The organism is Spelaeicoccus albus (assembly GCF_013409065.1).
In the GTDB taxonomy this organism is placed as follows: Bacteria; Actinomycetota; Actinomycetes; order Actinomycetales; family Brevibacteriaceae; genus Spelaeicoccus; species Spelaeicoccus albus.
The window spans coordinates 1,436,487-1,666,251 of sequence record NZ_JACBZP010000001.1 but is presented as its reverse complement, the minus strand read 5'-3'; the positions used below and the strand labels follow the sequence as shown (position 1 = coordinate 1,666,251).

Here is a 229,765-nt window from a genome sequence, read left to right as displayed (position 1 = left end):
CGCGGCCGACGATGAGCTCTTGTCGTTCGACAACGTCACGCTGGCGCCGCACTCGCTCAACTGGACCGACGATTTCACCCGTGCCGTGTCGTCATCGGCGCTCGGGGCCATTATCGAGGTGGCGCACGGACGTCGTCCCGAGACGACGTTGAATCCGGAAGTCTTCGACACCGAGGCTTTTCGGGCCAAACAACGGCGCCGGCTCGACTGAGCGGCACCAGCCTGCGTGAGCGCGGGTTGCCGATTACCCCTCGTTTTGCCTGATCTCGGCGAGTTCGTCGGCGGCGCGATCGGCCACGTTCGTCAAATGCGTGCGCATGGCCTCCGCGGTCTCGTCGGGCGAGCCGCCGCGCATGGCCTCGAAGATTCCTTGATGTTCGGCGACCGCCTGTTCGGCGTCGATGACGCCTTGTCCGGCAAAGAGTCGGAACCGTTGCACCTGGCCGCCCAGTGCCGTATACGCGGTGCCGAGGAATTGGTTGCCGGATTGCTCGGCGATGGCGGCGTGGAAAGCTTCGTCCGAGCGGAGGAAATCCTGATAGTTTTCAAAGCTCGGCCCGCGCCCGGCGTGATCCTGGGATTCCATCAAGCGCTCCAGTTCGGCAATGAACTCGGGAGTCGACCGCTCGCAGGCGCGCGCGGCCAGTACCGGCTCGAGAACCAGTCGGGCCTCCATCAGGTCGCGCAACTCGCTCTCCGTCAAGAGCGGCGCCACCCGGTAGCCCTTGAGCGCCGTCCGGCGGACAAGTCCGGGCGCCTCCAGCCGGGCCAGCGCCTCCCGCACCGGTGTCGGGGACACCCCGAGTTCGCGCGCCAGTCCGTCAATGCTCAAGGAATCGTCGGGTTCGAGTTGCCTGTCCATGAGCATGGCCAGGACGGCGTCGTACACGCTGTCGGAGAGGCTACGCCGGGCCAACGGCGGTCGGCCGCCCGCCGGCGCTTTCGTCTTACTGACCATGTCCGTCTCCCGCCTCATCGACAATCCTTCTCACCGCGCCCGGATCGTGAGCGAATCTGCCCAGGAACAGGCCATCCGCTTCGCCGGCCAACTGGGACAGTAGACCCACACGCGCACTTCCACCGTAGATTATCGTGCCGCGAATTCCGGTCAATTCGGCAATGAAGGCCTTCAGACCGCTGCACACGGCTCGAATATGGTCCGCGCCGGCCGGCGCGGGGGCGCCAATGGCCCACACCGGTTCGTAGGCCACGACCAGGCGCTTGTCGCCACTCGTTCGATCCTGATCGCCGAGCGCATCGGCAATCTGCCCCTTGCAGATGTCGGCCGCCTTGCCCGGGTCACCTTTCTCGGTCTCGCCGACGCACAGGATCGGCGTCAGACCGGCCCGGTACGCCGTCGCGGTTTTGGCCCGCACCACATCGAGAGTCTCGCCGAACAACGAACGTCGCTCGGCATGCCCGATCTCCACATACGTGCAACCGAGTTCGGCAAGCATCCGACCGCTCACCTCGCCCGTAAAAGCGCCCGAATCGGCAAACGCCAGGTTTTGCGCGCCGTAGGTCACGGGCGTTCCGCGCAATGCGGACGCCGCGCCTTCCAACGCCGGGAAGCCCGGCAGGACGGCAAGCTCGACCCCGCCGGCTTGCACCGCCGGGCTCTCGCGGGCGATTTCGGCCACACTTCGCACCCAGTCGAGCGTTTGCCGGTACCCGAAATACATCTTCAGGCTTGTCGCAATGAGCACGGCGCCCCCTTTGTCAGTCGAACGGTTCGCTGTCCGGGCAGCCCGGCGTGCCGGGCGCGCGGGGTCACCGGAACTGCAGACCGCCGTTGACGTCGTACGTTTGTCCCGTGATGAACGAGGTCTCCTCTTTCACCAGGTAATTGATCATGGACGCGATATCGGCTTGCGTGCCGACGCGTCCCACCAGCAGGCCGGCGGCCAGCTCCACCTTACGTTCGTCGCTGAGAGTCCCGCCCATGATGTCGGTGTCGATCGGGCCCGGCGCGACGGCGTTGACGGTGATTCCCATCGGGCTGAGTTCGCGTGCCGTGGCACGGGTGAGGCCCTCGATGCCGGCCTTTGCCGTGGAGTACGCAGTCTTTGAATAAGTGCCTCCGCCCATCGGTGCCGAGCATGAGGAGATGTTGACGATACGCCCGACGCCGTTCTTCACCATCGACCGCGCCGACCGCTGGGTCACAAAGTGCGGCCCGCGCAGGTTCACGGCCATGACGAGGTCCCATTCGGCAGGCGTGATGTCGAGATAGGGCGTCGGATTCGAAATTCCCGCGATGTTCACTGCTGCGACAAGTTGGGGCAGGTTGGCCTCGATGTCGTCGATGCCGGCGTTCACTTGGTCGACATCGGCCACGTTCATGCCGACCCCGAAGGTCTTGACGCCGTACGTGTCGCTGATCTCGGCCGCCACTTCCTTGGAGGCGGAGCCGTCCAGATCCGCAATCGCGACGGCCCAACCGTCGCCGGCCAGTCGTTCGGCGGTCACGCGGCCGATACCGCGTGCGGACGCCGCCCCGGTGACCAAAGCGGTCCGCTCGGCCGGGAACGCTGCTGCTGTGCTCATGATGTGTCCTTACGTCGTGGAATGGATTACTTCGTCGCCGTGGGCGGCGGACCGAGCTCGGCGAGAAGTTCGGAAAGCTTGGCGTAGGCCTTGTTCCGGTAGGCGATCAACTCGTCCGTCTGGTCGCCGTCCAGCTCAGTAAACCCACCACCGCTCTTCGTGCCGAGCTTTCCGGAGGCCACCAGATCGGTGAGCATCTTCGGCGGGGCGAACTTGTCGCCGAAATGCGGCTCGAGCTCGTCGAAGCAGAACTTGTACACGTCGAGCCCGGCCATGTCGGCAATGACGAACGGGCCGAAGAACGGCGTGCGGAATCCAAAGGTCGTCGACACGATCATGTCCACGTCCTCGGCCGAAGCGATCCCCTCGTCGACGATCTCGATGGCTTCCTTGAACAAGACGTATTGCAGTCTGTTGAGCACGAAACCGGGGTTGTCCTTGATACGCGCGCCTTGTTTGCCGACCCGGGTGACGAGCTCGGCCACGCTATCGACGACGTCCGGCGCGGTTCCGGGATGCGCAATGATCTCAACGCCCGGAATGAAGGGCGCCGGATTGGAAAAGTGCACACCCAGGAACGTCGAGGCGTCCGCGAACGATCCCGTCATCGATTCGATTTGAATTGTCGAAGTATTCGACCCGACTATCGCATCGGAACGTTTGGCAGCGTCGATGCGGGTGTGCACGTCGGCCTTGATCGATGAGACTTCCGGGACGGCTTCGGCGATGTAGTCGACGTCGGCCACTGCTTCTTCGATCGATGCGGCGGCCGAGAGGTTTGCGGCGATGGTCTCGGCGCTGCCCGGCTGAAACAGCCCGGCGTCCTCGAATTTCCCCGCTTCGGCTTTCAGCCGCTCGAGGTTCGTCACCGACAGTTCCGGCGACGCATCGGCAAGGGCGACCGGAATTCCGGCCTTGGCAAGTACTTGGGCGATGCCGCCGCCCATGTACCCGCTGCCTACTACTGCAGCTGTCGTGATGGGCATCAGTCACACTCCGTTCCAACCGATTCCGGCAGAGAGCTGTCGGCCTGGTCGTAGTTGTCGATGGCCGCGACTTTCTCGGCGGACGCCGATGAGGTGTCGAAGCGGTAAGTGAGCCATTCGGCGGCGAGCTTGCGTGCCAGCTCCAGGCCGACGACGCGCTGGCCCATGCAGAGCACTTGCGCGTTGTTGGACTTGATGGCGCGCTCGACCGAGTATCCGTCGTGGGCCGTCACGGCGCGGATGCCCTTGACCTTGTTGGCCGAGATCGCTACGCCGAGCCCGGTGCCGCAAATCAGCAATGCCCGGTCGGCCTCGCCGGCGGCCACTGTGCGCGCGGCCGCGACTGCGACGTGCGGATACGCGGTGTGGGACTGCGCGTCGACGCCCACGTCGGTCACCGATTCGACGAGGTCACTGGCTTCGAGATCCGCTTTCAATGCCTCTTTGTAGTCGAAGCCGGCGTCGTCGGAGCCGACAACGATTGTCAGCTTGTCACTCATGCGTTTTCTCCTTGCTGCGAGTCGTTCCGTGCGTCGTTCAAGACGGCGGCCACCGCGCCGACGATGCGTGCCAGCGACACGGCTCCGGCGTCCGGGGTGCCGATGCTCTTGTCGGCGAGCGGGCGGGCGCGGCCGATCTTGGGCGTCAAGTCGGCCGTGGCTGCGGCGGCGGCGTCGGCAACTGCTGCGCCGGCCGTCCAGGCTTCGGCGGCAGTGTTGCCGGCGCCGATCCGGTCGGTCACGGCCTGCGAAAACGGCACGAGCACGTCAACCATTGTCTTGTCGCCGAGTTCGGCCTTGCCGAGTCTCATGACGGCGTCCGTGCCTGCCTCGAGAGCGGTTGCCGCGTCGCGTCGATGGACGGCCTCGGTATCGCCGAAGGTCTGGGCCACGGCTCCGAGCAGGACGCCCCATAATGCGCCGGACGTGCCGCCTGCCTTATCGGCCCACGCATCGGCCGCCCATTGCAGTACCGTTCCGGCGCCCGCGCCGGCGCTGGCTGCCGATTCGGCGGCATCGACGCCGGCACGGGCGCCGCGTTCCATGCCGATTCCGTGGTCGCCGTCGCCCGCCACCGCGTCGATACGGCCGAATTCCTGCGAGCCGTCGATGGTGACTTGCCGGATGGCGCGCAGCACATCGAGCAGCAGCGGCACGACACGTCGAGACTCCTCCGAGGCTGCGGGGATCTCAGCGGACGCGGACACCGCGGTTCCCCGTGCATCATCCATCTGCGCGTCGCCCATACTGCCTTTGCGGAATGCCGGCGCGTCCGCCGGCGCCGTCCAGAGTCGTTCGAGTTCGTCGTCGAGCCAGCACAAGGTCAGCGAGGCGCCGGCCATGTCGAGACTCGTGCACAGCTCGCCGACCTCGGGCTCGACAATTGTCAGACCGGCGTCGGCCAACCGTTTGCTCACGCGGCGATAGACGACGAAGAGCTCTTCGTATTTCACCGTGCCCAATCCGTTCAGGACGGCGGCAACCCGCGCGTCGGCGCCGTCGGGACGTTCGGCCAACAGCTTGTCGACAAAGAGGTCGGCAAGCCCGTCGGCGGTGGGAATGTCTGCCTCGGAAATGCCGGGCTCGCCGTGAATTCCCAGTCCGAGAGACATTCTGCCCTCCGGCACCGTGAAGAGCGGTTCGTCCGCACCGGGAAGCGTGCATCCCGCAAAGGCGACGCCGAACGAGCGGGTACGGTCGTTGGCCTGCCGTGCCACACGCACGACCTCGTCGAAGTCGTATCCGGCGTCGGCGGCCGCGCCGGCCACCTTGAAGACCGTCAGATCGCCGGCGATGCCGCGCCGTTTGGCGATTTCATCCGGAGGCGCGCTTGCCACGTCATCGGTGACGGTCACGATTTCGGTGCGGATGCCCTCGGCGTTCAGGCGTTCGGCCGCCTGGCCGAAATGCAGTACGTCGCCGGCGTAATTGCCGAAACTGAGAATGACGCCGCCGCCATGCTCGGCCGCCCTTGCCACATCGTAGACCTGGTGGGCCGAGGGCGAGGCAAAGATATTTCCCATTGCCGCGCCGTGCGCCATGCCGCGTCCGACGAGTCCGGCAAAGGCCGGATAGTGCCCGGATCCCCCGCCGACCACCACCGCGACACTGCCGCCCGCGGTCTTCGTGGCACGAACCACACCGCCGGGCACCTTCCGCACGTATGCCGGGTTCGCGGCGACGAATCCTTCGGCGAGTTCGTCAGAGAACGCGCTCGGTTCATTGAACAGCCGTGTCATTGCGCTCCGATCTCGGCCATTTTTCATTGTCCCAATTTCCTATAGGATTACCCGGCACGATGCTGAAAGTCAAACGAACCGCCTCGTGCCCCGGCCGACGGGCGCTTTGCTGCTCGAAACCCCGCGCATTCACCGTCTTGCCGGTCACCGCCGGCGGTACATCACAAAGCGGTCTCGAGGTATTGACGTATCCCCGGATACCACCCATACTCATTAAAACCCTATTGGATACAGGATTGGCAATGTCGACAGCTCCCGATTCCGCACCCACTCGCGACCCCTACACGCTCACGGCCGACGGGGTGAAAGAACCGCCCGTCGGTTGGAAGGCCAGTCTGAGATATCTCGGGCCCGGCATGATCTTGAGCGCCTCCATCGTCGGATCGGGCGAGCTCATCGCCACGACCGCACTGGGCGCCAAGGTCGGCTTCGCCATCTTGTGGATGGTCATCTTCAGCACGCTCGTCAAAGTCGCGGTGCAGGTCGAACTCGCACGGTGGACAATCGTGACGGGCAATCCGGCCCTGACCGGCTACAACAAGGTGCCGCCGAAGATCGGCCGCGTCAGCTGGATCAACATCCTCTGGATCGTGCTGGCGTTGTCCAAATTCCTGCAGTTCGGCGGGATCGTCGGCGGCGTCTCCGTGGCTGCCAGCATTCTCATTCCGCTGGGCGGCCCGCCGCTTGGAACGACGTCGGTGACCATTTGGACGATCTTCATGGTGATCCTCAGCATCGTGTTGTTGTACAAGAACAGTTACCGGCTGATCGAACGCGGCGCGTTCGCACTCGTCGTGATCTTCGTGTTCGCCACAGTCGTGATCGCCCTCGGCTTGCCCATGACCCCGTTCGGCTACGGCGCCGACGACCTCCTCGGCGGCCTGACCTTCACGATCCCGGCGGGAGCTGTCGGCGCGGCAATCGCCATGTTCGGCATCACCGGCGTCGGCGCCGATGAGATCACCTACTACACGTACTGGTGCGTGGAAAAGGGATATGCCCGCTGGGTCGGCCCCAATGACGGCACCAAGGACTGGGAGCGCCGCGCCAAGGGTTGGATCCGCGTCATGTACAAGGACGCCATCATCTCGTGGGTGATCTACACCTTCGGCACCGTCGCGTTCTTCATCATGGGCGCCGCAGTGTTGCACCCGCAGGGCCTCGCGCCCGAGGGCAACAAGATGATCACCACCTTGTCGCGTATGTACACGGACACGCTCGGTCAGTGGGCAAGCATCGGCTTCCTCATCGGCGCCATCGCCGTACTGGGATCGACCATGTGGGCGGCCATTCCGAGCTGGGCGCGCATGTACACGAACATTCTTGCCACGTTCGGCGCCTTCGACTGGCACCGGAGTCCCGTCGTGCGACTGCGGTGGATCCGCTTCTTCACGGTCATCATGCCGATCATTTGGGGCGTGGCGTTCTTGGTTCTGCGCGTACCGGTGCTGATGGTGCAGATCGGCGGCGTCGTCACGGGCGTCTTCCTGGTCGCAGTGGTGGTGGCAGTGTGGTACCTGCGCAAACAGGAAGTCGACAAGCGTCTGCACGGCGGCAATTGGTTCAACGCGGCCCTCGTGATCAGTAGCGTCGCGATCGGGCTGCTCGGGATCTATACGCTATTGAACGTCTTCGGCTTCTCGATCGGAAGCTCGTGACGCACGGCGTCGGCGGGCCTGCCGCCGGCGCCGGCCGGTAGGGCGGCCCGTCAGCTGCGGACGCCGGCCCGGCCGCCGCTCCATTCGGACGGGAAATGGACCACCGACCTGTCGATCTGGTCGACCGACGTCTTGCCGAGCAAGATCATCGTCTCGCGCAATTCGGACCGGTAGATGTCGATGACGCGTTCGACGCCGCGCTCCCCCGCAGCGGCGGCTCCCCAGACCCAGCTACGGCCGAGGGCTGCAGCGTCCGCACCGATGGCCTTGGCCTTGAGTACGTCGCCGCCGCTGCGGACGCCGCCGTCGAAGATGATACTGAGGCGGTCGCCGAAGGAATCGACCATGCGCGGCAACACGCTGATCGAGCTCGGCAAACTGTCGAGTTGCCGTCCGCCGTGGTTGCTGACGAAGATGCCGTCGGCCCCGACGCGCGCAGCTTGTTCGGCGTCGTCCAGGCTCATCACGCCCTTGACGAAGAGCGGCCCGTCCCATTCGCGGCGCAACCACGCAATGTCGTCCCAGGTGGCGGAGAGATTGACGAGCTCGGTGTTGATGTATTCCTGATGGGACATGGCACTTGACCCCTCGGCGATTCCCTGGAGGTTACGGAATCCGATGGCGGGGCCGCGCAACAGGCTGGCCAGCCAGGCGGGGTGGCGAATGGCTCCTGCCGCGTTGCGGAGCGTGACCTGCGGCGGAATCGACATGCCGTTGCGCTGATCGCGGGCGCGCTTACCGTTGACCGGAACGTCGATTGTGACGACGAGCGCCGTGCACCCGACGTCGGCCGCGCGTTTCACCAGGTTCCGAACGATGTCCGGGCTGCGCCACATGTAGAGCTGGAACCAGAGCGGTCCCGTTGCTTCGGCGGCGATTTCTTCAATCGACCAGCTGGACGCCGTGCTGATCGTGTAGGTCAGTCCGGCCTTGCCTGCGGCCCGCACTGCCGAAAGTTCGCCGTCGCCGCCGAAAATCCGCACGGAGCCCGCGGGCCCGAGCAGTAGCGGCATCGGCATCCGTTCGCCGGTCACTGTCGTCGACAGGTCGCCGGTCGACACGTCGACCAGCGAGCGCGGGTCGAACGTCACCTTTGCCAAGTCGGCCACATTGGCGCGCAACGTGTTCTCGGCGTCGGCTCCCCCGTCGACGAAGTCGAAGGCCATCCGAGGCAGTCGCCGCCGCGCCAGCAGCCGAATGTCGGCAATTGTCGGGGCGGCCGCGAGCGAATCGACGGACACTCCTCCGGCAATGAGCATCTTGACCAGTTCGGTGGCGGCATTCCCGCGAGGCGCGCTACGCATCGTGTTCCTTTCGACGGTCTACGGATCATCTCTTGGAACAATATCCTATAGGCGACGCCGGAGACAGTCCTCCCGGACGGCCGGCCTCCGGGGTGGTTTGTCCCTCGTGGTGCTGTAATTGCAGCCCCACGGGGGACAAACTACCCCGCACGCGTCGAGCAAACGCACTCAAACGGTCTGCGCCATCAGGCCAGCCGCAGCTCGCGGCAGTCCGAGGCGCATCCTTCGCCGGGCGGATCGACTTGCGGCGCGCGGCCGGGCCGATGCAGGACCGCCCGGCTCGGGGCCACGACTATCGCTCCGCCGTCGCCGACCGCTGCAACGCCGTCCGCGATCAACGAATACTCGTCGACGGCCCGCGGCGGCCACACGAACGACACGTCGGGACGCGCCGCCAGATTGCGCAAGCTCCGAGACCCGACGTCGTCGACCTGGAGGTGCCCGTCGGCAAGCCGCGGGGTGACCGCCACCGCGTGCGGCCGGCCGTCGTCGCCGACAGTCAAGAGGTACGCGAACCCGTAATCGACAACCGCATCTTGCAGACTGTCGACCCGCTGCACATCATCCATGTCTCGATAGTAGGCACGAAATCGTTTAGAGGAATCGCTGAGCGCCGGCAAATTCGTTCGAGGTGTCCCACTGCCGCCAATCGACGATCTGCACCCGGGTCGACGCATTCGGGGCGTGGATCATCCGGCCGCCGCCGATGTACATGCCGACGTGGTGCACCGCCCCGGTGCCGCCGGGCTGGGCGAAGAAGAGCAGATCGCCGGGCTTCAGGTGGTTTTTGTCGACGGGCCTGCCGTTCGCCGCCTCGGCCTGGGCGCCGGCATCGCGCGGAATGGCGATTCCGTGCGCGCGATAGATCGACGACGTGAAGCCCGAGCAGTCGAACCCCCATGCGGAGACTCCGGCCCAGAGATATCGCAAGCCGAGAAACTTCTTGCCGGTGCGCACGAGATCGGCGCCCGTGGGCGCGGGCGGCTGTTGACCGGGCGCGTAGACCGCGACGGAGTCGGAGTCCACCCACGCTTTCTTCCCGTCGGGCGTGGCCACGCGGACGGCACTGCTTTCCCGGTCGAGCACCGGCAGCTTCGTGTTGAAGCCGATCCGCACCATGCGGTGCTCGCCGGACGCCTTCTTCGTCAGCCAGGTCTTCTTGGCCGTCACGACGGCGCGATCGCTCGTCTTGACCCGTTCGGAAAATGCGTCGTTCTTCACCAGCTGGCGGACCGGCACCCAGCCGGGGTAGCCGCGGTCGTTCCGCGGCGTTTTTTGGCCGGCCACGGCAACGTGGGCCCACGAGCCGTCGATTCCCAGTACCGTGACCTTTGCGCCGTACGACGCCTGGGTTTCGAGTTTTCCGGTCAACCAACGGCGGGTTTGCGTATCCTCCATGGACCGGTTCCACGCGTCCAGGTCGACCGGATTGGTCGTCGACGGTTTGTCGATCGACCGGGTCATGCGCGGCCCCACCCACAGAGTCGCCACCGACACGTCGACGAATGCAGTGTCGCCGGCTTCGATTCCGCCGTGTGCTCCGGCGGTCTTCGGCGATTGGGCGGCCGCGGTCGTAGCCCCAACCGGCAGAAGCAGCGCGGTGACCAATGCGGCGCCGATCACGGTGCGGGAGCGAAAGCGTGACTTCATTGTTCTTTCCTTTCGGTGCGGGAGTGGGGCCGGGGTGTTTGGTGTCCGTTGTCGGCGTTGCGGGCGGGGTCGATGCCGAGACCGGGGCCGCCGCAGAGGTGCAGAACCCCGTCGACGGTGACGCTTCCGCCGGTGCCGGAGTCGGCAAACCAGTCGGCCGAGTCGAGGTCGATCACGGTGATGTTGGGATGTGCCGCCGCGACGTGGGCGGCGGCAGTGATGGCGATCCGAGGTTCCATCATGGCGCCGACCATGCATTCGATTCCGGCGGCTTCGGCGATATCCGCGATCTGCAGTGCCTGCCGGATGCCGCCGCACTTGGCGAGCTTGATGTTGAACAAGTCCGCAGCGCCGCGACGGGCCAGTTCGAACGCATCGTGCGGGCTCGCAAGGGACTCATCCGCCATGATGGGCAGCCCGGCGGCGCGCGTGACCGCCGCGAGCCCGTCGAGATCCCATTTGGGCACGGGCTGCTCGACCAAGTCGACGGGTAGGTCGGCGTCCTCGATTCGGCGGATCACTCTCACCGCGTCCTTTGCGTTCCATCCCTGGTTTGCGTCCAAGCGCAGCCGGGCGTGCGGCGCCGCGTCGCACACCGCTCGCAGCCGGTCGAGGTCACGGGCGGTGTCGTTGCCGAGCTTGACCTTGATGCAGGTGAATCCGGACTCCGCGGCGTCGGCCGCGTGCCGGGCCATCACGTCGGGCTCGTCGAGGCTGACGGTCATGTCGCCCGCCATTGCGGCGCGGACGTCGCCACCCAGCAACGTGGTGAGCGGGACGCCGAGCGCGCGGGCGTGCGCGTCGTGAATGGCCATGTCGACAGCCGCCTTGGCTGAGGCGTTACCGACCGCCGATGCCCCGACGGCGCGCGCCAGGTCCGCCAGCGACGCCGGCGACCCCGTGACGGCGTCCGCGATTTGCCCCGTGACGAGCGCCGTGATGGAGTCCACCGTCTCGCCCGTGACCGCCGGGTTCTCCGAAGCGGCGCCGATCCCCACCGTGCCGTCGGCGAGTTCGACCTCGACCACGACGGTTGCCACGGTATCGACCCGGCGCCTGGATGTGATGAACGGTCGGGTGAGCGCAGCCGCTTCGACATGGGTGCGGATGCGTGCCACGGGCATCAGATCACCGCCAGGATCTGGGCGATCAACAGGCCGACGATTGTGCCCATGAACGCGCCGATGAGGGCGAACAGGACGCCGACCGGCACGAGCTGGCGGTTGAACGCGCCGGCCACGACGGGCGCCGAGGCGACGCCGCCGACGTGTGCCGTGCTGGCCACGGCCAGGCTGAACAGTTCGGTCTTCGTCAATTTCGCGTAGATCGTCATGAGCCCTGCGTGAACGACAAGCACGAGGGCTCCGATCAACAGGTATGCCGGGGCATCGGCGATCGAGGTGAAATCGGACCCGGAGGCGATGATCCCGATGATCATGTAGAGCATGATTTGCGCGACGTCCGCCGAACCGGCGGTCTTGCCGATCGGAGTCGTGGCCAGGACGAGACCGAGCACGCTGACTATTAAGATCGTCCAGGTGGTCGAATTGATGACGATGCCGATATCGGGCAGCATCGTGCCGATCCAGGTCGCGGCGGCCGAGATCATAATCGAGAAGCCGATCAGCGAGAGCAGCGACGCCAGATCCATCGGCTTGTCCGCCTCGCCGGCCTCCGACCCGGTGTGAGCGTTCAGATAGGTGACGTCCGCCTTGGTCCAGCGGTTGAACTTGTCGGACCACGCCACCGAGCCGAACATGATCAGCAGCCAAATCGAGTACATCAGCGTGTCGACGATGAGGACGTAACCGAAAATGTCCTGCGGCGCGTGCAGGATGCCCTGGACGGCGACCATATTGGCCGAGCCGCCCGTCCACGAGGCCGAAAGCGCGCCCACGCCCTTCCAGGCTTCGTCGCCGACGAGTCCTTGGAAGACGAAGAAGACCGCGGTGAACGCCACGATCATACTGACGGTGGTCATGAAGAAGGTGATGAGCAGCTTGGGGCCGAGCTTCACGATTTTGCGCAAGTCGCATTTGAACAAGAACAACAAAATCATGGCCGGCAGCAGCAGGTCCCGGATGCTGCCGCCGACGTTCTCGATCTCTTTCGAGTCGCCGAAGGCGCCAAACGTGTTGAGCAGTGCTGCGCCGATGTACAGCAGCACGAATCCCGGAACGTATTTGAATAACTTCCAGGCCTTGCGTTTTTCAAACCAGACGATGAGGGCGGCCAGGCCCAGTAATACGCCGACGAAGGCGTACCCGGAGGTGATCATGAATGTCTCCCTTGAGATTCAGGTGCCGATCACGCGCCAAACAAGAAAAAAGCCGGAAACAGGCAGGGGCGTCGTGCCCCGAGGTCTGTTTCCGACTGGGTCTCGTCCGGTGAGGGACCAGGCAATCAGATGATGTCGGCTACTGATGCGCGCACGGCCGCTATTCCGGTGCTTCGGCGATGCCGCGGTACTTGGCGACGGCGCCGTGCAGCGCCGCGGCAAGTGCACGCTGCGACGAACCGTGGTACCGGGACGCGACGCGTTCTTGCAGTCGACCTTCCTCCGTGATGCGCTCTCCCACGAACAAGCTCTTGACGAACCGGTTCGTCAAAGCCAACGTCGCCGAGCATTCGGCATCCTGGATCAGGTGCGTGTCCGTGTCGATGACGAAAGCCACGTAGAACAACCCGAACTTATTGGTGATCGGATTGTTGGCCGGTGCTTTCGCTTCGCCCGTGACGAGTACCGACGTGGACACAGAAAGCAGACTATCAGCCCGCTATGAGCGGTCAAGAGTCCGAGCGGACGGCGCCGACCGGCCCGAGCTGCGTGTGAAAGGAAGTACGATTGGCGACAACCGTTGGCCGCAAGTCCGGCACCGCCCGGCTCAACCGACGGCTTTCCGGTGGAGGAGCCCATGACTGAATTCGGCATCGCAGTCCCGCAAGACGTCGGCGAGCTGGAGTCGATGACGCTGCGCGAATACCTCGAGACCGCCGAGTCGCTCGGATTCGATGGCCTGTGGGTGTCCGAAAGCAGCGGTGTGAGCGCCGTCGATCCGCTGGCCACGCTGAGTTTCGCGGCCGCCGTCACCACGCGGGCGCGGCTCGGCACCGCGGTCCTGATCACGAATCGGCGTACGCCGATGCAGCTGGCGGGCGATCTGGCGTCGATCGACCGGCTGAGCGCGGGCAGACTGATCGCGGGCGTCGGCATCGGCAACGGCACTGCCGAGTACCCAAGTTACGGATTGGACCCGGCGCACCGCGCAGCCCGGTTCGAAGACGGCATCGCGTTGGTGAAACGGCTGTGGACCGAGGACCGGGTCACGTTCGCCAATCGCTGGTGGACGCTGGACGACGTCCGCGTCCCGGTCCGTCCGGTGCGGGTGCCGCATCCGCCGATCTGGTTCGGCGCGCGGGCGCGGCCGGCATTGGACCGTGCCGCGCGCCTTGGCAACGGATGGATCGGGGCCGGCTCGGCCTCCCCCGAATCGTTCGAGGAGTCGTTGCACACACTGCTGCCGCTACTTGACGCTCACGGGCGCACGGCTGATGATTTCACGATTGCCAAACGCGTGTATCTGCATGTGGGCGACGAGACGCCGGACGTCGCCGAGCGGGTCCGCGAATTTTTCGGCAGCCACTACGGCAATGCCGATCTCGCCGCGACGATCCCGGTCGTCGGCAGCGCCGCACGGATCGGCGAGCACGTCGAATGGCTCGAATCGCTAGGCGTCACCCACATCATCGTCCACCCGATGGTGGAGCCGGCCGAGCAAATGGAGAGGGTGGCGCGCGACGTCGTCCGGAACTGACTGCGGACGCAGGCAAAACGGCTTAACGGTCGTGCCGGGCGACCGGGTGCTTCGGCGATTCGTCGACGGTGAGGGTAAAGACGTCGGGACGGGCGTAGTGGCCGGCGGCATCGAAGTCGAACTTCGACCTGTCCAGATCGTCGAGATCGAGTTCGGCCGTGAGCACTGTTTCCCCGCCGCGTTCGGGCCCGGCCAGCACCTCTCCCAGCGGTGAGATGATCACGGAGCCGCCGCTGATCAGCACCGTGCCGGGTTCGTCGCCCTGCACCGGATGCACGTCGTCCGGCATGCCGTCCCTGGTGAGGAACTGGCACGCAGCGATCACGAAGCATCGGCCTTCGAGGGCGATGTGGCGCATTGTGGACTGCCATTGCTCGCGTTCGTCGACAGTTGGAGCGCACCAGATCTCGACGCCTTTGGAGTACATGGTCTGCCGAAGCAACGGCATGTAGTTCTCCCAGCAGATGGCCGCTCCCAACACGCCGGCGTCGCAGGGCACGGCCGGCAGCGTGGACCCGTCGCCTTGCCCCCAGAGATAACGTTCGGCGGCGGTCGGCATGAGTTTGCGGTGCTTTGCGACAAGTCCGCGACCCGGAGCGATGAAGACGGCGGTGCAATACAACGTGCCGCCGTCGCGCTCGATCACGCCGCCCACGATCATGACACCCAATTCGGTGCTGAGTTCGGCGAGATGGTCGGTTTCCGGTCCGGGGAGCCGGACGGCCGACTGAGCGTACCGCCGGAACACGTCTCGGCCCTCCGGCGCTCGCCCGCCGACCGTGATACCGAAGTCCAGCCCCTTCGGATAGCCGCCGAGAAAGGCTTCGGGGAGGACGACGAGCGTGGCGCCGGTTGCAGCGGCCTCGCGGATCAGCCGCTCCGCCTTGAGGAGTGTGGCCGGGGTGTCGAAGAGGACCGATCCGGCTTGAACCGCTGCAACCGTCACACGAGTCATAGAACTCATTGTGTCAGGCGGCCGGGTTGATGACCCTGCCCCACGTGCTCTTATTGCCCCAGATGTTCTGGCGCAGGCCCTCGAGTTGCAGGATCTGACTGTGGTCGACGAAGAGGTTGACCTCGTTGCCGTAGTTCTTGATGTACCACTCGAAGACGGGACCGTCGGCGGCTTCGAACATCACGTTTTCCAGGCCGACGCCGTTGATGATCGAGGCGGCGGCTCCGGTGTTCCACTCGGTGACGTTCTCGGTGATGCCCTCGGACTCGATCATCACGATCGAGGCGCCGGCGTCCAGGCATTTCTGTGCCCGATCGACGAGGTCGCCGATGTCCTTCTTGCTTTCGGCCGCGAGCTCGGCCTCGCCGGAATCGCCGCCGGAGCCGATTTGGATGCCCAGCTCGGGCTTGGCCTTCAAACCGGCCTTCGTGACCTTCTCGACGAGCCGGACCAGGCCCGACGTCGGCAGCATGATGAACCCGGTCGAGATCTCGATGACGTCGAATCCGGATTCCTTGGCCTCCTTCAGGTAGTGGTCGACCGCGTCGTCGCCGTAGCGCAGGATCGTTTCGATCCAGCCGCCGGACGAGACATAGGCGTCGTTCTTGTGGGCGATATCGCTGAACGCGCGAACCTGTTCGCTCGGCAACAGGGCGAACGAGCCGCCCGCCCACTTGATGCCGTCGACCCACTGGCCGGCGACGTCGAAGACGTCCTCGAGGTGCCGGGTACCGAAGGTGCTGTAATACGGCGCGCGGATTTCGGTGATGCCGCGGGTGCGCGGTTTGGCAGGGCGGTGTGCCCGCGGAATGAAGTTGAACGAAACGTCATACGGAATTTCGTTGGACATGATCTGTCTCCTTTTTCTTGTGCGATGGCCGGCGGCCATCACTGGGGGCGATGGCGGGTGGCCATCAAGCGTTGCGTGTCCGGCTGACCCTGGCGAGCGCTGCAGTGAGCGCCGTGACGGGTTCCCGGTCGAGTCGATGGATGATGTCGGCGATCTCATCGCGCAATTGCTCTGACGCGAACGGCGCCGTGACAGCATCGAACTTGGCGCGGGCGCCCTCCCAATCGAGCGGCTGCGAGTGAAAGCCGTCATAGGCGGCGCGTTCGGCGTGAAAGCGGGTGCCGTCGCGCAGGACGATCTCGAGCTCGGCGGGCATCTCGTTCGGGAAGCGAGCCGAATATGCGTCGTCCGGCGCGATTGTCACGCGCGTCATGAGCTGTTGGACATCGGCTGCGACGACGCGCTCGTGCGCGTATTGTTCGGGACCGAGCCGCCCGTCGAGCAGCGTGACGGCGAGCATCCACGGCAGCGAGTGGTCGGCTTCTTCCTTCGTGCGGACGGTGCGTTTGTCGCCTTCTTCGCCGCCGCCGATGATGGAGTAGGCCACATCGAAGGTCGTGAGCTTGATCGATTCGATCTCGGCCGCGTCGAATCCGTCTTGCGCCCGGATGTCGAGTGCTGCGTCGAGCGCCGATTGCGAGTGGATCTCGGCGTTGTGTTTTTTGATGATGGTGCGCAGGACGCTTTCCAGGTTCTCGGCGGACCAGTCGATGTCGAAGTCGCCGGCAACGGAGTCCTTGAAGCCCTTGTTTCCCTCGAAGACCTCTTCCGGCCCGGTGATTCCGCGGGATGCCAGCATTGCGGCAAAGGTGCCCTCCTTGGACACGTGCGGGTAGGCCAGGCCCTTCCAATGAGAAAGATTGCCGGTGCGCGTCACTCGTAGTGCGACGTTGGCCGTGCCGGCCATCGCGATGGCGTTCGCGGTCTGTTCCGCAGACAGGCCGAAGGCCTTGGCCGCCGATGCGGCTGCAGCGAAAGCGCCCTGCGTGGTGTGGTCGAATCCTTTGGCGCGAACCGGAGCGACATCCGACAGCCGCGTTTGCACCTGATAGGCCACGGCGAGCGCAGTGAGGAATTCCGCGCCGGATGCGTTGGCGGTCTCGGCAGCGGCGAGCACGGCACCGAGGTTGTCGGACGGATGTCCCGTCTCCCCTGCCGCCAGGTACGCGTCCATGAAATCGAGATATCTGCTGAGAGCGCTGTTGAAGAATGCTGCGCGTTCGGGAGTGGTGCGTCCGCCGCCGATCAGTGTGGCCATCTCGGTGCCGCCCAGATCGTCCATGAGGCCGCGGATCGCCGTCATCGGCTCGGCGTCCAGCGCGCCGATCGCCACTCCAATGGTGTCGAGCACCCGGATCTTCAGCTGTTCGAGCGCTTCGGGGCTGATGGATTCGAATTGTGCCTCGTCTACGAAAGCAGCCAACTCGTGTACTTCGGTCATGTCGTTCCCCTTTCGGAGCAAAGTCCGCCTGCAGCATCACCTCTTAGGTATGCCTTACCTCTAGTATCCCACAATTTATCTTGATATCAAGATACTTTTTGAAAGTCTTTCTCCCCGCAAAACGCGGCACCCCGTATAGCCCGCGCCGTCATGACTTCGCGTTCTCGACGCCGCGCCGCGTTTTGCGGCCGATGCGAGAGCGAGACGCGATGCGCCGGCCGAGCCGAGCAAAAAATTAAGGTATTGACGGACGGCGGCAAATTCGCCATCATATAGGAAATATTACGTGGTCTCTCCCGTGCACTTCAGGATCGAGGAGAAGTGCGGACTGGGCACTTCATCACGAAAGGCACGATGCATCATGGCGGAAACCGCCCGACCACGCCGGATCATTGATCTGACGTTGCTCCTTGCCGAAGAGTTGCCTGCTGCCTGGGCCAAGCACATGCCGTATCAGCAGAAGACGTTCAATTACTTCGCAAACGTCGACAGTCAGGCCTCGCCGTTGAAAAGCGCGACCGGCCCCTATCAAACGCGCTGGCTGCTCATCGACGAGCACACCGGAACTCACGTGGATGCTCCGGCACATTTCATCCCGGAGCCGGATACCGGATTGCCGCACGCGGCCGACGTCGGCTCAGTCACTGTTGAGCAGATCCCCCTCGACCAACTCATGGGTCCTGCCGTCGTCGTCGACATCCCGGAGGATCTTCCGGGGGCCGGCCCAGGTATCTCGCCGATGATCACCGCGGACTTCCTGACGGCATGGGAGACCGAGAACGGAGCGATCGAGCCGAATGACGTCGTCCTATTTCGGACAAATTGGGACAAGCACTATGTCGCCGGCCCCAATGGCTTCGCCTATTGCCACGACCCGCTCGTCACGCGGAAGGGGCCGGGATGGCCGGCCCCGGACGAAGAAGCGATCCGCTTGTTGATGGATCGCGGCGTCCGATGTGTTGGGACGGACGGCGCCAGCATGGGTTCGTCCCATGACGGCGCCGGCGTGCACCATCTGGGTCTCGCGGCCAGGGTGGCCTATATCGAGGCATTGGGAAATTTGAAAGAACTTCCCGTCCGCGGAGCCATGTTCTGCTTCGCTCCGCTGAAAGTTGCACGCGGTACCGGTGCGCCGGGCCGCGCATTCGCCTGGCTCTGACCGGGCAGGTAATCGACGGCGCCGCGATGCAGCGGCGACGAAAGAATTAACTGAAAGGCCGCTATGTCCGACCGCTCGCTCGCTACGCAAGAGGAAAAAGACCGCCGCTACACGATCTACCTGGTGATCATCGCCGTACTCGGATGGTCGCTCGCCTCATACGATTCCAACCTGTTGACGCTGACGATGCCGGCCATCGCCGACGACTTCAACCTGTCTTCCGGCATCTTGGGCGTCCTGGGATTCATCGTCTTCGGGGCTGAATTCGTCATCGCATTATTCGTCGGCTGGGGCATGGATCGCAAAGGCCGCAAATGGATGTGGATGTTCTGCCTCATCATGGCCGCCCTTTTCACCGGGTTGACGTACTTCGTTCAGGAGTTCTGGCAGCTTGCACTCGTCCGCGCATTGGCCTCCGGGTTCGCTCAAGCCGAGCTCGCCGTCTCGATCACTCTGGTCAATGAGCAGGTTCCGTCGAAGCATCGCGGGTTCTTGTATTCCATTGTCCAAGGCGGATGGCCGATCGGTGTCTTCATGGCATCCGGCCTGTACCTCCTCGTCGGCGGGCTTGGCTGGCGGACCGTCTATCTCTTCGGAGTCATTCCGCTCGTCCTGGTGGCAATCGGCCGATACAAGGTCCGCGAATCGGAGCGCTACCTCCACCTGAAAGCCATGCGGAAGGCGGTGGCGGCAAACGATCAGCCGGAAGTCGCGCGCTTGAGCGCGGAGCGTCCCATGAACGCCGACGATCTGAAGAAGGGGTCCGTCCGGCAGCTCTTTGCCACGCCCGGCCCCGTCCGCTCGGTTCTCACCAGGCTCACGGTCACCTGGCTTTTTTATGCGACGTCGTACGTCGCCACAAACCTCTACATCGCGTACTGGCTGACGGCGGAAAAGGGCTGGACGTCGGACCAAGCCGCAGTCCTGCTGCTCTTTTGCGGCGGCATCGGTTTCTTCTTCTATCTGCTTGGCGGGGTACTCGGCGAGAAATTCGGACGCCGCAATGTGCTTGTCATCTCAGGAGTACTCGTCGGCCCGCTGAACCTCGCTCTGTTACTGATCATGAACTACGTCTGGGTGGCCATCGTCTTCTTCCTCATCTACCAAGCGACGAACGGAACCTGGTCGGGTGCCGGCTACGCCTATCAAGGAGAAAGCTTCCCCACCCGGGTGCGGGCCATCGCCATCGGATGGATGGGCGCCATGTTCGTGGGTGGACTGATGCTCGGCAGCCTGTTCTGGACGGTGCTGTCGTCAACGACGAACCTGACGGTCACCTGGATCGTGATCGGAGTGGTCTTGGGATGCGGGCAGGGCATTGCGACGTTCTGGCTTCCGAACATCAAGCCCGGGCAGGAGCTGGAAGAGATCGCTACCTGACGTCGTCCGGCCTACGGCGTCGTTCCGATGCGGCGATCCGCGCGCCTGTCCGCACGCCTGTCCGCACGTCGATCGCGTCGAGATCGCGAACCGCATAGCGATGGTGCTCCCACTCCTCCTCGAGGATCGTGTGCAGGCACGACAGCACCGTTTCCTCATGTTCCGGCGCGTGCGGGTTCTTTCGAGGAGCAGCCAGCTCGTCGGCAGTGGCGGCGGCGAGGAAGTCGCGCATCATTGCGACTCGACCCGCCCGCACATCGAGCACATCGGAGTATGTCGGACGCTCCGTTTGAAAGGGTGACCGACCGTCGTCCTCGTAGCTGGAATCCGGCTGACCGATCGGGTGGTACGGCTGGTCTTTTTCGAGAATGGCCCGTCCCAGCCACGTATCGGTCGCCATGATCAGATGCCGCAGAGTTTGCGCAAATGACCACTCGCCGTCGATCGAAATATCGACAGTGCCCGTCGGCATCGTTTGAACCCGCTCAAGGGTGGCCGACCAGGTGCGTTCGAGCGCGGACCACGCCGAACGCAAGCCTGCCGGGTCGTCGGCATGCCGTTCCACGCGACCGGGAAAGCGCCGGTTCAGCTCGGCGTCAACCAATGGAACGACGTCCACGCCATTGACGAGCAGGTAGTTCTCGGCCTCGAACAGCCACGGGGCATCGATCTCGGAATCGCGGACGTCGACGGCGCGCATCCGCACCTTGCACAAGTCCGCTTCGCGTATCACGGCTTCGGACAGATCGACTCCGGTGAACCGGGCACCGCGAAGGCTCGTGTGGACGAACTCGGCAGCGCGAAGATCGTCGGCCCCGGCGAACTTTGTCATGACTTCTCCTCGATGAGCAGGTTGTGCCGTAGTCTAGCCGCGCGGCAGGACATCACGCCGATGCCATGTCCAAGGCGGTCCAGGCCAAGGCTGTTGCCCCATCGAGCAACGCTTTCTCGGCAACGAGGCCGATGCAGTGGTCGGCGAACTCTTTTTGGTGGTTCAACACCGGGAATGAGTCGACGCCAATGTAGGGATGAATGGCCGGCACGATCTGCGAGACGTTTCCCATGTCGGTCGAGGCAGTGGCCATCTGCGTGGCGGGGCCCTCACTTTCCAGCTTCCGACCCAGGGTCTCGGCGTTCGCACGGTAGAAGTCCAGAGCCGCCCGGTCCGTCCGGAATTCCGCATACGGCTTGCTTTCCGGGGTGATGGTCAGTTCGCACCCGGTAGCAAGCGCTCCGGCATGGAAGCATTTCTCGACGCGCTCTTGCACGTCGTCCAGCTCTGCCAGGCTTGCAGCCCGCACGTACCAACGACCCTCGGTTCTTTCCGGAATGGCGTTCGGCGCCTCACCGGCATTCGTCATCACTCCGTGCACGCGCACGGTGGGCGGCAGCTGTTGCCGCAGCAAGGCGATTGACGTTTGCGCGATGGTGAAAGCATCGGCCGCGTTAATCCCCAGAGTTGGGAACGCCGCGGCGTGAGCAGCCTTTCCCACGTACTCGATATGCGAATGCGCGACGGCGAATGGCCGCGCTTCGGCCACGTCGACCGGCGCGGGATGTGCCATCATGGCCAAATCCAACCCCGCAAACGCCCCGCGCTCGAGCATCTCGATCTTTCCCCCGCCGCCTTCTTCGGCCGGCGTCCCGTAGACCTCGACCGTCAGGCCTGCGGCATCGGCGACCTGCGCCAACGCGTAGGCCGCACCCACCGACATCGCCGTAATCAGATTGTGTCCGCATGCGTGTCCCAGCCCCGGCAAAGCATCGTATTCGGCCATCAGTCCGATGCGAAACGGCCCGGCTCCGTAGGTGGCGCGTAGTGCCGTGGGCAATCCCAGATACCCGCGTTCGATGCCAAACCCCATGCCCGCGAGGACTTCGGCAACGTCTCGGCTCGAGTCGAACTCGTGCCAACCGATCTCGGGGCTGTCGTGCAGACGCTGGGATAACTCGATCAGGGCTCGGGCTCGCGAGTCAATTGATTCGCGAGCCGCCTCCTTGAAGTCACTCATGGGTTCACTCGTCACCGGGCACGCCGTAGGACGGCGCGAGCTCGGGGTGGATGCCGCGCGTGACGTAGTCATCTCGTTGCGGCATCCAGACGTCGAGCAACTCACCGAGCGCCTCGATCGGTTTCGGGTGCCAGTCGATACGCAGGTCTGTCACCCGCCATCCGGCTTCACGGACGACGGACAGGCCACAGGAGGCTATGTCGCCTTCTTCGCCGCCCGCCTTTTCGCCTGCCGCGAGCGCGGCCAGGAGGCGGTATTCCAAATCGCCCGCAGTCGATTCATACGCCTCGAGCATGCGGCTGGGTACCGAGTCGTTCGACAGCAGGTTGCCCGCGGCCACAACGCCGTCCGACGTCACTACGCGATTTCGGCCGAGCGTGTGCTCGCCGGAGTGGGCCGCCGTTCGGCCCGCCGCATCGACGACCGTGATCTGTCGGTAGGCGACGGTTGAATCATGTGAGAGCAGTTTCTCCAATGCCTGTGTCGCATCGTCCCCGGACGCAAGGGAATCAAGGATGATGTCGCCAAACCGCGGGTCGGTGATGTTTTGCGATGCGACGCCGCCGACGTCGGAGCGTAAGTGGATGCACCGGGCGCCGACGCAGGGCGACGACGAGGTGACGACCATGCCGATGGCGCCGGATTCGTCGCGGGCCACAAGTGAGAACGTCATGCTCTAGGACTCCTTTGAACTGATCACTGCGGTGGCATCGATCTCCACTACCCATTCCGGCCGGGCCAGGCCATCGACGATGATGCCCGTCGAGACCGGATAGACGCCCTTCAGCCATTTGCCCATGACGCGATAGACGGTCTCGCGATAGCGGATATCGGTCACGTAGACGGTGACTTTCACGATGTCGGCCAGTGAACTTCCCGCTTCGTCGAGCAGCATCTTGATATTCGCCATCGCCTTGTCGGCCTGTGCTTCCGCATCGCCGACGCCCACGCTTTCTCTGGTTTCGAGATCCTGGCCGATTTGTCCGCGCAAGTAGACGGTGTTGCCGGCCACGACCGCCTGGCAGAGGTCGTTGTCGAGATCCTGCTCGGGATAGGTATCACGTGTGTTGAACGGACGGATGCGCGTGTGATTGGTCATTGGGCCACTCCAGTAGATTTGCCCGCGAGCACCTCACAGGTGTCGCGGTGGACTTCGTCGGGCATATTCGCATTCTCGGTCGGCAACGCATTCTCGGGCCGATAGGTTTGGTATCCCCGCTGGATGACTATATGGTCGGCCAAATATTTGGCGTCGTGCCACACTCCCCAAATGAAGCTGGAACCACGGCGTGACAACCACGGCAATCCCAAGAAGTAGACACCGGGTTCGGACGACACGCCGCGTTGATGCCGCGGCTTGCCGTCGTCATCGAATGCGTCGACGTCCAGCCAGTTGTAGTCAACGCCGAAGCCGGTCGCCCAGACGATCGAAGTTATGCCGGCGTCCTCCAAGTCGACCTCAAGCACGGGGTTCATCATGCATTCCGGGTCAGCCAAAAAATCGCGGGCTTCCGGTTCCTCCGGCAGATCAAGCCCGTTGCGTTCAATGTACTCATCGGCCTCGTCGAGCAATGAGAGGTAGTTGGCGTCACCTTGGGCAATGCGTTCCCCGACGTTTGGCGCGAAGCGCATAATGCCGGCATCGAAGTCGGCCGTCCTGCCGACTAGTTCGATGCCGTTCGATGCCAGATCGCGAAAGTCGACGGTGTGTCCGCCGTTCGCGCCGCTGACAGCGATCGTGACATGTTCTGCGCCGACGGGAGGAGCCGAGGCCTCCCATTTGCCGAGGACGCCGAGCCACCAGACGAAGTCGCGTCCACGATATCGCCGCGGGGGGCGATCGTGGGCACCGACGGACAGATAGACCTGTCGGCCGGATTTTTGGAGCTCATCGGCGATTTGGACACCCGATGAGCCGGCGCCGACTACAAGGACGTTTCCCTCCGGGAGGCGCGACGGATTGCGATACGAACTGGAGTGAATCTGTTCCCGCACCGCCGCATCGGGAACGATGTTCGGTACGAGCGGCCGCTGAAACGGCCCAGTCGCAGCCACGACGTAGCGTGCGTCGATAACGCCCTCCGACGTTTCCACTCGGAAACCTGTGCGGCCGACGTTCTTACGCACGTTTGTCACCTCGACGCCGCAACGAATGGGCGCCTTGAACTTCTCGGCATACGCCGTCAAGTACTCAGCGATCTGATCCTTCGTCGCAAAGCCGTCTTGCGCGACGTCTGCGAATTCCATGTTCGGGAACCGGTCGTGCCAAGCCGGGCCGTTAGCGACCAGCGAGTCCCATCGCTCCGAGCGCCACCGCTCGGCGATCCGCGCACGTTCCAGAACGAGATGCGGTATGCCGCGAGCGCTCAGGTGTTCACTCATCGCGACCCCGGCCTGGCCGGCGCCGACAATCAAAACCTCGATCTCTTGATTCGACATCCAGTCTCCAATCGGCATGCTGCGCACGGCCTGTGCGCCAGCGGGTTCCTAATGAGGCTCACGCTACGTCCCTCAAAGACACCTGTAAATCAGAATAAAATGTTAAATAGCATCGCTTTTTTAGATACCTCATCAAGACGAGTTGCTCGACGGTATGTATCAGTTTAACCGATAGCTGAAGTCAGAAATATCTGTTTTACGAAAGATGACGTGACACAGCACACTTAATGCATGAAACGACGGGACATGCTGACAAGCGACAACAGTCGGATGAGCGGACGGACGAAAACTCTTCTTCGGTCAGCCGAAGAGAAGACGCACGCGAGCAATTTGAAGAACAGCTTGTCGAACCGTCACGTGACGATGATTGCTCTTGGCGGCATCATTGGCGCCGGGCTCTTCGTTGGCTCCGGCCCGGCAATCAACGAGGCCGGCCCGGCCGTCATTCTCAGCTACCTACTTTCCGGTGTTCTGATCATCCTGGTTATTCGCGCGATCGGAGAAATGGCAGTCGCGCGCCCGGCGGCCGGCTCCGTTGCCGAATATCCCCGATTGGCCTTGGGTAATTGGGCAGGATTCAGCGTCGGCTGGCTTTATTGGTATTTCTGGGTAGTCATTGCCGCAGTCGAAGCCGTCGGTGGTGCGGGAATCCTCTCCAACCACTTGCCATCGGTGCCGAGTTGGGCGATCTGCCTGGGGTTGATGCTCATTATGACCGGCGTCAACCTGTTTTCCGTCAAGATGTATGGCGAAACCGAATTCTGGTTCGCGTCCATCAAGATCGTCGCGATAGTCGCCTTCCTGGCGATTTGTGTCCTTTACTTGCTCGGACTCTGGGACGTCTCACCCGGCACGGCGAATATTCTGCACCATGGCGGCTTCTTCCCGAATGGCGGGCTTGCCGTTGTCGTCGCCGGCGTCAGCATCATGTTTTCGATGGGTGGCGCGGAAATCGCCACCATCGCCGCGGCCGAGTCGAAGGAGCCGGCGAAGTCCGCCGGGCGAGCAACCCGTCAGGTGATGACCCGCGTCATGATCTTCTACGTGGCCTCGGTCTCCTTGATCGTCCTGGTCATTCCGTGGAACGGCACGAACTTCACCGGCGAAGGCATCCAGAGCCCTTTCACCGTCGCACTGAAGCAAATGGGTATCCCGTTTGCTTCGGTCGCCATGGAGATCGTCGTCATCACTGCCGTGTTGAGTTCACTGAACTCGTGCCTGTACATCACCTCCCGGACGCTCTTTGCGCTCGGCCGCTTCCATGACGCCCCGAAAAAGTGGACGACCGTTAACAAGCGCGGCGTGCCGACTTGGGCAATTCTTGCAGGAACGATGGGCGGGTATGTGGCAGTCATCTTCAACTACTTCTTCCCGGATCAAGTATTCGCGTTCCTGCTGAGTTCGTCGGGCGCCTTGATGCTGATCTACTACATCATCCTGGTGGCAGCCGAGATCCGGTTCCGGCGGCGTCTCGAAAAGACGGACCCCGGCAGTCTCAAACTGAAGATGTGGGCCTTTCCCTACCTGTCGTACATCGCGATTGGCTGGATGGTGGCCGTGCTGATTCTGATGATCTGGTTACCGTCGACGCGCGCCCAGGTGCTACTGAGCGTGGCAAGCTTGATCGTCGTGCTGATCGCCTACGTCGTGCGGCGAAAATTCGGCCACACCGTGCCCGGCGAACGCGTCTGACCCTAAGCGTGACAATTACGCATTATCATCGGACGTCAACACCGGCGAGCACGCAACCTGTCGCGTTTTCGGCGTTGGCGACAATCAAGTTGTACGCCTCATCGGCACCGAGCGGCGTGCCACCGAGAATATGAAGGCCATAGGCGTCCTCGAGCGCCACGAGGTTGCGCGCGATCGTCAGACTGGACGCGCGTAGAGTAAACAGCCCCTGCTCCGCGCCCGATTCGAGGATCGGCAGGTACAACGAGACTTCTCGCTCGAACAGATTCGCCATCAGACGCGCATGAAACGGGTCGCGAAATGCTTGCACGTGCATTTCGTTGAGCACTTGATAGTCCACGTCGTCGGCGGCATGGGGAATTCCGCTGCGGATAGTGCAGCACAGCTTGACGCGCGGATCATCGGCGAACTCGGCGTCACGCAGCCGCGACCAGTAGAACCTGTCGAGTTCCTGACTATGGACGTCGCGGATGAGGCCGGCCAAATCGGGATAGTAATACGAGACAGCCCCGGCCGACAGCTGGCTTTGAGCCGCCACATCTTTCGTCCGCAGCCCGGTCAGCCCGTGGATCGCAATTGCCCTTTTGGCGGCCCCGATCAATTGCTGGCGCCGTGCTCCTTGATTCTTTGGTCTGGCCATTAATTAATTATCTATGCAACCAATCGAAAAATGCCATAGGTCAGCGTCCATTTTTCCCTTTCCATGGACGCTGTTGCGTGCAATTCTATGAGCTACGCCACAAAGAACTCTCGTTGAGGAGGTGGGACTGGTGAGCGACGGTGATTCAACAGCCCTGGCAAATGAACAAACCAAGAATCTGAAAAAGACGCTCGGCCGTTTCGACATCGTTTTTCTCGTCATGTCGGCGGTCCTCGGTATTGAAACACTTGCCGAGACAGCATCGTTCGGCAGCGAGACGTTCACATGGACCCTCGTCCTGGCCGTCGTGTTCTTGGTCCCGTACGGCTTCATCTTCGCCGAGACCGGCAGCACGTTCATCGGCGAAGGCGGCGCATACTTGTGGGTCCGGCAGGCATTTGGCCGGCCGGCCGGCGCTCTGGCTTCGATCCTCAGTTGGATCACGCAGCCCGTCTGGGTCGGCGGATCCATGGCATTTCTGGCTTCGGCCACGTGGGATCAGTTCATCTCTCCCCTGCCGGCCGGCTCGGTCGCCGACTACGTGTTCAAGATCGTGTTCATCTGGGTCACCGTCATTGCCGCGATACTCTCGCTGAGCCGCGCCAAATGGATCCCGAGCCTCGGGGCGATCTTGAAGATCGTTTTCCTGGCATTCTTTCTCTTCACGACGGTGCTCTATGCCGTCAAGCACGGCGTTGCCCAACTCAGCCTGGGAAGTTTCAGCCCGACCATGACGGGGTTCCTCGGGCTCACGCCACTCCTGCTTTTCGCGTACCTCGGTTTTGAGTCGACAAACAGCGCATCCGGGGAGATGAAGGATCCCAAGAAGGACATCCCAGTGTCCATCCTCCGATCCGGCGTCACGGCGGCAGCCTGCTATTTACTGCCGATCCTCGCCATGTTGTTAGTGCTGCCGAAGACCAAAATCACCGGCATCGGCGGACTCATGGACGCCGTCCGCACCGTATTCGGCGTGTATGGCCCGGCCGCGAACGCCATGGTGTTCATCGCTGCCGTCATATTCGTGGTCGCACTGGCATCGCAGGGAGCAGCCTGGATGATCATCAGCGACAGGATGCAGGCACTGGCCGCCGCCGACGGTTCATTCTTTGGCGGGTTCTTCGGAAAGTTCCACCGCACGCTGGGTACACCCATCCACGTCAATTTGCTGTCAGGCGCCGTCGCCACCGGGTTCATGCTCGTTGCCATCCAACTGACCGGCACGTCGGCAGCGGTCTTCGGCGTCGTTTTGTCCATCTCGATCTCAACGTTCCTGCTCAGCTACCTGCTGATAATCCCGGCGGCAATCAAACTCCGGACGGCGTATCCGGACGTCGAGCGGCCGTTCCGGGCACCGGTGAACGACACGGGATTCCGCATCCTCGGCATCATTTGCTTCGCTTGGGTAGTGCTCGGCTCCTGGGTAACGGTCTTCCCGGGGACCCTGGAACCGCTATTCGGCCTGTCTTATGACTTCAAGGACAATTGGGGCGTCGGCCGGCTGCCCTTCGAGATTCTGACACTCGGTACCCTCGCGTTCCTCATCATTCTGGGACTCGTCGGATACGTCCGCGGCAAGCATATACGCGCCCACAAGCCCAACCCCGAAGCGTCCGAGCTCTTGGACGATAACGAACCATACGAAGGAGCATCATGAACACCGCCCCAGTGACCTCGACAACCATCCGGCATCCACTGGCCCGGCTGACGTCAGCCGAAATCGAGGCCAACCGGGAAATCCTCACACGATCCGGATACGTCACCGACCACACCCGGTTTACTCTGGTCAGTCTCGTCGAGCCTGCCAAACATCTTATCCTCGCACACGCGGCCAATATCGATCGGCAAGTGAAAACGCTCTTGCTCGAGCGCGGCACCGGCCAAGTCACTGAGCTCGTCGTGTCACTCACCGGCGAAGCCGTCGTGTCGGCCAGAACGGTCGACGTCGTCGGCGAAGGGCAGCCGCCCATCATCGCCGAGGAATTCGAGCTGGCCGAGGAAATGATCCGTCAGGACGCCGGTTGGCGTGCCGCAATCGAGCGTCGCGGAATCACCGACTTCTCGCTGGTGCGGATTTGCGCGCTGAGCGCCGGCTGCTTCGACATTCCTGGCGAATCGGGACGCCGTCTCATTCGAGGCTCGTCGTTCCTTCAGCTGGATGAGAACGACAATGCCTGGGCGCACCCGATCGAAGGTTTGGTGGCGTACCTGGACCTGAACACCGGCAAAGTCGTGCACCTTGTCGAGACCGATGCCGCGCCGATTCCCGGGCAAACGTTCAACTTCCACCTGGACGAGGGGCTTCCGGCACCGCGCACCACCCAAAAGCCGATCGAGATTACCCAGCCCGACGGCGCGAGCTTCACGCTTGACGGCGACGTGCTCACGTGGGAGAAGTGGCAGGTCCGGCTCGGTTTCGACCCCGTCGAGGGTCTCGTGCTGCATCAGCTCGGGTTCGATGACGGCGGGAGGCTCCGACCGATCATTTACCGGGCCTCGATCGCCGAAATGGTCGTGCCGTACGGCGATCCCAGTCCAGTCCGCTTCTGGCAGAACTATTTCGACGCCGGCGAGTACTCCCTCGGCAAGAGTGCCAATTCACTCGAGCTTGGCTGCGATTGCCTCGGCGAGATCCACTACGCCGATGCGGTACTTTCCGACGACGACGGCCATGCTCGGACGATCACCAATGCAATCTGCATGCACGAGGAGGACGCTGGCATCCTGTGGAAGCACACGGACGACTACACGAGGTCTGTCGACGTGCGCCGGCAGCGCCGCATGGTGATCTCGTTCTTCGTCACAGTCGGCAATTACGACTACGGGTTTTACTGGTACCTCTATCTGGACGGCACCATTGAACTCGAATGCAAGGCGACGGGCGTCGTATACACCGCCGCCTACGGCGACGCGGGCACTGACAACCCATGGGCCACGATGCTCGGGGACGAAGGTCTTGGCGCGCCGTACCACCAGCACCTATTTTCGGCACGACTCGACATGAACGTCGACGGGCCAACGAACGCCGTCGATGAGGTGAATGTCGAGCGTGTGTCGACCGGTCCGGGGAACCCGTACGGAAATGCGTTCACCAAGTCGGTGACGAGACTGGCCCGGGAATCGGACGGCGTCCGGCTCGCCGACAACGCGCACGGTCGGGTGTGGCAGATCGTCAACCCGGGGAAACTCAATGCTCACCACAAACCGGTGGCCTACGAATTGCGTCCGGAAGGAAAGCCGACCCTGATGGCCGACCAGGGCTCGTCGATCTCGAAGCGAGCAGCTTTCGCGACCAAGCATCTGTGGGTCACACAGTGTGACGAGACCGAACGGTTCCCCTCCGGCACGTATGTCAATCAGAACCCCGGCAACGGCACCATCGTCGACTGGGTCGGAGCCGATCGCGACATCGACAACGCGGACATCGTTGTGTGGCACTCGTTTGGCATGACGCATTTCCCGCGGCCGGAGGATTGGCCGATCATGCCGGTCGATACGTGTGGGTTCACGCTCACACCGTCCGGCTTCTTCGACCAGAACCCAACGCTGGACGTGCCACGGCCGGTCTCGGCGCACTGCTGCACGGGCGATTCCGAATACCAAGACGTGAAAGACGAGCAACCAAACAGCAAAGGATGTGAGTGCTGATCATGGCACCCGGCAACACGGACTCGTGGCACGATCTCGCCGCTGCCCTGGCGATCGATGGTCGCGCCGTCATCGACGGGGAACGCACGAACGCCACCAACGGACGGACCGTCGCCGACGTCAACCCGGCCACCGGCAACACGATCACCGAGGTGGCGTCGGTGAACGCCGACGACATCGATCGCGCCGTCCGCGCCGCACGGGCAGCGTTCGACGGTGGCCGATGGAGCCGGATCGCCGCCGGTGAGCGAAAGGCCGTTCTACTCCGCCTTGCCGATCTGATGGAGGAGAACGCCGACGAGCTCGCTCTCTTGGACAGCCTCGACATGGGCAAACCGGTCGCGGAGGCGCGCAATGCGGACGTGCCCGGGGCCGCCGACACGTTCCGATGGTACGCCGAGGCGATCGACAAGCTCACTGACGAGATCCCGTCGACGGATCCGGGTTCAACCGCGCTTGTCACGCGCGAGGCTCTCGGCGTAGTCGGGGCCATCACACCGTGGAACTATCCGCTCGAGATCGCCAGCTGGAAGCTCGCGCCAGCGCTCGTGATGGGCAACTCCGTCGTCCACAAGCCGGCGACAGGATCGCCGCTGTCGGTGCTCCGGCTGGCCGATCTGGCTCGGCAGGCCGGCCTGCCGGCCGGCGTCCTCAATGTGGTGCCCGGTCCAGGCGGCGAGGCCGGTGAAGCGATGGGCATGCATCCGGATATCGATGTGCTCACCTTCACGGGCTCGACCGAGGTTGCGAAAACGCTGCTCGGATATTCGGGCAAGTCGAATATGAAGCGCCTCAGTCTGGAGGCCGGCGGCAAGAGCGCGAACGTCGTCTTCGCCGATACCGACGATTTGAAGGTAGCCGCAGACATGGCAGCGGCCGGCGCGTTCTACAACCAGGGCGAGGTGTGCTCGGCCAATTGCCGAGTGCTCGTCGAACGGGCCGTCCATGACGAGTTCGTCCGGCTGGTTGCCGAAGCGAGCGTCGCATATCTTCCCGGCGACCCCTTGGACGAAACCAGCGGTACCGGCTCGCTCGTCAGCAAGTCCCATGCGGACGATGTGTGGAGCGCCATTGAGAAGGCGAAGGCAGACGGCGAACTGTTCCACGGCGGTGAGCGCCGGACGATCAACGGATCCGACGCCTTCATTACCCCGACGATCATCGGCAACCTGCCCAGCGATCACGCGGTACTGCGTGACGAAATCTTCGGGCCACTGCTCACCGTCGAAGCATTCGACAGCGAAGAGGAGGCAGTGCGAATTGCCAACGGCACCCCCTACGGACTCGCCGCATCTCTCTGGACCGGATCGCTGGCCCGCGCACACCGAGTGGCCGGAGCGCTTGTGGCAGGCACAGTGTCGGTGAACACTGTCGACGCGCTCGGAGTAACGACTCCGTTCGGCGGATTCAAACAATCCGGATTCGGTCGCGACTTGTCGCTGCACGCCATCGACACGTACTCGGCGCTCAAAACCACGTGGATCCAATTCGGATGACCACATACTTGTGACGGGGACCGGCTGGTGAACAGTCGGCACGATTGTGCGGTAAAATCTTTCAAACCCAAAGAAGCGTTTGGAGAAATCGATGGCCCGCGTGACACTGCGACAGCTCGAGTATTTTGTCGCTGCCGCCGAGACGGGAAGCGTGACGGCCGCTGCGGGCCGAGTGTATTTGTCGCAATCCGCGATCTCGACGGCGCTGGCCGAGCTCGAGGAAACGCTGGGCGTGCAGCTATTCATTCGCCATGCCCGCGGGCTGACGGTGACGACGGTCGGGAGGCAGATACTCCTCGAGGCGCGGCAACTGCTAGGACAGGTCGACGAATTACACAGCAACGCGCAGGATCTGAGCGGATCGTTCTCCGGCAAATTGTCGATCGGGTGCTACAGCACACTGGCCCCGCTTTTGTTGCCGCCGATCATTGATGCCTTCCTGACCGAGCATCCCGGCGTCGATTTGGATTTCACCGTCGGTTCGCATGCCGACTTGTGCGACAAGCTGCGCGATGGCACCTGCGATGTGGCATTGTTGTACGACTACGATTTCGCCACCGATCTCTTCCCGGCCGACTTGACCAAGCTGAGATTGCAAAGCATCCCGCCGCACGTCGTCCTGCATCCCGACCACAAACTGGCGAAATTGAAGAGTGTCCCGCTGGAAAAACTTGTCGACGAGCCGATGATCTTGTTCGACCTACCACCCGGCGGCGATTACTTCAAATCGTTGTTCGAGCGTCGCGGCATGTCCCCGACGATCCGATTCCGCACAACCGAGTTCGAACTCGTCCGCTCGCTCGTTGCACGCGGGCTCGGATACTCGATCCTCACTCAGCACACCGAAACCGGCGTCAGCTACGAAAACCGGCCGTTCGTGACCAGGCCGGTTAAAGACGCGTCCATTGGGCTCGCCGTCGTCGCCGCCCATTTGGCCGGCGCCCGGCTGACGCGCCGAGCTTCGGCGTTCATCGAGGAGTGCGATAGGACGCTCGGCGAGCGACGGCAGCAATCAGCGTTGAATTAGGGTAGGCTCACCTTAATTATTCTCAAGTGATCGGCTGATGCATGACGATGCTCCGCAAGGCGCTGCGTGAGACGGCGCGTAGTCATTCGATGAGCCATTACGACGTCGCCTTCGAGTCCGCCCGGCTCGTGACCACAAACTTCATGCGCGTTCGGCTCACAAGTGACAATTTCGATCAGCAACGCCCGATCGCCCCCGCCGATGCGTTCAAGCTGGGGCTCATCCCTCGTCACGAATCCAACGTGATCACTCGAGTCTTTCGAATGCGTGCACTCACCGTCCGCAGATTCAACGCCTCGGCCGCAACCCTAGACTTCGACGTCGTCCTGCATCCCGGCCTCATCAAGGAGTGGCTCGGTCGTACTGAGCGAGGCGACGTCGTTACGCTATATGGCTTTCGGCACGAGTGGGCGCAGGACAACTGTCTGTCTCACGCCGTCTTCATTGGCGATTCGTCGTCAATGCCGGCGATCGCCGCCATCGTCGAATCGCTGCCTGATGAGTGGACGGCGACGGTTCTCGCGGCCGTGCCACCGGGCGATCGGTCGCTACTGTCTCTGCGCGACGGGGTCGACGTGCACTGGACCGAAAGCGACGCCGAACTTTTACCGCTGATGCGCGAGCTTCCGGTACCGGCGGTCCGCTGCAATGTCTGGATCGCCGCTGAGGCAGGAGTGACCCGCGAGCTCCGACACCATGCGACGTCAGCCTGGGGCGTTGCGCGCGACGACCTTCACGCCGCCGCATACTGGAAACGGTGAGGGCGGGCTTCGACAAGCTCAACCAGCGGAATGCGCCGCCCACTCGATCTCACGACAAAACGCGCCGCGGCGTAGGGAACGCGCAGTCATGACTGCGCGTTCCCTACGCCGCGGGGCGTTTTGCGGAAGGAAGGGAGGGGGAAGGTGAGGTCAGCCCGCGAGGACGGTGCTGAGGAACACCTTCACGACCGCATCCACGTCGGCGCCGAGGATGACGTCGGCCGTCGGCCACGGCCCGGCAAGTCCGTGCACGACGTCCTCACCGGCATGATCACGCCGATCGACGATTGTCTGCCCGCGAGCATATCCGGCCGCCGTCTCCACTTGAAGGGCGTGCGTCTGGCAATTCATGAATTCACGTGCAACGAGCGAGCAGACGGCGCCGGCATCGCCGATCCGGCTGAACGCGTTGTCGGGTCCGCCGTCGACGCCTTCCATCCTGAATCCGAGCAACGCGCCGAGCGTGGAGGCGATCGGATCGTCCGAGGCCGTGAGCCGCGCGACGTCGTCGGGCTCGACGATGACCGAGTTGAACACATCGAGCCCGTACATGGTCAGCGGCACGCCGGAATTCACCACGATGCTCGCCGCTTCCGGATCGTGCCAGATGTTGAACTCGGCGACTGCCGTCGCGTTGCCAACCGATGCCGACCCGCCCATGAACAGGATCCGCTCGATCTTGTCGGCGCATTCGGGATACATGCGCAGCAGCAGCGCGACGTTCGTCAGCGGCGCGAGCGCCACGATTGTCAGCTTCTCCGCCGATTCGACGAGCATCCGGCGCATCATCTCCACCGAGTGTTCCGGCACTACCGCCCGGCTGCTCACCGGCAGGCTCGAGTTGCCCAGCCCGTCGGCACCGTGCACGTACGAGGCATCCCGCGGCTCTTCGATCAACGGTCGTGTCGCACCGGCCGCGACCGGGATGTCCGGGGCGTCCACGACGTCCAAAATCTTCAGCGTATTGGCCACCACATTGTCCAGCCCGGTATTGCCGGACACGCAGCTGATTGCTCGCACGTCCACGTCCGGATGTTTGACGGCGAACATGATCGCCATGGCGTCGTCGATTCCCGTGTCGACGTCCAAAATGATCGAATGATTCATTGTGTCTCTTTCTTGTTGCTCAGTCGTGGATGATTACGGAACCAGCGCTGCGACGTCGCCGAGTCGCAAGGCCGTGTCGCTGAGCCCAAGATCGCGCGCCAGCTGCGACACTTCCGGGCGCTTCAGCTTGGCCTCGCGCATCACCGAGTCGTCGGCGAACACGTCATGGACATCGCCGTCCGCGATTACCGTGCGGTGTGCCATGGCGACCACCCGGTCGAACGTGTCGGCAACGAACCGCATGTCGTGGGTGATGGTGATGACCCCGATGCCGTCCGCGCCCAGCTGGTCGATCATCCTGTTCAACAGCTTCAGCCCGCGCCCGTCGAGACCGGCAGTCGGTTCGTCCAGGATCACGTAGCGGCATTCGCCAACGAGAATCGCGCCGATTGCCACGAACTTCTTGATGGCGAACGGCAGATCGTTCGGGTTCAGCTGCATGAAATGGCCGATGCCCGTCATCATGGCGGCCCGCTTCACGCGCTCGGTCCTCTTGACGGCGTCCCACCGGTAATACTTCGGCATGTACTCGAGCTCGCCTTGCACGTCGCTGCCGAAGATCTGGTCGTCCGGGTTTTGAAAAACGTAGCCGACGGACTTGGCGATATCGGCCGCCGAACGGTCCGCCGTCAATTCGCCGTCGACGCTGACTGTTCCGGACGTCGGCCGCAGCAGTCCGTTCATCATCTTCACGGTCGTCGTCTTGCCGGCACCGTTCTGCCCGACTATCGCGACCCGTTCACCGTCGCCGATGGTCAGGTTCACGTTCTCGACGGCTGGAGTGCCGTTGGGATACGTAAACGACGCATCACTGAGTTGAATCGGCATTTCACGCCTCCTGCATGCGCGCCGCGACAAGCTCCCTGGCTTCGGCGCGGGTGATCGGAATGGATGACAACGGTTTACCGGCGCGCTCCAGGGCCAGTCCCAGTTCGGTGACCTCGGGGCGCGGGATCTCCGCGACAGCGAGTTCTTCGGACACCAACACGTCACGGGCCGGCCCGTGTGCGAGCACCTCGCCGCGCTTCATCACAATGAGCTCGTCCGCGTATTCGGCCAGCAGGTCGATCTTGTGCTCAACCAGCACAATGGTCTTGCCGCCCGCCTTCAACGACTCGATGATGCCGAAGACCGCCTCGGATGCTTCCGGGTCGAGCTGCGACGTCGGCTCGTCGATGACGATGAAGTCAGCGTCCATGGCGATGATCGATGCAAACGCGACGAGCTGGCGTTGCCCTCCTGAGAGCTGGTTCGGGTCCTTGTCGACGAGCTTGTCGATTCCGACCTGGTCGATGACGGCACGCACCCGGTCGATCAACTCTTCACGTTCGACTCCGAGATTTTCCAGGCCGAGCGCGATCTCTTCGAAGACCGTGTCCTTGATGCCGCTGATCTGCGTGAACGGATTCTGAAACACGTACCCGATCCGGTTGGACAACTCCGCCGGATCCCAGTCCACGGTGTCGCGTCCGTAAATCAGCACGTCGCCGGATAATTCTCCCGGGTGAAAATGCGGAATAGTGCCGCGGATGACGCTGCACAGCGTGCTTTTTCCGCTCCCGTTGGGCCCGATGACGCCGTACAGCTTGCCGGGTTCGATATCGAGAGTGATCCCGCGCAATGCCGGCTTCTCGGCGTAGGCATACGAAAAGCCCACGTTTTTCAACGAGATCAGTTCCATAACGTGTACACCCCTACTATCGAAAAGACGGCAACCGCGGCAAGCACCGCCGTGATGATGGCTTCACCAGCCGATACCGGTTTCAGCTTGGCCAAATGCGTGTGCCGCTGCCGCGAGTTGAACGCGCGGGCGTCCAGCGCCAGGGCGCGTTCCTCGGTCTGGTTCATAGCGGCCAGAAAGACCGGAGCCAGGATCGGCGCGAACGCTTTGAGCCGGATGCGCAGCGATCCTTCCGTTTCGACCCCGCGCGACCGTTGCGCGTCCATCACCGTGCGAGAGTTCTTTCCCAGGTCGATGATCGCTTGGAACGACGCAAGGATGACGTAGGTCGCGCGCGGCGTCACGCCCCGGGTTTCCAACGCAAGCATCAGGTTCTTCATCGGCGTCATGGCAAAGAACAAGGTCAACGCTCCGCACAGCGCCATCACGAGCAGGCTGAACCGCAGCGCCTGCATGAGGCCGCCGGTGCTGATCACGAACGGGCCGAACGTCAGCAGCTGGTGGCCGATGTCCAAGAAGATGGCGCGCAATACGAAAAGGATCACGCCGACGATTGCGTACAGCTTGCCGAAGGTCGACGAGAACTGCCGCCCGACCCCGGCTGCGAACGCAATGACGACGTAGGCCACGCTGACCGCGATGGCCGGGACGATGCCGGGCAGCGCCAACGACATCACGGCCAGACTCGCCAGCATGATAATGATGTTGATCGGGTTGAAATCGCGGATCACGTTGCCGCTGGACACCGGGCGCCGAAACCGCTCGATAAATTCTTCGGTCGTTGTCGCGGTGTGCACTGAATTCGTCATTGTCACAGCTCCAACGCCAGCTCGTCGTCCGGAATGTCGATGACGTCCCGCTTCGTCCGGCCGATGTAAGCCCGGCCGAGCGGGACTTTCACGAACAACCTGGTCGGGATGCGACTCAAGATCAAGAACACGATGAGCACCGTGACGATCTTGTCGACGAAGTCGGCGGGCAAGCCGGACACGAAGACCGCCGTGTTCAAATCCATGCCCAGGGCGTGCAGGGCGCCCGTGATGATGGCCACGCCGTTGCCGCCGAGTCCGCCAAACACCCATATGGTGATTAGCCCGCCGAGGCCTCCCCCGATCAGGGCGAACGGCACTGCCGAGACGATCGTCTTCCACAGGCTGCGGAACACGCCCATGCGCGAGAGCAGGCCGGCGAGCAGACCCAAGAAGATGCTGACCAGTGCAAACGGCATCAGCGTCGGCGTTGTGATCGAGTTGATGAAGTTCGAGATGAACCCGACGAGCGCGCCCGGCAGGCCTCCGCACAGCGCGCCGACCAAGATGGTGCCGATGCTGTCGAGGTACATGGGCAGCTTCAGCAGGCTGGCGATCTGCCCGCCGATGAAGTTGGTCGCGATGCCGATCGGGATCAGGAAGATCGTCAACCGACCGTAGCCGCGCAGGAAGCGGGCGAATCGGCTTTGATTTCGCACTGTGTCACCTAGTTTCTTTCCGTGAATGATGTGCCCCGCATGACTGGCGAAGCCGCAGCGTATATGTGCAGGTTCTGTGCACGGCCGTGCCGCTCGGTTGTGTGAGCAGGTCGAACGCCGATTTGGCGGTCTCTTCGAGCGGCTGGACGACTGTCGAAAGCGCGGGATTGGCGAATTCGGAGTCGTCGGTGCCGTCAATGGTGATGACGGCCAGGTCGTCGGGTATGCGGATACCGCGCACCGCCGCGGCGTGGACCAGTCCGAGCGCTTGCTGTTCATTTGAGGCAAACAGAGCGTCGGGCCGGTGGCCCCGCTCGAAGATGGCGGACGCCGCGCTCTCGCCTCCGCGGCGCGAAAACGGGGCTTCGTATCGCCACGCCCGGTCGATGGGCAGACCGGCGGATTCCATCGCCTGCCGCCAGCCCGTCGTCCGGTCGTCGGCCGTGGACAATTGGGGTGGGCCGGCGATGATCCCGATACGCGTGTGCCCGTGCCCGATGAGGTGCTCGGTGGCGGCACGCGCGGCAGCAACGTTGTCGATGGCGATCGACGAGACCGGCTTGGCCCGGTCCACGCGGTCAAGCATGACGACCGGGACGGAGGCGTCCAGTGCGATTTGCACGCACGGGTCGTCGTCGACGCCGATATAGAGGATTCCGTCGATATTGCGCTGCACGAATTGCCGGACCAGTTCGTTTTCCCGGTCCTTGCTTTCAGCCGAATCGCCGAGCAGCAGTACGGTGCCGAGCGCGGCAACGGCGTCCTCGAGCTTGTGCGCCATTGCCGCGAAGAACGCATTCGAGATGTCCGGCACTATCAATCCGTAGGCGCCGCTGACGCCGGATGCCAGTGCTCGGGCGATGGAGTTGGGGCTGTAGCCGACGGCCTCGATGGCGTCGAGCACGCGTCGGCGGGTCGCCATTGCCACGGGGCGCGGGCCGTCATTGACGACGTAGCTGACGACGGCGACCGACGTGCCGGCCTCGCGGGCGACATCGGCGCGGGTCGCCGGACGCTTCTTGGTGATCATCCGCGCGGCTTGGTCGGTCCGGCTCCGGCGGAGCCGGCAGACCGCAGCTCGGCAAGCGCCTCGCGATCCGGATAAGAGTCGGTGGTGCCCTTTTTCGTGACGGCGGCCGATCCGGCGGCTGCCGCCCACCGGACTGCGTCCTTCAAGTCCGTGCCGCCGGAAAGCAGTGCGACGAGCGCGCCGACGAACGCGTCGCCGGCGCCGGTGGTGTCGACGACGCCGGCCGGGGCAGGCGATGGCTCGTGCCACGCGTCGACCGCGTCCCCGGGTTCCGCACCGTCCGCGCGGCGGGCCACTACCGCGCCGTCCGCTCCCAGCGTGATGACGATGGATTCCGCGAGACCGTCGGCAAGCATGCGGCGCGCGGCGGTCAACGCGTCGTCCGTCGTTTCGACGGCGATCGGGCCGGAGCCCAGACGGCCGTGCACGGCGCGCGCTTCGCCTTCATTGACGATGAGCGGGTCGGCCAGGGCGATAGTTGCCCTGTCGAGTTCGATGGCCGGTGCCAGGTTGACAACGAAACGCACGCCGGCCGTACGGCACCGGCGGGCGAACGCGGCGGTCATGCGCGCCGGCGTTTCGCCTTGCGCCAGCCCGACGACGTCGGCGGCGCCGCTGGGCAGCCGCCCGATCACGCCGTCGACGGCCCGGGTGAGGGACTCGATATCGACATCGGCGTTTGCCCCCGACACGACTGCCACGGTGTTCTCGCCGGACGATTCGACGGTGATGTACGCGGCGCCGCTCGAGTTATCGGCCGAGACGGCCAGCTCCCCCGCGTCGATACCAAAATGTTCCAGCCGCGAGCGGATGAAACCAGCCGCTTCATCGTCGCCGACGCGGCCGAGCAGATGGACTGTGGCACCGAGCAGGGACGCGGCAGCCGATTGATTCGCGCCCTTGCCGCCCAGGCCCTTGGCGCCGGCTCGGGCCAGGATCGTTTCGCCGGGTTCGGGGAAGGCATCCACATAAATGGAGTGGTCGACATTGATCGATCCCAGAACAATGACGTCCCCGGTGCGAGGTGCGTCGGTCATGGACTGCTCCACCAAGTCTCCCCTTCGAGATGCTGTGTCGGCATGGCATCTATCTACGCGCGTAGATGCGTGATGGCAATCACTGTAGGCCGCGGAAGCGGACGAGTCAAAACCGGGCCGAGTCACTACCCGACAATGCCTCGGCCCCGCGGTTTCACTGCGGCAGTTGCAGTTCGGCCAAGTTCGGCTCGATTGTCTTGACGACGCATTAACTTCGCAGGACTATTTAATTAACTCGATTGCGAATTGGAGGCTGATCAAGGAGTAGTTCCCGAGCAGCGAGGAGGCAAAGCCACGAGACGAACGAGCAGCGTCACGGCTAATCCTTCGCTATCGACCGCTTCGACTGGCAGTCGGATCGCGTCGCGATATGACCCATGACGAAACGGACCCGATTGCCGCATCCGGCGTGCGGCGACAATCGCAGGTAGAGATCGAATTCCGGAACGCCACCAAGCGCTACCCCGGCCAAGAAGCACCGGCGATCAGCAACTTGTCGTTCACTATCCCGGCCGGCGTGATCTGCTGCTTGGTCGGCCCGTCCGGCGGCGGCAAGACCACGACTATGATGCTCGTCAACCGGCTCATCGACTTGACCGACGGAGACATCCTGATCGGCGGGGCGAGCGTCCGCTCGGCAAATACCACCGAACTGCGCCGCGCGATCGGCTATGTGATCCAACAAATCGGCCTGTTCCCGCATATGACCATTGCCGGCAATATCGCAGTCGTGCCAAAGTTGCTCGGGTGGCCACGGGCCCGGATCCGCGAACGCGTGCTGGAGCTCCTGAACCTGGTACAGCTCGACCGGAGTTACGCCGGCCGTTATCCGGCTCAGCTGTCGGGCGGTCAACAGCAACGCATCGGGCTAGCCCGCGCACTGGCCGTCGACCCGCCACTGATGCTGATGGACGAGCCGTTCGGCGCGCTCGATCCGATCACCCGTTCCGCACTCCAGGACGAGTTCTTGAAACTCCAGGAACGGATCAATAAGACAGTCATCTTCGTCACCCACGACATCGACGAAGCCATCAAGATGGGCGACCGAATCGCGGTGCTGCGCGAAGGCGGCATACTTGCCCAGTTCGGCACGGCCGACGATCTGCTGGCCCACCCGGTGGACGACTATGTGGCGGACTTCGTCGGCGCCGACCGCGGCTTGAAACGGTTGTCGTTGCGCCGAATGCGCGACATCGTGCACCCCGACCCGTCGCTCGAGGCCAAGCCGAATGTTCCGACCATCAGCGCGGACGCCTCGCTGCGCGTCGGGCTGTCGAGACTCTTCACCACCGACGCCAGCGCGGTGCGCGTCACCGAGAACGACGGGACGACGCTCGGCGCGGTCACACTCGACGAGTTGCGCGAGGCGGTTGCCGCCCATCGCCGGACGGACGGCGCGCCGTGACCTCCGCGGCAGCGTCCATCGTTCTGCCGGCTTGGCAGGCGGGCCCTGTCATCCCGTCGTTCGGATCGTCGAGCTGTACGTCCAGCCAGACATTTTGCTGGAGTTGGGTCCGCACCAATTGGGCCGGCGTGTTGGAGCCGGCCTTGGTGCAGCACATCTACATCACCGTGATCGCCGTGGTCTGCGGCTTGATCATCTCGTTGGCCGCGGCGCTGCTGGCCTACCGCGTGGGCTGGTTCGAACGCGGCTTCACCGCGTTTTCGACATTGTTGTACACGATCCCGTCGCTGGCATTCTTCCTGCTCTTCGTGCCGGTGACGGGGTTGGGCCTGATGACCATCGAGATCGGTCTGACCGGGTACACGTTCTTGTTGATGTTCCGCAATGCGCTCACCGGTCTGCGATCGGTGCCGGCCGATGCCATCAAGGTGGCCACCGGAATGGGCATGACCCCGCGACAGGTGCTATTGCGCGTCAATCTGCCGTTGGCGATCCCGTCGATCATGGCCGGCGTGCGGATCTCGGCGGTGACGGTGATTTCGCTGGCTACCATCGCCGCCGACGTCACGCCGCTGGGTCTTGGCAATCCGATCTTCTTTGCACTGCACACCACGTTCACCACCGAGCTGATCGCCGCGGGCGTCCTTGCCATTTTGTTGGCGTTCGCCGCCGACCTGGTGTTGGTGATCGTGCAGCGCTCAATCACCCCGTGGATACGGGCCCGGGCGAAGGGGTGAGCCGACGTGCACGTCATAGCGGCCGGTCTTGTAGTGGACATCGGCACGTTCTTCACCCAGCAGGGTCGGATGCTGGTAGCCGAGGGAGTGAAACAGATCGAGCTATCGGCGCTGGCCGTGGCGATCGCGATAGTCATCGGACTGCCGATCGGCGCCATGGTCGGACATATCCACAAACTGTCGTTCATCGCCGTGAACGGCGGCAACGTGTTGCGTGCCTTGCCGACCCTGTCGATCATCGCCATCGGCATTGGCATCTACGGCTTCGGTCTGGTGAACATCACCGTGGCGCTGGTGATTTTGGCATTGCCGCTGATCCTGACGAACGCCTTCGTCGCGGTTGACGGCGTGGACCCGGGAACCGTGAAAGCGGCACAGGGCATGGGGATGACCGGCCGACAAATCCTGCTGAGAGTGGAGCTGCCCAGCTGTGTGCCGCTCGTGATGGCGGGCGTGCGCACCGCATGGGTGTATGTGGTGGCCACCGCGTACCTGGCGGCGTTCTCCGGCTACTCGGGCACGCTCGGCGACGTCATCGTCGATATCGGCAGCTTCGGCTTGGGCGGCGTGCTTGCCGCGACGGCCGTGGCCGTCGTCATTGCCTTGGTCGGCGAACTCGTGCTGGCCGGCGCCGAACGACTGCTCACGCCGCGCGGACTGAAACTGGCCGCGAACGCAAATCCCGGATGACGCTCCGGACTCTTGAACCCGTACTCCTCTCGCGTATCTCGCTGAAAGTTGAAAGGAAGCGAGTAACTAATGTTGACCATGTTCAACAGAACGGGCGGGGCCGGGTCGCGTCCGTGGCGGGGCGCAATTGCCACAGCGACCCTCGTCGCATTGTCACTGGGGGCCGCCGGATGCAGCGGCAACTCCAAATCCAACGCCGCATCGACGAGTAGCTCATCATCGTCGTCGAAGTCATCGAATGCGTCGTCGAATTCATCAAAGAGCAGTGGCAGCGGGTTGTCGCCGGTCACCGCGCACAACGTTTCTCTGCCCAACGGAACACCGGGACAGGGCAAGCCGTCGGTCACGATCGGCGACAAGAATTTCCCGGAAGAGTTTCTACTCGGCGACCTTTACCAAATCGCGTTGAAGGCAAAGGGGTACACGGTCACGGTGAAGCCGAATATCGGCGGATCGGAGATCATCGACACCAGCTTCAAGTCCGGGCAGATCGATCTGTACCCGGAATATTTGGGAGAGATCGTCAGCAGCGTGGCCAAGAAGAGCCCGCAAAAGAGCGACGTCGCAACATACAACGCGGCAAAGAAGTTCGAACAGTCGCACCGCAATGCCACATTGCTCAAGCAGACACCGTTCCAAGATGTTGACGTCTTGTTTGTGAAGACCGCGTTTGCCAAGGCGAACAATTTGAAGTCGGTCGGCGATCTGACGAACGTCGGCGCAAAGGGGCAAGGAGTCACTTACGTGGCCCAGCCGCCGAGCCGCACCCGGTTCGCCGGTTTGAAGGGGCTGCAAAAGGCGTACGGACTGACCAAGGTCAACTTCGTCGGAGCTCCTCCGGGCCAGCAGTACAAGGCCATCAACAAAGGCCAGGGCAACGTGGGTGACGCGTTCAGCACCGATCCGGCCTTTGCCAGCGGGGTGAACGCCGGTAAATACCTGGCGTTGAACGACACCAAGCACATCATGGGATTCCAGCATGTGGCGCCCGTCGTGAAGCAGTCGGTGGTCAAGGCGGAAGGGCCGCAATTCACGAAGACGTTGAACTGGGTGTCGTCGCTGCTGACCTTGAAAGCCGTTCAAACAATGGACATCGCCGTGCAAACGCACCACAAGGACGCGTCCACAGTCGCCCAAAAATTCCTGGAGGCCAATGGGCTCAACTCCTGATCACTTCTCGCGCCAGGCGCGCTCGAACGGCAGCCGCCAGGCATACGGAGCAATGAGTTGGTGAATGGCGTTGGGCCCCCAGGAGCCCGGCGCATACGGCCGCACCGGCGGCGGATCGGCGAGAAGCGGCGCCGACTTCTCCCACAGGCTTTCTATTCCTTCCGCGGAATTGAACAGCGTGTGGTCGCCGCGCATGGCGTCGAGAAGCAAGCGCTCGTACGCTTCGAGGACGTCGCCGGCCCGGTCTGTTTCTTCGGTAGAGAACTGCATGCTGAGCTTGTCGAGCTTCATGCCGGGCCCCGGCCGTTTGCCGTAGAACGACAATGACACCTTCGACTCGTCTGCCAGGTCGAAAGTCAGGTGGTCCGGGCCCATCGACTCGACGCCGGATCCCGGCGGGAACATGCTCTTTGGCGCTTCTTTGTACGCAATGGAAATGATCCGCTGTCCCTCGGCCAGCTGCTTGCCGGTGCGCAAATAAAACGGCACGCCCGCCCAGCGCCAGTTGTCCACAAAACATTTGAGGGCGATGAAGGTCTCGGTGTCGGAATCCCGGGCGACTGCCGCGTCGTCCCGATATCCGGAGAACTGGCCGCGCACGACATGGTTCGGGTCGATCGGCAACAGCGAACGGAACACCTTGTTCTTTTCCTCGCTGATTGATTGCGGCTCGAGCGCCGTGGGCGGCTCCATGGCCACGAACGCCAATACCTGGAACAGGTGGGTGACCACCATGTCCTTGTAGGCGCCAGTCGCTTCGTAGAACCCTGCCCGGTTTTCCAACCCTAGCGTTTCGGGCACGTCGATCTGCACGTGATCGATGAAGTTGCGGTTCCAGATCGGCTCGAAGAGCCCGTTGGCGAAGCGGAACGCCAGGATGTTCTGTGCGGCTTCCTTCCCCAGGAAGTGGTCGATGCGGAAGAGCTGCTTCTCGTCGAACGTCCGATGCACGAAGGCGTTCAAGTCGCGCGCGCTGGCCAAGTCGGTGCCGAACGGCTTCTCCATCACGACTCGCGAGCGCTCGACCAGTCCGGCGTCATTGAGCATCGTGATCACGTCGAGGGCAGCCGAGGGCGGCACGCTGAGGTAATGCAACAGCTGCGCGTCGCCATCGAGGTGATGCTCGGCGGCGCGGACCGCGGCAGCCAGCGCATCGGCACCGGCAGTTTGCGGCACGTAACTGAGTTTGGTCGCGAACGCGTTCCACGCTTCGTCGGTCATGGCATGATGGCCGAATTCAGCGACCGCCCGCCGGGCAAGATCGTGGAATTGCTCGTCATTGATGTCGTCAAGTCCGCTGCCGATGATCCGGACGTCGGGTGCGAGCCCGGAAAGCTCCAGATGAGCCAGCCCGGGAAGCAGTTTGCGCCTCGCCAAATCGCCGGTGGCGCCGAACAGCACTATCACGAACGGCGGCAGCGATTCTTCCGTGTGCCCGTACGGGCGCGCTCCGGTAGCGGGATGGGCGATGGGAAATTCGGCATATTCGGGCATATCGGCATAGTTCCACGACTGCTCGTCTCCGACAACCGTCAGGTCCGCTTGCCGGCCCCGGTCATCGGCCGCGTAGAGCACCTCGAGCGCGGCATCGAGCGGCGGCCCCTGGCCGCTACGTAGCCAGCAAATAGTCCGCCGGAATAATTCTCTCCCCATCTTGTTACCTTGAGTGAAAGACGCTCAAGAAACTTATTGGAGGCTACATGCCCACGTTCTTCGGTCCGGCCGATCAGGGCGGAAACTTCGAAGACTTCCTTGCCCGGTTCCTGCAGGGCCGGCAAGCCGATGCGCCGGGCGGCCCGGTCGACATCACCAAGCTCCTCACCCGCAGCACTCACGAATTGCTCGGAGACGCCGCGCAGTACGCTATCGCTCACGGCCACGCCGATGTCGACGTCCTGCACGTGCTGTACGCCATGACCCAGCACGAGGCCATCGCCGGCCACATTCGCACGGCCGGCGGCTCGCCCGAAGCCGTCGCCCTGGCCGCCGAAAAGCGCCTCCCGGAAACCTCCGAAGGCCCGGCATCGGGCAATCCGTCGCTCACACCGGCCATGCAACGATCGTTGTTCGACGCCTACCGGGTTGCCCGCGGCTATGGATCCACGTATATCGAACCGGAGCACTTGTTCTTGGCATTCCTGTTCGGTCAGGAGTCCTCGGCCGGTCGGGTCCTCGCGGCCGAAGGGGTGACGCCGCAAAACCTCGCTGCCGGACAGCAGCAAGAAGCGACCGGTGAACGGCCAGGCGCCGGCAACGACTCGAACACGCCCACTCTCGACCAGTTCGGCGTGGATCTGACGGCCTTGGCCGAGAGCGACCAACTCGATCCCGTCATCGGCCGCGCCGATGAGATCGACCAGGCCGTCGAGGTGCTGGCACGTCGTACCAAGAACAATCCGGTGCTGATCGGCGAAGCCGGTGTCGGCAAGACCGCAATCGTGGAAGGGCTCGCCCAGTTGATTGCCGCCGGCGATGTACCGGCCCAATTACAGGACAAGCGCGTCATCTCCCTCGATCTGCCGGCCATGCTGGCGGGCACCAAGTACCGCGGCGACTTCGAAGAACGACTGACGAAGGCCATTGACGAAATCACGGCAGGCAAGGGCAAATACATCGTCTTCATTGACGAGGTTCACTCGGTGCTGGGCGCCGGGGCCGGCGGTGACGGCGGAATGGATGCCGGCAATATTCTCAAGCCCCGGCTTGCCCGCGGCGACCTGCACCTGGTCGGCGCGACGACGCTCGCCGAATACCGCAAGGTCGAAAAGGATCAGGCTCTTGAACGCCGATTCCAGCCCATTCACGTCGACGAACCGAACGTCGAGGATGCGGTTCAAATCCTTGCCGGTCTCGCCGGCCGGTACGCCGACCACCACGGCGTCCACTACACCGATGAAGCAGTGCGCGCAGCCGTCGAGCTGTCGAACCGGTACATTTCGGACCGATTCCTTCCGGACAAGGCGATCGACTTGATCGACCAGGCCGGTGCACGGCTCACGTTGCGACGAGGCCCACGCGTCGACGTGGCCGCACTGAACAGCGAGATCGAGTCGCTGGAATCCGCGAAATCGGCGGCGGTGGCTGAAGAAAACTACGAAGAGGCGTCGCGGCTGCGCGACGAGGCCCTGCGCGTGAGCGCGAAAATCGCCGAGGCTGATACCGCTGCCGACGACGGGAACCGTACCGTCGACGTGCAGCAGATCGCCGAAGTCATCTCCCGGACGACGGGAATTCCGGCGGCGCAGCTGACCGAGACCGACCGTGCCCGGCTGGCGCATCTGGAAGACGATCTGCATGGCCGCGTCATTGGTCAGGACGACGCCGTCACGGCCATCGCAAAATCGGTGCGCCGCAGCCGCACCGGCATGAGTGACGAGAATCGGCCGGTCGGCTCGTTCTTGTTCCTCGGACCGACGGGCGTCGGGAAGACCGAACTGGCCCGGGCGCTCGCGCAATCCCTCTTTGGCGACGAAGACGCCATGACGCGTTTTGATATGAGCGAGTTCGGCGAGCGCCACACCGTCAGCCGCCTGGTCGGGGCCCCTCCCGGCTATGTCGGCTACGACGAGGCGGGCCAGCTGACCGAGCGTGTTCGCCGGCGTCCGTATTCGGTCGTGCTGCTCGACGAGGTTGAAAAGGCCCACCCGGACGTGTTCAACCTGCTGCTGCAGGTGCTCGAGGACGGCCGGTTGACCGATGGCCAGGGCCGCACCGTCGACTTCCGCAATACCGTCATCATCATGACGTCGAACCTCGGCTCGGAGTTCCTGACAAGCCAAATCGGCACCATCGGCTTCGCCCCAGAAGGCGAGGACGCCGGCAGCACCGAACGAGTGCGGAGCCGCGTGATGGGTCGGCTGAAGGAGACAATGCGGCCGGAATTCATCAACCGCATCGATGAGATCGTCTTGTTCAGCAAGCTCGACAAGGCGCAACTGCGTGAAATCGTGCGACTGCAGCTGCAATTGACCGAACGCCGGCTGCATGCCCAAGGGTTCGGTTTGCGGGTGGACGATTCGGCGGTGGATTGGATCGCCGAGCACGGCTATCAGCCCGAATACGGCGCACGGCCGCTCCGCCGCGTGATACAGCGCGAACTGGACGACCGGATCGCCGAGTTGCTCGTCGCTTCCGAACTGCACGAAAGCCAGCGCGTCGAGGTGAGCGCGGACGGCGACCGGCTCGCCGTCCGGGTGGCCCGTCCGATCGCTGCCTGAGAGACGCCGATCGCCGAAGCGGCTTCGTCAATCGAAGTGCGGCTCGGCGGTCGGCGTCCACAGCATGCCGACGATCGCCGAACCCAATACCGCATTGCCGAGGAACAGCGCGGCAACCAGCGGAGCGGGTTCGGCGCTTTGCGGTTCACCGGCGAACATGCCGATGGTGAAGAGCACGTTCAAGACGGCAAGCACTGTGCCAAAAAAGCGGGCCATTGCCCGTCCGCCGGCGATTTGTCTCGTCATGACGAGCCACAAGGCGACCTCCGTCGCGGCAAGCATGGCCCAGGTCGGAGCCGTTTCGCCCGCGGCCTCCAACGCCGCCAGCAGGCTGCCGAAACTGACGACGGCGCCGAGTTTCATCAGCCGCACGGCCCACGTCACCGATGCCGGCCGGGACGGCGATGCCGAGCGCTGCCCTCGTGCTGTGACTAACTGACCGGCACCGGCATACATATGCGTGTCATCTCCCCGCAGACGAATCCACTGATTTCATCGTACGCCCGGAACCGGCCCGGACGGCTAGACTTGAAGGTGCCGACCGATAAGGACGCGAGGGACACGATGACCAGCGATCAACCGACCAAGCGCGAGCGTTATGTGGAACGGGAGCGCGCGGCCGAGAAGAATTCACCTGCCACGCTGCACGACCGGTTCGTCGGAGGCGTCATGGCAGCGGCAGCATGCGCCATCGTGCTGATCCCGACAATTCTCAGCGCACACAATTCCCGCTACATCGCACTCGTCGCGTTTCTGGTGCTGATCGGTATGGCCGTGTACCGCTACGCACGCGGCGGCGTCACGAACGTGTTCCGTCCGAATGCCTACGACGGCGCGGTCGTCGGAATGTGGCTCGGCGCGTTTTTCAACATGATCGGCGGCGTGCACATCTTCGGCATCCTCAACCCGATCGCCGTCGTGGGCCGCATTTTCGTGTTGATCGTCTTCAGCCTGATCGCCGGCGGCCTGACCTGGATGCTGCGGCGCACCGGGCCGGCGAAGTCCCGCGCCTCGGCTCACACTATCGAGTAGCCGCCGTCGATGACCACGTTCTCGCCGGTCACCATGGCCGCCGATTCTCCGGCCAAATAGCCGATCAGCCCGGCAATTTCGTCCGGCTGGGCGAAGCGGCCCACGGGGATCTTCGCCTTCATGTCCTCACCGACCTTGCCCGCCCAGGCCTTCTTCCCCAGCGCCGTCTCGACGACTGTAGGCGAGACCGCATTCACCGTGACGCCGGTGTCGGCCCACTCGGCGGCCAACACGCGCGTCATCCCGACGATGGCAGCCTTGCTGGCGCAATACGCCACGTGCTTGTCGAGCGATACGACCGATGCTTGCGAGGCCAGGTTCACGATGCGGCCGTAGCCACGGCTCGTCATTTCCCGCCCGGCCGCCTGCGCCATCATGAAACCGGCAGTCAGATTGACGTCCATTGTCGAGTTCCAGTCGGATTTGTCCATGTCGAGCGCCTTCGCCAGCCGGACGATGCCCGCCGAGTTGACCAGAATGTCAGCTGCCGACAGCCGCCGGACGACCTCCGCGATGATGCCGGACGGCGCGTCGTCCGCGGTCACGTCGGCCTGGATGGCGATGTGACCCGATCCCGGGAGTTCCGCAACGGCCCGGCCCACGTCATCGCTCAAGTCGACGCCGGCCACCCGTGCACCGCGCTCGGCGAAATGCTTGGCCACGGCATTGCCGATCCCGCTTGCGGCGCCCGTCACAACCGCCGCGCGCCCGGAGAATTCCGATCCGATCTGCTCATCCATTATTCTCGATCTCCCTTCGTCAGCCCCGAGAATGTTCGGCAATCGTACAACTGTGCACCCCTCGCGTAAACGGATGTTTAGCAGCGTCGATCGCGCCGTCCGCGCGGATGCACCCCTCTATTGACACACGATCTGACCGGCATAGTGTGGCGCGTAACACCCCATAGAAGGAACCAGATGATGCAAGACATTCCCGCCACCATGCAAGCGGTCGTATGCCACGGCCCCGAGAACTACCGGCTCGAAGAACTGCCGGTCCCCACGCCGGGGCCCGGCGAGATGCTCCTCAAAGTCGACGGCGTCGGAATTTGCGCCTCGGATTTGAAGTGCTATCACGGAGCAGCGAAATTCTGGGGTGACGAGAACCGGCCGGCGTGGGCCGAGTCCGAGGTGGTGCCGGGACACGAATTCGCCGGCACGATCATCCAGGCCGACGACGAAGCGCTGACCCACCACGGGGTCGAACTCGGCGATCGGGTGACGTGCGAGCAAATAGTCCCGTGCGGCACTTGCCGTTATTGCCGGCGCGGCCAGTACTGGATGTGCGCCCCGCACGATATGTTCGGGTTCAAACGCGCCACGCCCGGCGCGATGGCCGAGTACCTCGTCGTGCCGAAGATCGCGCTTCCGCACAAGATCAGCAAGGATCTGCCTCCTGCCCATGCGGCATTTGCCGAGCCCCTGTCGTGTTCGCTGCACGGCGTCGAGCGCGCAAACATTCAATTCGAGGACGTCGTCGTGGTGGCCGGTGCCGGCCCCATCGGCCTGGGGATGATCGCCGGAGCCAAATCGAAAAACCCGATGACTGTCGTGGCGCTCGACATGGTCGACGAGAAATTGGAGCTTGCCCGGAGGTGCGGCGCCGACGTCACCGTCAACATCGCCACGCAGGACGCCGTCACAGTCGTCCGGGACCTCACGGACGGCTACGGCGCGGACGTCTACATCGAAAGCACCGGACATCCGTCGGCTGTGGGGCAAGGCCTGGGACTGCTGCGGAAGCTGGGCACGTACGTCGAATATTCGGTCTTCGGCTCGGATGTCACAGTCGATTGGTCAATCATCAGCGACGACAAAGAACTCGATGTCCGCGGCGCCCATCTCGGCCCGCATTGCTGGCCGGCGGCGATCGCCATGATCGAATCCGGCCGGCTGCCGATGGACGACATCTGCACGGATCAGTTTCCGCTTGAGGACTTCCAGGCCGCGCTCGATCTGGTCGGCGACACGAGCGGCCGCTCGGTCAAAGTCTCGTTGCTGCCTGCGGGCGCGAAATAGGAAGGTCGCCTCATGAGCTCAACTGTTCCCCGTCCCGAGACTCGTCTCGATCGAGTGGGCATTCCCCACTCGCTTCGCTGGGGATTCCTGGCAGTGCTGATCTTCATGACCGGCAACGGCGTCGAGTCGAACTTCATCGAGCCGCATATGGTGCACGCGCTCGGCGACAACACAGCCAACATCGTCGCGGTCATCATCAGCATGTACAGCCTCGCCGTGCTGATCGGCTCGTACTTGTCCGGCGCACTGTCGGACCTTTTCGGTCCACGGCGGATCATGCTGCTGGGCTTCATCGTCTGGATCGTCTTCGAGGCGTTGTTCTTGGCAAGCCTGTCGATCGCGTCGGTTCCGCTGATTTTCATCACCTACTTCCTGCGCGGGTTCGGCTACCCGTTGTTTGCCTTCTCGTTCCTGGTGTGGATCAACGCGGTTGCGCCGTACAGCCGGAACGGAACGGCGGTCGGCTGGTTCTACGTGATGTTCACGGGCGGACTTCCCACCTTGGGCTCGCTCATTGCCGTGTTCACCATTCCGGCGTTCACCGGCGGGTATACGGGTGAAACGTGGAGCATGGTGCTCTCGTCGTTCCTCGTCCTGGCCGGATTCCTGGTGGCCTGGTTCGGCGTCCATGAACCGCACGGCAGCCGGCGCCTGGCGCCGAAAGAGGACTCCGCATCAAAGGTGATCTTCTCCGGTGTCCTGCTGACCGGGCGCGAGCCGAAGATCTTGATGGGCTTCCTCATCAGGCTCATCAACACGGCACCGCAGTACGGCATGTTCATCGTGTTGCCGACGGTCATCGCCGACCAGCTCGGCTGGGGCCAAAGCCGGTGGCTGACCATGACGGTCGTCGTCTATGCGTCGAACATCATCGTGAACGCCGTGTTCGGGTACGTGGGCGACAAGTTCGGCTGGGTGCGCACCGTGCGCTGGTTCGGCATATTCGGGTCGTCCCTCGGCCTGCTTGCTTGGTGGTACGTGCCGCATCTCGTGCCGGCCGGATCGGACTGGGGCTATTATCTTTCCTTGGTCGGCGGCATCTCGTTCGGCGTCTTGCTGGCCGGATTCGTGCCAATGGGCGCGATCATGCCGGCGCAAACTCCCGAGCACAAGGGTGCGGCAATGGCCATGTACACGACTGCTGCCGGGGGCGCGGCGTTCCTGGGCTCCGCGGTTGTGGCGATCGTGCGGCCGTGGGGCGGCGGCGTCGGCACCGTGTGGGCGTTCGTTGTGCTCTACGGGGCGGCGTTCGTGATGTCGTATTTCCTGGCAGTGCCGAAGAACGATCCCGACCCCGACCTGGAGACAAGCCCCGCGGACGCAACGTAATCGGCTGTTTTCTGCGGCGTCGGCGGGACATCGAGTGGTGGCGAACGGCTGCCTGCCCAAATCGAGTGGTGGCGAACGGCTGCCCGCCCAAATCGAGTGGTGGCGAACGGCTGCCCGCCCAAATCGAGTGGTGGCGAACGGCTGCGAAATCCGCCTTCAGACGACCACTGGCCACCACTCGGCGCGGCGGGGCAGGCGCCCGTGCTCGACGCGAAGGGTCAGGTCCGCGGGCGCAGCGTGAGCGACTGCTCGGCGCGCCCGACCGGGCCGTCGACGTCGTGCAACACCGTCGACGTCAGCCCGACCCCTTCCGGGCCGAACACGACCGACGTGTCCAGTCCCACCCAGGGGCCGGACGGCGTCCGATGCAAGTGGATGGTCAGGTCCAAATTCGGAAATAGCCATTCGTCCGGCGATTGGCGCACGGCAATACCGTTCGTCGTGTCGATCAAGGCGAGGTACTCGGCCAGTGGGCTGACTCTCTCGTTGTCCACCAATTTCGCCCTGCTGGCGATCCACGCCGTGGCGCGCCCCGGCTCGGGGTCGCGGACGGCGCGCAGCTCGAGCGACTGGATGTATTCGCCGGGCCACACCGATGTCAGCGGCCAGGGTTCGATGGTCTCCGGCGCCGGCAGCCTGTCCGGTTCTCCGCCGGCAACACTCGACGTGTCGGCCGACGCGAGCCGCCATACCCGCGCGCGGACGGCGGCGCGGCCATTCGACGTCACAGTCACCTCGAGCAGCTCAACCGTCTTGCCGGGCCGGACGACGTCCACGCTCACGTCGAAGTCGTCGAGGGTGAGCACACCGAGGATGTCGATGCTCAGGCGCGAGATTTGCCGTCCGTCGTCACCGCGGGCCGCAACGAACTTTTCAACAGCGTGCGCGATGAGCCCGCCCATTGGACTGATGTGCTGCTCGGTCGGCGTCCACGCGCCGCCGGTGAGCGTGGTGGGACGATACGTCGTCGAGTCCAGGTGGGAGAAGTAGCTGGTGGGTGCGGAAGTCACTACGCCAGATTACGGGCGCCCGCGGCGAGCCCGGCACGCGGTAGGGTCGTCGCAAGATGGCGCCACCGCCGACGATCCCACATGCGAGGAGTTTGTTCCGATGCCCGACACCCGGCCGAACGTCATACTGGTCTGCGTCGACGAATGGCGCGGCGATTGTCTCTCCGCGGCCGGACACCCGCACGTGCAGACGCCGCATCTCGACGACCTGGCGCGCCGGGGCACCCGATTTGCCAACGGCTATTCGGCGACACCGACGTGCGTGCCGGCCCGGGTCGCACTGTTCACCGGGCAGTCTCAAGAACGGCACGGACGAGTGGGGTACACGGACGGCGTGCCATTCGATGTGGCACATCCGGTCACGCTCCAGGGCGAGTTCCGCAAGGCCGGCTATCACACGCAAGCGATCGGCAAGATGCACGTGTTCCCCGAACGGTCCCGTTCCGGATTTGACGACGTCGTTCTGCACGATGGGTTTTTGCATTTTGCGCGCCGAGCGCACGGCCGCAACTTTCCCTACTTCGACGACTACGTGCCGTGGCTCCGTCGCCAGCCGGGCGTCAGTCCGGATGAGGACTATTTCGATCACGGCGTCTGCTGCAATTCCGTTGTCGCCCGGCCGTGGGACAAGTCTGAGCGGCTGCACCCGACGAGTTGGGCGGGCGGCCAGGTTGTCGATTGGCTGTACCGCCGCGATCCGACGAAGCCGTTCTTCTTGTATTTGTCATTCCACCGGCCGCACCCGCCGTATGATCCGCCGCAGTGGGCGTTCGACACGTACATGGATCTTCCCGAGCGGGAGCACCCGGTCGGCAATTGGGAGCACCATTACGATTCGGTGCGTTCGGACGACGATCATACGACGTTCGTCGGAACTCTCGCGCCGGGCGTGCGCCACCGCGCGAGGGCCGGCTATTACGGCTCGATGGCGCATGTCGATCTGCAGATCAATCGGCTGGTGGAGACGTTGATGGAATTCGGCGTCTACGACAACACGGTCATCGCGTTCACGAGTGATCACGGCGAGATGATGGGCGACCACGACATGTACCGGAAGGGAGTCGGGTTCGAGGGCTCGGCACATGTGCCGTTCATCGTGGCCGGCGCCCCGAACGATGACGGCGTCGGCAAAAATCAGGTGGTCGACGACGTCGTCGAACTACGCGATATCGCGCCGACGCTGCTCGACCTGGCCGGACTCGAGGTGCCGGAGAGCTGCGATGGCCGGTCTCTCGTGCCGTTCTTACGCGGCGACCAGGTGCACGATTGGCGCGATTGGTTGCACGGCGAGCACACATTGTTCGGCCAGTCGCTGCAGTGGGTGACGGATGGGCACGTGAAATATCTGTGGGCGTCGGGATGGGGAACCGACGAATTGTTCGATCTGGATTCCGACCCGGGTGAGTTGCGGAACCTGGCAGACGACCCGGAGCACGCCGAACTTCGCGACCTGTGGCGCAGCCGGTTGATCGGCGATCTGACCGGGCGTGAGGAGGGATTCGTCCGGGACGGCGACCTGGTGGCGGGCGCGGCAGCCGTCGAGATCCTCGGGCACACCCGTACGCGGTTGGCCGAAGCAGGCGTTCCCGGCTACGGGGATGATTCGGTTCGGCCGCGGTAGGCGGCCGACTCGAAGCCGTGTCCGACCGCTGAGTCGTCACCCGAGCCCATTAGGAATATACTGTCGTTACGACAGTAAATTCTGAAGGGGCTCTAATGAGATTTGATGGCAAAACGGCGTTGGTCACGGCGTCCGGCGCGGGGATCGGCGCCGCAATAGCAGCGCGATTGGCCGGCGACGGCGCAGCAGTGGTCGTCTCCGACGTCAACGACGAAGCGGGGCACGCAGTCGTCGACGAAATAATCGCGGCCGGCGGGAAGGCCGCCTATCGTCACGCGAACGTTGCCGACGAGCATGACGTAGCGGCACTCATCGAATTCGCGATTGACACATTCGGCGGACTGGACTTGGCCGTGAACAATGCTGGGGTCGGAGCCATGCCGAAACGCTTGAACAAGGTCACCGTCGAGGAATGGGATCGTGCAATGGCCGTCACGTTACGCGGCACCTGGTTGTCCATGCGGGCCGAACTCGGCAGCTTCATCGCCTCAACGGGCGGCAACATCGTCAACGTCGCGTCGATCGCCGGATTGGACTCGACACCGAATCTCACTCCGTACGGCGCCAGCAAGCACGGCGTCGTCTCGCTGACGCAGTCGGCTGCTATTGAATACGCGACCGAGGCAATTCGCATCAACGCCGTCGCTCCGGGAGCAATCGAAACGGCCGCGCTGGCATCATTGCCGGACGAAGACAAGGCCGGCTACTCCGCAAAAGTCCCGATGAGGCGGCTGGGGAAGCCGAAAGAAATCGCTGACGCGGTAGCGTGGCTGCTCTCGGACGAGGCGTCGTTCATCACCGGAGTCACCATCCCGGTCGATGGGGGCACGATCCATGCCGGATGACACGAACTCGATGTCGCCGCTTCCGTACCGGTCGCAGCCGCTGGCGGCCCTGCTCGACGTATTCGCCATGTGGGGGTCCGACGGGTTCATCGGCGCCCTGTCGCACTCGGCCGGGCACGACCTCGAACCGACAAGTGTCGTTGCCATCACCGTATTGGCTCGGGGCGGCCCGATGCGACCCTCGGCGTTGGCCGCGCGGTTACGTGTCGGCGCATCGAATATCAGCAAGATCAGCTCGCATTTGGCAACCCGTGACTTGATCGCGAAGTCCGCCGATCCACACGACAGTCGCGCATCCTTGTTGGACTTGACCGCCACGGGCAGGGAATTCATGGCCGACCTCGTCCGCCGGGGCGACGCGATGATGAACGAAATACTCGGCGGTTGGACCGATACCGACCGCCGCGAACTCGGCCGGCTACTCGCCGATTTCGAGCGCGACGCCGCTGCCTACGCCAAAGCACTCAATCCCGACATCTCACGGTAAGGACACACGCATGACACGTACCTACGTCATCACCGGCGCCGCTTCCGGCATCGGCAAGGCGACAGCCGAATTGCTCGGCGAAGCCGGGCACCGCACCATCGGCGTGGACCTGAAGGACGCCGACGTCACAGTTGATTTGACCAAGCCCGACGACCGCGAGCGCATGGGCCGAGAAGTCGGCGAGCTCTCCGGCGGCGTCGTCGACGGCGTGGCGGCCATCGCCGGCTTGAACGCACCGATCGCCGCGACCGCCGCCGTCAACTACTTCGGCACGATCGCCACGCTCGAAGGTCTGCGCCCGCTCCTGTTGAAGTCCGCAGCGCCGCGAGCAGCGGCCGTCGCCTCGATGGCCTCGATCCAATCGGCCGATGACGCCCTTGTCGACTCGATGCTGGCCGGCGACGAACCTGCCAGCCTGCGGCGAGCCGATGCGTTGCAAGAACGCGGCGGCTCCGAAGCGTACCACATCTACTCGTCGAGCAAGCGTGCGCTGGCGCGCTGGATCCGGCGCACTGCACCGACCGAGGCATGGGCCGGGGCCGGCATCCCCGTGAATGCCATTGCGCCGGCAGTCGTGCTCACTCCGATGACCGCCGAACTTGTGGCGACCCCCGAAGGGCGCGCCGGGCTCACCGAGCAGGTGCCGATGCCGTTGAACGGCCCGATGGATCCCGTCGTGGCGGCGCGGCTGCTGTCCTGGCTCCTCGGCGAGGACAACTCCCATCTTTGCGGGCAAGTCGTCTTTGTGGACGGCGGCTACGACGCCGTCACGCGCGGCGATTCCGTGTGGTAACGCAGCTGCGCGGCCGAGCGTAGCCGATGGGCGCTACCGCAGGACTACCGTGCGACTGCCGGCGGCGAACACACGGCCGTCGCAGTGCCACCGGACCGCTCTGGTCAGTGCAGCGACCTCGGCGTCCCTGCCGATGGCGACGAGGTCCTCGGGCCCGTACGTGTGGTCGACGTCGATGACCTGCTGAGCAATGATCGGACCTTCGTCCAGGTCGGCAGTGATGTAGTGCGCCGTCGCTCCGACCATTTTCACGCCGCGCTCATAGGCTTGGTGATAGGGCTTGGCGCCCTTGAACGCCGGCAGGAACGAATGGTGGATGTTAATGCATTTGCCGGACAGCCGAGCGCTGAGCTCATCGCTGAGCACTTGCATGTACCGGGCCAGGACGACGAGTTCGACATCCAGATCGTCCAGCAGCGATTCAAGGCGGGCCTCGGCCTCGGGTTTCGTGTCCTTGGTGACCGGAATGTGGTGGAACGGGACACCGTGCCACTCGGTCAGTTCCTGCTGGTTCCGGTGGTTCGACACTACTGCCACAATCTCGGCGGACAGCTCGCCGATCCGGGACCGATAAAGCAGATCAGCCAAGCAGTGCCCGGACTTCGAGACCATGATCACGATGCGCGGCTTGGTGTCGCGGCGTTCAAGCTTCCAGCGCATTTCGAACTTCTCGCCGATCGGTTCGAACGCCTTTCGCAGCGTGTCGATATCCGACGAACCTCCTTCCGAGGCCACGTGGACGCGCATGAAGAAGTGCCGCGCGCGCCAGTCGTCGAACTGCTTGTTCTCGATGATGTCGCAGCCGTGCCCGGCCAGGAATCCCGAGACGGCGCTGACGATTCCCGGGCTTTCCTCGCAGTCCAGAGTCAGGACGTGTTCGGCTGCCTGCCGGGCTGCCGTATGCGCGGCATCGGTGGTCGTGAGCGTCATATCAGGCTGCCTCGGCGAATTCGGCCATGCCATCGAGCAGCCAGCGGCCCAGGTAATCGGCGAACGACGACCGCGGCATCACATGAAACGCATCTCCGACGCGCCACAGCAGCACCGGCGTTTTACCGAGCATCGTCGAAGCCACGGCGCCGTCGCCAAATGCACGAGGGTGCAAGTCGATGGCGCAACTCTTTTCCAGCACGGCACGGGCCGACGGTCCGGACAGTTCGAAGGTTGTCCTGTTCGCCGAGACGTCTGCGACAAGACCGGGCCCACCATCCCGCGCCGCGGTCAGCGCATCAAGCGGATCGACGGGGTCCATCGCCTCGTCGGCGTCGGCGGAGCAGTTCTCGACGACGATGAACTCGTCGGGCCCCTGCGGCAACACCGAGTATTTCTCGCCCGCCGCCGCCAGACCGCCGCGAACCGGCAGCCGCGCGCCGAGGACATCGGCCATTGAGCTTGCTGCGGCTCCGCCCGGGTCGACGCGCACCGCGATCATCGTGACGAACGGAATCTCCCGCAAGCTCACGCCGTCCGGCCCTGTCGACGAGTAGCGCGCGAACTGTTCGGCCAGGTGCTCGGCCGGACTGTGGCGCAATTCGGCGGGGCCACCTGCGACCTTCGGCGCAGCTTCTTCCGGTGCCTGTTCGAAAGTGGTACTAGCCATCTCGCTTCGTTCCTTCCTTGTCGTAAAAGACGCTGTCGGTGATTTCGACATCCATCAGGACCCCGTTCACCGGTGCCGTCACGATGTCGCCGAGACGGTGGTGGCCGTCCTTGATCAACGCCAACGCGAACGACCGGCCCAAGTTGGAGCTGAAGTAGCTCGAGGTCACGTGGCCGATCATCGGCACCGGACCTTCCTCCGGCGTGATCGGCGTGCCCCTTTCCACCAGTTGCGCCCCCTCGGGAAGGCGGAACGACTTGTCCGCCGGAAATAGGCCGACGAGTTGTTTGCGTCCCGTACGCTCTTGATCGGCCCGACTGAAAGATCGCTTGCCGACGAAGTCCTTCAGCTTGGACACGATCCAGCCCATCCCGGCGTCGTACGGCGTCACCGTTCCATCGGTATCCTGGCCGGCGATGATGAGTCCCTTTTCGGCGCGCATCACGTGCATGGACTCGGTACCGTATGGCGTGATGTCGAATTCTGCTCCGGCCTCGGCGACGTCTTCCCACACGCTGCGCCCGTACCAACCGGCCACGTTGATCTCGAACGAGAGTTCGCCATTGAACGAGATACGGCAAATGCGTGCCGGCACACCGGAAGCCAGTGTCGTCGTCCTGAATTCCATGAATTTGAACGCATCCTGCGACACGTCCAGCTCGGGCGCGACTTTGGCGACGACCTCCCGTGAACGCGGTCCGACGACGGCTATCGCGGTCCATTGCTCGGTGACCGACGTACAGTGCACGTCCAACTCGGGCCACTCGGTCTGCAACCATTCTTCGAGCCAGTCGAGCACGCGTGCCGCTCCCCCGGTCGTCGTCGTCATGAAGTAGCGGTCATCCGCAATGCGCAAACTGACACCGTCGTCGAATATCATCCCGTCGGCCGTACACATGATTCCGTAACGGCCTTTTCCGGGCACCAGCTTCTTGAAGCCGTTGGTGTAAATGCGGCCTAAGAATTCGGCTGCGTCCTTGCCCCAGATCTCGATCTTTCCGAGTGTCGTCACGTCCTGAAACGCGACATTGTTCCGTGCGGCGAGGCATTCACGATTCACTGCCGCGTCCATGTCTTCGCCGTCCTGCGGGTAGTAGCGGGGGCGCTTCCATTGGCCGACGTCTTCAAAGACGGCGCCGTGTTCAACGTGCCATTCATGGATCGACGTCAGCCGGGCCGGATCGAACAGCTCTCCGCGTTCGCGCCCTGCCAGCGCAGCGAAGGCGACGGGGGCGTAGGGGGCGCGGAAGGTGGTAGTGCCGACATCGCCCATGCCCACGTCGGCCCCTTCGCCTCCGGCTAAGATGCCGGCGATGACGCCTATCGCGTTGACCGCCGAGGTTTTGCCCTGGTCGCTGGCCGTACTGAGCGTCGTGTACCGCTTGACCAACTCGACGCTCCGCAAACCGGCACCGGTTGCACGCAACACGTCGGACACCGTCGAATCACGTTGCAAGTCGATGAAGTGGTTGTCCCACTGATTCGGATCCGCCGGGTTCGCCACCAGCCACAGCGGCCGGGTGACGCCGTCCCCGCGCGGCGCACCGAGCGTCGGTTCGGCAGCGTCGCCCCAGCCTGCGCGCGCTGCCGCAGCGGCTCCGGCAGCGCGCGCCGAGCCCAGGATGTCTGCAAACCGGTAGTCGCCGCGAGCCGCACCGATGACCTGTTGGTCGTCGACCGCCGTGTCCGGCACGAACGAGCAAAGCCGGTCGTTCCACGTCAGTGCGCCTTGCCGCTGGCTGTGCAAATGAACGACGGGGCTCCACCCGCCGGAGACTGCCACCGTGTCGCAATCGACCGCTTCCGTCTCGCCGGGCTCGTCGAGGCTCAGGGAGCCGAGGACGGCTCCGGCCACGCGGCCGGTTCCGTCCGGCGCGGCCACGGTATCGACCACTGCGGTTCCGGTGAGCACTCGAACATCGGCGTCTTGGGCGGCCGCGGCCGCATCGGAAAGCGTCTCGCGAGAGTCCGCGACGGCTGCCACGTCAATGCCGGCGTCGCGTAATACCGACACCGTCGCGTACGCCGAATCGTTGGTGGTGGCCACGACGACGCGATCGCCAACCGCTACTCCGTACCGGCCGACATAGCTACGCGCGGCCGAAGCCAACATGACGCCGGGCCGATCGTTGTTTGCAAACACCAGCGGCCGTTCGTGTGCGCCGGTGGCGATGACGATCTGCTGGGCGCGGATGTGCCACACCCGCTGCCGCGAGACGCCGGCGGCACGGGCACCGTGTCTGTCCGCTTCGGCGCTGCGATCCTCCAAGGCGAGGACGAAATTGCCGTCGTAGCTGCCGAACGCGGTCGTGCGGGGCAGTACCGTCGTCTCCGGGTGTGACGACAAGTCGCGGCGGACGCCGTCCACCCAATCGGCCGCCGGGAGACCGTCGATGCTATCGCCGCCGGACAACAAGGACCCGCCGAGTTCGGCTTGCTCGTCGAGCAGGATGACGCGGGCGTCCGTGGCCGCTGCCTCGGCCGCGGCAGCCAGCCCGGCCGGCCCCCCGCCGATGACCAAGACGTCGGTGTGCACGAATTTCTTGTCATACAAGTCCGAGTCGGGGTCCGGGTCGAGTCGGCCGCGGCCGGTAAGAGTTTCTACTTCGAGGCCATCGGCGGCCGGCACGACGGTGGCCGGAAGCATCGATTCCGCGACGCTTCCGGCGGTACGGATCCGGATCAACGCATTCGGCTCTTCGATACCGGCCGTGACGATTCCGCGTGGGCGGTGTCGATAGAGCGACGTGCCGACGCAGGTGCGCCCCGAGGCCAGTAGCGCGGATGCCACCGTGTCGCCGGGATGCGCCGTGACCGCAACGCCGTCGACGGTCAACTCATACGTGACGGTCCGATCGATCCGCCCGCCGTCGGGCAAGCGCCGGGAGACGGCGCGGATTTCGGGAGTCGGGACGCTCATCGGGTGCCTCCTGCGAGTTCGGGACGGCCGGCACCCATCGGGTAGACAGCCAGGAATTTATAGGTGCGCGTATCGCGGATGGCATTGAACCAGCGGCGACATCCGGCCGCATGTGCCCAACGTTCGGCGTATTCGCCCTGCTGGTTGTCGCGGTAGAACAGGTACTGGCCCCAGGCCTCGTCGGTGAGATCGTACGGGTCCTCCGGATAGGGCACGTGGGCCTGGCCGCCGTAGGTGAATTCGTTTTCATTGCGCGGCCCGCAGTACGGGCAGTCGATGAGCAGCATGTCGTCATTTCCTCGTTAGTGAGCAACGGCGGCAGCGCCGTGCTCGTCGATGAGTGCACCGGTGGTGAATCGGTCAAGTGAATACGGGGCATTGAGCGGATGGGCCTCGCCGGTGGCGATGGTGTGGGCGAATGTGTACCCAGCGGCCGGCAGGCCCTTGAATCCGCCGGTGCCCCAACCGCAATTGACGTACAGGTTGTCGAACGGAGTCCGGCTCACGATCGGCGACGCATCGAGAGTGACGTCGACGATACCGCCCCAAGTGCGCAACACGTGCGCACGGGCGAAGATCGGGAAGAGTTCGACGGCGGCGGCCATCTGCTCTTCGATGATGTGGAACGATCCACGGTTGCCGTATCCGTTGTAGGAGTCGACACCTGCGCCCATCACCAGCTCACCCTTATGCGCTTGCGAAACGTAAACGTGCACGTGGTTGGACATGACGACCGTCGGGTGCACCGGCTCGTGCAATTCGGATACAAGAGCCTGTAGCGGATGTGACTGGATCGGCAGTCGAAACCCTGCCATTTCGGCCAGCAAGGAACTACGTCCGGCAGCTGCCATTCCGACCGACCCGGCATTGATCCGTCCCTGGGTCGTTTCGACGCCCGTCACCCGACCGGCGTCTTTGACGATGCCCGTGACTTCGCATCCCTGGATGATGTCGACGCCCATCCTGTCGCAGGCGCGGGCAAAAGCCCAAGCGACGTGATCGTGTTTGGCGATTCCTCCGCGCGGCTGCCACGTGGCACCCATGATGGGGTACCGGATGTCGTCGGAAGTGTTCAACGGCGGGCACAGCTCCTTGATCTCATCGGGCTCGATCCACGAGGCATCGATACCGTTGAGCTGGTTGGCAAACACACGGCGCTGGCTGTCACGCACTTCTTGCAGGGTGTGCGCCAGGTTCATGACGCCACGCTGGCTGAAGAGGAAGTCGTAGTCGAGTTCTTCTTGCAGCCCTTCCCAGAGTTTCATCGAGTACTCGTAGATGGCGGCGCTTTCGTCCCACAGATAGTTCGATCGAATAATCGTCGTGTTCCGTGCCATGTTGCCGCCGGCCAGCCAACCGCGTTCCAGGATGGCAATGTTCGTGATGCCGTGGTTCTTGGCCAGGTAGTACGCGGTAGCCAGTCCGTGCCCGCCGCCGCCGATGATGACGACGTCGTACGACTTCTTCGGGCTCGGGTTGTGCCAAAGGAAGTCCGGCTGTTCCGGTAGTTCTTCGGCGATTGCACTCATGAGTTCCGTCCGTTCGGCTGCGTGTTTTGCCGGCAGTGCAATTCGACCTCACGTGCCGTGGTTTCAGAGCTGACCGTCACGATTCCTCCTGAACAACGAGTGACATACAATTGATATATCAGTTACGACGATATGATCGACACCACAACAAGTCAAGAGCAGGAAGGACGGCGAATGGGGATTTCCACCTCAGCGGCCACCACGCACAACGAGCTGTCGCTCGCCGAGTCCGCCTACCGACGCGTACGCGACATGCTGATCACCCTCGAAATCCGCCCGGGCGAGCCGATCAACGAGGGAATTCTCGCGACGGAGCTCGAGGTCGGACGCACACCACTGCGCGAAGCGCTCAAACGACTGGAACACGATCACTTGGTGCAGACGTACCCGCGGCGCGGCACCTTCGCGACAATCGTCGATATCACCGAGCTCAGCAATATTTCGGAGATCCGACTGGCACTCGAACCGCTGGCCGCTCGCCGCGCGGCCGACTCTGCTTCCGAGACCGCTCGTACCGGGCTGCGGCAACTGGCGGACCGGATCGCCGCTCTCGACATGGATTCAATGAGCGCAAGCGACATCATGCGATTCGATATCGACGTCCACCGGGCCGTGTACGCTGCGACAGGCAACGGCCATTTGGAAGATGTGCTGATCCGCTACGACAATTTGGCGGTGCGGATCTGGTTCCTGGTCTTGGACAAGATGCCGCCGGTATCCGGGCATGTGCGCGGACACACCGAGCTGCTTCGTGCCATTGCGGACGGCGACGCCGATCTGGCCGTCGATCTCACGACATCGCACGTCGCGGATTTCCAGCACGCTATTCGCACCGTTCTCTAGCCTCCGGGATCATCAGCCCCGAGCGGCCCGCGCCTTCCGGGCGGTGCCGAACCGCGTCCAGTCGGCCTCCCCCGGTTTGCCCCAGACAACGACCACCCGTAGCTCGTCGTCGCCCGTGTTCACCAGATCGTGGGAGATCCCGGCCGGCGTGAGAACGGAATCGCCCGGGCCGATGTCATACACGCCGTCGGCGACGTGCATGCGTCCACTCCCGGTAATCACGAGATACAGCTCGTCGAGCGGTTCGGTGTCCGGATCGTGCGAATGCAAACCCTCGCTGGCGCCGGGCGGCAGCGTCCAGGTCTGGACGGCCACGGGCAGCCGGCTTTCGTCGAAGAAATGCCATTGCACATTCATCGATCCACTGCCGCCATGCAGCGCGTGGTCGAATGAGTATTCACCTGCACGTTCAAGCATGGGCCCTCCTCCTTTGGTATCGACGAGCTCAATCGACGGCGGCCGGCTCGTCAGTGCCCGCCAAGGCGGAGTGTCACGTGGTGGGCGGCTTTCATACAGCTTTCGCCAAGGCTGACGACGCAGTCTTCGTCCACCCGGAATCGCGGCGCAGGGATGAGCACGGCAGCCACTATCGCGCCGCGATGATCGCAGATCGGCGCCGCGACGCCAACTTCCTCGGGCGAGGTTTCGGCATAATTGACCGCGTAACCACGCTTGGCGACCTCGGCAAGCCTGTGTAAATAGTCGTCCGCCGCTGGAGCGTCGCCCAGCCCCCGGACGATGCCGCCATCAATCAACTCGCGCGTGCGGTCGGCATCCTCCCCCGACAAGAAGACCTGTACCGACGCACTGAGCGCCGTCTGATACCGCGACCCCAGGCTGGACGTGTGCTTGACCTGATGGGAGCTGGGAATCTGCTCAACGGTGATTGATTCACTGCCGTTCCACACCATGAGGGCACTTGTCTCACCGGTGGCTTCGGTCAAGTCCTGCAAGATCGAATAGCCGGCTCGGCGCACGTCGAGGTCGGCCAACAGCGGCCCGGCGATGGCGATGATGCCGAGCCCCAACCGGTACCGGCGGCTCGCCCCCTGCTCGACGATCCCCTCCCGCTCAAGCGAAGCGAGGATTCTCGAGACGGTGCTCTTATGCAGTCCGACTTTTGGAGCAATCTCGGAAACTCCGAGCTCTTGCCGGTCGGGCGCGAAGCAACGGAGAATCGCTACCGTATTCTCGATCACCGAGGGGCCACGGCCGGCACTGTCGGTTGTCGTACTTCGTCGAGGCATGCGTCGATCCTATTCCGTTCGACCGGAGTCGGCGGGCGCCCCATCCGTGTCCGAACGCCCGCCAACCGTACCTAGGCCGGGATGATGTTGTGGTCCGGGCCGAACGGGAACTTCGTGATGTCCTCCGAACCGTCCTCGCCCACGACACAGATGTCGTGCTCGCGATAGCCTCCGGCGCCCGGCTGGCCGTCGAGCACCGTGATCATCGGTTCCATGGAGACGACCATGCCGGGTTCGAGCACCGTGTCGATGTCTTCGCGCAGCTCCAAACCCGCCTCGCGTCCGTAATAGTGGCTGAGCACGCCAAAGGAGTGACCGTAACCGAAGGTCCGGTTGGCCAGCAGACCGTGGTCGATGTAAATCTCGTTCAGCTCGGCGGCGATGTCCTTGCAGACGGCGCCCGGCTTGATCAACTCCAGGCCGCGCTTGTGCACTTCGACATTGACGTTCCAGAGTTCGAGCGATCGCTCGTCGGGCTGGCCGTAAAATAACGTCCGCTCGAGTGCCGTGTAGTAGCCGGACGGCATCGGGAAACAATTGAGGCTCAGGATGTCGCCCTTGTGCACCTTCTTCGTGGTGGCCCAGTTGTGAGCGCCGTCGGTGTTGATGCCCGATTGGAACCACACCCACGTATCCCGAACCTCTTGCTCCGGAAACGTCTTGGCGATTTCGTGCACCATGGCTTCGGTACCGATGAGTGCGACTTCGTATTCGGTGATGCCCTCGGTGATGGCCGCCTTGATGGCTTCCCCGCCAAGATCACCGATACGCGCACTGTGCTTTATGACCTCGATTTCTTCGGCCGACTTGATCATGCGCTGGCGCATTGCCGCCTGCGCGATGTCGACGAGTTCGGCGCCTTCGAACGCTGCCTGGATTTTATTGCGACCCGCCAGAGGCAGATTATCGTCTTCCACTCCGAGGCGCCGCGGGTTGACGCCGCGCTGCCGCAGACCTTCCTGGATGGCATAGAGGTAGTTGTCGCGTCGCCAGTCGGTGTAGACGATGTTCTCGCCATAACTGGTCCGCCACGGCATGCCGGCATCGATATTGGCCGTGATCGTCACGGTGTCGTCGGGCGTGACAACCATGGCGTACGAGCGCCCGAAGTAGGTGAAGAGAAAGTCCGAGTAGTACTTGATGTTGTGATACGACGTCAGGATGACGGCGTCCAAGTCCTTGTCGGCGATAATCCTGCGCAGTCCGGCCAAGCGGCGCTCCATCTCGGCGTCCGAAAACGTCAGCTTCGTCTTTGACCCGTTATGCAGAACCTTCAAACGTTCGAGTTCTCCGACGTTGGTGGCCGAAGTGTTGACAGTCATGATTTCTCCTTCGTGTTGTAGTGAGTTGATTTGTCGGGAAAATTCTCAGGTCTCTCGCAACGGCTCGTGCGAGGTTTCCTTGGCGCAGAGAACCGCAGCCAGACACACGACTGCGGCCAGCATCAGGTACCAGCCCGGCGCAAGTCGTGAATGCGTGACACCGATCAATAGGGTCGCCATGAACGGAGCGGTGCCGCCAAAAAGCGCGTTCGACATATTGAAGCTGACTGCGAAGCCGCTGTAACGAATCTTGGTCGGGAACATTTCGGCCAAAAAGCTGGGCAGCGTGCCGTCGTTAAGAGTGAGCATTGCCCCCAACAGCACTTCAATGATCACGACGACGGCGAAGTTGCCGACTCCCAGAAGCATGAAGGCGGGCACTGTGAACAGGATGAAAACTACCGCTGCAGCGATCAACATCCGCTTGCGTCCGATCAGATCGGATGCAAGCCCGGTGATGAAGATGAAGCCAACGTACGTCAGCAAGGCGATTGTGGTGGCAATAAACGATTCGGTCTCGCCGAAGCCCAGTTCCGTGGTGAGATATGTCGGCATATAGCTCAGCACGACATAAAATCCGACGGCATTCAGCAGCACTGCGCACATCGCAATCACCAACGGGCGCCAGTAGTCTCGGAACATCGAAAGCACCGGTGCCTTGACGACGTCGTCGTCCTGTGCCAATTCGCGGAACGCCGGGGTGTCTTCGAGCTTCGTGCGGATGTACCGGCCGATGAGCCCCATTGGTGCCGCCAGGAAGAACGGCAGTCTCCAGCCCCAGCTCTCCATTTGGCCGGTGCTCAAGATGCCGAAAAGGAGCGCGGCTATCAGCGACCCGAGAAGCAGGCCCGTTGCGGTGCTGGCCGGAACGACTGCCGCAAATAGTCCACGGCGACGCGGGGGCGCGTATTCCACCAAGAAGGCCGAGGCGCCGGCATATTCGCCGGCGGCGGAAAACCCCTGAACGAGCCGCACCACTAGCAGCAAGACGGGCGCAAAATACCCGACCATGTCGAAGCTCGGCAACAGGCCGACGGCGAACGTTGCGAAGGACATGATGATGATTGAGATCGATAAAGACGTGCGCCGGCCGAATTTATCGCCGATATGTCCCCAGATGAACCCGCCGAGCGGCCGGACAATGAACGACACTGCGAAGACTGCGAACGTGCCGAGTAACGCCGCGCTCCCGACGGACTCCGGGAAGAAGACTGCGGAAATCGTGATCGCCAGATACCCGTAGACCGCGTAGTCAAACCATTCGACAAAATTGCCGATGAAGCTGGCAGCTACCACGCGTCGCAGAATGTTCCTCTGCCCGTCGGCGGCCTCCGATTGGGAAGCCTCGTGTCCGCTGGCGGCTGCTCCGTTGCCGTGCAACGAGGGCTGCAGCATTTCGTCGTGTGGCGGCGGGGACTTCGTGACCTTGCGCATGACTGGTCCATTCGTCGAAATGTTGCATTCAACACAACTGTGTTGCATTCAAACGTTAAGTGTGACGTGCCCCACCGTCAAGCGCCGCAGCAAAATTTATGCGTCAGTGGTACTTGCTGGGAATTTGTCGCGCAACGCGCAGCGCGACGACCAGACCGGCGATTCGCCCGGTGTTTCGCGGGTCTCCGCCGATCAGTGCAAATATCCGTTGGAGCCGGTTGTGCAGTGATTGTCGTTCCAGGTACAGCGTCCGAGCGGTTTCGGCCGTATTGCAACCGGACCGCAACCACGCCTCAAGAGTTTCCCCAAGCCTGGTGCCGCGCCGCGCATCGTGGGCGAGCAACTCGCCAAGCAATTCTCCGACCAACCGGGACTTCGAATTCGAAGACAAATTCTCGGCGATCATGCGGTCGACGACGAACCCGTCCGAGTCAAATACCTCAGCCCTACTCGCGCTCGCAGCAGCGAGCTCCAACGTCAGCCGGGCCTGCGCCAGCGAATACGCGGCACCTCGGATGCTCTCGACCATCGGTCCGATGCAAATTGCCGCGTTCAATTCGCCGATGCCGTTGCGCAAGTCGGCGACCAACGCGGCTCTCGAGCGATGCCCGCCCGCATTGGACAGCGCTACGACGGCAATTACCTCACCGGGATTCGCGTAGGGCACTGCGCGTTCGGCAGTGCGTAACAGGACGCGACCGACAAGGCTTCGCAGCCTGTTCGTATCGTTTGCCCGGGCCGAGAGCATGACGACCGGTGCGTCCGGCCTGAAGCCGGCAGGCCCACACATGTCCACGAGCGCCGATTCGCGCTCATCGGCCGCAACCGCGCGAATGAGTTCGACACCGGCGATATCACCGAGCGACGGCGGTCGCTGCTGCAAGAGCGCAAGAGCCAGCACATCGACTACACGTTCTCCGACCACTCGGGCCAGGGAGACTTGCTTCGGCACGACCACGTCCATCCGCAACGTCGCGGCAATGATTCCCCGAAGCGGAATCCCGACGTCGATAGTCTGCACCGGGGCACCGGGGTCGGCAGCTTTACCCGCGACCCCGAGCAGCTCGGTGGACAGCGTTCCCGGCACCAACAGCGATACCGACACCGCGAGCTCCGACGCAATCACTTCGAGCAGCTGACGAAGCCCCGCCCCGTTCGCCAGCTCGACGGCAACGGCGTGGGAGACGTCGTCCGCGCGCTGCAGCATGGAAACCGAATCGCTTACCAGCACGCTGTTGATCGATTCGGCCACCTCCACGAACGGAACGACGCGCCGCAGTTCGATCAGCGGCAAATCGACCTCGACGGCCGCGCGGATAAGATCGGCCGGCAGTTCCGGCAGGTCGGGCCCGGTCTCGACGCCGAGCGCCGTAACGTGGTTCGCGGCAAGCTCGCGAATATAGCGATGCCGGCGTGCGCTGGTAGCCGCGGATAACGCCGTGCCACCGGACAGCAGCAGTTCGCCGCCGCGCAAAAGCGATGCAATGTCGAGCACTTCGCTCGAATGAACCCACCGCACCGGCCTGCCGGCCAAGGAATTCGCTCCGGCGCGAACTATCGGATCGGCAGGACGCAGTGATTCATGCTCCAATACTTCTTGTAAATTCACCTACGCGACACTCCGTCAACCACATTGCACAACTTGCTTGACAGATTAGCCGTTGTCGATGTGACCGACCACACATAGGCTGGCACAAATCGACCAACGGAGGTTTCGATGACCGTGCAATTTTCCGACTCATCCACCGGAGCGCCGGATTCGAGTCCGTCCCACGACGTCGAAGATCAACTTCAGGCAGTTCCGGAAAAGTCGCGCACCACACGCGTGGGAGGTCAGTTCTGGATCTGGGCCGGAGCGAATCTCGCCCCGATCAACTGGGTGCTCGGCGCCTTGGGCATCAATCTAGGACTCGGCTTCCGAGACACGATCATCGTCATCGTGATCGGCAATTTGATCGGCATGTCGATCTTCGGGTTCTTCGTACTGCTCGGGCAAAAGACCGGGGCTACCGGCATGGTGCTGGCCCGCGCCGCGTTCGGCCGTCGCGGCGACTATCTGCCAGCCGCCATTCAAGCGCTCGTGACCATCGGCTGGTGTGCAATCAACACCTACGTCATCCTCGACCTCGTGCTCGCGTTGTTCGGCAAACTTCACTGGCTGGATCCTGCCCAGAACAACTACGGGTGGAAGATCGGCACTGCCGCCTTCTTGATGGCCGCGCAGGTGACTATCGCCTGGTTCGGCTACCGCGCCATTGCCGCCTTCGAGCGGTGGACCGTGCCGCCGACAATCCTCATCCTGATCGCCATGTCCTTGTTCGCCTGGTTCGGACTGCATATCGACTGGGGATACGCCGGCCCACCCGGACACATTCTCCACGGAACCGAACGTCTCGCCGTCATGAGTTCGGTGATGACGGTGATCGGCATCGGCTGGGGCATCACCTGGTTCACCTACGCTGCCGACTATTCCAGGTTCGTCAGCCATCGGGTGCCGCGCCGCAAGCTATATTTGGCATCGACCTTCGGCCAGTTCCTTCCGGTCGTGTGGCTCGGCGTGCTCGGCGCGAGCTTGGCAACGAAATCTCAAACCGTCGATCCCGGACAGTTGGTCGTTCAAAACTTCGGCGCACTCGCCATCCCGGTGCTGCTTCTGGTGATCCACGGCCCGATCGCCACCAATATCTTGAACATCTACACGTTCTCGGTGGCTACGCAAGCACTCGATATTCGGATCAAGCGGAATATCCTCAACCTGTTCGTCGGAGTCTTCTCGTTCATCGCCGTCATCTTCTTCATTTACCAAGAGGACTTGGCCGCGGTATTGGACAGCTTCCTCAGTTCGCTGGTCGCCTGGGTCGCCTCCTGGGGCGGGTTAATGCTTGTGCATTATTACTGGCTGAACCGCGTCCGCCCCATTGCGCCCGACCGGTTGTTCGATCCGGTCGGCACGAAGCGACTGCCCGACATCAATTGGGCGGGCGTGGCGGCGTTACTTGGCGGGATCTTCGCGACCTGGCTCTTCATGGCACAGGCGTTCAAGTCACTGCAGAGTCCGCTCGTCACGGCCATGGGTGGATTGGATCTGTCATGGCTCGCCGGCCTCGTCGTCAGCGCGGGCATCTACGCGATCTTCGGCCCCCGCACCCATTTCCGCTACGCCGCCAAGCTCGAGTCAAAATAAGGGCCGGTTCCATCACACGAGAAACGGAAAATTCATGACAATAGTTGTTGGATATGTTCCGACGAGCCAGGGAAACGCAGCTCTCGACAGAGCGATAATCGAAGCGCGGCGCGACGGCGGCCAAAAGCTGATAGTGGTCAACGCCTCCCGCAGCGACCCGTTGGAAGGCGATAAGTCCATCGCCGCTCCGGAGAAGCTGGCTCAAATTCGCAGGCAGCTTGATTTTGCGGGCGTGGATTACGACATTCGGCAGCCGCTGCGGGGCCAGGATCCCGCCGGAGAGATCGTACAGACCGCTACCGATCTCGGGGCTTCTCTCATCGTGATCGGCCTGCGCAAACGCTCCCCGGTTGGCAAGATGATCTTCGGCAGTACGGCGCAAGCGGTATTGCTGGACGCCGAGTGCCCGGTGCTGGCGGTCAAAGCCGCCTGACGGCCTGGAGCGGCTTCGACAGACGACCGGCTTCGACAGACGAGAGGACGAGCCATGACCGAGTACATGGACGAGTTGGATGCGTTCAGCTACCGCGAGAAGATCGCAGCCGGTGCCCCCGTGCTTATTCCGGCCGGGTCGATCGAGCAACACGGCAGGCACATGCCGTTGAACGTCGACGTCCTGCTCTCACGAGCCATGGCGGGCAGAACGGCCAAACAGATCGGCGCCATCGTTGCCCCGCCGATAGTCTACGGATACAAGTCTCAGCAGCGGTCCGGAGGCGGAAACCACCTGACCGGCACGACTAGCTTGGACGCTGAGACGGTCATTGCCATTGCAAAAGCGCTCGTTCTGGAGTTCGCGCGACATGGAGCCGGCAAGATCGGCATCATCAACGGGCATTTCGAGAACTATCAGTTTTTGTACGAAGGAGTGGATCTTGCCCTCCGCGAGCTTCGGCACGGCGGCACGGAAGATGTCACGGTCATGCTCTTGTCCTACTGGGACTTCGTCGATGACCGCACAATCGACGAGCTCTACCCCGACGGGTTCACCGGCTGGGACTTGGAGCACGGCGGGGTCCTCGAAACGTCGTTGATGTTGCATCTGTTTCCCGAACGAGTCGACATGACGCAAGTCGACGACGTGCCGCCGGCCGAATTGCCGAATTATGATGTACTGCCGGTGCGCCCCGAGCTCACGCCCGCGTCGGGCTGCTTGTCGTCCGGCGCAAACGCGAGCGCCGAGAAGGGTAAGCTTTTGCTCGACCGTGCGACGTCCGCTATGGCGGGCGCAATCGCTGCCGAGTTCGATCTCACCGACTCCGGCACCTGACCGCTCGCAGTTGTACACTGCGTTTCGGAGGTTCGACGTGGACGCACATGGCTGGGACGAGCGGTACCGGACGGCGCGTGCCGACAGCGGATCGCTGTGGTCGGCGGTTCCGCATTCGCGGCTTCGACAAATCGCCGACGAGCTGCCGCCGGGCACTGCTCTCGATCTTGCCTCGGGGGACGGCCGCAACGCGATTTGGCTCGCCGGCCGCGGATGGCACGTGACCGGTGTCGACTTTTCGACCGAAGGCCTCGATCTGGCGCGCGGCCACGCCGTCTCTCGCAGCGTCGACGTGGATTGGCAGCGCGGCGACGTGACGACGTGGTCACCGACTCGCGATTTCGACCTGATCACCATGACTTACCTGCACGTGAGCGAGCCCGAGATTCAGGACGCCGTCCGACGCGCTGCTTCGTGGCTGGCGGACGGCGGAACGCTGATAGTGATCGGTCACGACCGCGAAAACCTGACCCGCGGCGCCGGCGGGCCGCAGGATCCGGCCATCCTCTACACGCCCGAGCTGCTCCGCGACGCCGCAAGCGGTCTACGCATCGTCACAGCCGAACGCATCGAGCGAGATACCCGCGCCGACCCCGAAGGTCCGCCGGAGGACGGGGCCGTCGCTATTGACACGCTTCTCCATGCCCGCCATCAGGCCGCATCCGCTTGAACGCGCCCGCCGAATGAGCGTCACCGTCGCTTGAGCGGGCTCACTCCCCGATGTCCTCGTTCCAGATCTCGCCGCGCTCGGTCATCATGCGATCCATCAAATCGACGCACCGCTCATCGTCGGCCACGACAAGCTCGACTCCGTGCTCGGCCAGCAGGGCTTCGGATACCGAGAAATTTCGGTTCTCACCGATCACAATGCGCGGAATCTTGTACAGCAGGGCGCAGCCGGCACACATGAAGCACGGCGAAAGCGTCGTGTACAAGGTGCACTCCTTGTACACAGTCGCCGGCTGACGGCCGGCCCGCTCGAGTGCGTCGGTCTCGCCGTGCAGGATGGCGCTGCCTTGTTGGACTCGGCGATTGCGTCCGACGCTGAGCACCTCGCCGCCGCGGGCCAAGACCGCGCCGATCGGCACCCCGCCTTCGTCCCACCCAAGTTCGGCTTGTTCGATCGCAAGGTCGAGTAAACGGCGGTCCTCGGGGGCGAGGAACGACGTTGGATCCGATGCTGCCGGCATGAGGTCTCCTTCTCCGGGGGTCGTCTCGCACCACTATCCCATCCCGAACGCGCCGGCGGCGTATTCTGGCTGCGCGCAGACCCAACACGAGGAGGTTGGACGATGACGACTCACGATGTACTGGCAAAGTTGGATTCGATACGCGGCTGGCAAGAAGACCTCTACAAGGATCTCCATTCCCATCCCGAGTTGTCCCATCAAGAGCACCGGACTGCCGAGATCGTTCGGAAACGCTTGAGCGATTTCGGCTTTGAGGTGACGAGCGGGATCGGAGGCACCGGCGTGGTCGGGGCGTCCTGGCGAACGGCGAGGGTCCGCGCGTGCTGATGCGGGCGGACATGGACGCGCTGCCGGTTGCCGAGGCGACGGGTCTGCCCTATGCCAGCACGGCGACCGCAAAAGATGCCGGCGGTAACGACGTGCCGGTGATGCATGCGTGCGGTCACGACGTCCACGTCACGAGTCTTCTCGGGGCGGCGCAGCTACTGGCCGAGAGCCGGGACAGCTGGTCGGGCACGGTCGTCGCGCTGTTCCAGCCCGCCGAGGAGCTTGGCGACGGCGCTCAGGCGATGGTAGACGACGGCCTCGCCCACGCGACGGGAACGCCGGACGCCGCGCTGGCCCAGCACGTGCTCGCGTTCCCGTCCGGACGGCTGGGCACCCGGCCCGGTCCGTTCTTGTCGTCGGCCGACAGCATGAAGATCACCGTGTACGGGCGCGGCGCGCACGGCTCGATGCCGCAGGCCGCCGTCGACCCTGTCGTGTTGGCGTCGATGATCGTGATCCGGTTGCAGATGATCGTCTCCCGCGAGCTTCCTCCAGGTGAGTTCGCTGTCGTCACGGTCGGCAGCGTGCGCGCCGGCACCAAGAGCAACGTCATTGCCGACCATGCCGTGATCGAGTTGAACATCCGGGATTACAGCCCGGCGTCACGCGAGACGATTTTGACTGCCATCAAGCGCATCGTGACGGCCGAATGCCAGGCGTCCGGATCTCCGAAGGAACCCGAGTTCGAGCTGTTCGGCCAGTTCCCCGTCACCGACAATGACTCCGGCGTCACCGACCGGGTGGCTGCAGCGTTTTCGGACTATTTCGGCGACAGGGCATCGACACTCCCCCGGCAGACGGCGAGCGAGGACTTCAGCGACGTCCCGAACGCCCTTGGCATTCCATACACGTACTGGGGCGTCGGCGGCACGGATCCGGAAAAGTACGAGCAAGCCGAAAAGTCCGGAAGGATTTCCCAAGACATCCCCGTCAACCACTCGGCTCAGTTCGCCCCTGTCATTCAGCCGACGCTCGACACCGGAACTGCCGCGTTGACGGTGGCAGCGCTGGCTTGGCTGGGCAATTGACCCGCAGGGAGAGAGCCATTCGTCACCACTCGGCGGGGAGGAGAGACACGAGCAAGGCAATTAGTCGCTGCCCAGCAGGTCCCGTAAGGATTGCCGGTATGCGTGGAACGCCGCTCTTCCCGAGTCGGTGAGCGACAAAGTTGTCGTGCGTCCGGCCTTCTCGGATCGAACGTATCCGGCGCCTTCGAGTTTGCGGATGTGTGTGATCAAGTTTCCGCCGGTCATGCCCAGCACCTTTTGCAGGCGCGGGAACTTGATGGTGTCGCCGTCGGCCAGACCGGCCAAGCTCGCCATGATGCGTAAACGGGCCGGCGCGTGAATGACGGGGTCCAAGGCGGCCGGGGCGTCGGCACCGGCGGCCGGGACTTCGGAATCAGCGGCCACGACGTCTCCATGCCAGCGCGGCCGCAACGATGAATCCGCCTCCGCCGGCGAACGCACCGAGAGCGAGCAGCCAGACCGGTCCGGCGAACGCGCCGCCAACGGCGACTGCGACAAGCCAGCCGCCAAGGCACGTCATCAACTTGTCGACCCAGAGCGCCGATCCGAGCAAATAGATGAGCCCGGTCAACCCGATCGATCCGGCACCGGTCAAAAGCCCCATCGTCAACGGCGGCGCGCCGTGCATGCCCACTGCGAAGATGCCGAGCCACAAACCGGCGAATCCAACGCCCCAGGCCGCGCCGAACACGCGGCCGCGATAGGCGTTGACGCCGCCGAGACCCTCGGTAGCGCGTGCTGTCGACACGCTTGTCACTGCGAGTGCTGCGACAAGCAGGACGATCAGGAATCCCGTCGTCCAGCCCGCCGGGCCGACATAGGGGTCACGGGCGACAACCGTCAGCCACATCGTTCCAAGCCCGATCAGCCAGGCCAACCCCCAGGCCAAATATTGCGCTGCGGGCCGGACGTCGAGCGCCTGCCCCATGGTTTTCTGGGCCGACTCCACCAGGCGAGCGGCGCTCGCCGCATCGAAAGACGCCTCGGACGACGTCCGGCCGCTCGGCGATTCTCCGTTGCCTGTCATCTCGTTCACCAAGCCCGGCGCAGGCGCGCGGCGCAGACGATGCCGGTGGCCAAGAGGACCGCTCCTCCGCCGACTCCGGCAATGACCGCCGGTGCCAGAAAGCCGGTGAGGCCGGTGATCGCGCCGACCGCACCGGCGACGATGCACAGGGCGCCGGTCAACGTGAGCTCCCGGATCCGGTAGAGGCGTGCCAGGGGCAGGAAGTGGATACCCATGACCGCCATGATCCAGGCGATGATGTATTCGGGATGTTCGAGCTTGCCGAGCGTGATTGCGCCGCCGAAGGCGAAGACGACCTCGAACCCCACTGCGGCGTAATACACGGTGTTTGCGCGTTTGGTGTTCGTTTCGTGGACGCTTTGTCCGCCCAATCGGCGGCGGGCCGTGAAGCACACGATTCCGAGCGCCAGGCCGGCAGCCATGCCGAAGGCGAGCGGGACCTGCAATGCGGCCATTTCGGCTTGGTGTGCCCAGCCGAACCACGCGATTGCGGCGATTCCCATCACCATGCCGTTGGCGGCGACGTCTTTGCCGTGTGCCTTGCCGACGAGGAGATCGGGTCGGCTCGCCGGCCGCGCATCTTGGCGGGTCTGCTCCGGACGGGCCGTCATCGAAGCGGACGGCTGAATGTTTGCCATGGCAGCTGCTGACTTGTTCAAGGCTTCCCCCGTAGTTTGTGGTGCAAACTTGAGTTAAGTTTGCACCACAAACTTAAAATGGGCAAGCGAATGACTACCAGTTTCTGCGGGTTTCAGCGCCGGGCACGCCATTCGCCGGCGAGCAGCGCGTACTCGAATCCGTCGACCCATCCTTTGCTCCGGTGTAGCGAATCGGCCACGTAGTGCGCTTCGCGCCGCATTCCGACCCGTTCCATCAGCCGCCACGAGGGCTCGTTATCGGCAAAACACAGGGCCGTCACCCGGCGCAAACCGAGCTCCTCGAAACAAATGCGGATCATTTCGGCAACTGCTTCGGTCGCGTAGCCCCGGCCGGTATAGCCCGGATCCAGACACCAGCCGAGTTCGGCCTGAGTCCGACGCGCTTGCTCGACGACCTCGTTTTGCGCCCAAGGATCCTCAATATCGATCTTGCCGTCGCCGATCACCGTTCCGCCATGCTCGATGACGAGGGTTCGGCCAAGCCGGAGCGGATCGGTGAAGCGCACTCGGTGTTCGTCCGCACTCGAGGATAAATACGTCATCCAGCGGCAGACGGCTTCGAGCCGGTGGTACCCCCACGTCGCATCCGCATCGGACGCGGTGGCCGGCCTGATGGTCAACCGGTCGGTACTCACCGGCCAGTCGAGATCGGCAAGATCCATTCCGCGCACAGGCTGCCGAGGTCTGTCTCGTTCGGTCATGGCTTCAGTGTTTCATCCGGCAACCGGCACTTCATCCGATTAATGTCGGACCGGCTTGCCATGATGGACGTATGACAGCCATTGAACGCCCCATGCCCCCGCTGAACGCCGACGAACGCATAACGCTTGAAGGTTGGCTCGATTTTCACCGGGCCACTCTCGCCATCAAGTGCGAAGGCTTGGACGACGAGCAGGCCGCGACGGTCGCGGTGCCGCCGTCCGGCTTCACTCTGACCGGCCTGGTCCAACACCTGGCCGAAGTCGAGCGGAACTGGTTTCAGCGGGTCTTCGCCGGTGCATCCGCTCCGCCGATTTACGATCCGCAGGCCGACCCGAACAGTTCGGACGGCGGGTTCGACCTGGCCGCCGACGCTACCCTGGGCGGCGCGCTCGACACGTGGCGGGCCGAGGTGGAGAGCGCCCGCCAGGTTTGCGCGGCGCACTCGCTGACCGACACGGGCACCTTGATGGGCCAAGAGGTCAACCTCCGCTGGATTTACGCCCACATGCTCGAGGAATACGCCCGGCACAACGGCCATGCCGACCTGTTGCGTGAACGCATCGACGGCAAAACGGGCGTCTAACCGCGCAGCCGATCGCCCCGGCCCCCGCCGAGTGGTGGCGAACGGTCAACGGCCCCGCGCCGAGTGGTGGCGAGTGGCTGCGAAATCGGCGATTTCGCAGCCATTCGCCACCACTCGGCGGACGGCTCAGAGGTCGAGTGAACCCCCTCGGCCGCGCACAGCCTCCGCCGGCTGCGTACCGCTCCGTCAGCTGTTCACCGCGATGATCTCGTGCTGGTACGGGGCGATCACGTGCGGCGAGACGCGGCAATCGAGAAGCAGGAACTGCCGTTCGGACGCCGGACGCGCCGCCCAATCCGCGAGGGCGCTCAGGTCGTCGAGCGCCCCAACCGCCACGCCGTCGGCACCGAATCCGCGCGCAACCGCGGCAAAGTCCACCTGCGGAATCCGCATGGGCTCTTCGGCGAGACCTTTGAGCCCGTAGAGGTTCACTTCGGCGCCGTAGGCGGTGTCATTCCAAACGACGGCCATTCCGCGTCCGCCGGCCGTGCGGACCGCGGTTTCCAGATCGGCCAGCGCCATCAGTCCGCCGCCGTCCCCCGTGGTGAGCACGATTGTCGATTCCGGGTGCGCGGCTGCAGCTCCGGGCACACTGGCAAGGCCGAGCCCGATCGACTGGAAGGCCGTGCCGACCATCATCATCCGGTCCGGCGACGCGACCGGCCAATACATATTGGCCCACCCGATGAAATGTCCTCCGTCGGAGACGACGACCCGGTCGTCGGGAAGGAGTTCGCCGATCCGGTGGGCCACGTTGCGCGGATCGAGGCGTCCGTCCGGCGCGACGTCGTCGCCGCGGTCCCGCTCGCGCAACGGAGCGAAGTCAATGCTCTCGCGCCAGCCGGACGACGGCGTCCCGTCGAGCCGTGCCGCGAGGCCGGCGGCGGCCGATTTGGCGTCGGAACGCACGAAGTCGGTCACGCGGTCGTTCGTCGCCCGGTCGCCGATATCGATCTGGACGACGCGCGTGCCCGGCGCGAAAAGCGAGCCGAATCGGGTGGTGAACTGGTTCAACGACGCGCCCAGGACGACGGCGACGTCGGCACCGTGCACGAGCGCCATGGCTTTTTCCTGCCCGAACCCGCCGGCCACCCCGAGGTCGTAGCGCGAGTCCGGGAAGCTTCCGCGGCCCAGCGCGCTCGACGCCGTGACGGCTCCGGTCGCTTCGGCAAGCCGGCCCAGTTCGTCGCTCGCCCCGGACAGCCATGCGCCGTGCCCGGCCAGGAGGAACGGGCGCCGAGCACCGGCAAGCAGTTCGGCGACGGCGTCCAGCGCGGCGTCGTCGCACGTCGGCGGTTCCGGTAGGGACACCGCCGGAAGCTCGCCCGTCCCGACTGCGGGCGCGGCGGCCAGATCATACGGAATCGCCAGCACCGCGGCGGTACGGTTTGTCAGGGCATGTTCGATGGCGGTGAGGGCGGTCGTCGCCGGATCCGTGGCCGAGAGCGTGAAGGTCGCGGCTCCGGCTGCGGCGGCCATGCCGGTCTGGTCGACGTCCCACGGCCGCGGGCCGGACGTCGGCGCGTCTCCGACCACGAGTAACAGCGGCGTGCGTGCTTGCACGGCTTCGGTCAGTGCCGTGATCGTGTTGGTGAAACCGGCCCCGTAGGTTGCAGTCGCCACGGCGAGCCGTCCGCTTGCCCGGTAGTACGCGTCGGCGGCCACGACGGCACCGGCCTCGTGCCGGACGGCGGTGAAGCGCACCGCGTGAGCGGGGTCACTCAGCAGCGCATCGAGCAGGTAGGCGTTGCCATTGCCCATCAGTCCGAAACAGTCGGTGACGTGGGCGGCCAGCGCGCGGGCTACTTCGCTGGAGACGGTGCGATCGGACGGGCGAATGGACTGGGACATGGAATGATTCCTTGCGTGACAAAACGGTGATGGCCGTATATGTCTGACGCGTCGCGCCTATCGCCCCTTTTCCGAGCAACGGCACCCGTCAACGGGTACCGGACGCGTTCAAGATATCACGCAACGGGCAATGATTTCACGGCGTCCTTCAATACGGTGGCAGCCGCTTCCAATCCCTCGATGCGGCCGAGTGAGACGTCCTCATGCTCGATGTTGACGGCGATGTCCGGGTCGATTTCGGCAAGCGCTGCCAAGAAGTCCGCCCAAAATGACGTGTCGTGCCCGCGGCCAAGCGCCACGAAGTCCCAAGCCGAATCCTCCGGCCACGCGTTGGCATATTCGTCGCCGCCCAGATTTGTGCGTTCCTCGTCCGGGCCAAGCCTGCGGAACCTCTCGTCCAACACGCCATAGATTGCGGCATTGTCGTTGATCCGCACGTCCTTGGCCGCCGCATGGAAGAGCAGTGGGCCGAGGTAGCGCACGGCGGCGACGGGATCCATCCCCTGCCAGAAGAGGTGGCTCGGGTCCATTTCGGCTCCAATGTTCAGCCCACCGGTCCGCTCGACGAGCCGCTTCAACGTTGGCGGGTTGAACACGAGGTTTTGCGGGTGCATCTCGATGGCGACCTTGACGCCGTTATCGGCGGCGAGCGCGTCGATCTCCTTCCAAAACGGCACCGCTACTTCGTCCCATTGGTAGTCGAGCACGTCGAGCGATCCGGAATTCCACGCGTTGACGACCCAGTTGGGCACGCTCGCGCCGGGCTCGCCGCCCGGCAGGCCGGACATCGTCACGACCCGGGTCTGTCCAAGCACGCCGGCCGCGCGAATGGTGCGGCGCAGGTCGTCGGCGTGTACGGGGCCGATGGACGGGTTCGGGTGCAAGGGGTTGCCGTTGACGTTCAGCCCGGCCAGCTCGATCCCCTTTTCGTCGAACAGTCCGAGGTAGTCGTCCCGTGCGGCCCGGCTTACCAGGATGTCGTCGATGGGAAGGTGCACGGGCGGCAAGAATCCGCCGGCGTTGATCTCCGCCGCGTTCAGCCCGAGCGATGCGATCACGTCGAGCGCCTCCGGCAGTGGCCGGTCGTGCAGGATCGCGGTATAGATTCCGAGTTTCACAGTTGCACCTTCTTTCCGTTGGCCTGAGCGGAATCGGCGACCGCCGCCAGGATTTCCATATTGTGCACGCCTTCGTCGAACGAGGCGCAGCGCGGTAGCGAGTCGGCCTCGTCGATCCCGGCGACTTCTTCGAGGAAGGAGCGGGCTTGGTAGACGAATGCCTCGTTTTGGCCGAATCCGGTACCGGGCGCGTCCATGGCCAGGCCGCCGCCGAGATACGGGTGCTCGGGGCCGAGGATGACCTGACGGAATCCGTTGGTGCCGGGGCGGTCGTCGTCGATGAACAATTGGATCTCCCCCGGCCTGCGCTGGTCGAAGACGGCGCTGCCGTTTTCGCAGAATACTTCGAACATCAAGCCGTTCGGGTGGCCCGGCGCCACCCGGGAGACTTCGAGGGTGCCGATACCGGTGGCGAATTCCGCTGCATAGGAAGCGACGTCGTCGTTTTCGACGGACACGTAGCTGTCGCTGACGGCCACGTGATCGTGCCCGGTCACGGCGCCGAGCGGTTCCGGCCTCTCCGTGATGACGGTGCTGAATTGCCCACCGCTGACGGATTTCATTTCGCCGCAGAGGAATTCGGCAATATAGGTCAGGTGGCTGCCGACATCGCCGAGAGCACCGGTGCCCGGCCCGCCCTGATAGCGCCAACTCATCGGAGCGCGCGAGCTCGTTGCATAGTCGGTCCAGTATCGGCCGCTGAAGTGGCGAACCGATCCGAGCGTGCCGTCCCGGATCAGATCGCGAATGAACGCGATTCCCGGCGTCCGGCGGAAGGTGAACCCGACCCGCGCCGCGCCCGGCGCCGTGCGGGCGGCGTCAGCCATGGCTCGGGCGTTTGCCAGCGAATCGCTGAGCGGCTTCTCGCACAAGACATGTTTGCCGGCTTCCAGCAGCCCGGTGACGACGTCACGGTGCAGAGAATTGGCGATGACGACGCTGACGACGTCGATGTCGTCGGCTTCGGCGATCGCCTGCCACGACGAATCGGTGCGCGCATATCCGAACCGGTCGGCCGCGGCACGCCCGAAATCGGCATTGACGTCGCCGATCGAGACGAGCCGGATCGGCGGCAGCACCGATTCGTAAACCGTGGACGCCGTCCGGTACGCGGCTGCGTGCGCGCGCCCGGCCATTCCTGCGCCGATGACGGCGATTCCGAGGCTGTCGGCCATGAAGTTCTCCTTTGACATGAGGATGGCGCGTATTGGAGCGCTCCATTTTGAAAACAGTATTATTGTCGTTATGACCTGTCAATGGTTCTTCACCGGAAGGCACCGACGCCTATGACTTCCCTGCGCCCGGATCGTCAGCCGACGATCTACGACGTCGCCGAGCACGCACGCGTGTCGAAATCGCTCGTGTCGCTCGTCCTACAGGGCTCGCCGAAAGTCAGCGAGACCCGGCGACTGGCGGTTCTCGAGTCGATCGAGACATTGGGCTACCGGCGCAGTTCGGCGGCAGCGGCCTTGGCCGGCAATCGGACGCGGACGGTCGGCGTCGTCGTCGAAGACTATCGGAACGTGTGGTTCACCGACCTTCTCGATGGGCTGCAGGAAAGCCTGAACGAGGCCGGCTATCGCATTGCGGTCAGCGACCTGCAGCAGAACTCGCGACTCGACAAGAACCCGCTCGACGGCTTTCTTTCCATGCGTGCCGAGGGCATCGTCGTGGCCACCGACCCGACGGCGGACATGATGAACGTCCACGACGTTCCCGTCGTCATGGTCGGGACGCATACTCGCCGCATCCCCGGCTCCGATGTGGCCGCCAACAACGATCGGGCCGGCGGGCGATTGGCCACGCGGCATCTGCTCGACCTGGGGCATCGGCACATCGGCCACATCACGACGACCGGCGGGGCGGCAATCGACCGGGAGGCCGGCTACGACGACGCCATGACCGCGGCACGCCTTCCGGCCCAGACCGCCGCGACCGATGTGCCGACCGAGGACGCCGCATATCACGCCACTCGCGCGTATCTTGCCGCTCATCCCGACACGACGGCTCTTTTTGCCTCGAACGACACGGCCGCGCTCGGCGTGCTCGCTGCCGCCCGCGACGCCGGGCTCCGGGTACCGGCCGATCTCTCGGTGATCGGATATGACAACTCCTCCTTGGCGGCCAGCCACCTGCTACAGCTGACGACAGTCGATGCCCGGAGCATCGACGTCGGACGGGCAGCCGGCCTGTCACTCGTGGACCGTCTGCACGACGCCGAACGGCCGCCGGGGGTTGCGCTCGTCGAACCGCGACTGGTTCTTCGCAAAACGACGGCATCGTTGCACGTTCGGCGCGGGTGAACGGTGGCGGCAGGCAAATTTGCTTGCCTGCCGCCGCCGGGTCCTACAGACTGTCGGACATGAGCGCACGCATCAGGAATACCTGCATCGATTGTTCCGACCCGTATTCTCTTGCCCTCTTTTGGAGCCGGGTCCTGGGCCTCCCGATGGACCCGGAGGACTCGCCGGACGACGACGAAACGGGCTTCGACATCGGCCCGGGCCAGACGCTGCTCTTCTTGAAGGTGCCGGAGTCGAAGACGATCAAGAATCGGCTGCACCTGTGCCTTGAGCCCGACTGCAACCGGGACTCGGACGTCTCCCGGCTGCTCGAGCTCGGCGCCGTCGTGTACGACGACCGGCGAAACGCCGACGGCACCGGGTGGGTCGTCATGCACGATCCCGAGGGAAACGAGTTCTGTGTGCTGCGCAGCGCGACCGCCGACATCGCGGGCGACCGGATCTGAGATCGCGCCGCCGAGACGGTTGAGGTCGTAAAGTACATCCATGAGGCCGCTGCCTGCCGAAACGGTAATTGTCAATGCCCGCGTGCGTACGATGCGCGCGGACACCGATACCGGCGCCGCCGCGAGCGCTGTCGCCGTCGCGCACGGCCGAATCGCGGCAATCGGCACCGAGACGGAGGCCCGCCGAGCAGTGTCGCCGGGAGCCGATGTCATCGATGCCGCCGGAGCCACGCTCACGCCCGGCCTGATCGATTCGCATGCACACCCCACCTGGGGCGCCGACTTGACCGTCGGCGTCGATCTGGGCGGGCTGGATCGTGCCGGGGCACTTGCCGCCCTGCGCGCCGAAGCCGGGCGGTTGCCGGACGACGCGTGGGTCCGCGGCTGGAATCTCGATTACAAGGTCTTCGGCGCCGCCCCCGTCTCCGGGTCAGTGCTCGAGGAAGCCGTGTCGGGCCGTCCGACGGCGTTGCTCTTCTACGACCTGCACACGGCCGTTGGCACGCGGGCCGCCATGCGGGCTGCCGGGCTGACCGGCGCCCGGGAATTCGCCGACACCTCACAAGTCGTTGTCGATTGCGACGGCGCCCCGACCGGCGAGCTGCGCGAACCGCCGGCCTACAACCTGCTGCTGGACGCCGCCCCACCGTTGACTCCGGAAAAGCGGCGCTCGCGCAGCATGCAGATCTTCGGTCAAATGAACCGCTGCGGGCTCACGGGCGCGGCCATCATGGACGGCACAGCCGAGACGCTGGCATTGCTCGACACCATCGAATCCGGCGGTGAGCTGCCGCTGCGGTTGGCAGTCGCGTTGTGGCACCGTCCCGACTCCGACGATGCCGAAGTGGACGGGAATATCGCCAGGCTCGGTGCCGCGGGCCGGCGGTGGTCGTGCTCAATGATCAAGATGTTCATCGACGGAGTCATCGACACCGGCACGGCGTGGCTGCACGAGCCGGACACCTGCGGTCAGGGCCGGCACTCGTTCTGGCCATCGATCGACAGGTATCGAGACGTCGTCCGCCGTTACACCGAGGCGGGGTTCCAAATTGCCACGCATGCCTGCGGCGACCAAGGCGTCGCAGCCGCTCTCGACGCGTACGAGATGCACGGTGCCCGCGCGTCATCCGGCGCTCCGCACCGCATCGAACATTTGGAGACTCTGACCGACGACGAAGTGCGGCGGATCGCGGCGTCCGGCGTGATCGCGTCAATGCAGCCGCTGCACATGCAATGGCGCGAGGGCGACGAGTCCGATTCGTGGGCGGATCGCCTGGGGCCGGACAGGGCCGCGCACGGATTTCGGATCCGGGACATTCTTACCGCCGGCGGACGCACCGCACTGGGATCCGACTGGCCGGTGGCGTCGTTCGACCCGCGGGTCGGCATGGCGTGGGCCAGGCTCCGGCGCACCCCGGGCGACCCGGACGCGCCGGTCTTCGAACCCGCTGAGCGATTGTCCGGCGAGGAGGCGTTGCTCGGCTATACCCGCTGGGCCGCTTCCGCGCTCGGCAGGTCGGACATCGGCACCCTCACCCCGGGTGCCCGCGCCGATCTCACCCTGTTCGCCGGCGACCCGGTCACCACCGAGGCCGACGAGCTCATCGATTTGCCGGTGCAGCTCACCATGACGGACGGACAGATCGTGCACCGCGACGGCGTGTAGAGGCAAAGGACGGACACAATGCCAACAACAACTGGGGCAACGACTTTAAAACGCGCCCTCGGCCTGCCATCGCTCGTGTTGTTCGGGTTGGCCTATATGGTGCCGCTCACGGTCTTCACGACCTACGGCATCGTGACGACCGAGACGAAGGGGCATCTACCGGCCGCCTACGTCATCACTCTGGCTGCCATGCTGTTCACCGCCTACAGCTACGCCAGTATGGTGCGGGCGTATCCGCAGGCCGGTTCGGCGTACACGTACACGCAAAAGAGCTTCGGCCCGCATCTCGGGTTCATGACGGGCTGGTCGCTGCTGCTCGATTATCTGTTCTTGCCGATGATCAACTACATGGTCATCGGCATCTACATGGCCGCACAGTTCCCGGCCGTGCCGGCATGGGTATGGATTGTGGCGTCCATCATCCTCGTCACGGTGCTCAACATCCTCGGCATCACCCTCGTCGCAAAGATGAACTTCATCCTGATCGCGGTGCAGGTGGTCTTCATCGTCGTGTTCATCGCGCTGTCGATCCGCCACGTCGTGTCGTCGTCGGCGTCGCCGAGCCTGCTGGCACCGTTCATCAGCTCGGATATGAGCCTGTCGAACGTGGTCGCCGGCAGCGCCATCCTGTGCCTGTCGTTTCTCGGCTTCGACGCCGTGTCGACGCTGTCCGAGGAAGCGAAGGACGCTCGGAAGACGATCCCGCGGGCCATCATCATCTGCACGCTGGCCGGGGGCGGCATCTTCATCCTGGTCTCCTATGTCGGCCATCTCGTGTTCCCGGACTGGCAGTCGTTCGGTGATCCCGACTCGGCGGCGCTCGACGTGATGAAGGTCGCCGGCGGCGCGTTTTTGTCCTCGTTCTTCACTGCCGCGTACGTGGCAGGCTGCATAGCGTCGGCCATGGCCTCGCAAGTCAGCGTGTCGCGGATTCTGTACGCCATGGGCCGCGACGGCGTCCTGCCCACACGCGTGTTCGGCGCGCTCCACGCACGGTTCCGGACGCCGTATCTCTCGACTCTCATCGTGGGCGTCATCTCGCTGCTGGCGATCCCGATCAGCCTCGATATCGCCTCGTCGATGATCAGCTTCGGCGCGCTCATCGCGTTCACCATGGTGAACCTCGCCGTCATCAAGCACTACATGATCGACAAACGCCGGCGCGGCACGTCGGCCGTGGTGAAATACGTGATCCTCCCGGCCATCGGCGTCCTACTATGCCTGTGGCTCTGGACGTCGCTGGCCGGCATCACGTTCGTCGTCGGTATCAGCTGGGTCGTCCTCGGATTCATTTATTTGCTCGGTCTGACCCGCTTGTTCCGCCGCCGACCGCCGGAGCTCGACTTCAGCGAATAGGCAGCGCTCCGCGTGCGCGGCAAGGTGGCCACGATCAGATCAACAGGAACCCGATCGAGATCACCACGAATCCCAAGAACAGGGCCATCACGCAAAAGCCCATGATGTCGCGGATCTTCAGCTTGGCAATTGCCAGCAACGGCAACGCCCAGAACGGCTGAATCATGTTGGTCCACGCATCGCCCCAGGCCACGGCCATCGCGGTCTTGGCAGTCGAGGCGTGCAGATCGAGTGCGGCCGGCATCATGATCGGCCCCTGCACCGCCCACTGACCGCCGCCGGACGGGATGAAGACGTTCAAGATGCCGGCCGCCAGGAACGTGAAGAACGGCAGGGTGGTTTCGGTGGAGATGTCGACGAACCAGTGCGCCAGTTGCTCGGACAATCCCGACGAGACCATCATGCCCATGATTCCCGCGTACAGGGGGAACTGGATGATGATGCCGCCGGCGTTCTTTACGCCGTCGCTGATCGTGTCGAGGAACCTGCGCGGCGTCCCGTGCAGGATGATGCCGGCAAACAGGAAGATGAAGTTCACCATGTTGATGTTGAGATCGAATCCGCTGTCGACAAAGAAGTAGACGGTGTACGCCAGACCCAGCGCGCCGATCAGCATTGACAGCACCCAACTGTTCTCCATGCGCTCGGACGGCGTCATCGTGGACTTGTCCGGCTTCGCCGGCGGCGCGGGATCGTCTTCGATCTGGAGCGCGTCAAACGTATCTTTTTGCGACTCGGCCGCCCTGAGCAGCAGCCGGTTCATCACCGGCAGGGTGACCAGCAATACCAAGACGATGAAGATGTTCGTGGCACTGAACAGTGTTTCGGTAATCGGTATGACGCCGATCGTGTCCTCGAGCGGATGCCCCTTCGTCGCGATACTCAACGGGACCGATCCGGAGAATCCGCCGTGCCATACCAGGAATCCGCTGTAACCGCTTGCCACGAGCAGCCGGTAGTTGACCTTCGGCACCCGTTTGACGAGTATGACGGCAAAGAGCGCGGCGATGACCAGGCCGAACCCGTAATTGACAAGGCATGCCAATACCGAAATGACAGTTTCGAGGATGATGGCCTGCCCGGGCGTTCGGGCAATGCCGGCGATCTTCTTCAGCAGCTTGTCAATGGCCGGCGTGCTGGCAAGGATGTAGCCCGTCACGACGATGAGCGTCATCTGCATGGCGAATTCGAGCAACGCCCAGAACCCGTCTCCCCAGTACTGCACGAGATCGATCGGCGTATGGTCCGTCAACGCGAAGCCGAGGACGTACACGATCAAGGTCAAGATGATCGCAAAGAGCAGTGCATCCGGCAGGAACCTACGCACCAGACGGTCGAAGAACAAGGGGATTGCTTTGAGCACGTTCGATCTCCTCGATGAGTCGAAAAGGTCCGGAAAAAGCGGCCCGTGCATTGCAGCGGGCCCTGGGGTATCCGGGAACGCTATCACAAGGAAGAATTGGCCTGACTGCCGGCGATCGCGACGCCGACCGACAACGAGAATTATTTGACAGTATGTCTTGACATAGTAGTGATGCACGTCATACCGTGAATCTGGAGCGCTCCAAAGCCATTGGCAGCAAGAGACGAGGAAGTCACATGTCCACAGATCAACCTTCACGACAAGGCAAGTCCGCTCTCCCCCCGCTGGTGGCGGGCGCCTACCGTAAGAGACTCGGCTTGATCTCCGTGATCGCCTGTTTCGGCGGACTGCTTTTCGGCTACGACACCGGAGTCATCAACGGCGCCCTCCGCCCGATGTCCGCCGACCTCGGACTCACCCCGTTCACGGAAGGCGTCGCCACCAGCGCGCTGGTCTTTGCCGCAGCATTGGGGGCTCTCCTCGCTGGACAGTTGTCGGACCTCTGGGGACGGCGCAAAGCCATCATCCTGCTGTCTGTCCTGTTCTTTGCCGGCACGGTTTTCGTAGTCACCACCCCGAATCTCGAGCTGCTGGTCACCGGCCGAATCCTGATCGGCCTCGCCGTCGGCGGGGCATCCACCGTGGTGCCGGTCTATCTCGGCGAACTTGCGCCGTACGAGATTCGCGGCTCCATCGCGGGACGCAATGAACTGGCGATCGTTTCCGGCCAACTTGCCGCCTACGTGCTCAACGCGATCATCGGGACGACGCTGGGGCACGTCGAAGGTGTCTGGCGCATCATGTTCGCCATTTGCGCGATACCGGCGATTTGCTTGTTCGTGGGGATGCTACGGATGCCCGAGTCGCCGCGATGGCTTGTTGAAAAGGGGCGCACCGATGACGCGCTCACGGTCTTGAAGACAGTGCGGACCGATGACCGAGCCGTTGCCGAGGTTGCCGACGTCCAGAACGTCAAGAAAGAAGAAGAACACCAGCACCAGATCGGACTCCGAGCGGTTTTTGCCAACAAATGGCTCCGGCGCATCCTGCTCATCGCCATCGGCTTGGGTATCGCCCAGCAGCTCACGGGCATCAATTCGATCATGTATTTCGGACAGACGGTGCTCATCGAATCCGGCTTCGATCAAAGCGCAGCGCTCATCGCCAATATCGCACCGGGCATTATCGCCGTGATCGGCGGCATCATTGCCCTGAAACTGATGGATCGTCTCGATCGACGCAAGACATTCATCATCGGGCTCAGCCTGACGACCGCGTGCCATCTGCTCATCGGCCTGTCGTCGATCATACTGCCGGCCGGCAACCCGGTCCGGCCGTACGTGATCTTGTTTCTGGTGGTTGCCTTCGTCGGCTCGATGCAGACATTTCTCAACGTGGCGGTCTGGGTTTATCTCTCCGAGGTTTTCCCGCTGCATATGCGCGGACTGGGCATTGGCATTTCGGTGCTGATGCTGTGGATCACGAACGGGTTCCTGTCGCTGTATTTCCTCCCCCTGGTCGACGCTGTCGGAATCACCGGCACATTCTTCCTCTTTGCCGGCGTCGGCGTGATAGCGCTCATCTTTGTCATCACCCAAGTACCCGAGACCCGCGGCCGGACTCTGGAAGAGCTTGAAGAGGACGTCACGACCGGCGCGATCTACACGATCTCGGACCACGCCGGACACTCCGCCAAATAAGTGAGGGGATCACCGGATATGCGCTTGGGAATCATCGGAACGGGGCGCATCGGGCGCATGCACGTGGAGAATGCGCTCGCTCTCGGCGGCGATCATCTCGGCAGCGGTCATCTCGGCGGCTCGTCCGTCGAAGTTGTCGTGGCCGACGCCTACCGGCCGTCCGCCGAAGCAGCGGGCCGTGACTTCGGCGTCACGGTAGCCGCGGACGTTGACGATTTACTGGCCCGCGGGATCGACGGCGTGGTCATCGCCGGGCCGACCGGCGCGCACGCCGAACTCATTCTCTCGTCATTGCGCGCCGGACTGCCCGTGTTTTGCGAAAAGCCCCTCACCCCGACGTCCGCACAGAGCATGGAACTGCTGGAGGACATCGAACGAATGTCGGGGGTCGTCCAGATCGGCCACCAACGCAGGTTCGACGCCGGCTATTTGGCCGCGAAAGCAGCGTTCGACGCCGGTGAGCTCGGGTGGATCCACTCGCTCGACGCCGTTACGGCCGACCAGCTGCCGCCATCGATCGACTTCATCAAAACGTCCGGCGGACTGTTCCGCGACTGCAGCGTGCACGATTTCGATATCATCGCCTGGCTTACCGGCCGGCGCATCGTCGAGGTATTCGCGCGCGGCAGCAACAACGGCGACCCCGCCATCAAGGAGGCCGGTGATGTCGATACCGCGATTGCACTGATGACGCTGGCGGACGGCACTCTTGCCACGGCTACGGCGACCCGCTTTAACGGCGCCGGGCACGACACCCGTCTCGAGGTGCGCGGGTCGAAGCAGACCCTCGCGGTCGGGCTCGACGATTCGGCGGCCCTGAAGTCCGCCGAGCCGGGAGCAACCTTCCCGACCGGCGCGCCTCCTACGGTGTTCCAGCAACGATTCGCTGCGGCATACCGGGCCGAGCTTGTCGCGTTCTGCCGGCTCATCCGCGGCGAGATCGAGAATCCGTGCACGCCGGCCGAGTCGATAGTGGCCAGCCGGGTTGCGGACGCCGCTCAGGAATCGCTCGAGACCGGCCGGCCGGTTCGCATCTGACTACCGCACCTCACGAGCAGGCCGGCCGGGTCGTTACTCCACGGTACTGCCGGCCGGATCGACCAGGACGACCTCCCGACGTCCGGAGTCCTTGTCGGTTTCGGCTTCGGCGAGATGACGCTCGACCAGTTTGGCGATGGTGCCGCGGGCCGACCGCCCCAGGACGACGGAGCGAGCGCCGACGGCGTCCGCGTGCTCGGCAAGCGCCCGTCCGGTGTCGATATGGTCACCCACGCTGTGCAAGAGCAGCCCGCGCACCGGAACGCCGAAGTCGCTGACCCGCGCGAGCTGCGACCGCACGGCATCCATGGCTTCGTCGGGAGTTTCGGGGCTGACGGCGAGTTCTTCGACGATCTCGGTCTCACGCACGTGGACGACGTCGAGCGGCGCGTGCTCGCGAGCGGCAAGCTCGGCGGCGGCGTCGACGACCTGGTCGGCGGCGGGGCCCGCATTGACCGCGACGATCACCGGACGGTCCGGCCCGGCCGACTCCGTCTCGGCCGATCCCACGACGAGCTCCACCGAGGCGCCGGGCTCATCGGGTTCCTGCTGGCCCTTTTCGGCAGCGGTGACCAGCCGGTGTCCGGAGGCGAGCACCGGTATGGCGATGATGAAGGCGGCCGCCCCGACGTAGAACGCGACGCTTTGATCGGTGGCTTCGGCGATCTTGCCGGCGACGAACGGCGCGAGCCCGCCACCGATGAAGCGCACGAAGCCGTAAGCCGATGACGCAATCGGGCGATCGACTGGTGCGACAAGCATGACGGCTTGAGTGGTGAGCGTGTTGTTGATGCCGATGAAAGCGCCGCTGACGATCACGGCAATGATGATCACGGTTGGATTGTGGATGCCCAGCGCGATCACCGACATGACGATGCCGAGGCCCACCAAATTCGCGTACAGCGTGGGGGCGGTGCCGAACCGACGCTGCAGTCGGGGAGCCAGGAAGACCGCGAAGATGGCGACCAGGATGCCCCATCCGGTGAAGACGAGGCCGAGCTGCATGGCCTCAAGGTGCATGGGGTACGGCGCGTAGCCGAGCATCGTGAAGAAGCCCCAGTTGTAGAGCAGGGCCATGATGCCCATGGTGAGCAGGCCGCGATGACGCAGCGCTTTGATGGGCGCGACGAGCGAGGACTTTTCGACCGGCTTTGGCGTTTTTTGCACGAAAAGCAGCGTGGCGACCAATGCGATAGCCATCAGCACGGCGACGCCGTAGAACGGCCCGCGCCAGCTGATGTCGCCAAGGAACCCGCCGAGGAGCGGGCCGGCCGCGATGCCGATGCCGAGGGCTGCTTCATAGAGGATGATGGCGCCGGAGAACCCGCCCGATGCGGAGGCCACGATGACGGCGAGGCTCGTGGCGATGAACATCGCGTTGCCGAGGCCCCAACCGGCACGGAATCCGACGATGCCGGCGATCGTGTCGGAGGTACCGGCCAACCCCGCAAAGACGACGATCAGGCTGAGCCCGAGGATGAGCGTGTTCTTCGAACCGATCCGGCTCGAAAGCCAGCCGACGCCGATCATCGCGATCGCAGTGACGACGAGGTAGCTGGTGAAGAGGAGCGAGACCTGTGCCGGTGTGGCGTGCAGTTGCGAGGCGAGCGCCGGAAGGATCGGGTCGACCAGCCCGATTCCCATGAAAGAAATGACACAGGCGAAGGCAACTGCCCAAACGGCGCCGGGTTGCTTGAATAGGCTCGGGCTGGAGCCGTGCCCTTGCTGTGTGCTGGTGGCACTCATGTGTTGAAGTCCTCTTTCCTTCGGAATTTAGTTTGCGGTGACGGAAGTCGCGGGCGTGGCCATTGCCGAATCGCTGAGCCGCTCGAGAGCCGGCAGGGCGGCCACGATCGCTGCTCGCTCGTCGTCAGCGAGGTCTTGCAGCAAAGCGTGGAGATGCCCGGAGCGCCGGCGACGACGTTCGTCGACGGTGTCGACGCCCGCTTGCGTGATCTCCACGAGGACGCAACGCCGGTCATCGCCGGACGTCGTGCGCCGAGCGAGCCCTGCCTTCACGATTCGGTCGACGAGCTGGGTCATTGCCGGCTGCGAGATGCCTTCGACTTGAGCCAGCTCCGTGATTCGCATCGGGCCTTCTTGCTGCAGCCTGCCGAGGGCGGTCGCGGTGGACGACGATACCGCGCCGCTCCCCTTGGACGACGCCGACCGCAACCACCGGACAAGGCGCTCGACCACGAGGCCGAAACGGTACGACACGTCGTCGTCCGCGGCTTCCGAAAATTGCATAATGCTGTTATATCATAGTGATGCTATATGTCTCCACACGGCGCCGTACCGCAAGCGACCTCGGCTCGCCGCGCTCGTACCGAAACGTGGAGTAGTGTGAATTCGATGGACGAGAAACTCATTGCCACCCGCACCATGAACGTCGGCCCGAACGCCATCTTCGCGGTGCTCTGCGACCCGACAAAGCATCAGTTCACCGAGCCGACCGACTGGGTCCGCGACGCGATAGACCCGCAGCCGATCACCAAGGTCGGCCAGGTCTTCGGCATGAATATGTTCAACGACAATGCCGGCGGGCACTACACGACGTACAACGAGGTGACCATTTTCGACATGCCGCGCGCCATCGCGTGGCAGACCGGCCAAGAATTCAACGACGACGGGACACTGCGCACCGGAGGGTGGACCTGGCGCTATGACCTGGCCCCGTCCGTCGAGGGGACCCGCACGGTGTTGACGTACGACTGGTCGGCAGTGCCCGATGCTCTTCGCGAGTACATCTCGTTCCCGCCGTTCCCGGTCGATCACCTGGAGGCCTCATTGGCCTGCCTGGAAAGGGCGGCGACGGAGCGCTAACGTGCGGCTCGCGCTCGTCAGTCGGCCCCGGCGATCTGTCGCAATGCGGCGATATGCCGCTCAAACGCCACTCGCCCGTCGTCCGTCAAGGAAAACCAGGTACGGGGTCGTTTACCGACGAATCCCTTGGTAATCGCGACATACCCGGCGTCCTCGAGATTTTGAGACTGCTTGGACAGCACGGAGTCGGACACCTCGATGGTGTCGCGGACGAGCGAGAATTCCGCCTTGTCCATACCGGCGAGCATTGCCACGATCGACAACCGTACGGGAGCTTGCAGCGCCGAGTCGAGACCGTGCCGAGGATGGGTCGCCGTCATCGCCGTGCCGACTTCCGCCACACCCAGACGGCCAGCACCAGATGCACGATGATCGTTCCGATGCCACACCAGATCCACCAGCTCACCCGGTGCGGAAACACGGTGGCCCCGATCGTGACGGTCGGCACCCAGGTCGCGCAAAAGCAAATCGCCCAGATTGCCATCAGCGATCCCATGCCCTTGATGACCGCCCGCTTCAAATTCGCCCACATCACCGTGACGACGACAAAGACAACCCACAAGACCATGGCGGCCGTGGTGAATCGGCCGCCCGAGGCGCCGATCGAGATCCCCACCAGGGCGATTCCGATGCCGTAAAGCAGAAAAAAGGTTCCGAGCCAACTCGTTGCGCGTCGACTGCGCTCTTGCACGCTGTTCACGATTCCGAGCGCCGCCTGAGGATCCACCGGTGTCTCGTCGCCGCCCTGATCGACGGAGTTGCGTGCCGCAGCTTGTTCTTCGTTCATGCCTGCAAAGGTAGCAAATAATATTCTTATCGACAAGTACTTTCCAGATCGGAAACTACTTGCTATGTTTGATCCACCAAACGATCCGATAAGGAGGACGCCGTGTTCACGACGTTGGGAATCACCATCGAAATGCTGCTCATGATCGGGCTGCCCGTCGCCGCCTCGTTGGTGGTGTGCCGGCGCTGGAGAGTGCCCGCCGGCATTCCCTTCATTGCCGCCGGCTTCTTCTTGGCCCAGCTCATCCTCAACTCATTTCTCACGAAATGGCTGCTGCCGGGCGCGCTGGGCCACGGCGAAGTAATGATTCTCTTGTCCGCACTGATCTACGGAGTGTTTGAAGAAACGGCCCGGTACTTCAGCTTCCGGGTCGGGCCGCTGCGGCGCCGGCGCGACATGGGCGGGGCTCTTGCCGCAGGAATCGGCCACGGCGGAATGGAATCCATCACCATGGCCGTCCCGTATTTGCTGGGTGCCGTCATGATGACCGTGTCGCCGGGCGCCTACCCGCCGGCGGCCGTCGCCGCCTTCCGGCATGCCAATCCGCTACTCTTCATCGGGACCGGAGCCGACAGAATTCCCGCGATGCTCTGCCACATCATCTTTGCCGTCATGGTCGTGCTCGCCTACCGGCGGGGTCGCAAGTGGATAGTTGCCGCAATTGCCGCGCATGCAGCGGTCGACGCCCTGATGTTCACCCTGACCGCTTATGCACCGGCAACCGTATGGATCGGTCTCTGGACGCTGATCGCCCTTGCGGCACTGGCACTCATCATCCGTCTTGTCCGCAGCGGCACGCTGGGCGGGGATGTTGACGCCGAGCCGAGACTTGCGCGCACCACGCTCCGGACGCGGCCGGTCGTTCAGTAACCGTGTTCGGCAGTAGCCGGATCCCGGCCGATACGTTCGCCGGTATGCAATCCGGTCACGGCTGCAATATCGGACTCGCTCAACGAAATGCCGGACGCCGCGAAATTCTCGACTATTCGCGCCGGCGTGACCGACTTCGGAATGACCACGTTGCCCAACGCCAAATGCCAGGCGATGATCACCTGTGCCGGGCTGGCGTCGTGCCGAGCGGCGATATCGGAGATCACCGGATCCTCGAGCGCCGGCACGTCGGCGAGGTCGTGCTGCCAAATCGCGTGGTTTTGCCCGAGCGGCGACCAGGCCTCGGTGAGGATGCCGTGCTCGGCGTGGAATGCCCGCAATTCCGGCTGATTGAATCGCGGGTGCAGCTCGATTTGGTTGATCGCCGGCGTGACACCGGTCTCGTCGATCAGCCGGGTCAGATGGTCGATGGTGAAGTTCGATACGCCGATCGATTTGATGCGGCCCTGTTCGCGCAGCTCGATGAATGCGCGGAACGTGTCAACGTACAGATCCCGTGCCGGAGTCGGCCAGTGAATCAGAAAAAGATCGAGGGTTTCGATGCCGAGTCGCTCCATCGACGCGTCAAAAGCCCGCATTGTGGCGTCGTATCCCTGGTCGGCGTTCCACAGTTTGGTTGTCACGAACACATCATCCTGCGCGATGCCGGCGTCGGCTGCCGCCGCGAGTGCGCGGCCGACTCCGCCTTCATTGCCGTAACCTTGCGCCGTGTCGATGTGGCGGTACCCGGCCCGCAGAGCCTGACCGACCACGTCCGATGCGACGTCGTCGTCCACTTGCCACACGCCGTAGCCGAGCTGCGGGATCGTGTGTCCGTCGTTGAATGTCAATCGTGGGACTGCACCCATAGTTCCTCCAAAGCTCGAGTTCCGCTCATGATCTTACGGCCGGACCATTCCGGCCGGGCACTTCACCGGCCGTGCCACTCCGGTTTGGCCTTGGACAAGAACGCGTCGACGGCACCGGCAAAGTCATTGCTTCCGTAGATCCGGGAGACGATATCGTCATCATCGACCGAATCGGCGGCGTTCAACCGGCGCAGGCTCTCCTTGGTGGCCCACATCGTCAACGGCGCGTTGCCGAGCAACCGTCCGGTCAACCGCTCGGCCTCCGCATCGAGGTCGTCGGCTACTGCCGTGACGAACCCCGATCGAAGTGCTTCTGCGGCGTCCATCAGCCGTGCGGTGAGCAGCAAGTCCGTGGTCAACGACTGTCCGATCAAGCGGACAAGCGCACCGAGTGTGCTCGTGGACAGGCAATTGCCGAGTGTGCGCGCAATGGGCACGCCGAAACGGGCCGACTCGCGGCAGATACGAATGTCGGCCGCTGCCGCAATCCCGAGTCCGCCGCCGATGCAGAACCCGTCGATCACGGCGACCACCGGGATGTTCACGGCGAAAAGCCGGCCGAGGATCCGGCTGATCCGCCCTTCGTATTCGACCCCGTCCTCGCCCGTGAACTCCCGAAACTGGCCTATGTCCGTGCCGGCCACAAAAGCATCGCCGCCGGCACCGCGCAGCACCATGACACGGATCGATTCGTCCTGGTCGGCCCTCTCGCACGCGTCATACAACCCTTGATACATCTGCCACGTCATGGCGTTGCGCTGCTTGGGACGGTTGAACGTCACCTGCAAGACGCCGCCGTCGACGCTCGTGATCAGGTCGTCCGTCGCTTCGTCGTGGCTCATACTCGTCACCCTTTCACCGTGTTGCAGAGTTCGTCGAGCTCTTCTCCCTCGTATCCGAGCTCGCCGAGAATTGTCCGGTTATCCGCCCCAAGCATCGGCCCGGCCGCGCGGCGTACCGCAGGCGTGCGCGAAAACCGCATGGGCGAGCCGATCTGCCGCACTGCACCGACAGTGGCGTGGTCGCCGTCCCAAAAGAACTCCCGTGCCTCGAGGGTGTCGTCGGTGAATACCTCGCCGTATCCGGAGATCGGTGCGCACGGCACGCCGGTCTCCGTGAGCAGGTCGACGACTTCGGACGTCGTGAGCGTTTCGGTGCGTTGTTCAATGATGTCCGCCAGCTGCTGTCGATTGCGCAATCTGTCGGGCCCGGTCGCAAAGCGTTCGTCGTCCGGAAGCTCGGTGAGATCCAGTGCGCGGCAGAACGACTCCCAGTTCCGCGGCGTGTTCGCCCCAATCGTCACGTACCCGTCTTTGCTCTTCACCGCTTGGTACGGAGCCTGATTCTGGTGAGCCGATCCGTTCGGCCCGCCCACTGTGCCTTCGGCGAAATATGCTCCGGCCTCCCACACGGCGTAGGACACTCCGGATTCGAAAAGCGACACATCGATGTACTGTCCCTCACCCGACGTCCCGCGTTCGTGAATTGCCGCAGTGACCGCCAGCGACAGATAGAGCGCCGTCGTCAGATCGCAGATCGGCACGCCGACCTTGGCCGGCGGCATGTCCGGGAAGCCCGTGATACTCATCAAGCCCGAGCGGGCTTGCGCCATGATGTCCAGGCCCGGCAGCGTCGCCATCGGTCCGGTCTGGCCCCACCCGGATCCGGAGGCGTAAATGAGGGACGGATTGTCCGCTCGCAGATCCTCGTACCCCAGGCCGAGTCGGCGCATCGCCCCGGGCCTGAAGTTCTCGATCACGACGTCGGCACGAGCGGCAAGCTGCTTGAAGGCAGCCTTGCCGGAGTCGGACTTCAAGTTCAGCGCCAGCGATTCCTTGTTCCGGTTCAAGCGCATGAATGGTGAGCTTTGTCCGTCAATGAACGGCCCGGAAAGCCGAGTCGGCTCCCCGCCGTCCGGATTCTCGATCTTGATCACTCGCGCCCCGAGATCGGCCAGTTGCATGCCCGCAAACGGCGCGGCCATGAACACACCGACTTCCAGGACCGTGATCCCCGCCAATGGTGCGTGTGATTGCTCCGTCATTTCCGATCCCCGTGCCTTTCACTGATGAGCTTCCCATGCCATCGCAGTTGCGGCGCAATGTGAGATGGGTTACATTTCCTTCCAATATTGTATACAGTAGTCGGTAATTGCAACGTCGTCGACAGGCGTCGGGAGGAGCAAAGGTGCACGGTTCACATCAATCAGCCGCCGCGGCGTCGAAGATCAAGTCGCCCCCGAGTCTCGCCGCGCTGGCGACTCAGTCGTTGACGGACATCATCTTGTCCGGCGACTTCCTGCCCGGAGATCGCCTGGTGGAAGAACGATTGTGCGAACAACTGGGCATTTCGCGCCCTCCGCTGCGCGAGGCGCTGAAATCGCTCGAGTATGCGGGGCTGATCGTCCAGATCCCGCGTCGCGGGGCGATTGTGACGCCGTTGACGCAGCACGACGTATTCGAGATCGTCACAATGCGCCGCGACTTGGAGAGATTGGCGATGCAACTGGCGCTTCCCAACCTCAACTCCGACCGTCTCGCCCGGTGCTATTCCGCTCTGGAGGCCATGGACGAGATAGTGCCCACCGACAACGAGGCTGCCATGACCCGGGCCGGCTTCGAATTCCACATCTCGGTTGTCGGGCTGGCCGGGCATCACCGACTGGAAACCGCCTACCGGTCGATGGCTTTGCAACTCGAGCTCTGCATGGCCATGAACAACCGGGCTCGCCGGCGACTGGAAGATCTGACCGGGAACGTCGAACGGCATCGGACCCTCCTCGCCGTCATCGAGCGGGGCGATTGCGCCGAGATTACGGACGCACTCGATCATCACGGATCCGAGACATTCCTGATCGACGTCGTCGATCAGCTCGACGGCGCCAGCGACGAATCGGCAGCGTGGCTCGAGCGATTGCGGGCCCATGCCGCGTCCGATTCGGGAGCGCGCTCATGACCCCCCGGCAGCCGCGCATCGCGCTCACGTTTGGCGACCCGGCCGGCGTCGGGGGCGAACTCGCCGCAACGCTATTGGCATCGCCGGAGGTTTACGCCGGTACCGACGTACTTGCCGTCGCTTCCGCCGATGAGGTTGATCGTGCTTCTCGGCACGCGAACGTCTCCCCCGAGTTCGCCGACCGGATTGGTGCCGGCCGGCCCGTCCTAGCCGATCCGGGCCGACGGGATCCGCTGCCCGACGTCCTTGGACGAGTGGGCGAGGACACCGGCCGCTGGGCCCTCGACGGATTGCGGCATGCGCTGAAGCTGGTGCGGGCCGGCGAGGCCGACGGAATCTGCTTCACTCCGCTGAATAAGACGTCGCTGCATTTGGCCGGAATGCGCGAGCACGACGAGCTTCGCTGGTTCGCCCGCCAACTGGAGTTCACCGGAGTGACATCCGAATTGAACGTGCTTGACAAGCTTTGGACTGCCCGGGTCACATCGCATATCGCGTTGGCCGACGTACCGGACAAAATCACGGCCGACGCCGTAGCCGCCACCGTCACCATGCTTGACGAATCTCTGCGGGACGCCGACATCGAGCATCCTCGGATCGGCGTGGCCGCGCTCAATCCGCATGCCGGCGAGAACGGCAGTTTCGGCCGGCAGGAAATCGACGAGATCGAACCGGGCGTGCGTGCCGCGCGCGAGTCGGGCATCGACGTCGCCGGGCCTTTCCCGTCGGACACGGTATTCCTCAAGGCTCGCGCCGGCGCGTTCGACGGCGTCGTCACCATGTACCACGACCAGGGGCAGATCGCCATGAAAATGATGGGTTTCGACAAGGGCGTCACCGTCCAAGGCGGGCTGCCCATTCCCATTGCCACGCCGGCACACGGCTCGGCGTTCGACATTGCGGGAACCGGAAAAGCAAACCCCCAAGCAACTTTCAATGCCTTCAGGCTCGCCGCCACGATGGCGGCCCGCCGCATGACGCAATCAGCGCACAAATAAAGGAAAGGTGAACGGAATGTCCACGCAGAAATTCAGGCACCTGCGCATCGTCGGCGCCGCCGGCACAGCGCTGGTGCTCGCACTCACCGTCGCCGGCTGCTCGACGAAGACCAGCTCCTCCGGCGACAAGGCCGATACGTGGAAACCCAGCGGGCAAGTGCACATGGTCGTGCCCTTCTCGCCGGGCGGAGGCAGCGACATCTTCGGCCGCGCGGTCGCAAGCGGCATCCAGGACAACTCCTCGGCCAAGGTCACGACGGAAAACCACGAAGGCGGGTCCGGAGCGGTCGGCTACTCGTTCATCCGGTCCAAGAAGGGGAACGGGCAATATCTCCTTGCCGCGGAGACGTCGCTGATCGCGTTGCCGATGACGACCAAGCTCGGCTACACGTGGAAGTCGTTCACGCCGCTCATGCAGCTCGCCAATGACAACAATCTGCTCATGGTGCCGGCCGATTCGAAACTGAAAAACCTGAAAGACGTCGTTGCCCTCGCCAAGAAGGGCAAATTCCGCATGGGCGTCTCCGGCACGTCGAGCCCCGATGCGCTGGTGGCGAATCTTTTCCAAGACGAGTCGAAGGTGAAGTTCCGCAAGGTAGTCGTGCAATCCGGTGGTGAAATGGTCACGCAGCTCCTCGGAGGCAGCCTCGACGGCGGCATCTTGAATCCCGGAGAGGCGGGCGAGCAGATCAAGGCCGGCAAGCTGCGGGCGATCGGCGTCTTTTCCGACGAGCGCTTGAAGGGATCGCTGTCGGACATCCCCACGGCGAAAGAGCAGGGAATCGACGTGTCCTTTGGTCAGTGGCGCGGAATCTTCGGGCCGCCGGATATGACTGACGCCCAGATCAAATATTGGACGGGCGTGCTGAAAAAGTACTCGGAGTCGGCTGATTACAAGAAGTACGTGAAGCAAAACGATCTCGTCTCCGACGTCAAGGAACCCGCGGCGTTCAAGAAATACCTGAGCAGCTACGCCGACCAGGTGAAACAAGCGCTCCCGAGCGGCTCGTAGTCGAATGCGCTATCTCACGTCCGTCTCGAAGCCCGATTTGATCGGTGCATGCATCACGATCGCGATCGGCGCGTTCGTAGCAGCGTGGTCACCGACGTACGGACTGCGCACCGGCCAGGTCATCGGACCCGGGTTCGTGCCGTTCGCGTTCGGAGTGGCGATGGCGGTCTTTGGCATCGCCGCGGTGGTCGGTGCGGTCATTCGGGCGCGCCGAGAAGCGATGGCCGACCGCCCCGCGGCGGCGGAGCGTGCGTCGTCCGGCGCTGTCGTCGAGGCTCCGGACGGCGGGGCGGCTTCCGAAATCAGGGAGGCTTCGGCCGCCGATGCGGACGGCGTCCGCATCGGCGGCGATGCCGAGGAAAGCACTGCCCCGACATGGCGCAAGGCCGGCATCGTGTTCATCGTTGCACTCGCGGCCGTCGCGCTCACCCCGGTGCTGGGCATCGCCGTCGCTTTCGGACTGGCAGCCGTCGCCATGCTGTGTTTCATCGACCGGGAGCGCTGGTGGCTCTCGATCATCGTCAGCGCCGGCGTGATGATTCTGCTCTACCTGCTGTTCGCCGATTTCTTGAAGATCCCGATCCCGATTGGACCGTGGGGATTTTAAATGTTTCATGACGTCATTCTCGGCTTCTCCGTCGCCCTCTCGCCGGAAAATCTGCTCTGGTGCCTGATCGGGGTCATCATTGGCACGATCGTGGGATTGTTGCCGGGCCTCGGGTCGGCCACCGGAGTGGCACTGCTGCTGCCCTTGACGGTGAACTTCGAACCGGTCACCGGTCTGATCATGCTGGCCGGCATCTACTACGGGTGCCAGTACGGATCGTCGATCGCCTCCACCTTGATCGCCACCCCCGGCGACTCGGCTAGCGTCGTCGTCGTGCTGGATGGCCATCCGATGGCCATGCAAGGTCGCGGCGGACAGGCGCTGGCGGCATCGGCCATTGCCTCGTTCGTAGCCGGCACCATCACGATCGTCCCGCTGATGCTGTTGGCGCCGGCATTCGCGCACGTCGCGCTCACGTTCGGGCCGCCGGAACTCTTCGCATTGATGATATTGGGCCTGGCCGGGGTGATCGGGTTCACCGGGTCGTCGCAGGCCAAGGGCCTGGCCATGGCCGCGTTCGGCGTCGTGATCGGCACCGTCGGTCTCGACCCGCAGTCCGGAGTCGCCCGATTCACGTTCGGCAACGTCAACATGATCAACGGAATCGGCTTCCTGCCGATCGTGATCGGCCTGTTCGCCATCGCCGAGGTACTGACGCAGGTCGGCGCCGGCTCGCACAAGCCGATTCACACCCGTGTGCGCGACATGATCCTACGCAAGGACGATTTGCGCCGACTGCCGAAGCCGATTGCTCGCGGCGGCGTGCTCGGGTTCTTCCTCGGCATCCTGCCCGGCGCGGGAGCCACTCTCGCGTCGTTCTTCGCCTACGACGTGGAACGGCGGACGTCGAAGAACGGTCACCAGTTCGGCAAGGGGGCGATCGAAGGCGTGGCGGCGCCGGAGGCCGCCAACAATGCCGCCACCAACGGCTCGTTCGTGCCGACACTGACCCTCGGCATCCCCGGTTCGGGGACGACGGCGGTACTGCTCGGCGCGTTCTTGCTGTATGGACTGCAGCCCGGCCCGCTGCTGCTCACCGAACAGCCGGACATCGCGTGGGGGCTGATGGCGTCGTTCTACATCGGCAACATTCTGCTGATCCTGCTCAACCTGCCGCTGGCGCCGTTCTTTGCGTCGATCTTGCGGGTTCGGTATTCGTTCTTGTACCCGATGATCATCGCGTTGTCGCTGATCGGCGCCTATGCGCTGGAAAACCGCATGTTCAATGTGTGGGTCGCCATGGCGTTCGGTCTGATCGGCTACTTCATGAAGCGTTACGACTGGCCGACCGTGCCGCTCCTTCTCGGTGTGATCCTCGGCCCGTTGATGGAGAAGAACCTGGTGCAGACCTCGCAGATCAGCGGCGGAAACTTCGGGATCTTCTTGACGCATCCGATAGCGCTGGCGATCTTCGCGGTCGCGATCCTGGTGGTCGCCGGCCCGCTGATCAGGAAGCTGTTCAACCGCTTGAAGGACTCAACGCGTAGCGGCCGGGACCGCCAAGATGCACTGAAGTAAGCGGCGGTTCGGCCCCCGTTGACGTCCCCGACCCCGCACCGCGTTTTGCGGTTCAGGCCCGGCGGGTGGAATCGTTTCCGGCTGCCCGCCCGGCCATGAATCCTCCAACTGCGGTGACCAGCATACTGAACGCCAACAGCGTTGCAGTTGCCCACAACGTGCCGCCGAACGCCGACACCGCGGCCAGCGCCACCGACGGGGCGAATCCGCCGATGGCTCCGGACACGTTGTAGGAAAGAGCCACGGCCGTGTACCGCGACCTGTCGCTGAACATCTGGGCCATCATCGACCCCAGCGCGCCGTACGGCAGCCCGAGCAGGCCGATCCCGACGCCTACGGCGATGATGACGAGTACCGGCGAACCGGTGCCGACCATGAGCATGAGCGGAAATGCCAGCACGACCGAGAGCAGCCCGGTGAATGCGACGGCCGCCCAGGGCGTGAACTTGTCGCCGAGTTGCCCGCCGATGAAGATCGCGATGCCCTCCAGTACGGCGCCGAGCATTGTGCCCGTGAGCATGATGTCCGCCGCCAGGTGCAATGAGTTGGTGCCGTAGCTGACGATGAAGGTCGTGAGCAGATAGAACGGGGCGCTGCCCACCAGGCTGGCGCACACCCCGACGAGCAACCGCCGCCAGCTCGTACGTATGACGTCGAACAGCGGAACCTTGACTTCACGACCGGTGGCGAGGAGTTTCTTGAATTCCGGCGTCTCGTCCACCCGGTAGCGGATGTACAGGGCGATACCCATCAGCACGAACGAGATCAGGAACGGAATTCGCCATCCCCAGGCTTCGAACTGATCGCGCGGCAACAGCGTGACCAGCGCGACGATGCCGCTGGACCCCAAGTTGCCGACCGGCGACCCGTACTGCGGCATCGCCCCGTAGAACGCGCGCTTCTTGGCCGGCGCGTGTTCGACGGCCATCAGCACGGCGCCGCCCCATTCGCCGCCGACCGACAGCCCTTCGACGATGCGCATCGTGACAAGCAGAATGGGAGCCCAGACGCCGATCGTCTGGTAGGTCGGCAGCAAGCCGATGGCGCCGGAACTGATCCCCATCACGAGGACCGTCGTGATGAGCGTGTTGCGCCGCCCGATCCGGTCGCCCAGGTGGCCGAAGATTATCGACCCGACGGGCCGTGCCGCGAATCCGATGGCGAACGACAAGAACGCGGCAATTGTGCTGACGGCCGGGTCGGACGACGGGAAGAACAACTTACCGAGGACCAGTGCGGCAAGCAGTCCGTAAACGAAATAGTCGTACCACTCGATTGCGGTGCCGATCAGCGAGCCGGCGGAAACTCGACGGAGTTGCTTGGTGTCGATCGTGTGCGGTTCGGGGTTTATTGCCTCGGACATTGCCGTGCCTCTCTGCCGGTCAACTACGCGGAACTTCCTTTATACCCTTGCATAATCTCATGCATCGTATAGCATCTACGGAAATCCCGTTGTTTGACGATTGTCGCCACGAAGGGCATCACATGTCATCGCGCCCGACCGGGTTTTCCCGGCATATCCCCCGCGCCCACCCGCTGTCGTGGGTGATGTTGATCGTCACCACGCTTGCCGTCTTGATGATCGCCATTGACCGGATGCTGCTGCCGACGGTCATGCCGGCCATCCTCGACGATTTTCATCTCACCACCACGCAAGGCGGAATCCTGATCGGCCTCAGCTATGCGGGAACGGTTGTCGGCGGACTGCTTCTTGGCATGTTCGGCGATGCGTTCGGCAAGGGCCCGGGCCGGGCATGGGGCTGGCTGGTGGCGGTGTTCGTCGCCTCGATTTCAGCGGTGATTACGGCATTCACGTCGTCGCTGGCCGCCCTGCGGGTGCTACGGGTGACGATGGGCATCGGCACCGGCGGCATGGAACCGGTGAACGTGACGATGGTCGGCGAATGGTGGCAACGCGAAGATCGCGGATTCGCCGTCGGAGCCCACCACACCGGTTTTCCGTTCGGCCAATTCCTGGGCCCGGTGCTGATCGGCGCCGTCATCGCGGCCGCCAGCTGGCGCGAAGTCTTCTTGTTCCTGCCGCTGATAGCGATCCCGATCGCCGTCCTGCAAATCATTTTGGCCCGGCCGAAGAATCTCGAACGAGTGAACCGGTGGATCCGCGCCCACGACATGACCCCGTCGGTTGAAACGGTACGCCGGGAAAAGCTGCATGTCGGCGAACGCGTCCGCGGCATGTTCCGGTCGGCGGCCGAGGCGCTGAAGACTCGTAATGTGTTCTTGGCGGTCATCCTCAACTTCATCTTCTTGTTCACCGAGACGTCGATCATTTCGTTCCTGACGTTGCAGCTGACGCGCGACGTCGGGGTGCCGCTGTCGACGGCGGCCATCATTGCCGGTGCCTCGGGCATCACCGGGTGGATTGGCCAGATCGTGTGGGGTGCAGCGTCCGATCACACCGGCCGGAAGTCGTCGCTAAAGATCCTCACGGTCGGCATGGCGATCACCATCGCGGCCATGGTGTTCATCCACTCGGTGGCGCTGGCGTGGATCATCCTGTTGTGCTGGGGCCTGGTGCGCAATTCGCCGTATCCGGTGATGTACGCGTCCATCATCGATGCAGTCCCGGAGGGCGCGTCGTCCGGCCTCGGCCTGATGATCGGCGTCGGGCTCGGCGCATCCGGCGTCGTCGCCGGCCCCATCGCCGGCATGATCGTGGGTAACCTGGGGTTCGTCTGGCACTACCTGTTTCTGGCGGCGTTGTGCCTGCTGGCTTTGATTCCGATCTCGTTCATCACCGACCCGACGAAGGACAAGAAGATGCAGGAAGCTTACCGTTGACCGGCGCCGGCTTGATTCCGGAAGGCGCCCAACTCGAGCGGGTCGCGACCGGCGCGCGCTGGGCCGAGGGGCCGGTGTGGCTGCCGGAACGCCGAGCGGTGCGCTTCAGCGACATTCACAATAACCGGATCCTTGAATACCTGGTCGATACCGGACTGCTCGAGGAGTACAACCGGAACGCGGAGTATACGAACGGACGCACTCTCGACCGCGACGGCGTCGTGATCGAATGCTCGCACGGGCTGCGTGCCGTGTGCCGCGATACCGGAACCGATGTCGAGGTGTTGGTTGACAGCTGGCACGGCCACAGTCTGAATTCCCCGAACGACGTCGTGGTGAAATCCGACGGCACTATTTGGTTCACCGATCCGACGTACGGCATCTCACGTCCCGAGGAAGGGCACGTCGGCTCGCCGGAATACGGCGACGCGTTCGTTTTCCGGGTCGATCCGTCGACGGGTGACCTGTCGGCGGTCGTCACCGATGTTGTCATGCCCAACGGGTTGGCTTTTTCGCCGGACGAATCGATTTTGTACGTGGCCGATTCCTCCGCCGCTACTCCCGACCGGGCAGCGAAGCCGCTCGAGGGCGCGGGACATTCGATTCACGCGTACGACATCGTCGGCGGGCGGCGGGCCAAGAACGGCAGAGAGTTCGCCGAGATCTCCCCCGGCATCCCGGACGGACTCCGCGTGGACACCAACGGCAACGTTTGGACGTCGAGCGCCGACTCGGTGCAGATTTTCACGCCGGACGCCGCACAGATCGGCAGTATCCCGGTTCCGGAAACCGTGGCGAACCTTTGCTTCGGCGAATCCGGCCGTCTGTTCATCACGGCCACCACCAGCCTGTACTCGATTCAGACGAACGCGCGCCCAGCTTAAGGCTTCGCCCTCAAGCGCTCTCGAGCAGCCGGGCGAGCGACCGGGAGACCTCCCGCTCAGAGGTGAGCCCGCCCACGACCTCGCAAACGGCACGGCTTTCCTCGTCGTCGCGGGCAAGAGCGGCCTGTGCCCGAGTATGCTGCAGCGTGCGTTCACCGGCCAGTCGCCGTACGGATTCGTAGCCGTCGAGTTCACCGACGAGCGACACGTCCCGGACGGCCGCAGCGAGCCTGGGGGCGAGGTCGAACGCGTCTTCGAGGCCCACGTTCAACGCGGAGCCGCCCGCATTGAAGACGTGCGCGGCGTCGCCGGCCAAAAAGACCCGGTCGCGACGATAGGCATCAGCCAGGCGGCTGTTACCGACTGTGCTTCGAATCGCCGTGGCATCCGTGAACGGAATTTCGGCGCCGGTCACTCGCCGCAGGCTTGCACGAAGTTCGTCGGCCGACAGGGCGTCGCCGGGTTCGGCGTCGCCGCGCGGTTCGCGGGTGCTGATCAGGTAGAGGTCGTCGGGGGCACTGCGGTCGAGGACGTCCATGGGCGCAATCGTGAGCCCGCCGCCGGCCAGCCGATTCATGCGCATTGCCGCGACTTCGCCGACGCCGGCAATCTCGAATCCGCCGTCGGTTCGCACCATCCGATCGGCGGAAATCCGCACGCGCGCGATCCGCGAGATCTCGTCGCCGGTGAAGCCCGGGAAGCCGATGTCGGCGTGTTTGCGGACAAAGCTGCGCGCGCCGTCGCACCCGACCAGAAAGCGCACGCGGATCTCGGTGGTGCCGTCGCCTGCGCACGCGTCGATACCGACGCCGGCGCCGTCCTGAGTAAAGCCGGCGACCTCGTGTCCGCGGTGAATCCGGGCGCCGTGCCGAACGGCTCGTGTCTCGAGGAGGTCCTCAAGACGGCGCTGCGGCACGGGAAGGATGTGCAGCGGGTTATCGTTTCCGCTGCCGAGGTCGAGTGCGAGAGGGCCGAATTGAAAAACGGGAGGCGACATGACTGCGAATTCCGTGCCGTTGAAGACTCCGCGCGAGGCGAGTTCGACTGCCGAATGACCGACGATGCCGTTCGCCTTCGGCGTCGATGACGGCGAGTCCGCCCGCTCGAGGACGACGACGTCGACGCCGCGTGCGGCAAGCTCACCGGCAAGCAGCAGCCCGACGGGGCCGGCGCCGACGACTGCGACGTCGATCGGGTTCGAGCCGTCATTCGTCATTGCGTCATTGTGGCGCATGTAACCGCGATCGTCAACTTAAGTTGACACTAGTTTTAGTGACTGTGCCGCGGCAGGCCCTTTGTTTGCGCGATCCGCTGATACCCGGTGGCGTCCTCCATCACCATGCCGGCGTCCATTTGACCGACGCTGTCCCTGTGGAGTTGCTGCCACGGAGTCTGCGAGGCAGGGCCGCGGTAGCCGCCGGCCGAGTCGAGCTTCGTGCGCCGCGCGGCGATCTCCTCATCGTCGACGAGCATGTCGACGCGCGCTTTCCGCAAGTCGACGCGCACCCGGTCACCCGTCCGGAGGACTGCCAGATTGCCGCCGGCCGCTGCCTCCGGTGAGGCATTGAGGATGGAGGGCGACCCGGAGGTGCCCGACTGGCGGCCGTCGCCGATGCAGGGCAGCGCGCCGATCCCGGCTTGCAGCAGCGCGGCCGGCGGCTGCATGTTGACGACCTCGGCAGCGCCCGGATAGCCGATCGGTCCGGCGCCACGCATGAACAGGATGCTGCGGGCGTCCACGCCCGGCTCGGTTTCGATCCGGGCGTGGTAGTCCTCGGGGCCGTCGAACACGATGGCGGTCCCCTCGAACGCGTCCGGATCACCGGGCTGTTGCAGGTACCGGCGGCGGAACTCGTCGTCGATGACGGAGGTCTTCATGATGGCGGCGTCGAAGATGTTGCCGGTCATGACGACGAAGCCGGCACTGTGCATCAGCGGATCCCGATAGGGCCGGATGACCTCGGGCTGCTCGATCACGGCGCCGCGACAGTTCTGCCCTATCGTCCGGCCGCTGACGGTCATGGCGTCGTCACGGATGGCTCCGGCGTCCATGAGCTGATTGACGACGGCAGGCACGCCGCCGGCACGGTAGAAGTCTTCGCCGAGATATTCGCCGGCCGGCTGCAGGTTGACCAGCAGCGGCAGGTCGTGGCCGTGCGTTTGCCAGTCCGACAACGACAGGTCGACTCCCATGTGGCGGGCAATGGCCTGCAAATGGATGGGCGCGTTAGTCGAGCCGCCGATGGCCGTGTTGACGGCGATGGCATTGAGGAAGGCATCGCGCGTGAGAATGTCGGACGGCTTCACGTCGTCCCGAACGAGGTCGACGATCCGGGCACCCGTCTGATAGGACATTTGCGCGCGTTGCCGGTAAGGCGCCGGGATGGCGGCGCCGCCCGGCAGCTCCATGCCGAGGGCCTCGGCGAGCGAATTCATGGTGGACGCGGTGCCCATGGTGTTACAGAAACCGACCGAGTTGGTGGACGACGCGACAAGCTCCAGAAACTCGTCGTAGTCGATGTCGCCGGTGGCCAGTTGTTCGCGGGCCTTCCAGACGATGGTGCCGGATCCGGTGCGCTGTCCGTCATGCCAGCCGTTGAGCATGGGGCCGACCGAGAGAGCAATCGCGGGAATGTTCACGGTGGCGGCGGCCATCAGCTGGGACGGTGTGGTCTTATCGCACCCGATGGTGAGAACGACGCCGTCGATCGGATAGCCGTACAGCAATTCGACAAGACCCAAGTAGGCGAGATTCCGGTCGAGTGCGGCGCCGGGGCGTTTGCCTGTCTCTTGGATCGGGTGGACCGGGAACTCGAGCGGAATACCGCCGGAGGCGATAATTCCGTCGCGCACTCGTTTCGCCAGCTCCAAATGGTGGCGGTTGCACGGCGAGAGGTCCGATCCGCTTTGGGCAATGCCGATAATGGGTTTGCCGGACTGCAATTCCTCGATCGTGATCCCGTAGTTGAGGTAGCGCTCGAGGTAAATCGCCGTCATTCCGGGGTTCGCCGGATCGTTGAACCATGACCGCGAACGCAATTCGCGGTTGTGATCGGAACTCAATGTGACCCCTTTGATCGTGGCGCCCGCCAGTGCCGGCGCTCGGCAGTGGCCTTGGGATGCACATTACCCGGCTGGCCCCGTTGCCGTGGGAGCGGTTCAGAGGTCGAGAAGCGCGGCCTCGGAACTCGTCGCGGCGTTCGCGCAAGACTTCTTGGGAAAGATCCGAGCGTCCTTGATCGCCTATGGCCGTGACGAACCATCCGAGGTCGGGAGGCGTTGAAAGCGCGGCGACGACGTCCCAATAAGCGAGGTTTTCGGCGTGACGGCCCGCTTCGGCTTCCCAGCCGGCGAGCACGTCGTCGGCGGCAGCAGCGCCGTAACACAGCACGGCGTCGCACCGCAGCGATCCGAGATCGACGCCGGCGTCGCCGATGCCCGCGCAATCCCAATCGATGACGGCGGCGAGTTCGCCGTCGTTCCACAGCACGTTGCCCTGCCAGAGGTCGCCGTGCACGAAGCCGGACGGCGCGGGAGTGGCGGACGAGGCAACGGCATCCTCCGCTCGGCGCAACAGAGGTTCGGGTTCGCTCGTTCGGCGGAGTGCAGCGAAGTCGACAATCTCAATGGGGCGAGTACGAGTGGGAAGCTTCCCGGGAGCCGCAACCGCGTGAATTCGTGCGGCCGTCCGGCCCAAGGCTCGGAGCCGGTTGACGTCAGGCGCCTGCGGAATCGTGCTGGCACCTTCGACGGCGCTAATCAGGAGAAGTGGGCGGTCGCCGTCCGGCCGGAAACCGTACACCTCGGGGACGGGAACTCCGCACCCGCCGGCGGCAGTGAGCGCCGCGGCCTCGAGCTCCGTGGCGGCCGGATCGTCGCTCTCGCCGATTCGCAGGACAGCCGAGCGCCCCGGCGTCGATGCCGTGCCGGCCGTTGTCAGCAGCCACGGCGCGCCGCCTTCGCGAAGGCCGTGCCAGTCGACGACGGGGCCGGCACCAAGGATCTCTTCGGCCCATCCGAACCAGCGCGACCCGGCGACGTCGTCCATGACCGGTTACACCGCGAACGAGACTTCGTCGGTCGCGACGGTTCCACCGGTCTTGCGGGGAGCCTCTTGATACGTCCAATACAAGTTGGTGTGCGCGATGACTTGTTCCGGCGGCGGTGCGCCGAAGTCGCTGAGGTCGTTCGTGGTGTGAGCATCGCTGACGAGCACGGCGTCGTATCCGCGGGCGAAGCCGCCATGCAGTGTTGACCGGATGCACTGGTCGGTTTCCGCGCCAACGACGATCAAGCTTCCGACCGCCCGCGCGGCGAGGACGGCTTCGAGGTCGGTCGCCTCGAACGCATCGGCGTACTGTTTGTCAACGAGAGGCTCGGAGTCGAGCCGGGAAAGTTCGGGCACGAGCTGCCAGCCGTCGCTACCGCGCGGGAGTTCGTCGCTGTTGTTTTGGACCCAGATCACGTCGGTTCCGGCAGCTCGCGCTTTGTCGACGAGAGCGGCGATATTGGCAACCACCGCATCTCGATTGTGGGCTTCGGCAACCACCATTTGTTGCACGTCGACCACGAGCAATGCGGAGTTGGGCCGGTGTTCAAGCGTTGTCATGACCTCTCCCAAGGCAGTATCGGTTGGGCGGAGCGAATAATGAGACAGGCTACGCCACGGCACCGACAACGGCTATCGAAAAAGCGCCGGCGGACCGGTCAGGCGAGTTTTTCCCCGTACAGTTCGTAGAGTCCGTTCCACCGATCGTTGGGAAGGTTGACCAGATCGGTGGGCTCGCCGGCAAGGTGCCCGGCCAGTGCATCGAGATGGTAGTGCCAGCCGGCAAGCGTCGGTGCCCGGTACTCGTCCGGCAATTCCAGCGTGCTGCTGAACGCCAGGCCGGTGACCTCGCCGCCCTCATCGCGCAGTTCCCAACGCAGGACGCCGTGCGGATCGCCCCGGGTTTCCAACAGAGACTCCGGCTCGAGCTGCGTGATCACCGTTTGCATCGTGACCGAGTCACCATTCTTGTCGGTGTTGAGCCACCGCATGGTGAATTCACCGCCGACTTCGACATCCAGCACGGCCTGACCCCACCAATTGATCAGCTGATCCCCCTGGGTCAGCGCTGCCCAGACGGATTCGACCGGGTGGTGCAGGCGCCTTGAGAAGCTGATCACACTCCGGCCGTCTCCGGCGTTTTCAACAGTGCCGTCCGCTGTTTCACTCTGTCCATCGATTGACATGTCGGCCCCTCCGCGATGTTGGGTACGGCCCAGTGTACAGAATCACGGCTCGGTACGCGGACGTCGCGCGAGCACCGCGTCCTTACTGCCCGGCAACCAGTTTTTCGAGCACCGAGGCCAGCGACGCGGCCGGCCGGCCGAGGATCCGTTCGAGGGCGGGGTCGGTCACGGCAAACTCACCGCGGCGCGCCGCACGGAAGATCCCGAGCGTGAACTCCGCCGCCCCGTCCGGCATTCCGTGCGCGATTGCACCGGCCTTCCATTCATCGTCGCCCACGATCACTCGGGAGATCCGCCGCCCGGTGAGATCCGACAGGATGCCGGCGACGGCCTCCAGGTCGAGGGTTTCCGGCCCGGTCAGCGGCGCCGTCGGGCCACTCAGCTCGCCGTCAGCCGAGCCGCCGTCAGCCAGTGCGATGGCGGCCGCTTCGGCCAGGTCCGCGTGAGTGGTCCACGAAACCGGACCGTCATCCGGAGCACTCAGGGTGCCGCTCTCCAATGCGTTGCCGATGAGCCATGGCACCGTAGCAGCGTAGAAGCCATTACGAAGCGACGTGAACGCGCCGTGTTGTTCGGCGAAATACCGCTCGGTGGCGGCGTGATCACGCATGGGCGGGAACAGCGAATCGCTCGAAACGGCTTGATGACTTGTGTAAACGACCCGTGCCGCACCCGCCGCCCGCGCCGCGTCGATCGCATTCGTGTGTTGGGCGACGGCTTCGGACCCGGTAGCACCCGAGGACACGACGAACACCTGATCGGCGCCTTCAAAGGCATAGGAAAGCGTGTCGGGTTCCGAATAGTCGCCACGGCGAACCCGTACTCCTCGCTTCGCCAGTTCGGCGGCCTTGGCCGTATCGCGGACACTGACGCCGACCTGATCGGCAGGGATCCGAGCGAGCAATTGGTCGACGATCTGTGAGCCGAGCTGCCCGGTCGCTCCGGTCAAAACAATCATGTCTTCCCCTTTTAGATATCAATGGAATCGTATTTTGAATATCAACGATAATTTAACGATAGCACTATTGCGTTATCGTTGGAACATGAGCGAGACGGCAATGAGCGATCCACCCCGAAGCGACACCCGGACAACTATCGTCGAGGTCGCTGCGCGGTTGCTTGCCGAGCACGGGGAGGCGGCGCTGACCACTCGCGGTGTCGCGCATGCGGCGGGAGTCCAGGCGCCGGCGATCTACCGGCTATTCGGTGACAAGGACGGCCTGCTGGACGCCGTGGCCGAGCACGTGATGGCCACGTACGTCGCGTCGAAGTCGGCGACTGCCGAGTCGGAATCCGAGGTCGCGGGCGACCCGATCGCAGAGCTTCGGGCCGGATGGAACTTGCACGTCGAATTTGGACTGGCGAACCCGACGCTCTTCAGGCTGCTCAACGTGCCCGGTTGGGGCAGGCAGTCACCCGCAACGACGTCCGGCATCGAGATCTTGCGTTCGCGGGTGCACCGAGTCGCGTCGGCCGGGCGGCTTCGAGTCAGTGAAGAGCGGGCCGTCAACCTCATTCACGCTGCCGGCACCGGCGCCGTCCTGGCGTTGTTGGCGATGCCGGACAGTGAGCGCGATCCCGGGCTGGCGGATGCCATGTATGACGCCGTGTCGCACGCTATGCTGACCGAGGCTCGCGCGTTCGATACAAGAGAAAAGGAAGCTCGGGACGAGGTGCAAGCAGCCACGGTCACGTTCCGGACGCTTGTGCCCCGGCTGTCCAAACTCAGCGATTCCGAGCGCACGCTCATGACCGAGTGGCTCGACAGGGCCGTCGAATGAAGGTGCTCATCTCGGGTGCGGGAATCGCCGGCGCGACGGCTGCCGCCCTGCTGGGCCGAATCGGCCATCGGGTGACAGTCGTCGAGCGCGATCAAGGCGTGCGCTCGAGCGGTAATCCAGTCGACGTGCGCGGCCGTGCGTACGACGTCGCCCGGCGCCTCGGACTCGTGTCGCAGTTGCGTGAGGCGAGCACGCACGTACGTGAACTCGCGATAGTGAATTCGGTCGGACGCCGGGTCGCCGGCTTGGCCACGCAAAAGACTCCGGGCCGCGAGTTGGAAGTGCCGCGGACCGATCTGTGCTCCATCCTGATCGATGCGGCGCGCGACGACGTCGACTTCCGATTCGACGATGTGATCACCGGCCTCGAGTCCGGCACCCACGGCGTCGACGCGACATTCGACCGTGCGCCCGGCGAGAGTTTTGACTTGGTGATCGGCGCAGACGGACTGCACTCGAACGTTCGGCGCATGGCCTACGGTCCGGATCGCGATTACATCCGCCACCTCGGCATGTATATCGCGACCGTGCGAATGGCCGGGCCTCCGGAACGAAGCGACGCGGTGCTGATGTACAACGAGCCGGGTACCGCCATCGCACTGCATCCGGGCACCGGCAATCCGGTTGCGGCCTTGATGTTTCGCTCGCGCGCGCGGGTTGATCCGCGCGACAAGCCTGCTGCGGCAAGTCTGCTGGAGCAGCGCTATGCGTCGGGCGGCTGGCGCACGGCCGAAGTTCTCGCCGCCTTTCGCGGCGCGGACGACACGTATTTCGACGCCATCAGCCGCGTTCGTGTTCCGCGGTGGTCGCGAGGCCGAACCACGCTGCTGGGCGACGCGGCGTCCTGCGTTTCGTTGTTCGGCGACGGATCCAGCTCGGCGATGAGCGGCGCTATGACCCTGGCCGAGGCACTCGACGATTCGCCGCGCGACGTCACAGCCGCATTGGGCCGGTATGAACGGGTCCAACGGGTCCGAGCCGACCGAGGGCAACGGGCGGCAACCCCGGCATCACACGTACTGATTCCCGCCTCGCGTACCGGAATCACGCTGCGCAACGCAGTACTCGGAGTTGCCGGCCGGCGATAGACCGTTACGAGCGGCCACGCCGGCGCCGAGGGCTAATGCCGCGTCGCTGTCTCGCGCTCGTTTGCCAACAGGGCGTACATCATCCCGTCGTGCCACACACCGGATCGGTGCAGCGATTCACCGACCGTGTAGGCCTCGCGACGCATGCCGACCCGCTCCATCAATCGCCAGGACGGCTCATTGACCGCGAAACATTCGGCCTCAAGACGCCGCAGCCCGAGTTCGTCAAAGGCGATCCGGATGAGTTCCCGCACGGCCTCGGTGGCATAACCGCGTCCGGTGTGATCCGGGTTGAAACACCACCCGAGTTGCCCCTGCGTGCGTTTCGCTTGGTCGGCAACTTCAGCCTGTGCCCACGCATCGACGACATCGAGCTGGAGGTCGCCGATCACGACGCCGTCCAATTCAACGACCAGCGTTTTGTCGAGGTGTTCGGGCGTAAGAATCTTAGCCGCGAAATCGTCTCGATCCACCGACCGGCCGGATAACCATCGGTTGACCGGCTCGAGACGTCGATACGCCCACAGATCGTCGAGGTCACCGGCGTCAATCGGGCGAATGGCGAGACGTTCGGTGTAGGCGGGCCAGGTCAGGTCGACAAGTTTCACCGGCCGACCTCCGCTGCAGCTCCCGTCGAACCCCATTGAGCCATCGCGCTGCGAATATGTTCGGGCGTGAGCATGAATGCCGGCATCAACTCTTCCCAGCCGCGCTCTTTCGTCCGCCGGGCGTAGGCGTCGTGCGCGGCATCGACCGGGTTGGCGGTGTCGAGCCCGCTACCGTTTTCGCCCATCAGGCTGAGGTGGTACATCCAGACGGATCCGTCCGCTTCGGTGTGTTTGAACGTGGCTTCGAAAACGGCGCGTTCGGCCGGCAGCGTCGTCAGGCATTCGTCATACCGCTCGGTCAGCATCTGCATCCACTCGTCGAATTGTGCTTCTTTGCCGTCGAGGAGTTTCGCCCGGCTGAGCTCGAGGCGCAGGCCGTCCGGCACCGTGGACGGCATCGGATGGCCGGTGAACGTAGCCGGATCGACCGGACGGAACGGGGTATACGGTACGGAATCGCTCATCCGGTCAGTATTGCATCAGGCCCCGACGCTGTGCGCGACAAATTTCGCGGCTCGGGCGACGGTCCGGTACCCGGCGTCTTCGGCAACGCACCCTGTCAGCAGGGCGCCAACGGCGGCAGCGCCGGTGAGCATCGCGGCACGGCGCGTCGTCATGGTTCCTCCCGGAGTGCGAATTCGGACACCAGTCAACTTCTACACCCGGACTGTCGGCTCGGTGTTCTTTGTATTCGTGCAACGCATCGGGCCTACGACGGGTACGGCGCCGGCAATGCGCCGGTCCGGATGTCCTCGCAATACGAACGGGACGGTTCCGCCGGTTGAGTCGTTCCACCGACTGATCTTGTCCGGCTCCGCCGGCAGCACGGTTACACCCGGCACGATGAACTCCTCGAGCGATTGCCCAGCGGCTTTTCGCGTGCGCTCCGCAACGGCGTCGGACGCCGGCGAGATCGCGCGAGTCCATCGGTTGTCCCGATCGGCATATTACGGAATCTCCGACGATAGCGAATCGGGCGAGCAACGTAAATCATCCATTCGTCACCTGGATGCTCGACCGGAGCCGCCGCTCCGCGAATTAGAATCACGGTATGGCAGTCGTGAAGATCAATGCAGTAAAAGTTCCGGACCACGCGCACGCGGAGTTCGAGCGCCGCTTCGGCAATCGAGCCGGCACCATCGACACCAGCCCGGGATTTCGCGGCTTCGAGATGTTGCGCCCGGTTGCCGGGGACGACCGGTACTTCATCGTCACGCGGTGGGATGACGACGAGTCCTACGAGGCGTGGCGCGATAGCACGGCCCGTGCTGCGCACAAGGGCGAGCAGGGCAAGCCGGTCTTTTCCGAGGCAAACGTGCTCGAATTCGAGGTCGTTTTGGACGTCAAGCCCAAGCAGTAGCCCGCACACCGGCCGTCGTTCCACGCCGTCCGCGTAAGCCGTCACGTCGTGCCCCCGGCTCCCGAGGGCACGACGCCTGCGTGCGTCACCCTTATCGGGCGACTTTCTCCTTTTCGGATCCCTCCGTGGAGCGCGCCTTCATCTCGACCGTCGTGCGCAACGGCACTTCACGGACAAAAACCACGGCCAGCAGTGTCGCGATCGAAACGATGGCCGCGATCAGGAAGATGTTTCCGAACGCGTCCCCGTACGAGTGATGAATCAACGTCTGGATCGGCGCGGGAAGCGAACCGATATCGAGATTGCCGCCGCCCGAATTCGCACCGGCACCGCTGCCGCCCATGCCGAGCTTTTGCATGCCGCTGGCGATCTTGTCCCCCACCTGCTTGGTCAGGACGGCACCCAGCACCGAGACGCCGATTGCTCCGCCGAGGGAGCGGAAGAACGAGATTGTCGCCGACGCGGCTCCGACGTCCTTCACATCAACGGTGTTCTGTACGGCAAGCACAATGTTCTGAATCAGCGTTCCGACGCCGAGGCCCATGGCCGCCATGAAGACGGCGACCTGCCAGTACGGCGTCGTATGGTCGAGCGTGCCAAGCCCACCGAGCCCAATGAGCATCAAGATGCTGCCGAAGAGCATGATCGGCTTCCACCGGCCGGTTCGTGTGACGATTTGTCCGCCAATGGTCGCCGACAGCATCTGGGACACAATCAGCGGAATAGTCATCAGTCCGGCCTTGGTCGGAGTATTGCCGACGGCGAGCTGGAAGTACTGGGTGAGGAAGATGACGGCACCGAACATGGCCACGCCGACGGCGAGGCTGGCCACGATCATGAGGGCGGTCGTCGAATTCCGCAGCACGCGGATCGGCACCATCGGGTTGCTGACGCGAAGTTCGACGATGACGGCGAGGGTCGCGGCGATCAAGAAGCCGATCAGGTACGCACCGGACTGCCAGGAAATCCAGTCGTAGTCGCTGCCGGCAAATGTCACCCACAGCATCGGGAGAGCTGCGGCGACGGCCAACAGGAATCCGCCGAAGTAATCGATGCGGACGTGTTTACGCGGCATGGCCGGCAGACGCAGCTTCCAGGCGAGCAGGATGAGCGCGATGATCGCGAGCGGAACGCAGACGTAGAAGCACCAGCGCCAGTTGAGGTTATCGGTGATGATTCCGCCAAGCAGAGGCCCGGAAACCGTCGCGACGGCCATGACCGCACCCATGTAACCGGCGTAACGGCCGCGTTGGCGCGGCGCGATGATCGTGCCCATGATGGACTGGACCATTGCCGTGAGGCCGCCCATTGCAAGCCCCTGGACGGCGCGCGCGACCATGAGCAGCGAGACCGACTGGGTGAAACCGGCAGTGACCGATCCGGCTACAAACATCACGATAGCGATCTGAGTGAGCAGCTTCTTGTCGAACAGATCGGAAAGCTTGCCCCAGATCGGGGTGCTGATGGTCATGGCCAGCAGGCTCGACGTGATAACCCACGTGTACTGACGCTGCGTGCCGTGCAAGTCAGCCATGATTGTGGGCAGTGCGGTCGACACGATCGTATTGGAGATCAATGCCGTGAAGAGTGCGGCCAAGAGCCCGAGCATCACCTCGAGTACTTCGCGATGCGAAAGCTCTCCAGCTTCGGCTTTGGTAGGCGCGGTCTCTGCGCTCATGCGATAGTTGCTCCTTCGTACGTCTTGCAAAGTTGTCAGTCGGCGGCCGGAGGTAGCCGGCGGTGGTGCTAGGCGGGGTGGTCCGAGTCCGGCGGCGAATCGTTGTCTGCCGAATCCAACCGCTTGACGAGTTCGGCTACGTTCACGCGCAATTCCCGCAGAACGGAAATCGCCCGCTCGGCGTCGTCCGCAGACCATTCCGGCATCGCTTCGGCGAAGACGTCGGCAACGTAGCGCTCGCGTGCCGCGACGCTCTCCCGACCGCGATCGGTGATCGCGATCAAGCATGCGCGCGCGTCCTCGTCATCGGTCCGCCGGCGGACCAGCGCTTCTTCTTCCAGCGAGTCAACGGCCCTCGAGACAACGGGAGCCGACACGCGAAGACGGTGCGCAAGTTCGCCAAGGCGTAGGTCTTCGTCTTGGATCTGTCGAAGGACGCCGATCTTGGTACCGGAGATCGTCCGGTCCCGGCGATGCTGGCCCGTCACCCGGAAAACTCTGACGAGTTCGACGACTTCCGAGAGCACTTCCCCGGCACGTTGACGATCGATCACTCAAAACCCCTTACTTACCCTAAGCAAATATATAGGATAGCTTTGAATGTGTCGAATCTGCGGCTTGGCGACACCGGATTTGGCCTATCGGGCAGGCGGCCGACAGCACATTGCGCCCGCCTACGCCCCGAGTGGCGGCGAATGGCTGCCGGCCCGCATCGAGTGGTGGCGAATGGCTGCGAAATCGGCGATTTCGCAGCCATTCGCCACCACTCGGCAAGAGCTACCTGCCCTCTCCCATGCTCCCGACACGCCCTGCCCACCAGTCGCCACCACTCGGCAGCGACGGGTCCGGCGAGGCCTATTCGTCAGATCTACCGGCTCGCCGACTCGGTTTCCCGACTGTCAGTGTTGCGGGCAGTGCGAACACCCCACCTGAAGACGCGAATCATCGGCGGAAGGATGAGACCGACGACGATCAACGCGGCAAGGGTGATCGCCATGGGGCCGTCAACGAACGTCGTAAAGTCCCCTCCGGCGCTCTTGATCGCCTGACGGAAGTACTTTTCCAGCAACGGTTCCAAGACCAAGGCCAGGATCGCCGGCGCGAGCGGAAAATCATAGCGCTGCATGAAGTACCCGGCCAGTCCGAAGATGAACAGCAACACCATGCTGAACAGGCTGAAGTTCAATGCGTAGGCGCCAAGGACAGTGAACGCCAGCACGCTCGTATACAACAATGGCGGCGGCACTTGCAGCAGCCGAACGAACACCTTGACCAGCGGCAGGTTCAACACGAGCAAAATGATGTTCCCGACATACATACTGGCGATAATGGTCCACACCAGCGTCGCGTTGTCGTGAAACAGCAGAGGCCCCGGCTGCAATCCGTACATTTCAAAGACGAACAAAAGCAGCGCAGTCGTCGCCGAACCCGGGATCCCCAAGGCCAGCATCGGCACGAACGCGCCGCCGACGCCGGCGTTGTTCGCGCTCTCCGGACCGGCCACGCCCTCGATCGCGCCGTCCTTGTCGAATTCCTTCTTATGCTTGGAAAATCGTTTTTCCGCCACATACGACATGAAAGAGCCAAGTGTCGGCCCGAGCCCGGGCAACAAGCCCGCGGCAAAGCCGATCACCGATCCGCGGCCGTACGCCCCGGCCGACCGTCGCCAGTCTTCACGGTTGAGCCACACCCGGCCTTGCAATGCCACTCCTTCGCCGGGCCGAGTATGCCCGGCAGCAAGGTTCTTCAACGCCTCGGGAATCGCGAACAACGCCATGGCGACGAGCGCGAACCCGATCCCGGAATCCAACTGCAATGAACCGAAGGTGAAACGGGGAACGCTCGTCTGCCCGTCGATGCCCACAATTGCGATCGCCATGCCGAACAACGTCGACATGAACGCTTTCGTTTTCGACCCGGTCGACAGCGACGACGTCATTGCCAGCGCCAGAATGAGCAGCAGCGTGTATTCGGCCGCCCCGAACAGGACAGCAACTTGGGCCAACGCGGTGGCCAGGAACATCAACGCCACAACTGACAGGGTGCCGCCGATGAACGAACCGATCGCCGACGTCGCCAGCGCGGGGCCGGCCCGCCCGTTTTTGCCCATTCGATACCCCTCGAGCGTGGTAGCCACATGTGACACCTCGCCAGGCGTATTGATCAAAATGGACGTGATCGAGCCGCCGTACATCGACCCGTAGTAGACGCCGGACATCAAGACGAGACCGGCAGCGGGTTCGAGCCCGAATGACAGCGGAATCAACAAGGCGATAGCCGTAATCGGACCGATTCCCGGCAGGATGCCGATGATCGTACCGATCAACACCCCGGCGAAAGCGAACATGAGGTTCGCCGGCGTCAGGGCGGCAGCCAGTCCGTCGCCGAATTGAGTCAGGAGATCCATGCCGATTACCCCAGAATCCCCACGGGCAGCTGCACGTTCAGCGTCAGCGTGAACACGTAATAGACGACGACGGCAAATACCACGCCGAATATCAGGTTTCGGAGCCACCGACGCCGATCCAGGTACATCGTGGTCGCGACAAGGAAGGCGAACGTCGACAGCAGATACCCGACCGGGATGAAGATCAGGATGTACCCGAGGAGCATCCCGCCGGTAATGAGGAACCGGCGCGTCGTCGACGACTTGCCGGTCGTGTCGGCAGCCCCTTCCGCGATCTCGCTTCCATCGTCAGGTTTAGCGTCGGAGTCGGGGCGGCCCGCCGCGCTCTTGGTCCGCACAAATCCGCGAATGAGCAGCACGATCGACCCGGCGCCCATCAAGATACTGACGGCGTACGGAAACGCGCTCGGTCCGACAACCGACGTGCTGGACGCCGGGGCAGGCACTGCGACGGCTCCCCCCAGCAGGATGAGTGCTAGGAGGAGCCCGGCCGCCCCGGGCACGATATCCGGATGGAGTTCTCGGACTCTACGCATCCGTTATCCTTCGCTTCCGGCTTGACCGATCGATTTGAGCGCGGTCTTGATATTCGTATTGGTCGTATCCAAATACTTCTTCATCTTTTGGCCGGTCATGTAGTTGATGTCCCACTGATTCTTTTCGGCGAAGTCTTTCCAGGTTTTGGTCGTCTCCACCTTTTTCAGCTTCTTTTGCCAGTACTTCACGGCGTAGTCGGGCATATCCGGCGGGCCGTAGACGCCGCGCCAGTTGGCAACCGTAACGTCATATCCCTGGCTGGTTGCAGTCGGAATATCGGAGAGTTTTTTGCTACTCAACGGCTTATCGGCCACGACGGCCAGCCCGCGCAGTTTGCCGGCTTCGAGCTGCCCGCGGAATTCGGAGACCCCGGCAACTGCAGCTTTCACATCGCCGTTCAACAGTGCGGTGATTTCGTCGCCGCCGCCCTCGTAGTTGATGAAGTTCACGCTCTTCGGGTCGGCGTCCCCGGCCTTGGCGAGCAATCCGAACGGCAACCGGTCGTCACCTGCCGCGCCGACGGGCACGGACTTCGGGTTCTTCTTGATGGCCTTCATCAAATCGTCGAGGTTCTTGTACGGTGAATCGGCCGGAACCACCACTATGTAATGGGTCTCGTACAACACGCCCAGCATCGTGACGTCCTTATAGCCGTATTCGGTGCGGCCGCGGATCTGATTGGACATGATCGGCAACGACGTCATCGAGATGTAGTTGTCCTTGCCCTTACGCTTATGCACCGTTTGCGCGAGCCACACGGACCCCGTCGCACCGGGCCGGTTTTGTACCGGTAACGGCGTCGATACGAGGTCTTCCTGCTTCAACGACTTGACCAGGGCTCGCGCCGTGGTGTCCCAGCCGCTGCCGGGATCGGCCGGCGCCGTGACGGTCGTTGGACCGGAAGGATAGTTCTTCCCGCCGTTGGCGCTCCCGGACCCGCCGCTACAGCCCGTCAACGCGACTCCGAGAGTCACTGCGGCGAAAGCCGCCGTCATGCGCTTGGTGTTCATCTCGCTACCTCCTTGTAGGGCCGAGGCTCGTCGCCTCGTCTCGGTGATTACGCCAGTTGCTGTTTTTCCGGAGCGGGGTGCAAATCCCACGACACTCCCGCGCGCGCCACCGAACTGTCGGCGACGTGCCCGACCGCTTCAGGCACCATGTGGCGGGCGAGCTCGAGCATTGCTTCCAGGTCGACGCCCGTGTCGATCCCCATGAGTTGGAGCATGTGGACGACGTCCTCGGTTGCGACATTGCCGCTGGCCCCAGGGGCGAAAGGGCATCCGCCCAATCCGCCGACTGATGCGTCGAATTCGGTGACCCCGGCGTCCAGACCGACCAGCAGATTCGCCAATGCCATTCCGCGAGTGTTGTGCAAATGCAGTAGAAACGAGCAGTCGGGGAAGTCGGCGTGCAAGCGGGACATGGTGTCGCGCACCAATGCCGGATCGGCGACGCCGACGGTGTCGGCGATCGAGAGCTTGCGAACTCCCAGGTCGCGGTAGGCGCCGACGACGTCGTGCACCCGCGAATACGGAACTTTTCCCTCAAACGGACATCCCAGGGCCGTCGCAAGGCCACCAACCAGCGACACACTGTTCTCGAGTCCCAGGGCGATCACGGGTTTGAGCCGTTCGAGTGCTTCCCAGGTGTTGCGATTGGCGTTCGACCTGCTGTGGGAGTCGCTGGCCGAGAGCATGAGGTCCCATTCGTCGGCACCCGCGTCCAGCGCACGTTCGGCACCTCGCACATTCGGCACCAGCACCGAATAAGTCACTCCGGGTACGCGGTCGATTCCTGCCATGACCTCGCCGGCGTCCGCCAGCTGCGGGACTGCCCGCGGATGCACGAACGAGGTCGCCTGCACGGTAGAGACGCCGGTGCGAGACAACGCGTTGATGAGAGCGATCTTTGTCGCGGTCGGCACGAACTCGTGTTCGGCTTGTAGTCCGTCTCGCGGGCCGACTTCGCGGATGCGTGCGGATGTCGGTGACATCAGATGACTCCTTTTTCCATGAGATCGTCGATTTCGTCTTCGCCCAGTCCGAGCGCCTCATACACTTCGTAGTTGTGCTCGCCGAGCCGGGCACCGGCCGTCCGCACGGAGCCCGGGGTTTCGGAGAACTTCGGCACGACGCCGGGCATCCGGATGGTGCCGAACTTCGGATGGTCGACTTCCACGATCATGTCGCGTGCGGCGTAATGCGGCTCGGCAAAGATGTCGGCCATGTTCATGACGCGGGAGACGGGTACGCCGTTGTCGTCGAAGAGCGCTTGGATAACGGAAGCGTCGTGGCGCGCAAACCATTCGCCGACTATCGCGTTCGTCTCCGAGCGGTGTTCGACTCGCGCCTTGTTGCTGGAAAATCGCGAGTCGTCGAGCATATCGGTCCTGTCGATCGCGCGGGCGAGGCGGCGGAAGGTACGTTCCGTGCTCGTCGTCAACACCATCCACACTTCGTCGGCCGTGCGGAACGTGCCGGTGGGCGCGGACGCGCCCAGTTGATCGCCGTGTCGTTCTTGCACCACTCCGAGCCGGTCGTACTGCGCCACAAGTGCCTCCTGCAGGCGGAACATCGACTCGTACAGGGCAACATCGACTTCTTGGCCACGCCCGCCGAATACGTCGCGTCGGTAAAGTGAGGCGAGCGCACCGATCGCTGCGAACAAACCGCTGACGTAGTCCGCTAATGAAATCGGCGGCACGCTGGGCGGATGCCCCGGAGAACCGCTGATATATGCGTATCCGGAATAGGCAGTAGCCGGGGTACCGAATCCCGCCTTGTCGCGATACGGGCCGGTTTGCCCGTACCCGCTCACCCGTACCACGACCAAGTCGGGATTGGCTTCGCGCAGCTGCGAGATGCTCAAGCCCCAACGGTCCAAAGTCCCGGGGCGAAAATTCTCGAACATGACATCCTGCTCGCGGACAAGCCGCAAAAGTAGCGCTTGGCCCGCTTCGGTATGCAAATCGAGCGTCACGCACCGTTTATTGCGAGAGACGGTCGACCAGGTCAATGACTCTTCCCCGTCGAACGGCTGGAGCGCACGTAGCGGGTCTCCGCTGCCCGGAAGCTCCACTTTGACGACGTCCGCGCCGAGATCGGCCAAGACGGACGCCGCAAACGGAGCCGCGTAGACCGTGGCGATATCGAGCACGCGGACGCCGTGCAGGGGCCCGTCCAGTCCGTTGGCAGTGCCGGTTGTCGGCCTCGAATTGCGCGGATCCTCAGTCACGCTCGGCACCTCCTCGGGCACGTTCATCCTGCTCCGTCGTGTCGATAAATCCCGCGGCGAGGGATGCTTCTTTACCTGCCTGACGTATGAGCGGGGCGAACTCAGCACGGACGCGCGCGGTCAATCGCGCCGACGGACCGCTCAGCACCAGCGCGCCCGCTACCGTACCGTTCAAACCAAAGATCGGCGCCGCAAGCGCAGCCACCCCGTCCGCGCGCTCGCTTTCACTCTCCGTCCAGCCGTCGCGCCGTGCCGCAGCGAGCAAGTCGTTGAACTGCGTCCAGTTCGTGTGGTCGAGTCCGCCGAATCTGTGGGCGCTGGCCTTGGCTAATTCGATAGCCCTCTCGGCGGGCATCCACGCAAGCAGAGCTCGGCCGCTGGCGCCGACATGGATCGGCAACGTTTCACCGATTTGCACGATCGGGCGCAAATTTTGCGCACTCAGCACCGATTCGATCGACACCCGGGTCTCGCCGCGCAAAACGTGCAATTCCGCGTTTTCACCAGTCGCGGCGTTCAGCGACTCCAGATAGGGCGTGACGACCTGTCGCAAGTCGATCGATGCCGTCACGCGCGCTCCCAATCGCAGCAATGCCAAGCCGAGTCGAAAGCCTGCTCCTGTTTTTTCCAACATCCCGTGCGCGGCCAACGAGTGCATGAGACGGTACACGGTCGGCAAGGGCAGACCAACGCGCTCCGCCACCGCCTGCGGAGTGAGTGCTCGGTCGCCGGGTGCGTAAGCGTTCAAAATGCCCATGGCTTTATCCAGGACAGCCGAACCACTCGCTGGGGATGGGCGAAATTCCATTATTTGGAATCGATTCCAAATTGCATCCGTCACTTTTAGCACGAGCCGGCATATTGTGACAAGGGTCACTCGGGTCGACCGATTACCGTTCCGGCCGCCGGCCGGAATCACCATTGCGGCTCGCGGCGATGCCTATCGGCGTCGAGGAAGCGCTAGCTGATAGTCGTTCGCGCTCGTTACGACCTCAGCGAAGCCGGCATGAGGTCCCCGTGCGCCGCCAGCAGCTCGTCGCACATTTGCTTGCTTTGTTTCGTGGTCAGTACCGATCCGGCATTTGGATCCATCAACGCGGCTTGGTACACGCGATCACGATTCCCCTCCAGCACTGCTTTGACAGTCAGCTCGACCACATTGAGAAATGTGCGGTTGAGCGCGACGAGTTGCGGCGGCATCGCTCCGACACTGTGGGCGTGGAGACCGTCCGCATCTACTACGGCAGGTACCTCGACACAGCACTCATCGGGAAGATTGGATATTCGTCCTGAGTTCCGAACGTTGACGTACAGTCCAGCGGCCTCGCCGGTCTGGTGCGCCCGTATAAACTCAGAGGCCATTTCCGACGTCGGCTCAAGCTCCAATGAAGTATCGGATTGCAGCGCCAGCTGGGTGGATTCGTACTCGGCGATGTTGTCTTCGGAGCGCTGGAGGTAATCGCCAACAAAGATGCGGAATTCGTCGATTTGCCCGTCATCGTGCATGAACCACGGTAAATATTCGGCACTGTGCTCGCTGGACTCCGTTGGGAAATAACCGAAGCGGCGGTAAATTTCCACCCGCACACGTCGCTGGAGTTCCGGATCGGCGTCGATCGCCTCGGCGAGTCGTGGATACAGGTCTTCGCCGCCATGTTCGAACTTCAATACGAATGCTTGGTGGTTGAACCCCGCTGTCACGAAGTCGACTTCGGGAACGGTAAGCCCGACGAGACCCGCGAGAAAGCGATGAGTATCGCGGACCGAGTGACATAGGCCCACGACTCGATCGAACGCAGTACCGGTGTACACAGCCCACGGCAACATCGCCATGGGATTGGAATAGTTCAGCAAGTACGCATCGGGCGCGTATTTCGCCAGATCGTCGCCGATGGCAAGGAGAACCGGGATGGTACGAAGACCGCGGAAAATGCCACCGATGCCGATCGTGTCGCCGATCGTTTGGCGCACACCGTATCGACTCGGGATATCAAAATCTTTGCGAGTCGCTGCATAGCCACCGACTTGGATCTCGTTGATCACATAGTCGGCATCGGATATTGCGCGCACACGATCCACGCTTGAGGTCACCGTGGCGCCGGCACCCATCTGGAAGCTGACCTTTTCGGCTAGTGCCGCGGCGTATTCGAGACGAAGAGCATCCACGTCGTGCAGTGAGAGCTCGAGTTGTCCGCGCAGTTCCGGGTAGCTGCAGAGGTCAGTGACAACGTTGCGAGTGAACTCGACGCTCCCGGCGCCGACAAAAGCGACCTTGATCATGTGATGATTCTTGCACGCCAATTCCATATTTGAGCATAAACGCTCATTAATTGCGCATCATGCTGATTATTTCTCGGCAACGACGGCTTTCAGTTGCAAACACAGCGGGCGGCCTAGACGCAAATGACTCGACACCCTTCATGACGGATCCGGTCAACCGCTTCTTGGGGAGCGCGCTCATCCGTGATCAGCACATCTACGGCGGACATCGGGCAGACTTGAGCCAAGGCAACACGCTCGATCTTGGTTGCATCAGCGAGAACCACACTCATTTTTGCGCGTCTGATCAGCGCCGAATTTGCTCGGGCTCCAATGGGATCGTAGTTGGTGCACCCGTCCGCTGCACTGACCCCGTCGACTCCGATGAACGCAACATCAATGTTGTAGCTCGACAGGAAGCTCTCGGCACTGGGGCCAATGGTCTCCTGACTACTGGAGCGGACTTCACCTCCGGCGGCAAACACGCGTAGGCCGGGGTTCGAGACGAGGTTGGTGGCGATGTTGATCGCATTCGTCACGATCGTCAACGCCGTTTTGTCGAGCAGGAGTTGCGAAAAGTCCCAAGCAGTTGTGCCGCCCGTCATGCCGATCACTCGTGCGCCGTCGAGGTACGTCAGCGCTTGACGGGCGATACGACGCTTCTCAGGCAGTTCCTGTGCGGTCTTATAGTTCAACGGCACGTCGTTAAACGCAGTATGCGTACTCGCGCCACCGTGGGTACGACTGACTAGACGTTGTTTTTCAAGCACATCGAGATCACGCCGAATCGTTGCCGGTGAGACTGCGAATTCGCTCGCCAGAGTCGAGACGTCGAGCGATCCATTCTCCACGATTGCTGCCACCATATGATTGAGGCGTTCTTTGCGCTGCATGCATTTACGCTATCATTTCGCGCAATAAAACGCCCATACGCGCAATCAAACAGCATAATTATGTTCGTTTGGCGGCAAATTGGGATATTTCATCAATCAATGTTCCAGAAGTATTGATCGTATGCGCATGCAGTGACATGCTTTGAGCAATCCTGACGTGTAATCAAAGCGCGCATCCATGATGCGTTACTGCTAGCAAGGAAGGCTAGAGACAATGGCGCCTACACGGAAGTACATGAAAGCCGCGGGGATGATTGCGGGAGCTACTTGCCTGTGCCTGACAGCCGCAGGTTGCTCATCGGGAGGAGGGCCGGCCTCGACACAGACCAAAGGCGTCACCATCAAGGCCACCATGGCCGGCGACCCGCCACCCAAGGCCGCGTTGGATGCGTTCACCAAAAAGACCGGAATCAAGGTGAACTGGACCACAGTCGACTGGGACAGCTTGCAGACGAAGATCTCCGCCGCTGCGACTGCTAAGACGTACTTCGCCGACGTCACCGACGTGGACTGGTCACGCGTGGGGCAGCTTGGCAAGCTCGACTGGTTCTATCCGATGGAGAAATACCTCAATACGAAAAAGATGGCGAAGGATATGCCACAAATGGATTCCTTCACGCTTGACGGACACGTGATAGGTATTCCCGAAGACGCATCGTTCATGGTGACGACCGTTAACAAGAAGTTGTTCGCGAAGGCCGGGATCAAGAAGATGCCGACCACGATCGGCGACTATACGAAGGACTTGAAGCAGATCAAGTCCAAGGGTGTCGTGAAGTACCCGTTGAACATACCGTTCGCTGCAGCCGAGGGGTTGTCGACCTACTGGTATCAGACAACAGGCGCGTTTGGCGGCACGATTCTCGACGGGAAGGGCCGCCCGCAGTTCACCTCACCCGACTCCGCCGGCTACAAGGCGGCGCAGTGGATGATCAGCGCGTTGAAAAACGGCCTCGTGCGTCCGGGTAGTATCAACGTCGCGGACAGTGAAGGCCAGCAAACCCTCATGGCGAAGGGCACGGCAGCGACAACGTTCTCCGACTATTCCGGGAATGTCGGAAGCTTGTACAACATACCGAAGTCTTCCACCGTCACGAACCAGGTCGAATACATTCCGACGCCCGGCGCCACCGGCGTTGCCCCGAACTTGAACAACCCCGACGGCGTAGGAATACCGAAGAAGGCGAAGTATCCGAATGCCGCCGCGAAGTTCATCAAATGGTTGACCTCCGCAAAGAAGGAAGCAGACTTTGCCGGAGCTAACGGAAAAGACAAAGTACAACCCGGATACTTCGTTCCTTCTCGCCTCAGCGCGATGAAGGAACTGACGAATAGCGGACACCTCGATCAAGGCAAGAAGTTGTCCGACATGCTCGAAAGCAGCACGAAACCAGTATTTCCGCAAGGAGCGCCGTCGTGGTACCCGGAATTCTCGCAAGCGGTATACACAAACCTGCATGCGGCCGCGACGGGATCGAAGACCGCCAGTGCCGCGATCAAGGCCATGAGCGAAAAGGCGAAACAGCTAGCGAGTGGCTCGTGAATGGCATTGCCGCACTTCCGCAGCCAGCGATCGCTGTAGGAGTCGACGTCGGACGCGGCCGATGAATATAGCCACCCAGAGTGACAATCCACGGCAACTCCGACGTCGCCGAGCCCGCAGACGAATCGACCTATTGCCCTACGGGCTGGTCCTGCCGTTAGCAATATTCATTGTGGGTCTGGCACTGATTCCCGCGGCGTTCACCATCGTTCAATCATTTTTCACTGTCCAACCATTGAACCCACCTACGCGGTTCAGCGGTTTTGATAATTTTCGACGGCTCTTCAGTACCGATGCCGTAATTTCCAGCATCGGGAACACGGGGTTATACATAGTTATCGGCGTCGTTCTTTCAACGGTGTTGGCGATTTTTATGGCCGTCACACTCCAAAAGAACTTCTTTGGGCGATCCATCCTTATTGCGATTATGGTTCTGCCGTGGGCGCTACCCGGAGTAGTCGAAGGTATCGTCTGGGCAAATATTTGGAATAGCAATACCGGCCTACTCAACAGTCTTCTGACATCAGCGCACCTCATTGACAACTACCAAGTATTTCTTGGACAGCACCGGTTACTGACAATTCTTGCCATCGAGATCGTGCAGGTATGGCAAATCACACCGTTGTCCACACTGCTGATCATGGCGTCGTTGCAGAACATCCCGAATGATTTATTCGAAGCGGCAGAGTTGGACGGCAGTTCTCCGTGGGCGACCTTTCGCCGGATAACGCTGCCGCTCATTAGGCCGGGCATCACGATCGCGATGGTGCAGGCACTCATCCAGACTTTGAACGTGTTCGATCAGCCGTACATTCTCAATGGTTCCGCGACGGCCGGTTCGTCGCTGACCATGCAGACGTACTTCATCAGCTTTCAGAATCTTGACTTCGGAGAGGGGTACGCCCTGTCATTGCTGATGGCCGTAGCAACAATGGTCATTTCACTCGGTGTATTGAAGCTCGTCTATCGGCCGGTGGAGTTCTGATGCGCGGCCGTACTCCGTGGCTGCGCCGGATCGGCGTGCTGTTCATCGTCCTGTGGTCGCTCGTCCCGATTTACTGGGTACTGAATATCAGCCTGCAGACGGACGCCCAGATGAGCGCGAAGCCCGCCCACTACGTTCCGCCGACTCCATCACTGAACAATTACCTATCGCTTCTGACCGGCGGCGGGAATGTTCCGTATTCAATACGACAGTCGACGATCAATATTGTTATCGAATGTTCAGCCGCCACGATTGTCACAATTGTATTGGCGTCGCTCGCTGCCTATAGTTTTGCTCGGATGAAGTTCCGCGGACGTAATGTCTTATTTTATACGGTGTTGGCCACGATGGCGTTTCCGCCATATATCACGCTAATCCCCCTGTATCGAATTATGACGTTTTTAGGCCTTGTCAACACATACACTGGGATTGTCTTGGTGTATGTTTCCGGGTTCATACCGTTAGCGACTTGGATACTCTATAACTACATGCTCAGTCTGCCGATCGCTTTGGAGGAATCCGGCCAAGTCGACGGCGCCAGCCGCATGCAAGTGCTTTGGCACGTGGTGCTTCCTCTCGCCAGGCCGGGGATAGTCTCCACTGCCATCATCACGTTCATCTTCGGCTGGCAGCAATTCTTGTTCCCATTGGTGCTGTCGAGCGATATTTCAACCGAACCTCTGACTGTTGTGATTGCGGCATTGCAAGGTAAACACACGGTTCCGTACACGCTGCTCAGTGCCGCGGGAGTGCTGGCGATAGTAGTGCCGGCAGTCATCGCGCTTGCTTTGAACCGCTATATCGTGAGCGGACTGTTAAAAGGCAGCGTCAAGTGACCGCGGTCACGGTACGGGAATCGCCAGTCTCTCAACCCACTTCGAACAGCTGTTGAACAGGAGAACCGACCGTGCATGAAAATCGAGACGCCTTGGCGTTAGGCCGTATCACCTCCGAAGAGATCGTGAGCCAGCCCGACTGCTGGGAGCGCGCTGAGACACAAGCGTCGGGCGGCCTTGCCGGTTTGCCCGAATCAGGTGAGCGCGTTCTGGTGATGGGCTGCGGCACGTCGTATTACGTTGCCGCCGCGTACGCATGGCTGCGTGAACAGGCCGGGCACGGGCTCACGGATGCGGTGATTGCTTCCGAAATGCCTACTGTGTTGCGCAATTACGACCGAGTCATGGCGATTAGCCGTTCGGGCACGACGACGGAGGTGGTTACGGCGCTCGCGAGCTTGCCGGACGATATGGCAATCACAGCTGTTCTCGGCGAGTTGGATTCACCCATCGCCGAGATAGCCGCAGACGTCATCGACCTTTCCTATGCCGACGAGCGTAGCGTGGTGCAAACCCGGTTCCCCACCACATTGCTCACGTTGCTGCGTTCAAACCTCGGAGCATCCGCTCCCGCGATTTCGGAGTTCATCGCCGCGGCACGGACGGCAACGACACAACCGTTGTCAGAGGAAGTTCCCGGCCAGTTTGTCGTGCTTGGCACGGGGTGGGCCGCGCCACTCGCGCAGGAGGGGGCACTCAAATGCCGTGAATCTGCAGGACTGTGGGCTGAGGCATATGCCAGCGGGGAATACCGTCACGGTCCGATCAGCGTAGCGGGCTCCCGAACTCTTGTTTGGGCGATGACGCCGCTGAGCAAGTCTCAAATCTCAGCGATTACCGCGACCGGAGCTCGAGTACACCAGGCAACGGAAGATCCTCAGGTCGAACTCGTCTCAATTCAACGACATGCGGTGGAATGGGCTCGCAGGGCCGGCCGTGACGCAGATCGGCCGGTACACTTGTCCCGCTCGGTCGTTCAGCCGTGAATGACCCTATCGACGGCCAGACCGTCGATCGACGCTCGGAGAATGGAACAGTAGTTAGACTGCTCCCGTTGCCGATTCTAAAATCCAACAATTCTTATGCTCACAGCGACTGATCGTCGCCGTTTCCCGGTGACCGGCCAATGGTCGGCGCTGGGTTCTGCCGAGTCGAAGCGGGGCACACGAATGCTCCACGGCGAATATCCCGACCTCCGACTGCTCGGCATCGATGGTCGGGGAACGAACATCGCCCTCCGTTACCTAGATGAGTACATGACAGAACGCTAGGGCAGCGGCGGCAACCGCATGTTAGAGCGGATCGCCGCCATCCTGGAAGCCGTCGACATCGGCCCAGCCACGGCGAGTGACATCGCCCGACGCACGGAGCTCTCCGTGTCCACCGTGCACCGGCTCGCCCTCTTGATGGCCGATTTCGAATTCCTCCGCCGCGACTCCGATGGCCGATTTCGCAAGGGCGGCCGCTTCTTCCGCTCGGCACTGGAAAACACTGCACTCCCCATCCTCACCGAGTTGCGAGATCTCGCTCAAGAATCGTCCCAGCTCTCGGTGCGCCGGGGCGATGAACGTCTGTGCGTGGCCAGCGCCGAAGGGACGCAGATTCTCCGCGCCGCGCTCCCCGTCGGCTCACGCCTGCCCCTATCCCACGGATCGAGCGGCCGACTCCTCGCACGCGATGACAACGCGTGGGACGAGGTTCACTTGTCATTTCGGGCGATACGGCATCCAGCGACAGCCTCATCGAGTTAGCTGCGGGAGCGGACGTTCTCGTGCACGAAGTCATTCATTTCGACCTGTTCAAAGAAGTCATTCAGCCGAGTTCCAGCAATGCCGATTGGGGATGACTCGAGGCTCATCTCGCACGATCACACACGTCGGTGCACGACGTCGGCAAAATAGCCGAAGCAGCCGGCGTCGGCACTCTCGTGCTCAGTCACTTCGTACCGGGTCACGTCGACGTACCGGACGAAACATGGATTGCCCCCGTCCGGGAGCACTACGCCGGCAGAATTATCGCCGGCCGTGACCTGATGGAGATTGAGGTCTGAGAAAGTCGCGCGCCGGTCAGCCGTTCAGTACTCGTCCTTGATCACACAGCACGAACCGCGAATTATTCCGGCAACCTTCGACGTCTGGCGAGAAGCCTCGGGACGGCCGGAGTCAAGCGAGCGAGTCGATCACGATTCAGTCTTTTCTAGCCTCGTCGCCACGCATCAAAAGCGTCGACGTCGCTGACCAACGTCCGCAGGCCTTCGACCGTCATGCCGGCGAGCCCGAGATTGTCCACATTCCGCCCTTCGCCGAGCATGTCGCGCCCCAGCAGCGGCCCGGCGAGCGTCGCCAGTGCCTGCATCGTCGGTGCCGGCACCCCCGCGACCTCGGCCAGCGACAAGAGCGGCACGACTCCCGCGAGCGCATCTTCCCAGAGAAACCGGTGATCGAGCCGGGAGGGCGAAATCGCGTCCGCATACATTTCGCAGCCGTGCAGTGACTCGTACAGCGTTCCCTCGGGGGCACCGACGGACTGGGTCAAGTACGTCGACAGCGGCGTCGGCCGGTACCCGAACGCGCTCGCAATGCGCATCCGCTCTTCTTCGACTTGCGCTGCAACGTTCGCAACTGCCGGCGTGATGGCCTCACGGTAGTACTTGAAGGTGCCTCCGTGGGTTTCGATCCACCCCGCATTGAGCACCATCGGTGTCACGTGCAGCGAGGCGCCGACGTTTTCGAACCCGGACTGCAGCACATCAGGTACGTCGACGAACGGTATCTCCGGAATAAGCCGTCGAATCTCGTCGGTACGGCCGCTCGGCAACGAAGCGACTCCGACCTGGGCCTTCTGCCCGGAAATGCGTACGCCGGTCGCCCCGTCCAAGGCACTGCCGAACAGGGTGGTCGACGTTTCGGCGATCAATGGCGTGGCGATGCAGCCGCCTGCAACAAGGCCGCGCACGAATTCCAGGCTCCCCAGCGTGCCGGCCGGCATCAGCAAGACGGCTTGATCCGCGGCTGAATACCCTGCCACGAGCCGCCCGACATCGTGATGCCCGTTTGCGGTGGTGCACACAACGACCACGTCGGCGTCCGTCACGGCCGCGCCGATGTCCGTGGTCACGTCGTCCAGCACCGCCGTGCCCTCGAGTCGGCCGGACACCGTCAATTCCGGTGTCGCGGCAAGGCCCGAGACCAGTTCGTCGGTTTCGTCGCCGCCCTGCCTGTTCCACAGCCGCACGCGATAACCGGACAAGGCGAGGAACCCCGCCATGGCTCGACCGGTGCTCCCTGCTCCCAATACGGCAACTGTCTTTGCTTGCGTCATCGAACTTCCTCGTTTCGGTACGACTGTTCCAACAGATGATCCAGGTTGTATTCACTTATTATCACAAGAATCGATTATCTACGAGAATGTTAGACTATCGTTCATGTCAAAGCGTGGAAGTTCCGCAACCAAGACGCAGGCCGTCTTCGACCGCCTACATTCGGATATCACGTCGGGCCGACTGACCGCCGGTGAGCGATTGAGCCCGGAAGACCTGAAGGCTCGTCTCGGGGTCAGCGTGAGCGTGATCCGCGAAGCGCTGACGCAATTGGTCGCTCAGGGCCTGGTCCAGGTCGAGCACAATCGCGGATTCCACGTGAAAAACCTATCGATCAGGGACGTCGTCGACCTGATGTATGCGCGCAAGATCAACGAGTGCGCCGCCTTGCGACTTGCGGTTGAACGCCACGATCTGGCTTGGGAATCCGAAGTTCTCGCGGCCCATCACGTGATGGCCGGCCTGAGCATGTACGCACCCAACGATCCGGCCCATCGCAACGACAAATGGGCGCGGGCGCATACCGCTTTCCACCAAAAGCTCTTCGAAGGGTGTCGCAACGACACGCTCATCGACATCTGCCGCAAGCTCTCGGAATCGGCGGAGCTCTATCGCGGCTGGACGACGCAGGACGCCCCCGACTCGGAGGCCGAGGTAGCGGCCAACCACAAGCAACTTCTGGACGCGGTCCTGGCCCGCGACGCCGACCTCACCGTTGAACTGCACACCGCCCATCTGCAGCGGACCATCGACATCATGCTCGCTCGAGCCGGCGAAGCAGACGATGCCGACGTGGCCGGCGAAGTCGGAACCACCATCACCGATTAGCTGCCGATTCAGGCAGTGGCCACATCTTCGCTCGACCAAATAGCAATCGATTAACTATTGACAATCGATTATTTGTTGCAGAAACTGGATCTACGCTGAAGTGGCGTATATCACATAGGATTCATCGACGAATCGTGTTCTCGATGGATCGGTGAATTTCAGTTCGTCGAGAGGTGCAGGACCCCGTAATGGCACGCAAAAAAGTCACAGTGATCGGCGCCGGCATCGTCGGAGCATCGATCGCCTACCGATTGGCGCAGAATCCGGAAGTCGATGTTCAATCCATCGACACGTCGACGCCGGGCGGCGGCACGAGCTCGGCGAGCATGGCATGGCTGAATGCCAGCAATAAGCGTCCCCGGGACTATTTCGATCTCAACTTCGCCGGCGTGCGGGAGTACGACAAGCTGAAGTCCGAACTCGCCGCGGACTGGCTCCACCTCACCGGCACGCTCGCCCAGGCAGCATTCACACCGAACCTCGAACAGCGCGCAGCCGAGCTCGAAGAGTGGGGCTACCGGGTCGAGAAAACCGATGCAGCCACCGCGCTCGGCAAGCACTTGCCGCAAGCACGGATCGCCGACCCGGGCGAGTTCGTCGCCCATTACCCGGACGAGGGGTGGATCGACACCAACGGCGCCACTCGCGAACTCATCGGGGCGGCCGCCGCGTGCGGGGCCGAATACCAACAGGGCTGCGGCGTCACTCGGATCGACCGAGAGGGGTCGGCGTACCGGCTCACTCTTGCCGACGGAACGACGTTCCTGACCGACGTCGTCGTCAACGCGGCTGGGCCGAAAGCCGACCGCGTGGCAGCGCTGGTCGGCCGCCATCTTTCGCTGGCACCGACCAAGGGGATGACCATCAAGTTCTACGCGCCCGATATCGACATCGACAAGATCGTGCTGTCCGATCAGGTGGAAGTCCGGCCGGACGTCAACGGGTGCGTCCGCACACATGCGGACGCCGTCGACGGCGTCATGGCGCAAGGAGCGGCGACCGACCGGACGGAGCTAATAGCGCTCATGCGCGAAAAGGCCGCGCGATTCCTGCCGATCCTCGAGTCAGCCCCCATCGCCGGAGTGTTCATGGGGATCCGGCCCATTCCCGAAGACCAGTTTTCGTGCGTCGGCGCGGTCGACGGCATCGACAACTACTTCGAAGCAGTCACGCACAGTGGCGTGACGATGGGCCCGCTCATCGGACGACTCATCACCGAATACATCGTCAACGGCACCAAGAACGAGCTGCTGACCAGCCGATTCGACCCCAACCGATTCAACGACCTGTCCTGATTCGAAAGTCACGCATTCACCCAAGGGAGCACGACATGAAAGCCCGACTAGGCATCACCCTTTTTACGGCGCTCGCCCTCGCAGCAAGCATGACGGCGTGCGCGAACCCGGACGACTCGGGAGCCAATACGAAATCCAAAGACGTCGGCAAGACGATCGAAGTCACGAAGGACAAGAAGATCGCGGCGATGGTGCCGGAAAAGTACCAGAAACGCGGCAGCTTCACGGCGTCGATCAATCCGGACGTCGCGCCGGTTAAGTTCACGGATAGCAATGGCAAAATCGTTGGCCTGGTGCCGGATCTGCTCAATAGCGCCGCCACCGTCATGGGCATCAAGCTCAATCTGCAAAAGGGTCAGTTCGATGCCATGGTGCCGGGCCTGGAATCCAAACGATTCGACGTTGTCGCGTCGATCGGCGACTTCAAGGAACGTCAGAAGAAGATCGACTTCATCGACTACCTGCAGACCGGCACGGCCATCCTCACCTCCAGTGACTTCAAGGCCGACAAGATCAAGCCCAACAAGGATCTCTGCGGTCTGAAGGTCGGCTACGTTCGCGGTACGGCTCAGCAGGGCCTGATCAGCAAAGCGTCGAAGGCGTGCGTCGCTGCAGGTAAGAAGAAGGTGCAGAGCAATGGCTACGGAGATTCCGGCGCTGCCCTGCTCTCGGTGAAGAGTTCCCAGGCGGACGCGTTCTGGGGCGATTCACCGGCAATGCTCTACAACGCCAAGAAGTCACCGGATCTGTACAAGATCGTCTTCCAGCAAAAGATCGGTCCCTACGGAATCGGCATCAACAAGGACAACAGCAAATTCCGTGATGCTCTCCGGGCGGCGCTGCTCAAGCTCGTCGAGACGGGCAAGTACAAGCAGCTCATCGACAAGTGGGGCCAAGAAGGCTTCGCCATGCCGAAGATGCCTCTCAACACTGGCCCCAAACTCGAGAGCTAACGCGGCGGTGGACAAATGACATCTGAAGTCAAGCAACAAGACCCGTCGAAACTTCGGCAGCTGGCGGGCCTGCCGATCCGGTCGAACATCAGCATCAAGGAATGGATCACCTATGTCCTAGCGATTTACGTCGCCCTGGTTCTCGTTCACTTCTTCATCTTCAACGACAACTGGCATTGGGACGTCATTGGGTCGTACCTGCTCAGCCAGATCGTCATGACAGGCCTGCTGCACACGATCGAGCTGACCCTGTTGACGACCGTCATCGGACTCGTCCTCGGCGTCATCACGGCGTGGTGCAGAATGTCGAACCTGGTGGTTTTACGCACTCTTGCGGTGCTCTACATCTGGGTAATGCGGGCGATGCCGCCGCTGGTGATGCTGCTGGTGGTGTTCTTCTTCGGGGCGCTCGTGCCGAACTTCTCGATCGGAATACCGTTCGGGCCGACATTCGCCAGCATCTCGGCAAATTCGGTGATCTCCCGGTTCAGCGCCGCAGTCATCGGACTGGCGATCTATCTCGGTGCCTATTCGGCAGAAATATTCCGCGGCGGCGTCCAATCGCTGTCGACCGGGCAGTTCGAAGCGTGCCGAGCGCTGGGGCTGGCGCCGTTCACGTCCTATGTGAAGGTGCTCGGCCCGCAACTGGTGCGGACCATCACGCCGGCCCTGGCCAACGAGGTGATCACGATCTTCAAGAGCACCTCGCTCGTGTCTGTGATCGGCTATACCGAACTGCTCACGACGGTACAGACGATCTACGCGGTCAACTTCGAGACGATTCCGCTGCTCACCGTGGCGGTGATCTGGTATCTGGTGCTCACGAGCCTGGCCATGCTCGGCCAGTCGATGCTGGAGCGGCGATATGCTCGCGGATTCACCACGAGGCGAGGTCCCGGGCCGAACACGGCGAAGGCGCCTGCAGCGCAGGCGCTGGAAAACGGACCGGCGTCGGGGAGGATGGAATGACGACAGGTAATCTGCTCGAGCTCGTGGACGTCTGCAAGAAGTTCGGCGACTTCGAAGCGCTCACGGACATCAACCTCGCCGTCCGGCCGGGGTCCGTAACGTGCATCGTCGGGCCGTCCGGGTCCGGGAAGAGCACGATGCTCCGCACGATCAACATGCTGGAGTCGATCAACAGCGGCGGCATCTTCTTCGAAGGCGAGATGATCGGTCAACAAGTCCACGGCAATCATCGACGACCGGTGTCGAAATACATTGCCCGGAAGCAAGCGGTGAATTTCGGGATGGTGTTCCAGAATTTCAACCTCTTCCCGAATTTCACGGCCTTGGAGAACATCACGCTCGCGCCCATGACGGTGCGGAAGAAGTCGAAGGCCGAAGCGGTGGCGACCGGCGAGCGCGTGCTGCACTCGGTGGGACTGTTCGAGAAGAAGGACCACTACCCCAACGAGCTTTCGGGCGGCCAGCAGCAGCGGGTGGCGATCGCACGGGCGCTGGCAATGGAACCGCGACTGCTCTTGTTCGACGAGCCGACGAGCGCGCTCGACCCGGAGCTGGTCGGCGAAGTGCTGGCCGTGATGCGCGACCTGGCCGCGCAAGGCTCGACGATGCTCATCGTCACGCACGAGATGAAGTTCGCCGAAGATGTGGCGGACGAAGTCATCATGATGGACGCCGGGCACATCATCGAGCGCGGCAGGCCGCGCGATCTGCTGCACAATCCGCAGACGGCGAGGGCCAAGAAGTTCTTCTCATCCGTCTCATCTCACTGAACCAATTTTTTGAAGGGATGCAATGGTGTCTAGACAATCGCATGTGGTGATCGGAGCCGGCGTCATCGGCAGTTCGCTCGCTTATCAGTTGGCCGCCGGCGGACATGAGGTGACAATCGTGGACGCTGGGGAGGCCGGTCACGGCACGACGTCCGCAAGTTTCGCCTGGGTCAATTCGAACGGCAAAACACCGCAAGCATACGCGGATCTGAACATGCTCGGGATGCGTGCGCACGCACGGCAAGCTCGCGAATTCGGCGGCCGTAGCTGGTTCCACCAGACCGGCAATGTCCAGATCGTCCACGACGCCGAGGCCATGGCCGTGCTCGAGGCGAAGATCGACAGGCTACGCGATTGGGACTATCCGGTCGAACGTCTGACGCCCGACCGGCTGGCCTCGCTCGAACCGTCGTTGACGCTGCATAACCCGGCCGGCGGCGCCTTCTACCCTGACGAGGGTTGGATCGACACGCAGCTGATGTGCTCCAGTCTCATCGAGGCGGCGATCCGTCTCGGGGCGACATTCCTGCCGTTCCACACAGTCACCCACCTGACATCCACCGGCCAGGCCATCGCCACCACCGGCGACGGTACTGAAACCGAGCTATCGACAGACGTCACCACCCTCACGGCAGGCAACGGCATCAAACGCATTGCCGAATCCATCGGCGTCGATTTTCCAATCATGCCCACGACCACCTCGATTGCCGCCTCGGGCCGGACACCGGAAGAGCACCCGACGGTCGGCATGACGTGCACGACCACACCAACCCCTGCCCGCCTCGAGCACATCATCCATACGAGCGACGTGTCGCTGCGGCCGGCGGTCAATGGCGGAATCACCCTGACCGACCACTCGACGGCCAGCCGATGGGACATCCACGACCCGGCGTTGTGGCAAGTGCCCGACCTACTCCTCGACCGCGCACGCCGCCTACTGCCGGAACTTGAAACGGCGCACATCGACACGGTCAAACTCGGCAACCGTGTGCTGCCCAATGACGGAGTCACCATCGCCGATTGGGTCGACCCCGACCGCCATGTTTTCGCCATCGCCACCCACAGCGGCGTCACGCTGGCCGCTTACCTGGCAGAAACCATCGCGAACGAACTCACCACGGGAACCCGCACGCCGGCCCTCGAACAATTCCGACTCGACCGGTTTCAAGAAGCGACACGGTAAGAGGCAGCCTTCGTAATATTCCGACGTACCACACGAACGCTTGCGCCGAGAACCCCTGCCCTCCGCCCAGGCACCAGTGTCCAATTTTCGCTGAATCCTCGCCGGAATTCTGAGCGTTGTGGCCTAGCTGGCCGTCTGTTTCACTGCCGTATGGACGGCTCCCGGACAGGCTCGAGAGAATGCGAGCCTGCGCGACGCCGACCAAGTCAGCGGTGCGGGCTTTGCTGCCGCTTCGAAACCCCTCGGACACGTCACGATCCTTTCACTCGGCGCAGCGCTAGTCTTCGTCGTGATTGGAAGAGCCTTTACCATCTTTCTCGAAAATTTATTCGAACAACGTTTCAAGGTGGCATCAGACTAAACCGCAGCACCGACAACGACATTTTTCGGGCGGTTACTGGTAGGCACCGACCACTCAATCCCCACAGCGTGGGAACTTTAGCTAGGCGGACCGTGACGCGGCTCACTACTATCGGATCGTGCCAACTCAAACTCCAGTTCCTCGGCTACTCGCGATTCAACTCGCGATCGCCCGCGCCGGATCCTTGAGCGTCCGCGAAATCTCCGCACTCACCGGTATTCCGCAAAGCGCCGTATATCGCAAACTCGACGCCCTCGTCGATGCCGGTCTCGTGAATCGCGGACCGCGCCGAGGACAGTTCTGTTGTGGTGCCGAGTCGCTGCGGTTTGCCGAAAGCTACCGTCGCGAAGCGCTCGCCAACAGTCCCATCACAACCCACCTGCGACGCGCCGCAGAGAGCTCCGGCGAACTCGCCGCCTATCTCATTCCGAGTGGAACTGAGGCCCTCTGCGTGGAGTCGGCCGAGGGTCGCCACATACTCAGGTGTTCATACTCGCCCGGGCGAGCGCAGCCGTTGACACGCGGTGCGAGCGCATTGGCAATTCTCGCGTTTCTTCAGCCGGCCGACGCACGGGACATCCTGGCCGCCCTCCACGTCCAGTCGTCCGGCAAACAGGCCCTGTTCCGTCAGTTGGAGCAAGTGCGCGCTCATCGATATGCCATGAGTGACAGCGAACTTGACGAAGGAGTGTGGGGCGCGAGCGCCCCGGTATTCTCCGGATCCGGGAATCTGACCGGAGTCGTCACGATCATGGCGCCGAGCGTTCGCGCCGAACAGCGGCAGGACGAATTGATCAGTCAGGCGCAACTGACTGCCGCCGACCTAACTTCAGCATTGGAGCCCACATGACGTTTTCAAAAGGAGCCCTCGTCCGTGATTTCGAGTGGACCGGTCGCATTGACGGCCCCGCGGCCGAGCACAAACGTTGGCACGCCGCTGTCCAGCCTGGGACGGCTCGAACAGCAGATATCCAGCTTCTCGGCTTTTGCAGCGATGAGGGTGTCAAACGCAATGGCGGCCGCCCGGGAGCCGAAGCTGGCCCGTCCGCGATACGCACGGCCCTGGCCTCATTGGCGTTGCACCACGACGTCACCGTGGCCGACCGCGGCGATGTCACAGTCGACGGCAGTGATTTGGAAGCGGCGCAAGAGCGACTTGGCGTCGAGGTCGGCGACATCCTCACGACCGGTTCGCTCCCCCTCGTCATGGGCGGTGGGCATGAGACTGCATTCGGCGACTATCTCGGCCTGACGTCCAGGCCCCGACGCCACGACCGCCGGCTCGGCATCCTGAATTTGGATGCCCACTTCGATCTTCGCGAGCAAGCAGTCGCGTCATCAGGGACGCCATTTCGCCAAATCGCGGACGCCGAACATCAGGCCGGGCGCATATTCCGCTACGCAGTTGTGGGCATAAGTCGGCCCAACAACACGTCGGCATTGTTTTCCACAGCAGACTCGCTTGGCGTACCCCATCTCGTCGACGAAGACTGTCAATTGGGCGACCTGCCGGCCGTCCTCCGTTTTGTCGATGAATTCCTCGACTCGGTCGACGACCTCTACCTGACTATCGACCTAGATGTCTTGCCGTCCTATGCAGCTCCGGGAGTCAGCGCACCGGCGACTCTCGGCGTACCTCTGCCCGTGGTGCAGGCTATCTGCACACACGTTGCCCGGTCGCCCAAACTTGCTCTGGCCGACGTCGTCGAGCTTAATCCACGCTTTGACGTCGACGCTCGCACAGCGCGAACCGCTGCGCGACTGCTCTACCAAATCGGCACCACCGCCACGCGACGCATTGAGGAGCCATCGTGACTTCGAAGAAGACCCGACCGTCCAAAATTCGATGGGTGATGGTCTCGCTCGCCTTTATCGCGATTGCGACCAACTACATCGATCGTGCCAATCTCTCGGTCGCGCTTCCGTACATGGACAAGGAACTGCACATCTCCGCCGGAATCACCGGCCTTATCCTTGGCGCGTTCTTTTGGACCTACACCGCTTTCCAGGTACCTGCGGGCCATTTCGTCGATAAGCTCGGCGCCCGAGTGACATTCGCCGGCGCCGTCATGTGGTGGTCGATCTTCACGGCGGCGACAGTTCTGGCGCGCGGGACGGCGTCCTTGTTCGGCTTCCGTCTCTTGCTCGGCGTGGGTGAGGCCGCCGCGTTCCCGGCTGCCACCAAAATGGTCGAGCGTTGGTTTCCTGCGCGCGAACGCGGCCTGGCCAGCGGCATCTACGACTCGGGAGCCCGCGGCGGCACAATCGTCGCGATTCCATTGGTCACCGCAATCATCGCGGCGCTCGGATGGCGTGCATCGTTTCTCATCACGGCAGCGATCGGCATGCTCTGGGTAGTTGCCTGGATGATCTTTGCCAAAGAGTTCCCCGAACAGCACAAGCTCGTGAATGCGCAGGAAGTGGCGCACATCCGCGAGGACGACGATCAGGGCGATCCCGGCGACGCGAACCGGATTCCATGGAAGAGCTTGCTTCGATCGCGAACCGTGTGGGGACTCGGACTGGGATTTGCCTGCCAGGCCTACGTCATCTATTTCTTCATCACGTGGTTCCCGTCGTATCTCGTCGATGCACGCGGGTTCGATCTGCTCGAGCTCGGCATTTTCGGGGCTATCCCCGGCCTAGCTGGATTCGTCGGTTCGTGGTTCGGAGGATGGTTCTCCGACAAACTCGCAGCGTCACGCTACACGTTGAATACGGCGCGCAAATCCAGCATCGTCATCGGAATGGCGTTGAGTTCACTCGTTGGACTCGCAGGGGTCGCGCCGCACGCGTGGATGGCATTGACTTTGCTGTCGATCTCGTTTTTCGGCGTGTCATTCGCTACGGCGAGCATTCTTGCCGTCCCGGCGGACATTTCACCAAAGGGTGAAGGCTCAGTGACGGGGTCCGTTGCGGGATTCCAAAACGCCGTGTCGAACTTGGCAGGCATTGTGAGCCCTGCCGCTATCGGGTTCTTAAAAGATGCCACCGGATCATTTACGCCCGGGCTGCTGTCAGCAGCGGCCGTTGCGCTCGGCGGCTGTGCCGTTTACATCTTCATGGTCGGCCGGATCGAACCGGGCTCCCTCCGGCTGAACTCACAACCCACCGACGTTGATCACCACCTGGCGTGACTGCACCGAACGGCAATCAGGCAGATGGCAAACGACGCCGCCGCTACGACCGGCCGAGATAGCCGCCGTCCACCGGAATAATGGCGCCGGAAAGATAGTGTGCGGCCCGCGACGCCAAGAAAAGCGCAGTCGAAGCGATGTCGTCGGGGCGTCCCCACCGTCCGGCCGGTATGCGTTCAACGATTTGTCGGCTGCGAACCTCGTCCTCGCGCAGCGACGTGTTCAATTCGGTAGCGATGAATCCCGGTGCAATCGCGTTGACGTTGACGCCGCGCTCCGCCCATTCGTTCGCCACCGATTTGGTCAACTGTGCGACGGCACCTTTAGAAGCAGCGTATGCGGATGCATTGAACCCGCCGAAGAACGACAGCATTGAGGCAATATTGATGATTTTGCCATGTCCGCGTTCGAGCATCGGCCGACCGAGTACTTGCATCATTACGGCGACACTGGACAAGTTGACCTGCATGACCTGGTCGAATTCGTCGAGCGGGAACTCCTCAAAGCCATACCGGAGGGTGGTGCCGGCATTGTTGACGAGGATTTCCACTTCGTATTGCTCGGCGAGCTTCGTGGCTGTCCGTTCGACTGCCGCTTTGTCGCCCATATCGACCTGAATAGCGGTGAAGTTGTCCGTCGAGTCGGCCGCCGAGCGCTGAAGCCCCAACACATGCGCTCCGTTGTCGATCAACACTTCGGTGATCGCCTGACCGATGCCGCGCGTTGCCCCCGTCACGACGGCGTACTGTCCTTCGAGATCAGCGCTAAGACCTATCGACATACAAATCACACCAATATGGTTTCAATCGGACTACTCAAGCACGGCTCGCCGCACCGGGAGGTGTGATCCATCACCGCCCACCCCGTGCCGCCCGCGTCTTCGGGAAAACCTCACTGACGGCTCGGAGTTCCCGAATAGCTCCCATGATCCACGTGTTACCACGACTGCCTACTTCATGATTCACGCAACAGTGTTGCGTACACACGGACGGTACCCAAGCGCAACGACATACTGACGATGCTGTCACGAATATACACGGATATAGCAGGCGAACAGACAGTTACGGTCGTTGTATTTGCACAACTGTACCTGCGCAAAGATGAGGTTGATCGACACGTCTACGGAATTGAGCATGTTCAATGTATTCCTCGGCATTGCGGTGACGAAGATCGCGCTAGTCGCCACTACACGTTCGACAACACATTGCACGGTTTCTCGATCGACTAGAGCGCAGTGGGGCCAAGACCGGCAGTCAAGCGTTCGAACGCACGGCCGTATCCTCATAATCTTCCACGTTCTTACCCGAGGGCTCCCACCGTACGAACAGGAGCGTCACGAGCATGATCAGCGGGACTAGGCAGAACCACAGCATGGTGCCGGACACGCCTGCCGCAGCCAGTACGAGCGGAAAAACGAAGAAGCCGATGATCGATCCCACGCGCGACATGGCCTCGGCAAAGCCGGTGCCGAGCCCGCGCAGTTCCGTTGGGTATGAAAGGGCGGCGATCGACTTTCCCTGAGCGCCGGGGCCAAACGAGTGCGCAAAGATGAAGATTCCGAGTAGAAGACCGATGAAGTAAGGCGACGCGTCGCGCGGCAAAAGACCGATGGCGAGTAGCACTGCTATACAGATCGCACAGCCAATGATCGCCAATCGGCGTAGGCCCAACCGCCACGTGACGAAGGGCTGGATACCGCCGCCCAGGAGCCCGAAAACGTTGATGATCGCAGTGCCAATCACGATTTGCACAATATGCTGCCCGAGAATCATGCCGATAATAACCGGAAGATAGAATCCGACCGCGAAATACTGAACAGCCTGGAACCCCGAAACCACGGATGCTACAAGAGTTCGCAATCGATACGTCTTGGAGAAGATCGCTGTGACCTTTACCTGCTTTGTCGGTCCATCCGAGTGCGCATCTTCGACCACAAATTCGTCGTCGTAGTTCTTGCGAAGAATGTCGACGGATTTTCGTAAACTCAAACTCGCAGCTGCCCACGTCGGGCTTTCGTCCGCGTATATCAGCCTGAGAACGAGAATCACCGCGGCGGGCACTGCCCCGAAACCAACTGCCCAGCGCCACAAGTGTTCTTCACCGGCCAAGGAAATAATCGGCAATGTCAACAGCGCGCTGATGACTGTCGCACAGTACCAAATGAGTTGCCAAAAATTGACGTATTTTCCTTTATCTCGCGTCCGGCTGAATTCGCTGATGAGACTCAGGGCCGCCGGCATATCGATGCCGACGCCAATTCCCAACAGGAACCGGAACACGAGCAAGAGCTCGATATTTGGCGCGAGCCCCGCTGCGACTGCCGCCGCAACGAACAAGATGAGGTCAAGGATCAAGAGCTTATACCGCCCAAGGCGGTCGACGAGCCGACCGCCCACCAACGCTCCAACTAATGCGCCGACGGCTATTGATGCGGTCAGCGCCCCGAGCTGAAATGAGCTCGGATTGAATTCTGCTTTCAGTGAGCCCAGACCAATTGACAGACTTGTGAAATCGTAAGCGTCGATAAATATAGATCCCAGAGCGATCCAGGCGATTATTTTGCCGCGGCCACTGCCTTGCGGGTGATTGTTGATGAAATTGACTACGTCGTTCTTCGAACGAATTACCACTTGGCTCATGTCAATAATTCCTCTCGGGGCATCTTTGACCCCAGCCTTTTGGATATCGCGAATTAATGAGCCACTGAAACTGTCTGTTCTTCAGTGAACTCGAACATGCCGGTCAGTCCGCCTTCCCGGCCTACGCCACTGTCCCCGAAGCCGCCGAACGGCACTTCGGGAGTGTTCGGCGCACCATTGTTGATGCCGACGATTCCGATGTTGAGGTTCTCCGCCAATTTGGCTGCGCCCGTTGTATCCGAGCCGCACACGTATCCGGCAAGACCGACGCCCCACGAGTTGATGTCGTCGATCAGGGAAGCTTCGTCGGAGTATGGTTGGATTGCGCAAACCGGCCCAAAAATCTCTTGGTGCCACGCCTCGTTGTCCGAGCGAACCTCCACCACTGTCGGCTCCAGGAAGGTGGTCTGGTTCGGGCCGTCGGCTCCACGCCAGACTTTCTCGCCCTCCTGCTCCGCCGCGGAGACGAGTCTACGCAGACGCGTTGTCGCTTCCGCCGAGATCATTGGCCCAAGGTCGCTGCCTTCGTCGAACTGGTCACCGGTCTTCATGGACTGAACACGTCGAACGAATTCATCCACAACCTGCCGGTACTTCGCTTCATGCACAAACACGTTGTTGGCAGCGATGCACGATTCACCATTGTTGCGGAATTTAGCGATCATGAGCGTCGACACCGCGGCATCGACGTCGGCATCCGCGCGAACGATGAACGGTGCACGCCCGCCAAGTTCGAGCGTGGCTCGGGTGAAGCTTTGCGCTGCACGCATGCCTACTTGCCTGCCGACAGTTGTCGATCCTGTGAAAGACACCGCCGCCACGTCCGGATTGTCGATGAGCGCATTGCTCAGTTCCTTGCTGTCACCGACGACATACCCAACTACCCCTGCCGGGAGTATGCCATCGATCAGCTTGATGAACTCGTAGCTCGTAAGCGGTGTCACCTCGGACGTTTTCAGGACTACCGGGCAGCCGGCCGCAAGTGCTGCAGCAACCTTCCGAGCAGGAATCGAGAGCGGAAAGTTCCATGTGGAGAGGGCAGCGGTTACGCCCACCGGACGACGATTGACCAAGAACCGTCGTTCCGAAGTTACGCGCTGCTCGCCGTCCGCCATCGCGATTGCAGCTTCGGCGAACCAATCAAAGTATCTCGCGGAGAACTCAACCTCGCCGACACCTTCGGCGAGTCTCTTGCCGCTTTCACCGGCGATCATCGAGCCGAGTGGTTGACTGTCGGCGCGAAGCTCAGCGGCTATCTTCCGCAACGCGCCCGCTCGTTGGCGAGCGGGTGTGCCCGACCATTCTTTGAGCGCTCCGGTTGCGACACGAACTGCGGCGTCCACGTCGCCCGGCGTTGCCCAGGCCGTCCGCGCGAGTTCGTGTTCATCTGCGGGGTTGAGGACGGCGTGCTCGTTGCCGGGACGTACGTCGTTGCGAGCGATGCGGGCGGCAGGGTATTCCATGTGCTTATTCGGCATTTTTTCTCCGCTCTACTTCTTTCGTCTGATATTGCGCGACCACGTCGGCATTGAGTTCTCCGAGGAGGCCGGGAGTTTGTGGGACGGTGATGGCGCCGTCGTTCAGCACCCATCCGTGGGCAGGCAGGTCACTCCGCAGCGGGTTGTTCCTGACGTCGAGTTCGATCCAGTCGACCGAGGTATTCGCTGCGCCCAGGTGCACCGCTGCTGCAAGTCCAATAGCGGCGCCGTACCAATGCGGGCTGACGTTTGTTGAATTCCTCGCGGCAGTTGCCGCGGTTTGCGCCATTGTCAGTCCGCCGCTTTTCGCCGGGTCGGGCTGGATGTGGTGGATCGCTGGCGACTTGACGAGGCCGACAAACTGATCCTCGCCGTAGTTGTTCTCTCCCGCGGCGAGAGGCATGCCCGTTGCGGCGTACAGGGCTTCCAACTCGTTAAGCCGGTTGCCGTCGATCGGCTCCTCAAGCCATTCGACACCGTAGTCGCTCATCAACCGTGTCAGCTCAATGGCTTCGTCAAGGGTCCACGCCTGGTTGGCATCGGCGAATATGCGCGTTGTCATTCCACAAACGCTACGAATGGTTTTGAGTGTGTTCTCGTCGGCGTCACGGCCGAAGCCGACCTTGGCTTTTACCGCACGCAACCCTCGTTCCATCGCGAGCTCACAGAGGGCTTGAACGTCGGTTGGTCCGACGCCCGACGCGTAGGCCGGGAGAGACGTGCGATTGGTATCGCCATCGAGCAGCTCGTGGGCAGGTAGCCCGGCTCGCTTGGCAGCCAAGTCCCACAACGCAAGATCGATACCGCTGATTGCTTGCCAGATCGGTCCGGGAGCTCCCCACTGTCGGCCGAGTCCTCGTAACTGTGCGATGAGCCGTTCTTGCACAACCGACGGATCGCTGACATCCGACCCTAGGACGATGGGCGCTGCCCCCTGCAACACTGTTGCGACGCGTTCTTCGGCAGCCCAATTGGGGTAATTGATCCAGCTTTCGCCGATCCCCGTTAGTCCGTCGGCTTCAACCTCAACGACGCACACACGCCGTGCCGTCAGCGCGGAAAATGACATTGGCACTACCGAGTCGATGGGTGCCTCAAGGATCCGAACCCGCACGCAGTCGGCGATCGCCGGGTCTGAGCTCGCCATTATGCGGTAGCCGCACGCGAGACGTGGCGGTACAGCTCTTGGACGACACCTGTATCGCGTGACGCGTGCCCCTGGTCGATAGTCAGCGCATTGACTTGGTCAACACAAGCTGCCACGAACGATGCGGCTCCGACTTCGCGTTCGAGGTCGACCGCCAGCTTATTGTCTTTAGCCAGCAGCGCCAGAGAGAACGCCGGTTCATAGTCGTCGTTGTTGAGTTTCGGGCCGAGTTCACGAAATAGATTCGAGACGGTTGCGGCACCGGACTCCGCGACGGTATTTGTAAATGTTTCCGGATCCACCCCGGCCAAACGACAAGTGTTCAATGCCTCAGCCGTCACGGCATTAATGGCGCCGAACATGAGGTTATTGAGAATCTTGACTACCGATCCGGCGCCGACGTCTCCGACGCGGGCCATCTTCCGCGCAACCACGCCTTCCAATTCCTTGGCAGCGATATCGACCGAGGTAGTTGTTCCTCCAGCGGCAAGCGTCCAGTTCCCACAACCTTCCGGACGACCGAGGACTGGAGCATCGACATATTTCACGGACTGATTCGCCAACAACTCTGCGGCCTTCTTCGCGGATCCCGGGTCGATTGTCGAAAGGTCAACAACCAAGCTGCCGGGCTTTGCTGTAGTCAATCCCGATTCTGCTGCCTGAACGACGTGGGCCGGCCGCGGCAACGACAAGACGATCAACTCGGCGTCGGCCACGATGCTGTCCCTGTCCGCTGATGTTTTAACGCCAGCTTCGGCGGCTGCGGTCATCGCCTCCTCAGAGAGGTCGAAGCCCGCGACGTCGCGTCCGGCGGCGGCAAGTTTGGCAGCGACACGGCCGCCCATCGTCCCGAGGCCGATGATTGCGGTTTTACTCATTCATTTTCTCCGTTTCTTTCGTCTCACTTCTCGCTGCGGTCTCAAGATTGTGCCGCAAGCGTTCAATATGGTTTCTGGACACCTTCTCGGCTTCGCCGGGATCACCCGACTTCAGCGAATCGATGATGGTGCGATGTTCCGATAGAGCCTTTTCCATGCCACCCCCGAGAAGATGAGTGGTCGCCATGGCCAGACGGACTTGCCCCTGGAGTCGATTCAAAGATTCGATCAGGCGTGAATTATCGGAGGATTCACGAATGACTCGGTGAAATCGCGCATCGAGTTCCATATGCGTTTCCACGTCGCCGGTCCGTACTGCGACGGTGTGGGCTTCGAGGATGTTTTCGAGTTCCGACAGCCCGGCGTCATCGATTTGCTCGGCCGCGATCCGGCCGGCCAGCCCCTCGAGGACCTCACGAAGTTGGTAAATATGAACGAGATCTTCGGCCCCGATCGACGCGACAATGGCCCCCTTGTGCGGGACAAAGTCGGCGAGTCCATCAAACGCGATCCGCGTAATCGCCTCACGTGCCGGACTCCTACTGATGTTGAGCCGACGTGCGACCTCAGGAACCGACAGCCTCGATCCCGGCAGTAACTCATGCCTCAGGATCTCGTCGCGCAGAATGCGAAACGCCTGATCTACCAGCGCATCTCCACGGGTAGGTCCGGCTCCCGGTGTAAACGACTCTGTCATTTCAACTCCTTCATGCTGCATGTTACATGTAATCATTTGCCTCGTGAAGAGGATGAACTAATTTTCTCCGAAGCTGCCTTCGTAGCTCGAATGCAGCGATGCTGCGAACGGCTGGTGAACTTATTGAGACGTCCCAGCTCCCGTGCATTGCCGAACCGCAGAATCTCTGTGGTGACGCCACGCGCGCACCGCAGTACGGCACGAACCTGCAAGCGGACCGGCTTCAGCCCGCGACGCCTCAGATCCCCGGCAGGCGAACAAATGACGCCGAAGCATGCTCAGAGTGATTCTTAAACGCGAAATGGCCCGAACACTTCAACTAGAGTTTTTACTGGTCATGCGCGTCATTGGGGCGTGACCCGAACCTACCGACTTTCGAATCACACCAATCGTCGAGGAATAGTTTTCTGCCAGTCACGAGAGTAGACGGTCTCACGGCCCTCGAATCCGTCAATGCGCGCTTCCAGGACGAAATCCGTCGCCGTGCAGGTCAACCGGGCGGCCGACTCGACCCCTACCCGCCAACCTCCTCGCCGGAATTCGGTGTTCCATAAAGTCTCACCGTAGACCGATGTCGGCTCGTCACCATGACGGCCATATCGTTCTTCGACGCGCCGTGAGAACTCAAGCCCAATCTTCTCAAAGGCCACAGTGCCCGAGTCTTTGACTATTTCCACAGTCGAATTGCCGGTCGCCAAATCTCTGCAGACGACCCATCCGGCGTCCGGCTCGACGATTCTGGCAGTCGCGAGCCGCCTGGCGCCTTCGGACGGCAAATACGGCGACGGGCGGCTATCCGTCGCGCGCGCGTCCCACAAGGGCAACGACAGCACACAGTTCGGCGGGTACACAGTCACGGTGGCTCCCGCAGGTGCCGGCCAGGCGAGTGGCCAGTAGGAGGTTGACACGGCCATTCGGATACGGTGCCCGGCGGGAAACGATTGCGCTACGCCATTCAACGGTATTCTCACTCGGTAATGCTCACCGGGTTCGAGCGGTTCGGGATCTTCGTCGCTGTCTCTATGGGTCAGGTTCAATAACCCATAGGTCACTCTCGTGCTGCTGCCGTCGGGAGCGACGTCCAACAGGCGTACGGCGATCATCGCCACCGGTTCGTCCGCCGATAGTTCGAGACTTACCACGGGCGCGCCGAGGATCTCACAAGTTTCTGCCAGCTCGGGCGTATCGAAAATGAGCGACCCGGCGTCTTCTTCTCGCTGATCCGAGGGCAAATCGGGCGGCGTCCCGTAGGATGCCCATTTGCCGGCGAATTGCCCGACCGTCAGCGGTGATTTAATCGTAAGCTCGCCCGGTTCCGCCCCGACGATCCCCGTCGGTGCCAGGTCGATGGCATGGTCGGCTAGTGCTGCGTCCGTGAACGTCGTCTGCCGCGAGGGCCACTCATCCAACCCCACCCAGCGTCCCTGGCGCTCTTCGTAGCTGCTGGACGGCGGCGCGCTGTCTTGCATCCACACCCGCAACGTCGGTCCGTCCATTACCGAATTTTCGACGCCCTTGAGCCATCGGTCCCACCAATCCACCAGTATCTGCAAATATCCGATGGCGGGCCCCGGCACTCCCATATGTGGATATTTGTGGGCCCACGGGCCGATGATCCCCTTTTTCGGAACGTCGAGGTTTTCCATAACTCGAAATACCGAATTCGAATATCCGTCGGCCCAGCCGCTCGAGGCAATCACCGGGCAGTGGACCGCCGAGTAGTCCTCGTTGACGGACGCGTGTTTCCAATAATCATCGCGCTGCTGGTGTGAAAGCCACGTGTCGATCCACGGCGAAATTGCTTCGAGCCGATCGAACCACATGTCTCGCCAATTCTCCCCGACTATTGCAGGGTCGGGCGGCAACCCCGCCGCGCCAAACATCGTGGAGGCCTCGGCGAAATTGTCCGATAACAGGCATCCGCCCATATAGTGCATATCGTCGCCAAATCGATCCACCGTGAATGATGAAATCGCGATCGCTCCGAGGCTGGCCGGACGGCGGGCGGCCACCTGGAGCGCGTTGAACCCGCCCCACGAGATCCCCATCATTCCAGTGCGTCCTGAACACCATCGTTGCGAGGCGATCCACGCAAGGACGTCTTCCGCATCCTGCTGCTCTTGCTCGAGGTATTCGTCAATGAGGCAACCTTCGGAATTGCCGGCCCCTCGCAAATCCACCCGAACGCACGCATAGCCGTGACCTGCCAAATACGGATGGTTGACGGAGTCGCGTTCGGACGTGAGATCGCGCTGACGATACGGAAGAAATTCAAGTATTCCGGGGACAGGATCCGAATCGGATGCGCTCGGCCGCCAGATGTGGCCCGCAAGCCGGGTCCCGTCGGAGACCGTGATCCAGATGTGTTCTTCTTCAATGATGTCGTGTGGAAATTCGTCCACAATTTGCATTATTTTTCTGCCCTCAGTTCGCGTGCATTTTTTAAAGCGGCCCGTTTCTACACTTCGGCCGCATCCGCCGCGCTCAGAAAAGTTGGTTGAATCTCGCCGCTCGCAATTTCCCGGGCCCAGTGACACGCGACGGTGTGGCCCGGCGAGATCTCGTTCAACGGGGGATGTTCATCCGCGCATAGCGTCTCTTGACGAAACGGACACCGGGTGTGGAACCGGCAACCGGAGGGAGGGTCTGCCGGTGACGGCAAGTCGCCCGCCAACAGGATCCGCTCACGTTCCGACTCGACGACGGGATCGGGTATGGGAACCGCCGACATCAGTGCCTTCGTGTACGGGTGCATCGGGGCGTCGTACAGTTCGCCCGAACTGGCGTACTCGACAATTTCTCCCAGATACATCACGGCGACGTCGTCCGAGACATGACGGACCACTGCAAGGTCATGGGCGATGACGACGTAGGTCAGCCCCAGCGCTTTTTGCAGATCGGCGAGCAAATTGAGTACTTGAGCCTGGATGGAAACATCCAGGGCCGACACGGGCTCGTCCGCAATGACCAGTTCGGGCTCCAACGCGACTGCTCGAGCAATACCGATTCGTTGCCGCTGCCCGCCGGAAAATTCGTGCGGGTAGCGATTCGACGCGTTCCTAGGCAACCCCACGAGATCCAAAAGTTCGGCGACCTTGGTCTTGCGGTCGAATTGCACTCCGTGGGCCTTGAGCGGCTCGGTAAGAATAGTCTCAACACTTTGCCGTGGATTGAGGGATCCCATCGGGTCTTGAAAGACCATCTGCATCCGCTTTCGCATGCGGCGCAGCTCTTCGCCTTTCAACGGCGCCACGTCCGCCCCGTCGAAGTAGACCGAGCCCGAAGTCGGATCGGTCAGCCGCAGGATCGCCCGCCCGAGGGTGCTCTTCCCGCACCCGGATTCGCCCACCAGGCCCAACGTCTTTCCGCGCTCGACTTTCAAATTAACGCCATCGACAGCTTTGACTGAGCCCGTCGTTCGCGAAACGACTACTCCGCTCTTGATCGGAAAATGGACTTTAAGGTCTTGAACGTCAAGCAAGACGTCGTCGTCATTCATCTGGGGCCTCTTCTACGGCGACTTGGTTCAATGGGTTGAAACACCTCAGAGCGCCCTCGCCCTCCGGTACCAACGACGGCGTCGATTCGAGGCATTGCTGCACTGCGTTGCCGCACCGGGGCTGAAAAGCGCATCCCTGGCTCCACGGCAGGGTGTCGGTCGGCGAGCCGGCGATTGGATGCAACGCCTCGCCCTGGGGGTCATCGAGTCGTGGAATCGAAGCGAGCAAGCCTCCCGTATAAGGGTGCCGCGGCCGTGCATACAGCGGCCGGCGCGGCGACGATTCCACGACTCGTCCCGAATACATGACGTGGACTTCGTCGCACAGGCCCGCGACCACTCCAAGATCGTGCGTGATCATAATCAGCGCCGTGCCCGTGCCGGAGACCAGGTCCTTCAGTAATTCAAGAATCTGCGCTTGGATAGTGACATCGAGAGCGGTTGTCGGCTCATCGGCGATAAGCAGCCGTGGCTCGCAAGCAAGTGCGATCGCGATCAATACGCGCTGGCGCATGCCGCCGGAGAGCTGAAAGGGGTACTCCTTGACGCGGCGCCTCGGGTCGGCAATGCCTACGCGATCGAGCAGGCTGACCGATTGCTCAAGCGCTTCTTTTCTTGAGACTTTCCGGTGCCGCCGGATCACCTCCGAGATCTGGGTGCCAATAGTGACCACCGGGTTGAGTGAGCTCATCGGGTCTTGAAAGACCATGGCAATTTCGCTCCCGCGAATATTGTTCAGGCCATGCTTCGGTAGGCCCAGCAATTCGCGGCCGCGGTATTTGACGCTACCGCCGACTTGTACGCCATGCTTCGGCAACAGACCCATGATCGCCAGCGACGTCACGCTCTTGCCGCTGCCGGATTCGCCAACGATTCCGATGTGCTGGCCGGCATCGATTCCGAAACTGACTTCGTCAACAGCGGGAACAGCCCGTTGTCCGCGCCGTTGAAAAGTAACGGACAGCTTGTCGACTTCCAACAATCGCTGTGCCGGAGAGCTTGCTCCGGAATGTCCGTTGTCCACTCCGTGCTCGACGTCGGTCATGCGATCACCTCCGTTGCTTCGGGTCTAGAGCTTCGCGAAGAGACTCTCCCAACAAGGTGAATCCCAACGCGGTCAGCGCGATACAAACGCCTGGGTAAAACGCAAGCCACGGCGCGATGGCAAACCTGTCTTGAGCGCCGACGATCATCCGGCCCCACTCTGCCGCGGCCGGGTCGGACTGGCCTAGTCCGAGATATGACAACGCCGCAACATCGATGATCGCGGTAGCAAGGCTCAAGGTCGCCTGGACGATAGTGGGGCCAAGCGAATTGGGCAGCATGTGGCCCATCACGACCGTCCGCCGACGAAGCCCCAACGACGTGGCCGCCAAGACATAATCCGATTTTCGTTCCGACAGCATCGACCCTCTGAGGAGGCGGGCAAAAATGGGTATCTGCGCTGCGCCGATTGCCACCATCAATGCGTAGGTACTTTTCCCCATCACGGCGGCGATGCTGATCGCTAGCAGCAGACTCGGAATCGAAAGCATGACGTCGACGATGCGCATGACCACGGCATCGACAGCCCGGCCAAATGCTCCAGCCACCGTGCCCAAGGCACTTCCCACGCACAGCCCTATCAGCGTCGAGACGACCCCGATGATGAGCGACTGCCGGGCCCCATATATGAGCTGAGTCAACATATCGGAACCCCACCGGTCAATGCCGAGTGCGTGACCGTGACCGTGCCCCAGCACGAAATACGGAGTCGACAGGTCGGTCCACTGCGTAGACGCAGGCTGATACGGCGCCAACAACGGCGCGGCCAATGCGACTGCCAAAAAGCAAATCACGATGACGAATCCCGCGATCGCCATGGGACTCTTTGCTAATCGACGGAAAGCGCCGCGCCACAGGCTATCGCCCCGCCGGTCCTGAAAATCGGCACTCGGCCCCAGCGGCGCACCGCCCGAAGCCGGGTCTATGGATTGCGGCGCCGTCATGATTCACGAACCCGGGGGTCGATGAGGCCGTATAGGAGGTCGACCACCAAGGTCACCAACGTGAACATAATTGCGATAAACAAGATAAACCCCTGCAGTACCGGATAATCGCGGTCTCGAATTGCCTCATAGAGGTATTGACCGATCCCGTCCAGGTCAAAGACCGTCTCCGTCAGAATTGCCCCGGCAAGCAAAAGCCCTAGCTGAAGCCCCAGACTCGTGATGACCGGCAGAAGAGCGTTGCGCATCACGTGCCGAATGTTGATAGTACGAGTACGAAGTCCTTTCGCCTCCGCAGTACGCACATAATCTTCATGGATGACTTCCGAGACAGAGGCTCGAGTCATGCGGACGACAACGGCCAACGGTATTGTGCCAAGCGCCAACGCCGGAAGGGCGAGGTGCATGACGGCGTCCCAGGCGGCACCGAACTGTCCGTTGATGATTCCGTCAAGAACGTAGAAGCCGGTGGTGTGGGTTGCCTCAATCCGCGGATCTTGCCGACCGACGGTATCGAAAATGTTGAGCTTCAAGGCGAAAACGTATTTGAGCAAGAGCGCCAGAAAAAACACCGGTGTCACGGTGCCGAGCAACGAGAATGACACCACTGTCGCGTCGGCCGTACTTCCGGCCCGCTTGCCCGCGAAATAGCCGAGCGGAACGCCGACCACGATCGCGAAGATCAACGCAAGGATTGAAAGTTCGACAGTTGCCGGCAACTTGTCGGCAAACGCGCTCAGCACCGTCTCGTGCTTTTTGATGGACGAGCCAAAATCGCCGCGCAGCAAGGATCCCAGGTAGGTGAAGTATTGCTGCACCAGCGGCTGGTCGAAGCCGTACGCCTTATTAATGGCGTCGATAGCGGACGGTGTTGCCTTTTGCCCCAAGAGTGCTCTCGCTGGGCCGCCGGGCAATGCTCGCACCCACGCAAACAGCAGGATGGATAGTCCAAATAGCGTTGGCACGAGCATCGCCAGGCGGCGTACCGCGAATCGCAGCATCAGTTACCTACTTCTCGACAACTACCTGGTTCCACACTTCATCCTCGACCGGGCTCGGGACGTACCCTTTCACCTTCGGATCAAAAGCCAAGGACGGAGCACCGTTGCCGAGTGGGATACCGGGAAGAAACTTCATGATGTCTTCATTGATCTTTTTGTAGGCCGTTTCTTGCTCATCGGTGGTCGGCAGCTGTTTGGCGTGCGCAAGCTTTTTGAAAAGTTGCGGATTGTTGAAACCCCATTCGGCGTGCTGCGCACCAAAGAACGTCCCCAAGAAGTTGTCGGCGCTATTGTATTCACCCGTCCATCCGAGAATGTGAATACCGTGGTCGGAGGTACCGGACGTTCGATTGAGGTAGTCAGTCCACTGGTCGGCCACGGGTTTGATGGTGATTCCTACGGCCTTCAGCTCGTCGCGGATTTCGTTAAACGTGTCCTTGGGGCTTGGCATATACGGGCGGCTGACATCTGTGGGGTAGTTGAACTCCAGCGTCAGATTAGGATAGCCGGCTTTTTTGAGTAGTTCTTTTGCCTTTTTGGGATTGTATTTATATTGCGTGACGTCCGGGTTGTAACCAATCACCGATTTCGGAATGAATTCTTTCGCGACCGTCGATCCCGGCGTCATTGTTTGCTTGACGATTTTCTCTTTATTGAGAGCATACGCGATCGCCTTGCGGACCTTGATATTGCTCAAGGCCTTAACTTTTTGGTTCATTCCGAGGTACAAAATGTTGAAGGGTGGGCGTTGAATAAGGTCGAAGCCCTTTTTCTGTAGGCTTCCGATGTCGCCGGGAGCTACGAGGTCGAAACCATCGATGTCTCCGGCGGCCAAGGCATTCGCCCGGGCCTGAGCATCTTGGATAGTTGTAATAATGACTCGTGGCGTCTTCGCTTTTTGCCCCCAATAGCCATCGAACCGTTTCAGCGTTACTTGCTTGCCCTTCTTCCACGAGACGAACTTGTAGGGCCCGGTTCCGGTGGGGTGCTTCGTTGCGTATTCGCTCGACGTAGGATCTTCCCCGGCCTTGACTTGGTCCCACTTCTTCAGCGCAGTCGGGCTCTGCATAGCGAATGCCGGGCTGGTCAACGCTCCGAGAAAGCCCGCAAAAGCGCTCTTGAGCTGAATCGTCACCTTGTGGCTGCCGTCCGTTTCACACGACCGGTAAATACTGTGTGACCCAAAGCCCTTGAATATGTGTTTCCACTCATAGCTGGCGGCCTCGGTACGGGCAACCCCCGGCGGCTGGTTATTCATGTGTTCGAAGTTGTAACAAACCGCCTTCGAGTCGAAATCGGTGCCGTCTTGGAACTTCACGCCTTTTCGTAGCTGGAACGTGTAAGTTTTGCCGTCTTTCGAGGAGTTCCATTTCGTCGCCAAACGCGGCGCGGGATCCGGACTGCAGGGCTTTGCCCAAACGAGGCCTTCAAAAATCTGATGCGCGATCCGGAACGAGTCGCTGTCGTTCGTGTGAAAAGGATTGAGTGAGGTCGGATCGGTGGACGCGGCGAACACGAAGGTGTTCTCACCCTTACCGGTCTTCTCCTGTGCCTTCTTCTCAAGCTTTTGACATTTCGCAGTCACGTCGTGAGCATTCGGCGCCGTATTCTTCGGCGGCTCGCTGCTCCCGCAACCGGCGAGGCCGACGAGTGAGACTGCCAAAACCGAGGCCAATATGCTGGTACGAGACTGCATACGCATGTACTTTTCTCCTCATTGAGTATTCGGGCAAAGCTGAGAGCATTTAGGTTTTTGGTCAAAAGTCGCGCCGGGTTACGACTGACTAGCGCGCTGCCGGCCCATCCTTGGACCGCCTCGCCGACTATTCGTCGGAGCAAGAAGCTGTTGCGACCTTACAAACTGCTGGATCTATTGTCAACAATATATCCAATTTACTTTTCAATTGCTTGTGCCGAAGTCGCAAGCAACAACAGGAGGCGACGGCCCGCGTGCACTCACCCGTTGACGTCAACAATGTTCTCGCTCACAACACTTGCGAGAGGAATTGCTTGGTTCGCGCGTGATGCGGGTTGTGCAGGACGTCGCTCGGGCTGCCGGTTTCGATGATCTGGCCGTCATGCATGAGTGCGACCACGTCGGCGACTCTGTCGGCAAATCCAATTTCGTGCGTGACGATCAGCATGGTCATGCCGACGTCTGCCAGGCTTTTGATGACGTCGAGAACCTCACCGACGAGTTCCGGGTCAAGGGCAGACGTCGGCTCGTCGAACAGCATGAGCTTCGGCTCCATGGCGAGGGCCCGGGCTATCGCGACGCGTTGTTGCTGGCCTCCCGACAATTGACTTGGCCACCCATCGGCCTTCTCCCCGAGACCGACTCGCTCAAGCAAGGCAACTGCCGTTTTTTCGGCAGCTGCCCGGCCCTGTTGTTTCACGAGGAGCGGGCCTGCCATCACGTTATCGAGCACACTCATATGCGGGAAGAGTCCGAAGCTCTGAAAGACCATGCCAATTTCGCGCCGATTCTTTGCAACAACGTTTTCCGGAAGCTCGTACAGTTTGTCATTGCGTGCCGTGTAACCGACGTACTCGCCGTCAACGAGGACGTCGCCGGAATCCACCCGCTCAAGGTGATTGATGCATCGCAACAACGTGCTTTTGCCCGATCCGGACGCTCCCAGCAAGCACACGACGTCACCTCGATTGACCGTCAAATCGATTGAACGAAGAACCTCGACTTCCCCAAACGATTTATGCACCGATCGAAGCTCGACCATGGGACTAGTCAACTCACACCTCACAGTTCTGTATGGAAGGCTTTACGCCATGGCCGATTGTTTGACGCTCCGGCCGACCCGCTTCTCGGCGACCCGCTGTCCGATCGACAACAGCGAGACCACGATGAGGTACCAGAGGGTCGCCACGATCAGCAGTGGAATAGTCTCGTACGTACGCGAATAGACGATTTGCGCGCTATACAAGACATCGGGAATCGCGATAACACTGACGAGCGACGTATCCTTCAGCTCGGAGATGACCCGGTTACCGGCTGGCGGGATGATGAGCCGCAATGCCTGGGGCCACACCACTTTCCGGAACCGTGTGCCGCGGCTCATCCCCAGCGCACAAGCGGCCTCCACCTGAGTTTGGTCGACTCCGAGGATGCCGCCCCGGACTACTTCGGCCATGTATCCGGCCGCATGCAGGCCCAAACCGAGCATCGCGGCAATGAACGGACTGATCACGGCGTTGGTGTTGACCGACACCAAATCCGGTCCGAACGGAATGGTGATCGACAGCCGCGAGTACAGCGCGGAGAGATTGAACCAGAATATGAGCTGGACCAGTAACGGGGTCCCACGAAAGAACCAGACGTATGCGCTGGCGATGTAGGTGAGAACTGGATTCTTCGACAAACGCATGACCGCGATCACAGTGCCGAGCGATAGGCCGATCGCGACACTCAGCGCCGTCAGTTCGATTGTGGTCAGCAACCCGCGAACGATCGACTTGCTCAAGAAATACTTGAAGACGACGTCCCACTGAAAGTTGTCGTTGCGGATCGCGCTCAATACCAGTACCGCGAGAATTATGACGGCGACGGCCATGCCGATCGAGTTCCCGGTGGAGAACTTCGGCCGAGGTTGGACGACTTTGGGTTCGTCGCGCCCTGGCTGGCTGCCGCCGGGCTGGTTCCAGCTCACCGTCGAGGTAGCCATGTTTAGTCCTTTTGCACGGCGTTGATCGAGAACTTCGTGACGGTGTTAGCTTTCATCCCCCACTTGGCGAAGACTTTCTCGTACGCTCCGTTCTCGTGCAGCAGCTCCAACGCTTTCTGCACGGGTTTAATGAGTTTGCTGCCCTTCAGTGTGCCAATCGATACCGGATTCGAGCGCAATGTGCCGGCAGTGACGACTTTCCCGTTCGAGCGTTTTGCCGCATAGCCCATGACCGGTGAGTCGATAAGCACCCCGTCAACTCGGCTGCTGCGCAGGGCGAGCAGGGCCGAGGTCGAGTCACGGAAGGTCTTCTTAGTCACGGGCTTCTGGCCTTCCTTTTGACATTTCTTGTTGAGGTCGGGGAGAACGACGACGGCCTGTGAGGAGCCCTTCTGCACACCCACCGAATGGCCGCACAGTTTCTTCGGAGTCAATTTGTCCGGGTTGGAAGCCAGCAGCCCGAGCGTCGTCCCGGACTGTGCGTAGTCCACGAAGTCCAACACCTTCGCACGATCGGTGGTCGGCTTAAACTGCGAAACCACAACGTCGTAACGATCTGCTTGGAAGCCCGGTATGACTTGATCAATCGGGACCCCGGTGATCTTCGGTTTCAGACCGAGAACTTTTCCGATGAGCACGGCGAGATCTCGGTCCAATCCGTTCATGCCGTTGTCGGTCGTGAAGTGAGCTGGCGGACTCGACGTAGTCATGACGATTCGGAGCTTCCCGGATTTGCGGAGTTTAACGGGCACCGATTTGGCGATTTGATCCGACTTTTCGACCGTAGGAAGATCTGATCCGATTTTCGTTGACGACGACGTCGGATTTGCGGGTTGAGAATCTTCGACGTCGCACGCGGAGACGAATGCCATCATGACAATCGCGGCGAACATGCCCGATGCGACTTTGGTCTTCACCGTTTTACTCATGAAAGCTGGCTCCTCAGGTAGTTCCTAGGTCCGCGTGGGTGCGGATGTGAATACATCAAGCAGTCTTATATCGGATTGGCGGCGTTGAGCTGGTACCTAATGGATGAAAGAGCCCCTGTCGGTCGAATCGCCGACGAGATATTCAAATTTTTGTATTTCGCTCCCGGTGCTAAACCTTTCGAGTCGGAAAGCGTCGATCGGAGCCGTCTCGGCTTTCCCGTTGACGATCAATTCGGCCATGCAGGCTCCAATAGCAGGCGACTTCTTGAATCCGCTACCGCTCATACCAACAGCGAGTGCCAGCCCGGAAACGCCATCCGGTTTGCCGAGGACGCAGCACCGATCCGGCGTCATATCTAATGGACCCGCTTGCGCCGATTGTACGGTCGAGTCGGAGAATCCAGGCAGCGTGCGAGCGAGGTGTGCTCGGGCGGTTTCCGGGAAGTCCCGGTCGGGCGTTACACCTTCTGCAGACGTGAGCGGGGTACCGGTGCTTCCGCGACTGAGCCCGACCAACGTCGCGTGTTCCCCGGAAGGGCGGGCGTAGATCCCCGAGCGCCTGTCGATGATCGCAAGGTGGCCATTGACACCAGGCAACGTTGGTGGCCGCGACACGATAGCTGCCTGACCGCGGACGAGTTCGATCGGTATTTCGACGCCCACGGTACGAGCGAGTGCTGCGGACCAGCTGCCGTTGGCCAGGATCACGACTCCGGCGTGCAGCGAGCCGGACGACGTCACAACTCCGGTAACTTGCGTGCCGTCAGCGATGAGGTTCCGAACCGATTCGCCGGTCCGGATGTCGGCACCGAGCCGCTGAGCAGCGGCGGCGAAACCTTGCGCTGTCGCCACCGGGTCCGCGTACCCGCTTCTTTGCTCGTAAGCCGCATACTCGTCGTCTTCAATTGCGAGTCCGGGTTGAAGTCGCCTCGCGTCCGCTGCGGTGACGAGCTGGGTTTCGACGCCGATAGCCTGCAACCGGGCGACGTTCTTTTCCAGCAAATCCTTATCGACCTTGTGAACCAGCTGGAGGAATCCGGTTTGTCGGAAGCCACAGTCGCCGCCGACACGCTCCGCCCATTCTTCGAACCACGGCACTGCCGCCCACGCGACCTGCGCCTCGGGACTGTCGGGGTAATGGCTCCGAACCAGGGCGCCCGATTGTCCTGATGCTCCACCGGCGATCGCACCGCGTTCGATCAGCGTCACGTTGGTGACACCGAGACGTGCCAAGTGGAACGCAATGCTCGTTCCGATCACTCCGCCGCCGACGACGACGATTTCAATTGCTTCTGCCATGGCTTCCTTCAGCCTTGTGAAAATATCCTATGGGGTGTTTCACACAATGCCATGAGACGTAGGTCACAAGCAATCGTTCCGATCGGCGATTCGTCGGCGTGATGGGAAAGCCGAATTCGGCGGCGCCTCAAGAGCGCCGAACGTTAGTGCGGCAGTTCGGTAACCGCGAAGAGTCCCGAGTCTTCGACGGCGCGGGCCGCGTTCAGCACGGGCTGCTCCCCCAGTGGCGGACCGATGATCTGCAGGCCGACCGGCATGCCGTCGATGAGGCCGCATGGCGCCGAAAGCGATGGCAATCCCAACAAATTGGCCGGGCCGACCAGTCGCATCAGGGCTTCAACGGTGTCGACCGAATGGCCATTGATCGATGACGTCGCTTGACCGATGTCGGGCGTCCGGATCGGCAGTGTCGGTGCGGCAAGCACATCGACCCGATCGAAGACGCTTGCAAAACTTTGGCGCAGCCGCGCCCGCATCTGCTGGGCTTCGAGGTAGTCGACTGCAGAGGGAATCTCTCCACATTCCAGCAGGAATCGGACGTCGTCGCCGTAGTCCTGGGGCCGGTCCCGCAATGCACGGTGGTGAACGGTGCTGGTCTCGGATGTATCGATGATGGTGATGGCGTACTCGGCGTCTTCGATGTGCGGAATTTCGATTGGCTCGATAATGGCGCCGCGACTCTCAAGACTCCGGATTCCGTCACGAACCACGTCGGCCACGACCCGGTCGACGTCCTTGAAGAAGAACTGTTCGTTAACGCCGACGACCATACCGTCGATGTCGCCCGTGAGCGCACCGTAAGTCGTTGTTGCGGGCGAATTGAGTGATGTCGGATCCTTCGGGTCGTACCCCGCCACAGTGTCGAGCAAAACTGCGACATCGCCGACGGTTCGCGCCATCGGTCCGACGTGGTCCAGAGTCCAGGCCTCGGGGAACACCCCGAATTTACTGACTCGTCCGTACGTCGGCTTCAGCCCGACGATTCCGCAGCATGCCGCCGGTATGCGTATCGATCCAGACGTGTCCGAGCCAAGCGACCCGATGGTTAAACCGGTCGGAATCGCCACCCCGGCCCCACCGCTCGACCCTCCGGCAATCTTAGTGAGATTCCACGGGTTCTTGGCATCGCCGAAGTGCGGGTTCTCGGTCGTGACTCCAAGCGCGTATTCATGCAGATTGAGTTTGCCCACGAAGATCGCGCCGGCCGACTCGAGCTTGTCCACCGCTGTGGCACCCGTGTCTGGCACGAACCGCTCGTGGATCTTCGACCCCATCGTCGTGATCCGGTCTTTGAAGTAAAAATTGTCCTTGATACCCATAGGGATTCCGTGGAGCGGGCCGCGATATCGGCCTCCGGAAATTTCCGCTTCCGCCGTGCGCGCCTTCGCCAATGCGTCGTCGCCGTAAACGCAGATGTACGCATGAAGTTCGCCGTTCCGGCTCTCGATTTCACTCAGTACCGCTTGAGTGAGTTCAACGGGAGAGATATCGCGAGACTCGATGCGGTGTGCCAGCGTCAGCAGCGACGAGTCGATCAGTTCAGCCATCGGCCCCACGCTCCGTCGGCATGACCACTGTGGGGTCGAACACCACGGGAATATCGTCGGCGGCCACCCCGCCGTTATCCGCGGTCGAACGGCGCGAGCGGAGCGAGGCCCAAAAGGCATCCAACGCGTCCGCATCCGTCGACGACACGTCGATGCCCCGGTATGCGAGCAAATACTCTCGAAGCGTGCTCATGGGCAACTCCTCAGATCTCGGCGTCAACTGCCGGGCTGCATCTATTCACCGGCACCCGCAACGTCACGGTCATCGGGCGTGAGAATGATCGGCTCATACCCGCCCACTCGCCGGCGATAGATTCTCATGGCAACCGGGACGAGGACGCCGATCACGATGTAGATTAAGATGGGCACCCAGGCGCTTGCCGGCAGCAACGTGACGCCGACGATCGTGATGGCAGCGGAAACAGCCATGCCGATCACGAACATCGGCTTGCCGGCCGGAGACCGGTAGGGGCGTTTCCAATCCGCCTGCTTCGTCCGAAGCCGATAGGCCGACAAGCAGACCAAGAAGTACACGATCCCGGCAGCGACCACCGACAGCGAATAGATGTACTGCACCCAGTCCGTGCTTGTGAACAGTGCAAAGAAGATGCCAAAAGCTAGAACGACGATATTCGCAATATACGGCTGACCGTGCTTGTTGGTCTTGCTGAACCAGGGCGGAAGCTGACGCAATTGCGACGCTCCGTAGAGCACGCGCGCGGACGACGTCCAGAACCCCATGAGGGTCGTGAACGCGTAGAGCAAGCCGGATCCGATCGCAAAGAGTCCGATGATGCCCGCCATGTCGAGTGAGTTGACCAATTGGGGTTCGGGGATGCTCAGGTGCGCTATCACGTTGTGTGGTGCGAGACCGCCGATGGCGAAAGTGGCAATCATGTAGACAACGGCTGGTATGAAGAGCGCCGCGAGGATGACGGTGATCATCTTGCGAGCGGGGAACTTCGCTTCCTGAATCAACGTCGGCGTCATTCCGAAGCCGATATATTTCAATACAAGTGCCGAAGCGCCGGCGATCGCACCGTAGATGCCGTTCGGAAAGAATCCGCCGTGCGCGGTGATATTGGTCAGCTCCCAGTGCCCGCTGAAGAAATAATAAATCGAGTCGATCAACGTGATACCGACCATGACGATAAAGAACACGACAGCGAGCTTTCCGGTCAGGTCGATATTGAAGTTCGACACGATATACCAGATGACCATGATTCCAATGGCGATCAACGGTTTCACGACGTCCGAAAGGTCGACGAAGTACCCGGCGGCGGTCACGAAAATGAAGGCGACCAGCGGCGGCTCGACGACCTGCACCAGGAAGAACATCCATTGCGTTGCCCATCCGGTGCTTGAATTCATCGCGCTGCTCGACCACACGTCGACCGCCGAGGAGAACGGCAGCATTGCCGTCAGTTCCGAAAATGCCAGACCCACCGGTATGAGAATGATTGCAAGAATCGGGAAGATGATCGCCGCACCGGCACCGGTAAGTTGAAACCAGTACGGGGCCTCGGCGAGCCATCCACCGAGGACCGCGCCGGCGGCCAGGGCGATAACACTGAAAAGTCCTAGCTCTCGTTTCAGACCAACGCTTGAATTCGCCATGATTTTCCACCTTGCCTAGTGGGCTAGCACCAATGCGTACGTCAGCAACTTTCGAAGGAGCACGTCATATTCGACCGTGCGGCTCTACTACATACGCGTAGTATAAGCACCGATTTCGACAAATCGAGTGAGCCTGCGTAGTCGGGCTCTCACATCACCGCATCGACGTCGTCGCGCAGGCTGCCGCGCCGAGAGCGACGGACAAGTTGCCGAGCGCGGCTTTCACCACTTTCACGGGATGGCCGCTCACGACTGGTTCCGCAGTCAGCGTCTCCCCGATCGCGGGCTCCAAGAATTCCCACGCGTCGCTCACGCCGCCGCCGATCACCACGGTGGTCACGTCGATGAGGCCGGCGGTCAGCACGGCAGCGTGTCCCAAGGCATGCCCCGCATCGCTCAATATCTCCGCTGCGCCGCGGTCACCATCCTGCGCGGCCGCTGCGGCGTCCTTGGCCGTTGCCGCGCGGCCGCTGATTTCGGTGAAGCGGCGGGCGATCGCCCATCCGGACGCCACCGTCTCAAGGTGTCCGCGCTCACCGCAGCTGCACATGCAGTTGCCGAATCCGGGCAGGTGCCCGATCTCTCCGGCCGCGCCGTGAGCGCCAGTCATCAATGCGCCGTCCATCCACAAGGCGCCGCCGACACCCGTGCCGAGCGTGACGCCCAAAACGTAGTCCTCGCCCGCAACCGCGCCGGCTAAGACTTCGCCGCGTAAGAACGCGTTCACGTCATTATCGAGATACGCCGGCACACCAAGCGCGTCGGTGATCGCGCCCGTGACGTGGTACCCCGACCAGCCGGCGAACGATCGGCTCGCCACCAGCACGTGCCCGCTCCGCGGGTCGACGACACCGGCCGCGCCGACGCCGACGGCTCGCGGCTCCACGCGATGGGTTGCCGCAAGCCGAGTGAGCGCAGCCACGGCGTCGCGCACGATGACGTCTCCGCCGCGTTGCGCCGCGGTCGGAATTTGCACCGTGTCGATCACGCCGAGATCCGACCGGCAAAGGAGCACGTTCGTCGTGGTGCCGCCGATGTCGATGCCTGCAATGACGTCGTCGGTGCCGGTGGACGCCGGCGCCTCGTCCCCGTCGTTCACTCCGCGTCCCGGCCGGACGCCAGCAAGGCAAGTCGCTCGGATCGGCGAGCACGCTGCACGATCGGATCCGCCACCGGCACGGCGGCCAAAAGACGACGGGTGTAGTCGGTTTCGGGGTGCACGAGCGTCTCGCTCGTTGCTCCCTCCTCAACGACCGAGCCGGACTTCATCACGACGACGCGCCGGGCAAAGCTCTGTACGACGGCAAGGTCGTGTGACACGAAGAGGCAGGCGAAGCCGAGTTCGGCCTGCAACTCGGTGAGCATTGTCAGAACCGATTCCTGCACGCTGACGTCGAGTCCGCTCGTGGGTTCGTCGGCCACTAGCAGCCGGGGTTCAAGCGCCAGCGCCCGCGCGATGCTCACGCGTTGGCGTTGACCGCCGGACAGTTCGCGCGGGGCGCGACCGGCCACGTTCCGCGGCAGTTGTACGCGTTCGAGGACGTCGCCGACGCGCCGAGCACGGTCCGCTCGAGACATCGACTTCCGGTGGATCCGAAGCGGCTCGGCGATGCATTCGCCCACCGGCATGCGCGCGTCCAGCGATGCGACGGGGTCCTGCAGCACGACGCCGATACCGGATCGCAGTGCTCGCCGGGCCTTGCGTCCGGTCGCGTGGAAGTCATGATCGAACAGCTTGACCCGGCCGCCGTCGGTGCGGATGAGGCCGAGCGCCACACGCGCCGCAGTGGACTTGCCCGATCCCGATTCGCCGACCAGGGCCACGGTCTCACCGGCGTGGATACCGACCGACACGTGGTCCAGCCCGCGCACGGCCCGCGCCCCGCGACCAAAGACCACCGACACGTCATCCAGTTCGACGACGCGGTCCGCGCCATCCGTCTCCGCCGGCTTCTCTGATTCCGCCGATCGCCCCGGTTGGCCCGATCGCGCCGGTTGGGCCGCTTGAACGTCGACGCCGCGCCGGGCTCCGGCCGTGTCGAGTCGCGGCACGGCTGCCAACAACTTCTTCGTGTAATCGTGCTCGGGACGCAGCAGCACGTCCTCCACCGGTCCGGTCTCGACGATTTGCCCGTGGTACATCACTGCCACCCGGTCGGCGAAGTCTGCGACCACGCCCATGTTGTGGGTGACCAGCAGCACGCCGGTATGGGTCTCGGCGGCGAGCCCGCGCAAAAGATCGAGGATCTCGGCCTGCACCGTGACATCAAGCGCCGTTGTCGGCTCGTCCGCGATCAGCAAGCGCGGACGGTTGGCGATCGCCATGGCGATGACGACGCGCTGGCGCTGCCCGCCCGACAGCTGGAACGGGTACGCGGAGACGCGTTGTTCCGGATCCGGCAGTCCGACTCGGCGCAGCAGGTCCACCGCCTCGCTCTTGGCAACTGCCGACGTCACATCGCGGTGGTTGCGGATCACTTCCGTGATCTGTGCGCCGATGCGCTTCAGCGGGTCGAGCGCCGTCGCCGGCTCTTGAAACACCATGGACGCCTGCTTGCCCCGAAGGCGGGCAAGTTCCGACTCATTGGCACCCGACACCGACCTGCCGCATACCCGCACGTCGCCGTGCACCCGCGCGTTCGAGCTCAGCAGACTCATCGTCGCCAGCGCGACGGTGCTCTTTCCGGATCCCGATTCACCGACGAGAGCGAGCGTCTCGCCGGGCTCAACGCGCATTGACACGCCCCGGACGGCGGATACGTCACCCGACTCCGTTGCAAAGTCGACCCCGAGATCGGTGATCGACAGGACCTCGGACGCCGCGTCGGCAGCAGTGCCGCCCGGCTCGGCTTCAACCGAATTCACCTGTTCGCCCGGCATCATCGCCCCCTCACTTCAAACGAATCGCGAAGCCCGTCGCCAAATGCGTTGAAAGCGCACACGATGACGATGACGGCCAGCCCCGGCGGGAGAATGAGCCAGAACCGGCCCGAATACGCGGCGTCGAGGCCCGCAGTCAGCATTCCGCCCCAGTCGGTCGCCGGCGCTTGCACGCCCAAGCCGAGGTACGACACGTACGCAATCAGCAAGATCGCGTCGGCGACCTGGAAGGTGGCGGCCACCACGATCGTCGAGATCGAGTTCGGCAGAATGTGACGGGCGATCGCCCGCGAATGACCGCCGCCGATCGCCCGCAGCGTGAGAACGTAGTCGCGGCTTTTCAACGTGAGTGTCTCGGCCCGGATCAACCGCGACGGCACGAGCCACGACACGAATCCGAGGATCACCACCAGCCCCAGGGCGTCGGGCGTGGCGATCGCAGAGATGACGAGAAGGATGAACAACGCGGGAATCGCAATTCCGGCATCGACGACGCGCATCATGACGGCGTCCACCCAGCCGCCCGCGTATCCGGCGATGGCGCCCCACAGCGTGCCGATCAGCGTTGCCAGGGTTCCGGCAGCCAGGCCGACGGCCAGAGAGATCCGGCCGCCGTACATCAGCCGGCCGAGTTCATCGTGGCCGACGGCGTCCGTGCCGAGGATATGCTTGCCGGACGGCGCTTGGTTGGCGGCTCCAAGCAGCGTGTGCGTCTGGTCCGTGTGGTACACGAAGGGACCCACGAAGCAGAACAGGATGAACGCAACGATGACGGCCAAGCCGATCACGGCAAGCTTATTGCGCAGGAAGCGGCGGACGGCGAGTCTGGTGCCGGACGGTCCCATCGGGCCGACGTCGATAGCAGCTTCCACGGGTGGGATGGCGGCGCTCATGAGCTACTCACTTTCACGCGTGGGTCGATGATGAGCTGAGCAATGTCGGCCAGCAGCGACCCGGCCACGGTGGCAATCGAGATCACCAGGACGCAGCCGAGCAAGACCGGGTAGTCGGAGGACTGGGCGGCGTTCCAGAACAACAGCCCCATGCCCGGGTAATTGAACAATTGCTCAATCACCAGGGCGCCGCCGAACATCACCGGGATGTAGTAGCCGAGCATGGCGACGACCGGCGTGAGGGCGTTGCGGAACACGTGCCCGGTCAAGATCCCGTATCCGGTCGCGCCGCCGGCCCGAGCAGTGCGCACATAGTCCTCGGAAAGGTTTTCAAGTGTCGACGAGCGCATGTACCGCGTGAACACGGCAATCATGGCTGCCGCGCCCGTTGCCACCGGAAGCACGAGCCCCGCGGGATCGGCAAAGATTTCGCCAAGCGTGTTGCCGGTCGGCGCTTGCGACGGGAACCAGGGAAGCGCCTGACTGAAGACCACGATCACGATGAGTCCGAGGAAGAACACCGGCGTGGCATAGGCGACGAAACTGATAGTCGTCACGATGTAGTCGATCGGCTTGTTCCGCCGAGTCGCCTGCACCATGCCGAGGGGAATGGCAATGATGAGCGCCACCACTGCGGAGATCCCCGTCAACACGATTGTCTTCGGCAGCCGTTGGACGATCAGCGCGGTGACCGATTCGTTCAACGTGTACGACGTGCCGAGGTTCCCGTGCACGAGCGTGGAGAGGTAGTAGAAGTACTGGATGACGAGGGGCTTATCGAGACCCTGTTGGTGATTGAACTGAGCGATTTGCTGCTGCGTCGCCTGCGCCCCGAGGATCCCGCGTGCGGGACCCCCGGGAAGCGCATGCAACAGGCAGAACACGATGATCGTGACGATGAAGATCACGACTATCGCCTGCAGCAGGCGTCGCGCTAGATAGAGAAGTGTCGGCATATCGGCGTATCGCTACTTGCTCCACTTCCACTGTGCCGGGTGGAAGTTCGCGAGCGGATCCTGGGAAAAACCGGTCAGTCCCTTCTTCATCACCGACACCTGGTAGTCCGGCTCCGGCAACCAGACGACCGGCAGGTCCTTGGCCAGCGCCGCACTGTACTTCTTCATCACCGATGCCGAGGACGACGTCGTGCTGTTATTGATCAGCTTGTCGACTTTCGGGTTCGAGTAGTTGCCGAAGTTGGAGCCGCCGCCGGTCTGGAACAGCGAGTCGCCGGTTGCGTAGGCCGGGAAGTACCAGCTGCCTGCCGTGCCGAAGAAGGACAGTTGCCATTTGCAGATCGACTGCTTCTTCGTGCACTGCGGCGTCTGCGACAGCACCGAGTTGACCGGAGCCGACTTGATGTTGAAGCCAATTCCGGTCTTGGACAACGACGATTTGATGGCGCTCATCATGTTGGTCGTGACCGAGGAACCGGACTGCGACAGGACGTGCATCTCGAATTTCGTGCCCTTGTCGATGCCGGCGCCGCACTGCGACGATCCCGTCCCCGCGTCGGTACAGGTCATGACGCCGTCCTTCTTCGTCCATCCGTGCGAAGTCAAGAGCTTGGCCGCTTTGGAGGTCGAGAACGGATATGGGTTGTTCTGCTGCACCTTGGACACGAAGTCCGATTCTTCGGCTTGCGGAATCGGCCCGTAGGTGGGCACGGCCGTGCCGTTGAAGATGACCTTCGTCAGCTGTGGCTGGTTGATCGACATTTGCACGGCCTGGCGGGCGTACAGCTGCTTGAAGACGGCCCCGAGTTGCGGATTGTTGAAGTTGTACGGCATGTACGTGATGGCCCAGCCGCTCCACGGCTTGACCTTGTACCCCTTCGCCGTGAACGACGCTTTCTGGTCGAGGTCCCCTGGGCCGATGTAGCCGTAGTCGACGCCGCCCGAGCGCAGTGCGTTCTTCTCAGCGTCGGCGGTCGTGAAGGACAACAGGTGGACCGTCTTGATTCCGGCCTTTTCGCCGCCGTCGTATTTGGTGTTCGCCGTGAGGTCGACCTTGCCGGACGTCGAGAATGTCTTGACCTTGTACGGGCCGCTGACGACGTTCCAGAGCGGGTTCGACGCATACGACGAGATTTTCTTGGCCTGACCGAGAAGGAACTTCCACACCTTCTGGGCCCCGGCGGTCGTCCGATCGGCGTTCGACACCTTCGCGGATGAACTCGTCTTGTCCCAGGCGTGCTGCGGCAGGGGCACGATCATGCTGAGTTCGTTCGCCAGCATCCACTGGTCGTTGTACTTCTTGTCGAACGTCAACTTGAAGTGGTGGGCGTCGATGGTGCTGAACTTCGTCCAGTTGTCCGGCGCCTTGCCAGCGTTGTAGTTGGCCCATTGCTTCTTGTTCGCCGTGATGATGTTGTACCAGAACTCGACGTCACGCGAGGTGATGGGCTTGCCGTCGCTCCACGACCGTTTGCCGAGCGTGATGGTCACGCTCTTGCCGTCGGAGGCGAAATTGGCCGCAGTCGCGATCGATCCCTTCTTGTTCCACTCCATCTTCCCGGTCGAGCCGTCGTATTCGATCAGCGGTTCCCACAGGGATTCCGCAATGGAGACGTTGTTGGTGTTCAAGTGCGCCGACGTGCCGATCGGCAGAATCCAGTTCGGCGTGAAGTTGGCCGGCAACGCGTAGTTGATGCTCGTCTTCTTGGCCGCGGACGTCGAGTTGTCACCCCCGCTGCATCCTGCCAGCGCAACGCTTGACGCCAGCACTGCCGCGGTCGCCAGCATCCAACGGCGGCGACCGGTGTGTGTTCGTACAGCCCTCATGTTCTCTCCCTCGAGCGACCCGTGCCGGTGCGCGGACGAGCACCGGCGAGACCTTTCTCCAGTAGTAAACCGGCATTGGATCGTAAAAACAATAGTTCAACAGTAAAAAGAAGGTAACTGCCGGATCGCATTAAGTATTTAATACTCTAAACAAGCTCAAAACATGCTATATCGCTCTATATTCGATTTGTTATCCGAACGATAATGATGCCGAAAGCAGTGGCAAAGGACACCGGAACGCGTATACTGGCGACGTCCTGTCACGAGATGGAAGTAAGTTTTTTCATGACCGTATTAAGTAGTCGGAGCGCCGTGCCCCACGGTCCGCGCATCTCGACGTTGGCGACGAAAATCCTGCGGCTGGTGTCCTCGGGGGTTGTCACGACGCGGACCGAACTGGCCGACGAGCTTGCCGCTCCCCCGTCGACGATCTCTTCCGCAGTCGGGCAACTCGTCGAGCTCGGGCTCGTCGTCGAACACGGCCAGCAGTCATCGACCGGCGGTCGCCCGCGCAAGGTGCTGCGACTCGGCCGTAAGGACGACTTCGCGATTGCCGCCGACATCGGCGCCCATCACGCCCGGATCGGCGTCGTGTTGCCCGGCGGCAGACTCGAACACGTCGAAAACGTGAAGTTCTCCATTGACGAGGGTCCGGAAACCGGGTTGGACAGGTTGAGTACGGCGTTCGCCCGTCTTGCCGAAGCGCAGGGCGCCGAGAACTGGCGAGCAGTGGGCCTGTCCATGCCCGGCCCCGTCGACACCGGCTCCGGCACCGTCGAACTGCCCTCCCGCATGCCCGGATGGAACCGGTTCCCGATCGTCTCGTGGCTGCAGGACAAGCTTGCGCGGCCGGTCGTCGTCGACAACGACGCGAATTGCATGGCTTTTGCCGAGCAGCTCGTCCAGCCGAACACTCACCGGCGGACGGTGCTGGTCAAGGCCGGTTCGGCAATCGGCGCCGGGATCGTCATCGACGGCGAGCTTTACCGCGGGGCCAACGGCGTCGCCGGCGATATCACCCACGTCCGCGTCGATGCCGCGGGCGACACCCCGTGCTCGTGCGGCAACACCGGCTGCCTCGAGACGATTGCGTCGGGGCTCGCTCTCGTGCGCATCGTGAGTGAGCAGGGAGTGCCGGTCACGTCGGTCCAGGACGTCGTTCAGTTGGCGATCGAGGCGAACCCGATAGCCACGCGCGCGGTACGTCGCGCCGGGGCCTACCTCGGCGAGGTGCTCGCGGCAAACGTGAACTTCTTCAATCCGGACGGCGTGTACCTGGGCGGGTATCTCGCCACTCTCGAAGCATTCGTCGCGGCCGTCCGCAGTCAACTGTACGACGACTGCCATCCGCTGGTCACCCGCCATTTGAGCATTTCACGGGCGAAGCTCGGCGAGAACGGCGGAATCACCGGCGCCGGTGTTTCGGCGTTGCAGGCGGCCGTTGTCGACTCGCTCGAAGCACTCAGTTCATAGACCGTCACGCAGCAGTCATCCAAAGGAGTATCCATGCCCGTTGAAGCCCGGTCACCTCGCGACCGACCCGTCCTGGCCATCGCCGGTATCGGCATCGAGGCCAGCACGTTCTCGCCGGCACGTTCCGAAGCCGCGGCGTTCCATCCGGACTTGGGCGACGCCGTCCTGGGACGCTATCCGTTCCTCCGGCCCGGCGAGCCGCTCAGGGAGTCGGCGGATTGGCGCGGCGCACTCGTCGGCAAGGCACTGCCGGGCGGTATTGCAACCGCCGATGGGTTCGCCGAGCTGTCCGATGCGCTGATTGAGCGGCTTGCCGGCATGCCGGCGCTCGACGGGCTGCTGTTCGACATCCACGGCGCAATGACCGTCGAAGGCATCGACGACGCCGAGGCAACACTGCTGGCGCGCATCCGGGAAGTCATCGGGTCGCGGCCGATCGTGTCGACGTCGATGGACCTGCACGGAAACGTCTCGCCGCGTCTTGCGCATTTGACCGATTTGATCACGTGTTATCGGATGGCTCCGCACGAGGACTACATGGTCACGAAGGAGCGCGCCGCACGCAATCTCGTCGACCTCGTCGCGTCCGGCGCGCCGCGGCCCGCCAAAGCGTGGGTCCCCGTGCCCGTTCTCCTTGCGGGCGAACAGACGTCCACCCGCATTGAACCGGCCAAGAGCGTGTACGGCGCCATCGACGACGTCGAGAAGACCGACGGCGTGACCGACGCGGCGATCTGGGTCGGGTACGCCTGGGCGGACGAGCCGCGCAACCACGCTGCCGTCGTCGTCACGGGACGGTCCGAGGCGGCCGGCCGCAAGGGTGCCGAAGACCTCGCCGCCCGGTTCTGGTCCGCTCGTCGTGAGTTCGACTTCGTCGCGCCGACCGGGACGCTCGACGAGTGCCTCGATGCCGCGCTGCGGTCCGAAAAACACCCATTCTTCATCAGCGACTCGGGCGACAACCCGACCGCGGGCGGAGCCGGCGACGTCACTTGGACTCTCGAGCACATCCTGGGACGCCGCGAATTTGCCGGAGCCGACGGTCCCGAACTGATTTACGCGTCCATTCCCGGATCCGGCGCGGTCGACGAGGCGGTTCGCGCGGGGCTCGGCCAGACCGTGACCGTGACGGCGGGCGCCGAGGTCGACGATCGTCACGCCGGCCCGGTCACGATGACCGGCAAGGTTCACGCGATCCGCCACGGAGATCGTGACGCCGAGACGGAGGTCGTGCTGCATGTGGGCAGCGTGTACGTCATCATCACGCGCCGCCGGAAGCCGTACCATCTGGAGAGCGATTTCACCGATTTGGATCTAAGCCCGCGCGAGGCGGCGATCGTCGTCGTGAAGATCGGCTATCTCGAGCCGGAACTGTTCGACATGGCGGAAGACTGGATGCTCGCTCTCACCCCGGGCGGCGTCGACCAGGATCTCGTCCGGTTGGGGCACCGGCGGATCAAGCGGCCCATGTTCCCGTTCGACCCGGACATGCCCGATCCCGACCTGTCGGCTCGGATCATCCCGGCATCGAACGAGCCATTCGATGCCGCCGAATTCGGCGCCTGATCGTCATGGTCGACTTGGAGATCGCCGTCACGTCGCCGGAAGGGGCGTGCACGGCACGGGACAACGGCGCGGACCGGGTCGAATTGTGTACCGGGCTCGAACTCGGCGGGCTCACCCCATCCGAGGGAGCGGTGGCGCTCACCGTGGAGACCGGGATCCCGACATTCGCCTTGCTGCGCTGCCGGCCCGGAGACTTCGTCTACGACGAATCGGAGCTTCGCACGATGGAGCGGGAGGCACGGTGCCTGGCAGCCGCAGGGGTCGCCGGTGTCGTGTTGGGCGCGTTGCAGGCGGACGGGTCGCTTGACGCCGCGGGTACTCGGCGGCTCGTCGCTGCCGCCCGCGATGTCGCACCGACTGTTCGCATCACCTTCCACCGGGCGATCGATCACGCGGCCGACCCGATTGAGGTCGTGGGCGGTCTGGCGGATCTCGGAGTCGACCAGGTGCTCACGTCCGGCGGCGCGGACACCGCCGTCGACGGAGCCGCGGCGATCGCGCGCATGTCGGAGGAGGCGCGCGGTGTCGGGATCATGGCCGGCGGCGGCTTGACGCCGTCGACGCTCGAGCCCGTGATCGGCGCCGGCGCGGACGCCGTACACATGTCCGCAAAGCTGCGCACGGAGCGAGTGCGGCGGACGAACGTCAGCCTCGGCGCCGCCGACTCGGGCGATTCCTATTTCGTCACGGACGCCGCAACGGTCCGGTCGGCCCGCGCGGCCCTTGAGAACGTCACTCGCTAGTCTCGTTCTCTCAAATAGCGGTGCTTACCACCGTCATCAGTCACACCCACATGCCACAAAGTCATGCACATCACGCTGAAAACTCGATACGTTATCGCTTCTTCTCGCTTCCGTTATGTTCACGTCATACACTCCCTCGTATAGTTGAAGCGACAACTACCGCATCTGAAAACGATTGGAAACCCCCGTGTCCGCACCTTCCTACGCTCCTGCTCCGCCACCAGCACCTGCACCGGTCAAACGGGGAAATCCGTGGGGCGTCACCGCATTCGTCGTTGGCTTACTTGCACTACTTTTTGGATTCATACCATTTGTCGGCGTTGTTTCGTTCGGGTTAGGCCCTTTGGCAATAATCTTTGGCGTCATCGGCTTAATTATTAAATACCGCCCACGTGGCCTCGCGATTGCGGGAACGGCTATGGGGGCTATCGGCTTCATCATCGCGCTAACTTTTACAATTTCGATTTACGACGCTTTCGGCGGAGATTCCGCTTCGTCGAGCAGTGACGTGTCTCATGAAATCGAACATGTCGCAGTCGTGAAACAGGGCGACTCCGTCAAAAGCGGTCATTTCAAATTCACGGTTACTGAGGTCAAAGACGGTGTCCATAAAGTTGGATCTTCCGGATGGCAGGAAACTGCCGATGGGCAGTACATTGTCGTATCTGTAGACGTGAAGAATATCGGCGACGAATCTGAAACTTTTTGGGGTGACGACCAGAAGCTTGTCGATGCTGACGGTAAGAAATACAGTGCCGACGACGACGCGGCTATCGCACTTGAAGACTCCAATGGCCTTCTGGAGGAAATCAACCCTGGTAACACGACTAAGGGAAAGCTCATATTCGACGTTCCGAAAAGCGTTACCCCGAAGTTTATTTTGTTCAGCGGCTCCATGTTTGGCGACCCGGTCAAAGTCAGGCTGACCTGACGATCGACCGATCAACATCGCAGCAATGAGCCCCGCCCCATGGATCGTCTCGGGCGGGGCTCATCACTTGCCCGCGTTAAACCCGAGCAGCGGTCATAACGAGGAGCGCATTCGAGGATAGAACCGCATATGATCAGCACTGCTAATACGGCGACGGATCAGACCACGGTCAAGGTCGCCTCGTCGGTACCGAGCTTCGTTCCTCCGTTTCGGTCGCCGACTTCGTAAAAGGTCACGCCGATCGTGTACGTGCCGGCAGGAACGTTCGGACCGACCGTGATTCGGCACGGCGCGTGTTCGGCCCGGGAACCAATGATGTCCAAGCGGCCGGAGGCCCGTGACGACGTGATGGCGTCGGGCAGATCCAGCTCCCACCGGATGCGATGGCGGTCGAAGTCCACGGGCTGCGCCACGACCACCAGGGGCGTCGATTCGCCGGCCCTGCAGGTCAGCGACCACTCACGCAAGTAACCCCACGCCGGTGATCGATACCGCTGCGCGGTCTCTTCCCGGCCAAGCGTGAATCCATACCGTTTCGTTTGGTAAGTGCACTCCAGCTGAATGCCGCTAAACCGGTATTTTTCCGTCAACACACGATATCTGCGCTGTGCTCGTTCGAGTCGCTTCGGATTGTCAGCCTCGTATGTGATGTCGATATCGGCCAGCGATAGGTGGACGCCGGACTTCAACAGGCCGAGGATGTTTTGCGCCGAACGATTGCGCCCGACCGCGTGCTGCGCCGCCACAATGTCGGACAAGGCGGCGCGATATTGGCGACGGAATTTGGTCCCACCGCCATCGGCCCCGAGCTGGTCCGGATCGGCAGACGTGTGCCCGAGGTAGCGTGCCACGTCATGTGCGCCGCGCCCGAACCGCGCCGGCAGATAGTCGCTGCGGAACTCGTCCGCGCTCAGCGTGGGATTCCAGGCGCTCTGCGCGGTAAACAGGTGTTCGGCCTCGAATTGCAGCCAGTTCCCCGCCTCGGCGTAACTTTCGGTGCCCTGCGCTCCGACCTTGTGGTAGTACGCCGCATCGGCGGCAATCACGTCGATCGGGTTGCCCAAGCCGCGCCAGCGATAGCGACGCGAATAATCGTAAATCGCCACATCGCCCTGATGGAGGAATATCCACTTTTTGAGCAACTTGGCGAACTTCGCGTTCGTCTCATTCGAGGGATCGCCGAAAGGCACGGTGTAGGTGCGGCCGATCGCGGCGAAGTCGATCAGCACGTCCGGATCGAATTCATACGAGCCCGTCGGCGGTTCCAGCGCCGCAGCGTACGCGATGCGTTCGACGCGCGTGCTGATCCCGGCCTTCTTCAGCGCCGCGACCAGGGCGTTCACCACCACGGTTTCCGCATTCGTTGCGGTGCCGTATTTGGACAACGCCGCCTTCGGCCACGTACCGCCGTCCGGCGGCCAGCAATCAAACGTGGCAATCTCCGGCCGGTCCGCCAGGTAATCGACCACATTGCTCACATAGGTGTCGACGGCGTCCTGGTTCTGCACGTCGAACACCGACGCATCGCTCGTATAGAACTGGGGGTACTTCTCCGGCGGCAAGAACGAGTCGTAGCCGTGTCCGCCCACTTCCATCTTGATCCCGCGCTTGGCGAGTTCGGGCGCCAGAACTTCACGGAAGTCGTCGTAGCGCGTGACGCCGATCGCGTAGTAGTCGTACGGAAACACGAGATAGTTGAGTTTGTGCTTGGCCATCCAGTCGACGAGGGCCACGATGTGGCCCTTGCTCAAACTGAATCCCTCTTCGACGTCTTTGCGTCGGATCGGCCATTTCGGTTCGACGAGAGTTGACTGAGCGCGGACGACGCAGCGCGACTTTCTCGGCACGCGTTCGGAGTTGCCCTGGTAGAAGGCGAATTCCGGGGCGAAAAAGTGCACGCCGAGTTGTTCGAGCAACGAATACACCGCGTTCAACGTGCCGCGCTCACCGGCTCCGGTGAGCACGACGTGGCCGGCGGCGGACTGAATGATGTAGGTGTCGTCCGGTTTAGAATCCAGTTTTTCGTTCGCGGTCGATATCCAGCGTGCGCGTTTCGTCCTGTCGACGTGCCCGCGGGCCAAGAAAATTCCGGAATGCGCGGTGCCGGGTTTGTCGGACGGAGCCGGCACACGGGAGGTATGGATTCTCGTCCCGGTCATCGATTTGACGTAATCGGCAAGCTCGGAAGCGGCGAATTGGCCGATGTCCGATCCCCACCACTGCAATTCAACACGACCGCGACCGTGCATCAGGTCGAATCCATCGTGGTGGTGGCGGCCGGATACTCCGGGGCTAGCGTGCGCGGGGTTTCCAAGTGGGGACTCAAGGGTGGCAACCGCTGAGACTGTGCCGGCGGCTGCTAGGAAAGTGCGACGAGCTACGGTCATTGTGATGAATTACCTACCTTCGTACGGTTCGTCCCGGTAATACTTTTGCAGCCGGGCGAGTTCGGCTTCTAAATCGGCGCGGATTTCGGCATACTGCGGGTCATCGGCAACGTTGTTGAGCTCTTGCGGATCGGCAACGAGATCGTACATTTCCCATTCGGGCTCGTACGACGTGTCGGCCGCCCCGACCGTGCCGAGGCCGTCGGCGTAGAAGTACACGAGCTTGTGCGTTTTGGTCCGGACGCCGTAGTGCGCCCAGGCGTGATGTTCCGGGTCGTCGTGCTCCCAATACCTGTAGTACATCGACTCCGGCCAATCATCCGGCGTCCGACCCTGCAACACCGATCGGAAGCTTCGCCCTTGCGAGGTCGGCAGCACGTCCGAGTCGTCCAGCCCGCACATATCGAGAAAAGCGGCGGCGAAGTCGACATTCGTGACGATGTCGTCGACCCGGGTTCCTGCCGAAATCTCACGCGGCCACCGGATCAGGAAGGGCATCTGCAGCGACTCGTCGTAAATGAACCGCTTGTCGTACCAGCCGTGGTCGCCTAGGAAGAATCCCTGATCCGATGTGTAAACGACGATGGTGTTCTCGCCGAGCCCGTGCTCGTCCAAGTAGTCGAGCACACGGCCGACGTTATCGTCGATGGATTGAATGCATTGCAGATAATCGCGCATGTACCGCTGGTAGTTCCAGCGCGTGCGCTCCACCGTCGACTCGGCACCACGCAAATGCTCCGGCAGCTCTTCTTTGACGTCGTCGGCCTTCAAATCGTTGGCGATCGTCATCTTCGCTTCATGGACGGCGCGGCTCTTCGTCGCGTAGTCGTCGAACAACGTGTCGGGCTCCGGGATGCTGCCGACCGGGTACAAATGTTTGTGTTTCTCGTCCGGTACCCAGGGCCGGTGCGGCGCCTTGTGGTGAATCATCAAGCAAAACGGCTCGTCCGGGGCCCGTTCGCCAAGCCAAGCCAGGCTCAGGTCCGTGACGATGTCCGTGGCGTATCCGGGCACCGTCTCTTCGCCGGCGTCCGAAATCATCACCGGATCGTGGTACTCGCCCTGCCCCGGAAAGATCTTCCATTCGTCGAAGTCGCGCGGCAAGCTTTCCTGAGTGTGCCCGAGATGCCACTTACCGAATAGCGCAGTCGCGTACCCGTTTTCGCGCAACACACGGGCGTACGTCGGCGTCCGGTGGTCGAATTCCGAATAGATCGACGGCACGTTATTGACGTGGCTGTACGTGCCCGTCAAGATCGATGCGCGCGATGGCGAGCAGATCGCGTTCGTGCAATACACGGCATCCATGCGGGCGCCTTCGGTGGCGAGCCGGTCGATCTGCGGCGTCTCGTTCACCTTGCTGCCGTATGCCGAGATCGCATGCGCCGCATGATCATCGGACATGATGAAGACGATGTTGGGCCGATCGGCCGACGCTGTTGTCACTTCTTGCTACTTCCTTTTCGGGCGCGAGTCGGTTTGGATCAGGCCTTCACGTATTCGTCGCCAAGGTAATAGTCCTTGGGATCGGCGATGTCTTGCACTTTGCCCATAGCTTTGAATTGCTTGTTCAACGTCTTCAGCCAAGTGTCGATCGTGCCGTCCTTGGTTTTTTGGACGATTTCGTCGGTCGGCAGCACGTTGATGTATTTGTGCTCTTCACGCAACGCCGTTTCCGGGGCGTCGAGCTTCTTCTTCAGCACCGACACCATCTTGTCGCTGTTCTTGCGCTTCCACGTGTTGGCTTCCTTGGCCAACGCGTCGAAGCGCTTCAACAGCTCCGGATTCTCGTCCGCCATGTCCGTGCCCGTCATATAGGTCGACAGGAAGTTCAAATCCGGGAAATCGGCGCTCTTGGCTATTTCCACCGTGCCCGGGGTGTGCTTTTTGATGGTGGCGACATGCGGATACCAAATGGCGGCACCGTCGATCTTTCCGGATTGGAAAGCCGAAATCACCGTCGGCGGGTCCATCGTGACTTTCTTGATGTCGTCATCGGACAGGCCGGCGTTCTTCAGGGCCAAGCTCAGCAGCATGTCGCCGGAGGTCCCCTCGGGCACGCCAACCGTCTTGCCCTTGAGGTCTTTGATGCTGGTGATGCCTTTTTGGCCGATGATTCGGTCGGCCTCGCCGAGGCTGACGATGGCGGCAATTTTGGCCTTGCCCTGCATCGGCAGCCACAACGCCCCGGGCCCGGTGTAGGCGAATTGCAGGTCGCCCGTGCCCAGTGCCTGGATCTGGGTGGGCCCGTCGGTGAATTCCTTGATCGTGACGTCGATGCCGTGCTTGTCCCAAAGCTTCAGTTTGTCGGCCACGGCCACCGTGGACGTCCCGTTGCCGTCAGCGATATAGCCGACAGTTGCCTTGATCGATTTCTTACTGCTGTTTCCGGACGACGAGTCGCCGCCGCACGACGCCAACAGCGGCGCTACCGCGGCCGCGGCGCCACCGATGAGGATGGATCGGCGAGAGGGTTTCGTGTTCATGATGCGTTCTCCTTTGAATCGTGGTGATACACGGCGTTCCATACTTGGTTGCGCAGGTCGGCGAATTCTCGCGAGAGCCGGATTTCTTCAGTGCGTGGATAGGGCAGGTCGACGGTAATGATCTCTTGGATGCGGCCGGGGTTCGCCGCCATCACGATCACCCGGTTCGCCAGATACACGGCTTCTTCCACGTCGTGCGTGATGAACATGACGGTGCGCTTGTCCTTGGTCCACGTGTCGAGCAGCTGCTCTTGCATCTTCACCCTCGTGAGGGCATCGAGGGCGCCGAACGGTTCGTCCATCAACAGCACCGATGGGTCGGCCGCATAAGCGCGGGCAATGGCACAGCGCTGTTTCATACCTCCGGAGAGTGTCTTGGGCCAGGCATCGGCGAACTTGGTGAGTCCCACGAGTTCGAGCACGTCGTTGACGCGGCGGTCTCGTTCGTCTTTCGGCAGCTTCTTCACTTTGAGGCCGAATTCGACGTTCTTGCGCACCGTCAGCCAGGGAAAGAGGGCGTACTGCTGAAAGATGACTCCGCGATCCGGTCCGGGTCCGGTCAGGGTCTTCCCGTCGACGGCCACCCGGCCATCGCTCGGTTCGAGTAGCCCGGCAGCCATGTTCATCAGCGTTGACTTGCCGCAGCCGGACGGCCCGACGACCGTGATGAATTCGTTGTCGGCGATATCCAGGCTGACATCGTGCACGGCCGTGAATGACGAGCCGTTCAGTTCGTAGATGCAGCTGACGTTCTGAAAAGCGATCTTGTGATTCATCGGCGCTCCTGCCATTGGGTGAGTCGCTTTTCGGCCCACAAGAGGATCCGGTCCATGAGCAGGCCGAGGATTCCGATCACAATGAGGCCGACGAAGATGGTGTCCAGGTCGTAGTAGGTTTGCGCCTTTTGCATCATGTGTCCGAGACCGTCTTGCGCGGCGATCAGTTCGGCGGCCACCAGGGTGGCCCACGCGGCGCCGAGGCCCTGGCGCATACCGACAAGTATGAACGGCACGGACGCCGGCACCACGATCTTGAGGAAGATCGTCAAGTCGTTGGTGCCAAGAACGCGTCCGGCGTTGATCAAGGTCTTGTCGACGCTGATGACCCCCTGGTAGGTGGCGATGACCGACACCAAGAAGCTGGCGAGCGTGATGACGAAGATCTTCGGCGTCTCGCCGATGCCCATGAGCACGATCGCGAGCGGGATGATGGCAAGCGGCGGGATGACGCGGAAGAACTGGATCCACGGCTGAATAGCGGCGCGGACGCCGAGATACCAGCCCATGCCGAAACCGACAATGATCGCAAGCACGGTGCCGATGGCGAAGCCGGCAAAGACCCTGCCGAGGCTTGCGGCGATATTCGTGAACAGCGTTCCGTCACCGGCCAGCTCAACAAGGCGTTTGGCAACGTCGAGCGGACTGGAAAGCGTCGTCGGGTTGAGGATCGATGCGAGCCACCAGAGGCCCAGTCCGACGAATACCGACACGACGCTGATGGTGGAGAACTTGTTCGATCTCGGTCGCCTCGTCTTTGCCGACGACTCGTCGGTGGGCGCGATGGTTGCGGTCATGGATGATACCTACAATCGTCAGTCTTCGACCGTGTCTGATGCCTGTTGCTCGGGTTCCCGTGACCAGTCGGGGTCGAACAGTCGGGAAACGACGCCGCCATTGCGGCGAATCAGGGTGAGTTCACGCTCGACCGTCTCGAGCCATGAAATATAGAGGGACGTCGACGCGTAGCCGCGCTCGTGTGTGAGCCATTCGATGAATGCCAGCCACGTCTTGTCGATCTCCGGGATGGGGCTGGACGAGCGGCTTCCATGAAACGGACCTCCTTCGGCGACACGTTGACGCTTCCGGTATTCGAGTTCGGTCTTGACGATGGGCAGCGCGTATTCGATTCCCAGCTGGCCTGCGAAGTTGAGCTTCACGATGAATTGCGGGTCCATCGGGCGTGGCGCGGGTTCATAGGGTTCTTTGGCCCACGCAACGAGAGCGTCCCGCCCGGCATCGGTCAAGCTGTAGACCTTGCCGTCGGGCGCGTTGTCGCGATGCTGGGTTGTGCTGGCGATCCATCCCCGGTTTAGAAGCTCGTTCAGCGATCGGTAAATGGGCGACATGCTCGGTTTGCGACCGAGAAAGATTCCCTCGTCCTTCAACCATTTTCCGAGGTCATATCCGGTGGCGGGTTGACGAGCCAACAGGCCCAGGATCGTGAAGTCGTTCTTCATGCCTGAGCTCCTTTGCTATAGCCGATTGGGTATAGCTGACTCAATCATGATTTAAATCACTCGTCAATAGACTGCGGAAAAATATCCGCAATTCAGCTGTATTGGAGCAGAACAATTACTCGGTACTAGTTCGAAATCCCGAGATCACACATCCGACCTAAGGCCGCTTGGGCATAGTGAAAAAAGTTCTACGTGGCCGGCGCGATTGTCCTGGGCGCCGGTGTGGTGGTTGCGCATCCGAGTGGTGGCGAGCGGCTGCAGCGCTTCGCCGAGTGGTGGCGAGTGGCTGCGAAATCGGCGATTTCGCAGCCGTTCGCCACCACTCGGTGAAGTGAGCGCTCACACGATGGCGGTGACCTGCTGGGAACGCAGCCCGCGCGGGGTGATGAGCTTCTGCACGCCCCACAGCAGCACGTCGGCGAGAATGGCGAGAGCGGCAACCCAGATGGCGCCGGCGATCACGCCGCTGAGCCCGTAGGCGGCCTGGCGCAGAATGATGTCGCCGAGACCGCCGCCGCCGGCAACGGCACCCAGGGTTGCGCTTCCCACGACGAGCACGACGGCCGTCCGCACGCCGGCGAACAGCAGCGGCAGAGCGAGCGGCAGCTCGACCTTGAACAGCACTTGTCTGCCGGTCAGCCCCATCCCCTTACCGGCGCGCACGATGTCCGGAACGACTTGTTCGACGCTGAGGTACGCATTGGTCAGGATCGGCGGCACTGCCAGAATCACGAGCGCGATGAGCACGTTCTTGAACCCGAGACCGACGACGCCGATGAACACGGCAATCAAGGCGAGGCTCGGCAATGCGCGTCCAATGTTCGACACGGTGACGGCGATGAACTCGCCACGGTGCATGTGTCCGAGCCACACGCCGATCGGTACGCCGATGACGATTGAGATGATCGATGCCGCGATCGACAACTCCAGATGCTCGCCCGTCTTGGACACGAGCAGCGAGAAGTGGCTGGACATGAAGGTCAGGACGTCCATCTCAAAATGCCTTTCTGGATCGGGCCCACGGCGTGAGTGCTCGCCCGAGCAGGAGAAGCAGTCCGTCCGCGGCGAGCGCCAGGAGGACGGCGAGCGCGCCGGCACCGATGAACTGCGTGTTGAACGGGGACTGAAGCGCCTTGAGGATCGGCGCGCCGAGGCCGGCGTCCACGACGAACGCCGCGATGGTGGCAAGGCTGATCGTCAGTACCGTCACGATCCGCAGGCCGCCGACGATTGCCGGCACCGCCATGGGCAGTTCGACCCGCCAGAGGATCTGTGTGCGTGTGAGCCCCATCCCGATTGCGGCGCGTTTGATGTCGGGAGGCACTTCCTGCAGTCCGGTGAGGACGTTCCGGTAAAGGACAAGCAGCGTGTAGGCGACGAGAGCGATCTCGACGGTGAGCGTACTGAGGCCGGTCAGCGGCACGAGCAGTTCGAACAACGCCAGCGGCGGAATCGTGTAGAGAAAGGCGGCGATACCCGCAAACGGCGGCCCGGCCCAGTTGTGCCGGTAGGCGTAGATTGCGGCGGCAAATGCGAGGATGAACCCGATCACGACGGCGATCACCGTCAGCATGATGTGCTGCACGAGAGCGGGGCCGAACACGTCGGGCCACTGGTGGAGGAACCAGGACGTGCAGAACATGCCGTTGTGCGTCACGCACGGCGTCGCCGTCCCGTAGTCGGGGATCACCGGCTTCGCGGCGGCGAGCACGCCGGAGGCGAGCAGGTAGGTCACGAGGACGCTCCCGCGGTCACGCTTGCATCGCGCAGCCTCTGCATCGGCATCAGTCCGACCGGACGGCCGTCGGTCTGGACGACGAGTCCGTCCGCCCCGTGCGCGAGAACTTCCGAGAGCCCCTCGCGCAGCGACGCGTCACTGGAGACGGTTGGCCACCCGGTCGGTGGCGGGTCGCCCAGTGGATCGAGTTCGGCGTCCGCGATTTTCAAGAGCGCGAGTCGCTTCAGCGCGCGATCGGCGCCGACGAATTCGCGGACGAAGTCGTCGGCCGGTGCGGTCAGGATGCGTTCCGGGGTGTCACATTGGGCAAGGATCCCGCCTTCACGAAGGATGGCGATCCGGTCGCCCATCTTGATCGCTTCGTCGATGTCGTGCGTGACGAACAGCGCGGTCTTGCGGATCTTCGCGTGCAATTTCAGGAACTCGTCCTGCAGGTTGACCCGCGTGATCGGGTCGAGCGCGCCGAAGGGCTCGTCCATGAGCATCACCTGCGGGTCGGCGGCGAGCGCCCGGGCGATACCGACTCGTTGCTGCTGACCACCCGAGAGCTGGTTCGGATAGCGGGCGGCCATGTCCTCCGCCGGGGCGAGGCCGACCATGCTGAGAAGTTCGTGCGCGCGTGCGGAGGTTCGGCGAGCGTCCCAGCCGAGGATCTTCGGAACAAGCCCGATATTGGCTTCCACGGTCATATGGGGGAAAAGCCCGGTCTGCTGAATGACGTACCCGATGCCGCGGCGCAGCGAGATCGGGTCGAGGTCATTGATGCTCGTGCCGCCGATACGGATATCGCCGCTCGTCAAGTCGGCCATCCGGTTGACTAACGTCAAAGCGGTCGTCTTTCCGCCGCCGGACGGGCCGACGAGCGCGCAGATCTCTCCGGCGTGGACCGTCAGACTGAGCTGGTCGAGCGCTGCGGTGTCAGCGTTTCCGTATCTCTTCGTGGCGTTGTCGAAGACGATTTCCGCAGCCTCGTCGGTAACCGTGTCTGCCATGGATTCTGTTCCCTTCCGAATCCTGCGCGGCGCCCCATCGGGTCCCGGCAGCTAAAGGAGATGAGCTAGAGGAGTTGATTGACCTGGAGAAACTTCTTTGCCACCTGCGATGGCGAGAGTCTGTTGACGGCGACCGCCCGGTTCATCGCTCGCGCGGCCTTCACCGTGAGCAGCGCATCGATGGCGTTCAGAGTGTGCCAGACTTCGGCGGGATGCCGGTGGTAGACGTCCTTGCGCACGACGGGGGCCACGTTTTGGAAGCCGAACAAGTTCTTTGGCTCCGTCAGTAGAACGAGGTTCGACCTGGCCAGCTGCGGATCCGTGGTGAACACGTCGGCCGCCTGGATCGCGCCCTTCTCGAGCGCCTTGTACTGCAGTCCGATGTTCAGCGACTTCACTTTGACGTTCGGCAGGTGGTACGTCTTCACGAGGCCCGAGTAGCCGGTACTGCTCTCGATATTGTCCGGGTACTCGCCGAAGTAGATCGTGCCGAGCTTGCGCAGGTCCGCCACCGTTTTCAAGTGGTGCTTCTCTGCGTAGTCCTTGGTGACGGCGACGGCGTCCTTGTTCTGGAACGGGGTCGGCTGCAGCATTGTCATGCCGCGCCGTTCTTCGAACGCCTTGGCTTGCCGATACGTCTCGTGCGCGGTCTTGGGCAGCTTGCTGCGTTTTGCGAGCACCTGGAGTACGACGCCGGTGTACTCGGGATAGACGTCGATGCGGCCGGCCTTGAGTGCCCGGTCGATGATCTCGGTCGACCCGATGTTGTTCTTCACCTGCACTTGGTATCCGCGTGCTTCCAGCGCTTGCGCGTAGAGCTCCCCGAGCACCCATTCCTCGGTGAACTCTTTCGTGCCGATCGTGATCATCCCGCCGCGCTTGCTCGTGCTTGTCGCGCCCGCGCAGCCGGAGACGGCCAGCGGCACCGCCCCGGCCACACCGATAGCGGCGGCGCGCACGAGTTGGCGCCGAGAGAGCACCGGCGTGCCCGGTGGTTTCTGAAGTCGAGTCGCTTTGTCCCGTTCCTCAGACATGATTGCGCGGGATGCGGTGCTCCCAGGTTCGTTGGAATACTTCGGTGCCGTTCTTCTCGGCGACGAGGTGGTCGGTGAGCAAGAATTCGTGCGCATCGGCCGACATGCGGCTGCGCGTGCGCACGACGGTCTCCCAGTTCCCACGGCCGACGGTTTCCTCGCGCCGGCATTCGACGGCTGCGCTGAGCGGGTCGGCAGGGTCGGCGGTGAACACGTCCTCGGACCAGCCTTCGAGGTAGCGCCCGTCGGCGTGGTCGGTGAACCGTCCGGAGTCGGTGCGGATCCGGGTCGTGACGTGCCCTGTCGCGTGGTCATGGGTGACGTCGCGCTCGAACCGGTCGGATTCGACGGTGTAGCTCGTCTGCGGGTCCTCGCGGATCGGCCCGAACGTCGGGGTGGTGACCTGTCCCCCGTCGAGCGTGGGCAGCTGAAGCGCATTGTCGCCGGACGAGTGCACAGTGATCTGCACGATCTCCGGCGACGGCCACGCCCACGGCCAGTAGGCGGCGGACACGGCGACGCGAACGCGGTGTCCGGCGAGGAACCGGTGCGCCGTCGCGACGAGCGGGACCTCGACGGTGTACTGCTGACCGGGTTCGAGGTCGGTGGCAGTCTCGTGCGCGGCGTCGTGGGTGAGATTCAGCAGGCCCGCGGTGACGAGTTCGGAGGTTCCGTCCTCGTGCACGTCGCACAGCCGGACGGCGAGCTGAGCGACCGGCTTGTCCGCGGAGACGCGGAGACGCACGGCCGGCACCCCGAGGACGTCGAGGTCGGCGCCCAGCGGCGCAAACGTCGTGGAGTACGAGTGCGCGTCGTCGCCGCGCTGGTCGACCGGGTCGCCGGTCGGATCGCCGAAGCGCAGCCACGAGCCGCCGGCGCTGCCGATCGGCGCGTCGCTTCTCATCACGGCTTCGATACCGTCGCTGTCGGGCGCCCCGCCGTCCAGCGGAAGGCTCTGCATCTCGACAGCCGGGCCGGGCCATTCAGGGACGCCGACCCAACGTCCGGCGCGGTCGACGTCGCTGCCTGCGGCATGATTGCCGTCGGGCACGAAGATGCGCAGGTCGGGGTCGTCAGCCACGCCGGTGTCGATGTCCTTCAGATACTTGTCGAACCAGCGCAGGGCCTCCCCGACGAAGTCGACGCCCGGGCCGGGACTCGCCTGATGCGGGTAATTATGGGCCCACGGGCCGATGAGACCTTTCACGGGCGCGTCGAGCGTTTCGAGCAGACGGAACACGGCACCGCGGTACGGGTCACCGAGTCCGCCGACGGCGAGCACGGGCGCGGTGAGCGAGGCAGGGTCCTCACCGGTAGAGCCGTGCTTCCAATAGTCGTCGCGCAGCTGATGACGAAGCCAGATCTCGTCGTACGGTGGCGTCTGGTCAAGCCGGGCGACCCAGCGTTCTTCCCAGTCGTCACCAACCGTGGCCGGGTCGTGCGGACGGCCGTTCCACGCCAGCATCGTGGACGCCCAGGGAAGCATTTCGGAGGCGAGCAGTGAGCCGCCGGTGTAGTGGACGTCGTCCGCGTACCTGTCGTCGGTAGAGCAGACCGTCACGACCGCTTGCAGCTCGGGCGGCGCGAGGGCGGCGACTTGCAGTCCGTTGAATCCGCCCCAGGATTTGCCGAGCATGCCGACGCGGCCGGTGCACCAGGGCTGGGCCGCGAGCCAGCGGAGCACTTCGAGCGCGTCGGACTGTTCGATGGCGGCGTATTCGTCGAGCATGACGCCGTCCGAGTCACCGGAGCCGCGCATGTCGACTCGTACCGCTGCATAGCCGGCGGCGGCAAAGTGCGGATGCATCGAGGCGTCGCGGGCCGCCGTGCCGTCGCCGCGCCGGTACGGGATGTATTCCAGTACGGCCGGAACAGGGTTGGTCTCGGCGTCGTCGGGAAGCCAGATCCGTGCCGTCAGCCGGCATCCGTCCTCCATCGGGATCCAAACGTCACGCAGTGTTTTGACGGGGGACGGTGTTTTTGACACGAATCCGTGCATCTCCTTCGCGGGTTGAACTGATGGCAAATAGCCTATAGACGAGCGGATATGGCAAATATCAAACACGCTCGGCGCTTTTTTACGTTACCGAGGCCGCGTATGGCGTGCAACACGTGTTAGGCCATGTCCCACTCTGTGAACAGAAACCCACGCAGCGGCCCTCGAGTGGTGGTGAGCGGCTGCGAAATCGGCGATTTCGCAGCCACTCGCCACCACTCGAGGGGGTGCGGGACGCATTGATCGCACACGAGTTTGCAGAAGCCCTTTACGAACCGCCGCGCACGAATCGTCCGGCCCGTAGCGATGTCACTTCGCCGCCGACGACGGCCTTCCGGCCACCAATGAACACGTCGCGCACGCCGACCGAGAGCTGCCACGGATCGACATAGGTGGACCGGTCGGCGACGGTGCCGGCATCGAAGACGACGACGTCGGCGTGGGCACCGACACCGAGAGTTCCCCTGCCGGCCAGGCGCATGCGCGACGCCGGCAACGACGTCATCCGACGGACGGCTTCGGGCAGGTTCAACACGCCCCGCTCGCGCACGTACCGCGACAATACTCGCGGGAAAGTGCCGAAACTCCGCGGATGCGTCACCCCGGTTCCGTCCGCGCCCAGCTGCGACCCGTCACTGGCGACCGCACAGTGCTCATACGCAAGAGCCGACTCGATGTCCGTCTCGCTCATGCTGTGGTTGATGATCTGCACCGATCCCTCATGATCGGCAATGACGCGAATCGCGGCTTCCTCCGGCGATATCCGCCATTCCCTGCCGATCTCGGTCAGCGATCTACCGATCACCCACCGATCCGGCCCGTTGCCGATGTCGGCGATGACGACGCCGTCCGGATTCACGTCCTCACGCATCCGCGTACCCAGTTCCCGGACGACGCGTGCTCGGGCGGAATCGTCGCCAAGCTTGCGCAGCAGCTCCGCGACTCCCCCGCTCATCGCCCAGTTCGACAGCCGCGACGTCAACGTCGTCGACGACGCGGTGTACGGATACACGTCCGTGGCCACATCGACGCCCTCGCGGCGCGCGGATTCTATGTGCTCGATGGCGCGGGCCACCTTGCCGTGATTGGGCTCCGCCATCGCCTTCACGTGGGAAATCTGCAAGCGAGCACCCGAATTGGACGCGACGTCCAGGATCTCATCGACCGCGTCGAGCACGTGATCGGTCTCATTGCGAATATGGCACGACACCAGCAGCCCACAATCGGCAGCAGCCCGCGCGACCGCCTCGAGCTCTCGTTTGTCGGCAAAGCTTCCGGGCGCATAAATCAGCCCGAACGATACGCCGGTCGCGCCGGCGTCCGCCGCGCGGCGCACCTCCGAGCCCATCAAGGCGAGCTCGGCCTCGCTTGCGCGCCGGTCCTCGGCACCCATCACCGCCAGCCGGATCGCATGATGGCCGGCCTGCACCGCAAAATTGATCCCGGGACGCCGCGACGTCACCGACTCGGCGAACGTCTCCAAATCCGTCCAATCCCACGGCAGCCCCGTCGCCAGAACCGACACGTTGCTCCGCAAGGCGTCCACTGCGCCGGCCGTGGCGCCCATCGGGAACGGCGAAAACCCGCAATTGCCCATTTGCAGCAGCGTCACGCCCTGCCGCAAATACGTCTCGGCGGCCGGGGCGCCGTGAATCGTCAGATCCGCGTGCGAATGCAAATCGATGAATCCGGGCGCCACGCACAACCGGGCAGCGTCGACGACCTCGCGCGCATCGGCAGCGGGCACCGAGCCGATCACCGCAATCCGGCCACCGGCCAGTCCGACGTCCGCCACAACCGGGTCGCCGCCGGTTCCATCGATGATGGTGCCACCTCGGATCACCGTGTCGAGTTGCGACATCAGGCCCGCCCGTCCGCCAGACCGCTGCCCGCCGCGAGATGCTCATAGACCCCACGCCCAATCGCACGGATAATCGAAGAGGCGCGCGCCGGCCCATCGGTGCCGCGAAAGCCGTCACACATCACCACGACCGTGGCGCTGTGCTGCAAGTCGGTCGTCACGATCCCCGCGTCGTGGCGCAAGCCGTCCAACTCCCCTGTTTTGTGCGCGAGCAACCAGCCGTCCGGCAGGTACTCGGGCAGGCCGCCCGTTGACTGCTGGCCCAACAGGATGCGCATCGCGTCGTCCGAGCCCGGAACCCGGCCGGTCGACACGGCGCCTAGAACCATCGCCATGTCGCGGGCCGATGTGAAGTTCTCGTGCCCGGTTGCCACGGCTTTGCCGTCCATCATGTGCCGTGACAAAGTCGTGTCGACGAGACCAAGACGCTTCGACCATTCGTTGACGGCGGGCATACCGACGAAGTCGATCAGCGCGTTGGTGGCCATGTTGTCGCTGACGACGATCATCAACGTGAGCAGGTCATGGGCCGAATAGGGTCGCTGCTGCAGGTTTTGCAATACGCCGCTGCCGCCGGCCGGTTCCGGAGTCGGTACCTGTTGGTCCGGTGCGATGGCGCCGCGCCGGACGGCGTCCAGAATCGTCATCATGATTGGCACCTTGATCAGCGAGGCCGAGCGGAGGCGTTCGTCGGCTCGATAATCGATCCACGTCTCTGGTTCGACCTGGATGGCGACGGAGACGGACTCCCCGTCGCGCGCGTGGTCGCGAATGATGTGTGCAAGCGTGTCGGGAGTCATTGGCCTCAATGGATGTGCAGTGTCGTGAAGAAGAAGATGACGATGATCAATATCGAGTTGGTAGCCATGATGCCCCAGCCGTTGTAGAGCATGTACTTCACGCTGTCGGAGCGAGCGAGACCCATTTGTCCGATCATATCGGCGCCGGGTGTCGGTCCGAGCTGGTCGACCTGGGCGATGGCCAGCATCAAAAGTGCCCAGCTGCCCATCGGGATTCCCAAAGTGACGGCGAGGCCGCCGAAGATTTTGTTGACCAGTACGACTTGAGCTGCTGCGGCTCCGGGAATCGTGTGCAGGAACCCGAGGAGCATGAGGAGCAGCAGGAAGACGAACGGACCGGCGGTGGACAAGAACGGTTTGAGGCCGTGGAATGCGGCGTCGTACGCACCCGTTTTGCCTATGAGGGTCAGCATCGGGTCGAGGAGCCAAAAGAGGAAGAACAGCCAGATCAGTTTGCTGGCGCCCTGATAGACGGCGCCGACGACGTCCTTGGGCGCCATCCGGCCGGCCAGGCCGACGGCTGCGGCGGTGCAGATCATCACGATGAGCGCGAACGTGTAGTCGGCGTGCACGAAGACGCCGAAGATCGTCAGGCCGAAGAGCACCACGAACATGGCGCAGGCGGCGAATCCGGCGTGCTTGTTGGTGGGTTTGTCCTGGTCGCCGAGGTTGAGGTCGGCCTCGGTGTACTGCTGGGTAGCCAGGCGCTGGATGATGCGGGACATGATGAATCCCGTCACGAAGGTCAGCGCAGCGATCGGCAGTCCGGCATGGAGGAGGTAAGTGCCGTACGTCAGGTGCGTGACGCCCATAATTGCGACAACAGGCGGAGTGAACGGCCCGACCATGAGCCCGGCGGCCCCGGCCGAGTGGAACATGGCAGCCACGGCGGGCGGTTTCCACTTGGCGCGTCCTGCGATGGGGATCACGATCGGCGCTAACACGGCGTTTGCTCCGGCGAGAGTGCCGAGCGAGGCGACGAGGATGAGCGAGGCGATCATGAGGCCGGTTTGAACACGAGTGGGCGTCTTCAGGCCCACCTTGTCCATCACGAAACGCACGAGCCGTTCAGCCGCGCCGGTGTCTTGGGCGACCCGGCCAAGCCCGGCCCCTAGCATGATGATCATGCCGATCACCGCGACGAAAGAGCCGAGCGACGTGGCCATTTGAGTACCGAGCGCGATCGGCCCGGTACGCGTCATGATCACGGCGACCAGCAACGACGCGACGGTTGCCAGCACGACGTCCGTGTTCATGAGCGTGAGGACCGAATACATGACAATCGGTACGAGGCCGAGCAGGCCGGCGTGCGGCAAGGTCAGTGCCGAAACGATGGCGATGACAATGCCGACGGCGAACACGATGAGGCTCGCGGTCTTTTGCCTGGGGTGCGTGGTGATTTCGGACGACGTGAGCTGGGTGGCGCTCATGGTTCTCCTGGGTACGGGGCGGGCAATCAGTCCGGAAGCGAACTGTCGTCAGGAAGCGATTGCTCAGCCGCGTGACGTCTCATGGGGATGAATAGAAATGCGTACTGTCTTATACTTCACACCCATGGTGAATCGTGTCAAGAACGCGCTTATATGGAACCGCAAACACAACACAGTCTCGGCCGGAACTTACGACGCGGCGAGTTCGTCGGGTTTACTGCTCGGCGTCGTCTGCATACCGGCCAATTGGTACCGGGTCAAGGTAGAACCGTTCGGGGCGCATGGCCGCCAAGTTGTCGTTCGTGCCTCCGTGGAGGAGTTCGAGAGCAGCCATTTTGCCCCACATCGGCCCCCAGCCGATACCGCCATGGGACAGCGTGAAGTAAAAATTTTCGAGCCACGGCAATGCACCCACTATCGGCCCACCCGGCGGAATAGGGCGAATCCCGATGCTCGTTCGAGCCGCGGAGGTTCCTTCGAGAGCAGGGATTACATACGAAATCTCTCGGATGACCTCATCCGCCGTCCGGACGTTGCTTCCGTGTCCCGGTTCTTGGGGCCCACCTCGCCAATGAACCGCGAGGCCGCCGGACGGATCCGGACGAGCACACCATTCCGGTCCGTTGACAATGACTTTCGGCAAGTTCTCAACAGCGGCCGTGTACACGATACGTCCCGGAATGAGGTCTAAAGGAATGGCCAGGTCGGCGAGAGCCGCAATGTGCGATCCCCAGCTACCGGCGGCGTTGACCACACCATCGCATTCGATGTACTCACCCTTGCTGGTGTCAACGCCCTGAACAGCTCCTCCTGCAGTGCGAATGCCGACGACAGTCGTCTGGGTCTTGAGCACGGCTCCCAGATCGACAGCGGCCGAGACAAGTACTCGTACCACCTCCGGCCCGTCAACCCATCCCGAGCCTGGTTCCCAAAACACGAGTTCGTCGTCGGCCAAGGCTACATTGGCGTCAACGTCTCGAGCAGCCTGTGCATCGAGCAGGCGTACGTCGACGCCCTTGCCCTTCGACACTGAGGCGGCTTGTTTGAGGTCGGCCCGTTCGTGAGCATGGCCCCAAAGCAGTGTTCCCGGCCATTCCACATATTTACCCGGGACTTCGCTTTCCACCTGACGGAACAATTCATCGACTTCAAGGCGCAACTTCGCCTTACCGGGTTCCTCTTCCCATGACGTCTGCGGAAACTGCGAGAGCCAAGCTATCGAGGAAGCAGTCGTGCCCTGGCCGGGGACCACAGAGTCGACGAGAACGACATCCGCTCCTTCCTTCGAAAGCCGGAACGCGACGTGTGCGCCGACGGATCCAGCACCAATAACAACAATCTTCATCCTTCAACCTCTTCTGTCGTGGTTTGGCTATACAAATCTGGGTAGTGACAGGCGACTTCGTGGGAGCCGACGTCGGGTTCAAGCTTGGGGACCTCGGTGGCACAGTGCGTCTGTTGGTCGGCTGTGAGTACTTGGTTATAGATCAGGCATCGCGTTCGGAATGGGCATCCCGATGGTGGATCGAGCGGCGATGGAACTTCGCCACGCAGAACGACTTTCTCCCGCGCACGTTCCCTGACCGGATCGGGTATGGGAATCGCAGATATTAGCGCTTTCGTATACGGGTGCCGCGGCGAGTCGAAAATGTCGCCGCTCGCACCGTATTCGACAATACGACCGAGGTACATGACAGCGATATTCGTCGAGATATGCGCAACGACCGACAAATCGTGCGCGATGAACAAGTATCCGAGCTGCTTCGCGTCAACCAGATCGCTCAGCAGATTGATGACACCGGCCTGGACGGACACGTCTAGTGCGGATACCGGTTCGTCCAGGACTAGAAGCTCGGGGTCTGTTGCCAGCGCACGCGCAATACCGATTCGCTGCCGTTGTCCACCGGAAAATTCGTGTGGATACCTTGATGCCGACTCCGCCGGCAAGCCCACATCTTCGAGCAGGGCGATGATTCGTGCGCGTCTTTCGCTACGTGAATACCCTGCGAGTCGTAGCGGTTCGGCCAATACTTGTTCGATGCTCATTCGCGGGTCCAACGATGAGTGTGGGTCTTGAAACACCATTTGCACTCGTCGACGGTGTGGCCTGAGCACTGATCGAGACATCGCTGTTAATTCTTGACCGCCCAGATGCACAGTCCCCGAGGTCGGATCGTCCAAGCGGACAACAGCACGGCTTATCGTCGATTTTCCGCATCCCGATTCGCCAACCAGTCCTAGAGTCTCGCCGGCGCGAATTGCAAACGACACATCGTTGACGGCCCGCACCACAGCCGAATCGCGCCTGACTCGGAAATCCTTGGTCAAGTTCGAAACACGGAAGATGGGCTCGGATTCGTCGGCCTCCTCGGGTCGCGTCGCATCTCGAGCCTGAGGCGGTTCTTCGCGGGGCCGTGACTCATATGCTGGAAGGACGTCTTGGTCGAGTGCGAAGTGACAGGCAGCCTTGTGCTGTGCATCGTTGACGTCAATCAGCTCCGGCTCGCTCTCGAGACACAGGTTTGCAGCGAAGTCGCACCGCGTTGCAAAAGGGCAAGCACTACCCGTGAGTGTCGCCGGCTGAGGCGGTGATCCCGGTATGGGCGTCAATCGTCGATCACGGACGTCTATTCGCGGCAAGGCAGCCAGCAGACCGCGCGTGTAGGGCATCCGTGAGCGGTAAAAAATCTCATCGACTTCGCCTGTTTCGACGGCCTTGCCGGCGTACATCACCATGATCCGATCGGCGCGCCCAGCTACGACACCGAGATCGTGAGTCACCAAGATCAGTGCTGCGTTCGTATGTTCTTGCGCCCGCTTCAACGCGTCGAGCACCTGGGCTTGGACAGTTACGTCAAGAGCGGTTGTTGGTTCGTCTGCGATGATCAAATCGGGGTTGTTTGCCATCGCGATCGCAATCACCACGCGCTGACGCATTCCACCAGAAAACTGGTGTGGATAGTCGGAGATTCGACGAGAGGCATCGGGTATTCCGACAAGCTCAAGAAGCCTCAGTGTCTCCGCCTCTGCTTCTTTCCGGTTGAGTTGGCGGTGCAACATCACTGCTTCGACAACTTGCACACCGATCTTTTGCACGGGATCTAGCGAAGTCATGGGGTCTTGGAAGATCATTGCAATCTTCGACCCACGCAGTCTGCTCATCCCGGCGTCGGAGAGTCCCAGCAGTTCTTTACCATCCAACTTCACCGAACCGCTGATCGAGGCATTCGCCCCGTGAAGTCCCATGATCGCGGTGGCGGTGACCGACTTGCCTGAACCGGACTCACCGACAATTCCAAGCGTCTCGCCCCGGTCTATCTCGAAACTCACCCCCCGGACGACCGAAACTTCGCGGTGCGTACCGCCAAACTTCACCTCGAGATCCCGCACGGTGAGCATCGCTTCGCCGTGGGCTACCCGAGCGTCGGAGTCGTGAGAGTCGATTGCTTCTGTCAATTCTGACCTCCTGAGCCTTGACGCGGATCGAGAGCCGCGCGCAGTCCGTCGCCGATAAAACTGGCGGTGAGCGCCACCAAGATGATGAATATTCCAGGGAAATAGAAGATCCAAGGCCGAGTGACCACGGCCGACTGTGCTCCGGCGACCAAGAGGCCAAGCGAGGTGTCCGGCGGCTGCACACCGAACCCTAGGTAAGAAAGGGACGTCTCTGACAGGATCGCGGTTGCCGTCAACACCGTGACGGCAACGGTGATCGTGCCCATCGAGTTCGGAATAATATGCCGCACGATAATTGACAGATCACTTGCTCCGGCTCCGCGTGCTGCAAGCACAAATTCTTGTTTGGCTAGCTGTAGAGCCGTCGATCGGACCAGCCTCGCGACAATTGGCCATGCCAGCAGTGCGAGCACCAAGCCGATAGTGAGCCACGTTGTCTTGCTTCCCAGAGATTGATGTGCCAGAACTGCGGCCACAGCGATGGACGGAAACATCAGGACGAGATCGACGAACCGCATGGTGACGGCGTCGACGATCTTGCCGTAATAGCCGGAAACCGCTCCGATCACAGATCCAACTGCAGTCGCCACGAGGGCGACGAACAGCGCAATTTGAACTGACCGTTGAGTTCCGCGCATCACCTGTGCAAGTGTGTCGTAGCCGGTGCTGTCGGTGCCGAACGGATGGTTCAAGGATGGCGGCTGCGAGTTGTCCGGAGTATAGACGTCGAACGAGTATTTCCAGAAGTGTGGGCCGACGAACGCGAACAGCAATATGGCGACGAATACCGCCAGCGAAATAACGGATATTTTCCGGCCGAGGAACCGACGTACCACCGCCGGCACACGCGATACGGGCGCGGCAATCGGTTCCGTCGCGGGGCCTCCGTCGACAGGTGGCTTTGTAAAACTCATCAGGTCATCTTCCTTACCGGCAGTTACGAATGGGAGATTCGAGGATCGAGGAAGCCGTAAACGATGTCCGCAAGGAGATTCAATAGAATCGTCGCACTGGCGAATATCATCAACCAGGCCATGATGATGTTCACATCGAGATTGCGAATTGCAGACAATAGGAAATCGCCCATCCCGCGCCACTGAAATACCGTCTCCGTGACGACCGCGCCGCCAACTAAAGAGCTGAAGTCCAGTGCAACGATGGTCACGAACGGCACTAATGCGTTACGAAGGCCGTGCCGCCACACTGCTTGGTATTTGCGCAGCCCTTTGGCCCTGGCGAGTTTCATGTAGTCGGCATCGAGAACTTCAATCATCGACGCGCGCACGTAGCGGCTCCAGGACGCAAAGATGTTCGCGGTCAAGGCAATAACCGGCAATATCATGAACCCCAGGATGGCGATACCCGTCACTCCCGAATGAGCTCCGTCGCCAACCGTATAAAAAATCGTCGCGCCGACTGATTCGTTCAAAGAAACTGCCCAGTTCTTCAACAGAGCTCCCAACCAGAACACGGGAACAGCCAGCGCCACGAATACGATTATGCTCAAAACGTTGTCCAGGCTGCCGTATTGCCGAAGGGCACTGACTACACCGACCAGAATGGCCAACACGGCGGCAAGCACGATTGCTCCGATGATCAGCCGCATGCTCGTACCCAGCCTGGATGCCAGTTGACTCGAGATGTCGATATTTTGGATCGACTGCCCGAAATCGCCGTGGACGAATCCGATCAACCACAGGACGTAACGGATTAAGAACGGCTTATCCAAGCCGAGCTGGTGTTCGAGCGACTTGATGGAGGACGGTGGAGGCGGCGGGTCGGTCGCCTTAATTTGCGCCAGCGGATCACCCGACAATGCGATGAGAGAGAACATGGCGAATGACGCGACGAGAAGCATGGGAATGGCGATCGCGACTCGGCGGGCGATGTAGCGCAACATGTGCTTTAACCTTTGATCTCGAGCGAGATCCCGGAGCCGGGCGGTTGGCCCGCCACGGCTCCGGGCTCGATGTTTACTGGTCCTTCCGAATTCCCCAGTCTTGGATGTTGTACGTCGGTCCCGTAATGCTCGGGTTGTCCCGGATGTTTCCGTATTTGCCCGCATACGCGATTAGAGAGGGCATTTGATAGAGCGGGATCATGTACACATCGCTCATGACCTGCTGGTCGGCTTCATTGATCAGCTTAATCGCTTCGTCTCGGCTTTTTGCCTGGAGCGCCTGGTTCACCAGTTTGTCAACTTTCGAATTGGAATAGTGCTCGTTATATCCAGTTCCAGTTGTCCAGCGTTTCGACGCATTCGAAGCGTAAAACGGTGCACCCGTATATCCCGCTACGACGATGTCATAACCATACTTTCCGTTTTCCGCAATGGTGTCACCGAGAGAATCGGTGGTTTCGATATTCAATTTCAAGCCCAGCTTTTTGCCGACAGCGGCCAAAATTTCGCACTCGGCTTGCCTCGTGGGGTTACCGGCCGTGTAGACGAGCCGTAGCGCCGGAGCCTTTGATCCATTGGGCTCCATGAGCTTCCCATCGACGATCTTGTAACCCGCGTCTTTCAGCATGCTCGTGGCTCGCTTGACCGCGCCTTCGCCGAATCCGAGCTTGCCGGCCTTCGGCTCGTAGCCATCTTGATTTGCCAAGATCATCAACGACTGCAGTGGTTTGAGGGAAGGGTCCAACTGGCCGGCAGTTTTAGCCACCATCTGCTTCGTGTCGAGCGCAGTGTACAAGGCTCGACGTACTACTCGATTTTTCAGAAGTGAGTTCGAAAGGTTTAACGTGAAAGTTTCGAATACGAGGGACTTGTTCATTTGGTATTTGATGCCCTGGCCTTGCATCTCCTTCACCGACTGAAGCAGGTCGACCTGGGGCTGTGGATATATCACTTGAACTTCGTCATTACGCAATGCGGTCGGAACTTGTTGAGCATCCGTAATCATCCGAAACGTAACCTTTTTTAGATTCGGTTTCTTACCGTACCATTTCGGGTTCGGAGTGAGAGTTACCGACTGGTTCTTCACCGCGTCCGAAATAATAAATGGACCTCCCGAGAATTTGGGAGTGTTTTTCACGAAATATTCATTGAAACTCTGGGCCAAGCTTCCGGCCTTCTTGGCGATATGGGCTGGCAACAGTCGCTGAAACAACTGCTGCCATTCGGAATAGTTTTCCTTCATGGTGACAGTGACGGTCTTCTTGTTGTCGGTGGACTCAATTTTTGCCACCTTGTCGAACCCGCCCGCATCGCGAATCTGACAATTCGGACAATCTTTCTTGTTGAGCACCTTCCATTGATAGATAAAGTCATCGGCGTTGATCGGCACACCGTCGGACCACACGGCGTCCTTCTGGATCTGATAGCGAATGGTGGTCGGGTCTTGCTTGATCACCTTTGCACTCTTGATCAGGTCTTTGTTCAACTTGATCGTTTTGGCGTCCGGCTCAGTGTTGAAGACCGATGGGTACAGTGCGGAAGTCACCCAGACCGTCTCGGAGACATCTCCCGCGATCGTCAGAGTGTTCCAGTTCGGGATCGTTTTGCCGATCGCCATTGTGACTTCGCCCGTACCGGACTTCACGGCCGCCGAGTTGATTGTATTGAGATTCTTGCCGGTGACGCGGTTGCCGTCGGACTCCGCTGCTTTGTTCGTTCCGCCCTGACACCCGCTCAACATCAGCCCTAGTGCCGCTACAACGGCCACTGCTCGCCCTGTTTTTTGGTGGTTCACGGTTTGCCTGCCTTCTCTACGTTGAGATGATCACTGCTGTCGAAAAATGTCCGATGAGAGTTCATCGACTGTCGAGCACCCAAGGTGGCCGAGTGTCGTCCAGAACTCCTCTTTGAGAATTTCGAGTACCCTTTGAACCCCGTATTCGCCGTCTGCAGCGAGTCCGAGGGCCGTCAACCGGCCGATGGCGACCGCATTGGCCCCAAGCGCTACAGCCGTGGCAATGTCGCTGCCTCGACGAACACCCGAGTCAAGGACAATCGGAATGTCGGGGCCGACCGCCTTCCGAATTTCTGGAAGAACCTCGATCGTTGACGCCGTCCGGTCCAAAGTGCGGCCACCGTAGTTTGAGACGTAGAGGCCGGCCGCACCCGCGTCCAGCGATCTCTTGGCGTCCTTGACGCTGTGTACGCCCTTGACGATGACCGGCAGGCTCGACTTCTTGATGACGTTCGCGGCCTGTTCCCACGTCCACCGCGGCTCGGTGAAGTCGATCAACTCTTTAATCGCCGCAGGGTTGGAAAGCCCCGGCCCGAAATTGGCGTGGTCAGGAACACCGCGAGCAACAAATCGATCTTCCCGTAGCCGCTCGCGCCACTGCCGAATGGGCGAGTAAGTGGCGCAGATATACCTGTAGCCGGCGGCTTTGGCACGATCGATCATGTCCAGCACATCGGATTCTTCACCGACGAAGGTCATCTGGTAGATGCTTGCGCACGACGAGCTGGATGCGACATCTTCCAATGTGTGAGAGGCAGCCACCGGGACCATCTGGCTGACGCCGACTTTCTCGGCGGCGCGCCCAACTGCACGGTGCCCTTCCGGGTGAAAGACCGCTTCTTGGCCGAAAGGAGCCGTGAACAGCGGAAAGCTCAGTTCGATGTCCAGAAACTTCGTATTGGTTCGCGGATTGGTGATTCCGGCGAACAACGGAGCTTCATATTGATACTCATCAAACATGGCGGTGTTGCGGACTCGAGTGTTTTCGTCACCCGTCCCGCACCATAGGTAATTCCACAGCATGGGGGAAAGCTGTTTTTCGGCTGCGTTAGTAACACCGACCAGGGTCGTGTATTTCTCGGATGTCCGATACCTATCGTCGGCTATCGACGATGATGCAGCGTGTTCATCAACAGTATTCATACCTTATCCTCATCAGCGATTAGAGATTTGTCGTTATTGTAAAATTAGTTGCGAATCGACGCGAGTACGGTTTCGAGTGAACGCACCCGGCCCAGCATTGGAAATATCTTCCTAACAGCGAATTCGTGGTTTTCCTTGGTATTGGACGCCATCGCATCTTCAACAAAAACAATCTCAAAGCCTCGGTCGTACGCAGATCGCGCAGTTCCCTCAACTCCGAAGTTAGTGGAAATCCCCGCGAATATGATCGTCGTTACACCGTGCCGCCGTAGTTGAAGGTCGAGATCGGAGCCGAAAAACGCGTTCCAGCTACGCTTGATCACGACGGGCTCGGTCGGTTTAGGACGGAGTTCGTCGACAATCTGGTCCCATCCCGCAGGGCGCTCCGGCTTCCTGGGACGTTCCTGATCGATGGTTTGCCGGAGCGCATCCGATTCGTCATTTAGGAAACTTGTACGGACGAATATGGGCAGAATACCAACGATCCGTGCTTGATCAACCAATGTGCCGACTCGCGCTATTACGTCGACGGCTGAATGTGGCTCGGCCGCGTGTCTATTAACAGCATTTTGCATATCGATAAGCACGAGAGCAGTTTTACCTGGCACTATTTTAACCGTGTTAATTTTTCTACTCCTTGATTTTTGGAATATCGTATTCAATTTTTCTTGATCACAGCATTTGATACCTTAATTAACTCCCAATTAGCCGCCGAACAAGTCTGACGAGCGTATTGTCCGAACCCACGAAGCTACCTTTTGAAATAACTGCCATCCCGTCGAACGGTCCGCCGCTAATTCGTACGACCGGACAAAGAGGCTCCAACTCATTTCCCGGCCGAAGAGTTTCTACGCTTAGCCGATCAATGACTTCCGCAGCGGTGTAGCCGCCACTGACGACGACCCCGAGGCATGGATTGCGGGCGTGAAGAGATGCGTCAAGCAGAGCTCGAACCGCTCGGCCAGTCGTGGCCGACGTCGTGCTTAGTTCCTCAGTGACTTTCCACGCCGATTCGAGCGCTATCACGCGGAATTTGGACAAGAGATTTATTAGGTGCTCGTCGGTACTGTCGATAATTTCGTCGGAGGACAGCACAACGCCTTCATCACCAAAACTCGCAGAGACCTGCTTCAGCTGGCGGTCACCAAAATCATTGCGGCTCGACACTGCGACGATTACAAACCCGTCCGCTCCAACGTCTGGGTAGTATCTGAGCCACGAGCCGCTCGTGGTAGTTAGCATCTCGTACCCATCGGCGAGCAAGTGCTCTGCGACGACGGCTCCCGTTCGCACCTGCGCTTCGTTTGCGGCGTCCAGCACAAAGTTTCTGATCCCGGAGCTTATTCGTTCGTCGATAACTGACCGAACGTATTCTGCGCCCTGATTAATGGTGTCGAGATCAACAACGTGGCTCTCGGAGTTGTTGAAGAGTGCTTGGCTTACCAAGCTTCCGCGCTGGTTGGCTGCCACCGGCGAGCGCTGCCGTCCGTCGATACATACATTTCCCGCGGAAGGGTACGCAGTGGACGCTATTGTGATCGGTCGTTTCATTCCGCTTCCCGCAACCATTCCGTGAAGAAGGGCGGAAGGATTTCCACGCAACGTCGGCTCAATACGTTGCTCTATCCGGCGGCAGCCTTGTTCTCGAAGCCACTGAGCCCATCGAGAACTGTGCCCGACGGGGTCTTCGGCGTGCGATCGCAGATCAGCGTCGACCACCACTGCTTGAGCGCGGGCGGCCGGCGAGTTGTCGGTGCGGGCAATTTGCACCGTCAGCCCGCGCTGCTGCAGCCGTCCCGCGACCGCGAGCGCGCCGTACATATCCTCGGTAAGAATACCGATCTGAGGCGGGCTGAGCTCGTGCTCGCCGATGTCGCTCACCACGAAACGTCCCCAATTTTGTCAGTTTGCTCACGTTGTTGCTTTGACGCTATTGGGCGCGTTCACGAAATGCATTCGACAAGTGTCGAATCTAGCCGGATCCTTCGTTGGCGCTTTGAAGCAGTCGCCAGGCCATCACCGAGAGGTGAAGTTCGAGACGATCTGTGCCATTGGCGAGGTCGACGTGCAACAACTGCTCGATTCGACGGACGCGGTGATAGACGCTGGCACGGTGGAGGTACAGTTCAGCCGCGACTGCCTTGACGCTACCGTTGTTGTCCAGAAAGCTAGTCAATGTATCGACAAGTTCACGATGGACGTCGTCGGTGAGAAACCGCCGCAATGGTTCCGATACAAGATCGGACTCAAGTACGTTCTCCGGGAGCGCCGATAACGTGCGGAAGTGCCCGAGACGATCCCAGTAGACGGTGCGGGATGCCCAGCCAAGTCTGCTACCGATGTGCGTGGCGCCCAGAGCCTGGCGGATAGCGTCACCGGCTGACCTGAAAGAGCAGATGGTTCCGCTCACTCCGACGATCCATCTCACAGTTCCCGAGGATTCAAAGGCTCTGTACAAGCCGTCTCGAAGGACGACGGAAAGCTCTTCGGCGCGCGCTGTCTTGTCTTCATTCGCAAAGGGCGCGTGAAGAATGACATAGCTTCCTTCGGATTTACCGACGATGGTCCGCTCAGCCGGGTATTGATCCCGAACTCGTCGTATTAAGGCATTCAATTCCCAGTCACGCTGTTGAGGGCTCGCCCGGTTGTCCTCGCCGTGAACTGCGACGGCGAGCGCAAAAAAGGCGTCATCGTGGCGTAAGCTCTGATCGGCAACAAGCTCCTCAAGTAGGTTCTGTCTATTTTGCATTGATCCCGTGACCAGCATCGGGAAGTTGTCGGATTGCCCCAATAGAAAAGTTTCATTCGCGTCGGGGACCGCCCCTAAGGTCCGTACGATTGCGGTTCCAACGGTCTTGGCGTAATCGATGTCGCCTTGCTTCAGCCGTTCATTGACGTCTAGCAACCACAAGTATCTGATCGAGTCGTCGTAAGCGACCAGAGGTACGACCCATGCTGTCGGTAACCCAATTTCTTTGACCTGAGGAATACGAATCGGTTCCAACGACGCCGGATTTTCACTTGTAGCGCCCACTCGACGTTGTGGATTCATGATCGCCGAGTCGGGGTCATCGAAGCTCGTGTCAAAGTATGCGCTACGAGCAAGTCCGAGCAACGACTGAGTCGTCAACTCGACGGGAACCTCGAGTGTACGGCTCAAGGTTTCCACGAGCTCGTGCATGTCGCTGACATTGTCGACGGACGGATTTTCCATTACAAAAACGCTGATCGCGGCCAAAAGCCAATTGAATGATTGCGTGCCCGGAAAGGAACACGGCGGCGTGCCGAATAGATCGTACGTTGTTCACCTCTATCCTATTTTTGCCGATTTGGTCGAGGAAGACTAGCTCCGACGCACAGCACGCTATGAAGTCTCCGCCGACGGTGCGTTTTCCGCAGGAGGGCAATCGAAATTTTTCGATGCCTATTTCGTCAGGTCGCCTTGCTCGTCGTTCAAGTGTGCGTAGTATGCCAACTTGTCTTCGTCTATCGTGACTCCCAGGCCGGGACCGTCGGGCACTTGAAGCTTGCCGTCCGTCAGCGTGAGCGGGTCGACTATATCGCCGTCGTGCAGGTAATACATGCTGTCGATTGCGCGGTCGAGGATGGGGGTGCTGGCAACAACGGCGAGATGAGCGGCGGTGGCGATTCCAAGTTCGCCTCCACTGTGCAGGTTCATCCCGAGCCCGAACGTATCGCAATGCGCTGCGAGCGCCTTGGTCGCCGAAACGCCTCCCCACTTATAAACGTCCCCGTGGATGATGTCGACGGCGCCGAGCCGTACGGCCGGAGCAAATTCCTCGAACCGGACGACACACATGTTGGTGCAGAGCGGAATTCGCACCTTTTCATGAACCTGCCTCATCCCGTCGATACCGATGCATGGATCTTCCAGATATTCCAGGTTTAGTTCTTCGAGCACGATGCCGGCTCGCACGGATTCGGGCACCGTCCACGCTGCATTGGGGTCGACGCGAAGGTCGATGTTCGGAAGGCGTGAGCGGATGGCCTGCAAAATCGCGACATCGCCCCACGTGTCGGCTGTTCCCTTTAACTTGACCGCTTGGAATCCGCCCTTGTCGACGACCTCGGCTGCATATTCCGCCAGGGCCGCGGGTCGGTCGCTGTCAGTTGCCGATGTGGCATCGGCGCGCGTGATGAGCGCGGTGATCGGCACTTCGTCCCGAACTCGTCCGCCAAGCAAATCGGTCACTGGCGTGGTTGTGGCTTTGCCAATCGTGTCCCAGCACGCGACGTCGATCGCGGCAATCGCTGCGTACCCGAGATACCCGTGAAAGAACGGCGTCATGTGAACGCGCTGGTGAAAAGCGGACAAATCAAACGGGCTACTGCCGATGAGTCCGTCTGCGAGTTCGCGCACGATGGCGGCAACCGGCCGGCCCCACATCGTTTCTCCCCACCCCTCGACGCCTGCATCGGTGCGGATTCGCACGATGGTGCGCGTTTCGCCGGTCTTGGTTTCAAATGAACTGGTGAACGGATTGGTGAGGGGAAGGTTAACTACCCACACGTCGACTGCTGTGATTTTCATGCCGTTGTGTCGTCCTTTTCGTCGTACGCAATGGAATTTCCGGAGCTCGTCGCCTTGTCAAACGCGCTGATCGCGTTCGCGAGACCGCAAGCACGTCGCGCAAGCAATGCGTGGCCGGCTTCAGCGGTTGCCGACTTGGCCGTGTCGGTGCCGCCGTCGACGCGGCCCCATTCGCCGCTCCTTTCGGTCTGCAGCCCCGGGTAGAGCGGCTTATCGAAAACCGGAGCAGGCTCGACGGATTCATAGTGCATAAGGTTCCGGCGTACGAGCTCCGGCTTGGCGACGAGCATGAGCGAGGTCTCGAACCAGCCGGCGTGCCCCGGCGTCAGGCTCGGTTCTTCGACCTTCGCCGCGGGGTCTCCGGCGTCATCGGGAGCGACGAGCCAATACGAACACGCGCCGATCGTGACGTCTTTATGTGTCAACGCATGGTGCTTGATCGCCAGACTCATGGTTTCTTGATTGCCGCCATGACCGTTGACGACCATGATTCGGCGAAACCCCGATTCTGACAGCGAAGCCAGGACGTCAGACAACACGGCCAAGTGCGTGCGCGGCGAGAGCGACACGGCGGCTGAAAACAAATGGTGATCGCTGTACCCGTACGGCAGTGACGGGAGCAGGACGAGGTTCGACGAGTGCCCCGCGGTGGCCTCGGCAAGCACGGCTTCGACGAGGAACGTGTCGGTTCCCATGGGCAGGTGCTCGCGGTGCTGCTCTTGTGAACCGATCGGCAGCACGGCAATCGCACTCGGTGCCGCCGCTCGCACCTCGGCGCGGGTCATTTCCGTCAGTTGGCGTGTCGTCATCGCAGCCTTTCGTCCGTGGTAAGTCGTGACATGATTTGTGCATGGCCAGACCGACGCATTTGAAGGTGGTGGAGCCCGGCCGGACCGGAGTAGGCCCCGGAGCGCGGTATCCGTTGCTCGGTGCCGTGGAAATACTCCCGGGCAGCGTCGAGGCTGCTCTGATCGATTCGAGCGGCCGCGTGGTTGCTCGCGAATCCGGCTCGTACCCGGCCGACGCCGCACTGTCGGACGTGACGGCGGCAATTTTCGCTGCGGCGTCCCGCTGCTTCGGGCAGACGAAGCCGACAGGCATCGGCGTTGCGGCAGGTGGGCTGATCGACGCTCACGCCGGGATTATTTCGGAAATTAATGACGTGCCTGCCCTGCACGGTTTCCCCATCGCCGAATTCCTCTCGTCGAAGTTCGCGGTCGACACGTTCGTTGAACATCGAGCCCGGCTGCAAGTGTTGGGCGACCGTTGGTTCGGGTGGGGCCGCGGCGAATCGAGTTTTGCTTCCGTCTCTACCGGGGAGACACTCGGCGTCGGCATTTTGTATCAAGGCAACGTGCTCGCCCCGAACGGCGGGCGCAGTGGCGCGCACATGACGGTGGCGGTCAACGGCGAAACGTGCACGTGCGGCGAGCGCGGCTGCTGGAAGACACTTGCGACCGCCCAGTGGTTCAGGCGACGAGCCGCCGAATTCGGATTCGGTCGCGGCGTCACCCTTGCCGACGTGGCGTCCGCTGCCGAGTCGAGTGACGCGGCCGCGGCCGGATTGATCCGGCAATACGCCGAGAACGTGGCACTTGGCTTGGTGAATATCCAGCAGTTGTGCGCTCCGGGCCTTTTCATCTTGCACGGCGAGGCCAAGGACGGCGGGGGCGTCTTCCGCACTACGATCGAGGATCGTTTGCGCGCAGTAGATTCGTGGACGAGTTCCCCGCAGCCTCCCCGAGTACAGATCGCGCATATCGCGGACGACGACGTCGCGCTTCTCGGCGGAGCGGCGCTCGTGCTCTCGGAGGGCCTTCAGCAATAGCGGCATCAGGTTGCCCCGGCGACGGCGCGGCGTCGGTGCGCCGACCGAGGATCGGGAATCGGCACGGCGTCCAGCAAGGTTCGCGTGTACGAGTCCGCGGGAGAATAGAGCACTTGCGCGGCCTCCCCCAGTTCGACGATCGTGCCGTGCTGCATGACGGCAACGCGATCGGAAATTTGCCCGACGACGGCCAGATTGTGCGAGACGAATATATATGTGAGTCCGAGCTCGTGTTGAAGATCGCTCAGCAGCTTTAGCACTTGAGCTTGCACCGACACGTCGAGGGCGCTTGTCGGCTCGTCCAGGACGACGAGCCGCGGTTTCAGCGCAATTGCGCGAGCGATGGAGATTCGCTGACGTTGTCCACCGGAAAATTCATGCGGATAGCGACGCGCGGCATCGGCGTCCAACCCGACGGATTCGAGCAATTCGGTGACCCGACCGCGAGCGGCCGATTTGGTTCCGTAGGTCGATGCTTCGTGTGTGACAAGGGGTTCGGCGACGATGTCGTGCACCCGCATACGTGGATTCATGCTCGAGTAGGGGTCTTGGAACACGACTTGCATTTGTCGCCGGATCTTTCGCAGTTGATTGGCGGGCAAGTCCCCGAGGACGTTGCCGTCGAATGCGACGGATCCGGCGGTCGGCTCCATGAGGCGAAGGATCAACCGGGTCAGCGTCGTCTTGCCCGACCCCGACTCGCCGACTATCGACAGCGTCTCCCCGGCCCGGACGTCGAAGCTCAAGTCATTGACCGCGACGAATGGTGCGCGGCCGCGGACGGGAAATTCCTTACGCAACCCTCGGACTTCCAGTAACGGCGGGGTCAGCGTTGAGTCAGGGTTCATGAAGCGCTCCGTCCGGTGACGTTGGTGCGGCCTCCGCGCTGCGTGGCGGAGGTGTCGAGCCGAGGTGTAGCGGCTAATAGGTTGCGCGTGTATTGCTGATCCGGCCGCGCGAAGACGTCGACGACGTTGCCGCGTTCAACTATCGCGCCCTTGTTCATGACGGCGACGTTGTCTGCGGTTTCAGCGACTACCCCAAGATCGTGGCTGATCAAGATCATGGCCATGCCGTATTCGGCCTGAAGCGAGACGAGGACGTCGAGTATTTGCGACTGCACCGTCACGTCGAGCGCCGTCGTCGGCTCGTCGGCGATCAGAATGCGCGGTTGAGCGACGATGGCCATCGCGATCATGACGCGCTGTCGCAGCCCGCCGGACAGCTGATGCGGAAATTGCCTCGCACGTTTTTCGACGTCGGGTATGCCGGCGTCGTCCAGCGCCGCCAACATGAGCTTCCGGTGCGAACCGCGCGATTCGGATCGGTGGAGACGTAAGACCTCGAGAATTTGAGTGCCCACTCGTTTAAGCGGATTCAAACTCGCCATTGGGTCTTGAAAGATCATGGCGATGTCGTTTCCGCGAATCTTACGCAGAGTGCGCCGATCTTGACGCAGCAAGTCGCGGCCGTCCAATAAGATGCGACCGCGCGGGTACGTCACGGGCGGTGCCGGATTCAGCTGCAAGGTGGCGAGAGCCGTGGCGCTTTTGCCGCTGCCGGATTCGCCGACGATAGCGAGAGTTTCGCCTTCGTTGATGGCGAAGTCGATGCCGCGGACTGCGTGGACCGTCTCGTCCGGGAGCTCGAAATCAATGTGGAGATCTTCCACGCGGAGTATCTGCTTCATCGACGATAAACCTTCGGATCGGCAACATCGCGCAGCACGTCGCCGGCGATATTGATAGCGAGGACGGTCAACATGAGGGCGATTCCGGGGAACACGGCAAGCCACCACGACGTGCCCAAATAAAGCTGTCCCTCGCTCAGCATCGCGCCCCATGTCACGGTTTCCGGCGGCACGCCGAGGCCGAGGAAGCTCAAAGCCGCTTCTGCCAGAATCGCCGTGCCGACCTGCAGTGTCCCGATCGTGGCGATCGGCGCCATCACGTTCGGCAATAGGTGTCGGCGCATGATTGTGCTTTCCGGCACTCCTATCGCCTTCGCTTCGATGACGTAGTCCCGTTCGCGAAGTGAGAGCACTTCGGATCGCAAGACGCGCGCATATGCCACCCAACCGGTAACTCCGAGAATGATGATGACGTTCCAAAGGCTTGAGCCGAGGAACCCGACGATGGCCAGGGCCAACAAAATCGACGGAAACGCGAGCTGGACATCGGCAATGCGCATGAGAATGCGATCGAGCCACCCACCACGGTAGCCGGAAACGATTCCGACGGTCGCCCCGATCACCCCGGAGATGAGGGCGGCGAGCGCCCCCACGATCAGGGAGACGCGGCTTCCATAGATCAATCGGCTGAAGAGGTCGCGGCCGAGTTCGTCGGTTCCAAGGATGTGTGACGACGATCCGGTTGCCAGCCATGCCGGAGGTTTGAGCCGTTGGAGGAGATCCTGAGCATTTGGATCGTGTGGGGCGATCACCGGGGCGAAGATTGCGACGATGACGATCACCGCCAGTATTCCGAAGGCAGGGATCGCCAGTCGGTTACGCACCCAATTCCGTAGAGCGCTGTGTCCACGCTTCTTCGGCGCCGCTTGCTGTTGCCGCGGCGTGTCGGTCTGCAGCGTGTTTGTCATCAGGCTTCGATCCTCACTCTCGGGTCGAGCAATGTGTAGGACAGGTCGACGATGAGGTTGACGATGACGAAAGTGGCAGCGAAGAAGAGGACGGTGCCTTGGACGAGTGGGAAGTCTCTGTTGGAGATCGCCTCGACCGTGAGCCTGCCAATGCCGGGCCAGGCGAAAATCTGTTCGGTCAGGATCGCACCACCCAGCAGCGAGCCGATCTCGAGTCCGATCACCGTGACGATCGGCAGCGACGCATTGCGCAGTCCGTGTGAAAGGACGACCGCCCCTTCGCCGAGACCTTTAGCACGTGCGGTGCGGATATAATCGACGCTCAGCACGTCGATGAGTGACGAACGTAGAAGCCTGGCGATGACCGCGACCGAATATATCGCCAGCGTGACAGCCGGAAGGATCAAATGGCTGAACGATCCATATCCGGACGCCGGCAGCGCCTTCAGTCGGACGGCAAAAACCAAGATGAGGATGATGCCCACCCAGAAGGCAGGAGTCGACTGGCCGACGAGGATGGCGGACATGATCGACGTGTCTGTCGACTTTCCCCTCCGGACCGCGGCGATACAGCCGGCGGGTATTGCGATGACGAGAGAGATCACGAGGGCTGCCGCGGCCAGAAGCAGCGTGGCCGGTAGCCGCGCGCCTATCAGCTGGGCCACCGGTTCGTGAAAGAACAACGAGTCGCCCAGGTCGAGATGGATCAAGCCGCCAAGATAGTCGAAGTACTGGACGACTAGCGGCTGATTGAGCCCGAGTGTCTCCTTGAGCGCAGCGGCTTGATCCGCTGTCGCATTGGGCGGCAACAGCAGGGAGACGGGATCGCCGGATAGTCGAGCGAGAAAGAATACGACAGTTGCCACGGCCCACAGCACGATGACTGCCGAGACCACTTTACTGATCACTATTCTGAGCCACGCGGGCATCTGCCGTTTGGTCGTTCCGGTCCGCACGAGAGTGTCAGCCATGATTCACCTCCGCGGAATCCATGGAGAGCGTTCCGATGACGTTTGGGGTCCACGTGGCGACTTCGTCCGTCGCGTAGAGCAGATCAATTTGGTAGAGGTAGATGAACGGCGCCTCGTCATGGAGGAATCGCTGGATTTCCTTGAACGCGGTTAACCGCTTGTCGGGGTCGATTTGGTTTTCGATCCTGTCGATGAGGCTGTCGGCCTTTTTCGACTTCAGCCGACTTTGGCGTCGATCACTGCGGACATACGACTGCATGGTGGCCTCCCCATCGAGCGTCCATCCCGTGCTTGCTGTTAAATACATCGGTCCGAGAGCGCGCGAGTTGGTCGACGTCAAGCGTTCGGAGAAAGTTCCCGGGTCGAGAAGCTTCAATTCAACGTGCACCCCTGCTTTCGCGAGTAGCCCCTTGATCGCCTGCGCGACAAGGGTGTCGGCGTTCGACGCGGTGAAGGTCGTGGTGAATCCGTTGGGATAGCCCGCTTCGGCTAGCATCCGTTTCGCTTTGCTCACGCTGCGGGCAAATGGTTTGACGCGTGGGTCGAAGCCAAATGACTCTCGCGGGATCATTGTCGGAGCCACCCTGGCTTTGCCGTCGAGTACTTCGCGAATGAGCATTGGCACGTTGACGGCGTGGTTCAACGCACGCCGCACTGCTGGGTCTTTCAGGATCTTGTCTTCGGTGTCGAGCGAAATGAACGACGTGCGGATTCCGGGGAACGTTTGAAGTTTGACGCCCTTGTACCCCTTGAGCTGGAGAGCGGCTTCCGGAGTCAGTCCGGAAACGAGATCGACACCGTCGCTTTGCAAGGCGGCTAGTTCCGAGGCCGGGTTTGGCATCGGCAAAAACTCGAGCCTTTTGAATGCCGGCGTACCATCCCAATGGTCGTCGGCGGCGACCAGCTTGAGATGGTCGTCTCGTTTCCAGCTCACGAATTTATACGGTCCACTTCCAACCGGATGGGTGGCGAATTGTTTGGAGCCGACGCGCGAAATGTACTGTGGCGGAACGATGACTCCCCCGAACAGCGAAACCTTTTCAGGGATGATCGGGTCGGGTCTCGACATGTTGAAATCGACCGTGTAGTCGTCGACAACGGTGACGCCTTTGACATAGATCAGTTCGACGATCGGCGATTTGGTCTTCGGGTCGAGGAGCCGCTCGATACTGAATTTCACGGCGTGTGCGTCAAGCTTTTCGCCGTTATGAAACTTCACTCCCTTGCGAAGTTTGAATCTCCAGGTGAGCCGATCCGGGGCTCCCCACTCGAGTGCCAGCCGCGGACGAAGCTTGCCGTGCACGTCGCGGGTCGTCAACGTGTCGAAGATATTGATCAACACGTTCATGGAGACCAGATCGCCTTGCAGTTGCGGATCCAAGGTCAACGGGTCGGCCGATTGGGCGACGCGTAGCTTGCGTGCCTTCGATTCAGTTGAGTCGGCCTGACCGCATCCGTTGAGTAGTCCGGCGGCGGAGAGGGCTGCGATGGAGAGACCGGCAGTCTGCAACACGGCCCGTCGGGTCGGGCGAACTTTTTCGCTTGGCACGTAACCGCCTCTGCTTCGACTGTGAAGTGAGATAATTTCATTATTGTCAGATACCGTTTCATTGACTGAAACGCATGTGAGCTAAAGTATGTGACATGAGCCATGTTGTCAACGGTTTGCAGCCCCTGGGCGAATCCGGTCACGAAGGCAGAGGGGTAGCACAGAAGGCGCTCGACCTCTTGACCGAGCTCGCGCGCGCCGACGAGCCTCTGCGCCTTGCCGATTTGGCCCAGCAAACGTCGCTGCCGAAGCCGACGGCCTATCGGATGCTTGCGACACTGTGCCGATCGGGCTTCGCGGCGTCATCGCCGGGCGGCCGATATTACGCCGGGCCGAAGTTGCTTGGCATTGCCGCGTCGGCGTTGTCGCGTCGGCCGGAACGAACTTTCGTGCACGAGAGTCTTCTCGAATTGCAGCGAGAAACCGGGCACGCCGCGTTCTTCGCGGTGCGGCATGCCAAGCAGGCTGTCTATATCGACAAGGTCGAAGCGGCTCAGGCGTACCGGATTGCGATCGAGGTCGGCCACGAGGTGCCGCTTGCGCTGACGGCGATTGGTCGTGCAATGCTCATCGGCGTTCCACATCAGGAAGCCGCAAGCATGCTGAAGGACTACTACGACGACCTCGACGACGCGGAAGAGGAACTCAGACGGAGTCGGGTGCGCGGTTTTGCCATCGAAGACGAAGACTACGAGACAAACATTCGGGCAGTTGCCGCTCCGGTGTACGGCTATTCGGGTGACATCATTGGCGCGATCGGACTCGCCGGTCTGACGTTTACCTTGAGCGAGGAGACGCTGGACGTCTTCGGCCCGCTGACGATCAATGCCGCGGCTCGTGTATCGGAGGCCATGCTCGGCAGCGGGTCGGCAGCCGCGCATGGGTGAGTCCGACATGACTGAGTCCGACATGGGTGAGTCCGAATTGTCGCTGCGCGCATTTCTGGGCGAAGGCTTGCGTCGGAAGGCATATTCGGCCGCGGCGTGGACCGTCGGCACAAGGGACGCCGTACGTGATTCCGGCTATCTCGGTTCCTATGCCTGGGACGCTGCGCCAATCGATGCCAATGCGCTATTCGATCTTGCCTCGTTGACGAAGCCGATTGCCGCCATCGCGACGATGGCGCTGGTGGAACGCGGTTATGTGGCTCTCGACGACTCGGTCGGGGACTTTCTGGACGACTATGTAGGCTCCGACAAAGCGGATATCACGGTTCGCCAATTGCTGACGCATACTTCGGGATTGCCGGGGCAAGTGCAAATGTTTCGGTATTGCCGGAGCAGGGATGACATGCTGGCCGCGCTGCGTGCTCTGCCGGTCCGCCCGAAACCGGCAATCGAGTATTCGTCACAAGGGTTCATGCTCCTCGGATTGATCCTCGAAGCGGCGAGCGGACGGCGCCTCCCCCGCCTCATCGACGAACTCGTGTGCGAGCCGGCCGGCATGACGTCGACGATGTTCAATCCGCCAGCTGCCGAGACGTCGCGCACGGTCGCCACTGAAGACTGCCCATGGCGTGGGCGCATCGTACGAGGCGAAGTGCATGATGAGAATGCCGTCGTCCTGGGCGGAGTCGCTGGACACGCAGGACTGTTCAGCACTGCGGGCGATTTAAGCCGTCTTGGGAAGGCGCTTTTGGCGGCACCGGCTGGCGGTAAGTTGCTTTCGCCGCCTGCGATGGCCGCGCTCGCGAATGGCGAGGCAGTGCCGGAAAGTAGGCCGCTCGGCTTTTGGCCGCGTGAGCCCTCCGGTTCAACGTCCGGAGACTTGTTGAGCATCCGCGCCTTCGGACACACGGGATTCACGGGTACGAGTCTGTGGATTGACCCGACGGCGGGCATGTACTTCGTCTTGCTGACGAACCGAGTTCATCCGTCGCGGAACGGCCCCAGCATCGCACCGCTCCGCCGGCGTTTTCACAACTTGGCTGTCTCGGAGTTCGCCTAGCTTTCCGGCAGGCCGGTACCGCGTTCTCGGTAGAGTTCGAGGGCCCCCGACAGGTCTCATAGTTCAAGAGCATGGCGCGTGGAATATCGTTTTCCTGCTAGCGTCTGCAATGGGTTATCGAGATTGTCTTTTTGAATCTCGACAAAACTCAACAGCGTTCCGGAAACGACCTAAAAAGAGAACCGTCATGTCCGAATCGACAAATGCGCGTTTGACCACGTCGGCGCACGACTCACCACCGAATGCGTTCGTCGTGCGCAATTTGTCCAAGGTCTTCACCGGGAAGACCCAAGTGCATGCGCTTGACGACGTGAACCTCGACTTCCAAGAAGGGTCGTTCACATGCATCCTGGGTCCGTCGGGATGCGGCAAGTCGACCCTCCTGCGCATCATCGGGGAACTCGAAACAGCCACCGCAGGTGAAGTAGAGATCAACCTGGCCGCCAAGAAGATCCCCCGCTCCGCATTCGTCTTCCAGGAGCATGGTGTCTTTCCGTGGTTCAACGTGTTGGACAACGTCGCGTTCGGTGAGCAGATGGCCGACGTGCCCCGCAAGCAACGCCACGAGCATGCACAGCGTTGGATCAATGAGGTTGGCCTTTCCGGCTTCGAGAATGCTTATCCGCATCAACTCTCCGGCGGCATGCGCCAACGCATTTCGATTGCCCGCGCCTTCGCAACCGGCTCGCCATCACTTCTCATGGATGAACCGCTTGGCGCGCTCGATGCACAAACGCGCACGCTCATGCAGGAACAACTCGTGCAGTTGTGGGAAGCCGAGCGGAAAACCGTCATTCTTGTCACCCACGCCATCGAGGAGGCCATGCTGCTTGGCGATCAAATCGTCATCATGTCGGCCCGGCCGGGACGCGTCAAGGAAATCCTGCCCGTTCCATTCGCACGGCCGCGCAAGATCGAGATCGAGGCGTCCCCCGAGTTCGCGCAGATGAAACAGAGCATCTGGGAGTCCTTGCGCGACGAAGTGCAAACTTCCTTGGGGTTCGCATGATCGACAGCACAACGAACTCCAATAAGCCGGCGGTCGCCGAGTTGCACGCGGCAATTAGTCGCGACTACAAGCGCGAGCAGCGATTGCGAACGCGCGACGTCCTGCTTTCCATCCTGACGCCGCTGATTCTGCTAGCGCTGTGGGAGCTTGCTGCTTCCATCGGTGTTCTCGATCCGCGGCTCTTCACGCCGCCGACGCAGATTTTGGCCCATGGCTGGGAAATGATTGTCGACGGGACGCTATGGCCGCACCTCGGAAGCACTGTCGCTCGGCTGCTGGCCGGGTTCATCTTGGGGTCGATCGTCGGCATACTCGCCGGCCTGCTCATGGGAGTCTGGCGGCCGCTTCGCGCAGCATTCGGGCCAACGTTCACGGCCCTCTACGCCCTGCCGAAAATCGCGATTTTGCCGTTGCTTCTGCTCATTTTTGGCTTGGGAGAAACGCCCAAGGTCCTTTCGGTAGCCATTTCGGTCTTCTTCGTCATGCAGATCAATACCGTTGCCGGGATCGTGCAAATCGACAAACGCATTCTCGAAGCCGCACACGCCTACCGGGCTACCGGCTGGAAGCTCTTCCGCTATGTCCTGCTGCCGGCCGCCACGCCGACCATCATGACGGGCCTGCGCGTGTCCGCTGGGATGTCCGTCATTGTCGTGACCGCCGTCGAGTTTGTCGCCTCGAATAATGGTCTCGGGTATCTGATCTGGAATTCATGGCAGCTCTTCCAGCCGGAAACCATGTACGTCGGCCTGATAGTCGTTTCAGTCATCGGCGCCCTGATCACCGGTCTCGTAATCGGCTTGGAGCGGCTCCTACTACGCGGACAATACGCCGGAAAAGCAAAAAAGAAGGATGGGAAATGAGAAAGAAGTTCCGATACATCGCGGCCCTGTCGGTATTCGCCCTCGCGCTGACAGGCTGCGGCGGGCAGGCATCCTCCGGCGATGACGATAGCGGTGGCGGGCTCACGACAGTGAGCGTCGGTCAGGTCCAGCTCTCCATCTTCGCTCCCATGTATGTTGCCCAAAAGAAGGGGTATTTCAAGGACGAAGGCATCAAGTTGAGCTTGAAGAACATCAAGTCGGGGCAGGACGGCGTCCCGCTGGCTTCCAGCGGAAAGCTCGACGCGCTCGTGGCCGGGTTCTCTGCCGGAATGTTCAGCGCCATCGATTCGGGGCTTGACGTCAAGGTCGTCGGGTCGATGGGTGTCCAACCTGCGCACGACGAGCCGTCGCCGTCCGCGCTCGTAGTGTCGAACAAGCTGGTCAAGAGCGGCGATTACAAGAGCCTGAAAGACTTGAAGGGCAAAAAGATTGCTGCTGCCGGCGGCATCGGCGGCACCGGCGCGTATTACATCAGCATGGCGCTGAAGAAGGCCGGTCTTTCGCTGAACGACGTGAAACTGGTCAACTTGGGTAACCCGGACATCCCCACCGCCGTCAAGAACGGCAGCGTGGACGCTGCTTTCGCCTCGTCGCCGTTCTATGAGCAGGTTGTGAACGACAAGGCCGCGAAAAAGGTGTGGACGACGCCAAAGGGCACCTCCGGAACCGGCGTGATCTACGGCGGCAAATTCGCTTCGACGGATACCGCGCAGCACTTCTTCAATGCACTCGCCCGCGGGGCAAAGGACCTGCAGGGCAAGAAGCGTTATTCCAAAGAGAACGTGAAGATCATTGCCGACGCGACCGATCAGACGCCGAAGCAGGTCAAATCGGTACCGCTCTACACGTGGCTGCCCGACCTGCACCCGCTGCCCAAGCAGTTGTCGGAGATGGAAAAGGCTTGGATGGACGTCGGCGCGATCAAATACTCGGACCCGATTCCGCAGAGCAAATACGTTGACACCGACTTCGCAAAGAAGGCGAAAACGGCCAAGTAGCCGGCTCGCCGGCGACAGCAATGCGTTTTCTACCCGCGACGCGTGCCCAGCTCGTGACGGTTGTGCGGTAGTAGGAATCCGACGACGGCGAGCCACGCCAGCCCGAGGAATCGGACGATCGGCAACAGTACCTCGAAGCCGCTCCAGAGCATGGCGAGGATTGAGATCTCGCCGAGTGCGCCGAGGACGAGGCCGGTCCAGCCGAGCCCTCGCGGCACGAGACGCAGAATAACGGATGGCACGGCGATGCCGGCGATGAGTAGTCCCACCGCGGTGGCGAAGCCGACACCGCCAAGCAAGAAGTCGAGTTCGGTCACGAAATCCGTCAACGGTTCCGGCATGCCGGTCACCCGAGTAACGGCGAATCCGAGAAGTCCCGTGAGCGCGAGCAGTACCGACGCCGAGATGCCGCCGAAAAAGCTGATGCCCGGTCCGGGCACGCGGATACCGAGCCGGAGCAGTCGCGCATAGACGGTGGCGGCGTAGATCCCCAGCGGCGTCGCCGACGCAAAGACGAAGACGCCGTTCCAGAACGCGGAGTCAAGAATGTACGCGATGGCCGAGGCGACCGTCAGGGCGAGCACAACCGTGGCGAGCACACCCGCGGGCGGCCCGTCCGGTCGGTGGCGCGTCCGAGCACCCGAAGCAATATTAGTCATGAACAACATGATTCATCTAATGAATCATTCTGTCAATGCTGTATTCTGATGAGGTGAACGATTCGACGCGCCCAGCCCGCATTGGGTTTTTGCTCGCTCAGCTCGGAACGCACGCAGCCGACGTCTTTGCCGAGCAGATCCAACCGCTCGGAATCACGCCGTCCGACGCCGGTGTCCTGCGTATTATCGGCCGCTCGCCCGGCATCGCGCAGCGTCAGCTGGCCGATAAACTCGGCGCGCTACCGAGCCGAGTTGTCGCGCTCATCGACAAGCTCGAACGGGCCGGCCTCGCCGAACGCACGCGGAGCACGACCGACCGGCGCGCGCAGGAATTGAACCTTACCGACGACGGCCGGAAGCTACTCGCCGAGTTGCGTAAAGCGGCGATGGCCCAGGAGCGTGAGGTCACCAACGGCCTCACCGATGAGCAGCGGACGCAGCTCCACGACCTCCTTGCGACCATGAGCCACCTGCAGGGCCTCGACGCCGACGTCCACCCGGGATATCGCGGATAAGGAGTCATCCGCCCGAGACCATGCCAGGCGCCGCATCCCGGCTAACCGGCCGGCGCTATGCGTTACCGATATTCGCCGGGGTCGTCGGCCAGCAACGTCGTAGCACCAAGCTTCGTTCGGTCGACGACGACGCCTCCTTTGACGACGTCGCGGATATTGCCGTAGTTCTCGGGCGCCGCGAGCGGGTCGGCGTTCAAGATGACCATGTCCGCCGCCTTGCCCGGAGTCACGGTGCCGAGCACGTCGTCCTTGCCGTAGGCCTCGGCGATGTAGGAACTGGCCGACCGCAGGACCTCCATCGGCTCCATGCCGCGCTCCCACGCCGCCTGGATCCACAGAAAATGCCCGCGCCCGATCTGTGTGGGCATATCGGGCACGGAGTCCTCGAGGAGGCCCGGCCGGAAGCCGCGGTGATTCTTCACGCGCTGGCCATAGGCGAACGCGTCCGTCGTCAACAGCACGCGTGCGCCGTTGGCGATGAATGCGCGGTTGTTCTGGTCGCTCACCAGCCGTGCGGCAGCTGCCTCCGGCTTCGCCGTGGACAACCACTCCAAATAGCGTTCCGTCACGAACAACGCCATGCACGGCAATTGCCGTTCGACGATTTGGTCCATCAGCTCGCCGGGTATCGGAGTCGTCGCCGTGATGTCGGGATGTTGCAGCAGATCGTTTCCGGCCTCGATTTCCATTCGCAGCGACTCGACGGTCGTCGTGTGCGCTTGAACCAGCAGACCTCTGGCGTGGCAGACGTCGACGATCTTCCGTTGCGCGGTCTCGGAAAAGAGCAGAAACCCTTCGGTGCGATGGTCTGATGCGGCGTATTTGATGAAATCGACACCTGTCGCGTCGATGTACTTGTCCAGGGCCCCGGCGATGTCGTCGGCGGACAGCGAGATCAGGTTTGTTCCACAGCCGATTTCCCACACGTCGTTGATGCGCTTTTTCGTCTCGGGCTCGAACGTGTCGCCGGTCTTGAAGAAATCTTCCGACATCGGCCCGTTCAGGCCGAAGATGTTCCCGGCACAGAAGAAGCGAGCCCCGGTGCGCTCGCCCGCGTTGATCGCGTCCCGGGCTTTCACGAGCGGAGCGGCCGGGCCCCACGTGTCGAAAACGGTCGTCAAACCGTACTTGAGCGCCATCTCGGCTGCTTCAAAGGCGAGTTCCTCGTATCGGCCTTCGAAGTCCAGCAGGGTGTCGGGCGTACGCGACGAGACAAGGTGGATGTTCGCGTCCATCAAACCGGGAATCACGAACGCCCCGGAGCAATCGACAACGTCGGCGCCCGCCGGAATGGCCACCCGATCAGCGCTCCCGGTCGCGCTGATGACGCCGTCGGCCATGACGACCGTCGCATCGGCCACCGGCGGCTCGCCGGTGCCGTCGATGAGAGTGGCGTGCGTTAATGCAACAACTTCCGACATGAATCTCGACCTTTCAAAAGGATGAACGATTTCAGACAACACGTTTCTGTCCGGCACCGCGCACGAAATCCGCAATTTGCCTGGATTGCGCGCGGCGGGCCGGATCGTGGATGTACATCATGTGCCCCGACTCGAAGTAGTGGCCGGTGATGTTCGCCTGCAGGCGCGCCGGGATCGCGAGGTTGGCGAAGACGTGCTCGGCGGCGGCGAACGGAGTCGCGCCGTCGTAGTAGCCGTAGGCGACGTAGACCTGCAGATCCGGGTTGGTGCGCATGGCGTACGCGAGGTCGTCGGCCGCCGTCGCGGACGCGTTCTCGAACTCGGAGTACGACCACGGGTGCACGCGATCGGTGAGGATTTCGTACGGCAGGTCGCTGCGGTACCCGAGTTCGGCGGCGTAATAGTGGTTGGCCGCTGCCGTGTACGGATACTGGATCGCCGTGTACGACGGGTCGACGGTGCTCCGGGCTGCGTTGAGGTCCTCCGGGTCGCCGACGAATCGTCCGTCCAGCCGGCCGATCGTCTTGTGCTCGGCGCGCAACAGTTCGGCGAAGAAGTGCGTGTGCTCGACGCGCAGCCGGGCGCGAATGACATAGTCGACGTCGACGCCGATCAACGCCGCGAGCCGCCCGGCGACGGTGTGCATCGACTGATCATCCAGCCGATTGCCGGCCAGCAGCGCGTACGCGTACTCGTGCTCGGCGAATTCCCGGGCCTCGGCGACGACGTCGGCGAGGCTCCTGCCGGGGTGTTTGCCGTGGTAGTGCGCCATCGCGGCGTACGTCGGAAGGTAGAAGACGTACGGGGCGTCGTTGCCCGCCGTGAAATGCGCGGTCCCCATGTTCAGGATCGAGGACAAGAGCACGACCCCGTTGAACGTCATACCGTGCCGACGGGTCAGGTGGCCGGCGAGCGCTGCGGCGCGCAACGTTCCGTATGACTCGCCGGCGAGGAATTTCGGCGAGAGCCAGCGGTCATTGCGCGACGTCCACAGCCGGATCACCTCGCCGACGAGGTCCCGGTCGCTGGAGTACCCGTGATACCGCGACTGGTCGACGCCGTCGGCCGCGCGGCTGTAACCGGTGGTCAGCGGATCGATGAAAACCAGGTCCGACTGCGCCAGGAGCGACTCGGGGTTGTCGGCGAGTTCGAACGGTGCGCCGACGCGGTCGTCGACGTCGCCGGCCACGATTCGGCGCGGCCCGAACAATCCGAGATGCAACCACAGCGACGGCGAGCCCGGCCCGCCGTTGAAGATGAACGTGACCGGGCGGGTAGCGGTGTCGGTGTCGTCGGCGACGTACGAAACGACGAAGAGCTCGGCTTTCGGTTTCACCCCGCGGAAAACGCCATCGGCGACCTCTTCTTCGCGGATCACGATTCTGCCGGCCGTCGCCGTGTACGCGAGCTCTTCGCCGTCGACAGTCAGGACGTGTCGGGTGGTCACCACGTCATCAGTCGGGCTTGTCGCCTCCGGCGCAGGCTCGTCGTTCCCGTTCTTGTCGTTCCGGCTCGTGTCGATTCCGGCCTGCTCCGCCGCGTCGCTCATCGATTGATCCTCCTTGTAGTCCGTCGTTCAGGCCGTGACCGTCTGTTCGCCAATGTCCTTCGACGAATGCGTCACGACCTCGGGCGCCGTATCGCCGACGATGACCGTGTCGTCGTGCCGGAATCCGCCGACCCCGCGGACGTAGAGTCCGGGTTCGGCCGAGTACACCTCGCCCGCGAGCAGCGCACGGGTCGAGAACGCGATGTCCTCCGGCCATTCGTGTCCGGCGATCCCCATGCCGTGCCCGGCGCGGTGGAGATAGTGCTCGCCGAGTCCTTCGCGCGTGGCGACGGCCGCGGCTGCCGCGTCCACGTCGCACATCGGGGTGCCCGCCACCATCTGCTCGATCGCGGCCTCTTGCGCTTCGAGGATCGTCTGATAACAGTGCTCTTGCTGCTGCGTGGGCGTGCCGACGAACCATGTGCGTTCGTTCTCGACGGTGACGCCGTTGAGCTGCGCGACGAGGATGTTGACGATGCCGTCCCCCGGCTGGATCCGGTTGCCCGTGCGCGGTCCGCCGTGCGGGGCAGCCGATTCCGGTCCGCGCTCCGAGTGGATGCGCACGAACAGGTCTTCGCCCGGTATGCGCAGGCACGCCTCCGCGCTGATCTCGGCGACGACGTGGTCATCGAGTTCTTGGATGAATCGGCCCGCGGCGAGATTGCGCCGGTAGCATTCCTGGCCGAAGTCGGCGATCTCCGCGGCGCGGCGCACAAGCGTGAGTTCCTCGTCGCTCTTGACCCACCGCAGCGGGATCAGCTGGTCGGCGGCGCTGCGAAGCTCGAGCGACGGCGCGATATGTTGCAGGACCGCCAGGTCGGCCGGCGGAGTGTCGAAGCCGAGCGTCGCCCTGCTCAGGCCGTGTTCGGCCAGCATGTCTCGAAGCGCGTGCGCGAATTGCGGACGCTGCGGCACGCGCGCGGTGAGACGGGGATGCTCGGCGTAGAACCGTACATCGTCGATCCAGATCCGGCCGGAGTCGATCGCCATTCCAACGCCGTGGGTCGACAGCTCGTGCATGAGTGCGAACGGCCGTCCGTCGGCGGGGATCACCAACGCGATCGGCCGCTCCCACGTCCTGACGTCGAGCACGTAGTTCGTGAAGAAGAAAAAGAATTCCGGGCCCGAGATGACGACCGCGTCCAGGCTGTTCTCTCGCAGAACCGTCCGAAGTCCCTCATATCGCCGCTGTGCGACGTCCGCTGTCAAGAATGCCATCTCGCTTCTCCTATTTCATTGCGTTGTCCTGGTTGTGTCCGTTCCTCACGCGGGTACGAGTTCGACGGCGCCGCCTTTCGATGCGGCAAGCGGCAGGACGCTCGCCGCTGCTATCCGCGCGCTGACCTCCGCGCCGACATCGAAGCGGGCACGCGTCTGGGGCACGAGCGCAACGATCCGCTGGCTGCCCGACTGCATCTGGTAGCGGACCGAGTTACCGAGATAGGTTCGCTCGGTGATCGATGCGGGGAACGACGCGCTTTCGTCCCCGGTATGCGCGGATTCCGGCTCGATGACGTCGATCTCGGATGGTCGCACGCCGACGTATGCGACGTCGCGCGCGTCGGCCAGCGGCAACGCGAGTCCGCTGTCGGACGTCCAGGCGCGCTCGCCGGACGATCCCTTGAAGATGTTCTCCACGCCCATGAAGTCGGCGACGAACACTGTCTCGGGACGCTTGAACACGTCGTCCGGAGCGCCCATTTGTTCGACGCGCCCGCCGTTCATCACGACAATCCGGTCGGACATCGAAAGCGCTTCTTCCTGGTCGTGGGTGACGAACAGGACCGTCTGATTCAGGTTCTTTTGCAGCGCGCGCAATTCGATGCGGATCTCCGCCCGCAGCTTGGCGTCGAGGTTCGACAACGGTTCGTCCATCAGCAGAGCGCCGGGCCGGACGACGACGGCGCGGGCGACCGCGACCCGCTGCTGTTGTCCTCCGGAGAGTTGGCCGGGATAGCGTCCGGCGAGCTCGCTGATGCCCATCACGCGGAGGATCTCCCGGACCCGTTCGGCAATCTCGGATTTCGCGACCTTGCGCGCACGCAGGCCGTACGCAACGTTGTCTTCGACCTTCATATGGGGGAAGAGCGCGTAGTTCTGGAACACGATCGCCGTATCGCGCGAGTAGGGCGCCGCCGACGTGATGTCGGTGCCGCCGAGGAGGACCTTGCCCTTGTCCGCGGCGACGAACCCGGCCACGATGTTCAGCGTCGTCGTCTTGCCGCAACCGCTCGGACCGAGCAGGCTCACGAACTGCCCCTCGGGAACCTCGATGTGGATGTCGTGCAGGACGGCCTTGTCGCCGTACGTCTTCGCGACGTGATCGATGAGCAGATTGGTCATGTCATTCCGTTCATTGTTTGGTACCGCCGGAGAACGCCTCGCCAAATTTGACGAACTTGTTCGCAACGGCGAGGAGCACGCCGATGAGCACGATCTGGATCGTCGACATGGCGGCGATGGTGGGATCGACCTTGAACTCGGCGTATTGCACCATGGCAACCGGCAGCGTCGTCTTGCCCGGAGAGACGAGGAAGAGGCTGATCTCAAGGTCGCCGAACGAGAAGATGAACGCGAAGATGGCGGCGCCGATCACCGACGGCCGGAGCAGCGGCAGCGTGATTCGCCAGAGTGTGGCGAACGGACGTCGACCGAGGTCCATGGACGCGCGTTCGACGTCCTTACCGATGCTCGCCGTACCGGCGTAGGTCAGCCGGAACGTCCACGGCAGCGTGATCATGGTGTGGGCGACGACGAGCGACCACGTCGAGGGCACGAGCGCGACCTGGATCGCGCCGGACAGCTGGTAGAGGTAGATGTAGATCGCCATGCCGGTGACGATCGCGGGGATCACCAGGGGTAGCAGGAACCCGTTCTCGAGCAACGCCGTCCCCCGCAGCCGCGCCCTGCTCAGGCCGAGCGCGGCAATGACGCCGAGTGCCACCGAGATGATCGTCGTGATCACGGCGATCTCGAGACTGTAGAACAGGCCGTCGAACAGCGCGGGCTGGTCCTTCAGGCCCGTGTACCAGCGCAGCGAATAACCGTCCGGCGGGAAGGTCAGGTAGGCCTGCTTGAAGAACGACATCCAGACGACGACGGCGACGGGCACCAGCATGAAGGCGTACACGACGACGCCGACGATCACCGTCCAGGCCGGCCGCTTCATCGAGTCTCCTTCCGCCAGGCCTCGAACAGTCGGCGGACGAGCCACCCGTAAAGCACGACGACGATCAAGCAGAGCACCAGGAGGATCGCCGCCATGGCCGCGCCGAACGGCCAGTTGTTATTGGTCGTAATGGCGGTGTAGATCGCGGGGGCCAGCATGGGAACCTGGGAGCCGCCGACGAGCAACGGCGTCGAATACGAATTCAGGCACAGCACGAACACGAGCGACGTGCCGGCGATGATGCCCGGGATGATCTGCGGCATCGTCACTGTCACGAACGTGCGGAACGGTCTGGACCCGAGAGAAAGCGCTGCGCGTTCGGTCGCGGGGTCGAGCGCCTCCATCGACGCCTGGAGCGTGAGTACCATGATCGGCACGACGACCGAGGAGATCGCGATTCCGACGGTCACCGGTGAGTGGAGCATCTTCAGAGGCGCCGTGATGATGTGCAGTTTCAGCAGCACGGTGTTGACGACGCCGTTGTACCCGAGGATCGCGACCCACCCGATTGAACGGACCACGTTGCCCACCAGCAGCGGGAACACGGTTGCGATGATCATTGCCGATTTCAGTTTCGGTCCGCACAGCACGATCAGGTGGGCGACCGGGATTGCCAGCACCAGGGTCAGCGCCGTCGCGGCCACGGCGATGACGAGTGTGCGGATCAGCGTGTGGACGTAATACGAACTGGCGAAGAAGTCGCCGAAGTTCTTGACGGTGAACGTCGGGATGGCGAATTCGGTCGTCGAGGGCGTCTCGAAGCTGAAGCGAAGGAAATAGACGATCGGGATGACGAAGAAGATCAGCACGATGATCGCCGCCGGTGAGATCACGGCCCACCCCGAACGGCGGGTCAGCGTATCGCCGGCGGCCATCCTGCCTCCCGTCCTGCCTGTCGCCCGGCCCTTGGTACGTGGCATCAGGCGATCAGTGGTTGATGACGTTCTGCTGCCAGAACTTCTGCCAGTTGCCGGTGTTCTTCGCGACGTAGTCGATGTCGATCGGCTTGACCAGCTTCTCCTTGTCCTTCGGGATGCCAAGTTTCGCGAGCATCGACTTCGACAGTCCGGAGTTCGTGACGGTGGGCTGATAGCCCATGTTCTTGGCGAACTGCTTTTGCGCGTTCGGTGCCAACATCGCGTTCAGATACTTGTACGCCGCCTTTTTGTGGGGCGCGTTCTTGGGGATGCCCACCGTGAACGCGGTGGCGAAGGTTCCCTCCTTCGGCACCGCGATGCCCAGGTTCGCCTTGTCCGCCTGTTCCCATTGGTAGGCGCGTGCCCGCCAGTCGAGCGCCATCCACACCTGACCGGACATGAGCCCGTCACCGAGCTGTTCCTGAGAGCTGAACGCCTGCGTGTCCGGCGCGAGCTTCTTGAGCAGGTCGTTGCCGGCGGTCCAGTTATCCTTCGGCGTGTGACCTAGCTTCAGCGTCGCGGCGGCGTGGAAGTAGTCGATCCACTGGATCGTCTGCACGCCGATCTTGCCCTTGTACTTCTTGTTCCAGAGGTCCTTGTAGGAAGTCGGGGCGGGCTTGACCTTGTCTTTGTTGTAGACGATGACGCTCGGCGAGTAGATGTGCGGGACCCAGTACGGGTTCTTCAGCTTGGGCTTGACGTTTTTGAGATTGGGGATCTTCGACGTGTCGAGCTTTTCCATGATGCCGGCCTGCACCATCGTCTGCATGTCCGCATCGGACAGTTCGACGACGTCCATCGTGCCTGTCTTGGATGACTTCTGGGCGCGAAGCTTCGTCTTTCGTGCCACCTGATCGGCCGTGTCGAACACGACCTGCGGGGCACCCGATTCCTTCTCCAGGCCCGGGATGACGTACTGCTTTTGGAAATTCTCATAGTCGCCGCCCCAGCTGCCGACGACGACCTTCGACGCGCCGCCCTGGCCCGCCGGACCGGCGGGGTTAGATTTGCCGGAGCCGCATCCCGCAAGTGCGGCAAGTGCAACCACTGTCAATCCGGCAAGACCGGCTTTCCACGTATGTGACATCCTCGTCCCCCTGAGCTTCGCAAAGCCGCAATGTGAATTAGCACACAACGATGTTCCAATGATTGTTGCACACCCCAGGTCGGATGCAAATACCTTTGCATGGTCGATTTTGTTACGGTACGGCTTCAGTTCTCCCAGTGCACGAGACCGAAGCGCCGCCAGTACTCGTCGGCGTCCGCGATCGCCTTTGCCGAGCGCTCGGGATCAAGTGCGGCAAGTTCGGCAACGAGGGCTTGGCAGACCGACAGACACGGCACGAGGGACGGGAAGAACGTCGGGCCGCCCGCGGGCACCCGAACCGTTGCCTCACTCCACGCGCTTGCGTCGGGACTGCGATCGTCACCGACTAGGAATGTGCGTGCGCCCCGGTCGCGGGCCGCACGCGCCGAGCGCTCCGCATTGCGAAAATAGCGCCAATACGCGACAAGGACGACGACGTCGCCGTCGTCAACGTGCGCGAGCCGGTTCGCGATTTCCAGCGTTCCGGTCGCAATTGCTTCGACGTTATACCCGGCTAGCCGGGCCGTGTGGGCGACAGTCCGTGCGATGGCGCCGTACGTGCTCTCGGCGACGACATAGGTGCGGCGCGCATCGGCCATGGCCCTCGCAATGTGAGCGACCACCGCGGGATCAACGGTGCGAACCGTTTCCGTGAGATTGTCCCGATCTTTCACCAGCGCCCGCGTGACCGGCTCGGCGGCGTCGGATTTCCGCGACGCGC

At 62.3% G+C, this 229,765-nt stretch carries 218 protein-coding genes and 1 pseudogene (2 of these 219 only partly in view); 76 read left to right on the top strand and 143 right to left on the bottom strand.

Annotation, left to right across the window (positions count from 1 at the left end):
• Positions 1–211, top strand: partial view of a 2-hydroxyacid dehydrogenase gene (locus BJY26_RS07685; RefSeq protein ID WP_179427089.1) — the end only. It extends 842 nt beyond the left edge of the window; the window shows 211 of its 1,053 coding nt (coding positions 843–1,053); its start codon lies off the left edge, out of view; its stop codon occupies positions 209–211.
• 33 nt (positions 212–244) lie between these two features.
• On the opposite strand, the gene BJY26_RS07680 is transcribed toward BJY26_RS07685, so the two are convergent.
• The 6 genes from BJY26_RS07680 to BJY26_RS07655 all read right to left on the bottom strand — a co-directional run bounded on the left by BJY26_RS07680 (position 245) and on the right by BJY26_RS07655 (position 5,772).
• Positions 245–976 carry a GntR family transcriptional regulator gene (locus BJY26_RS07680; protein ID WP_237249053.1) on the bottom strand — a complete coding sequence of 244 codons (732 nt, stop codon included), beginning with the start codon at positions 974–976 and terminating at the stop codon, positions 245–247.
• A complete protein-coding gene (locus BJY26_RS07675; RefSeq protein WP_237249054.1) occupies positions 948–1,706 on the bottom strand; it encodes a triose-phosphate isomerase family protein in 759 nt (252 codons plus the stop codon). The genes BJY26_RS07680 and BJY26_RS07675 overlap by 29 nt, the downstream gene beginning before the upstream one ends.
• 64 nt (positions 1,707–1,770) lie before the next feature.
• Positions 1,771–2,547 carry an SDR family NAD(P)-dependent oxidoreductase gene (locus tag BJY26_RS07670; RefSeq protein ID WP_179427087.1) on the bottom strand — a complete coding sequence of 259 codons (777 nt, stop codon included), beginning with the start codon at positions 2,545–2,547 and terminating at the stop codon, positions 1,771–1,773.
• Positions 2,548–2,573: 26 nt separating this feature from the next.
• Positions 2,574–3,533, bottom strand: coding sequence for a 3-hydroxyacyl-CoA dehydrogenase family protein (locus BJY26_RS07665; RefSeq protein WP_179427085.1), 960 nt, complete (start codon positions 3,531–3,533; stop codon positions 2,574–2,576).
• Entirely contained in the window at positions 3,533–4,033 is a 501-nt protein-coding gene (locus BJY26_RS07660) for a ribose-5-phosphate isomerase (protein ID WP_179427083.1), read from the bottom strand. The genes BJY26_RS07665 and BJY26_RS07660 overlap by 1 nt, the downstream gene beginning before the upstream one ends.
• Positions 4,030–5,772 carry a dihydroxyacetone kinase family protein gene (locus BJY26_RS07655; protein WP_179427081.1) on the bottom strand — a complete coding sequence of 581 codons (1,743 nt, stop codon included), beginning with the start codon at positions 5,770–5,772 and terminating at the stop codon, positions 4,030–4,032. Before BJY26_RS07655 ends, BJY26_RS07660 begins: the two co-directional genes overlap by 4 nt.
• Positions 5,773–6,014: 242 nt before the next feature.
• On the opposite strand from BJY26_RS07655, the gene BJY26_RS07650 reads away from it, so the two are divergent.
• Positions 6,015–7,430: an Nramp family divalent metal transporter gene (locus tag BJY26_RS07650; RefSeq protein WP_179427079.1), complete on the top strand. Its 1,416-nt coding sequence runs from the start codon at positions 6,015–6,017 to the stop codon at positions 7,428–7,430.
• 50 nt (positions 7,431–7,480) lie between these two features.
• Here the strand turns inward: BJY26_RS07650 and BJY26_RS07645 are convergent, their stop codons facing one another.
• The 6 genes from BJY26_RS07645 to BJY26_RS07620 all read right to left on the bottom strand — a co-directional run bounded on the left by BJY26_RS07645 (position 7,481) and on the right by BJY26_RS07620 (position 13,140).
• Entirely contained in the window at positions 7,481–8,734 is a 1,254-nt protein-coding gene (locus tag BJY26_RS07645; RefSeq protein WP_179427077.1) for an alpha-hydroxy acid oxidase, read from the bottom strand.
• A gap of 185 nt (positions 8,735–8,919) precedes the next feature.
• A complete protein-coding gene (locus tag BJY26_RS07640) occupies positions 8,920–9,303 on the bottom strand; it encodes a pyridoxamine 5'-phosphate oxidase family protein (protein WP_179427069.1) in 384 nt (127 codons plus the stop codon).
• A 25-nt stretch (positions 9,304–9,328) separates the two neighbouring features.
• Positions 9,329–10,384, bottom strand: a complete 1,056-nt coding sequence (locus BJY26_RS07635) for a C40 family peptidase (RefSeq protein WP_179427067.1) — start codon at positions 10,382–10,384, stop codon at positions 9,329–9,331.
• A complete protein-coding gene (locus BJY26_RS07630; protein ID WP_179427065.1) occupies positions 10,381–11,508 on the bottom strand; it encodes a dipeptide epimerase in 1,128 nt (375 codons plus the stop codon). Before BJY26_RS07630 ends, BJY26_RS07635 begins: the two co-directional genes overlap by 4 nt.
• Positions 11,508–12,662 carry a DUF819 family protein gene (locus tag BJY26_RS07625; protein ID WP_179427063.1) on the bottom strand — a complete coding sequence of 385 codons (1,155 nt, stop codon included), beginning with the start codon at positions 12,660–12,662 and terminating at the stop codon, positions 11,508–11,510. Before BJY26_RS07625 ends, BJY26_RS07630 begins: the two co-directional genes overlap by 1 nt.
• Positions 12,663–12,822: 160 nt before the next feature.
• Positions 12,823–13,140: a DUF3870 domain-containing protein gene (locus tag BJY26_RS07620; protein ID WP_179427061.1), complete on the bottom strand. Its 318-nt coding sequence runs from the start codon at positions 13,138–13,140 to the stop codon at positions 12,823–12,825.
• A 159-nt stretch (positions 13,141–13,299) separates the two neighbouring features.
• Here BJY26_RS07620 and BJY26_RS07615 point away from each other — a divergent pair, with 159 nt between their 5' ends.
• A complete protein-coding gene (locus BJY26_RS07615) occupies positions 13,300–14,199 on the top strand; it encodes an LLM class flavin-dependent oxidoreductase (protein ID WP_179427059.1) in 900 nt (299 codons plus the stop codon).
• A 22-nt stretch (positions 14,200–14,221) separates the two neighbouring features.
• Here BJY26_RS07615 and BJY26_RS07610 read toward each other — a convergent pair whose 3' ends face one another.
• The 3 genes from BJY26_RS07610 to BJY26_RS07600 all read right to left on the bottom strand — a co-directional run bounded on the left by BJY26_RS07610 (position 14,222) and on the right by BJY26_RS07600 (position 17,445).
• Positions 14,222–15,154 (bottom strand): carbon-nitrogen hydrolase family protein, encoded by a 933-nt coding sequence (locus BJY26_RS07610; protein WP_179427057.1) that lies wholly within the window; start codon positions 15,152–15,154, stop codon positions 14,222–14,224.
• A gap of 13 nt (positions 15,155–15,167) precedes the next feature.
• Positions 15,168–16,004, bottom strand: a complete 837-nt coding sequence (locus BJY26_RS07605) for a phosphosulfolactate synthase (protein WP_179427055.1) — start codon at positions 16,002–16,004, stop codon at positions 15,168–15,170.
• Positions 16,005–16,068: 64 nt separating this feature from the next.
• Positions 16,069–17,445, bottom strand: a complete 1,377-nt coding sequence (locus BJY26_RS07600; protein ID WP_179427053.1) for an MmgE/PrpD family protein — start codon at positions 17,443–17,445, stop codon at positions 16,069–16,071.
• A 361-nt stretch (positions 17,446–17,806) separates the two neighbouring features.
• On the opposite strand from BJY26_RS07600, the gene BJY26_RS07595 reads away from it, so the two are divergent.
• The gene (locus tag BJY26_RS07595) at positions 17,807–18,604 is read left to right on the top strand and encodes a cyclase family protein (protein WP_218852322.1); all 798 of its coding nucleotides are present in this window, start codon (positions 17,807–17,809) and stop codon (positions 18,602–18,604) included.
• Between the two features lie 63 nt (positions 18,605–18,667).
• Positions 18,668–19,984: an MFS transporter gene (locus BJY26_RS07590; RefSeq protein ID WP_179427051.1), complete on the top strand. Its 1,317-nt coding sequence runs from the start codon at positions 18,668–18,670 to the stop codon at positions 19,982–19,984.
• Here BJY26_RS07590 and BJY26_RS07585 read toward each other — a convergent pair.
• From BJY26_RS07585 to BJY26_RS07565, 5 genes are read right to left on the bottom strand one after another with little or no spacing between them, the layout of a single operon-like run.
• A complete protein-coding gene (locus BJY26_RS07585; RefSeq protein ID WP_179427049.1) occupies positions 19,977–20,816 on the bottom strand; it encodes a DinB family protein in 840 nt (279 codons plus the stop codon). The two genes, BJY26_RS07590 and BJY26_RS07585, sit on opposite strands and share 8 nt — an antisense overlap.
• A 52-nt stretch (positions 20,817–20,868) precedes the next feature.
• Entirely contained in the window at positions 20,869–21,996 is a 1,128-nt protein-coding gene (locus BJY26_RS07580; RefSeq protein WP_179427047.1) for a M20 family metallopeptidase, read from the bottom strand.
• Positions 21,997–22,000: 4 nt separating this feature from the next.
• Positions 22,001–22,669: a DUF1028 domain-containing protein gene (locus BJY26_RS07575; RefSeq protein WP_179427045.1), complete on the bottom strand. Its 669-nt coding sequence runs from the start codon at positions 22,667–22,669 to the stop codon at positions 22,001–22,003.
• A 3-nt stretch (positions 22,670–22,672) separates the two neighbouring features.
• On the bottom strand, positions 22,673–23,095 hold the full coding sequence (locus BJY26_RS07570) for a RidA family protein (protein WP_179427043.1): 423 nt from the start codon (positions 23,093–23,095) through the stop codon (positions 22,673–22,675).
• Positions 23,092–24,435, bottom strand: coding sequence for a flavin-containing monooxygenase (locus tag BJY26_RS07565; RefSeq protein ID WP_179429849.1), 1,344 nt, complete (start codon positions 24,433–24,435; stop codon positions 23,092–23,094). The genes BJY26_RS07570 and BJY26_RS07565 overlap by 4 nt, the downstream gene beginning before the upstream one ends.
• A gap of 231 nt (positions 24,436–24,666) precedes the next feature.
• Here BJY26_RS07565 and BJY26_RS07560 point away from each other — a divergent pair, with 231 nt between their 5' ends.
• Complete coding sequence (locus tag BJY26_RS07560) at positions 24,667–26,127, top strand: amino acid permease (RefSeq protein WP_237249055.1); 1,461 nt, start codon at positions 24,667–24,669, stop codon at positions 26,125–26,127.
• Positions 26,128–26,152: 25 nt separating this feature from the next.
• On the opposite strand, the gene BJY26_RS19050 is transcribed toward BJY26_RS07560, so the two are convergent.
• The gene (locus BJY26_RS19050; RefSeq protein ID WP_179427041.1) at positions 26,153–26,767 is read right to left on the bottom strand and encodes a TetR/AcrR family transcriptional regulator; all 615 of its coding nucleotides are present in this window, start codon (positions 26,765–26,767) and stop codon (positions 26,153–26,155) included.
• Positions 26,768–26,897: 130 nt separating this feature from the next.
• On the opposite strand from BJY26_RS19050, the gene BJY26_RS07550 reads away from it, so the two are divergent.
• From BJY26_RS07550 to BJY26_RS07530, 5 genes are all read left to right on the top strand, one after another.
• Positions 26,898–28,424 carry an APC family permease gene (locus BJY26_RS07550; RefSeq protein WP_179427039.1) on the top strand — a complete coding sequence of 509 codons (1,527 nt, stop codon included), beginning with the start codon at positions 26,898–26,900 and terminating at the stop codon, positions 28,422–28,424.
• The gene (locus BJY26_RS07545) at positions 28,421–30,415 is read left to right on the top strand and encodes a primary-amine oxidase (RefSeq protein WP_179427037.1); all 1,995 of its coding nucleotides are present in this window, start codon (positions 28,421–28,423) and stop codon (positions 30,413–30,415) included. The genes BJY26_RS07550 and BJY26_RS07545 overlap by 4 nt, the downstream gene beginning before the upstream one ends.
• A 2-nt stretch (positions 30,416–30,417) precedes the next feature.
• Positions 30,418–31,911, top strand: a complete 1,494-nt coding sequence (locus BJY26_RS07540) for an aldehyde dehydrogenase family protein (RefSeq protein WP_179429847.1) — start codon at positions 30,418–30,420, stop codon at positions 31,909–31,911.
• Between the two features lie 100 nt (positions 31,912–32,011).
• Complete coding sequence (locus BJY26_RS07535) at positions 32,012–32,938, top strand: LysR family transcriptional regulator (protein WP_179427035.1); 927 nt, start codon at positions 32,012–32,014, stop codon at positions 32,936–32,938.
• Between the two features lie 41 nt (positions 32,939–32,979).
• Entirely contained in the window at positions 32,980–33,699 is a 720-nt protein-coding gene (locus BJY26_RS07530; protein WP_179427033.1) for a siderophore-interacting protein, read from the top strand.
• Between the two features lie 150 nt (positions 33,700–33,849).
• On the opposite strand, the gene BJY26_RS07525 is transcribed toward BJY26_RS07530, so the two are convergent.
• Genes BJY26_RS07525 through BJY26_RS07495 form a run of 7 tightly spaced genes read right to left on the bottom strand, consistent with a single transcriptional unit; the run spans position 33,850 to position 40,022 of the window.
• Entirely contained in the window at positions 33,850–34,806 is a 957-nt protein-coding gene (locus BJY26_RS07525) for a nucleoside hydrolase (protein WP_179427031.1), read from the bottom strand.
• 33 nt (positions 34,807–34,839) lie between these two features.
• Positions 34,840–35,634, bottom strand: coding sequence for an energy-coupling factor ABC transporter ATP-binding protein (locus BJY26_RS07520; protein WP_179427029.1), 795 nt, complete (start codon positions 35,632–35,634; stop codon positions 34,840–34,842).
• A gap of 1 nt (position 35,635) precedes the next feature.
• Positions 35,636–36,487 (bottom strand): energy-coupling factor ABC transporter ATP-binding protein, encoded by an 852-nt coding sequence (locus tag BJY26_RS07515; RefSeq protein ID WP_179427027.1) that lies wholly within the window; start codon positions 36,485–36,487, stop codon positions 35,636–35,638.
• Positions 36,478–37,296 carry an energy-coupling factor transporter transmembrane component T gene (locus BJY26_RS07510; protein ID WP_179427025.1) on the bottom strand — a complete coding sequence of 273 codons (819 nt, stop codon included), beginning with the start codon at positions 37,294–37,296 and terminating at the stop codon, positions 36,478–36,480. Before BJY26_RS07510 ends, BJY26_RS07515 begins: the two co-directional genes overlap by 10 nt.
• A 2-nt stretch (positions 37,297–37,298) precedes the next feature.
• A complete protein-coding gene (locus BJY26_RS07505) occupies positions 37,299–37,955 on the bottom strand; it encodes an ECF transporter S component (RefSeq protein ID WP_179427023.1) in 657 nt (218 codons plus the stop codon).
• 4 nt (positions 37,956–37,959) lie between these two features.
• Entirely contained in the window at positions 37,960–38,985 is a 1,026-nt protein-coding gene (locus BJY26_RS07500; RefSeq protein WP_179427021.1) for a LacI family DNA-binding transcriptional regulator, read from the bottom strand.
• A complete protein-coding gene (locus tag BJY26_RS07495) occupies positions 38,982–40,022 on the bottom strand; it encodes a ribokinase (RefSeq protein ID WP_179427019.1) in 1,041 nt (346 codons plus the stop codon). The genes BJY26_RS07500 and BJY26_RS07495 overlap by 4 nt, the downstream gene beginning before the upstream one ends.
• A gap of 370 nt (positions 40,023–40,392) precedes the next feature.
• Here BJY26_RS07495 and BJY26_RS07490 point away from each other — a divergent pair, with 370 nt between their 5' ends.
• From BJY26_RS07490 to BJY26_RS07475, 4 genes are all read left to right on the top strand, one after another.
• On the top strand, positions 40,393–41,427 hold the full coding sequence (locus BJY26_RS07490; RefSeq protein WP_179427017.1) for an ABC transporter ATP-binding protein: 1,035 nt from the start codon (positions 40,393–40,395) through the stop codon (positions 41,425–41,427).
• Positions 41,424–42,164 carry an ABC transporter permease gene (locus BJY26_RS07485; RefSeq protein WP_218852321.1) on the top strand — a complete coding sequence of 247 codons (741 nt, stop codon included), beginning with the start codon at positions 41,424–41,426 and terminating at the stop codon, positions 42,162–42,164. The genes BJY26_RS07490 and BJY26_RS07485 overlap by 4 nt, the downstream gene beginning before the upstream one ends.
• A gap of 6 nt (positions 42,165–42,170) precedes the next feature.
• Entirely contained in the window at positions 42,171–42,854 is a 684-nt protein-coding gene (locus tag BJY26_RS07480; RefSeq protein ID WP_179427015.1) for an ABC transporter permease, read from the top strand.
• A gap of 78 nt (positions 42,855–42,932) precedes the next feature.
• Positions 42,933–44,024 (top strand): ABC transporter substrate-binding protein, encoded by a 1,092-nt coding sequence (locus tag BJY26_RS07475; RefSeq protein WP_179427013.1) that lies wholly within the window; start codon positions 42,933–42,935, stop codon positions 44,022–44,024.
• On the opposite strand, the gene zwf is transcribed toward BJY26_RS07475, so the two are convergent.
• Complete coding sequence (gene zwf, locus BJY26_RS07470) at positions 44,025–45,677, bottom strand: glucose-6-phosphate dehydrogenase (RefSeq protein WP_237249056.1); 1,653 nt, start codon at positions 45,675–45,677, stop codon at positions 44,025–44,027. It lies immediately after the preceding gene.
• Positions 45,678–45,724: 47 nt separating this feature from the next.
• Between zwf and BJY26_RS07465 the strand changes: the two genes are divergently transcribed.
• Entirely contained in the window at positions 45,725–48,241 is a 2,517-nt protein-coding gene (locus BJY26_RS07465) for an ATP-dependent Clp protease ATP-binding subunit (RefSeq protein ID WP_179427011.1), read from the top strand.
• Between the two features lie 27 nt (positions 48,242–48,268).
• On the opposite strand, the gene BJY26_RS07460 is transcribed toward BJY26_RS07465, so the two are convergent.
• A complete protein-coding gene (locus BJY26_RS07460; protein WP_179427009.1) occupies positions 48,269–48,625 on the bottom strand; it encodes a hypothetical protein in 357 nt (118 codons plus the stop codon).
• A 180-nt stretch (positions 48,626–48,805) separates the two neighbouring features.
• Between BJY26_RS07460 and BJY26_RS07455 the strand changes: the two genes are divergently transcribed.
• On the top strand, positions 48,806–49,273 hold the full coding sequence (locus BJY26_RS07455; protein ID WP_179427007.1) for a protein-tyrosine phosphatase family protein: 468 nt from the start codon (positions 48,806–48,808) through the stop codon (positions 49,271–49,273).
• On the opposite strand, the gene BJY26_RS07450 is transcribed toward BJY26_RS07455, so the two are convergent.
• Positions 49,258–50,013, bottom strand: a complete 756-nt coding sequence (locus BJY26_RS07450; protein WP_179427005.1) for a GolD/DthD family dehydrogenase — start codon at positions 50,011–50,013, stop codon at positions 49,258–49,260. The two genes, BJY26_RS07455 and BJY26_RS07450, sit on opposite strands and share 16 nt — an antisense overlap.
• A gap of 180 nt (positions 50,014–50,193) precedes the next feature.
• On the opposite strand from BJY26_RS07450, the gene BJY26_RS07445 reads away from it, so the two are divergent.
• Both BJY26_RS07445 and BJY26_RS07440 read left to right on the top strand, forming a co-directional pair.
• Entirely contained in the window at positions 50,194–51,291 is a 1,098-nt protein-coding gene (locus tag BJY26_RS07445) for an alcohol dehydrogenase catalytic domain-containing protein (protein WP_372465384.1), read from the top strand.
• Positions 51,292–51,303: 12 nt separating this feature from the next.
• Complete coding sequence (locus tag BJY26_RS07440; protein ID WP_179427001.1) at positions 51,304–52,620, top strand: MFS transporter; 1,317 nt, start codon at positions 51,304–51,306, stop codon at positions 52,618–52,620.
• Positions 52,621–52,838: 218 nt separating this feature from the next.
• On the opposite strand, the gene BJY26_RS07435 is transcribed toward BJY26_RS07440, so the two are convergent.
• Positions 52,839–53,630, bottom strand: a complete 792-nt coding sequence (locus BJY26_RS07435) for a thioesterase family protein (RefSeq protein ID WP_179426999.1) — start codon at positions 53,628–53,630, stop codon at positions 52,839–52,841.
• Between the two features lie 100 nt (positions 53,631–53,730).
• Between BJY26_RS07435 and BJY26_RS07430 the strand changes: the two genes are divergently transcribed.
• From BJY26_RS07430 to BJY26_RS07415, 4 genes are all read left to right on the top strand, one after another.
• The gene (locus BJY26_RS07430) at positions 53,731–55,251 is read left to right on the top strand and encodes an arylsulfatase (RefSeq protein WP_179426997.1); all 1,521 of its coding nucleotides are present in this window, start codon (positions 53,731–53,733) and stop codon (positions 55,249–55,251) included.
• Between the two features lie 95 nt (positions 55,252–55,346).
• On the top strand, positions 55,347–56,096 hold the full coding sequence (locus BJY26_RS07425) for an SDR family NAD(P)-dependent oxidoreductase (protein ID WP_179426995.1): 750 nt from the start codon (positions 55,347–55,349) through the stop codon (positions 56,094–56,096).
• Positions 56,086–56,583, top strand: a complete 498-nt coding sequence (locus BJY26_RS07420; protein ID WP_179426994.1) for a MarR family winged helix-turn-helix transcriptional regulator — start codon at positions 56,086–56,088, stop codon at positions 56,581–56,583. Before BJY26_RS07425 ends, BJY26_RS07420 begins: the two co-directional genes overlap by 11 nt.
• A 10-nt stretch (positions 56,584–56,593) precedes the next feature.
• Positions 56,594–57,376 carry an SDR family oxidoreductase gene (locus tag BJY26_RS07415; RefSeq protein WP_179426993.1) on the top strand — a complete coding sequence of 261 codons (783 nt, stop codon included), beginning with the start codon at positions 56,594–56,596 and terminating at the stop codon, positions 57,374–57,376.
• A 33-nt stretch (positions 57,377–57,409) separates the two neighbouring features.
• Here the strand turns inward: BJY26_RS07415 and purU are convergent, their stop codons facing one another.
• The 5 genes from purU to BJY26_RS07390 are packed head-to-tail and all read right to left on the bottom strand — an operon-like array spanning position 57,410 to position 63,425.
• Complete coding sequence (gene purU, locus BJY26_RS07410) at positions 57,410–58,306, bottom strand: formyltetrahydrofolate deformylase (protein WP_179426992.1); 897 nt, start codon at positions 58,304–58,306, stop codon at positions 57,410–57,412.
• 1 nt (position 58,307) lies between these two features.
• Entirely contained in the window at positions 58,308–58,976 is a 669-nt protein-coding gene (locus BJY26_RS07405) for a sarcosine oxidase subunit gamma (RefSeq protein ID WP_179426991.1), read from the bottom strand.
• Entirely contained in the window at positions 58,969–61,875 is a 2,907-nt protein-coding gene (locus BJY26_RS07400) for a 2Fe-2S iron-sulfur cluster-binding protein (protein ID WP_179429844.1), read from the bottom strand. Before BJY26_RS07400 ends, BJY26_RS07405 begins: the two co-directional genes overlap by 8 nt.
• A 17-nt stretch (positions 61,876–61,892) precedes the next feature.
• The gene (locus BJY26_RS07395) at positions 61,893–62,183 is read right to left on the bottom strand and encodes a sarcosine oxidase subunit delta (RefSeq protein ID WP_179426990.1); all 291 of its coding nucleotides are present in this window, start codon (positions 62,181–62,183) and stop codon (positions 61,893–61,895) included.
• A gap of 15 nt (positions 62,184–62,198) precedes the next feature.
• Entirely contained in the window at positions 62,199–63,425 is a 1,227-nt protein-coding gene (locus tag BJY26_RS07390; protein ID WP_179426989.1) for a sarcosine oxidase subunit beta family protein, read from the bottom strand.
• Positions 63,426–63,599: 174 nt separating this feature from the next.
• Here BJY26_RS07390 and BJY26_RS07385 point away from each other — a divergent pair, with 174 nt between their 5' ends.
• A complete protein-coding gene (locus tag BJY26_RS07385; RefSeq protein ID WP_179426987.1) occupies positions 63,600–64,268 on the top strand; it encodes a GntR family transcriptional regulator in 669 nt (222 codons plus the stop codon).
• Between the two features lie 12 nt (positions 64,269–64,280).
• Here the strand turns inward: BJY26_RS07385 and BJY26_RS07380 are convergent, their stop codons facing one another.
• The 5 genes from BJY26_RS07380 to BJY26_RS07360 all read right to left on the bottom strand — a co-directional run bounded on the left by BJY26_RS07380 (position 64,281) and on the right by BJY26_RS07360 (position 69,880).
• Positions 64,281–64,685, bottom strand: a complete 405-nt coding sequence (locus BJY26_RS07380; protein ID WP_179426985.1) for a cupin domain-containing protein — start codon at positions 64,683–64,685, stop codon at positions 64,281–64,283.
• 50 nt (positions 64,686–64,735) lie between these two features.
• Entirely contained in the window at positions 64,736–65,515 is a 780-nt protein-coding gene (locus BJY26_RS07375) for an IclR family transcriptional regulator (RefSeq protein WP_179426984.1), read from the bottom strand.
• A 71-nt stretch (positions 65,516–65,586) separates the two neighbouring features.
• Positions 65,587–66,837: an aminopeptidase P family protein gene (locus BJY26_RS07370; protein WP_179426981.1), complete on the bottom strand. Its 1,251-nt coding sequence runs from the start codon at positions 66,835–66,837 to the stop codon at positions 65,587–65,589.
• 45 nt (positions 66,838–66,882) lie between these two features.
• Positions 66,883–68,232 carry an MFS transporter gene (locus BJY26_RS07365; protein WP_179429843.1) on the bottom strand — a complete coding sequence of 450 codons (1,350 nt, stop codon included), beginning with the start codon at positions 68,230–68,232 and terminating at the stop codon, positions 66,883–66,885.
• A 142-nt stretch (positions 68,233–68,374) separates the two neighbouring features.
• Positions 68,375–69,880 (bottom strand): PucR family transcriptional regulator, encoded by a 1,506-nt coding sequence (locus BJY26_RS07360; RefSeq protein WP_179426979.1) that lies wholly within the window; start codon positions 69,878–69,880, stop codon positions 68,375–68,377.
• Between the two features lie 108 nt (positions 69,881–69,988).
• On the opposite strand from BJY26_RS07360, the gene BJY26_RS07355 reads away from it, so the two are divergent.
• From BJY26_RS07355 to BJY26_RS07340, 4 genes are read left to right on the top strand one after another with little or no spacing between them, the layout of a single operon-like run.
• A complete protein-coding gene (locus BJY26_RS07355; protein ID WP_179426977.1) occupies positions 69,989–71,455 on the top strand; it encodes a purine-cytosine permease family protein in 1,467 nt (488 codons plus the stop codon).
• 34 nt (positions 71,456–71,489) lie between these two features.
• A complete protein-coding gene (locus BJY26_RS07350) occupies positions 71,490–71,888 on the top strand; it encodes a universal stress protein (protein ID WP_179426975.1) in 399 nt (132 codons plus the stop codon).
• Between the two features lie 54 nt (positions 71,889–71,942).
• On the top strand, positions 71,943–72,725 hold the full coding sequence (locus tag BJY26_RS07345) for a creatininase (protein ID WP_179426973.1): 783 nt from the start codon (positions 71,943–71,945) through the stop codon (positions 72,723–72,725).
• A gap of 37 nt (positions 72,726–72,762) precedes the next feature.
• Positions 72,763–73,395 (top strand): class I SAM-dependent methyltransferase, encoded by a 633-nt coding sequence (locus BJY26_RS07340; RefSeq protein WP_218852319.1) that lies wholly within the window; start codon positions 72,763–72,765, stop codon positions 73,393–73,395.
• Between the two features lie 40 nt (positions 73,396–73,435).
• Here the strand turns inward: BJY26_RS07340 and BJY26_RS07335 are convergent, their stop codons facing one another.
• Entirely contained in the window at positions 73,436–73,915 is a 480-nt protein-coding gene (locus tag BJY26_RS07335) for a nucleoside deaminase (protein ID WP_179426971.1), read from the bottom strand.
• Positions 73,916–74,017: 102 nt separating this feature from the next.
• Between BJY26_RS07335 and BJY26_RS19535 the strand changes: the two genes are divergently transcribed.
• Together BJY26_RS19535 and BJY26_RS07330 are read left to right on the top strand one after the other, a co-directional pair.
• Positions 74,018–74,242, top strand: coding sequence for a hypothetical protein (locus BJY26_RS19535; RefSeq protein WP_308191261.1), 225 nt, complete (start codon positions 74,018–74,020; stop codon positions 74,240–74,242).
• Positions 74,242–75,270, top strand: a complete 1,029-nt coding sequence (locus BJY26_RS07330; protein WP_308191264.1) for an amidohydrolase — start codon at positions 74,242–74,244, stop codon at positions 75,268–75,270. Before BJY26_RS19535 ends, BJY26_RS07330 begins: the two co-directional genes overlap by 1 nt.
• A 60-nt stretch (positions 75,271–75,330) precedes the next feature.
• Here the strand turns inward: BJY26_RS07330 and BJY26_RS07325 are convergent, their stop codons facing one another.
• From BJY26_RS07325 to BJY26_RS07310, 4 genes are all read right to left on the bottom strand, one after another.
• Complete coding sequence (locus BJY26_RS07325; protein WP_372465382.1) at positions 75,331–75,654, bottom strand: transcriptional regulator; 324 nt, start codon at positions 75,652–75,654, stop codon at positions 75,331–75,333.
• A complete protein-coding gene (locus BJY26_RS07320) occupies positions 75,644–76,297 on the bottom strand; it encodes an ABC transporter permease (RefSeq protein ID WP_179426969.1) in 654 nt (217 codons plus the stop codon). Before BJY26_RS07320 ends, BJY26_RS07325 begins: the two co-directional genes overlap by 11 nt.
• A 5-nt stretch (positions 76,298–76,302) precedes the next feature.
• Complete coding sequence (locus BJY26_RS07315) at positions 76,303–76,935, bottom strand: hypothetical protein (protein WP_179426967.1); 633 nt, start codon at positions 76,933–76,935, stop codon at positions 76,303–76,305.
• A 113-nt stretch (positions 76,936–77,048) separates the two neighbouring features.
• A complete protein-coding gene (locus tag BJY26_RS07310; protein ID WP_237249059.1) occupies positions 77,049–77,657 on the bottom strand; it encodes a GNAT family N-acetyltransferase in 609 nt (202 codons plus the stop codon).
• Positions 77,658–77,728: 71 nt separating this feature from the next.
• Between BJY26_RS07310 and BJY26_RS07305 the strand changes: the two genes are divergently transcribed.
• Entirely contained in the window at positions 77,729–78,241 is a 513-nt protein-coding gene (locus BJY26_RS07305; RefSeq protein ID WP_179426965.1) for a DinB family protein, read from the top strand.
• 186 nt (positions 78,242–78,427) lie between these two features.
• Here the strand turns inward: BJY26_RS07305 and BJY26_RS07300 are convergent, their stop codons facing one another.
• The 3 genes from BJY26_RS07300 to BJY26_RS07290 form a co-directional block, all read right to left on the bottom strand.
• Positions 78,428–80,092, bottom strand: a complete 1,665-nt coding sequence (locus BJY26_RS07300; protein ID WP_179426964.1) for a thiamine pyrophosphate-binding protein — start codon at positions 80,090–80,092, stop codon at positions 78,428–78,430.
• 116 nt (positions 80,093–80,208) lie between these two features.
• The gene (locus BJY26_RS07295) at positions 80,209–81,210 is read right to left on the bottom strand and encodes a sugar phosphate isomerase/epimerase family protein (protein WP_179426962.1); all 1,002 of its coding nucleotides are present in this window, start codon (positions 81,208–81,210) and stop codon (positions 80,209–80,211) included.
• Positions 81,207–82,385 (bottom strand): Gfo/Idh/MocA family protein, encoded by a 1,179-nt coding sequence (locus BJY26_RS07290; protein ID WP_179426960.1) that lies wholly within the window; start codon positions 82,383–82,385, stop codon positions 81,207–81,209. Before BJY26_RS07290 ends, BJY26_RS07295 begins: the two co-directional genes overlap by 4 nt.
• 111 nt (positions 82,386–82,496) lie before the next feature.
• Between BJY26_RS07290 and BJY26_RS07285 the strand changes: the two genes are divergently transcribed.
• Genes BJY26_RS07285 through BJY26_RS07270 form a run of 4 tightly spaced genes read left to right on the top strand, consistent with a single transcriptional unit; the run spans position 82,497 to position 86,981 of the window.
• On the top strand, positions 82,497–83,513 hold the full coding sequence (locus BJY26_RS07285) for a LacI family DNA-binding transcriptional regulator (RefSeq protein WP_179426959.1): 1,017 nt from the start codon (positions 82,497–82,499) through the stop codon (positions 83,511–83,513).
• Positions 83,514–83,572: 59 nt separating this feature from the next.
• Positions 83,573–83,959: a VOC family protein gene (locus BJY26_RS07280; protein WP_179426958.1), complete on the top strand. Its 387-nt coding sequence runs from the start codon at positions 83,573–83,575 to the stop codon at positions 83,957–83,959.
• Positions 83,960–83,999: 40 nt separating this feature from the next.
• Positions 84,000–85,625: an amidohydrolase gene (locus tag BJY26_RS07275; RefSeq protein ID WP_179426956.1), complete on the top strand. Its 1,626-nt coding sequence runs from the start codon at positions 84,000–84,002 to the stop codon at positions 85,623–85,625.
• A gap of 18 nt (positions 85,626–85,643) precedes the next feature.
• On the top strand, positions 85,644–86,981 hold the full coding sequence (locus tag BJY26_RS07270) for an APC family permease (protein ID WP_179426954.1): 1,338 nt from the start codon (positions 85,644–85,646) through the stop codon (positions 86,979–86,981).
• Positions 86,982–87,015: 34 nt separating this feature from the next.
• Here the strand turns inward: BJY26_RS07270 and BJY26_RS07265 are convergent, their stop codons facing one another.
• Positions 87,016–88,344, bottom strand: coding sequence for a short-chain fatty acid transporter (locus tag BJY26_RS07265; protein WP_218852318.1), 1,329 nt, complete (start codon positions 88,342–88,344; stop codon positions 87,016–87,018).
• Between the two features lie 236 nt (positions 88,345–88,580).
• On the opposite strand from BJY26_RS07265, the gene BJY26_RS07260 reads away from it, so the two are divergent.
• Positions 88,581–90,044: a sugar porter family MFS transporter gene (locus BJY26_RS07260; RefSeq protein ID WP_179426950.1), complete on the top strand. Its 1,464-nt coding sequence runs from the start codon at positions 88,581–88,583 to the stop codon at positions 90,042–90,044.
• Positions 90,045–90,062: 18 nt separating this feature from the next.
• Complete coding sequence (locus BJY26_RS07255; protein ID WP_179426948.1) at positions 90,063–91,082, top strand: Gfo/Idh/MocA family protein; 1,020 nt, start codon at positions 90,063–90,065, stop codon at positions 91,080–91,082.
• A 33-nt stretch (positions 91,083–91,115) separates the two neighbouring features.
• Here the strand turns inward: BJY26_RS07255 and BJY26_RS07250 are convergent, their stop codons facing one another.
• Together BJY26_RS07250 and BJY26_RS07245 are read right to left on the bottom strand one after the other, a co-directional pair.
• On the bottom strand, positions 91,116–92,828 hold the full coding sequence (locus BJY26_RS07250) for an MFS transporter (RefSeq protein WP_179426946.1): 1,713 nt from the start codon (positions 92,826–92,828) through the stop codon (positions 91,116–91,118).
• 27 nt (positions 92,829–92,855) lie between these two features.
• Entirely contained in the window at positions 92,856–93,332 is a 477-nt protein-coding gene (locus BJY26_RS07245) for a MarR family winged helix-turn-helix transcriptional regulator (protein ID WP_179426944.1), read from the bottom strand.
• Between the two features lie 105 nt (positions 93,333–93,437).
• Between BJY26_RS07245 and BJY26_RS07240 the strand changes: the two genes are divergently transcribed.
• Positions 93,438–93,908 carry an SRPBCC family protein gene (locus BJY26_RS07240; RefSeq protein ID WP_179426942.1) on the top strand — a complete coding sequence of 157 codons (471 nt, stop codon included), beginning with the start codon at positions 93,438–93,440 and terminating at the stop codon, positions 93,906–93,908.
• A 17-nt stretch (positions 93,909–93,925) separates the two neighbouring features.
• Here BJY26_RS07240 and BJY26_RS07235 read toward each other — a convergent pair whose 3' ends face one another.
• Positions 93,926–94,228: a winged helix-turn-helix domain-containing protein gene (locus BJY26_RS07235; RefSeq protein ID WP_179426940.1), complete on the bottom strand. Its 303-nt coding sequence runs from the start codon at positions 94,226–94,228 to the stop codon at positions 93,926–93,928.
• A complete protein-coding gene (locus BJY26_RS07230; RefSeq protein WP_179426938.1) occupies positions 94,225–94,695 on the bottom strand; it encodes a hypothetical protein in 471 nt (156 codons plus the stop codon). Before BJY26_RS07230 ends, BJY26_RS07235 begins: the two co-directional genes overlap by 4 nt.
• 102 nt (positions 94,696–94,797) lie before the next feature.
• Between BJY26_RS07230 and BJY26_RS07225 the strand changes: the two genes are divergently transcribed.
• Complete coding sequence (locus BJY26_RS07225) at positions 94,798–95,565, top strand: YhfC family glutamic-type intramembrane protease (protein ID WP_179426936.1); 768 nt, start codon at positions 94,798–94,800, stop codon at positions 95,563–95,565.
• On the opposite strand, the gene BJY26_RS07220 is transcribed toward BJY26_RS07225, so the two are convergent.
• The 3 genes from BJY26_RS07220 to BJY26_RS07210 form a co-directional block, all read right to left on the bottom strand.
• Positions 95,559–96,434: an aldo/keto reductase gene (locus tag BJY26_RS07220; RefSeq protein WP_179426934.1), complete on the bottom strand. Its 876-nt coding sequence runs from the start codon at positions 96,432–96,434 to the stop codon at positions 95,559–95,561. The genes BJY26_RS07225 and BJY26_RS07220 overlap by 7 nt on opposite strands.
• 62 nt (positions 96,435–96,496) lie before the next feature.
• On the bottom strand, positions 96,497–97,276 hold the full coding sequence (locus BJY26_RS07215; RefSeq protein WP_179426932.1) for an enoyl-CoA hydratase: 780 nt from the start codon (positions 97,274–97,276) through the stop codon (positions 96,497–96,499).
• 5 nt (positions 97,277–97,281) lie between these two features.
• The gene (locus BJY26_RS07210) at positions 97,282–98,478 is read right to left on the bottom strand and encodes a CaiB/BaiF CoA transferase family protein (protein WP_179426930.1); all 1,197 of its coding nucleotides are present in this window, start codon (positions 98,476–98,478) and stop codon (positions 97,282–97,284) included.
• A 143-nt stretch (positions 98,479–98,621) separates the two neighbouring features.
• On the opposite strand from BJY26_RS07210, the gene BJY26_RS07205 reads away from it, so the two are divergent.
• The 5 genes from BJY26_RS07205 to BJY26_RS07185 are packed head-to-tail and all read left to right on the top strand — an operon-like array spanning position 98,622 to position 103,524.
• A complete protein-coding gene (locus tag BJY26_RS07205; RefSeq protein WP_179426928.1) occupies positions 98,622–99,389 on the top strand; it encodes a GntR family transcriptional regulator in 768 nt (255 codons plus the stop codon).
• Positions 99,386–100,387: a 4-hydroxythreonine-4-phosphate dehydrogenase PdxA gene (locus BJY26_RS07200; RefSeq protein WP_179426926.1), complete on the top strand. Its 1,002-nt coding sequence runs from the start codon at positions 99,386–99,388 to the stop codon at positions 100,385–100,387. The genes BJY26_RS07205 and BJY26_RS07200 overlap by 4 nt, the downstream gene beginning before the upstream one ends.
• A gap of 16 nt (positions 100,388–100,403) precedes the next feature.
• Positions 100,404–101,399, top strand: a complete 996-nt coding sequence (locus BJY26_RS07195; protein ID WP_179426924.1) for a Bug family tripartite tricarboxylate transporter substrate binding protein — start codon at positions 100,404–100,406, stop codon at positions 101,397–101,399.
• Positions 101,400–101,403: 4 nt separating this feature from the next.
• Positions 101,404–102,006 carry a tripartite tricarboxylate transporter TctB family protein gene (locus BJY26_RS07190; RefSeq protein WP_179426922.1) on the top strand — a complete coding sequence of 201 codons (603 nt, stop codon included), beginning with the start codon at positions 101,404–101,406 and terminating at the stop codon, positions 102,004–102,006.
• Positions 102,007–103,524 (top strand): tripartite tricarboxylate transporter permease, encoded by a 1,518-nt coding sequence (locus tag BJY26_RS07185; protein WP_179426920.1) that lies wholly within the window; start codon positions 102,007–102,009, stop codon positions 103,522–103,524.
• Positions 103,525–103,576: 52 nt separating this feature from the next.
• Here the strand turns inward: BJY26_RS07185 and BJY26_RS07180 are convergent, their stop codons facing one another.
• On the bottom strand, positions 103,577–104,887 hold the full coding sequence (locus BJY26_RS07180; protein ID WP_179426918.1) for an MFS transporter: 1,311 nt from the start codon (positions 104,885–104,887) through the stop codon (positions 103,577–103,579).
• A 122-nt stretch (positions 104,888–105,009) separates the two neighbouring features.
• Here BJY26_RS07180 and BJY26_RS07175 point away from each other — a divergent pair, with 122 nt between their 5' ends.
• Together BJY26_RS07175 and BJY26_RS07170 are read left to right on the top strand one after the other, a co-directional pair.
• Positions 105,010–106,326, top strand: a complete 1,317-nt coding sequence (locus BJY26_RS07175; protein WP_218852316.1) for an MFS transporter — start codon at positions 105,010–105,012, stop codon at positions 106,324–106,326.
• Positions 106,323–107,210, top strand: a complete 888-nt coding sequence (locus BJY26_RS07170) for an SMP-30/gluconolactonase/LRE family protein (protein ID WP_179426916.1) — start codon at positions 106,323–106,325, stop codon at positions 107,208–107,210. The genes BJY26_RS07175 and BJY26_RS07170 overlap by 4 nt, the downstream gene beginning before the upstream one ends.
• A gap of 10 nt (positions 107,211–107,220) precedes the next feature.
• Here the strand turns inward: BJY26_RS07170 and BJY26_RS07165 are convergent, their stop codons facing one another.
• From BJY26_RS07165 to BJY26_RS07145, 6 genes and pseudogenes are all read right to left on the bottom strand, one after another.
• Entirely contained in the window at positions 107,221–108,426 is a 1,206-nt protein-coding gene (locus BJY26_RS07165) for an FAD-dependent oxidoreductase (RefSeq protein WP_179426914.1), read from the bottom strand.
• Between the two features lie 53 nt (positions 108,427–108,479).
• Positions 108,480–110,273 (bottom strand): IlvD/Edd family dehydratase, encoded by a 1,794-nt coding sequence (locus tag BJY26_RS07160; protein ID WP_237249060.1) that lies wholly within the window; start codon positions 110,271–110,273, stop codon positions 108,480–108,482.
• A gap of 274 nt (positions 110,274–110,547) precedes the next feature.
• Positions 110,548–111,258: pseudogene (locus BJY26_RS19700) on the bottom strand (phosphotransferase enzyme family protein); the annotation flags it as partial.
• A 6-nt stretch (positions 111,259–111,264) separates the two neighbouring features.
• Positions 111,265–111,819: a cysteine hydrolase family protein gene (locus BJY26_RS07155; protein ID WP_179426912.1), complete on the bottom strand. Its 555-nt coding sequence runs from the start codon at positions 111,817–111,819 to the stop codon at positions 111,265–111,267.
• 98 nt (positions 111,820–111,917) lie between these two features.
• On the bottom strand, positions 111,918–112,445 hold the full coding sequence (locus BJY26_RS07150) for an SRPBCC domain-containing protein (protein WP_179426910.1): 528 nt from the start codon (positions 112,443–112,445) through the stop codon (positions 111,918–111,920).
• Positions 112,446–112,527: 82 nt separating this feature from the next.
• On the bottom strand, positions 112,528–113,403 hold the full coding sequence (locus BJY26_RS07145; protein ID WP_179426908.1) for an NAD(P)H-binding protein: 876 nt from the start codon (positions 113,401–113,403) through the stop codon (positions 112,528–112,530).
• Between the two features lie 100 nt (positions 113,404–113,503).
• Between BJY26_RS07145 and BJY26_RS07140 the strand changes: the two genes are divergently transcribed.
• Positions 113,504–114,226 carry a TetR/AcrR family transcriptional regulator gene (locus BJY26_RS07140; protein ID WP_179426906.1) on the top strand — a complete coding sequence of 241 codons (723 nt, stop codon included), beginning with the start codon at positions 113,504–113,506 and terminating at the stop codon, positions 114,224–114,226.
• On the top strand, positions 114,223–115,314 hold the full coding sequence (locus BJY26_RS07135) for an FAD-dependent monooxygenase (protein WP_179426904.1): 1,092 nt from the start codon (positions 114,223–114,225) through the stop codon (positions 115,312–115,314). Before BJY26_RS07140 ends, BJY26_RS07135 begins: the two co-directional genes overlap by 4 nt.
• Positions 115,315–115,346: 32 nt before the next feature.
• Here BJY26_RS07135 and BJY26_RS07130 read toward each other — a convergent pair whose 3' ends face one another.
• The 4 genes from BJY26_RS07130 to BJY26_RS07115 are packed head-to-tail and all read right to left on the bottom strand — an operon-like array spanning position 115,347 to position 116,764.
• Positions 115,347–115,922, bottom strand: a complete 576-nt coding sequence (locus BJY26_RS07130) for a GNAT family N-acetyltransferase (RefSeq protein ID WP_237249061.1) — start codon at positions 115,920–115,922, stop codon at positions 115,347–115,349.
• The gene (locus BJY26_RS07125; RefSeq protein WP_179426900.1) at positions 115,919–116,386 is read right to left on the bottom strand and encodes a DUF6176 family protein; all 468 of its coding nucleotides are present in this window, start codon (positions 116,384–116,386) and stop codon (positions 115,919–115,921) included. The genes BJY26_RS07130 and BJY26_RS07125 overlap by 4 nt, the downstream gene beginning before the upstream one ends.
• 15 nt (positions 116,387–116,401) lie before the next feature.
• Positions 116,402–116,539, bottom strand: a complete 138-nt coding sequence (locus tag BJY26_RS07120) for a hypothetical protein (RefSeq protein ID WP_179426898.1) — start codon at positions 116,537–116,539, stop codon at positions 116,402–116,404.
• A gap of 39 nt (positions 116,540–116,578) precedes the next feature.
• Complete coding sequence (locus BJY26_RS07115; protein WP_179426896.1) at positions 116,579–116,764, bottom strand: hypothetical protein; 186 nt, start codon at positions 116,762–116,764, stop codon at positions 116,579–116,581.
• A gap of 209 nt (positions 116,765–116,973) precedes the next feature.
• Here BJY26_RS07115 and BJY26_RS07110 point away from each other — a divergent pair, with 209 nt between their 5' ends.
• The gene (locus BJY26_RS07110) at positions 116,974–117,282 is read left to right on the top strand and encodes an antibiotic biosynthesis monooxygenase family protein (protein WP_179426894.1); all 309 of its coding nucleotides are present in this window, start codon (positions 116,974–116,976) and stop codon (positions 117,280–117,282) included.
• Positions 117,283–117,373: 91 nt separating this feature from the next.
• On the opposite strand, the gene BJY26_RS07105 is transcribed toward BJY26_RS07110, so the two are convergent.
• The 10 genes from BJY26_RS07105 to BJY26_RS07060 form a co-directional block, all read right to left on the bottom strand.
• Positions 117,374–118,960 (bottom strand): MDR family MFS transporter, encoded by a 1,587-nt coding sequence (locus tag BJY26_RS07105; protein WP_179426892.1) that lies wholly within the window; start codon positions 118,958–118,960, stop codon positions 117,374–117,376.
• A 68-nt stretch (positions 118,961–119,028) separates the two neighbouring features.
• Complete coding sequence (locus BJY26_RS07100) at positions 119,029–119,514, bottom strand: MarR family winged helix-turn-helix transcriptional regulator (protein WP_179426891.1); 486 nt, start codon at positions 119,512–119,514, stop codon at positions 119,029–119,031.
• 314 nt (positions 119,515–119,828) lie between these two features.
• A complete protein-coding gene (locus BJY26_RS07095; protein WP_179426890.1) occupies positions 119,829–121,367 on the bottom strand; it encodes a tripartite tricarboxylate transporter permease in 1,539 nt (512 codons plus the stop codon).
• 5 nt (positions 121,368–121,372) lie between these two features.
• Positions 121,373–121,903, bottom strand: coding sequence for a tripartite tricarboxylate transporter TctB family protein (locus BJY26_RS07090; protein WP_179426889.1), 531 nt, complete (start codon positions 121,901–121,903; stop codon positions 121,373–121,375).
• Between the two features lie 3 nt (positions 121,904–121,906).
• Positions 121,907–122,914: a tripartite tricarboxylate transporter substrate binding protein gene (locus tag BJY26_RS07085; RefSeq protein WP_237249062.1), complete on the bottom strand. Its 1,008-nt coding sequence runs from the start codon at positions 122,912–122,914 to the stop codon at positions 121,907–121,909.
• Positions 122,915–122,961: 47 nt separating this feature from the next.
• Positions 122,962–123,897, bottom strand: coding sequence for a hydroxymethylglutaryl-CoA lyase (locus tag BJY26_RS07080; protein WP_179426888.1), 936 nt, complete (start codon positions 123,895–123,897; stop codon positions 122,962–122,964).
• Positions 123,897–125,138 carry a CaiB/BaiF CoA transferase family protein gene (locus BJY26_RS07075; protein WP_218852314.1) on the bottom strand — a complete coding sequence of 414 codons (1,242 nt, stop codon included), beginning with the start codon at positions 125,136–125,138 and terminating at the stop codon, positions 123,897–123,899. Before BJY26_RS07075 ends, BJY26_RS07080 begins: the two co-directional genes overlap by 1 nt.
• Positions 125,131–125,946: an IclR family transcriptional regulator gene (locus tag BJY26_RS07070; protein ID WP_342354647.1), complete on the bottom strand. Its 816-nt coding sequence runs from the start codon at positions 125,944–125,946 to the stop codon at positions 125,131–125,133. The genes BJY26_RS07075 and BJY26_RS07070 overlap by 8 nt, the downstream gene beginning before the upstream one ends.
• 176 nt (positions 125,947–126,122) lie before the next feature.
• Positions 126,123–127,418 carry an alpha-galactosidase gene (gene melA / locus BJY26_RS07065; protein WP_179426885.1) on the bottom strand — a complete coding sequence of 432 codons (1,296 nt, stop codon included), beginning with the start codon at positions 127,416–127,418 and terminating at the stop codon, positions 126,123–126,125.
• Positions 127,419–127,531: 113 nt separating this feature from the next.
• Complete coding sequence (locus BJY26_RS07060) at positions 127,532–128,290, bottom strand: DeoR/GlpR family DNA-binding transcription regulator (protein WP_179426883.1); 759 nt, start codon at positions 128,288–128,290, stop codon at positions 127,532–127,534.
• A 214-nt stretch (positions 128,291–128,504) separates the two neighbouring features.
• Between BJY26_RS07060 and BJY26_RS07055 the strand changes: the two genes are divergently transcribed.
• The 6 genes from BJY26_RS07055 (at position 128,505) to BJY26_RS07030 (ending at position 133,704) form a co-directional block, all read left to right on the top strand.
• Complete coding sequence (locus tag BJY26_RS07055; protein ID WP_179426881.1) at positions 128,505–129,833, top strand: ABC transporter substrate-binding protein; 1,329 nt, start codon at positions 128,505–128,507, stop codon at positions 129,831–129,833.
• Positions 129,834–130,005: 172 nt separating this feature from the next.
• Positions 130,006–130,818: a carbohydrate ABC transporter permease gene (locus BJY26_RS07050; protein WP_179426879.1), complete on the top strand. Its 813-nt coding sequence runs from the start codon at positions 130,006–130,008 to the stop codon at positions 130,816–130,818.
• Entirely contained in the window at positions 130,818–131,654 is an 837-nt protein-coding gene (locus tag BJY26_RS07045; protein WP_179426877.1) for a carbohydrate ABC transporter permease, read from the top strand. Before BJY26_RS07050 ends, BJY26_RS07045 begins: the two co-directional genes overlap by 1 nt.
• Positions 131,655–131,779: 125 nt before the next feature.
• Positions 131,780–132,640, top strand: a complete 861-nt coding sequence (locus tag BJY26_RS07040) for an SIS domain-containing protein (RefSeq protein ID WP_218852313.1) — start codon at positions 131,780–131,782, stop codon at positions 132,638–132,640.
• 303 nt (positions 132,641–132,943) lie between these two features.
• On the top strand, positions 132,944–133,405 hold the full coding sequence (locus tag BJY26_RS07035) for an IclR family transcriptional regulator domain-containing protein (protein ID WP_179426875.1): 462 nt from the start codon (positions 132,944–132,946) through the stop codon (positions 133,403–133,405).
• 128 nt (positions 133,406–133,533) lie between these two features.
• Positions 133,534–133,704, top strand: a complete 171-nt coding sequence (locus BJY26_RS07030) for a hypothetical protein (protein ID WP_179426873.1) — start codon at positions 133,534–133,536, stop codon at positions 133,702–133,704.
• 146 nt (positions 133,705–133,850) lie between these two features.
• On the opposite strand, the gene BJY26_RS07025 is transcribed toward BJY26_RS07030, so the two are convergent.
• Positions 133,851–134,975, bottom strand: a complete 1,125-nt coding sequence (locus BJY26_RS07025; RefSeq protein WP_179426871.1) for an NAD/NADP octopine/nopaline dehydrogenase family protein — start codon at positions 134,973–134,975, stop codon at positions 133,851–133,853.
• Between the two features lie 103 nt (positions 134,976–135,078).
• Between BJY26_RS07025 and BJY26_RS07020 the strand changes: the two genes are divergently transcribed.
• From BJY26_RS07020 to BJY26_RS06980, 9 genes are all read left to right on the top strand, one after another.
• A complete protein-coding gene (locus BJY26_RS07020; RefSeq protein ID WP_179426869.1) occupies positions 135,079–135,801 on the top strand; it encodes a GntR family transcriptional regulator in 723 nt (240 codons plus the stop codon).
• A gap of 188 nt (positions 135,802–135,989) precedes the next feature.
• A complete protein-coding gene (locus BJY26_RS07015; protein ID WP_179426867.1) occupies positions 135,990–137,096 on the top strand; it encodes an NAD(P)/FAD-dependent oxidoreductase in 1,107 nt (368 codons plus the stop codon).
• A 35-nt stretch (positions 137,097–137,131) separates the two neighbouring features.
• A complete protein-coding gene (locus BJY26_RS07010) occupies positions 137,132–138,049 on the top strand; it encodes an ABC transporter substrate-binding protein (RefSeq protein WP_179426866.1) in 918 nt (305 codons plus the stop codon).
• A gap of 15 nt (positions 138,050–138,064) precedes the next feature.
• Positions 138,065–139,018, top strand: a complete 954-nt coding sequence (locus tag BJY26_RS07005) for an amino acid ABC transporter permease (RefSeq protein WP_179426865.1) — start codon at positions 138,065–138,067, stop codon at positions 139,016–139,018.
• Entirely contained in the window at positions 139,015–139,788 is a 774-nt protein-coding gene (locus tag BJY26_RS07000; RefSeq protein WP_269151199.1) for an amino acid ABC transporter ATP-binding protein, read from the top strand. The genes BJY26_RS07005 and BJY26_RS07000 overlap by 4 nt, the downstream gene beginning before the upstream one ends.
• 22 nt (positions 139,789–139,810) lie before the next feature.
• A complete protein-coding gene (locus BJY26_RS06995; RefSeq protein WP_179426864.1) occupies positions 139,811–140,971 on the top strand; it encodes an NAD(P)/FAD-dependent oxidoreductase in 1,161 nt (386 codons plus the stop codon).
• A gap of 479 nt (positions 140,972–141,450) precedes the next feature.
• On the top strand, positions 141,451–142,182 hold the full coding sequence (locus tag BJY26_RS19380; protein ID WP_179426863.1) for an IclR family transcriptional regulator: 732 nt from the start codon (positions 141,451–141,453) through the stop codon (positions 142,180–142,182).
• Positions 142,179–143,147, top strand: a complete 969-nt coding sequence (gene hutG, locus BJY26_RS06985) for a formimidoylglutamase (RefSeq protein WP_179426862.1) — start codon at positions 142,179–142,181, stop codon at positions 143,145–143,147. Before BJY26_RS19380 ends, hutG begins: the two co-directional genes overlap by 4 nt.
• Positions 143,144–144,469: an MFS transporter gene (locus BJY26_RS06980; protein WP_218852311.1), complete on the top strand. Its 1,326-nt coding sequence runs from the start codon at positions 143,144–143,146 to the stop codon at positions 144,467–144,469. The genes hutG and BJY26_RS06980 overlap by 4 nt, the downstream gene beginning before the upstream one ends.
• Before the next feature lie 43 nt (positions 144,470–144,512).
• On the opposite strand, the gene BJY26_RS06975 is transcribed toward BJY26_RS06980, so the two are convergent.
• From BJY26_RS06975 to BJY26_RS06860, 24 genes are all read right to left on the bottom strand, one after another.
• The gene (locus BJY26_RS06975) at positions 144,513–145,250 is read right to left on the bottom strand and encodes an SDR family oxidoreductase (protein WP_179426861.1); all 738 of its coding nucleotides are present in this window, start codon (positions 145,248–145,250) and stop codon (positions 144,513–144,515) included.
• Positions 145,251–145,722: 472 nt separating this feature from the next.
• Positions 145,723–147,108 (bottom strand): MFS transporter, encoded by a 1,386-nt coding sequence (locus tag BJY26_RS06970; protein ID WP_179426859.1) that lies wholly within the window; start codon positions 147,106–147,108, stop codon positions 145,723–145,725.
• A 53-nt stretch (positions 147,109–147,161) separates the two neighbouring features.
• Positions 147,162–148,571 (bottom strand): aldehyde dehydrogenase family protein, encoded by a 1,410-nt coding sequence (locus BJY26_RS06965; protein WP_244954053.1) that lies wholly within the window; start codon positions 148,569–148,571, stop codon positions 147,162–147,164.
• A 4-nt stretch (positions 148,572–148,575) separates the two neighbouring features.
• Positions 148,576–149,655 carry a mandelate racemase/muconate lactonizing enzyme family protein gene (locus BJY26_RS06960; RefSeq protein ID WP_179426855.1) on the bottom strand — a complete coding sequence of 360 codons (1,080 nt, stop codon included), beginning with the start codon at positions 149,653–149,655 and terminating at the stop codon, positions 148,576–148,578.
• A gap of 77 nt (positions 149,656–149,732) precedes the next feature.
• Positions 149,733–150,611, bottom strand: a complete 879-nt coding sequence (locus BJY26_RS06955) for an NAD(P)-dependent oxidoreductase (RefSeq protein WP_179426853.1) — start codon at positions 150,609–150,611, stop codon at positions 149,733–149,735.
• Complete coding sequence (locus tag BJY26_RS06950) at positions 150,604–151,308, bottom strand: GntR family transcriptional regulator (protein ID WP_179426851.1); 705 nt, start codon at positions 151,306–151,308, stop codon at positions 150,604–150,606. Before BJY26_RS06950 ends, BJY26_RS06955 begins: the two co-directional genes overlap by 8 nt.
• Positions 151,309–151,688: 380 nt before the next feature.
• Positions 151,689–153,719, bottom strand: coding sequence for a CocE/NonD family hydrolase (locus BJY26_RS06945; RefSeq protein ID WP_179426849.1), 2,031 nt, complete (start codon positions 153,717–153,719; stop codon positions 151,689–151,691).
• A gap of 47 nt (positions 153,720–153,766) precedes the next feature.
• On the bottom strand, positions 153,767–154,807 hold the full coding sequence (locus BJY26_RS06940) for an ABC transporter ATP-binding protein (RefSeq protein ID WP_179426847.1): 1,041 nt from the start codon (positions 154,805–154,807) through the stop codon (positions 153,767–153,769).
• Positions 154,800–155,852 carry an ABC transporter ATP-binding protein gene (locus tag BJY26_RS06935; protein ID WP_179426845.1) on the bottom strand — a complete coding sequence of 351 codons (1,053 nt, stop codon included), beginning with the start codon at positions 155,850–155,852 and terminating at the stop codon, positions 154,800–154,802. The genes BJY26_RS06940 and BJY26_RS06935 overlap by 8 nt, the downstream gene beginning before the upstream one ends.
• A 4-nt stretch (positions 155,853–155,856) precedes the next feature.
• On the bottom strand, positions 155,857–156,795 hold the full coding sequence (locus tag BJY26_RS06930; RefSeq protein WP_179426843.1) for an ABC transporter permease: 939 nt from the start codon (positions 156,793–156,795) through the stop codon (positions 155,857–155,859).
• Positions 156,792–157,796 carry an ABC transporter permease gene (locus BJY26_RS06925; protein ID WP_179426841.1) on the bottom strand — a complete coding sequence of 335 codons (1,005 nt, stop codon included), beginning with the start codon at positions 157,794–157,796 and terminating at the stop codon, positions 156,792–156,794. The genes BJY26_RS06930 and BJY26_RS06925 overlap by 4 nt, the downstream gene beginning before the upstream one ends.
• A gap of 7 nt (positions 157,797–157,803) precedes the next feature.
• Entirely contained in the window at positions 157,804–159,492 is a 1,689-nt protein-coding gene (locus BJY26_RS06920) for an ABC transporter substrate-binding protein (protein WP_218852309.1), read from the bottom strand.
• 289 nt (positions 159,493–159,781) lie between these two features.
• Positions 159,782–160,534 carry an amino acid ABC transporter ATP-binding protein gene (locus tag BJY26_RS06915; protein WP_179426837.1) on the bottom strand — a complete coding sequence of 251 codons (753 nt, stop codon included), beginning with the start codon at positions 160,532–160,534 and terminating at the stop codon, positions 159,782–159,784.
• Between the two features lie 42 nt (positions 160,535–160,576).
• Positions 160,577–161,476 (bottom strand): amino acid ABC transporter permease, encoded by a 900-nt coding sequence (locus tag BJY26_RS06910; protein ID WP_179426835.1) that lies wholly within the window; start codon positions 161,474–161,476, stop codon positions 160,577–160,579.
• 2 nt (positions 161,477–161,478) lie between these two features.
• Positions 161,479–162,186, bottom strand: a complete 708-nt coding sequence (locus BJY26_RS06905) for a transporter substrate-binding domain-containing protein (RefSeq protein WP_269151160.1) — start codon at positions 162,184–162,186, stop codon at positions 161,479–161,481.
• 315 nt (positions 162,187–162,501) lie between these two features.
• Positions 162,502–163,704: an NAD(P)/FAD-dependent oxidoreductase gene (locus BJY26_RS06900; protein WP_179426831.1), complete on the bottom strand. Its 1,203-nt coding sequence runs from the start codon at positions 163,702–163,704 to the stop codon at positions 162,502–162,504.
• 143 nt (positions 163,705–163,847) lie between these two features.
• On the bottom strand, positions 163,848–165,251 hold the full coding sequence (locus BJY26_RS06895) for an amidase (protein WP_218852308.1): 1,404 nt from the start codon (positions 165,249–165,251) through the stop codon (positions 163,848–163,850).
• Positions 165,244–165,444 carry a hypothetical protein gene (locus BJY26_RS06890; protein WP_179426829.1) on the bottom strand — a complete coding sequence of 67 codons (201 nt, stop codon included), beginning with the start codon at positions 165,442–165,444 and terminating at the stop codon, positions 165,244–165,246. Before BJY26_RS06890 ends, BJY26_RS06895 begins: the two co-directional genes overlap by 8 nt.
• Positions 165,445–165,485: 41 nt before the next feature.
• Entirely contained in the window at positions 165,486–166,868 is a 1,383-nt protein-coding gene (locus tag BJY26_RS06885; protein ID WP_179426827.1) for an APC family permease, read from the bottom strand.
• A 154-nt stretch (positions 166,869–167,022) separates the two neighbouring features.
• Positions 167,023–167,967: an ROK family protein gene (locus BJY26_RS06880; protein ID WP_179426825.1), complete on the bottom strand. Its 945-nt coding sequence runs from the start codon at positions 167,965–167,967 to the stop codon at positions 167,023–167,025.
• On the bottom strand, positions 167,964–169,751 hold the full coding sequence (locus BJY26_RS06875; RefSeq protein ID WP_308191241.1) for an ABC transporter ATP-binding protein: 1,788 nt from the start codon (positions 169,749–169,751) through the stop codon (positions 167,964–167,966). Before BJY26_RS06875 ends, BJY26_RS06880 begins: the two co-directional genes overlap by 4 nt.
• Positions 169,748–170,641, bottom strand: a complete 894-nt coding sequence (locus tag BJY26_RS06870) for an ABC transporter permease (RefSeq protein WP_179426823.1) — start codon at positions 170,639–170,641, stop codon at positions 169,748–169,750. The genes BJY26_RS06875 and BJY26_RS06870 overlap by 4 nt, the downstream gene beginning before the upstream one ends.
• Positions 170,638–171,597, bottom strand: a complete 960-nt coding sequence (locus tag BJY26_RS06865; protein ID WP_179426821.1) for an ABC transporter permease — start codon at positions 171,595–171,597, stop codon at positions 170,638–170,640. The genes BJY26_RS06870 and BJY26_RS06865 overlap by 4 nt, the downstream gene beginning before the upstream one ends.
• Positions 171,598–171,609: 12 nt before the next feature.
• On the bottom strand, positions 171,610–173,424 hold the full coding sequence (locus tag BJY26_RS06860; protein ID WP_179426819.1) for a peptide ABC transporter substrate-binding protein: 1,815 nt from the start codon (positions 173,422–173,424) through the stop codon (positions 171,610–171,612).
• A 285-nt stretch (positions 173,425–173,709) separates the two neighbouring features.
• Here BJY26_RS06860 and BJY26_RS06855 point away from each other — a divergent pair, with 285 nt between their 5' ends.
• From BJY26_RS06855 to BJY26_RS06840, 4 genes are all read left to right on the top strand, one after another.
• Positions 173,710–174,897, top strand: a complete 1,188-nt coding sequence (locus BJY26_RS06855; RefSeq protein WP_179426817.1) for an ROK family transcriptional regulator — start codon at positions 173,710–173,712, stop codon at positions 174,895–174,897.
• A gap of 33 nt (positions 174,898–174,930) precedes the next feature.
• Positions 174,931–176,463: a M81 family metallopeptidase gene (locus tag BJY26_RS06850; protein ID WP_179426815.1), complete on the top strand. Its 1,533-nt coding sequence runs from the start codon at positions 174,931–174,933 to the stop codon at positions 176,461–176,463.
• A 5-nt stretch (positions 176,464–176,468) separates the two neighbouring features.
• Positions 176,469–177,206, top strand: a complete 738-nt coding sequence (locus BJY26_RS06845) for a copper homeostasis protein CutC (protein WP_179426813.1) — start codon at positions 176,469–176,471, stop codon at positions 177,204–177,206.
• 187 nt (positions 177,207–177,393) lie between these two features.
• Positions 177,394–178,137 carry a DUF4352 domain-containing protein gene (locus BJY26_RS06840; RefSeq protein ID WP_179426811.1) on the top strand — a complete coding sequence of 248 codons (744 nt, stop codon included), beginning with the start codon at positions 177,394–177,396 and terminating at the stop codon, positions 178,135–178,137.
• Between the two features lie 158 nt (positions 178,138–178,295).
• On the opposite strand, the gene BJY26_RS06835 is transcribed toward BJY26_RS06840, so the two are convergent.
• The 6 genes from BJY26_RS06835 to BJY26_RS06810 all read right to left on the bottom strand — a co-directional run bounded on the left by BJY26_RS06835 (position 178,296) and on the right by BJY26_RS06810 (position 185,246).
• Positions 178,296–180,386 (bottom strand): DUF4838 domain-containing protein, encoded by a 2,091-nt coding sequence (locus BJY26_RS06835; RefSeq protein ID WP_179426809.1) that lies wholly within the window; start codon positions 180,384–180,386, stop codon positions 178,296–178,298.
• A gap of 147 nt (positions 180,387–180,533) precedes the next feature.
• Positions 180,534–181,970: a sulfatase family protein gene (locus BJY26_RS06830; RefSeq protein WP_179426807.1), complete on the bottom strand. Its 1,437-nt coding sequence runs from the start codon at positions 181,968–181,970 to the stop codon at positions 180,534–180,536.
• A 38-nt stretch (positions 181,971–182,008) separates the two neighbouring features.
• Entirely contained in the window at positions 182,009–183,010 is a 1,002-nt protein-coding gene (locus BJY26_RS06825) for an aliphatic sulfonate ABC transporter substrate-binding protein (RefSeq protein ID WP_179426805.1), read from the bottom strand.
• Positions 183,007–183,786, bottom strand: a complete 780-nt coding sequence (locus BJY26_RS06820) for an ABC transporter ATP-binding protein (RefSeq protein ID WP_179426803.1) — start codon at positions 183,784–183,786, stop codon at positions 183,007–183,009. Before BJY26_RS06820 ends, BJY26_RS06825 begins: the two co-directional genes overlap by 4 nt.
• Positions 183,783–184,583, bottom strand: a complete 801-nt coding sequence (locus tag BJY26_RS06815; RefSeq protein ID WP_179426801.1) for an ABC transporter permease — start codon at positions 184,581–184,583, stop codon at positions 183,783–183,785. Before BJY26_RS06815 ends, BJY26_RS06820 begins: the two co-directional genes overlap by 4 nt.
• Positions 184,584–184,601: 18 nt before the next feature.
• Entirely contained in the window at positions 184,602–185,246 is a 645-nt protein-coding gene (locus BJY26_RS06810) for a PadR family transcriptional regulator (RefSeq protein ID WP_179426799.1), read from the bottom strand.
• Between the two features lie 192 nt (positions 185,247–185,438).
• Between BJY26_RS06810 and BJY26_RS06805 the strand changes: the two genes are divergently transcribed.
• The gene (locus tag BJY26_RS06805) at positions 185,439–185,576 is read left to right on the top strand and encodes a hypothetical protein (RefSeq protein WP_179426797.1); all 138 of its coding nucleotides are present in this window, start codon (positions 185,439–185,441) and stop codon (positions 185,574–185,576) included.
• Between the two features lie 9 nt (positions 185,577–185,585).
• Here the strand turns inward: BJY26_RS06805 and BJY26_RS06800 are convergent, their stop codons facing one another.
• The 19 genes from BJY26_RS06800 to BJY26_RS06710 form a co-directional block, all read right to left on the bottom strand.
• Complete coding sequence (locus BJY26_RS06800; RefSeq protein ID WP_218852305.1) at positions 185,586–186,239, bottom strand: ABC transporter permease; 654 nt, start codon at positions 186,237–186,239, stop codon at positions 185,586–185,588.
• A gap of 1 nt (position 186,240) precedes the next feature.
• A complete protein-coding gene (locus tag BJY26_RS06795) occupies positions 186,241–186,981 on the bottom strand; it encodes an ABC transporter permease (protein WP_218852304.1) in 741 nt (246 codons plus the stop codon).
• Positions 186,978–187,976 carry an ABC transporter ATP-binding protein gene (locus BJY26_RS06790; protein ID WP_179426796.1) on the bottom strand — a complete coding sequence of 333 codons (999 nt, stop codon included), beginning with the start codon at positions 187,974–187,976 and terminating at the stop codon, positions 186,978–186,980. Before BJY26_RS06790 ends, BJY26_RS06795 begins: the two co-directional genes overlap by 4 nt.
• Before the next feature lie 65 nt (positions 187,977–188,041).
• The gene (locus BJY26_RS06785; protein WP_218852303.1) at positions 188,042–188,956 is read right to left on the bottom strand and encodes an ABC transporter substrate-binding protein; all 915 of its coding nucleotides are present in this window, start codon (positions 188,954–188,956) and stop codon (positions 188,042–188,044) included.
• A 46-nt stretch (positions 188,957–189,002) separates the two neighbouring features.
• On the bottom strand, positions 189,003–190,997 hold the full coding sequence (locus BJY26_RS06780) for a CocE/NonD family hydrolase (protein ID WP_218852302.1): 1,995 nt from the start codon (positions 190,995–190,997) through the stop codon (positions 189,003–189,005).
• A 277-nt stretch (positions 190,998–191,274) separates the two neighbouring features.
• Complete coding sequence (locus tag BJY26_RS19375; protein ID WP_179426793.1) at positions 191,275–192,867, bottom strand: N-acyl-D-amino-acid deacylase family protein; 1,593 nt, start codon at positions 192,865–192,867, stop codon at positions 191,275–191,277.
• Positions 192,867–193,667 carry a serine hydrolase gene (locus BJY26_RS06770; protein ID WP_179426792.1) on the bottom strand — a complete coding sequence of 267 codons (801 nt, stop codon included), beginning with the start codon at positions 193,665–193,667 and terminating at the stop codon, positions 192,867–192,869. The genes BJY26_RS19375 and BJY26_RS06770 overlap by 1 nt, the downstream gene beginning before the upstream one ends.
• 5 nt (positions 193,668–193,672) lie before the next feature.
• Entirely contained in the window at positions 193,673–195,097 is a 1,425-nt protein-coding gene (locus tag BJY26_RS06765; RefSeq protein ID WP_179426791.1) for an SLC13 family permease, read from the bottom strand.
• Positions 195,098–195,311: 214 nt separating this feature from the next.
• Positions 195,312–196,442 (bottom strand): NAD(P)/FAD-dependent oxidoreductase, encoded by a 1,131-nt coding sequence (locus BJY26_RS06760; protein ID WP_179426790.1) that lies wholly within the window; start codon positions 196,440–196,442, stop codon positions 195,312–195,314.
• Positions 196,439–198,553: an ABC transporter ATP-binding protein gene (locus BJY26_RS06755; protein ID WP_237248941.1), complete on the bottom strand. Its 2,115-nt coding sequence runs from the start codon at positions 198,551–198,553 to the stop codon at positions 196,439–196,441. Before BJY26_RS06755 ends, BJY26_RS06760 begins: the two co-directional genes overlap by 4 nt.
• Positions 198,550–199,467 carry an ABC transporter permease gene (locus BJY26_RS06750; RefSeq protein WP_179426788.1) on the bottom strand — a complete coding sequence of 306 codons (918 nt, stop codon included), beginning with the start codon at positions 199,465–199,467 and terminating at the stop codon, positions 198,550–198,552. The genes BJY26_RS06755 and BJY26_RS06750 overlap by 4 nt, the downstream gene beginning before the upstream one ends.
• A gap of 23 nt (positions 199,468–199,490) precedes the next feature.
• Positions 199,491–200,453: an ABC transporter permease gene (locus BJY26_RS06745; protein WP_179426786.1), complete on the bottom strand. Its 963-nt coding sequence runs from the start codon at positions 200,451–200,453 to the stop codon at positions 199,491–199,493.
• A 73-nt stretch (positions 200,454–200,526) separates the two neighbouring features.
• Positions 200,527–202,248 carry an ABC transporter family substrate-binding protein gene (locus BJY26_RS06740; RefSeq protein ID WP_179426784.1) on the bottom strand — a complete coding sequence of 574 codons (1,722 nt, stop codon included), beginning with the start codon at positions 202,246–202,248 and terminating at the stop codon, positions 200,527–200,529.
• Positions 202,249–202,278: 30 nt separating this feature from the next.
• Entirely contained in the window at positions 202,279–203,391 is a 1,113-nt protein-coding gene (locus BJY26_RS06735; RefSeq protein ID WP_179426782.1) for an alpha-hydroxy acid oxidase, read from the bottom strand.
• 44 nt (positions 203,392–203,435) lie between these two features.
• Entirely contained in the window at positions 203,436–203,978 is a 543-nt protein-coding gene (locus tag BJY26_RS06730) for an isochorismatase family protein (RefSeq protein WP_179426780.1), read from the bottom strand.
• Positions 203,979–204,084: 106 nt separating this feature from the next.
• Entirely contained in the window at positions 204,085–205,272 is a 1,188-nt protein-coding gene (locus BJY26_RS19530; RefSeq protein ID WP_179426778.1) for a four-carbon acid sugar kinase family protein, read from the bottom strand.
• 91 nt (positions 205,273–205,363) lie between these two features.
• Positions 205,364–206,605 (bottom strand): PucR family transcriptional regulator, encoded by a 1,242-nt coding sequence (locus tag BJY26_RS06720; protein ID WP_179426776.1) that lies wholly within the window; start codon positions 206,603–206,605, stop codon positions 205,364–205,366.
• Between the two features lie 210 nt (positions 206,606–206,815).
• On the bottom strand, positions 206,816–207,943 hold the full coding sequence (locus BJY26_RS06715; protein ID WP_179426774.1) for a mandelate racemase/muconate lactonizing enzyme family protein: 1,128 nt from the start codon (positions 207,941–207,943) through the stop codon (positions 206,816–206,818).
• Positions 207,940–208,752 (bottom strand): creatininase family protein, encoded by an 813-nt coding sequence (locus BJY26_RS06710; RefSeq protein WP_179426772.1) that lies wholly within the window; start codon positions 208,750–208,752, stop codon positions 207,940–207,942. Before BJY26_RS06710 ends, BJY26_RS06715 begins: the two co-directional genes overlap by 4 nt.
• A gap of 41 nt (positions 208,753–208,793) precedes the next feature.
• On the opposite strand from BJY26_RS06710, the gene BJY26_RS06705 reads away from it, so the two are divergent.
• Entirely contained in the window at positions 208,794–209,771 is a 978-nt protein-coding gene (locus BJY26_RS06705; protein ID WP_179426770.1) for an ROK family protein, read from the top strand.
• A 5-nt stretch (positions 209,772–209,776) separates the two neighbouring features.
• Here BJY26_RS06705 and BJY26_RS06700 read toward each other — a convergent pair whose 3' ends face one another.
• From BJY26_RS06700 to BJY26_RS06680, 5 genes are read right to left on the bottom strand one after another with little or no spacing between them, the layout of a single operon-like run.
• Positions 209,777–210,619 (bottom strand): ATP-binding cassette domain-containing protein, encoded by an 843-nt coding sequence (locus BJY26_RS06700; protein WP_179426768.1) that lies wholly within the window; start codon positions 210,617–210,619, stop codon positions 209,777–209,779.
• A complete protein-coding gene (locus tag BJY26_RS06695; protein ID WP_179426766.1) occupies positions 210,616–211,461 on the bottom strand; it encodes an ATP-binding cassette domain-containing protein in 846 nt (281 codons plus the stop codon). The genes BJY26_RS06700 and BJY26_RS06695 overlap by 4 nt, the downstream gene beginning before the upstream one ends.
• Positions 211,458–212,369: an ABC transporter permease gene (locus BJY26_RS06690; protein ID WP_179426764.1), complete on the bottom strand. Its 912-nt coding sequence runs from the start codon at positions 212,367–212,369 to the stop codon at positions 211,458–211,460. Before BJY26_RS06690 ends, BJY26_RS06695 begins: the two co-directional genes overlap by 4 nt.
• A complete protein-coding gene (locus tag BJY26_RS06685; protein WP_179426762.1) occupies positions 212,369–213,340 on the bottom strand; it encodes an ABC transporter permease in 972 nt (323 codons plus the stop codon). Before BJY26_RS06685 ends, BJY26_RS06690 begins: the two co-directional genes overlap by 1 nt.
• The gene (locus BJY26_RS06680; protein ID WP_218852301.1) at positions 213,333–214,889 is read right to left on the bottom strand and encodes an ABC transporter substrate-binding protein; all 1,557 of its coding nucleotides are present in this window, start codon (positions 214,887–214,889) and stop codon (positions 213,333–213,335) included. Before BJY26_RS06680 ends, BJY26_RS06685 begins: the two co-directional genes overlap by 8 nt.
• A gap of 95 nt (positions 214,890–214,984) precedes the next feature.
• Here BJY26_RS06680 and BJY26_RS06675 point away from each other — a divergent pair, with 95 nt between their 5' ends.
• The 5 genes from BJY26_RS06675 (at position 214,985) to BJY26_RS06655 (ending at position 219,727) form a co-directional block, all read left to right on the top strand.
• The gene (locus BJY26_RS06675) at positions 214,985–215,776 is read left to right on the top strand and encodes an IclR family transcriptional regulator (RefSeq protein WP_179426760.1); all 792 of its coding nucleotides are present in this window, start codon (positions 214,985–214,987) and stop codon (positions 215,774–215,776) included.
• 7 nt (positions 215,777–215,783) lie between these two features.
• A complete protein-coding gene (locus BJY26_RS06670) occupies positions 215,784–216,836 on the top strand; it encodes a serine hydrolase domain-containing protein (protein WP_218852300.1) in 1,053 nt (350 codons plus the stop codon).
• A gap of 292 nt (positions 216,837–217,128) precedes the next feature.
• Positions 217,129–217,845 carry an ABC transporter ATP-binding protein gene (locus BJY26_RS06665; protein WP_342354645.1) on the top strand — a complete coding sequence of 239 codons (717 nt, stop codon included), beginning with the start codon at positions 217,129–217,131 and terminating at the stop codon, positions 217,843–217,845.
• Positions 217,842–218,708, top strand: coding sequence for an ABC transporter permease (locus tag BJY26_RS06660; RefSeq protein ID WP_179426756.1), 867 nt, complete (start codon positions 217,842–217,844; stop codon positions 218,706–218,708). The genes BJY26_RS06665 and BJY26_RS06660 overlap by 4 nt, the downstream gene beginning before the upstream one ends.
• Positions 218,705–219,727, top strand: a complete 1,023-nt coding sequence (locus BJY26_RS06655; RefSeq protein ID WP_218852299.1) for an ABC transporter substrate-binding protein — start codon at positions 218,705–218,707, stop codon at positions 219,725–219,727. The genes BJY26_RS06660 and BJY26_RS06655 overlap by 4 nt, the downstream gene beginning before the upstream one ends.
• A gap of 29 nt (positions 219,728–219,756) precedes the next feature.
• Here the strand turns inward: BJY26_RS06655 and BJY26_RS06650 are convergent, their stop codons facing one another.
• On the bottom strand, positions 219,757–220,386 hold the full coding sequence (locus BJY26_RS06650) for a hypothetical protein (RefSeq protein WP_179426754.1): 630 nt from the start codon (positions 220,384–220,386) through the stop codon (positions 219,757–219,759).
• Positions 220,387–220,421: 35 nt separating this feature from the next.
• Between BJY26_RS06650 and BJY26_RS06645 the strand changes: the two genes are divergently transcribed.
• Complete coding sequence (locus tag BJY26_RS06645; RefSeq protein WP_179426752.1) at positions 220,422–220,901, top strand: MarR family winged helix-turn-helix transcriptional regulator; 480 nt, start codon at positions 220,422–220,424, stop codon at positions 220,899–220,901.
• Positions 220,902–220,963: 62 nt separating this feature from the next.
• Here BJY26_RS06645 and BJY26_RS06640 read toward each other — a convergent pair whose 3' ends face one another.
• From BJY26_RS06640 to BJY26_RS06605, 8 genes are all read right to left on the bottom strand, one after another.
• A complete protein-coding gene (locus tag BJY26_RS06640) occupies positions 220,964–222,322 on the bottom strand; it encodes an amidohydrolase family protein (RefSeq protein WP_179426750.1) in 1,359 nt (452 codons plus the stop codon).
• A 31-nt stretch (positions 222,323–222,353) separates the two neighbouring features.
• Complete coding sequence (locus BJY26_RS06635) at positions 222,354–223,871, bottom strand: S10 family peptidase (protein ID WP_179426748.1); 1,518 nt, start codon at positions 223,869–223,871, stop codon at positions 222,354–222,356.
• 27 nt (positions 223,872–223,898) lie between these two features.
• Entirely contained in the window at positions 223,899–225,089 is a 1,191-nt protein-coding gene (locus BJY26_RS06630) for a M24 family metallopeptidase (protein ID WP_179426746.1), read from the bottom strand.
• Between the two features lie 45 nt (positions 225,090–225,134).
• Positions 225,135–226,214, bottom strand: a complete 1,080-nt coding sequence (locus tag BJY26_RS06625; RefSeq protein WP_179426744.1) for an ABC transporter ATP-binding protein — start codon at positions 226,212–226,214, stop codon at positions 225,135–225,137.
• Between the two features lie 10 nt (positions 226,215–226,224).
• Positions 226,225–227,040 (bottom strand): ABC transporter permease, encoded by an 816-nt coding sequence (locus BJY26_RS06620; RefSeq protein WP_179426742.1) that lies wholly within the window; start codon positions 227,038–227,040, stop codon positions 226,225–226,227.
• Positions 227,037–227,960: an ABC transporter permease gene (locus BJY26_RS06615; protein ID WP_179426740.1), complete on the bottom strand. Its 924-nt coding sequence runs from the start codon at positions 227,958–227,960 to the stop codon at positions 227,037–227,039. The genes BJY26_RS06620 and BJY26_RS06615 overlap by 4 nt, the downstream gene beginning before the upstream one ends.
• 7 nt (positions 227,961–227,967) lie before the next feature.
• A complete protein-coding gene (locus BJY26_RS06610) occupies positions 227,968–229,044 on the bottom strand; it encodes an ABC transporter substrate-binding protein (protein ID WP_179426739.1) in 1,077 nt (358 codons plus the stop codon).
• Between the two features lie 125 nt (positions 229,045–229,169).
• Positions 229,170–229,765, bottom strand: the 3' portion of a protein-coding gene (locus tag BJY26_RS06605) for a MurR/RpiR family transcriptional regulator (RefSeq protein ID WP_179426737.1). The gene runs 220 nt beyond the window's last position; only the last 596 of its 816 coding nucleotides appear in the window; the start codon falls outside the window, past its right edge; the stop codon is at positions 229,170–229,172.

Excerpts from the sequence above, each read along its gene's own strand:
- BJY26_RS07680 (WP_237249053.1), bottom strand. The coding sequence starts at position 976 with ATGAGGCGGGAGACGGACATGGTCAGTAAGACGAAAGCGCCGGCGGGC.
- BJY26_RS07670 (WP_179427087.1), bottom strand. The coding sequence starts at position 2,547 with ATGAGCACAGCAGCAGCGTTCCCGGCCGAGCGGACCGCTTTGGTCACC.
- BJY26_RS07665 (WP_179427085.1), bottom strand. The coding sequence starts at position 3,533 with ATGCCCATCACGACAGCTGCAGTAGTAGGCAGCGGGTACATGGGCGGC.
- BJY26_RS07660 (WP_179427083.1), bottom strand. The coding sequence starts at position 4,033 with ATGAGTGACAAGCTGACAATCGTTGTCGGCTCCGACGACGCCGGCTTC.
- BJY26_RS07655 (WP_179427081.1), bottom strand. The coding sequence starts at position 5,772 with ATGACACGGCTGTTCAATGAACCGAGCGCGTTCTCTGACGAACTCGCC.
- BJY26_RS07650 (WP_179427079.1), top strand. The coding sequence starts at position 6,015 with ATGTCGACAGCTCCCGATTCCGCACCCACTCGCGACCCCTACACGCTC.
- BJY26_RS07645 (WP_179427077.1), bottom strand. The coding sequence starts at position 8,734 with ATGCGTAGCGCGCCTCGCGGGAATGCCGCCACCGAACTGGTCAAGATG.
- BJY26_RS07640 (WP_179427069.1), bottom strand. The coding sequence starts at position 9,303 with ATGGATGATGTGCAGCGGGTCGACAGTCTGCAAGATGCGGTTGTCGAT.
- BJY26_RS07635 (WP_179427067.1), bottom strand. The coding sequence starts at position 10,384 with ATGAAGTCACGCTTTCGCTCCCGCACCGTGATCGGCGCCGCATTGGTC.
- BJY26_RS07630 (WP_179427065.1), bottom strand. The coding sequence starts at position 11,508 with ATGCCCGTGGCACGCATCCGCACCCATGTCGAAGCGGCTGCGCTCACC.
- BJY26_RS07625 (WP_179427063.1), bottom strand. The coding sequence starts at position 12,662 with ATGATCACCTCCGGGTACGCCTTCGTCGGCGTATTACTGGGCCTGGCC.
- BJY26_RS07615 (WP_179427059.1), top strand. The coding sequence starts at position 13,300 with ATGACTGAATTCGGCATCGCAGTCCCGCAAGACGTCGGCGAGCTGGAG.
- BJY26_RS07610 (WP_179427057.1), bottom strand. The coding sequence starts at position 15,154 with ATGACTCGTGTGACGGTTGCAGCGGTTCAAGCCGGATCGGTCCTCTTC.
- BJY26_RS07605 (WP_179427055.1), bottom strand. The coding sequence starts at position 16,004 with ATGTCCAACGAAATTCCGTATGACGTTTCGTTCAACTTCATTCCGCGG.
- BJY26_RS07600 (WP_179427053.1), bottom strand. The coding sequence starts at position 17,445 with ATGACCGAAGTACACGAGTTGGCTGCTTTCGTAGACGAGGCACAATTC.
- BJY26_RS07595 (WP_218852322.1), top strand. The coding sequence starts at position 17,807 with ATGGCGGAAACCGCCCGACCACGCCGGATCATTGATCTGACGTTGCTC.
- BJY26_RS07590 (WP_179427051.1), top strand. The coding sequence starts at position 18,668 with ATGTCCGACCGCTCGCTCGCTACGCAAGAGGAAAAAGACCGCCGCTAC.
- BJY26_RS07585 (WP_179427049.1), bottom strand. The coding sequence starts at position 20,816 with ATGACAAAGTTCGCCGGGGCCGACGATCTTCGCGCTGCCGAGTTCGTC.
- BJY26_RS07580 (WP_179427047.1), bottom strand. The coding sequence starts at position 21,996 with ATGAGTGACTTCAAGGAGGCGGCTCGCGAATCAATTGACTCGCGAGCC.
- BJY26_RS07575 (WP_179427045.1), bottom strand. The coding sequence starts at position 22,669 with ATGACGTTCTCACTTGTGGCCCGCGACGAATCCGGCGCCATCGGCATG.
- BJY26_RS07570 (WP_179427043.1), bottom strand. The coding sequence starts at position 23,095 with ATGACCAATCACACGCGCATCCGTCCGTTCAACACACGTGATACCTAT.
- BJY26_RS07565 (WP_179429849.1), bottom strand. The coding sequence starts at position 24,435 with ATGTCGAATCAAGAGATCGAGGTTTTGATTGTCGGCGCCGGCCAGGCC.
- BJY26_RS07560 (WP_237249055.1), top strand. The coding sequence starts at position 24,667 with ATGAAACGACGGGACATGCTGACAAGCGACAACAGTCGGATGAGCGGA.
- BJY26_RS19050 (WP_179427041.1), bottom strand. The coding sequence starts at position 26,767 with ATGGCCAGACCAAAGAATCAAGGAGCACGGCGCCAGCAATTGATCGGG.
- BJY26_RS07545 (WP_179427037.1), top strand. The coding sequence starts at position 28,421 with ATGAACACCGCCCCAGTGACCTCGACAACCATCCGGCATCCACTGGCC.
- BJY26_RS07540 (WP_179429847.1), top strand. The coding sequence starts at position 30,418 with ATGGCACCCGGCAACACGGACTCGTGGCACGATCTCGCCGCTGCCCTG.
- BJY26_RS07530 (WP_179427033.1), top strand. The coding sequence starts at position 32,980 with ATGACGATGCTCCGCAAGGCGCTGCGTGAGACGGCGCGTAGTCATTCG.
- BJY26_RS07525 (WP_179427031.1), bottom strand. The coding sequence starts at position 34,806 with ATGAATCATTCGATCATTTTGGACGTCGACACGGGAATCGACGACGCC.
- BJY26_RS07520 (WP_179427029.1), bottom strand. The coding sequence starts at position 35,634 with ATGCCGATTCAACTCAGTGATGCGTCGTTTACGTATCCCAACGGCACT.
- BJY26_RS07515 (WP_179427027.1), bottom strand. The coding sequence starts at position 36,487 with ATGGAACTGATCTCGTTGAAAAACGTGGGCTTTTCGTATGCCTACGCC.
- BJY26_RS07510 (WP_179427025.1), bottom strand. The coding sequence starts at position 37,296 with ATGACGAATTCAGTGCACACCGCGACAACGACCGAAGAATTTATCGAG.
- BJY26_RS07500 (WP_179427021.1), bottom strand. The coding sequence starts at position 38,985 with ATGATCACCAAGAAGCGTCCGGCGACCCGCGCCGATGTCGCCCGCGAG.
- BJY26_RS07495 (WP_179427019.1), bottom strand. The coding sequence starts at position 40,022 with ATGACCGACGCACCTCGCACCGGGGACGTCATTGTTCTGGGATCGATC.
- BJY26_RS07490 (WP_179427017.1), top strand. The coding sequence starts at position 40,393 with ATGACCCATGACGAAACGGACCCGATTGCCGCATCCGGCGTGCGGCGA.
- BJY26_RS07475 (WP_179427013.1), top strand. The coding sequence starts at position 42,933 with ATGTTCAACAGAACGGGCGGGGCCGGGTCGCGTCCGTGGCGGGGCGCA.
- zwf (WP_237249056.1), bottom strand. The coding sequence starts at position 45,677 with ATGGGGAGAGAATTATTCCGGCGGACTATTTGCTGGCTACGTAGCGGC.
- BJY26_RS07465 (WP_179427011.1), top strand. The coding sequence starts at position 45,725 with ATGCCCACGTTCTTCGGTCCGGCCGATCAGGGCGGAAACTTCGAAGAC.
- BJY26_RS07455 (WP_179427007.1), top strand. The coding sequence starts at position 48,806 with ATGACCAGCGATCAACCGACCAAGCGCGAGCGTTATGTGGAACGGGAG.
- BJY26_RS07450 (WP_179427005.1), bottom strand. The coding sequence starts at position 50,013 with ATGGATGAGCAGATCGGATCGGAATTCTCCGGGCGCGCGGCGGTTGTG.
- BJY26_RS07445 (WP_372465384.1), top strand. The coding sequence starts at position 50,194 with ATGCAAGACATTCCCGCCACCATGCAAGCGGTCGTATGCCACGGCCCC.
- BJY26_RS07440 (WP_179427001.1), top strand. The coding sequence starts at position 51,304 with ATGAGCTCAACTGTTCCCCGTCCCGAGACTCGTCTCGATCGAGTGGGC.
- BJY26_RS07430 (WP_179426997.1), top strand. The coding sequence starts at position 53,731 with ATGCCCGACACCCGGCCGAACGTCATACTGGTCTGCGTCGACGAATGG.
- BJY26_RS07425 (WP_179426995.1), top strand. The coding sequence starts at position 55,347 with ATGAGATTTGATGGCAAAACGGCGTTGGTCACGGCGTCCGGCGCGGGG.
- BJY26_RS07420 (WP_179426994.1), top strand. The coding sequence starts at position 56,086 with ATGCCGGATGACACGAACTCGATGTCGCCGCTTCCGTACCGGTCGCAG.
- BJY26_RS07415 (WP_179426993.1), top strand. The coding sequence starts at position 56,594 with ATGACACGTACCTACGTCATCACCGGCGCCGCTTCCGGCATCGGCAAG.
- purU (WP_179426992.1), bottom strand. The coding sequence starts at position 58,306 with ATGACGCTCACGACCACCGATGCCGCGCATACGGCAGCCCGGCAGGCA.
- BJY26_RS07405 (WP_179426991.1), bottom strand. The coding sequence starts at position 58,976 with ATGGCTAGTACCACTTTCGAACAGGCACCGGAAGAAGCTGCGCCGAAG.
- BJY26_RS07395 (WP_179426990.1), bottom strand. The coding sequence starts at position 62,183 with ATGCTGCTCATCGACTGCCCGTACTGCGGGCCGCGCAATGAAAACGAA.
- BJY26_RS07390 (WP_179426989.1), bottom strand. The coding sequence starts at position 63,425 with ATGAGTGCAATCGCCGAAGAACTACCGGAACAGCCGGACTTCCTTTGG.
- BJY26_RS07385 (WP_179426987.1), top strand. The coding sequence starts at position 63,600 with ATGGGGATTTCCACCTCAGCGGCCACCACGCACAACGAGCTGTCGCTC.
- BJY26_RS07380 (WP_179426985.1), bottom strand. The coding sequence starts at position 64,685 with ATGCTTGAACGTGCAGGTGAATACTCATTCGACCACGCGCTGCATGGC.
- BJY26_RS07375 (WP_179426984.1), bottom strand. The coding sequence starts at position 65,515 with ATGCCTCGACGAAGTACGACAACCGACAGTGCCGGCCGTGGCCCCTCG.
- BJY26_RS07370 (WP_179426981.1), bottom strand. The coding sequence starts at position 66,837 with ATGACTGTCAACACTTCGGCCACCAACGTCGGAGAACTCGAACGTTTG.
- BJY26_RS07365 (WP_179429843.1), bottom strand. The coding sequence starts at position 68,232 with ATGCTGCAGCCCTCGTTGCACGGCAACGGAGCAGCCGCCAGCGGACAC.
- BJY26_RS07355 (WP_179426977.1), top strand. The coding sequence starts at position 69,989 with ATGACCGTGCAATTTTCCGACTCATCCACCGGAGCGCCGGATTCGAGT.
- BJY26_RS07350 (WP_179426975.1), top strand. The coding sequence starts at position 71,490 with ATGACAATAGTTGTTGGATATGTTCCGACGAGCCAGGGAAACGCAGCT.
- BJY26_RS07345 (WP_179426973.1), top strand. The coding sequence starts at position 71,943 with ATGACCGAGTACATGGACGAGTTGGATGCGTTCAGCTACCGCGAGAAG.
- BJY26_RS07335 (WP_179426971.1), bottom strand. The coding sequence starts at position 73,915 with ATGCCGGCAGCATCGGATCCAACGTCGTTCCTCGCCCCCGAGGACCGC.
- BJY26_RS19535 (WP_308191261.1), top strand. The coding sequence starts at position 74,018 with ATGACGACTCACGATGTACTGGCAAAGTTGGATTCGATACGCGGCTGG.
- BJY26_RS07330 (WP_308191264.1), top strand. The coding sequence starts at position 74,242 with ATGCGGGCGGACATGGACGCGCTGCCGGTTGCCGAGGCGACGGGTCTG.
- BJY26_RS07320 (WP_179426969.1), bottom strand. The coding sequence starts at position 76,297 with ATGACAGGCAACGGAGAATCGCCGAGCGGCCGGACGTCGTCCGAGGCG.
- BJY26_RS07315 (WP_179426967.1), bottom strand. The coding sequence starts at position 76,935 with ATGGCAAACATTCAGCCGTCCGCTTCGATGACGGCCCGTCCGGAGCAG.
- BJY26_RS07310 (WP_237249059.1), bottom strand. The coding sequence starts at position 77,657 with ATGACCGAACGAGACAGACCTCGGCAGCCTGTGCGCGGAATGGATCTT.
- BJY26_RS07305 (WP_179426965.1), top strand. The coding sequence starts at position 77,729 with ATGACAGCCATTGAACGCCCCATGCCCCCGCTGAACGCCGACGAACGC.
- BJY26_RS07300 (WP_179426964.1), bottom strand. The coding sequence starts at position 80,092 with ATGTCCCAGTCCATTCGCCCGTCCGATCGCACCGTCTCCAGCGAAGTA.
- BJY26_RS07290 (WP_179426960.1), bottom strand. The coding sequence starts at position 82,385 with ATGGCCGACAGCCTCGGAATCGCCGTCATCGGCGCAGGAATGGCCGGG.
- BJY26_RS07285 (WP_179426959.1), top strand. The coding sequence starts at position 82,497 with ATGACTTCCCTGCGCCCGGATCGTCAGCCGACGATCTACGACGTCGCC.
- BJY26_RS07280 (WP_179426958.1), top strand. The coding sequence starts at position 83,573 with ATGAGCGCACGCATCAGGAATACCTGCATCGATTGTTCCGACCCGTAT.
- BJY26_RS07275 (WP_179426956.1), top strand. The coding sequence starts at position 84,000 with ATGAGGCCGCTGCCTGCCGAAACGGTAATTGTCAATGCCCGCGTGCGT.
- BJY26_RS07270 (WP_179426954.1), top strand. The coding sequence starts at position 85,644 with ATGCCAACAACAACTGGGGCAACGACTTTAAAACGCGCCCTCGGCCTG.
- BJY26_RS07260 (WP_179426950.1), top strand. The coding sequence starts at position 88,581 with ATGTCCACAGATCAACCTTCACGACAAGGCAAGTCCGCTCTCCCCCCG.
- BJY26_RS07255 (WP_179426948.1), top strand. The coding sequence starts at position 90,063 with ATGCGCTTGGGAATCATCGGAACGGGGCGCATCGGGCGCATGCACGTG.
- BJY26_RS07250 (WP_179426946.1), bottom strand. The coding sequence starts at position 92,828 with ATGAGTGCCACCAGCACACAGCAAGGGCACGGCTCCAGCCCGAGCCTA.
- BJY26_RS07245 (WP_179426944.1), bottom strand. The coding sequence starts at position 93,332 with ATGCAATTTTCGGAAGCCGCGGACGACGACGTGTCGTACCGTTTCGGC.
- BJY26_RS07240 (WP_179426942.1), top strand. The coding sequence starts at position 93,438 with ATGGACGAGAAACTCATTGCCACCCGCACCATGAACGTCGGCCCGAAC.
- BJY26_RS07235 (WP_179426940.1), bottom strand. The coding sequence starts at position 94,228 with ATGACGGCGACCCATCCTCGGCACGGTCTCGACTCGGCGCTGCAAGCT.
- BJY26_RS07230 (WP_179426938.1), bottom strand. The coding sequence starts at position 94,695 with ATGAACGAAGAACAAGCTGCGGCACGCAACTCCGTCGATCAGGGCGGC.
- BJY26_RS07220 (WP_179426934.1), bottom strand. The coding sequence starts at position 96,434 with ATGGGTGCAGTCCCACGATTGACATTCAACGACGGACACACGATCCCG.
- BJY26_RS07215 (WP_179426932.1), bottom strand. The coding sequence starts at position 97,276 with ATGAGCCACGACGAAGCGACGGACGACCTGATCACGAGCGTCGACGGC.
- BJY26_RS07210 (WP_179426930.1), bottom strand. The coding sequence starts at position 98,478 with ATGACGGAGCAATCACACGCACCATTGGCGGGGATCACGGTCCTGGAA.
- BJY26_RS07200 (WP_179426926.1), top strand. The coding sequence starts at position 99,386 with ATGACCCCCCGGCAGCCGCGCATCGCGCTCACGTTTGGCGACCCGGCC.
- BJY26_RS07195 (WP_179426924.1), top strand. The coding sequence starts at position 100,404 with ATGTCCACGCAGAAATTCAGGCACCTGCGCATCGTCGGCGCCGCCGGC.
- BJY26_RS07190 (WP_179426922.1), top strand. The coding sequence starts at position 101,404 with ATGCGCTATCTCACGTCCGTCTCGAAGCCCGATTTGATCGGTGCATGC.
- BJY26_RS07185 (WP_179426920.1), top strand. The coding sequence starts at position 102,007 with ATGTTTCATGACGTCATTCTCGGCTTCTCCGTCGCCCTCTCGCCGGAA.
- BJY26_RS07180 (WP_179426918.1), bottom strand. The coding sequence starts at position 104,887 with ATGTCCGAGGCAATAAACCCCGAACCGCACACGATCGACACCAAGCAA.
- BJY26_RS07175 (WP_218852316.1), top strand. The coding sequence starts at position 105,010 with ATGTCATCGCGCCCGACCGGGTTTTCCCGGCATATCCCCCGCGCCCAC.
- BJY26_RS07165 (WP_179426914.1), bottom strand. The coding sequence starts at position 108,426 with ATGACGAATGACGGCTCGAACCCGATCGACGTCGCAGTCGTCGGCGCC.
- BJY26_RS07155 (WP_179426912.1), bottom strand. The coding sequence starts at position 111,819 with ATGACAACGCTTGAACACCGGCCCAACTCCGCATTGCTCGTGGTCGAC.
- BJY26_RS07150 (WP_179426910.1), bottom strand. The coding sequence starts at position 112,445 with ATGTCAATCGATGGACAGAGTGAAACAGCGGACGGCACTGTTGAAAAC.
- BJY26_RS07145 (WP_179426908.1), bottom strand. The coding sequence starts at position 113,403 with ATGATTGTTTTGACCGGAGCGACCGGGCAGCTCGGCTCACAGATCGTC.
- BJY26_RS07140 (WP_179426906.1), top strand. The coding sequence starts at position 113,504 with ATGAGCGATCCACCCCGAAGCGACACCCGGACAACTATCGTCGAGGTC.
- BJY26_RS07135 (WP_179426904.1), top strand. The coding sequence starts at position 114,223 with ATGAAGGTGCTCATCTCGGGTGCGGGAATCGCCGGCGCGACGGCTGCC.
- BJY26_RS07125 (WP_179426900.1), bottom strand. The coding sequence starts at position 116,386 with ATGAGCGATTCCGTACCGTATACCCCGTTCCGTCCGGTCGATCCGGCT.
- BJY26_RS07120 (WP_179426898.1), bottom strand. The coding sequence starts at position 116,539 with ATGACGACGCGCCGTGCCGCGATGCTCACCGGCGCTGCCGCCGTTGGC.
- BJY26_RS07110 (WP_179426894.1), top strand. The coding sequence starts at position 116,974 with ATGGCAGTCGTGAAGATCAATGCAGTAAAAGTTCCGGACCACGCGCAC.
- BJY26_RS07105 (WP_179426892.1), bottom strand. The coding sequence starts at position 118,960 with ATGAGCGCAGAGACCGCGCCTACCAAAGCCGAAGCTGGAGAGCTTTCG.
- BJY26_RS07095 (WP_179426890.1), bottom strand. The coding sequence starts at position 121,367 with ATGGATCTCCTGACTCAATTCGGCGACGGACTGGCTGCCGCCCTGACG.
- BJY26_RS07090 (WP_179426889.1), bottom strand. The coding sequence starts at position 121,903 with ATGCGTAGAGTCCGAGAACTCCATCCGGATATCGTGCCCGGGGCGGCC.
- BJY26_RS07085 (WP_237249062.1), bottom strand. The coding sequence starts at position 122,914 with ATGAACACCAAGCGCATGACGGCGGCTTTCGCCGCAGTGACTCTCGGA.
- BJY26_RS07080 (WP_179426888.1), bottom strand. The coding sequence starts at position 123,897 with ATGTCACCGACATCCGCACGCATCCGCGAAGTCGGCCCGCGAGACGGA.
- BJY26_RS07070 (WP_342354647.1), bottom strand. The coding sequence starts at position 125,946 with ATGGAATTTCGCCCATCCCCAGCGAGTGGTTCGGCTGTCCTGGATAAA.
- melA (WP_179426885.1), bottom strand. The coding sequence starts at position 127,418 with ATGATCAAGGTCGCTTTTGTCGGCGCCGGGAGCGTCGAGTTCACTCGC.
- BJY26_RS07060 (WP_179426883.1), bottom strand. The coding sequence starts at position 128,290 with ATGCAGCGCAAAGAACGCCTCAATCATATGGTGGCAGCAATCGTGGAG.
- BJY26_RS07055 (WP_179426881.1), top strand. The coding sequence starts at position 128,505 with ATGGCGCCTACACGGAAGTACATGAAAGCCGCGGGGATGATTGCGGGA.
- BJY26_RS07045 (WP_179426877.1), top strand. The coding sequence starts at position 130,818 with ATGCGCGGCCGTACTCCGTGGCTGCGCCGGATCGGCGTGCTGTTCATC.
- BJY26_RS07035 (WP_179426875.1), top strand. The coding sequence starts at position 132,944 with ATGTTAGAGCGGATCGCCGCCATCCTGGAAGCCGTCGACATCGGCCCA.
- BJY26_RS07025 (WP_179426871.1), bottom strand. The coding sequence starts at position 134,975 with ATGACGCAAGCAAAGACAGTTGCCGTATTGGGAGCAGGGAGCACCGGT.
- BJY26_RS07020 (WP_179426869.1), top strand. The coding sequence starts at position 135,079 with ATGTCAAAGCGTGGAAGTTCCGCAACCAAGACGCAGGCCGTCTTCGAC.
- BJY26_RS07015 (WP_179426867.1), top strand. The coding sequence starts at position 135,990 with ATGGCACGCAAAAAAGTCACAGTGATCGGCGCCGGCATCGTCGGAGCA.
- BJY26_RS07010 (WP_179426866.1), top strand. The coding sequence starts at position 137,132 with ATGAAAGCCCGACTAGGCATCACCCTTTTTACGGCGCTCGCCCTCGCA.
- BJY26_RS07005 (WP_179426865.1), top strand. The coding sequence starts at position 138,065 with ATGACATCTGAAGTCAAGCAACAAGACCCGTCGAAACTTCGGCAGCTG.
- BJY26_RS07000 (WP_269151199.1), top strand. The coding sequence starts at position 139,015 with ATGACGACAGGTAATCTGCTCGAGCTCGTGGACGTCTGCAAGAAGTTC.
- BJY26_RS06995 (WP_179426864.1), top strand. The coding sequence starts at position 139,811 with ATGGTGTCTAGACAATCGCATGTGGTGATCGGAGCCGGCGTCATCGGC.
- hutG (WP_179426862.1), top strand. The coding sequence starts at position 142,179 with ATGACGTTTTCAAAAGGAGCCCTCGTCCGTGATTTCGAGTGGACCGGT.
- BJY26_RS06975 (WP_179426861.1), bottom strand. The coding sequence starts at position 145,250 with ATGTCGATAGGTCTTAGCGCTGATCTCGAAGGACAGTACGCCGTCGTG.
- BJY26_RS06970 (WP_179426859.1), bottom strand. The coding sequence starts at position 147,108 with ATGAGCCAAGTGGTAATTCGTTCGAAGAACGACGTAGTCAATTTCATC.
- BJY26_RS06965 (WP_244954053.1), bottom strand. The coding sequence starts at position 148,571 with ATGGAATACCCTGCCGCCCGCATCGCTCGCAACGACGTACGTCCCGGC.
- BJY26_RS06960 (WP_179426855.1), bottom strand. The coding sequence starts at position 149,655 with ATGTCATTTTCCGCGCTGACGGCACGGCGTGTGTGCGTCGTTGAGGTT.
- BJY26_RS06955 (WP_179426853.1), bottom strand. The coding sequence starts at position 150,611 with ATGAGTAAAACCGCAATCATCGGCCTCGGGACGATGGGCGGCCGTGTC.
- BJY26_RS06950 (WP_179426851.1), bottom strand. The coding sequence starts at position 151,308 with ATGACAGAGTCGTTTACACCGGGAGCCGGACCTACCCGTGGAGATGCG.
- BJY26_RS06945 (WP_179426849.1), bottom strand. The coding sequence starts at position 153,719 with ATGCAAATTGTGGACGAATTTCCACACGACATCATTGAAGAAGAACAC.
- BJY26_RS06940 (WP_179426847.1), bottom strand. The coding sequence starts at position 154,807 with ATGAATGACGACGACGTCTTGCTTGACGTTCAAGACCTTAAAGTCCAT.
- BJY26_RS06935 (WP_179426845.1), bottom strand. The coding sequence starts at position 155,852 with ATGACCGACGTCGAGCACGGAGTGGACAACGGACATTCCGGAGCAAGC.
- BJY26_RS06930 (WP_179426843.1), bottom strand. The coding sequence starts at position 156,795 with ATGACGGCGCCGCAATCCATAGACCCGGCTTCGGGCGGTGCGCCGCTG.
- BJY26_RS06925 (WP_179426841.1), bottom strand. The coding sequence starts at position 157,796 with ATGCTGCGATTCGCGGTACGCCGCCTGGCGATGCTCGTGCCAACGCTA.
- BJY26_RS06920 (WP_218852309.1), bottom strand. The coding sequence starts at position 159,492 with ATGCAGTCTCGTACCAGCATATTGGCCTCGGTTTTGGCAGTCTCACTC.
- BJY26_RS06915 (WP_179426837.1), bottom strand. The coding sequence starts at position 160,534 with ATGGTCGAGCTTCGATCGGTGCATAAATCGTTTGGGGAAGTCGAGGTT.
- BJY26_RS06910 (WP_179426835.1), bottom strand. The coding sequence starts at position 161,476 with ATGGCTACCTCGACGGTGAGCTGGAACCAGCCCGGCGGCAGCCAGCCA.
- BJY26_RS06905 (WP_269151160.1), bottom strand. The coding sequence starts at position 162,186 with ATGACTACGTCGAGTCCGCCAGCTCACTTCACGACCGACAACGGCATG.
- BJY26_RS06900 (WP_179426831.1), bottom strand. The coding sequence starts at position 163,704 with ATGGCAGAAGCAATTGAAATCGTCGTCGTCGGCGGCGGAGTGATCGGA.
- BJY26_RS06895 (WP_218852308.1), bottom strand. The coding sequence starts at position 165,251 with ATGGCTGAACTGATCGACTCGTCGCTGCTGACGCTGGCACACCGCATC.
- BJY26_RS06890 (WP_179426829.1), bottom strand. The coding sequence starts at position 165,444 with ATGAGCACGCTTCGAGAGTATTTGCTCGCATACCGGGGCATCGACGTG.
- BJY26_RS06885 (WP_179426827.1), bottom strand. The coding sequence starts at position 166,868 with ATGGCGAATTCAAGCGTTGGTCTGAAACGAGAGCTAGGACTTTTCAGT.
- BJY26_RS06875 (WP_308191241.1), bottom strand. The coding sequence starts at position 169,751 with ATGATGCCGGGCGAACAGGTGAATTCGGTTGAAGCCGAGCCGGGCGGC.
- BJY26_RS06870 (WP_179426823.1), bottom strand. The coding sequence starts at position 170,641 with ATGAGCGCCGCCATCCCACCCGTGGAAGCTGCTATCGACGTCGGCCCG.
- BJY26_RS06865 (WP_179426821.1), bottom strand. The coding sequence starts at position 171,597 with ATGCCGACACTTCTCTATCTAGCGCGACGCCTGCTGCAGGCGATAGTC.
- BJY26_RS06860 (WP_179426819.1), bottom strand. The coding sequence starts at position 173,424 with ATGAGGGCTGTACGAACACACACCGGTCGCCGCCGTTGGATGCTGGCG.
- BJY26_RS06855 (WP_179426817.1), top strand. The coding sequence starts at position 173,710 with ATGACCGTATTAAGTAGTCGGAGCGCCGTGCCCCACGGTCCGCGCATC.
- BJY26_RS06850 (WP_179426815.1), top strand. The coding sequence starts at position 174,931 with ATGCCCGTTGAAGCCCGGTCACCTCGCGACCGACCCGTCCTGGCCATC.
- BJY26_RS06845 (WP_179426813.1), top strand. The coding sequence starts at position 176,469 with ATGGTCGACTTGGAGATCGCCGTCACGTCGCCGGAAGGGGCGTGCACG.
- BJY26_RS06835 (WP_179426809.1), bottom strand. The coding sequence starts at position 180,386 with ATGCACGGTCGCGGTCGTGTTGAATTGCAGTGGTGGGGATCGGACATC.
- BJY26_RS06825 (WP_179426805.1), bottom strand. The coding sequence starts at position 183,010 with ATGAACACGAAACCCTCTCGCCGATCCATCCTCATCGGTGGCGCCGCG.
- BJY26_RS06820 (WP_179426803.1), bottom strand. The coding sequence starts at position 183,786 with ATGAATCACAAGATCGCTTTTCAGAACGTCAGCTGCATCTACGAACTG.
- BJY26_RS06815 (WP_179426801.1), bottom strand. The coding sequence starts at position 184,583 with ATGACCGCAACCATCGCGCCCACCGACGAGTCGTCGGCAAAGACGAGG.
- BJY26_RS06810 (WP_179426799.1), bottom strand. The coding sequence starts at position 185,246 with ATGAAGAACGACTTCACGATCCTGGGCCTGTTGGCTCGTCAACCCGCC.
- BJY26_RS06800 (WP_218852305.1), bottom strand. The coding sequence starts at position 186,239 with ATGGACGTCCTGACCTTCATGTCCAGCCACTTCTCGCTGCTCGTGTCC.
- BJY26_RS06790 (WP_179426796.1), bottom strand. The coding sequence starts at position 187,976 with ATGGCAGACACGGTTACCGACGAGGCTGCGGAAATCGTCTTCGACAAC.
- BJY26_RS19375 (WP_179426793.1), bottom strand. The coding sequence starts at position 192,867 with ATGTCGCAACTCGACACGGTGATCCGAGGTGGCACCATCATCGATGGA.
- BJY26_RS06770 (WP_179426792.1), bottom strand. The coding sequence starts at position 193,667 with ATGACTCCCGACACGCTTGCACACATCATTCGCGACCACGCGCGCGAC.
- BJY26_RS06765 (WP_179426791.1), bottom strand. The coding sequence starts at position 195,097 with ATGAGCGCCACCCAGCTCACGTCGTCCGAAATCACCACGCACCCCAGG.
- BJY26_RS06760 (WP_179426790.1), bottom strand. The coding sequence starts at position 196,442 with ATGAAGATTGTTGTTATTGGTGCTGGATCCGTCGGCGCACACGTCGCG.
- BJY26_RS06750 (WP_179426788.1), bottom strand. The coding sequence starts at position 199,467 with ATGAGTTTTACAAAGCCACCTGTCGACGGAGGCCCCGCGACGGAACCG.
- BJY26_RS06745 (WP_179426786.1), bottom strand. The coding sequence starts at position 200,453 with ATGTTGCGCTACATCGCCCGCCGAGTCGCGATCGCCATTCCCATGCTT.
- BJY26_RS06735 (WP_179426782.1), bottom strand. The coding sequence starts at position 203,391 with ATGAATACTGTTGATGAACACGCTGCATCATCGTCGATAGCCGACGAT.
- BJY26_RS06720 (WP_179426776.1), bottom strand. The coding sequence starts at position 206,605 with ATGGAAAATCCGTCCGTCGACAATGTCAGCGACATGCACGAGCTCGTG.
- BJY26_RS06715 (WP_179426774.1), bottom strand. The coding sequence starts at position 207,943 with ATGAAAATCACAGCAGTCGACGTGTGGGTAGTTAACCTTCCCCTCACC.
- BJY26_RS06710 (WP_179426772.1), bottom strand. The coding sequence starts at position 208,752 with ATGACGACACGCCAACTGACGGAAATGACCCGCGCCGAGGTGCGAGCG.
- BJY26_RS06705 (WP_179426770.1), top strand. The coding sequence starts at position 208,794 with ATGGCCAGACCGACGCATTTGAAGGTGGTGGAGCCCGGCCGGACCGGA.
- BJY26_RS06700 (WP_179426768.1), bottom strand. The coding sequence starts at position 210,619 with ATGAACCCTGACTCAACGCTGACCCCGCCGTTACTGGAAGTCCGAGGG.
- BJY26_RS06695 (WP_179426766.1), bottom strand. The coding sequence starts at position 211,461 with ATGAAGCAGATACTCCGCGTGGAAGATCTCCACATTGATTTCGAGCTC.
- BJY26_RS06690 (WP_179426764.1), bottom strand. The coding sequence starts at position 212,369 with ATGACAAACACGCTGCAGACCGACACGCCGCGGCAACAGCAAGCGGCG.
- BJY26_RS06685 (WP_179426762.1), bottom strand. The coding sequence starts at position 213,340 with ATGGCTGACACTCTCGTGCGGACCGGAACGACCAAACGGCAGATGCCC.
- BJY26_RS06675 (WP_179426760.1), top strand. The coding sequence starts at position 214,985 with ATGAGCCATGTTGTCAACGGTTTGCAGCCCCTGGGCGAATCCGGTCAC.
- BJY26_RS06670 (WP_218852300.1), top strand. The coding sequence starts at position 215,784 with ATGACTGAGTCCGACATGGGTGAGTCCGAATTGTCGCTGCGCGCATTT.
- BJY26_RS06660 (WP_179426756.1), top strand. The coding sequence starts at position 217,842 with ATGATCGACAGCACAACGAACTCCAATAAGCCGGCGGTCGCCGAGTTG.
- BJY26_RS06655 (WP_218852299.1), top strand. The coding sequence starts at position 218,705 with ATGAGAAAGAAGTTCCGATACATCGCGGCCCTGTCGGTATTCGCCCTC.
- BJY26_RS06650 (WP_179426754.1), bottom strand. The coding sequence starts at position 220,386 with ATGACTAATATTGCTTCGGGTGCTCGGACGCGCCACCGACCGGACGGG.
- BJY26_RS06645 (WP_179426752.1), top strand. The coding sequence starts at position 220,422 with ATGCTGTATTCTGATGAGGTGAACGATTCGACGCGCCCAGCCCGCATT.
- BJY26_RS06640 (WP_179426750.1), bottom strand. The coding sequence starts at position 222,322 with ATGTCGGAAGTTGTTGCATTAACGCACGCCACTCTCATCGACGGCACC.
- BJY26_RS06635 (WP_179426748.1), bottom strand. The coding sequence starts at position 223,871 with ATGAGCGACGCGGCGGAGCAGGCCGGAATCGACACGAGCCGGAACGAC.
- BJY26_RS06630 (WP_179426746.1), bottom strand. The coding sequence starts at position 225,089 with ATGGCATTCTTGACAGCGGACGTCGCACAGCGGCGATATGAGGGACTT.
- BJY26_RS06625 (WP_179426744.1), bottom strand. The coding sequence starts at position 226,214 with ATGACCAATCTGCTCATCGATCACGTCGCGAAGACGTACGGCGACAAG.
- BJY26_RS06620 (WP_179426742.1), bottom strand. The coding sequence starts at position 227,040 with ATGAAGCGGCCGGCCTGGACGGTGATCGTCGGCGTCGTCGTGTACGCC.
- BJY26_RS06615 (WP_179426740.1), bottom strand. The coding sequence starts at position 227,960 with ATGCCACGTACCAAGGGCCGGGCGACAGGCAGGACGGGAGGCAGGATG.
- BJY26_RS06610 (WP_179426739.1), bottom strand. The coding sequence starts at position 229,044 with ATGTCACATACGTGGAAAGCCGGTCTTGCCGGATTGACAGTGGTTGCA.